Annotated in this window: 188 protein-coding genes, 1 tRNA gene and 10 pseudogenes (2 of these 199 cut by a window edge); 108 read left to right on the top strand and 91 right to left on the bottom strand. The window is 57.9% G+C overall.

Annotated features, from left to right (window positions below):
* The 15 genes and pseudogenes from ACYZTU_RS07810 to ACYZTU_RS07740 all read left to right on the top strand — a co-directional run.
* Positions 1-991, top strand: a pseudogene (locus tag ACYZTU_RS07810) (methyl-accepting chemotaxis protein) (its annotated part extends 356 nt beyond the left edge of the window); the annotation flags it as partial.
* A 333-nt stretch (positions 992-1,324) separates the two neighbouring features.
* A pseudogene (locus ACYZTU_RS07805) lies at positions 1,325-1,849 on the top strand (methyl-accepting chemotaxis protein); the annotation flags it as partial.
* A 38-nt stretch (positions 1,850-1,887) separates the two neighbouring features.
* Entirely contained in the window at positions 1,888-3,219 is a 1,332-nt protein-coding gene (locus ACYZTU_RS07800; RefSeq protein ID WP_461969207.1) for a CoA transferase, read from the top strand.
* A gap of 527 nt (positions 3,220-3,746) precedes the next feature.
* Positions 3,747-5,174, top strand: a complete 1,428-nt coding sequence (gene arcD, locus ACYZTU_RS07795) for an arginine-ornithine antiporter (RefSeq protein WP_461969205.1) — start codon at positions 3,747-3,749, stop codon at positions 5,172-5,174.
* A 35-nt stretch (positions 5,175-5,209) separates the two neighbouring features.
* Entirely contained in the window at positions 5,210-6,466 is a 1,257-nt protein-coding gene (arcA, locus tag ACYZTU_RS07790; RefSeq protein WP_347803469.1) for an arginine deiminase, read from the top strand.
* A 71-nt stretch (positions 6,467-6,537) separates the two neighbouring features.
* Entirely contained in the window at positions 6,538-7,548 is a 1,011-nt protein-coding gene (locus ACYZTU_RS07785) for an ornithine carbamoyltransferase (protein ID WP_461969203.1), read from the top strand.
* Positions 7,549-7,616: 68 nt separating this feature from the next.
* Positions 7,617-8,546: a carbamate kinase gene (gene arcC, locus ACYZTU_RS07780; RefSeq protein ID WP_449643492.1), complete on the top strand. Its 930-nt coding sequence runs from the start codon at positions 7,617-7,619 to the stop codon at positions 8,544-8,546.
* A 12-nt stretch (positions 8,547-8,558) separates the two neighbouring features.
* Positions 8,559-8,921: a DUF5064 family protein gene (locus ACYZTU_RS07775; protein WP_461969201.1), complete on the top strand. Its 363-nt coding sequence runs from the start codon at positions 8,559-8,561 to the stop codon at positions 8,919-8,921.
* A gap of 127 nt (positions 8,922-9,048) precedes the next feature.
* Complete coding sequence (locus ACYZTU_RS07770) at positions 9,049-10,557, top strand: sigma-54-dependent transcriptional regulator (RefSeq protein ID WP_461969199.1); 1,509 nt, start codon at positions 9,049-9,051, stop codon at positions 10,555-10,557.
* 305 nt (positions 10,558-10,862) lie between these two features.
* Complete coding sequence (gcvH, locus tag ACYZTU_RS07765; RefSeq protein WP_449643494.1) at positions 10,863-11,246, top strand: glycine cleavage system protein GcvH; 384 nt, start codon at positions 10,863-10,865, stop codon at positions 11,244-11,246.
* Positions 11,247-11,257: 11 nt separating this feature from the next.
* On the top strand, positions 11,258-14,110 hold the full coding sequence (gene gcvP / locus ACYZTU_RS07760; protein ID WP_461969197.1) for an aminomethyl-transferring glycine dehydrogenase: 2,853 nt from the start codon (positions 11,258-11,260) through the stop codon (positions 14,108-14,110).
* Positions 14,111-14,289: 179 nt separating this feature from the next.
* Entirely contained in the window at positions 14,290-15,666 is a 1,377-nt protein-coding gene (locus tag ACYZTU_RS07755) for an L-serine ammonia-lyase (protein ID WP_461969195.1), read from the top strand.
* A 42-nt stretch (positions 15,667-15,708) separates the two neighbouring features.
* Positions 15,709-16,833, top strand: coding sequence for a glycine cleavage system aminomethyltransferase GcvT (gene gcvT / locus ACYZTU_RS07750; protein WP_461969193.1), 1,125 nt, complete (start codon positions 15,709-15,711; stop codon positions 16,831-16,833).
* Between the two features lie 391 nt (positions 16,834-17,224).
* Positions 17,225-17,437, top strand: a complete 213-nt coding sequence (locus tag ACYZTU_RS07745) for a cold-shock protein (protein ID WP_003175786.1) — start codon at positions 17,225-17,227, stop codon at positions 17,435-17,437.
* Between the two features lie 96 nt (positions 17,438-17,533).
* Positions 17,534-18,022 carry an RDD family protein gene (locus ACYZTU_RS07740; RefSeq protein WP_461969191.1) on the top strand — a complete coding sequence of 163 codons (489 nt, stop codon included), beginning with the start codon at positions 17,534-17,536 and terminating at the stop codon, positions 18,020-18,022.
* A gap of 63 nt (positions 18,023-18,085) precedes the next feature.
* On the opposite strand, the gene nadA is transcribed toward ACYZTU_RS07740, so the two are convergent.
* From nadA to ACYZTU_RS07650, 18 genes are all read right to left on the bottom strand, one after another.
* Entirely contained in the window at positions 18,086-19,144 is a 1,059-nt protein-coding gene (nadA, locus tag ACYZTU_RS07735; RefSeq protein ID WP_461969189.1) for a quinolinate synthase NadA, read from the bottom strand.
* A gap of 272 nt (positions 19,145-19,416) precedes the next feature.
* A tRNA-Lys gene (locus ACYZTU_RS07730) sits at positions 19,417-19,492 on the bottom strand.
* A gap of 62 nt (positions 19,493-19,554) precedes the next feature.
* Positions 19,555-20,247, bottom strand: a complete 693-nt coding sequence (queC, locus tag ACYZTU_RS07725) for a 7-cyano-7-deazaguanine synthase QueC (protein ID WP_461969187.1) — start codon at positions 20,245-20,247, stop codon at positions 19,555-19,557.
* 1 nt (position 20,248) lies between these two features.
* A complete protein-coding gene (gene queE / locus ACYZTU_RS07720; protein WP_282375498.1) occupies positions 20,249-20,896 on the bottom strand; it encodes a 7-carboxy-7-deazaguanine synthase QueE in 648 nt (215 codons plus the stop codon).
* A 162-nt stretch (positions 20,897-21,058) separates the two neighbouring features.
* Entirely contained in the window at positions 21,059-21,904 is an 846-nt protein-coding gene (ybgF, locus tag ACYZTU_RS07715) for a tol-pal system protein YbgF (protein ID WP_449644825.1), read from the bottom strand.
* Positions 21,905-21,910: 6 nt separating this feature from the next.
* Positions 21,911-22,408, bottom strand: a complete 498-nt coding sequence (pal, locus tag ACYZTU_RS07710; protein WP_461969185.1) for a peptidoglycan-associated lipoprotein Pal — start codon at positions 22,406-22,408, stop codon at positions 21,911-21,913.
* A 52-nt stretch (positions 22,409-22,460) separates the two neighbouring features.
* A complete protein-coding gene (tolB, locus tag ACYZTU_RS07705) occupies positions 22,461-23,762 on the bottom strand; it encodes a Tol-Pal system beta propeller repeat protein TolB (protein WP_449644827.1) in 1,302 nt (433 codons plus the stop codon).
* A complete protein-coding gene (gene tolA, locus ACYZTU_RS07700; RefSeq protein ID WP_449644828.1) occupies positions 23,759-24,838 on the bottom strand; it encodes a cell envelope integrity protein TolA in 1,080 nt (359 codons plus the stop codon). Before tolA ends, tolB begins: the two co-directional genes overlap by 4 nt.
* The gene (gene tolR / locus ACYZTU_RS07695; RefSeq protein ID WP_161807482.1) at positions 24,838-25,290 is read right to left on the bottom strand and encodes a protein TolR; all 453 of its coding nucleotides are present in this window, start codon (positions 25,288-25,290) and stop codon (positions 24,838-24,840) included. Before tolR ends, tolA begins: the two co-directional genes overlap by 1 nt.
* A gap of 23 nt (positions 25,291-25,313) precedes the next feature.
* Complete coding sequence (gene tolQ, locus ACYZTU_RS07690) at positions 25,314-26,009, bottom strand: protein TolQ (RefSeq protein WP_017340467.1); 696 nt, start codon at positions 26,007-26,009, stop codon at positions 25,314-25,316.
* Positions 25,999-26,466, bottom strand: coding sequence for a tol-pal system-associated acyl-CoA thioesterase (ybgC, locus tag ACYZTU_RS07685; RefSeq protein ID WP_131059803.1), 468 nt, complete (start codon positions 26,464-26,466; stop codon positions 25,999-26,001). Before ybgC ends, tolQ begins: the two co-directional genes overlap by 11 nt.
* 127 nt (positions 26,467-26,593) lie before the next feature.
* A complete protein-coding gene (gene ruvB / locus ACYZTU_RS07680) occupies positions 26,594-27,655 on the bottom strand; it encodes a Holliday junction branch migration DNA helicase RuvB (protein WP_131059804.1) in 1,062 nt (353 codons plus the stop codon).
* Positions 27,656-28,273, bottom strand: a complete 618-nt coding sequence (gene ruvA, locus ACYZTU_RS07675; RefSeq protein WP_007897033.1) for a Holliday junction branch migration protein RuvA — start codon at positions 28,271-28,273, stop codon at positions 27,656-27,658. It lies immediately after the preceding gene.
* A gap of 116 nt (positions 28,274-28,389) precedes the next feature.
* Complete coding sequence (gene ruvC / locus ACYZTU_RS07670; RefSeq protein ID WP_008147379.1) at positions 28,390-28,914, bottom strand: crossover junction endodeoxyribonuclease RuvC; 525 nt, start codon at positions 28,912-28,914, stop codon at positions 28,390-28,392.
* A gap of 143 nt (positions 28,915-29,057) precedes the next feature.
* On the bottom strand, positions 29,058-29,804 hold the full coding sequence (locus ACYZTU_RS07665; protein ID WP_461969183.1) for a YebC/PmpR family DNA-binding transcriptional regulator: 747 nt from the start codon (positions 29,802-29,804) through the stop codon (positions 29,058-29,060).
* 125 nt (positions 29,805-29,929) lie between these two features.
* The gene (gene aspS, locus ACYZTU_RS07660) at positions 29,930-31,705 is read right to left on the bottom strand and encodes an aspartate--tRNA ligase (RefSeq protein WP_461969181.1); all 1,776 of its coding nucleotides are present in this window, start codon (positions 31,703-31,705) and stop codon (positions 29,930-29,932) included.
* A gap of 121 nt (positions 31,706-31,826) precedes the next feature.
* Positions 31,827-32,048: an FmdB family zinc ribbon protein gene (locus tag ACYZTU_RS07655; RefSeq protein WP_010208103.1), complete on the bottom strand. Its 222-nt coding sequence runs from the start codon at positions 32,046-32,048 to the stop codon at positions 31,827-31,829.
* A gap of 136 nt (positions 32,049-32,184) precedes the next feature.
* A complete protein-coding gene (locus ACYZTU_RS07650; RefSeq protein ID WP_461969179.1) occupies positions 32,185-32,523 on the bottom strand; it encodes a ribbon-helix-helix domain-containing protein in 339 nt (112 codons plus the stop codon).
* Positions 32,524-33,039: 516 nt separating this feature from the next.
* Between ACYZTU_RS07650 and ACYZTU_RS07645 the strand changes: the two genes are divergently transcribed.
* On the top strand, positions 33,040-33,642 hold the full coding sequence (locus tag ACYZTU_RS07645; protein ID WP_282375479.1) for a cold-shock protein: 603 nt from the start codon (positions 33,040-33,042) through the stop codon (positions 33,640-33,642).
* Between the two features lie 60 nt (positions 33,643-33,702).
* Here ACYZTU_RS07645 and ACYZTU_RS07640 read toward each other — a convergent pair whose 3' ends face one another.
* Both ACYZTU_RS07640 and ACYZTU_RS07635 read right to left on the bottom strand, forming a co-directional pair.
* Complete coding sequence (locus tag ACYZTU_RS07640) at positions 33,703-33,909, bottom strand: SlyX family protein (RefSeq protein ID WP_056741397.1); 207 nt, start codon at positions 33,907-33,909, stop codon at positions 33,703-33,705.
* A gap of 3 nt (positions 33,910-33,912) precedes the next feature.
* On the bottom strand, positions 33,913-34,338 hold the full coding sequence (locus tag ACYZTU_RS07635) for an HIT domain-containing protein (protein ID WP_461969177.1): 426 nt from the start codon (positions 34,336-34,338) through the stop codon (positions 33,913-33,915).
* A gap of 240 nt (positions 34,339-34,578) precedes the next feature.
* On the opposite strand from ACYZTU_RS07635, the gene ACYZTU_RS07630 reads away from it, so the two are divergent.
* Together ACYZTU_RS07630 and ACYZTU_RS07625 are read left to right on the top strand one after the other, a co-directional pair.
* Positions 34,579-35,109, top strand: coding sequence for a hypothetical protein (locus tag ACYZTU_RS07630; protein ID WP_461969175.1), 531 nt, complete (start codon positions 34,579-34,581; stop codon positions 35,107-35,109).
* A gap of 144 nt (positions 35,110-35,253) precedes the next feature.
* Positions 35,254-36,594: an OprD family porin gene (locus ACYZTU_RS07625; protein ID WP_461969173.1), complete on the top strand. Its 1,341-nt coding sequence runs from the start codon at positions 35,254-35,256 to the stop codon at positions 36,592-36,594.
* Between the two features lie 216 nt (positions 36,595-36,810).
* On the opposite strand, the gene ACYZTU_RS07620 is transcribed toward ACYZTU_RS07625, so the two are convergent.
* Positions 36,811-37,653 (bottom strand): mechanosensitive ion channel family protein, encoded by an 843-nt coding sequence (locus ACYZTU_RS07620; RefSeq protein ID WP_461969171.1) that lies wholly within the window; start codon positions 37,651-37,653, stop codon positions 36,811-36,813.
* Between the two features lie 138 nt (positions 37,654-37,791).
* Positions 37,792-38,277: a YajQ family cyclic di-GMP-binding protein gene (locus ACYZTU_RS07615; protein WP_449644835.1), complete on the bottom strand. Its 486-nt coding sequence runs from the start codon at positions 38,275-38,277 to the stop codon at positions 37,792-37,794.
* A gap of 141 nt (positions 38,278-38,418) precedes the next feature.
* Here ACYZTU_RS07615 and ACYZTU_RS07610 point away from each other — a divergent pair, with 141 nt between their 5' ends.
* From ACYZTU_RS07610 to ACYZTU_RS07595, 4 genes are all read left to right on the top strand, one after another.
* Positions 38,419-39,336 carry a putative 2-dehydropantoate 2-reductase gene (locus tag ACYZTU_RS07610; RefSeq protein WP_461969169.1) on the top strand — a complete coding sequence of 306 codons (918 nt, stop codon included), beginning with the start codon at positions 38,419-38,421 and terminating at the stop codon, positions 39,334-39,336.
* Between the two features lie 45 nt (positions 39,337-39,381).
* On the top strand, positions 39,382-41,418 hold the full coding sequence (locus ACYZTU_RS07605; protein ID WP_461969167.1) for a sensor histidine kinase: 2,037 nt from the start codon (positions 39,382-39,384) through the stop codon (positions 41,416-41,418).
* A gap of 2 nt (positions 41,419-41,420) precedes the next feature.
* Positions 41,421-42,002 (top strand): cob(I)yrinic acid a,c-diamide adenosyltransferase, encoded by a 582-nt coding sequence (locus tag ACYZTU_RS07600; RefSeq protein WP_461969165.1) that lies wholly within the window; start codon positions 41,421-41,423, stop codon positions 42,000-42,002.
* Positions 42,003-42,369: 367 nt separating this feature from the next.
* Entirely contained in the window at positions 42,370-43,638 is a 1,269-nt protein-coding gene (locus tag ACYZTU_RS07595; protein WP_461969163.1) for an IS110 family RNA-guided transposase, read from the top strand.
* 44 nt (positions 43,639-43,682) lie between these two features.
* Here the strand turns inward: ACYZTU_RS07595 and ACYZTU_RS07590 are convergent, their stop codons facing one another.
* The 4 genes from ACYZTU_RS07590 to secA form a co-directional block, all read right to left on the bottom strand.
* Positions 43,683-44,627: a Nudix family hydrolase gene (locus ACYZTU_RS07590; protein WP_461969162.1), complete on the bottom strand. Its 945-nt coding sequence runs from the start codon at positions 44,625-44,627 to the stop codon at positions 43,683-43,685.
* Complete coding sequence (locus tag ACYZTU_RS07585; protein WP_461969160.1) at positions 44,624-45,262, bottom strand: glutathione S-transferase family protein; 639 nt, start codon at positions 45,260-45,262, stop codon at positions 44,624-44,626. Before ACYZTU_RS07585 ends, ACYZTU_RS07590 begins: the two co-directional genes overlap by 4 nt.
* A 72-nt stretch (positions 45,263-45,334) precedes the next feature.
* A complete protein-coding gene (gene argJ, locus ACYZTU_RS07580; protein ID WP_461969158.1) occupies positions 45,335-46,552 on the bottom strand; it encodes a bifunctional glutamate N-acetyltransferase/amino-acid acetyltransferase ArgJ in 1,218 nt (405 codons plus the stop codon).
* A 122-nt stretch (positions 46,553-46,674) separates the two neighbouring features.
* Entirely contained in the window at positions 46,675-49,410 is a 2,736-nt protein-coding gene (secA, locus tag ACYZTU_RS07575; RefSeq protein ID WP_461969156.1) for a preprotein translocase subunit SecA, read from the bottom strand.
* A 307-nt stretch (positions 49,411-49,717) separates the two neighbouring features.
* On the opposite strand from secA, the gene ACYZTU_RS07570 reads away from it, so the two are divergent.
* Positions 49,718-50,173 carry a DUF721 domain-containing protein gene (locus tag ACYZTU_RS07570; RefSeq protein ID WP_461969154.1) on the top strand — a complete coding sequence of 152 codons (456 nt, stop codon included), beginning with the start codon at positions 49,718-49,720 and terminating at the stop codon, positions 50,171-50,173.
* A 103-nt stretch (positions 50,174-50,276) separates the two neighbouring features.
* Here the strand turns inward: ACYZTU_RS07570 and ACYZTU_RS07565 are convergent, their stop codons facing one another.
* Positions 50,277-51,764, bottom strand: coding sequence for a helicase HerA-like domain-containing protein (locus tag ACYZTU_RS07565; protein WP_461969153.1), 1,488 nt, complete (start codon positions 51,762-51,764; stop codon positions 50,277-50,279).
* A 188-nt stretch (positions 51,765-51,952) separates the two neighbouring features.
* Here ACYZTU_RS07565 and ACYZTU_RS07560 point away from each other — a divergent pair.
* Positions 51,953-52,984, top strand: a pseudogene (locus tag ACYZTU_RS07560) (HAMP domain-containing protein); the annotation flags it as partial.
* 93 nt (positions 52,985-53,077) lie between these two features.
* Positions 53,078-53,842: a methyl-accepting chemotaxis protein gene (locus ACYZTU_RS07555; protein ID WP_449644888.1), complete on the top strand. Its 765-nt coding sequence runs from the start codon at positions 53,078-53,080 to the stop codon at positions 53,840-53,842.
* Between the two features lie 37 nt (positions 53,843-53,879).
* On the opposite strand, the gene ACYZTU_RS07550 is transcribed toward ACYZTU_RS07555, so the two are convergent.
* Positions 53,880-55,148: an IS110 family RNA-guided transposase gene (locus tag ACYZTU_RS07550; RefSeq protein ID WP_461966860.1), complete on the bottom strand. Its 1,269-nt coding sequence runs from the start codon at positions 55,146-55,148 to the stop codon at positions 53,880-53,882.
* Positions 55,149-55,596: 448 nt separating this feature from the next.
* On the opposite strand from ACYZTU_RS07550, the gene ACYZTU_RS07545 reads away from it, so the two are divergent.
* Genes ACYZTU_RS07545 through ACYZTU_RS07535 form a run of 3 tightly spaced genes read left to right on the top strand, consistent with a single transcriptional unit; the run spans position 55,597 to position 58,479 of the window.
* Entirely contained in the window at positions 55,597-56,718 is a 1,122-nt protein-coding gene (locus tag ACYZTU_RS07545; protein WP_461969151.1) for a glycosyltransferase family 4 protein, read from the top strand.
* The gene (locus ACYZTU_RS07540) at positions 56,711-57,487 is read left to right on the top strand and encodes a DUF2334 domain-containing protein (RefSeq protein WP_461969149.1); all 777 of its coding nucleotides are present in this window, start codon (positions 56,711-56,713) and stop codon (positions 57,485-57,487) included. The genes ACYZTU_RS07545 and ACYZTU_RS07540 overlap by 8 nt, the downstream gene beginning before the upstream one ends.
* Positions 57,484-58,479 carry a lysylphosphatidylglycerol synthase transmembrane domain-containing protein gene (locus ACYZTU_RS07535; RefSeq protein ID WP_461969147.1) on the top strand — a complete coding sequence of 332 codons (996 nt, stop codon included), beginning with the start codon at positions 57,484-57,486 and terminating at the stop codon, positions 58,477-58,479. Before ACYZTU_RS07540 ends, ACYZTU_RS07535 begins: the two co-directional genes overlap by 4 nt.
* Here ACYZTU_RS07535 and ACYZTU_RS07530 read toward each other — a convergent pair.
* Positions 58,466-58,642, bottom strand: coding sequence for a hypothetical protein (locus ACYZTU_RS07530; RefSeq protein ID WP_461969145.1), 177 nt, complete (start codon positions 58,640-58,642; stop codon positions 58,466-58,468). The two genes, ACYZTU_RS07535 and ACYZTU_RS07530, sit on opposite strands and share 14 nt — an antisense overlap.
* 65 nt (positions 58,643-58,707) lie before the next feature.
* Positions 58,708-59,556, bottom strand: coding sequence for a formyltetrahydrofolate deformylase (gene purU, locus ACYZTU_RS07525; RefSeq protein ID WP_461969143.1), 849 nt, complete (start codon positions 59,554-59,556; stop codon positions 58,708-58,710).
* A 338-nt stretch (positions 59,557-59,894) separates the two neighbouring features.
* Between purU and mvaT the strand changes: the two genes are divergently transcribed.
* On the top strand, positions 59,895-60,272 hold the full coding sequence (gene mvaT, locus ACYZTU_RS07520; RefSeq protein WP_007933316.1) for a histone-like nucleoid-structuring protein MvaT: 378 nt from the start codon (positions 59,895-59,897) through the stop codon (positions 60,270-60,272).
* A 99-nt stretch (positions 60,273-60,371) separates the two neighbouring features.
* Here the strand turns inward: mvaT and sbcB are convergent, their stop codons facing one another.
* On the bottom strand, positions 60,372-61,802 hold the full coding sequence (gene sbcB, locus ACYZTU_RS07515; RefSeq protein ID WP_461969141.1) for an exodeoxyribonuclease I: 1,431 nt from the start codon (positions 61,800-61,802) through the stop codon (positions 60,372-60,374).
* A 183-nt stretch (positions 61,803-61,985) separates the two neighbouring features.
* Between sbcB and ACYZTU_RS07510 the strand changes: the two genes are divergently transcribed.
* The 6 genes from ACYZTU_RS07510 to ACYZTU_RS07485 are packed head-to-tail and all read left to right on the top strand — an operon-like array spanning position 61,986 to position 68,702.
* Positions 61,986-62,711, top strand: a complete 726-nt coding sequence (locus ACYZTU_RS07510) for an RDD family protein (RefSeq protein WP_461969139.1) — start codon at positions 61,986-61,988, stop codon at positions 62,709-62,711.
* The gene (locus tag ACYZTU_RS07505; RefSeq protein ID WP_461969137.1) at positions 62,708-63,685 is read left to right on the top strand and encodes a stage II sporulation protein M; all 978 of its coding nucleotides are present in this window, start codon (positions 62,708-62,710) and stop codon (positions 63,683-63,685) included. The genes ACYZTU_RS07510 and ACYZTU_RS07505 overlap by 4 nt, the downstream gene beginning before the upstream one ends.
* The gene (locus ACYZTU_RS07500; protein WP_461969136.1) at positions 63,672-65,216 is read left to right on the top strand and encodes a DUF4129 domain-containing protein; all 1,545 of its coding nucleotides are present in this window, start codon (positions 63,672-63,674) and stop codon (positions 65,214-65,216) included. The genes ACYZTU_RS07505 and ACYZTU_RS07500 overlap by 14 nt, the downstream gene beginning before the upstream one ends.
* On the top strand, positions 65,213-66,376 hold the full coding sequence (locus ACYZTU_RS07495; RefSeq protein ID WP_461969134.1) for a DUF4350 domain-containing protein: 1,164 nt from the start codon (positions 65,213-65,215) through the stop codon (positions 66,374-66,376). The genes ACYZTU_RS07500 and ACYZTU_RS07495 overlap by 4 nt, the downstream gene beginning before the upstream one ends.
* Entirely contained in the window at positions 66,373-67,374 is a 1,002-nt protein-coding gene (locus tag ACYZTU_RS07490) for an AAA family ATPase (RefSeq protein ID WP_461969132.1), read from the top strand. Before ACYZTU_RS07495 ends, ACYZTU_RS07490 begins: the two co-directional genes overlap by 4 nt.
* Entirely contained in the window at positions 67,371-68,702 is a 1,332-nt protein-coding gene (locus ACYZTU_RS07485) for a DUF58 domain-containing protein (protein WP_461969130.1), read from the top strand. Before ACYZTU_RS07490 ends, ACYZTU_RS07485 begins: the two co-directional genes overlap by 4 nt.
* On the opposite strand, the gene ACYZTU_RS07480 is transcribed toward ACYZTU_RS07485, so the two are convergent.
* The 5 genes from ACYZTU_RS07480 to ACYZTU_RS07460 all read right to left on the bottom strand — a co-directional run bounded on the left by ACYZTU_RS07480 (position 68,699) and on the right by ACYZTU_RS07460 (position 85,851).
* Positions 68,699-70,549, bottom strand: a complete 1,851-nt coding sequence (locus tag ACYZTU_RS07480; RefSeq protein ID WP_461969128.1) for a hypothetical protein — start codon at positions 70,547-70,549, stop codon at positions 68,699-68,701. The two genes, ACYZTU_RS07485 and ACYZTU_RS07480, sit on opposite strands and share 4 nt — an antisense overlap.
* Complete coding sequence (locus ACYZTU_RS07475) at positions 70,479-72,308, bottom strand: hypothetical protein (RefSeq protein WP_461969126.1); 1,830 nt, start codon at positions 72,306-72,308, stop codon at positions 70,479-70,481. Before ACYZTU_RS07475 ends, ACYZTU_RS07480 begins: the two co-directional genes overlap by 71 nt.
* On the bottom strand, positions 72,305-76,810 hold the full coding sequence (locus ACYZTU_RS07470) for a Tc toxin subunit A-related protein (protein ID WP_461969124.1): 4,506 nt from the start codon (positions 76,808-76,810) through the stop codon (positions 72,305-72,307). The genes ACYZTU_RS07475 and ACYZTU_RS07470 overlap by 4 nt, the downstream gene beginning before the upstream one ends.
* An 83-nt stretch (positions 76,811-76,893) precedes the next feature.
* Positions 76,894-81,576, bottom strand: coding sequence for a Tc toxin subunit A (locus ACYZTU_RS07465; RefSeq protein WP_461969122.1), 4,683 nt, complete (start codon positions 81,574-81,576; stop codon positions 76,894-76,896).
* Between the two features lie 216 nt (positions 81,577-81,792).
* Complete coding sequence (locus ACYZTU_RS07460; protein WP_461969120.1) at positions 81,793-85,851, bottom strand: Ig-like domain-containing protein; 4,059 nt, start codon at positions 85,849-85,851, stop codon at positions 81,793-81,795.
* 459 nt (positions 85,852-86,310) lie between these two features.
* Here ACYZTU_RS07460 and ACYZTU_RS07455 point away from each other — a divergent pair, with 459 nt between their 5' ends.
* Positions 86,311-86,592, top strand: a complete 282-nt coding sequence (locus ACYZTU_RS07455) for a DUF6124 family protein (protein WP_461969118.1) — start codon at positions 86,311-86,313, stop codon at positions 86,590-86,592.
* An 85-nt stretch (positions 86,593-86,677) separates the two neighbouring features.
* On the opposite strand, the gene ACYZTU_RS07450 is transcribed toward ACYZTU_RS07455, so the two are convergent.
* Together ACYZTU_RS07450 and ACYZTU_RS07445 are read right to left on the bottom strand one after the other, a co-directional pair.
* On the bottom strand, positions 86,678-87,037 hold the full coding sequence (locus ACYZTU_RS07450; protein ID WP_461969117.1) for a PilZ domain-containing protein: 360 nt from the start codon (positions 87,035-87,037) through the stop codon (positions 86,678-86,680).
* Between the two features lie 264 nt (positions 87,038-87,301).
* Positions 87,302-87,685 (bottom strand): tetratricopeptide repeat protein, encoded by a 384-nt coding sequence (locus ACYZTU_RS07445; protein WP_461969115.1) that lies wholly within the window; start codon positions 87,683-87,685, stop codon positions 87,302-87,304.
* A gap of 157 nt (positions 87,686-87,842) precedes the next feature.
* On the opposite strand from ACYZTU_RS07445, the gene pyk reads away from it, so the two are divergent.
* Complete coding sequence (pyk, locus tag ACYZTU_RS07440) at positions 87,843-89,294, top strand: pyruvate kinase (protein WP_461969113.1); 1,452 nt, start codon at positions 87,843-87,845, stop codon at positions 89,292-89,294.
* 89 nt (positions 89,295-89,383) lie between these two features.
* Here the strand turns inward: pyk and ACYZTU_RS07435 are convergent, their stop codons facing one another.
* From ACYZTU_RS07435 to ACYZTU_RS07425, 3 genes are read right to left on the bottom strand one after another with little or no spacing between them, the layout of a single operon-like run.
* Positions 89,384-90,133 (bottom strand): enoyl-CoA hydratase-related protein, encoded by a 750-nt coding sequence (locus ACYZTU_RS07435; protein ID WP_461969111.1) that lies wholly within the window; start codon positions 90,131-90,133, stop codon positions 89,384-89,386.
* 27 nt (positions 90,134-90,160) lie between these two features.
* A complete protein-coding gene (locus ACYZTU_RS07430; protein WP_461969109.1) occupies positions 90,161-91,096 on the bottom strand; it encodes an iron-sulfur-binding ferredoxin reductase in 936 nt (311 codons plus the stop codon).
* Positions 91,089-92,195 carry a GGDEF domain-containing protein gene (locus tag ACYZTU_RS07425; RefSeq protein ID WP_461969107.1) on the bottom strand — a complete coding sequence of 369 codons (1,107 nt, stop codon included), beginning with the start codon at positions 92,193-92,195 and terminating at the stop codon, positions 91,089-91,091. Before ACYZTU_RS07425 ends, ACYZTU_RS07430 begins: the two co-directional genes overlap by 8 nt.
* A 344-nt stretch (positions 92,196-92,539) precedes the next feature.
* Between ACYZTU_RS07425 and ACYZTU_RS07420 the strand changes: the two genes are divergently transcribed.
* The 7 genes from ACYZTU_RS07420 to ACYZTU_RS07390 all read left to right on the top strand — a co-directional run bounded on the left by ACYZTU_RS07420 (position 92,540) and on the right by ACYZTU_RS07390 (position 107,302).
* On the top strand, positions 92,540-94,063 hold the full coding sequence (locus ACYZTU_RS07420; protein WP_461969105.1) for a fumarate hydratase: 1,524 nt from the start codon (positions 92,540-92,542) through the stop codon (positions 94,061-94,063).
* A 210-nt stretch (positions 94,064-94,273) separates the two neighbouring features.
* On the top strand, positions 94,274-98,899 hold the full coding sequence (locus tag ACYZTU_RS07415) for a SpvB/TcaC N-terminal domain-containing protein (RefSeq protein WP_461969103.1): 4,626 nt from the start codon (positions 94,274-94,276) through the stop codon (positions 98,897-98,899).
* Complete coding sequence (locus ACYZTU_RS07410; RefSeq protein ID WP_461969101.1) at positions 98,896-101,715, top strand: RHS repeat domain-containing protein; 2,820 nt, start codon at positions 98,896-98,898, stop codon at positions 101,713-101,715. The genes ACYZTU_RS07415 and ACYZTU_RS07410 overlap by 4 nt, the downstream gene beginning before the upstream one ends.
* Before the next feature lie 62 nt (positions 101,716-101,777).
* Complete coding sequence (locus ACYZTU_RS07405; protein WP_461969099.1) at positions 101,778-103,586, top strand: sensor histidine kinase; 1,809 nt, start codon at positions 101,778-101,780, stop codon at positions 103,584-103,586.
* Complete coding sequence (locus ACYZTU_RS07400; RefSeq protein ID WP_461969097.1) at positions 103,580-104,911, top strand: sigma-54-dependent transcriptional regulator; 1,332 nt, start codon at positions 103,580-103,582, stop codon at positions 104,909-104,911. The genes ACYZTU_RS07405 and ACYZTU_RS07400 overlap by 7 nt, the downstream gene beginning before the upstream one ends.
* 197 nt (positions 104,912-105,108) lie before the next feature.
* The gene (locus ACYZTU_RS07395) at positions 105,109-106,428 is read left to right on the top strand and encodes an MFS transporter (RefSeq protein ID WP_461969095.1); all 1,320 of its coding nucleotides are present in this window, start codon (positions 105,109-105,111) and stop codon (positions 106,426-106,428) included.
* A gap of 244 nt (positions 106,429-106,672) precedes the next feature.
* Positions 106,673-107,302 (top strand): flavin reductase family protein, encoded by a 630-nt coding sequence (locus tag ACYZTU_RS07390; protein ID WP_461969093.1) that lies wholly within the window; start codon positions 106,673-106,675, stop codon positions 107,300-107,302.
* Here ACYZTU_RS07390 and ACYZTU_RS07385 read toward each other — a convergent pair whose 3' ends face one another.
* Positions 107,303-107,533: a hypothetical protein gene (locus ACYZTU_RS07385; RefSeq protein WP_461969091.1), complete on the bottom strand. Its 231-nt coding sequence runs from the start codon at positions 107,531-107,533 to the stop codon at positions 107,303-107,305.
* Positions 107,534-107,574: 41 nt separating this feature from the next.
* On the bottom strand, positions 107,575-107,928 hold the full coding sequence (locus ACYZTU_RS07380) for an antibiotic biosynthesis monooxygenase family protein (RefSeq protein ID WP_461969089.1): 354 nt from the start codon (positions 107,926-107,928) through the stop codon (positions 107,575-107,577).
* A 335-nt stretch (positions 107,929-108,263) separates the two neighbouring features.
* Here ACYZTU_RS07380 and ACYZTU_RS07375 point away from each other — a divergent pair, with 335 nt between their 5' ends.
* Positions 108,264-109,193: an AraC family transcriptional regulator gene (locus ACYZTU_RS07375; RefSeq protein WP_461969088.1), complete on the top strand. Its 930-nt coding sequence runs from the start codon at positions 108,264-108,266 to the stop codon at positions 109,191-109,193.
* 139 nt (positions 109,194-109,332) lie between these two features.
* Here ACYZTU_RS07375 and ACYZTU_RS07370 read toward each other — a convergent pair whose 3' ends face one another.
* The 6 genes from ACYZTU_RS07370 to ACYZTU_RS07345 all read right to left on the bottom strand — a co-directional run bounded on the left by ACYZTU_RS07370 (position 109,333) and on the right by ACYZTU_RS07345 (position 116,718).
* Positions 109,333-110,388, bottom strand: a complete 1,056-nt coding sequence (locus ACYZTU_RS07370) for an ABC transporter ATP-binding protein (protein ID WP_461969086.1) — start codon at positions 110,386-110,388, stop codon at positions 109,333-109,335.
* 15 nt (positions 110,389-110,403) lie between these two features.
* Positions 110,404-111,252 carry an ABC transporter permease gene (locus ACYZTU_RS07365; RefSeq protein WP_461969084.1) on the bottom strand — a complete coding sequence of 283 codons (849 nt, stop codon included), beginning with the start codon at positions 111,250-111,252 and terminating at the stop codon, positions 110,404-110,406.
* Positions 111,249-112,157, bottom strand: a complete 909-nt coding sequence (locus ACYZTU_RS07360) for an ABC transporter permease (protein WP_461969082.1) — start codon at positions 112,155-112,157, stop codon at positions 111,249-111,251. Before ACYZTU_RS07360 ends, ACYZTU_RS07365 begins: the two co-directional genes overlap by 4 nt.
* 144 nt (positions 112,158-112,301) lie before the next feature.
* The gene (locus ACYZTU_RS07355) at positions 112,302-113,405 is read right to left on the bottom strand and encodes an extracellular solute-binding protein (RefSeq protein ID WP_461969080.1); all 1,104 of its coding nucleotides are present in this window, start codon (positions 113,403-113,405) and stop codon (positions 112,302-112,304) included.
* Between the two features lie 218 nt (positions 113,406-113,623).
* Positions 113,624-115,072: an aldehyde dehydrogenase family protein gene (locus ACYZTU_RS07350; protein ID WP_461969078.1), complete on the bottom strand. Its 1,449-nt coding sequence runs from the start codon at positions 115,070-115,072 to the stop codon at positions 113,624-113,626.
* 8 nt (positions 115,073-115,080) lie between these two features.
* On the bottom strand, positions 115,081-116,718 hold the full coding sequence (locus ACYZTU_RS07345; protein WP_461969076.1) for a 5-guanidino-2-oxopentanoate decarboxylase: 1,638 nt from the start codon (positions 116,716-116,718) through the stop codon (positions 115,081-115,083).
* Positions 116,719-116,877: 159 nt separating this feature from the next.
* Here ACYZTU_RS07345 and ACYZTU_RS07340 point away from each other — a divergent pair, with 159 nt between their 5' ends.
* The gene (locus ACYZTU_RS07340; protein ID WP_461969074.1) at positions 116,878-117,759 is read left to right on the top strand and encodes a LysR substrate-binding domain-containing protein; all 882 of its coding nucleotides are present in this window, start codon (positions 116,878-116,880) and stop codon (positions 117,757-117,759) included.
* Positions 117,760-117,880: 121 nt separating this feature from the next.
* Here the strand turns inward: ACYZTU_RS07340 and ACYZTU_RS07335 are convergent, their stop codons facing one another.
* Positions 117,881-118,762, bottom strand: a complete 882-nt coding sequence (locus ACYZTU_RS07335) for an MBL fold metallo-hydrolase (protein ID WP_461969073.1) — start codon at positions 118,760-118,762, stop codon at positions 117,881-117,883.
* Positions 118,763-118,876: 114 nt separating this feature from the next.
* Here ACYZTU_RS07335 and ACYZTU_RS07330 point away from each other — a divergent pair, with 114 nt between their 5' ends.
* Both ACYZTU_RS07330 and ACYZTU_RS07325 read left to right on the top strand, forming a co-directional pair.
* Entirely contained in the window at positions 118,877-119,782 is a 906-nt protein-coding gene (locus ACYZTU_RS07330) for a LysR family transcriptional regulator (protein WP_461969071.1), read from the top strand.
* Between the two features lie 54 nt (positions 119,783-119,836).
* Positions 119,837-120,058 (top strand): hypothetical protein, encoded by a 222-nt coding sequence (locus ACYZTU_RS07325; protein WP_461971214.1) that lies wholly within the window; start codon positions 119,837-119,839, stop codon positions 120,056-120,058.
* A gap of 9 nt (positions 120,059-120,067) precedes the next feature.
* Here ACYZTU_RS07325 and ACYZTU_RS07320 read toward each other — a convergent pair whose 3' ends face one another.
* Entirely contained in the window at positions 120,068-120,964 is an 897-nt protein-coding gene (locus tag ACYZTU_RS07320; protein ID WP_461969069.1) for a helix-turn-helix domain-containing protein, read from the bottom strand.
* A 247-nt stretch (positions 120,965-121,211) separates the two neighbouring features.
* Here ACYZTU_RS07320 and ACYZTU_RS07315 point away from each other — a divergent pair.
* Positions 121,212-121,514: pseudogene (locus ACYZTU_RS07315) on the top strand (MFS transporter); the annotation flags it as partial.
* A gap of 67 nt (positions 121,515-121,581) precedes the next feature.
* Here ACYZTU_RS07315 and ACYZTU_RS07310 read toward each other — a convergent pair.
* The 3 genes from ACYZTU_RS07310 to ACYZTU_RS07300 all read right to left on the bottom strand — a co-directional run bounded on the left by ACYZTU_RS07310 (position 121,582) and on the right by ACYZTU_RS07300 (position 124,519).
* Positions 121,582-122,460, bottom strand: a complete 879-nt coding sequence (locus ACYZTU_RS07310) for an ATPase (protein ID WP_461969067.1) — start codon at positions 122,458-122,460, stop codon at positions 121,582-121,584.
* Between the two features lie 118 nt (positions 122,461-122,578).
* A complete protein-coding gene (locus ACYZTU_RS07305; RefSeq protein WP_461969065.1) occupies positions 122,579-123,571 on the bottom strand; it encodes an NAD-dependent epimerase/dehydratase family protein in 993 nt (330 codons plus the stop codon).
* A 54-nt stretch (positions 123,572-123,625) separates the two neighbouring features.
* A complete protein-coding gene (locus ACYZTU_RS07300; RefSeq protein ID WP_461969064.1) occupies positions 123,626-124,519 on the bottom strand; it encodes a LysR family transcriptional regulator ArgP in 894 nt (297 codons plus the stop codon).
* 96 nt (positions 124,520-124,615) lie between these two features.
* Here ACYZTU_RS07300 and ACYZTU_RS07295 point away from each other — a divergent pair, with 96 nt between their 5' ends.
* The 3 genes from ACYZTU_RS07295 (at position 124,616) to ACYZTU_RS07285 (ending at position 126,396) form a co-directional block, all read left to right on the top strand.
* Positions 124,616-125,017 carry an ACT domain-containing protein gene (locus tag ACYZTU_RS07295; RefSeq protein ID WP_033057513.1) on the top strand — a complete coding sequence of 134 codons (402 nt, stop codon included), beginning with the start codon at positions 124,616-124,618 and terminating at the stop codon, positions 125,015-125,017.
* A gap of 7 nt (positions 125,018-125,024) precedes the next feature.
* Positions 125,025-125,624 carry a LysE/ArgO family amino acid transporter gene (locus ACYZTU_RS07290; protein WP_461969062.1) on the top strand — a complete coding sequence of 200 codons (600 nt, stop codon included), beginning with the start codon at positions 125,025-125,027 and terminating at the stop codon, positions 125,622-125,624.
* A 175-nt stretch (positions 125,625-125,799) separates the two neighbouring features.
* The gene (locus ACYZTU_RS07285) at positions 125,800-126,396 is read left to right on the top strand and encodes a superoxide dismutase (protein WP_149419098.1); all 597 of its coding nucleotides are present in this window, start codon (positions 125,800-125,802) and stop codon (positions 126,394-126,396) included.
* Between the two features lie 92 nt (positions 126,397-126,488).
* Here ACYZTU_RS07285 and ACYZTU_RS07280 read toward each other — a convergent pair whose 3' ends face one another.
* Positions 126,489-126,755, bottom strand: a complete 267-nt coding sequence (locus ACYZTU_RS07280; protein WP_461969060.1) for a DUF6124 family protein — start codon at positions 126,753-126,755, stop codon at positions 126,489-126,491.
* Between the two features lie 986 nt (positions 126,756-127,741).
* Here ACYZTU_RS07280 and ACYZTU_RS07275 point away from each other — a divergent pair.
* The 7 genes from ACYZTU_RS07275 (at position 127,742) to ACYZTU_RS07245 (ending at position 139,486) form a co-directional block, all read left to right on the top strand.
* The gene (locus tag ACYZTU_RS07275) at positions 127,742-129,793 is read left to right on the top strand and encodes a putative bifunctional diguanylate cyclase/phosphodiesterase (protein ID WP_461969058.1); all 2,052 of its coding nucleotides are present in this window, start codon (positions 127,742-127,744) and stop codon (positions 129,791-129,793) included.
* Positions 129,794-129,952: 159 nt separating this feature from the next.
* Positions 129,953-131,299 (top strand): imelysin family protein, encoded by a 1,347-nt coding sequence (locus ACYZTU_RS07270; protein ID WP_461969056.1) that lies wholly within the window; start codon positions 129,953-129,955, stop codon positions 131,297-131,299.
* A 160-nt stretch (positions 131,300-131,459) separates the two neighbouring features.
* A complete protein-coding gene (locus ACYZTU_RS07265; protein WP_461969054.1) occupies positions 131,460-132,887 on the top strand; it encodes a di-heme oxidoreductase family protein in 1,428 nt (475 codons plus the stop codon).
* Positions 132,888-132,913: 26 nt separating this feature from the next.
* Positions 132,914-133,978 (top strand): imelysin family protein, encoded by a 1,065-nt coding sequence (locus ACYZTU_RS07260; RefSeq protein ID WP_461969052.1) that lies wholly within the window; start codon positions 132,914-132,916, stop codon positions 133,976-133,978.
* A 14-nt stretch (positions 133,979-133,992) separates the two neighbouring features.
* Positions 133,993-135,090, top strand: a complete 1,098-nt coding sequence (locus ACYZTU_RS07255) for a DUF1513 domain-containing protein (RefSeq protein ID WP_461969050.1) — start codon at positions 133,993-133,995, stop codon at positions 135,088-135,090.
* A 207-nt stretch (positions 135,091-135,297) separates the two neighbouring features.
* The gene (locus tag ACYZTU_RS07250) at positions 135,298-136,446 is read left to right on the top strand and encodes an efflux RND transporter periplasmic adaptor subunit (protein WP_461969048.1); all 1,149 of its coding nucleotides are present in this window, start codon (positions 135,298-135,300) and stop codon (positions 136,444-136,446) included.
* A gap of 13 nt (positions 136,447-136,459) precedes the next feature.
* Complete coding sequence (locus tag ACYZTU_RS07245; protein ID WP_461969046.1) at positions 136,460-139,486, top strand: multidrug efflux RND transporter permease subunit; 3,027 nt, start codon at positions 136,460-136,462, stop codon at positions 139,484-139,486.
* Between the two features lie 70 nt (positions 139,487-139,556).
* Here ACYZTU_RS07245 and ACYZTU_RS07240 read toward each other — a convergent pair whose 3' ends face one another.
* The 5 genes from ACYZTU_RS07240 to colR form a co-directional block, all read right to left on the bottom strand.
* The gene (locus ACYZTU_RS07240) at positions 139,557-139,784 is read right to left on the bottom strand and encodes a hypothetical protein (RefSeq protein ID WP_282375393.1); all 228 of its coding nucleotides are present in this window, start codon (positions 139,782-139,784) and stop codon (positions 139,557-139,559) included.
* 2 nt (positions 139,785-139,786) lie between these two features.
* Positions 139,787-140,500 carry a lipopolysaccharide kinase InaA family protein gene (locus tag ACYZTU_RS07235; RefSeq protein WP_461969044.1) on the bottom strand — a complete coding sequence of 238 codons (714 nt, stop codon included), beginning with the start codon at positions 140,498-140,500 and terminating at the stop codon, positions 139,787-139,789.
* A gap of 4 nt (positions 140,501-140,504) precedes the next feature.
* A complete protein-coding gene (locus tag ACYZTU_RS07230; protein ID WP_461969042.1) occupies positions 140,505-141,173 on the bottom strand; it encodes a class I SAM-dependent methyltransferase in 669 nt (222 codons plus the stop codon).
* Positions 141,174-141,335: 162 nt separating this feature from the next.
* Complete coding sequence (locus tag ACYZTU_RS07225; protein WP_461969040.1) at positions 141,336-142,619, bottom strand: sensor histidine kinase; 1,284 nt, start codon at positions 142,617-142,619, stop codon at positions 141,336-141,338.
* On the bottom strand, positions 142,609-143,292 hold the full coding sequence (gene colR, locus ACYZTU_RS07220; RefSeq protein ID WP_461969038.1) for a two-component system response regulator ColR: 684 nt from the start codon (positions 143,290-143,292) through the stop codon (positions 142,609-142,611). The genes ACYZTU_RS07225 and colR overlap by 11 nt, the downstream gene beginning before the upstream one ends.
* A 219-nt stretch (positions 143,293-143,511) precedes the next feature.
* On the opposite strand from colR, the gene ACYZTU_RS07215 reads away from it, so the two are divergent.
* A complete protein-coding gene (locus ACYZTU_RS07215; protein WP_461969036.1) occupies positions 143,512-144,267 on the top strand; it encodes a phosphatase PAP2 family protein in 756 nt (251 codons plus the stop codon).
* Positions 144,268-144,340: 73 nt separating this feature from the next.
* Here ACYZTU_RS07215 and groL read toward each other — a convergent pair whose 3' ends face one another.
* From groL to ACYZTU_RS07195, 4 genes are all read right to left on the bottom strand, one after another.
* Complete coding sequence (gene groL, locus ACYZTU_RS07210) at positions 144,341-145,984, bottom strand: chaperonin GroEL (RefSeq protein ID WP_129438004.1); 1,644 nt, start codon at positions 145,982-145,984, stop codon at positions 144,341-144,343.
* A 49-nt stretch (positions 145,985-146,033) separates the two neighbouring features.
* Positions 146,034-146,327: a co-chaperone GroES gene (locus ACYZTU_RS07205; protein ID WP_007948593.1), complete on the bottom strand. Its 294-nt coding sequence runs from the start codon at positions 146,325-146,327 to the stop codon at positions 146,034-146,036.
* Positions 146,328-146,575: 248 nt separating this feature from the next.
* A complete protein-coding gene (locus tag ACYZTU_RS07200) occupies positions 146,576-147,052 on the bottom strand; it encodes an FxsA family protein (protein ID WP_282375384.1) in 477 nt (158 codons plus the stop codon).
* 66 nt (positions 147,053-147,118) lie between these two features.
* Entirely contained in the window at positions 147,119-147,850 is a 732-nt protein-coding gene (locus ACYZTU_RS07195; RefSeq protein WP_461969034.1) for a HugZ family pyridoxamine 5'-phosphate oxidase, read from the bottom strand.
* Between the two features lie 162 nt (positions 147,851-148,012).
* Between ACYZTU_RS07195 and ACYZTU_RS07190 the strand changes: the two genes are divergently transcribed.
* Positions 148,013-148,771: an SDR family oxidoreductase gene (locus ACYZTU_RS07190; RefSeq protein WP_461969032.1), complete on the top strand. Its 759-nt coding sequence runs from the start codon at positions 148,013-148,015 to the stop codon at positions 148,769-148,771.
* Positions 148,772-148,880: 109 nt separating this feature from the next.
* On the opposite strand, the gene apbC is transcribed toward ACYZTU_RS07190, so the two are convergent.
* Positions 148,881-149,975 (bottom strand): iron-sulfur cluster carrier protein ApbC, encoded by a 1,095-nt coding sequence (apbC, locus tag ACYZTU_RS07185; protein WP_282375381.1) that lies wholly within the window; start codon positions 149,973-149,975, stop codon positions 148,881-148,883.
* A 197-nt stretch (positions 149,976-150,172) separates the two neighbouring features.
* Between apbC and metG the strand changes: the two genes are divergently transcribed.
* The 8 genes from metG (at position 150,173) to ACYZTU_RS07145 (ending at position 157,061) form a co-directional block, all read left to right on the top strand.
* Positions 150,173-152,224 (top strand): methionine--tRNA ligase, encoded by a 2,052-nt coding sequence (metG, locus tag ACYZTU_RS07180; RefSeq protein ID WP_461969030.1) that lies wholly within the window; start codon positions 150,173-150,175, stop codon positions 152,222-152,224.
* Positions 152,225-152,367: 143 nt separating this feature from the next.
* On the top strand, positions 152,368-152,937 hold the full coding sequence (locus ACYZTU_RS07175) for an electron transport complex protein RnfA (RefSeq protein WP_461969028.1): 570 nt from the start codon (positions 152,368-152,370) through the stop codon (positions 152,935-152,937).
* A complete protein-coding gene (rsxB, locus tag ACYZTU_RS07170) occupies positions 152,934-153,944 on the top strand; it encodes an electron transport complex subunit RsxB (protein WP_461969026.1) in 1,011 nt (336 codons plus the stop codon). Before ACYZTU_RS07175 ends, rsxB begins: the two co-directional genes overlap by 4 nt.
* Positions 153,931-154,923 carry an RnfABCDGE type electron transport complex subunit D gene (locus tag ACYZTU_RS07165; RefSeq protein ID WP_461969025.1) on the top strand — a complete coding sequence of 331 codons (993 nt, stop codon included), beginning with the start codon at positions 153,931-153,933 and terminating at the stop codon, positions 154,921-154,923. Before rsxB ends, ACYZTU_RS07165 begins: the two co-directional genes overlap by 14 nt.
* Positions 154,920-155,531: an RnfABCDGE type electron transport complex subunit G gene (locus ACYZTU_RS07160; RefSeq protein WP_461969023.1), complete on the top strand. Its 612-nt coding sequence runs from the start codon at positions 154,920-154,922 to the stop codon at positions 155,529-155,531. Before ACYZTU_RS07165 ends, ACYZTU_RS07160 begins: the two co-directional genes overlap by 4 nt.
* A complete protein-coding gene (locus ACYZTU_RS07155; RefSeq protein WP_461969021.1) occupies positions 155,524-156,111 on the top strand; it encodes an Rnf-Nqr domain containing protein in 588 nt (195 codons plus the stop codon). Before ACYZTU_RS07160 ends, ACYZTU_RS07155 begins: the two co-directional genes overlap by 8 nt.
* A 25-nt stretch (positions 156,112-156,136) precedes the next feature.
* Positions 156,137-156,775, top strand: a complete 639-nt coding sequence (gene nth, locus ACYZTU_RS07150; RefSeq protein ID WP_449646063.1) for an endonuclease III — start codon at positions 156,137-156,139, stop codon at positions 156,773-156,775.
* A gap of 106 nt (positions 156,776-156,881) precedes the next feature.
* On the top strand, positions 156,882-157,061 hold the full coding sequence (locus ACYZTU_RS07145) for a PA3496 family putative envelope integrity protein (RefSeq protein ID WP_461969019.1): 180 nt from the start codon (positions 156,882-156,884) through the stop codon (positions 157,059-157,061).
* 89 nt (positions 157,062-157,150) lie between these two features.
* Here ACYZTU_RS07145 and ACYZTU_RS07140 read toward each other — a convergent pair whose 3' ends face one another.
* On the bottom strand, positions 157,151-157,777 hold the full coding sequence (locus ACYZTU_RS07140) for a response regulator transcription factor (RefSeq protein ID WP_008155570.1): 627 nt from the start codon (positions 157,775-157,777) through the stop codon (positions 157,151-157,153).
* A gap of 568 nt (positions 157,778-158,345) precedes the next feature.
* Here ACYZTU_RS07140 and ACYZTU_RS07135 point away from each other — a divergent pair.
* Positions 158,346-158,978, top strand: a complete 633-nt coding sequence (locus ACYZTU_RS07135; RefSeq protein ID WP_461969017.1) for a hypothetical protein — start codon at positions 158,346-158,348, stop codon at positions 158,976-158,978.
* 177 nt (positions 158,979-159,155) lie between these two features.
* Here the strand turns inward: ACYZTU_RS07135 and ACYZTU_RS07130 are convergent, their stop codons facing one another.
* Both ACYZTU_RS07130 and ACYZTU_RS07125 read right to left on the bottom strand, forming a co-directional pair.
* Positions 159,156-160,373 (bottom strand): argininosuccinate synthase, encoded by a 1,218-nt coding sequence (locus ACYZTU_RS07130; RefSeq protein ID WP_088422930.1) that lies wholly within the window; start codon positions 160,371-160,373, stop codon positions 159,156-159,158.
* Positions 160,374-160,502: 129 nt separating this feature from the next.
* The gene (locus tag ACYZTU_RS07125) at positions 160,503-161,411 is read right to left on the bottom strand and encodes a flagellar protein MotY (protein WP_461969015.1); all 909 of its coding nucleotides are present in this window, start codon (positions 161,409-161,411) and stop codon (positions 160,503-160,505) included.
* A gap of 159 nt (positions 161,412-161,570) precedes the next feature.
* Here ACYZTU_RS07125 and pyrC point away from each other — a divergent pair, with 159 nt between their 5' ends.
* Both pyrC and rnt read left to right on the top strand, forming a co-directional pair.
* Positions 161,571-162,617, top strand: coding sequence for a dihydroorotase (gene pyrC / locus ACYZTU_RS07120; RefSeq protein ID WP_461969013.1), 1,047 nt, complete (start codon positions 161,571-161,573; stop codon positions 162,615-162,617).
* The gene (gene rnt / locus ACYZTU_RS07115) at positions 162,614-163,291 is read left to right on the top strand and encodes a ribonuclease T (RefSeq protein ID WP_282375366.1); all 678 of its coding nucleotides are present in this window, start codon (positions 162,614-162,616) and stop codon (positions 163,289-163,291) included. The genes pyrC and rnt overlap by 4 nt, the downstream gene beginning before the upstream one ends.
* Before the next feature lie 72 nt (positions 163,292-163,363).
* Here rnt and ACYZTU_RS07110 read toward each other — a convergent pair whose 3' ends face one another.
* Positions 163,364-163,966: a peroxiredoxin C gene (locus ACYZTU_RS07110; RefSeq protein ID WP_461969011.1), complete on the bottom strand. Its 603-nt coding sequence runs from the start codon at positions 163,964-163,966 to the stop codon at positions 163,364-163,366.
* A 302-nt stretch (positions 163,967-164,268) separates the two neighbouring features.
* On the opposite strand from ACYZTU_RS07110, the gene ACYZTU_RS07105 reads away from it, so the two are divergent.
* Both ACYZTU_RS07105 and bfr read left to right on the top strand, forming a co-directional pair.
* Complete coding sequence (locus ACYZTU_RS07105) at positions 164,269-164,487, top strand: bacterioferritin-associated ferredoxin (protein WP_461969009.1); 219 nt, start codon at positions 164,269-164,271, stop codon at positions 164,485-164,487.
* Positions 164,488-164,685: 198 nt separating this feature from the next.
* Positions 164,686-165,159, top strand: coding sequence for a bacterioferritin (gene bfr, locus ACYZTU_RS07100; RefSeq protein ID WP_017340571.1), 474 nt, complete (start codon positions 164,686-164,688; stop codon positions 165,157-165,159).
* Between the two features lie 161 nt (positions 165,160-165,320).
* On the opposite strand, the gene grxD is transcribed toward bfr, so the two are convergent.
* The 3 genes from grxD to ACYZTU_RS07085 form a co-directional block, all read right to left on the bottom strand.
* Entirely contained in the window at positions 165,321-165,662 is a 342-nt protein-coding gene (gene grxD, locus ACYZTU_RS07095) for a Grx4 family monothiol glutaredoxin (RefSeq protein WP_461969007.1), read from the bottom strand.
* Between the two features lie 97 nt (positions 165,663-165,759).
* Positions 165,760-167,865: a molybdopterin oxidoreductase family protein gene (locus ACYZTU_RS07090; RefSeq protein ID WP_461969006.1), complete on the bottom strand. Its 2,106-nt coding sequence runs from the start codon at positions 167,863-167,865 to the stop codon at positions 165,760-165,762.
* A gap of 134 nt (positions 167,866-167,999) precedes the next feature.
* Positions 168,000-168,290 (bottom strand): hypothetical protein, encoded by a 291-nt coding sequence (locus tag ACYZTU_RS07085; protein ID WP_461969005.1) that lies wholly within the window; start codon positions 168,288-168,290, stop codon positions 168,000-168,002.
* Between the two features lie 416 nt (positions 168,291-168,706).
* Between ACYZTU_RS07085 and argF the strand changes: the two genes are divergently transcribed.
* Entirely contained in the window at positions 168,707-169,627 is a 921-nt protein-coding gene (gene argF, locus ACYZTU_RS07080) for an ornithine carbamoyltransferase (protein ID WP_461969003.1), read from the top strand.
* On the top strand, positions 169,624-170,733 hold the full coding sequence (locus ACYZTU_RS07075) for an ABC transporter ATP-binding protein (protein ID WP_461969001.1): 1,110 nt from the start codon (positions 169,624-169,626) through the stop codon (positions 170,731-170,733). Before argF ends, ACYZTU_RS07075 begins: the two co-directional genes overlap by 4 nt.
* Positions 170,734-170,779: 46 nt before the next feature.
* Here the strand turns inward: ACYZTU_RS07075 and ACYZTU_RS07070 are convergent.
* Both ACYZTU_RS07070 and ybaK read right to left on the bottom strand, forming a co-directional pair.
* A pseudogene (locus ACYZTU_RS07070) lies at positions 170,780-170,875 on the bottom strand (isomerase); the annotation flags it as partial.
* Between the two features lie 57 nt (positions 170,876-170,932).
* Positions 170,933-171,403 (bottom strand): Cys-tRNA(Pro) deacylase, encoded by a 471-nt coding sequence (gene ybaK, locus ACYZTU_RS07065; RefSeq protein ID WP_007971306.1) that lies wholly within the window; start codon positions 171,401-171,403, stop codon positions 170,933-170,935.
* Positions 171,404-171,771: 368 nt separating this feature from the next.
* On the opposite strand from ybaK, the gene ACYZTU_RS07060 reads away from it, so the two are divergent.
* From ACYZTU_RS07060 to glpD, 4 genes are all read left to right on the top strand, one after another.
* Positions 171,772-172,623: an MIP/aquaporin family protein gene (locus tag ACYZTU_RS07060; protein ID WP_461970984.1), complete on the top strand. Its 852-nt coding sequence runs from the start codon at positions 171,772-171,774 to the stop codon at positions 172,621-172,623.
* Between the two features lie 76 nt (positions 172,624-172,699).
* Positions 172,700-174,205: a glycerol kinase GlpK gene (gene glpK / locus ACYZTU_RS07055; RefSeq protein WP_461968999.1), complete on the top strand. Its 1,506-nt coding sequence runs from the start codon at positions 172,700-172,702 to the stop codon at positions 174,203-174,205.
* Positions 174,206-174,300: 95 nt separating this feature from the next.
* On the top strand, positions 174,301-175,056 hold the full coding sequence (locus ACYZTU_RS07050) for a DeoR/GlpR family transcriptional regulator (protein ID WP_007916700.1): 756 nt from the start codon (positions 174,301-174,303) through the stop codon (positions 175,054-175,056).
* 248 nt (positions 175,057-175,304) lie between these two features.
* Positions 175,305-176,843 carry a glycerol-3-phosphate dehydrogenase gene (glpD, locus tag ACYZTU_RS07045; RefSeq protein ID WP_461968997.1) on the top strand — a complete coding sequence of 513 codons (1,539 nt, stop codon included), beginning with the start codon at positions 175,305-175,307 and terminating at the stop codon, positions 176,841-176,843.
* 59 nt (positions 176,844-176,902) lie between these two features.
* Here the strand turns inward: glpD and ACYZTU_RS07040 are convergent, their stop codons facing one another.
* The gene (locus ACYZTU_RS07040; RefSeq protein WP_461970982.1) at positions 176,903-177,790 is read right to left on the bottom strand and encodes a LysR family transcriptional regulator; all 888 of its coding nucleotides are present in this window, start codon (positions 177,788-177,790) and stop codon (positions 176,903-176,905) included.
* A 105-nt stretch (positions 177,791-177,895) separates the two neighbouring features.
* On the opposite strand from ACYZTU_RS07040, the pseudogene ACYZTU_RS07035 reads away from it, so the two are divergent.
* The 8 genes and pseudogenes from ACYZTU_RS07035 to aauR all read left to right on the top strand — a co-directional run bounded on the left by ACYZTU_RS07035 (position 177,896) and on the right by aauR (position 186,637).
* A pseudogene (locus ACYZTU_RS07035) lies at positions 177,896-179,264 on the top strand (MFS transporter).
* The gene (locus tag ACYZTU_RS07030; protein WP_461968995.1) at positions 179,245-179,655 is read left to right on the top strand and encodes a DUF4440 domain-containing protein; all 411 of its coding nucleotides are present in this window, start codon (positions 179,245-179,247) and stop codon (positions 179,653-179,655) included. The pseudogene ACYZTU_RS07035 and the gene ACYZTU_RS07030 overlap by 20 nt, the downstream one beginning before the upstream one ends.
* 320 nt (positions 179,656-179,975) lie before the next feature.
* A complete protein-coding gene (locus tag ACYZTU_RS07025) occupies positions 179,976-180,890 on the top strand; it encodes a glutamate/aspartate ABC transporter substrate-binding protein (protein ID WP_461968994.1) in 915 nt (304 codons plus the stop codon).
* Between the two features lie 192 nt (positions 180,891-181,082).
* Complete coding sequence (locus ACYZTU_RS07020) at positions 181,083-181,829, top strand: amino acid ABC transporter permease (protein ID WP_461968992.1); 747 nt, start codon at positions 181,083-181,085, stop codon at positions 181,827-181,829.
* Positions 181,829-182,500 (top strand): amino acid ABC transporter permease, encoded by a 672-nt coding sequence (locus tag ACYZTU_RS07015; RefSeq protein WP_282375349.1) that lies wholly within the window; start codon positions 181,829-181,831, stop codon positions 182,498-182,500. Before ACYZTU_RS07020 ends, ACYZTU_RS07015 begins: the two co-directional genes overlap by 1 nt.
* A complete protein-coding gene (locus ACYZTU_RS07010) occupies positions 182,497-183,231 on the top strand; it encodes an amino acid ABC transporter ATP-binding protein (protein ID WP_461968990.1) in 735 nt (244 codons plus the stop codon). Before ACYZTU_RS07015 ends, ACYZTU_RS07010 begins: the two co-directional genes overlap by 4 nt.
* A 179-nt stretch (positions 183,232-183,410) precedes the next feature.
* Complete coding sequence (gene aauS, locus ACYZTU_RS07005) at positions 183,411-185,312, top strand: two-component sensor histidine kinase AauS (protein WP_461968988.1); 1,902 nt, start codon at positions 183,411-183,413, stop codon at positions 185,310-185,312.
* Entirely contained in the window at positions 185,309-186,637 is a 1,329-nt protein-coding gene (aauR, locus tag ACYZTU_RS07000) for a two-component response regulator AauR (protein WP_461968986.1), read from the top strand. Before aauS ends, aauR begins: the two co-directional genes overlap by 4 nt.
* Positions 186,638-186,683: 46 nt before the next feature.
* Here aauR and ACYZTU_RS06995 read toward each other — a convergent pair whose 3' ends face one another.
* Positions 186,684-187,349 carry a DsbA family oxidoreductase gene (locus tag ACYZTU_RS06995; RefSeq protein ID WP_461968984.1) on the bottom strand — a complete coding sequence of 222 codons (666 nt, stop codon included), beginning with the start codon at positions 187,347-187,349 and terminating at the stop codon, positions 186,684-186,686.
* 98 nt (positions 187,350-187,447) lie between these two features.
* Positions 187,448-188,482: an alpha/beta fold hydrolase gene (locus ACYZTU_RS06990; protein WP_461968982.1), complete on the bottom strand. Its 1,035-nt coding sequence runs from the start codon at positions 188,480-188,482 to the stop codon at positions 187,448-187,450.
* Between the two features lie 275 nt (positions 188,483-188,757).
* Between ACYZTU_RS06990 and ACYZTU_RS06985 the strand changes: the two genes are divergently transcribed.
* Together ACYZTU_RS06985 and ACYZTU_RS06980 are read left to right on the top strand one after the other, a co-directional pair.
* Complete coding sequence (locus tag ACYZTU_RS06985) at positions 188,758-191,097, top strand: Ig-like domain-containing protein (RefSeq protein WP_461968980.1); 2,340 nt, start codon at positions 188,758-188,760, stop codon at positions 191,095-191,097.
* Between the two features lie 203 nt (positions 191,098-191,300).
* Complete coding sequence (locus ACYZTU_RS06980; protein ID WP_461968978.1) at positions 191,301-194,657, top strand: hypothetical protein; 3,357 nt, start codon at positions 191,301-191,303, stop codon at positions 194,655-194,657.
* 81 nt (positions 194,658-194,738) lie between these two features.
* On the opposite strand, the gene metE is transcribed toward ACYZTU_RS06980, so the two are convergent.
* Positions 194,739-197,051 (bottom strand): 5-methyltetrahydropteroyltriglutamate--homocysteine S-methyltransferase, encoded by a 2,313-nt coding sequence (gene metE, locus ACYZTU_RS06975; RefSeq protein WP_461968976.1) that lies wholly within the window; start codon positions 197,049-197,051, stop codon positions 194,739-194,741.
* A 107-nt stretch (positions 197,052-197,158) separates the two neighbouring features.
* On the opposite strand from metE, the gene metR reads away from it, so the two are divergent.
* Complete coding sequence (gene metR, locus ACYZTU_RS06970) at positions 197,159-198,076, top strand: transcriptional regulator MetR (protein ID WP_290023492.1); 918 nt, start codon at positions 197,159-197,161, stop codon at positions 198,074-198,076.
* On the opposite strand, the pseudogene ACYZTU_RS06965 reads toward metR, so the two are convergent.
* The 3 genes and pseudogenes from ACYZTU_RS06965 to ACYZTU_RS06955 form a co-directional block, all read right to left on the bottom strand.
* Positions 198,071-198,450, bottom strand: a pseudogene (locus tag ACYZTU_RS06965) (LysE family translocator); the annotation flags it as partial. The gene metR and the pseudogene ACYZTU_RS06965 sit on opposite strands and share 6 nt — an antisense overlap.
* Positions 198,451-198,472: 22 nt before the next feature.
* Positions 198,473-198,904: an NUDIX hydrolase gene (locus ACYZTU_RS06960; RefSeq protein WP_461968974.1), complete on the bottom strand. Its 432-nt coding sequence runs from the start codon at positions 198,902-198,904 to the stop codon at positions 198,473-198,475.
* 85 nt (positions 198,905-198,989) lie between these two features.
* Positions 198,990-200,354 carry an HD domain-containing phosphohydrolase gene (locus tag ACYZTU_RS06955; protein WP_461968972.1) on the bottom strand — a complete coding sequence of 455 codons (1,365 nt, stop codon included), beginning with the start codon at positions 200,352-200,354 and terminating at the stop codon, positions 198,990-198,992.
* Between the two features lie 260 nt (positions 200,355-200,614).
* Between ACYZTU_RS06955 and ACYZTU_RS06950 the strand changes: the two genes are divergently transcribed.
* From ACYZTU_RS06950 to ACYZTU_RS06930, 5 genes are read left to right on the top strand one after another with little or no spacing between them, the layout of a single operon-like run.
* Entirely contained in the window at positions 200,615-202,921 is a 2,307-nt protein-coding gene (locus tag ACYZTU_RS06950) for an EAL domain-containing protein (RefSeq protein ID WP_461968970.1), read from the top strand.
* Positions 202,918-204,792: a putative bifunctional diguanylate cyclase/phosphodiesterase gene (locus ACYZTU_RS06945; protein ID WP_461968968.1), complete on the top strand. Its 1,875-nt coding sequence runs from the start codon at positions 202,918-202,920 to the stop codon at positions 204,790-204,792. The genes ACYZTU_RS06950 and ACYZTU_RS06945 overlap by 4 nt, the downstream gene beginning before the upstream one ends.
* A 44-nt stretch (positions 204,793-204,836) precedes the next feature.
* Positions 204,837-205,796, top strand: coding sequence for a cytochrome-c peroxidase (locus ACYZTU_RS06940; protein ID WP_461968966.1), 960 nt, complete (start codon positions 204,837-204,839; stop codon positions 205,794-205,796).
* Positions 205,793-207,604, top strand: a complete 1,812-nt coding sequence (locus tag ACYZTU_RS06935) for a DAHL domain-containing protein (RefSeq protein ID WP_461968964.1) — start codon at positions 205,793-205,795, stop codon at positions 207,602-207,604. The genes ACYZTU_RS06940 and ACYZTU_RS06935 overlap by 4 nt, the downstream gene beginning before the upstream one ends.
* Positions 207,601-209,013 (top strand): ATP-binding protein, encoded by a 1,413-nt coding sequence (locus ACYZTU_RS06930; RefSeq protein WP_461968962.1) that lies wholly within the window; start codon positions 207,601-207,603, stop codon positions 209,011-209,013. The genes ACYZTU_RS06935 and ACYZTU_RS06930 overlap by 4 nt, the downstream gene beginning before the upstream one ends.
* 85 nt (positions 209,014-209,098) lie before the next feature.
* Here the strand turns inward: ACYZTU_RS06930 and ACYZTU_RS06925 are convergent.
* Positions 209,099-209,242: pseudogene (locus ACYZTU_RS06925) on the bottom strand (amino acid permease); the annotation flags it as partial.
* Positions 209,243-209,331: 89 nt separating this feature from the next.
* A pseudogene (locus tag ACYZTU_RS06920) lies at positions 209,332-210,152 on the bottom strand (carbon-nitrogen hydrolase family protein).
* A 124-nt stretch (positions 210,153-210,276) separates the two neighbouring features.
* Between ACYZTU_RS06920 and ACYZTU_RS06915 the strand changes: the two are divergent.
* The 3 genes and pseudogenes from ACYZTU_RS06915 to ACYZTU_RS06905 all read left to right on the top strand — a co-directional run bounded on the left by ACYZTU_RS06915 (position 210,277) and on the right by ACYZTU_RS06905 (position 213,053).
* Positions 210,277-211,077: a helix-turn-helix transcriptional regulator gene (locus ACYZTU_RS06915; protein ID WP_461968960.1), complete on the top strand. Its 801-nt coding sequence runs from the start codon at positions 210,277-210,279 to the stop codon at positions 211,075-211,077.
* A gap of 33 nt (positions 211,078-211,110) precedes the next feature.
* Positions 211,111-211,341, top strand: a pseudogene (locus ACYZTU_RS06910) (FMN-binding glutamate synthase family protein); the annotation flags it as partial.
* 452 nt (positions 211,342-211,793) lie between these two features.
* Positions 211,794-213,053, top strand: coding sequence for a hypothetical protein (locus ACYZTU_RS06905; RefSeq protein WP_461968958.1), 1,260 nt, complete (start codon positions 211,794-211,796; stop codon positions 213,051-213,053).
* Positions 213,054-213,132: 79 nt separating this feature from the next.
* Here the strand turns inward: ACYZTU_RS06905 and ACYZTU_RS06900 are convergent, their stop codons facing one another.
* The 3 genes from ACYZTU_RS06900 to ACYZTU_RS06890 form a co-directional block, all read right to left on the bottom strand.
* Entirely contained in the window at positions 213,133-213,531 is a 399-nt protein-coding gene (locus ACYZTU_RS06900) for a hypothetical protein (RefSeq protein WP_461968956.1), read from the bottom strand.
* Positions 213,532-213,543: 12 nt separating this feature from the next.
* The gene (locus tag ACYZTU_RS06895; RefSeq protein WP_461968954.1) at positions 213,544-214,023 is read right to left on the bottom strand and encodes a hypothetical protein; all 480 of its coding nucleotides are present in this window, start codon (positions 214,021-214,023) and stop codon (positions 213,544-213,546) included.
* Positions 214,024-214,264: 241 nt separating this feature from the next.
* Complete coding sequence (locus ACYZTU_RS06890) at positions 214,265-215,320, bottom strand: hypothetical protein (protein WP_461968952.1); 1,056 nt, start codon at positions 215,318-215,320, stop codon at positions 214,265-214,267.
* 173 nt (positions 215,321-215,493) lie between these two features.
* On the opposite strand from ACYZTU_RS06890, the gene ACYZTU_RS06885 reads away from it, so the two are divergent.
* Together ACYZTU_RS06885 and ACYZTU_RS06880 are read left to right on the top strand one after the other, a co-directional pair.
* On the top strand, positions 215,494-216,624 hold the full coding sequence (locus ACYZTU_RS06885; protein WP_461968950.1) for a DUF3800 domain-containing protein: 1,131 nt from the start codon (positions 215,494-215,496) through the stop codon (positions 216,622-216,624).
* Positions 216,625-216,778: 154 nt separating this feature from the next.
* Positions 216,779-218,545 (top strand): ATP-binding protein, encoded by a 1,767-nt coding sequence (locus tag ACYZTU_RS06880; protein ID WP_461968949.1) that lies wholly within the window; start codon positions 216,779-216,781, stop codon positions 218,543-218,545.
* 227 nt (positions 218,546-218,772) lie between these two features.
* Here ACYZTU_RS06880 and ACYZTU_RS06875 read toward each other — a convergent pair whose 3' ends face one another.
* On the bottom strand, positions 218,773-219,222 hold the full coding sequence (locus tag ACYZTU_RS06875; protein WP_461968947.1) for a hypothetical protein: 450 nt from the start codon (positions 219,220-219,222) through the stop codon (positions 218,773-218,775).
* 145 nt (positions 219,223-219,367) lie between these two features.
* On the opposite strand from ACYZTU_RS06875, the gene ACYZTU_RS06870 reads away from it, so the two are divergent.
* The 4 genes from ACYZTU_RS06870 to tnpC all read left to right on the top strand — a co-directional run bounded on the left by ACYZTU_RS06870 (position 219,368) and on the right by tnpC (position 223,171).
* Positions 219,368-220,587 (top strand): IS3 family transposase gene (locus ACYZTU_RS06870; protein WP_461963761.1). Its coding sequence is split into 2 segments (ribosomal slippage): positions 219,368-219,713 and positions 219,713-220,587, totalling 1,221 coding nucleotides; the frame shifts between segments, so codons are not numbered across the junction.
* A gap of 325 nt (positions 220,588-220,912) precedes the next feature.
* Positions 220,913-221,230, top strand: a complete 318-nt coding sequence (gene tnpA / locus ACYZTU_RS06865) for an IS66-like element accessory protein TnpA (RefSeq protein ID WP_461964108.1) — start codon at positions 220,913-220,915, stop codon at positions 221,228-221,230.
* On the top strand, positions 221,227-221,562 hold the full coding sequence (gene tnpB, locus ACYZTU_RS06860; RefSeq protein WP_461964106.1) for an IS66 family insertion sequence element accessory protein TnpB: 336 nt from the start codon (positions 221,227-221,229) through the stop codon (positions 221,560-221,562). The genes tnpA and tnpB overlap by 4 nt, the downstream gene beginning before the upstream one ends.
* A gap of 61 nt (positions 221,563-221,623) precedes the next feature.
* On the top strand, positions 221,624-223,171 hold the full coding sequence (tnpC, locus tag ACYZTU_RS06855; RefSeq protein ID WP_461964104.1) for an IS66 family transposase: 1,548 nt from the start codon (positions 221,624-221,626) through the stop codon (positions 223,169-223,171).
* On the opposite strand, the gene ACYZTU_RS06850 is transcribed toward tnpC, so the two are convergent.
* A complete protein-coding gene (locus ACYZTU_RS06850; protein WP_461968945.1) occupies positions 223,172-223,912 on the bottom strand; it encodes a hypothetical protein in 741 nt (246 codons plus the stop codon).
* Positions 223,913-224,061: 149 nt separating this feature from the next.
* Here ACYZTU_RS06850 and ACYZTU_RS06845 point away from each other — a divergent pair, with 149 nt between their 5' ends.
* The 3 genes from ACYZTU_RS06845 (at position 224,062) to ACYZTU_RS06835 (ending at position 227,358) form a co-directional block, all read left to right on the top strand.
* Positions 224,062-224,367: a helix-turn-helix domain-containing protein gene (locus ACYZTU_RS06845; RefSeq protein ID WP_461968943.1), complete on the top strand. Its 306-nt coding sequence runs from the start codon at positions 224,062-224,064 to the stop codon at positions 224,365-224,367.
* Between the two features lie 306 nt (positions 224,368-224,673).
* Positions 224,674-226,092: a ComEC/Rec2 family competence protein gene (locus ACYZTU_RS06840; RefSeq protein ID WP_461968941.1), complete on the top strand. Its 1,419-nt coding sequence runs from the start codon at positions 224,674-224,676 to the stop codon at positions 226,090-226,092.
* A 285-nt stretch (positions 226,093-226,377) separates the two neighbouring features.
* Positions 226,378-227,358, top strand: coding sequence for a hypothetical protein (locus tag ACYZTU_RS06835; RefSeq protein ID WP_461968939.1), 981 nt, complete (start codon positions 226,378-226,380; stop codon positions 227,356-227,358).
* 347 nt (positions 227,359-227,705) lie between these two features.
* Here the strand turns inward: ACYZTU_RS06835 and gapS1 are convergent, their stop codons facing one another.
* The 3 genes from gapS1 to istA form a co-directional block, all read right to left on the bottom strand.
* The gene (gapS1, locus tag ACYZTU_RS06830; protein WP_461968937.1) at positions 227,706-229,232 is read right to left on the bottom strand and encodes a GapS1 family protein; all 1,527 of its coding nucleotides are present in this window, start codon (positions 229,230-229,232) and stop codon (positions 227,706-227,708) included.
* 507 nt (positions 229,233-229,739) lie between these two features.
* A complete protein-coding gene (gene istB, locus ACYZTU_RS06825; RefSeq protein WP_131061594.1) occupies positions 229,740-230,528 on the bottom strand; it encodes an IS21-like element helper ATPase IstB in 789 nt (262 codons plus the stop codon).
* On the bottom strand, positions 230,525-230,686 hold the final stretch of the coding sequence (istA, locus tag ACYZTU_RS06820; RefSeq protein WP_461964101.1) for an IS21 family transposase. Its footprint extends 861 nt past the window's final position; the window shows 162 of its 1,023 coding nt (coding positions 862-1,023); its start codon lies beyond the right edge, outside the window; its stop codon occupies positions 230,525-230,527. The genes istB and istA overlap by 4 nt, the downstream gene beginning before the upstream one ends.

The following is a 230,686-nucleotide window of genomic DNA, read 5'->3' as shown; positions in this document are numbered from 1 at the left end:
CCTTGAAGCCGGCGCCCTGCGCGAAGAGTTGAACCAGAGTCTGAAAACCGCCTTCGAGCGCAACAGCAAAGTGCTGGGGATCTGGCTGGCGTTCGAGCCCAACGGGCTGGACGGCAAAGACAGCGAGTTCGCCAACGATGCGGCTCGCCAGTCCAACGAAGTCGGTCGTTTCGCCAGCTACTGGAGCCGTGCCGGCGGTGCCGGGATCAACACGATCATGGTCGAAGACGACATGACCAAAACCACCTTGAGCCTCAGCGGTACTCCCTACAACAGCTGGTACACCTGCCCACGCGACAGCAAGCGTACCTGCCTGCTCGACCCCTATGCCGATACCGTCGGCGGCAAGGAAATGCTGATGACCACCATTTCCGTACCGCTGTTGGTGGATGGCAAATCCATCGGCGTGGTCGGTGTGGACATTGCCCTCGATGCGCTGCAAGCGGCGGCTGTCGACTCCCAGCGTGATCTGTTCAACAGCGCCGGGCACATGCTGATCGTCTCCGGCAGCGGCGTGCTCGCTGGTTACAGCGAGGACTCGAGCAAGGTCGGTAAAAGCATCGGTGACACCCTGGGCGCAGACGGCAAGGACGTCCTGCAAATGCTCAGCACTGGCACGCCGAAGATCCTCGAACAGGGCGACCTGATTCGCGCGGTGTACCCGGTCAGTCCGATTGCCGAGTCCAAAGCCTGGGGCGTGGTGATCGACCTGCCGAAAAAAGTGCTGCTGGCCGACTCGGTAAAGTTGCAAGCCGTACTCGATGACGCCCAGCAAAGCGGCACCCTCAAAGCGGTGTTGGTGGCGGTGATTGCCGGCCTGGTCGGACTGTTGCTGATCTGGCTCACGGCGTCCGGCGTGACTCGGCCGATTAATAGCGTGGCCGAGATGCTCAAGGCGATTGCCAGCGGCGACGGCGACCTGACTCAACGTCTGCACTACAGCAAGAAAGACGAACTGGGCGAACTGGTCAGCTGGTTCAACCGTTTCCTCGACAAGCTGCAACCGACCATCGCGCAGATCAAACAAAGCATCACCGATGCGCGCGGCACGGCCGACCAGTCCTCGGAAATCGCCCGCCAGACCAGCGAAGGCATGCAGGTGCAGTTCCGCGAAATCGACCAGGTCGCCACCGCGTCCAACGAAATGAGCGCCACCGCCCACGATGTCGCCAACAGTGCCTCGAACGCGGCTAACGCGGCCAAAGGTGCTGATCAATCAGCCCGCGATGGCATGTCGATCATCGAACGCAGCACCCGCGACATCAACCTTCTGGCCGACGAAGTCAGCAAAGCAGTGACCGAAGTCGAAGCGCTGGCAGTCAACAGCGAGCAGATCGGCTCGGTGCTGGAAGTGATCCGCAGCATCGCCGAACAAACCAACCTGCTGGCGCTCAACGCGGCGATTGAAGCAGCCCGTGCCGGCGAGAGCGGTCGCGGGTTTGCGGTGGTCGCCGATGAGGTGCGCAACCTGGCCAAACGCACACAGGATTCGGTGGAAGAAATTCGCGTCGTGATCGAACGCATCCAGACCGGCACCCGCGGCGTGGTTGCCACCATGCATTCGAGCCAGACCCAGGCCCACAGCAACGCCGGGCAGATTCAGCAAGCGGTTAAGGCCTTGAGCAAAATCAGCGACGCAGTGACGGTCATCAGCGACATGAACCTGCAAATCGCCAGCGCCGCCGAACAGCAAAGCGCCGTGGCCGAAGAGGTCAACCGCAACGTCTCGGCGATCCGCACCGTCACCGAAACCTTGACCGGGCAGGCCACCGACTCAGCGCAGATCAGCAGCCAGCTCAACGCGTTGACCACCCATCAGATGAAATTGATGGATCAGTTCAGAGTGTAATTTGATCTATCATCAGGCCCTCTCCCGGAGGGCCTTCGATGACTGATTTACTCACGTCCATTCAAGCCGCACTCGGCTTGCCTCATACCCAGGTCAAGCTCACCTCAAGCGGCGCCCTGCCCTCGGCGTTAGCCGTCACCGACCTGGCGTGCGCCAGCATTGCCGCTGCCGGCCAGGCTGTCAGCGAATGGCTCCAGCAACAAACCGGTCGCTTACCCACCCTTGAGGTCGATCGCCGCCTGGCCTCTTTCTGGTTCGACACTTCGATCCGCCCGGTAGGCTGGAGCGTCCCGCCGCTCTGGGACCCGGTTGCCGGTGACTACGCCACAAAGGATGGCTGGATCCGCCTGCACACCAACGCGCCCCATCACCGCGCCGCTGCCGAAAAAGTGCTCGGCGCCTGTGCCGACCGTGCAGCAATGGCGAGCAAGGTTGCTCAATGGGCCAAACGTGATCTGGAGCAGGCCGTGGTCGATACCGGTGGCTGCGCCGCCGAGATGCGCACGTGGGCGCAATGGCAAACCCATCCCCAAGGCCAGGCCGTGAACGCCGAGCCGTTGATTCAGTTTGCTGACAACAGCCGACAGAACGCGAAACCATGGCAAGGCTCGGTGGCGCAACCGCTGGCAGGGATAAAGGTCCTGGATTTAACCCGAGTGCTCGCCGGCCCGATTGCCAGCCGCTTTCTGGCAGGCCTTGGCGCCGACGTTTTGCGTATCGACCCACCGACCTGGAACGAACCCGGCGTGGTGCCGGAAGTCACCCTGGGCAAACGTTGCGCGCGCCTGGATCTGCACGACAAGGCTGATCGCGCGGTGTTCGAAAGCCTGCTCAAGGACGCTGACATTCTGCTCCATGGCTACCGCGCTGACGCGCTGGAACGCCTGGGTTACGGCGTCGCCGAACGCCAGAAACTGGCGCCCGGCCTGATCGACGTCAGCCTCAATGCCTACGGTTGGAGCGGCCCGTGGCAGAACCGTCGCGGCTTTGACAGTCTGGTGCAGATGAGCAGCGGGATTGCCGAAGCGGGCATGCGATGGAAGAACGCGGATAAGCCGACGCCACTGCCGGTGCAGGCGCTGGATCATGCGACCGGGTATTTGATGGCGGCTGCGGCGATCACGTTGCTGGGGCGTGGCGGGTCGGCCCGGTTGTCGCTGGCGCGGACGGCGAAGTTGTTGATTGAACAGGGCGCAGGTTCAAACGAACCGCTACGGGCAGAGGATGAAAACGATCAGGGCATGTTGGTTGAGCAGACAACCTGGGGACCGGCGCATCGACTTCATGTGCCACTGAAAATCACCGGAACTCCCATGCAGTGGGCACTTCCTGCCGGGGAATTGGGTTCCCATCGCGCACAGTGGTGGTGACTTTTCGGACGCCTTCGCGGACAAGCCCGCGCAGGTTTAGCGTCGTGCTCATTACCGGCATCTGACACAAGCGCCAAAGCTGCCCATAAAAGACAAACGCCAGGGTCAGCATGCCGACAGCGGTGATCGTCCAACCCTTTATCTAAATAGTCAAACGGTAATAATGTTTATTGATTAATGGGCCATTAACGTAATTTTATTTATAGCCAGTGCTTCTATCACGCGCGTTCTCAATAGCAGTTTTGTGTGTCTAACCTAATAATTCAATTCTCAACTACACGCAAACAAGAAAATTTGCGAAAACTCAAAAACAAACTAGCTTCAAAACTCCATGCGATAGGCATTATTTCCGTTTGATCTCGCCGAGGCCTTTGGATAGGGCTTTCCAGCAGTACCGTTATGTTCGGTAAAAGTTCATAAGTCTTTCAATAATAATGGAATGTGCCTATGCATTGATCCATGTCAGATGAGTGAATAACTAACAGAATTATTCTGTTGTCTCTCTTCTCCTGCATTGGAGTCATGCAATGTCTGAATCCCCCGGAAAACTGAAACTCGGTGCACTTGTTGCACTGGTGGTCGGCTCAATGATTGGTGGCGGGATCTTCTCTTTGCCGCAGAACATGGCCGCCAGTGCCGACGTCGGCGCGGTGCTGATCGGTTGGGCGATCACTGCCGTAGGCATGCTGACGCTGGCCTTCGTGTTCCAGACCCTGGCCAATCGCAAGCCTGATCTGGACGGCGGGGTCTACGCCTACGCCAAAGCCGGTTTCGGCGACTACATGGGTTTCTCGTCCGCCTGGGGTTACTGGATCAGTGCCTGGCTGGGCAACGTCGGTTACTTCGTTTTGCTCTTCAGCACCCTCGGTTACTTTTTCCCGATTTTTGGCGAGGGCAATACTGTCGCCGCCGTTATTGGCGCTTCGGTGCTGCTCTGGGCCGTGCATTTCCTGGTGCTGCGCGGGATCAAGGAAGCGGCGTTCATCAACCTGGTAACCACCGTCGCCAAGATCGTGCCGCTGGTCCTGTTTGTGCTGATCGCGATTTTCGCCTTCAAGCTGGACATCTTCACCGCTGACATCTGGGGCGTGAAAAACCCGGACCTGGGCAGCGTGATGAACCAGGTGCGCAACATGATGCTGATCACCGTCTGGGTGTTCATCGGCATCGAAGGCGCGAGCATTTTCTCGGCCCGTGCGGAAAAACGCAGCGACGTCGGTAAAGCCACGGTGATTGGCTTCATCACCGTGCTGCTGTTTCTGGTGCTGGTGAATGTGCTGTCGCTGGGCATCATGACTCAACCGGAACTGGCCAAACTGCAAAACCCTTCGATGGCCGCGGTGCTGGAGCACGTGGTCGGTCATTGGGGCGCGGTGCTGATCAGCGTTGGCCTGATCATCTCGCTGCTCGGCGCGTTGCTGTCGTGGGTGTTGCTGTGCGCAGAGATCATGTTCGCCGCCGCCAAGGACCACACCATGCCGGCCTTCCTGCGCAAAGAAAACGCCAACCATGTGCCGGTCAATGCGCTGTGGCTGACCAACGCAATGGTCCAGCTGTTCCTCATCATCACACTGTTTTCCGCCAGCACTTACCTGTCGCTGATCTACCTCGCCACCTCGATGATTCTGGTGCCATATCTGTGGTCGGCGGCCTACGCGCTGCTGCTGGCGGTGCGCGGCGAGAGCTATGAAAACGCTGCCGCCGAACGCAGCAAGGACCTGTTCATCGGCGCCGTTGCGTTGATTTACGCGGTCTGGCTGATCTATGCCGGTGGCGTCAAATACCTGCTGCTCTCCGCCCTGCTCTATGCCCCCGGCGCGATCCTGTTCGCCAAGGCCAAGCTTGAAGTCAACAAACCGGTTTTCACCAACGTCGAGAAGCTGATTTTCGCCGCAGTCGTCGCAGGCGCCCTGGTGGCGGCCTACGGGCTGTATGACGGCTTTCTGACCCTGTAACACCTGATTGTTTTGTCATCTGGAGGATCACTGTAATGACCACGGAAAAAGTTAAGTACGGCGTACATTCCGAAGCCGGCAAACTGCGCAAAGTCATGGTTTGCTCCCCCGGCCTGGCCCACCAGCGGCTGACCCCGAACAACTGCGACGAACTGCTTTTCGATGATGTGCTGTGGGTTGCCCAGGCCAAGCGTGACCATTTCGACTTCGTCAACAAAATGCGTGAACGCAACATCGACGTGCTGGAAATGCACAACCTGCTGACCGACATCGTCGCGATCCCCGAAGCGCTGGACTGGATTCTGGAACGCAAGGTCACCGCCAATTCGGTCGGCCTTGGCCTGATCAATGAAGTCGGTTCGTGGCTGCGCAGCCTGGAGCCGCGCAAGATTGCCGAGTTCCTGATTGGCGGCGTCTCTGCCGATGACCTGCCGGACAGCTTCGGCGGCAAGACCATCCAGATGTTCCGCGACTTCCTCGGCCACTCCAGCTTCATTCTGCCGCCGCTGCCCAACACCCAGTTCACCCGCGACACCACCTCTTGGATCTACGGTGGCGTGACGCTGAACCCGATGTACTGGCCGGCGCGCCGCCAGGAAACCTTGCTGGCCAGCGCCATTTACAAATTCCATCCGCAGTTCACCAACGCCGACTTTGAAATCTGGTACGGCGACCCGGATCAGGAACACGGCAGCGCCACCCTCGAAGGCGGCGACGTGATGCCAATCGGTAATGGCGTGGTGTTGATCGGTATGGGCGAACGCTCGTCCCGTCAGGCCATCGGCCAACTGGCGCTGAACCTGTTCAAGAACAAAGCCGTGGAAAAAATTATCGTCGCCGGCCTGCCGAAGTCCCGCGCGGCGATGCACCTGGACACCGTGTTCAGCTTCTGCGACCGCGACCTGGTCACCATATTCCCAGAAGTGGTGAACCAGATCGTCGCCTTCACCCTGCGCCCTGACGAAGGCAAACCGGGCGGCATCGACATCCGCCGCGAGGAAACCAACCTCCTCGACACCGTGGCCCAGGCACTCAACCTCAAAGCCTTGCGCGTGGTGGAAACCGGCGGCAACAGCTTTGCCGCCGAACGCGAGCAGTGGGACGACGGCAACAACGTGGTCGCCTTGGAGCCCGGCGTGGTGATCGGTTATGACCGCAACACCTACACCAACACCCTGCTGCGAAAGGCCGGCGTGGAAGTCATCACCATCAGCGCCGGTGAACTGGGACGCGGGCGTGGCGGCGGCCACTGCATGACCTGCCCGATCATTCGCGACCCTATCGACTATTAATTCTAGTGCCCGGCTTCACGCTTACAACGCGTGAAGCAGGCGGATAACCGAAACTTAAGGAGATCCACATCATGGCTTTCAACATGCGTAACCGCAGCCTGCTCTCGCTGATGCACCACACCACTCGCGAGCTGAATTACCTGCTGGACCTGTCCCGCGACCTCAAGCGCGCCAAATACACCGGCACCGAGCGTCCGCACCTGCAAGGCAAAAATATCGCGCTGATTTTCGAAAAGACCTCGACCCGCACCCGTTGCGCGTTCGAAGTGGCGGCTCATGACCAGGGCGCCCATGTCACCTATATCGACCCGGTGTCGTCGCAGATCGGCCACAAGGAAAGCATGAAAGACACCGCCCGCGTGCTCGGGCGGATGTTCGACGCCATCGAGTACCGTGGCTTCGAACAGGAGATCGTCGAAGAGCTGGCCAAGTTCGCCGGCGTGCCGGTGTTCAACGGCCTGACCGCTGAATTCCACCCTACGCAAATGATCGCCGACGTGCTGACCATGCGCGAACACAGCGACAAACCGCTGCATGACATCAGCTACGCCTACCTCGGTGACGCCCGCTACAACATGGGCAATTCGCTGCTGATGATTGGCGCCAAACTGGGCATGGACGTGCGCATCGCCGCACCGAAAGCGTTGTGGCCGCATCAGGATTTTATCGATCAGTGCAAAGCCTTCGCCGAAGACAGCGGCGCACGCATCACCATCACTGAAGACCCGAAGGAAGCGGTCAAGGGCGTGGACTTCATCCACACCGATATCTGGGTGTCGATGGGTGAACCGGTGGAAGCGTGGGACGAGCGCATCGAGCAACTGCTGCCGTACCAGGTCAACGCGAAAATGATGAAAGCCTCGGGCAACCCGCGGGTGAAGTTCATGCACTGCCTGCCGGCGTTCCACAACAGCGAAACCAAGGTTGGCAAGGACATTGCCGCGCGGTATCCGCACCTGGCCAATGGTGTCGAAGTGACTGAAGAAGTCTTCGAATCGCCGGCCAACATCGCCTTCGAGCAAGCGGAAAACCGCATGCACACCATCAAAGCGATCCTGGTGTCGGCGTTGGCGGATATCTAAAGGCTCACCCGGCGTCCTCCTATAGGAGCCGGGTCATCCGCAATTTCTCTGTTTAGAAGGACTGCATTATGCGTATCGTCGTTGCTCTGGGCGGTAACGCCCTGCTCCGCCGTGGTGAACCGATGACCGCGGACAACCAACGGGCCAACATCCGGATCGCCACCGAACAAATCGCCAAAATTTATGCCGGCAATGAACTGGTGATCGCCCACGGTAATGGCCCCCAGGTTGGCCTGCTGTCGCTGCAAGCGGCGGCCTACACTTCGGTTTCGCCTTACCCGCTGGACGTGCTCGGTGCCGAAACTGAAGGCATGATCGGCTACATCATCGAACAGGAACTGGGCAATCTGCTGGACTTCGAGGTGCCCTTCGCCACACTCCTGACCCAAGTCGAAGTCGACGCCAATGACCCGGCGTTCCAGAATCCGACCAAACCCATCGGCCCGGTCTACGCCAAGGCCGAAGCGGAAAAACTCGCCGCCGAAAAAGGCTGGGCGATTGCCCCGGACGGTGACAAATTCCGCCGCGTAGTGGCCAGCCCGAGACCGAAACGCATCTTCGAAATCCGCCCGATCAAGTGGCTGCTGGAAAAAGGCAGCATCGTGATTTGCGCCGGCGGTGGCGGCATCCCGACGGTGTATGGCGCCCACGGCAAGCTGCAAGGCGTGGAAGCGGTGATCGACAAAGACCTGTGCTCGGCGCTGCTGGCCGAACAGCTTGAGAGCGATCTGCTGGTGATCGCCACCGACGTCAGCGCGGCCTTCATCGACTTCGGCAAACCGACCCAGAAAGCCATCGCCCAGGCTCACCCGGACGATATGGAAAAACTCGGCTTCGCCGCCGGCTCCATGGGGCCGAAGGTTCAAGCCGCCTGCGAGTTCGCGCGCCACACTGGAAAAGTCGCGGTGATCGGTTCACTCTCGGACATCGAAGCGATCGTCCAGGGCAAGGCCGGCACGCGGATCAGCACGGCGACACCTGGCATAACTTATTTGTAAGGAGAGACGTCAATGGCAACGTTCGAGCCCGGTCACTTGCACATCGAGCGCCACGCGCTGAACAACGAAGATGTCAGCTACGACCTGTGTATCGACTATGAAGTGACTCAGGATCCCAAAGAAGGCAAAGGGATGCTGTTCACGATGCACGGCAGCATCGAGGGTAGTGATTTGAAGGAGTCTTTCTTCCTGCCCAAGGATCAGGCCTACAACTTCGCCAGCAACGTGACGAAAATCGCCGAGAAGTACGGCCTTCCCAAGGTGCACAGCAACATCGGTTCCGTGCACAAATACTACGATGCGATGTTCGAAGACGTACGGGTGCAACTGGACATGAAATCCGGCGATCCGGTCAAACCCGAACACCTGGAATAACTCACTCCCACCTGTAGGAGCCGGCTTGCTGGCGCCTACAGGTGGTGCTTCCATCACTCGATTTCACCAACCACCCTGCTCCAAGGCATACTTGCCACCCTCCGCACGTCAGATCGAAAACCACCCAATGCGTATCCACGTCAGCTTCATCGACCGCGTCGGCATTACCCAGGAAGTCCTGGCCTTGCTCGGTGGGCGCAATCTCAATCTGGATGCGGTGGAAATGGTCCCGCCCAACGTCTACATCGACGCGCCAACCCTCAGTCCGGATGTCCTTGAAGAGCTGCGCGACGCCCTGCTCAGCGTGCGCGGCGTGCAGGCAATGACGGTGGTCGACATCCTGCCCGGTCAGCGCCGGCACTTGCAGCTCGATGCGCTGCTGGCGGCCATGACCGACCCGGTGCTGGCCCTGGACAGCGCCGGCAAAGTACTGCTGGCGAACCCGGCATTGATTGCTTTGTACGGTCGCGAACCGGCCGGTGAAAGCGTTGCCGATCTGTTTGCCGACTCCGCGCTGCTCGACGCGCTACTGGAACATGGCTTCCGTCTGCCGTTGCGCGAGATCACCGTCAACGGTCAGACCCTGTTGCTCGACGCCACACCGATCACCGACGCCGGCGCCCTGCTAACGCTGTATCAACCGAATCGCATTGGCGAACGCCTCTCAGCGCTGCACCACGACCATGCCGAAGGATTCGATGCACTGCTCGGCGAATCCCCGGCGATTCGTACCCTCAAGGCCCGCGCCCAGCGCGTGGCGGCACTCGATGCACCCTTATTGATTCAAGGCGAAACCGGCACGGGCAAAGAACTCGTCGCCCGCGCCTGTCACGCGATAAGCGCTCGACACAGTTCGCCCTTTTTGGCGCTGAACTGCGCGGCATTGCCGGAGAACCTCGCCGAAAGCGAATTGTTCGGCTACGCCCCCGGCGCCTTCACCGGTGCGCAAAGGGGTGGTAAACCGGGGTTGATGGAACTGGCCAACCAGGGCACGGTGTTTCTCGATGAGATCGGCGAGATGTCGCCGTACTTGCAGGCAAAATTGCTGCGCTTCTTGAACGACGGCAGCTTCCGCCGAGTGGGCGGGGATCGTGAGGTGAAGGTCAATGTGCGGATCCTCAGCGCCACGCACCGCAATCTGGAAAAAATGGTCAGCGAAGGTTCGTTCCGCGAAGACCTCTTCTATCGTCTCAACGTCCTGAACGTCGAAGTCCCGCCCCTGCGCGAACGCGGCCAGGACATCCTGCTGCTGGCCCGCTACTTCATGCAGCAGGCTTGCGCGCAGATCCAGCGCCCGATCTGTCGCCTGGCGCCGGGCACCTATCCGGCACTGCTGGGCAATCGCTGGCCGGGTAACGTGCGGCAATTGCAGAACGTGATCTTCCGTGCCGCCGCCATTTGCGAAAGCAGCCTGGTCGATATCGGCGACCTCGATATCGCTGGCACCTCGGTGGCGCGCCAGAGCGACAGCGACGTCGACAGCCTCGAACAGGCGATGGAGGAGTTCGAGAAAACCCTGCTGGAAAAACTCTACGTCAGCTACCCCTCGACCCGCCAACTGGCCAACCGCCTACAAACCTCTCACACGGCGATTGCCCATCGATTGCGCAAGTACGGAATTCCCAACAAGCCGTAAGACCGTGCATCAAAAGCGACCTTCACCTGTACTGAAAGCGCTACAGTGGAACGATATCGCTACACACCCTTCCGATCACCGCTGTGCAAGGCTTTGATCCACTTAGGCTTTTTTCTTTGCTCCTGACTGTAGCGATTTCGCTACAGCCCTCCACGTCGCGCACGCCACACAAACACTTAAGACGTTGATTTTTAACGATTAAATAACATTGGCCGCGATTTTGCTTAGTCTCCACTCATAAAGCAGGGCTTTGCCCAGCATTTAATCGCGTCCACCAGATGAGTCTGGCCCCCTTAGGAGTTTCCATGAGCGAGTTGCGTTTTACTGAAGATCACGAATGGCTGCGTACCGAAGCTGACGGCACCGTCACAGTCGGCATCACCGCTTTCGCACAGAACGCCCTGGGCGACGTGGTCTTCGTACAACTGCCTGAGCTGCAGTCCTACGACAAAGGCGCTGAAGCCGCCACCGTGGAATCGGTCAAAGCCGCCAGCGGCGTGTACATGCCGCTGGACGGTGAAGTGCTGGAAGTGAACCCGGCGCTGGACAGCAGCCCTGAACTGGTCAACGAAGATCCGCTGGGCGAAGGCTGGTTCTTCCGCTTTCAGCCAAGCGATGCTTCGGCTGTCGCCAAACTGCTGGATCAAGACGCTTACGACCGTCTGATCAAAGCCAACGCCGAAGCCTGAGGAGCGCTGACATGACTCAAGTAAACCTAACGACAGCCAACGAATTCATCGCGCGCCACATCGGCCCGCGTGCCGGCGACGAGCAAGCCATGCTCAACAGCCTCGGCTTTGACTCGCTGGAAGCCCTGAGCGCCAGCGTCATTCCCGACAGCATCAAAGGCACCAGCGTGCTCGGCCTCGAAGACGGCCTGAGTGAAGCGGATGCCCTGGCGTTGATCAAATCCATCGCCGGCAAAAACCAGCTGTTCAAGACTTACATTGGCCAGGGTTACTACGGCACTCACACGCCGTCGCCGATCCTGCGTAACCTGCTGGAAAACCCGGCCTGGTACACCGCGTACACCCCGTACCAACCGGAAATTTCCCAGGGCCGTCTCGAGGCCCTGCTGAACTTCCAGACCCTGATCAGCGACCTCAGCGGCCTGCCGATCGCCAACGCTTCCCTGCTGGACGAAGCCACCGCCGCCGCCGAAGCGATGACCTTCTGCAAACGCCTGAGCAAGAACAAGGGCAGCCACGCGTTTTTCGCTTCGGTACATTGCCATCCGCAAACCCTCGACGTGCTGCGCACCCGTGCCGAACCGTTGGGCATCGACGTGGTGGTCGGCGACGAGCGTGAACTGACTGACGTGACGCCATTTTTCGGCGCCTTGCTGCAATACCCGGCGAGCAACGGTGACGTCTTCGACTACCGCGAACTGACCGAACGCTTCCACGCCACCAACGCACTGGTTGCGGTCGCCGCCGACCTGCTGGCCCTGACCGTGCTGACCCCGCCGGGCGAGTTCGGTGCTGACGTCGCTATCGGCAGTGCGCAACGCTTCGGCGTGCCGCTGGGCTTCGGTGGCCCGCACGCGGCGTATTTCTCCACCAAGGATGCGTTCAAGCGCGACATGCCGGGCCGTCTGGTCGGCGTGTCCGTCGACCGTTTCGGCAAGCCGGCCCTGCGCCTGGCGATGCAGACCCGCGAGCAACACATCCGTCGCGAGAAGGCCACCAGCAACATCTGCACCGCGCAAGTACTGCTGGCCAACATCGCCAGCATGTACGCCGTCTATCATGGCCCGAAAGGCCTAACGCAGATTGCCAATCGCATTCATCACCTGACCGCGATTCTGGCCCAAGGCTTGAGCGCTTTGGGTCTGAGCGTCGAGCAAGAAAGCTTCTTCGACACGCTGACGATCAAGACCGGCACCAACACTGCCGCATTGCACGACAAGGCTCGCGCTCAGCAGATCAACCTGCGCGTCGTTGATGGCGAACGTCTGGGCCTGTCCCTCGACGAAACCACGTCGCAAGCCGACGTTGAAAGCCTGTGGGCGTTACTCGCCGACGGCACGACCCTGCCAGACTTCGCTGCCCTCGCCGCTTCCGTGATCAGCACCCTCCCGGCCGCCCTGGTACGCCAATCGCCGATCCTCAGCCACCCGGTGTTCAACCGCTATCACTCGGAAACAGAGCTGATGCGCTACCTGCGCAAGCTCGCCGACAAGGACCTGGCGCTGGATCGCACCATGATCCCGTTGGGTTCGTGCACCATGAAACTCAACGCCGCCAGCGAAATGATCCCGGTGACCTGGGCTGAATTCGGTGCCCTGCACCCGTTCGCCCCGGCCGAGCAAAGTGCCGGTTATCAGCAACTGACCGATGAACTGGAAGCGATGCTCTGCGCCGCCACCGGTTACGACGCGATCTCGCTGCAACCGAACGCCGGTTCGCAAGGTGAATACGCCGGTCTGTTGGCGATTCGTGCGTATCACCAGAGCCGTGGCGAAGACCGTCGCGACATCTGCCTGATCCCCTCGTCGGCCCACGGCACCAACCCGGCCACCGCCAACATGGCCGGCATGCGCGTAGTCGTGACCGCCTGCGATGCGCGCGGCAACGTCGACATCGAAGACCTGCGCGCCAAGGCCATCGAGCACCGCGAGCATCTCGCGGCATTGATGATCACCTATCCGTCGACGCACGGCGTGTTCGAAGAAGGCATCCGCGACATCTGCGGCATCATTCATGACAACGGCGGCCAGGTGTACATCGACGGCGCCAACATGAACGCCATGGTCGGCCTCTGCGCACCGGGCAAGTTCGGCGGCGACGTGTCGCATTTGAACCTGCACAAAACCTTCTGCATTCCGCACGGCGGTGGCGGCCCGGGCGTCGGCCCGATTGGCGTGAAATCGCACCTGACGCCGTTCCTGCCGGGCCACGCGCAGATGGAGCGCAAGCAAGGCGCGGTCTGTGCGGCACCGTTCGGCAGCGCGAGCATTTTGCCAATCACCTGGATGTACATTCGGATGATGGGTGGCGCGGGTCTGAAACGCGCTTCGCAACTGGCGATCCTCAATGCCAACTACATTTCTCGCCGCCTCGAAGAGCACTATCCCGTGCTGTACACCGGCAGCAACGGCCTGGTGGCGCACGAATGCATCCTCGACCTGCGTCCGCTGAAAGACAGCAGCGGCATCAGCGTCGATGACGTCGCCAAGCGCCTGATCGACTTCGGTTTCCACGCCCCGACCATGTCGTTCCCGGTCGCCGGCACGCTGATGATCGAGCCGACCGAAAGTGAATCCAAGGAAGAACTGGACCGCTTCTGCGACGCCATGATCCGCATCCGCGAAGAAATCCGCGCGGTGGAAAACGGCACGCTGGACAAGGACGACAACCCGTTGAAAAACGCCCCGCACACCGCGGCGGAACTGGTCGGCGAGTGGACGCATCCGTACAGCCGTGAGCAAGCGGTGTATCCGGTTGCGTCGCTGATCGAAGGCAAGTACTGGCCACCGGTCGGTCGGGTCGACAACGTGTTTGGCGATCGCAACCTGGTCTGCGCCTGCCCGTCGATCGAAAGCTACGCTTAATCTATAGGGGGGCGGGTTCGCTCGCCCCCACAAGGACACCGCATACCCCTGTAGGAGCAAAGCTTGCTCGCGATAGCCGTTACACGGTCTATCTGATGAACCGCGTCATCGTTCATCGCGAGCAAGCTTTGCTCCTACGGGTTCGCGTTGCGCCTATAACAAGAAACCGGAGAACAACCATGTCGTTAAGCGTGTTCGACCTGTTCAAGATTGGCATCGGCCCCTCCAGCTCGCACACCGTCGGCCCGATGCGTGCTGCTGCGCGTTTCGTAGAAGGTTTGCGCCGTGAAGGGCTGCTGGCTGCAACCGCCTGCGTCAAAGTCGAGCTCTACGGATCACTCGGCGCCACCGGTAAAGGACACGGCAGCGACAAGGCTGTGTTGCTCGGCCTGGAAGGCGAACACCCGGACACCGTGAACACCGAAACCGTCGCCGCCCGCCTGCAAGAGATTCGCAGCAGCGGTCGTCTGAACCTGCTCGGTGAACACGTCATCGAATTCAATGAAAAGCTGCATTTGGCGATGATCCGCAAACCGTTGGCCTATCACCCCAACGGCATGATTTTTCGCGCCTTCGACGCTGCCGGCATACAAATCCGCAGCCGCGAGTACTACTCGGTCGGCGGCGGTTTTGTCGTCGATGAAGACGCCGCTGGCGCCGACCGCATCGTCGAAGACGCCACACCACTGACCTTCCCGTTCAAAAGCGCCAAGGACTTGCTCGGTCACTGCGCCACCTACGGCTTGTCCATCAGCCAGGTGATGCTGACCAACGAAAGTGCCTGGCGCCCGGAAGCGGAAACTCGCGCCGGCCTGCTGAAAATCTGGCAGGTGATGCAGGACTGCGTCGACGCCGGTTGTCGTAACGAAGGCATTTTGCCCGGTGGTTTGAAGGTCAAACGGCGGGCAGCCGCGCTGCATGCGCAACTGTGCAAGAACCCGGAATCGTCCCTGCGCGATCCGCTGTCGGTGTTGGACTGGGTCAATCTCTATGCACTGGCGGTCAACGAAGAAAACGCCAACGGCGGGCGCGTGGTGACTGCGCCTACAAACGGTGCGGCAGGGATCGTCCCCGCTGTTTTGCATTACTACATGCGCTTCATCCCCGGCGCCAACGAAGACGGTGTCGTACGCTTTCTGCTGACCGCGGCCGCGATTGGCATTCTCTATAAAGAAAACGCCTCGATCTCCGGTGCTGAAGTCGGCTGTCAGGGTGAAGTTGGCGTGGCGTGCTCCATGGCCGCCGGCGCCCTGTGCGAAGTCCTCGGTGGCACCGTGCAGCAGGTGGAAAACGCCGCTGAAATCGGCATGGAACACAACCTCGGCCTGACCTGCGACCCGATCGGCGGGCTGGTGCAAGTGCCTTGCATCGAGCGTAACGCCATGGGCTCGGTGAAAGCCATCAATGCGGTGCGCATGGCCCTGCGCGGCGACGGTCAGCACTTCGTCTCCCTCGACAAGGTCATCCGCACCATGCGCCAGACCGGCGCCGACATGAAAAGCAAATACAAGGAAACCGCCCGTGGCGGTTTGGCGGTCAACATTATCGAGTGCTGATGCGCGCGCATTGGCATCTGCACACTTTTTCAGGAGCCGAATATGTCCAGCGAACAACTGTTGAAAACCCCATTGCACGCACTGCACATCGAACTCGGCGCCCGCATGGTGCCGTTCGCCGGCTATGACATGCCGGTGCAATACCCGCTGGGCGTGATGAAAGAACACCAGCACACCCGTGATCAGGCCGGGCTGTTCGATGTCTCGCACATGGGCCAGATCCGCCTGACCGGCGCCAATGCCGCCAAGGCCCTGGAAACCCTGGTGCCGGTGGACATCATCGACCTACCGGTGGGCATGCAGCGCTATGCGATGTTCACCAACGAAACCGGCGGCATCCTTGACGACCTGATGGTCGCCAACTTGGGTAACGACGAACTGTTCCTAGTGGTCAACGCTGCCTGCAAGGATCAGGACCTCGCGCATCTGCGCCAGCACATTGGCGACCAGTGCACCATCGAGCCGTTGTTCGAAGAACGTGCGTTGCTGGCGCTGCAAGGTCCGGCCGCCGTCACCGTACTCGCGCGCCTGGCGCCTGGAGTGGCGAAGATGACCTTCATGCAGTTCGCCCGCGTGAAGCTGCTGGGCGTGGACTGCTTTGTCAGCCGTTCGGGCTACACCGGTGAAGACGGGTTCGAAATCTCCGTGCCGGCCGCCAACGCCGAAGCCCTGGCTCGCGCTCTGCTGGCCGAACCGGAAGTGGCGGCCATCGGCCTTGGCGCTCGCGACTCCCTGCGCCTGGAAGCCGGCCTGTGCCTCTACGGCCACGACATGAACACCGAAACCACGCCGATCGAAGCTAGCCTGCTGTGGGCCATTTCCAAGCCTCGTCGCGCTGATGGCGCGCGGGCTGGCGGTTTCCCTGGTGCTGAAACCGTGTTCGGACAGCAACAAGCCGGTGTCAGCCGCAAGCGCGTTGGCCTGTTGCCGCAGGAACGCACGCCGGTGCGCGAAGGTGCAGAAATCGTCAATGAAGCAGGCGACATCATCGGCAGCGTCTGCAGCGGCGGCTTCGGCCCAACCCTGGGTGGTCCTCTGGCCATGGGTTACGTTGACAGCGCTTACATCGCAATGGATACGCCTGTGTGGGCGATTGTTCGTGGGAAAAAGGTGCCTTTGCTTGTAAGCAAAATGCCATTTGTTCCACAACGCTACTACCGAGGCTGATTGACTGTTTCTATAAGTAACGCGGCTGCATTAACAGTGCACTAATGTGTAACGCAACCGCCATGAAATAGTACATATCTTCGATTACGAACTTGGCTTATAACGATCGAAAACAATTGAACACGGCGATCGCAGAAGCAAGCACTAGTTGCGACAGAAACCCGCCAACGCGAGCAAATACGGGCCCTCCACAGGGCTTGTTTTTTCTCCCGTAGTTGGCGTAGAGTTTGTTCACTGTGTTTGCATGGGTCGCCTGGAATCGTGACCTGGGCAGTAGCCTACAAGTTAGCTACATCCCGTTCGACGTCTTCTTACTCTCCTGCAACCAGCCCCAGTACTCTTTCACAAGAAGGAGGCTGTCATTAATTTTTTGCGTTATAGGAAATAAGAAATGTCCCAACGTCAGAGCGGTACCGTCAAGTGGTTTAACGACGAGAAAGGTTTTGGTTTTATCACGCCAGAAAGCGGTCCGGATCTGTTCGTGCATTTCCGCGCTATTCAGGGCAACGGCTTCAAGAGCCTGAAAGAAGGCCAAAAAGTGACATTCGTTGCTGTGCAAGGCCAGAAAGGCATGCAGGCTGACGAAGTACAAGCAGAAGCCTAATCTTCTGTAACGAAAAAGCCCCTGATGCTGACATCAGGGGCTTTTTTGTGCGCGTAAATCCGTAAAATGGCTTCTTTTTTCCGTCCAGAGGCTGCCATGTCGAAACACCTGCTCAAACCCCAGGGCGACTTTCCCGCCGCCACCCTGGGTCGTCGCCTGGCAGCGATGTTCTACGACTTCTTATTGTGTGCCGCCCTGCTGATCGTCACCAGCGGGCTCTACAAGATGATCCAGATGGCGATCATCGGCGAAGACAAAATGCGCACGTTGACCGAAGCCGGTGCACTAGATGGAGATCCATTGCTGTCGACGGTGCTGCTGTTCGTGCTGTTCGGTTTCTTCGCCAAGTTCTGGACCTGGTCCGGCCAAACTCTGGGCATGCAGGTCTGGTGCATCCGCGTGCAGAATGCCGATGGCTCATCCATCAGCCTGTGGCAGGCGCTGCTGCGGTTTGTGGTGTCGATCGCGTCCTGGCTGTGCGTCGGGCTGGGTTTCTTCTGGCCCCTGTTCGACAAACAGAAACGCAGCTGGCATGACATCTACTCCAATACCCGGCTGGTACGGATTCCGAAGAAAACCAAATAATCCGCCAGATGCAAAAACGCCCCGATCAAATCGGGGCGTTTTTTTTGGGATCACTGTCGACGATCAGGCGTTGCCGGCCAATTTCATCCGCGCAGCCTGGGTGAAGTCGAGCATGCGCTTGAGTGGCCGAATTGCCTGCGGAATCAACGCCGGATCGACAAAGATCTCATTCGCCCCCTCCTTCAAGCTCTTCAGCAGGCGCTCAAGGGTGTTCATCGCCATCCACGGGCAATGTGCGCAGCTGCGGCACGCTGCGCCGTTACCGGCCGTTGGCGCTTCGATGAAGACCTTGTCCGGGCACAGCTGCTGCATTTTGTAGAAGATGCCGCGATCGGTGGCGACGATGAGCGTCTTGTTCGGCAGGCTCTGCGCCGCAGCAATCAACTGACTGGTGGAACCGACGGCATCCGCCAGTTCGATCACCGAGGTCGGCGACTCGGGGTGCACCAGAATCGCTGCATCCGGGTACAGCGCTTTCATGTCTTCGAGCTGTTTGGACTTGAACTCTTCGTGAACGATGCAGGCACCGTCCCACAGCAGCATGTCCGCGCCGGTCTGGCGCTGGATGTAGGTGCCCAGGTGTTTGTCCGGGCCCCAAATGATGGTTTCGCCGTTATCCATCAGGCTTTCAACGATCTCCAGCGCGCAGCTTGAAGTCACCACCCAATCCGCCCGGGCTTTGACTGCCGCCGACGTGTTGGCATACACCACCACAGTGCGTTCCGGGTGCTGATCACAGAACGCCGAGAACTCGTCCACCGGGCAACCCAGGTCCAGCGAGCAGGTCGCTTCCAGGGTCGGCATCAGAATGCGTTTTTCAGGGTTGAGGATTTTGGCGGTCTCGCCCATGAACTTCACACCGGCGACTACCACAGTCTTGGCTGGGTGAGCGCTACCGAAACGGGCCATCTCCAGCGAATCGGAGACGCAACCACCGGTTTCTTCGGCCAAGGCCTGAATCACCGGATCGCAATAGAAGTGAGCAACCAGCACCGCGTCCTGAGCCTTGAGCTCGGCAGCAATGGCGGCGCGATAATAAGCTTCCTCTTCGGCAGTCAGCGGCTTGGGCTGCTTGGCGTCAAGGTGGGCTTGAACCAGAAGGCGTTCGGAAATCTGCGTCATGTTCGCAAGACCTGCAGGCGCTTTCGCGCGAAAGTCGAGTATACACCCGGCTCCGGACCGCTTGAGGGTACCGCCGGGAGAGTGAGTTTAATCAGGCACGGACAACGTTGAAGCTGCGCAAGGCTACAGAATATCCCGTGGATGCAAAAGGTGATTCTGACTTGTGTCACGGGTTGCAGCCCGGAACTGGACGAACTCAAATCGCGGGCAAAAAAAAATCCGGAAATCCTCACTTGCGTGGGCCTTCCAGACTTTTAAAACTGCTACAAAAATGGTGGGTCGTGTGGGATTCGAACCTACGACCAATTGGTTAAAAGCCAACTGCTCTACCAACTGAGCTAACGACCCGCTGTGTGGTGGCGCGTATAATACTGATTTTTAAGGACTATTCAACACCTAATTTGAACAAATCAAAAATAAGGTGTTGGGTCGCTGATTCCGGCCGCCGCAAAGCCTTCTGCACGCAGTCGGCAGCTGTCGCATTTACCGCACGCATGGCCGTTATCGTCGGCCTGATAGCAGGAAACAGTCAGCCCGTAATCGACGCCCAGCTTCACGCCTGCCTGGACGATCTGCGCCTTGCTCAGGTTCTGCAATGGCGCCTGGATACGGAAGCCATTGCCTTCTACACCGGCCTTGGTCGCCAGATTGGCCATGCGCTCGAACGCTTCGACGAACTCGGGACGGCAATCCGGGTAACCGGAGTAATCCACCGCGTTCACACCAATAAAAATGTCACGCGCGCCGAGCACTTCAGCCCAGCCCAACGCGAGGGACAGAAACACCGTATTGCGAGCAGGTACGTAAGTCACCGGAATACCTTCACTTGGTGCTTCCGGCACATCAATGGAGCTATCCGTCAGCGCCGAACCGCCGATGCCGTTCAGGTTCAACCCGATCACCTTGTGCTCGACCACACCCAAGTCACGAGCAACGCGCTCGGCGGCATGCAGTTCAGCGCGATGGCGCTGACCGTAATCGAAGCTCATGGTGTAGCAGCTGTAGCCTTCAGCACGGGCCATCGCCACGACGGTCGCCGAGTCCAGGCCGCCGGACAACAGGATGACCGCACGCTTTTCCACAGTGTTCAGTTGTTCAGTCATTTCAGCGCCCCGGCTCGTCATTCCAAAGATATTTATGCAACTGCAATTGCAGTCGCACTGGCAGGTTGTCCGCCACCACCCAGTCAGCCAGGTCTCGTGCGTTCAGGTCATGGTGACTTGGCGAGAACAGGACTTCGCCGGCACGCTGATCCAGACCGTACTGAATCAGCTTGGACACAGCCCAGTCGTAGTCTTCCCGCGAGCAGATGACAAACTTCACCTGATCGTTGCGCGTGAGCAGTTCGATGTTCTCGTAACGATTGCGATGTGCTTCTTTCGAACCCGGAGTTTTCAGGTCGACGACGCGACTGACCCGTGGATCGACCGCCGAGATATCCAGGGCACCGCTGGTTTCCAGCGAGACCTCGTAACCGGCGTCACACAACTGCTTGAGTAATGGGATGGCGTTGGGTTGCGCCAGGGGCTCGCCGCCCGTGACACAGACGTAGCGCGGACGAAAACCGGCCACTTGCTCGAGGATGTCATCGAGCGGGCGAAGGGTGCCGCCCGTGAACGCGTAGGCGCTGTCGCAGTATTGGCAACGCAATGGGCAGCCGGTCAGGCGCACAAAAACAGTGGGCAGCCCGGCAGTCCGCGTTTCACCCTGCAACGAGTAGAAAACTTCGGTGATTCTCAATGTGTCTTGCATAGTCGCCACGGGCATAACAGCTAAACAGGCTGTCCGCCTCCGTCAGGCACTTCAAGGAACCCCGCCATCGCGCAGATCCCAAAAAGCGTGTTTCATAAAAAGGGCGTGAATTCTAACGAAAAAACCCGCGACAGGCGCGGGTTTCTTCAAAACGGGCAGCCCTTACATTTTTTGCAGATCACGCTGGGCCAACTGAGCGGCGGAAGTGCCCGGGTATTGCGACACGACCTGTTGCAGAATGCCTTTGACCTTGTCGGCGTGACCGAGGCGGCGCTCTACATCAGCCAGCTTGTACAGCGAATCAGGCACTTTAGGGTGCTTTGGGTACAGCTGCGAAACCTTGGCAAATGCCTGACCTGCACCTTGCAGATCGCCTTTTGCCAAATTCACTTCGCCCAACCAGTACTGAGCATTACCCGCGTACTGGCTGTTCGGGTACTTGCGCAGGAATGCGGCAAACGCCAGGCTGGCCTTGTCGAAATCCTTGGCTTTGATCAGGTCGAAGGCTGCATCGTAATACAGTTTTTCCTTCGCTGGATCAGCCGGCTCGCTACCCGCGGCAGGTGCTTGAGCGGCTGCCGTTCCTGCTGCCGCTCCTGCGCCTGCTGCTGCACCGGGGGCATTCAAACTGCCACCGGTGGAAGAATTTTCAGGAGTCGCGGCTGGTGCAACGCCGGTTCCTATGCGCCGATCAAGATCCTGATATCGCTCCAGGTTCTCTTGCTTCATGCGCGCTACATCATTTTGCAGAACTTCGATGATGCCTTGTTGGCGCGAGATCTGCTCCTGCATGGATTGCAGTTGGTTGAACAGCTCGCCCTGTGCCGAGACAGGGGCCGAAACCCCTCCCCCGGCATAGGCGCCGTTCGTACCGTAACCCGCAGGCGGATAACTAGTCCCGCTATTGTTATAGCCGGAGTCGTTATCGACCACAGGAACCGCAGCCCACACCGCAAGCGGTGCGAGGCTGAGAGCCAAAACAGTTACAGCACGACGGCACGTTCGCATGACGAATTACTTACGCAGTTCGACGCGACGGTTTTGAGCCCAGGACTGCTCGTCGTTGCCGGTAGCAATCGCACGCTCTTCGCCGTAGGAAACCAGTTCCAGCTGAGCTGGGGAAACACCTTGCAGTACCAGGTAACGCTGAACGGCTTTCGCACGACGCTCGCCCAGTGCCATGTTGTACTCACGAGTACCACGTTCGTCGGTGTTGCCTTCCAGAACAACGCGAGCGCCGTTTGCTTTCAGGTCTTTGGCGTGAATGTCCAGGGAGCGCATGGCTTCTGGCTTCAGGTCCGAGCTGTCGTATTCGAAGTAGAAGGTGGTGATTGCGCGCAGAGCAGCTTCTTCGCTCAGGGAGCCGTCAACAGCACCAGTGTTAGCGCCGTAACCAGCGTTTGGATCAACAGCGCCTTCACCGGCGTTGTCGCCGCCTTTGGACGAGCAACCTACAGCTACAGCCATGGCCAGAGCCAGCGCAGCAAATTTACCAAACTTCAGCATTTCCATCGTGAAACTCCTAATGAACCCCAGTGTGTTAAGTACAACGTGTAGCGCCGCGTCAGTTCAGGTAAGGGGACCAGGAAGGTTCTCTGACTTCGCCTTGTGCGGTAGGAAGCGGGAGCCTTACGCGTCCATTAATGGACACGAGCATCAAGACTCCCCGGCCCTGCTGGCGGGTGGCGTAGATTACCATGGTGCCGTTGGGCGCAACAGTAGGCGACTCGTCCAGAGTGCTATCAGTGAGGATTTTTACGCTTCCGCGCTGCAAATCCTGGGCCGCCACCTTGAAATTAGTGAAACCCTCCTGGCGGTGGATCATCACCAGGGTCTTTTCATCAGCCGAAAGCTTGGGGTTGGCGTTGTAGTTACCGATAAAGGTCACACGTTCCGCACCGCCACCACCGACGCTGGTTTTATAGATCTGTGGCTTGCCGCCACGGTCCGAGGTGAAGTAGATGGTCGAACCATCTTTACCCCAGAACGGTTCGGTGTTGATGCCAGGACCGTTGGTAACACGCGTGATCTGACGCGAACCCAGGCTCATCACATAGATGTCAGGGTTACCGTCTTTCGACAGCACGAACGCCAGACGCTGACCATCCGGCGACCATGCTGGCGCACCATTCAGGCCTTCGAAGTTGGTGATCTGCTCACGGCGACCGGTGTCGATGTTCTGCATGAAAATACGCGGACGCTTCTGCTCGAACGAGACATAAGCGATGCGCTTGCCGTCCGGTGCGAAACGCGGCGACAGGATCGGCTCGCGCGATTGCAGCAGGGTCACAGCGCGGGCACCGTCATAGTCCGAACGTTGCAGTGTGTAGCGAGTGTTCTTCTCGGAGAAACGCTCGGCTGTCACGTACAGAAGACGAGTCGAAAACGCACCTTTGATACCGGTAAGTTTTTCGAACGACTGGTCCGCGATGTAGTGCGACATGTCGCGCAGTTGATCGACGCTGCCCGACACGCTGCCGGTCAGCACTTGCTGCTCGGTGGCGACGTTGAACAGTGCGTATTGGACCTGCAGGCGACCGCCCGCAGGAGCAATGCTGCCGACCATGACGTACTGGGCACCCAGCGCCTTGAAGTCACGGAAGATGATTTCGCTGGCCTGGCTCGGCTGGCTGATCATGTTCTGCTTTGGAATCGGCGAGTAGTAACCCGAGTTGCGCAGGTCGTTACCGATGATTTCGGCCATGTCGTCCGGCAGCACGCTGCCGCCCTGGTTGCCGAATGGAACGACTGCGATCGGGGTGGCCCGATCACTGCCGCTGGTGACCAGAATGTTTTTTTCATCTGCTGCCGCTATCCCTGCCAGGCAGCAGATAACGACAAGCATTCCTCGAAGAAGGTTTCTCACAAGGCTAGATCCTCAGGTGTGAATGTCATCTTGAATGAACGATACGGAGCGAAATCGCTCGGCTTCATTCCCTGCATTTCTGTCAAACGTCCAATATTCTTCACCGCTGCTACAGCAGAAGCGTCAAATGGACCATCGCCACTGGACTTGCCGACGCTGACCGAAGTCACCGTACCGTCCGGCAACATGCCGATTTGCAACACGACTGTCATGCCTTTGCGGGCCGAAGGTGGACGAGCCCAACCTTCCGCTGCACGAGCACGGATCAGATCATCGAAACTGCCGGCGACTTCGTCACCCTGCTCATCCGCCAAGGCCTGCTGACGCTCCGGCGTGTCGGAAAGCAAATCTGCCAAGGCCTGAGCCTTTTTGTCTTCGGCGGATTTACGTGCCGCTTCCTGCGATTTTTTCTTCGCAGCGTCGGCAGCAGCTTTCTTCTTCGCGTCTTCGGCGACTTTCTTCTTCGCGTCTTCAGCTTCAGATTTCTTCTTGGCGTCTTCCGCGGCTTTCTTCTTCGCGTCTTCGACGATCTTTTTCTTCGCTTCTTCAGCGGCCGCTTTCTTGGCCTCTTCTTCAGCCGCTTTCTTGGCTTCTTCTTCAGACTTCTTCTTGGCTATATCAGCCAATTGTTTCTCTTCGACCTTTTTGGCTTCGGCAGTCTTCTTCGCTTCATCGGCTTTCTTGGCTTCATCAGCCTTTTTTGCCTCGTCCGCTTTCTTCGTCTCGTCGGCCTTCTTGGACTCTTCGGCTTTTTGAGCCGCATCTTCCTTCTTTTGTTCCGCGGCTTTGATCGCTTCCTGTTCGATCTTTTTCTGTTCCATCTGTTCGACTTCGGTCTGACGCGCGGCGGATTTCTTCGCCTCACCCGCAATCTTCTGATTGGTCTGGGTGGTCGCCTGGCTTTTCGATTTCAGTTGGTACAGGGTCGCCTGAACTATCGGCTTGGCCGGCGGCAGTTCCGGTGTGAAGGCGAAACTGACGAACAGCATGCCAAAAACCAGCACGTGCAAGACAAGCGCCCAGACACTAGGCCAGAAGTAGCTTTCCGAGGCGGACGGCTCTCGCATTTGCTGCATCAGGGTGCCTCGGTAATCAAGCCAACATTACCGACCCCGGCTTTCTGCAATCCGCCCATGGCGCCCATCACGGAACCGTAATCGACGGTCTTGTCGCCGCGGATGAACACTTGGGTACGCTTGCCGCCTTCAGTACCGGCGCGAATGATCTTGGTCACGGCGTCGGTCATCTGCGGCAAGGTCATGGCCTTGTCCTGCTGTTTTTCGGTGTCGACTTCGCTGCCAAGGTTCCAGTAATAGGTCTTGTCAGCCTTGATCGAAATGGTCAGGACTTGAGTGTTGTTGTCCTGCGGCAAGGCTTCGCTGGAAACCTTGGGCAGATCAACTTTCACGCCCTGATTGAGCATCGGCGCGGTCACCATGAAGATGACCAGCAGTACCAGCATCACGTCGATGTAAGGCACCACGTTCATCTCGGCAACCGGCTTGCGCTTTTTGCGAGCTCGAGCGATTAAAGCCATTGGAAATTACCTGCTTATTCTTCGCTGGTGTGCACTTTGCGGTGCAGGATCGCCTGGAATTCATCGGCGAAGGTGTAGTAGCGGCTAATCAGCGTTTCGCTGCGAGCGGCAAAACGGTTGTAAGCGATAACGGCCGGGATGGCGGCAAACAAGCCGATCGCGGTAGCAATCAGTGCCTCGGCAATACCCGGAGCCACAGTGGCCAGGGTCGCTTGCTGGGCAGTGGCCAGACCACGGAAGGAGTTCATGATGCCCCAGACCGTACCGAACAGACCGATGTACGGGCTGACGGAACCGACGGTGGCGAGGAACGGCAGGCTCTGCTCGAGCTTTTCTTCTTCGCGGGAAATGGCGACGCGCATGGCACGAGCTACGCCTTCCATGACCGCTTCCGGGTCAACACCTGGCTGCTGGCGCAGACGGGAGAACTCCTTGAAACCGGCACGGAAGATCTGCTCAACGCCCGAATCCGGATCAGGGTTGCTGCCGGCCTGACGGTAGAGTTTGGACAGGTCGATACCCGACCAGAAGCGCTCTTCAAAGCTCTCCAGGGCACGTCGACCGGCGCGCAGCAGGTTGCTGCGCTGAAAGATCATGATCCATGAGGTCACCGATGCGGCTACCAGGATCAGCATTACCAGTTGCACCACGATACTGGCATTGCTGACCAGGCTCCACATGGAGGAATGGTCGACGACGTTAGCTTCCACGCTTTATCTCCTGCTTTGAGTGTGTACCCGCGCCGCTCACGTCGGCAAAGGCCGCACGTAGAGCTTCGGGAATGGCCCGGGGTTTTAAACTGTTAGTGCGCACACAGGCCACCAAAAACTGCCCTTCGCAGAGCAGCACATTATCCGTAGCTCGCCTGACCTGCTGTTTAAAGCGCAGGCTGACACGGTTCAATTCGATTACTTCAGCGCTTACCAGCAGCTCGTCGTCCAGTCGCGCCGGCGCGTGGTAGCGCGCTTCGCTGGAATGCACGACGAACAACAGGTCCTCCCCTGCAAGCGCCGATTGGGCAAAGCCCAGCTCCCGGAGCCGCTCGGTTCGAGCCCGTTCCATAAACTTGAGGTAATTAACGTAATACACGATGCCGCCCGCATCGGTGTCCTCGTAATAAACGCGACAACGAAGTGCGAAAGGCTCAAGCCCGTTTTGCGCGCGCATACTCTAGTGCTTACTCCTCAGGTTGCCAATCCGGCCAGGCAACTGTTTTTCATTGATTCACGGCTTTCTAGCGAAAGTACGGTCCTAGGACCGCACAAACTCCGAAAAAATCAGCGCGCAAAGGTTATTAATCGTCCACGGCATCGAGGAACTCGTCTACCACGGGCATCTCGCCCATACGTGTCGGAATGTTTAAACCGAAGTGCAGGTACGCATGCCGGGTCACTACCCGCCCCCGGGGTGTGCGCATGATGTAGCCCTGCTGGATCAGGTACGGTTCCAGCACGTCTTCAATGGTGTGGCGCTCTTCACTGATGGCTGCGGCGAGGCTATCGACCCCGACCGGCCCGCCATCGAACTTCTCGATCATGGTCAACAACAGACGTCGATCCTGGTGATCGAAACCACGCTCGTCGACATCGAGCAGGTTCAAGGCCAGGTCGGCGATCGGTTTGGTGATGTGGCCCTTGGCGCGAACTTCGGCGAAATCCCGAACCCGGCGCAGCAAACGGTTGGCAATTCGCGGTGTACCACGGGCACGGCGGGCGATTTCGAAGGCGCCTTCCGGGTCCAGCGGCAAGCCGAGGATATCCGCCGAACGACTGACAATCGTTGCCAGGTCAGCGGTGTTGTAGAACTCCAGGCGCTGGACGATCCCGAAACGGTCGCGCAGCGGATTGGTCAACATCCCGGCCCGCGTCGTCGCGCCGACCAAGGTGAACGGCGGCAGATCAAGCTTGATCGAGCGCGCGGCCGGCCCTTCGCCGATCATGATGTCGAGCTGGAAATCTTCCATGGCCGGGTACAGCACTTCTTCGACGATCGGCGAGAGCCGATGAATTTCGTCGATGAATAGCACGTCGTGTGGCTCAAGATTGGTCAACAGCGCAGCCAGATCACCCGGGCGTTCAAGCACCGGGCCCGAGGTGCTCTTGATCGACACGCCCATTTCCTGAGCGATGATGTTGGCCAGGGTGGTTTTACCCAGGCCCGGCGGGCCGAAAATCAGCGTGTGGTCCAGGGATTCATTGCGCCCACGGGCCGCCTGGATGAACAACTCCATTTGCTCGCGAACGGTCGGCTGGCCAATGTACTCGGCCAGGCTGACAGGACGAATCGCCCGATCCTGGACTTCCTCGCGGTCACGAGGGCCAGGCGTGGCGGTAATCAGACGATCAGCTTCAATCACTTAGATCATTCCCTTCAGGGCACGACGAATCATGTCTTCACTGCTCAAACCTTTCTCCTTGATCGCAGAAATAGCCTTGCTGGCCTCCTGCGGCTTGTAGCCCAGGGAGATCAGCGCGCTGACTGCGTCATTTTCAGCGGTGGCCACTGGAGCCGGCGCATCTGGCCCACCCGGCTGATTTGGCACCAGGGCAAACATCGCCGGCACGGTTTCCCATGCCTTGAAACGATCCTTGAGTTCCACCAGCAAACGCTCGGCAGTCTTCTTGCCCACGCCCGGCACCTTGGTCAGCGCCGAGGTGTCTTGGGACTGCACGCAGCGGACCAGCTCATCGACTTCAAGGCTCGACATCAGGGCCAGGGCCAATTTCGGTCCCACACCATTGAGACGGATCAACTCGCGGAAAAAGTCTCGCTCGCGCTTGCCGAAAAAGCCATAGAGTAACTGCGCGTCTTCGCGTACGACCAAATGGGTGTGCAAGGTCAGCGGTTCACCGACCGACGGCAAGCGATACAACGTGGTCATGGGCACCTCCAGCTCATACCCCAGACCGTTTACATCCAGAATCAGGTGCGGCGGCTGTTTCTCAGCCAGAGTGCCGCGCAAGCGTCCAATCACGTTTCAGATCCTTGAGCGTTGGCCAGCTCAGCAGCTGGCGACTGACAGAGCAAGGGTTTTGCGCCGACGACACAGGCGCAAAACCCTCATTCCATAAAAAATGATTGCTGATGCTATCAGAGACGCAGGCGCCCGCCACGACTGCGTGCCGTGCCCAGACCATGGGGCAACAGGCTGGAACGGGTGTGAGCATGGCAAATGGCAATGGCCAAGGCATCCGAGGCATCGATTTGCGGCTTGCTGGTCAATTTCAGCATGTGCATGACCATCATCTGCACCTGTTCTTTATTCGCCGCGCCGGTTCCAGTCACTGCCTGCTTGACCTGGGTTGCGGTGTACTCCGCGATTTCCAGGCTTTCTTCCGCGCCGGCAACGATAGCGGCGCCGCGGGCCTGACCGAGCTTCAGCGCAGAGTCGGCGTTGCGCGCCATGAAGACCTTTTCGATGCCCATGGTCACCGGGCCGTAGGTCTGGATAACTTCGCGTACACCGCGATAGACGATCTGCAGACGTTCATGCAGCTCGCCGGAACCCGTGCGAATGCAGCCCGACGCCACGTACACGCAGCCACGCCCGGTATCACGCACCACGCCATAACCGGTGATGCGCGAACCGGGGTCGATACCAAGGATTAAAGTCATAACGCCTGCAAAGAGAGAATGCGGTTACCTGAGATAACCTCAGGGTGATGCCTGAAAATCAAAAGATCGCAGGCTTCGCCAGCTCCTACCTGTACAGCGTAAACCGTAGGAGCTGCCGAAGGCTGCGATCTTTTATAAATGCATCAACCGAGCTGCGCAGCTACCGACTCAGGGATGTCCGCATTGGAGTAAACGTTCTGCACGTCATCCAGGTCTTCAAGCATGTCGATCAGCTTGAGAACCTTCTCGGCACCTTCCAGATCGAGCTCGGCACTGGTGGTCGGCAACATCACGATTTCCGCGTCATCACCTTTGAAACCGGCCTCTTCCAGCGCGTTACGCACTGAGTAGAAACCGGCGAACGAGGTGAATACGTCGATGGAGCCGTCTTCGTGGGTCACCACGTCATCGGCATCGGCCTCCATCGCCGCTTCCATCAGCGCATCTTCATCGACGCCCGACGCGAAGGAAATCTGCCCCTTGCGCTCGAACAGATAAGCCACCGAACCGTCGGTGCCGAGGTTGCCGCCGCACTTGCTGAACGCATGGCGAACAGCGGCTGCGGTGCGATTGCGGTTGTCGGTCATGCACTCGACCATCACCGCCACGCCGCCCGGGCCGTAGCCTTCGTAGGTCAGCTCGACCATGTCGTCGGTTTCGGCAGCACCGGCGCCGCGGGCGACCGCGCGATCAATGATGTCGCGGCTCATGTTCGCGCCAAGGGCCTTGTCCAGCGCCAGACGCAAACGCGGGTTAGAACCCGGATCACTACCGCCCTGACGGGCAGCAACAGTCAGTTCACGAATCCACTTGGTGAAAATCTTGCCCTTCTTGGCATCCTGACGTTCTTTGCGGTGCTTGATGTTCGCCCACTTGGAATGACCCGCCATAACTCGCTCCGAATTCTCTTTGAAACATTGCCCGCCGCACCATGACGCGCCAGCCGGCAACCAAAAATCTCGACCTTGTCTATAAAAGAAAGGGCGCATCCGAAGATGCGCCCACAAGGACTGTCTTACTCTGCTTTAGGCGTTTCGCGCAGACGAATGTGCAGTTCGCGCAATGCCTTGGCATCTACCAAACCCGGCGCCTGAGTCATGACACAGGCAGCGCTCTGGGTTTTCGGGAAAGCGATCACTTCACGGATCGACTGGGCGCCGGTCATCAACATCACCAGACGGTCCAGACCGAAGGCCAGACCACCGTGCGGCGGCGCGCCGTATTTCAGGGCGTCGAGCAGGAAGCCGAATTTCTCTTCCTGTTCCGCTTCGCTGATACCCAGCAGGCGGAACACCGACTGTTGCATTTCCTTGCGGTGGATACGGATCGAACCACCACCCAGCTCGGTACCGTTCAGCACCATGTCATAGGCACGGGACAAAGCAGTCGCCGGGTTGGCTTCCAGCTCTTGCGGGGTGCACTTCGGCGCGGTGAACGGGTGGTGCAAGGCGGTGAAGCTGCCGTCGTCGTTCTCTTCGAACATCGGGAAGTCGACAACCCACATTGGCGCCCACTTGCAGGTCAGCAAGTCCAGGTCGTTGCCGACCTTGATCCGCAGTGCACCCAGCGCTTCGCTGACGATCTTCGACTTATCGGCGCCGAAGAACACGATGTCGCCATCGACCGCGCCAACACGATCGAGGATCACGTTGAGGTTGGCTTCAGGGATATTTTTGACAATAGGCGATTGCAGCCCCTCGACGCCCTTCGCGCGCTCGTTGACCTTGATGTAAGCCAGGCCTTTGGCACCGTAGATGCCGACGAACTTGGTGTAGTCGTCGATCTGCTTGCGCGGCATGCTCGCCCCGCCAGGAACGCGCAAAGCGGCAATGCGGCATTTCGGGTCGTTGGCCGGGCCGCTGAACACCTTGAAGTCGACTTCTTTCAGTTGGTCGGCAACGTCCACCAGCTCCAGCGGGTTACGCAGGTCCGGCTTGTCGGAACCGTAACGACGCATGGCCTCTTCCCAGGTCATGTGCGGGAATTCACCGAATTCCAGATCCAGCACTTCCTTGAACAGGTTGCGGATCATGCCTTCGGTGATACCGATGATGTCTTTTTCATCGAGGAAGCTGGTTTCGATGTCGATCTGAGTGAATTCAGGTTGACGGTCGGCACGCAAGTCTTCGTCGCGAAAGCACTTGGCGATCTGGTAGTAGCGATCGAAGCCGGCAACCATCAGCAGTTGCTTGAACAGCTGCGGCGATTGCGGCAAGGCGAAGAAGGAACCGGCGTGGGTACGGCTCGGCACCAGGTAATCGCGAGCACCTTCCGGGGTGGCGCGGGTCAGGATCGGCGTCTCGACGTCGAGGAAACCGTTCTCGTCCAGGTAACGACGGATGCTGGTGGTCATGCGCGAACGCAGACGCAGCTTCTCGAGCATTTCCGGACGACGCAGGTCGATGAAGCGATAACGCAGGCGGGTTTCTTCGCCGACGTCGGAGAACTCATTGAGCGGAAACGGCGGGGTTTCCGCTTCGTTCAATACTTCCAGCTCGTAGCCCAGCACTTCGATCATGCCCGACGCCATGTTGGCGTTGCCGGCACCGGCCGGGCGCAGGCGTACCTTGCCGGTTACCTTGACCACGTACTCACTGCGCACGCGATCGGCGGCGGCGAAGGTTTCAGCGCGGTCCGGGTCGAACACCACCTGGGCCAGACCATCACGATCACGGATATCGAGGAAAATCACCCCACCGTGGTCACGACGACGGTGGACCCATCCGCAAAGGGTAATTTCCTGACCTTCCAGGCTTTCGTTCAGTTGGCCGCAATAATGGCTGCGCATCATGGTAGTGGTTTCACTTCTCGTAATTCGAAATTCGGTTGGAGATCCTGCAGCAGCCCGCCCTTGAGAAAGGCGCCAGATGATGCAAGAGCTCGCACGTGTCGTTCAACTCAGGTTCAAGACCCTAGTCAGCTTTGTCGCCGCCGGCCAGATTCTTCTTGGAACCGGTCTTGAAATCGGTTTCGTACCAGCCGCTGCCGCTGAGGCGGAAGCCCGGCATGGACAGCATCTTCTTAAGCTCTGGCGCCTGGCAGGCAGGGCAGTCGACCAGCGGTGCTGCGCTGATCTTTTGAATGGCTTCCAACTGATGACCACAGGAAGCACATTGATAGTCGTACATCGGCATGGGGGTTGTCTCGGCGATCAGATTGCTACCGCAAACGCTGGGTTTTGCGGCAAAGAGCGGGATTATATCCATTAAATGCAGCCTGTGCAGCCGTAAGACTGCACAGACCGACACTCTGCCCATTCCACCGCGGCGGCTAAGGCATGGCGACGCAGCCACCTTCCTTCAGGCTATGCACAACGCACACAACCCGCACCAGCCCGGTGAAGTTCTTGACCCCGCCGTGACGCAAATGCACCTCGCGGTCCACATGGGACAACAGCGCACTGACCGTACAGCAGTTGACCTTGGCCATGTCACCCAAAATATCCCAGTAAACTTGTTCAAGCCGCAAACAGGTTGCAAAGCCATTCAGCCGCACTGACCGGGATAAAGGCTGGGCCAGGCCCATATCAAATTCGCTGACAAATGGATCAATCCTTACATCCTTGGCTGGACCGACCATCCCCTCGCTTCGCCTGCCTTCGTAAACCATATCGTTGACACTCCTTTGTCATCCTTGCTTTTTTATAAGAGCAACAAGCTGATTCTCTATAGAAGCGCAGGCACAAAGTTATATCCAGATGACTTTTTGACCATCAACGTAGGATAAGCCAACAGCTGAAGGGCGATCATGGAGACCGTCCTACTCCAGACAAATTCCTACACGCTTGGGCGCAATATCATTCAACAGAAAGGCATTTAAAGTGACGGGAAGGCAGAGCGCGAACAACACCTCATGGACGCCATCCGCGCACCGACACTGTGACTGGTCCAGCAGGGACCACAGCCGATTGCCTGCGACAAATCGACCATCAGTGCACCGCTGGACTGCCTGATTTGAGTAGCCGCAGGCTTTGCTGTTAAATAGGCAGTGTGTCGCTACCGCCTATTTTCCGGGGGCCGCGCATAGGCTGGTACCGGGTACGTGTCCAACGCCTCTTATTGTTCTGAAGCGAACCGTGCTCAATCAGCTCTTCCTTGTGATCCGTCTTAACGTGAGTTACTCAAAATGTTGAAAATTGTCCACCTGCTAATGGGCGCAGCAGCCTTGCTGTTGTCCTTCATCCCTAGCCTGCGATCCGAAGCCGTACCTTACCTGCAACAACCCGATGCGCTGTACCTGGCCTTTTTCGGCCTGCTCAACCTCACCCTCGCTCCTGTTATCCCCTACTGGAACAAAGGCCCGCGTCATCAACTGCAAAACCTGGTCAGCGCCTTGCTGGTTCTGACCGTCGTCCTGCAAACCCTGACGCTGATCGCGCCGATGCCTGTCATTGCCGGTCAACCTGCCGTTCTGTTCAGCCTAGTCGCTGCACTGATTGCCGTTCTTCTGCACCTGGCCATCAGCTTCTACAAATCCTCACCGGCCGCCGCCTCGCCAAGCTATGACATGACCAACCGCGATACCGGCACCGTCAAGTGGTTCAACACCTCCAAAGGCTTCGGCTTTATTTCCCGCGACTCCGGCGATGATATTTTCGTGCATTTCCGGGCCATTCGTGGCGAAGGTCATCGCGTCCTGGTCGAAGGCCAGCGCGTGGAGTTCTCCGTCATGAATCGTGACAAAGGCCTGCAAGCCGAAGATGTGATCGCCGCACTGCCGCGCCGCTGATTCAAGGCTAAAAAAAACCGCGAACAGCCTGGCTGTTCGCGGTTTTTTATTACGTGCAATTTAGTAATGCGGCGGTGGCGCTTCTTCTTCAAACGTCTCGAACTGGCCAGCCATTTCTTCTTGCCGCTTGAGCAATGCGGCCATTTGCAATTGCAGACGCTCAACTGCACGCTGCTGCGTCGCCAGCACATCACTCAATGCCTGGATAGTGTCATCCTGAAACGCCAACTGACTCTCCAGATCGGTAACGCGATCTTCCAGGCTCATGATTCAACCCTCCAGAAACGTGAAATCATCGGTTAAAACCAGACGCAACCGTTCGCGAATCGCCGCGATCTGCTCTGCGCTATAAGGCTTGGCTGGGTGTTTACCCCAGACCGGAGCCGGCCAGGCGGCGTCCTCACGCTTGCGCACAATCACATGCATGTGCAACTGACTGACGACGTTACCCAGGGCCGCGACATTCAACTTGTCCGCGTCGAACGAGTCCTTGAGCATCTCCGCCAGTGCAGTCGTTTCCTGCCACAGCTGCTGTTGATCTGCGACATCCAACTGAAATATCTCACTGATATCCTCGCGGCGTGGCACCAGGATGAACCAGGGGTAGTTCGAATCGTTGGACAGCAGCAACCGGCAGAGTGGGAAATCCCCGATCGGTAACGTGTCTTGTTGAAGTCGTGGATCTAAAGCGAACACTTTGCGCACTCCCGCCAAGTCATCATTTTCAGCTTAGCGCCCATCCCGAGGGACAGCGCACCAAGCGACAGGACGGCAGCATACCTGCGAACGTCGTACGCTTCACGACGAACCCTTGTCGAAGCCACCTCAGGACCTACAAACGACCGGACACGCGCCCCGACACGAGTCGTTTTCGATCAGGACGCACCATTACAGAACCAGCACCCACAAAAAAACACCGAACTGACTGATAAAACAATGACGCGCTCGAGTTTGGCAACGGGCGCACTGTATGAATTCAGTACAGCGATTAAAATTTTTTGCACTAAAACCGCACATTGCGTCTACGCTGAATCGGTCAGGCATCCGCCATTTACTCACTGGTGGGGTGAACCGGTAACATTTTGGGTTGTCATGCAGTCGGTAACAAGGGTGCAACACGACGCAAACCATGGCGTCAAGCCCGAACAAAACGTGCTTGAACACCCCGGCTTTACGAGGTTTTTACAGCAACGAGCCAGCTTTCAGAAAAAAAAACGGCAGGATTCTGATTTGTGCACGCTTGTTGCATTCACACCCACATCGCCTCGAAAGCGTCCGCTGGAAGTGGAAGCCTTAAGGCAAATAAAAACAGTGGCAGGGTTGCCCTATGGAGATTCAAGCGTTTCACCAGGGACTCTTTTTACCGATGCTCAAGCCCTGGAAAACAACGCTAAAAGTTGTCAGTCTGCTTGCGTCGGGGGCTGTAAATTTGCGACACCTACCAAGCTGTTTGCGACAGGGTCGTAAAGAAGCTGAAAGGTTAGATGCGCAAGTATCGCCAACATGGCCGGCGTGATATAAGTTTGCGCCGACACAAAAAGAAAGAGCCGCCCAGATAATAAATCAGGTGGGACGGCAGTACTCTTCTAAAAACCAAAGGAGCAAATCACGATGCGCGTGATGAAGTGGAGCATGATCGCAGTTGCTGTTGCAGCAGGCACCTCGCAGTTCGCAATGGCGTCTTCCCAGGACGAATCCAAGGGTTTCTTCGGCGACCAGAGCCTGAAACTCAAAACCCGTTTTGAGTACATGAACCGCGATTACAAAAACGGTGCACGCAACAACGCCGACTCCGGTTATCGTCAGTCCTCCGGTCTCAGCCAGTTGCTCACTTACGAGTCGGGCTTCACTCAAGGTACTGTTGGTTTCGGTCTTGATGCCATGGCACTGGGCGCGGTCAAACTTGACGGCGGTTCGGGTCATCGTGGTAACGGCCTGTTCGCAATCGACTCCGACAACAACGAAGAAAAATCCCAAGGTAAGGTCGGTGGTGCAGTTAAACTGCGTCTCTCTGACACCGTCGCGAAATGGGGCCAGCAGTTCGTTGCCAGCCCGGTATTAGCTACTGATGACAGCCGTATGCTGCCAGAAGTTGCTACCGGTACCCTGATCACTTCCAAAGAGATCAAAGGCTTGGAACTGTATGCCGGTCGCTTTACCGCCATCAGCGCCCAAACCGGTATGGCTCGTGACAGCATCGGCGGTCTGGCGGATGAAAATGGAAACCACGGCAAAGGCCTGAGCAACGGCATCAACATCGTTGGTGGCAGCTACGCCTTCACTGATAACTTCACCGGTGCCCTGGCTGCGTCGGATGCTGAAGACTACTTCAAAAAGTACTACGTCAACCTGAACTACACCCTGCCAATCAGCGACGACCAGTCCCTGAACTTCGACCTGAACGGTTATAAAACCAAAGGCGACAAGCGTGGTGACGCGGTTATGGCCCTTGGTTCAGTCGAGGACGGCGGCGACGGCGTCGCTGGCGTAGACAACAACCTGTGGTCCTTGGCTGCTGCTTATAGCCTCGGCGCTCACAAGTTCACCGTTGCTTATCAGCGCTCCAGCGGTGACAACGCTTACTACTACGGCGTTGACGGAAACAGCACCATCTTCGTATCCAACTCCATCCAGATCTCCGACTTCGTGGGCCGCGACGAGCGTTCCTACCAGGCTCGCTACGACCTGAACATGTCTACCTACGGCGTACCTGGCCTGAGCTTCATGACCCGTTACGTAATGGGTGACAACATCAAGACCAACGGTCTGGGTGAAGGCAAGGAAAACGAGTGGAACATCGAGTCCAAGTACGTTGTGCAAGAAGGCCCGGCCAAAGACCTGTCTTTCCGTGCTCGTTTCGCCAACTACCGTGCAAACGGCGCGTATGCCAACTATTCGCGTGACAACTACGATACCCGTCTGATCATCGAGTACCCGCTGAACATCCTGTAATCCGGGTGTAAGACCAGCAGTACTGAAAGTCAAAAACCGCCCACCTCTTCAGGTGGGCGGTTTTTTATGCACGCCGTAAACTTTTCCAAAACAGCAAACAACTTCATGTCATAACATTAGAACTTTTTTCAATGAACTGACTGACAAGCAGAAAAAAGCCCAAGAAATCATTGAGCTCTTGGGCTCATTACTGACAGCCAACTAATAAAAGTACGGTTACTGCACCGCAGCTTCCTGAACCACTCGAATAACCCGCTGTGGAAACGGAATATCGATACCAGCCGTTTTCAAACGATTACGGGACTGTTCGTTGAACATGAACAACACATCCCAGTAATCCGCCGTCTTCACCCACACTCGCAGGGAAACAGTAATCGAACTGTCGCCCAGAGTAGAAATCACTGCCTGCGGTGCCGGGTCAGCCAAAATACGCTCGTCTTTGGCCAGGTCCAGCAATACGTTACGGGCCTTCTGCAGATCCGCCTCGTAATCAACGCCCACATCAAACACAACTTTGCGCGTCGGCTGACGGTTAGTGTTGGTGATGATGCCGTTCGACAAGTTGCCGTTAGGCATGATGATGGTTTTGTTATCGCCGGTACGCAGGACGGTGTGGAAGATCTGAATGCTGTCGACAGTGCCGGCAACACCTTGGGCTTCGATCCAGTCGCCAATGCGGAACGGGCGGAACAACAGAATCAGCACGCCGCCAGCGAAGTTCGCCAGGCTGCCCTGCAAGGCCAGACCGATGGCCAGACCCGCCGCACCGATGGCCGCCACGAACGAAGTGGTTTCCACGCCGATCATTGATGCCACGCTGACTACCAGCAAAACCTTGAGAATGATGTTCGCCAGACTGCTGATGAACCCTTGCAGCGCGAGGTCGGCATTACGCAACGCCAGCAAACCGCCAAGCTTTTGTGCCACTTTGCTGATCAACCACCAGCCGATGGCCAGGGTGAGGATCGCCAGCAGCACGCGGCTGCCGTATTCCATGATCATCGGAAGCCAGGCTTGAGACGCCTTGACCAGGTTGTCTACTTCAGCATTCAAATCCATCAATTTTCTCCTGATTTCCGGCTACCCGGCACGCAAAAATATAAGCGGCAGAAAGATCGAACCCTTATAGGCTCGATCATTTATGCCGTTGCTTGGGCCTCGGACGCCAAAAACGCCGAGAGGTCCCCGCTTCAAAGGTCAGTCGCGGAAGTTGTTGAACTGCAGCGGCATCCCGAATTCCTTGGCCCGCAAGGCCGCAATAGCTTCCTGCAAGTCGTCACGCTTCTTGCCGGTAATGCGCACTTGCTCACCCTGAATGGCAGCCTGAACCTTGAGCTTGGCGTCTTTGACATGAGCGACGATTTTCTTCGCCATCTCTTTGTCGATGCCTTCCTTGAGGACCGCTTCCTGCTTCATCAGTTTGCCCGACGCATAGGCATCCTTGACTTCAAGGCACTGCACGTCGATTTTGCGCTTGACCAAGGCCAGCTTGAGGATCTCAATCATCGCTTCGAGCTGGAAATCGGCTTCAGCGGTCAGGTTGACGGTCAGGTCCTTTTCCTTGAACTCGAAGCTGCCTTTGCCTTTCAGGTCATAACGACGATCGAGTTCCTTGACGGCGTTCTCGACCGCGTTGGTGACTTCGTGTTTGTCCAGTTCGGATACCACGTCGAACGACGGCATGTAATCTCTCCAATAAAAGGGCATGCTCGATCACGATGGAGCACGCCTGGCTTGCGGTTAAAATCCGCGCTGATTATAACGGGTCTTTCCCATCATTCACTGCGAGCCTCCCATGCGCGCGATAAACAGAGCAAAAAGCTGATGTCCACCACCTGGCATGTTCTGGGCGCCGGCAGCCTCGGCACCTTATGGGCCACGCGGCTGGCGCGGGCAAATGTGCCGGTCAGGCTGATCGTGCGGGACGCTGCGCGCTTGCAGGCGTATGAGGCGGCGGGCGGGCTGACGCTGGTCGAACACGGTGAAGCGCAGCGCTATCCGGTACCCGCCGAGACACCCGACAACAGTGAACCGATCAACCGCCTGCTGGTGGCCTGCAAAGCCTACGATGCCGAGAAAGCCGTGGCCCAACTGGCGCCTCGCCTCGCCCCCGGCGCCGAGCTGATTCTGTTGCAGAACGGTCTTGGCAGCCAGGATGCCGTCGCTGCGCAGGTGCCGCAGGCACGCTGCATTAGCGCGTCGAGCACCGAAGGCGCCTTTCGCGATGGCGACTGGCGCGTGGTGTTTGCCGGCCACGGTTACACCTGGCTGGGGGATGCCGGGCATCCCGTGGCGCCGATCTGGCTGGATGACGTGAGCGCCGCCGGGATTCCCCACGAGTGGAGCACCGACATTCTGACCAGGCTGTGGCGAAAACTGGCGCTCAACTGTGCAATCAATCCGCTGACCGTGCTGCACGATTGCCGTAATGGCGGATTACAGGAACACCAATGCGAAGTTGCTACCCTCTGCGTCGAACTGACCGAGTTGCTTGAGCGGTGCGGTCAGCCAGCAGCAGCCGAGGACCTTCTACAGGAAGTCGAACGGGTGATTCACGCAACCGCCGCCAATTACTCTTCGATGTACCAGGACGTCGCGAACCAGCGCCGGACCGAGATCAGCTATCTATTGGGCCATGTCTGTAAAGTCGCCGCGAGGCATCAGATGAACCTGCCGCACCTCAATCAACTTGAGCAGCGGCTAATCACCCATCTGCACAGCCTTGGATTGCCCAGCGACTGAGCAGCGGCTACGCTGGCCACTTGTTCCTATTCAGCGATGAACCTGATGCTATTGCGCCAGCGACTTGAAAACCTTCCGGTCGGCCAGAAATTGCTGGCCGCCCTGCTGGTGCTGTTGACCACCGTCCTGCTGGTCGCCAACCTGACCTTTATCAGCGCCGCGTACTACATCTCCCAGGAAAGCATGGCACCTCAGGCCTTGCAGACCATTGGCCGACTGGTGTCCAACCCCAGCCTGGTGTCGGAAGCGTTGCAGTCACCGCAAAGCGCCCAACGCCTGCTCAATGAACTCAACAGCTATTCCCCGCTGCGCGCGGCGGCCCTTTATGACGGCAAAGGAGAACGTTTGGCGCAGTTGCAGCATGGCGACGAGCTGAAACTGCCTGAGCGTTACCGGCACATCGAATCCTGGCAAGCCACCGAATTTCGCAGCAATCAAGTGATCACCCTGCCCCGCCCTGGCACTGCGCCTGGCCACCTGTTACTGGTCGCCAGCAGCGAACTGCCGATGGCGTTCTACACCGGCACCCTCACCGCCAGTCTCGGGATTCTGATCTTCAGTGTGCTGCTGTGGCTGGTGATTGCCCGGCAGATCAAGCGCCTGATTACCCGGCCGATCCACCAGCTCGAAGAGTTGTCCCGGCAAGTGACCCGCGAAGAGAACTACGCCCTGCGCGCCTCCCGAGGCAACCACGACGAAATCGGCAGCCTCGCCGAGGCGTTCAACACCATGCTCTCGCGGATCGAAGCCCGTGAGCAGCAACTCAAGCGGGCCCGGGACGATTCCCAGGCCGCTTATGACCAGGCCCAGGGCCTGGCCGAAGAAACCCGCCATACCAATCGCAAACTGGAACTCGAAGTTCAGGTGCGCAGCAAGATCGAGAAGAAACTCACCGGTTTCCAGAACTACCTCAACAGCATCATCGACTCCATGCCGTCGGCGCTGATCGCCCTCGACGAGCAGCTCTATGTCACCCAATGGAATCAGGAGGCCAGTGCCCTGTCTGGCACGCGCCTCGATGAAGCCTTGAATCAGCCGATCTTCCTCGCCTTCGAACCGCTCAAGCCGTTTCTGCCACAGCTCAAGCAAACCGTCGAGCAACATACGGTGGCCAAGATCGAGCGTGTCACTTGGCTCAAGGACGAAGAACCCAAGCACTACGCCCTGACCTTCTATCCGCTGATGGGTGGTGCCGGGCGCGGTGTGGTGATCCGGATTGACGACATCACTCAGCGCCTGTCCTTGGAAGAAATGATGGTGCAGTCGGAAAAAATGCTCTCGGTCGGTGGCCTCGCCGCGGGTATGGCCCACGAGATCAACAATCCGTTGGGCGCGATCCTGCACAACGTGCAGAACATTCGTCGACGCCTGTCACCCGATCTCCCGAAGAACCTCGAACAGGCCGAGCAGACCGGTATCGCATTGTCGACGGTCAACCGGTACCTGCAAGCGCGCGAAGTGCCGCAGTTGCTCGATGGCATCCAACAGGCGGGCGCCCGGGCAGCGAAGATCGTCACCCATATGCTCAGCTTCAGCCGCCGCAGTACCCGGCAAATGGCCCCGTGCGACCTGCCGGCACTGATCGATCAGGCGGTGGAAATCGCCGGTAACGACTTCGACCTGGCGATCGGTTTCGACTTCAAGGGTCAGGCGATCACTCGCCAGTTCGATCCAGCGTTGGGCCCGGTTCCCGGAACCGCCAACGAACTGGAGCAAGTGCTGCTCAATCTGCTGAAAAACGCCGCTCAGGCGATTCACCAACGTGAGGACGACCGCGAGCCGGGGCGGATCATTCTGCGTACCAAACTGAACCCGCCCTGGGCGGAAATCCAGGTTGAGGACAACGGCATCGGTATGAGCGAAAGCGTGCGCAAACGCACCTTCGAGCCGTTCTTCACCACCAAGGAAATCGGTCAGGGCACCGGCCTTGGTCTGTCGGTCTCGTATTTCATCATTACCAACAACCACAAGGGTCAGATGGAAGTGCAATCGACCCTGGGCCAAGGCACGTGTTTCACCTTGCGCCTGCCCTTGGCGGGCACGCCGCTCGTCTCTCAAGAACTCAATCAGCTATCGAGGTAACCATGGGCTTTCGCTTGTCGAAGATTTACACCCGCACCGGCGACAAAGGCGAAACCGGGCTGGGCGACGGCCGCCGCGTGCCCAAGGACCATCCGCGCATCGAAGCCATTGGCGAGGTCGATACGCTGAACAGCCAAGTGGGAGTTCTATTGGCCGGGTTGGCGGCGGAAAGTGGCGAGTATCCGGGTTTAAACGAAGTGATCGAGGTTCTGGCGCCCTGCCAGCATCGGTTATTTGATCTGGGCGGCGAGTTGGCGATGCCGGTGTATCAGGCGCTGAACGCGGCAGAAATCGAACGTCTGGAAACCGCGATCGATGTGTGGAACGAAGAGTTAGGGCCGTTGGAGAATTTCATCCTGCCAGGGGGATCGGCGTTAATTGCCCAGGCCCATGTGTGCAGAAGCCTGGCGCGCAGTGCCGAGCGCCGGTGTCAGCATTTGAATGCGGTGGAACCGTTGGCCGGGGTTGGGTTGGCGTACATCAATCGGCTGTCGGATTTACTGTTTGTGGTGGCGCGGCTGATTGCCAAGCGCGAGGGGATTGCCGAGATCCTTTGGCAACCGGCGGCGAAACCAGAGGTTTAATCGGCGTCTACAAAGACGCCTTCGCGGGCAAGCCTCGCTCCTACAGGTTTAAAGTGTTCGCAAAATTTGTTAACGACACAAAACCTGTAGGAGCGGGGCTTGCCCGCGATATAGGTAGTCCGTTCCTTTCTCTTCCATACTGATATTCGCTGGAAGTCAGTTGTCGGCGAGGAAGGAACATGCACCTGTGGGCTACGAATATGCCCGCGCAGCACTCGATGATTACGCCATCACCTTCGAGTCCACAGGTGCGCTTGCGCCCTCTAACGAATTCTCAGGGAAAGCCCGACACGGCTCTCTATATCGCCTTCGCTGGACGCAAGCATGCATGTCCCTGCATGTACTTTAGCGCCTGTTGAGGTGTTCCATGCAAACGCTCCTGTCTCAGAGTTTCACTGCTTATATCGGAATTGATTGGGCAGACACCAAGCACGACACCTGTTTGCAGATAGCTGGAGAGGCTCAGCGCAGTTTCGAGGTCATTGACCATAAGCCCGAGTCGATTGATCGCTGGGCCAGGTCGCTGCATCAACGTTACGGTGGCCCGATCGCGATCGCCGTGGAGTTGAACAAAGGCCCACTGATAGCGGCTCTGCAAAAATATGAGTTTTTTTGTATCTTTCCGATCAATCCGAGCACCTTGGCCCGGCACCGTAAAACCTTCGTCCCCAGTGGCGCCAAGGATGATCCAACGGATGCTCAATGGGCGCTTGAGCTGTTGCTGAATCACCCCGAACGGTTTCCTCAACTGGTCCAGCAAAGCTCCGCCATGCGTTCGCTCGCCAGCCTGACCGAACATCGCCGCGGATTGGTCGATGACCGGGTCAAGATCAGCAACCGTCTGGTGTGCATGCTCAAACAGTACTACCCGTTGGCCCTGGAGCTGTTTCATGACCATGACACGCTGGTTTTTTGTGAATTTCTGGCGCGCTGGTCGACCTTTGAAACGCTTAAGCGCGCTCGGCCGGCCAGCGTTTTGAAGTTCCTTCACGCGCATAATGTTCGCCATGCCGAGCTCAATCAGCAGCGTTTGGCGTTGATCGCCAAAGCCATGCCGTTGACTGAAGATCCAGGCGTGGTCAGTCCTTCAGCGCTGTATGTGCTGGCCCTGGTCTCGCAACTGAAAGGGATCATCACGGCGATCAAAGACTTTGATCGGGAGATCGAAAAAACTGCCAACACCCTGGCCGACTACCGACTCTTCAAGGCCTTGCCCGGCGCGGGACAGCAGCTTGCACCACGGTTGATGGTCGCCTTTGGTGAGCAGCGTGATCGCTTCAAGGATGCCAGTGCGGTGCAGCGATATGCCGGGATTGCCCCGGTCACCGAACGCAGTGGCAAGAAAAAAGTCGTCCACTGGCGCTATCAATGCGCAACTTTTTTGCGCCAGACCTTTGTTGAGTGGGCTGCCCACAGCATCAATCAATCGGTGTGGGCAGAGGCGTATTATCGCCAGCAAAGGGCCAAAGGCAGCTCTTACCAAGCAGCCCTCAGGGCTCTGGCGTTCAAGTGGATCCGGATCGTTTATCGGTGCTGGAAGACCAGCACCGTGTACGACGAAAACGTTTATTTACAGACCTTGCTACGGCACGGCTCGCCTTTGATCAGCGAGCCGGACACAGCAAAACCGTGTTGACGGAAAGGCTCAGGGCGTGAAGGGGCCGTTAGCCTCGCGCAGAATCAGGCCTGAGGCCAAAACGCCCGAATCCCCGCCACACCCTGCGCCCCGGCTTCCCAGGATTTCTGAAGCTCCGTCGGGCCAACACCACCGAGCAAGAACACCGGTTTGCTGAAACCTTCGATCAATGCCGAGGCCTGTTCCCAGCCCAACGGCTGAGCCCCCGGATGAGTCAGGGTCGGTTGCACCGGTGACAGGGTCACGAAATCCACTCCCATCTGCTCGGCCAACGCCAGCTCTTGCGCGTTATGGCAGGACGCCGCCAACCAGCGCGACGCCGGTAACGGGCGGCCAGCCGCCGCGTACTTGCGCAGTTGCGCGGAGGTGATGTGCCAACCGGCGGACGGGAAATCTCCCAGCCACTCGAACGGCCCCTTGATCATCAACTGCGCCTTGCCGGCACACAGCCCCGCCGCGTCCACCGCCAGATCGCGGTACTTAGGATCGTAGCCGTTGGGTGCCCGCAGCTGGATCAGCTTGATGCCGCCAGCAATGGCTTTTTGAATACCGCGCAGCAAGGCCGGGGTTTCCAGGTCTTCCGGGGTTATCAAATACTGCGCGGGTAACCGTGCAGCCGCGACAATCGGCTGGTTGGCCGCCGGGAAATCGTAATTCAACAGATCACGGGACGCGACCCATTCCAAAGGCTGGCCTTCGGCGCCGTGCGGTTCGCCGGTAAAGGCCGAGACTTCCCAAACGTCCAGCAACACTTGCTTGTCCGGGTAATCGTGCCGGACCTTGATCAGCGGGCGAGCTGCGTTGACCACGATGCCCAACTCTTCATGGAGCTCGCGAGCCAAGGCGGTTTCGACGGATTCGTCTGCCTCGACCTTGCCACCTGGAAATTCCCACAGGCCGCCCTGGTGCTGGGTGTCGGCGCGGCGGGCGATGAGGATCTTGCCACTGCTATCACGGATAACAGCGGCCGCTACGTGGACTCGTTTCACCGCTCGACTTCCTCCAGACCCGTCTTCTGCCAAGCCTTGAAGGCTGGCCATTGGTAGATAGTTTCAACGTAGGCCGCGTCCGCTGCGGGCAGCCTCACTTGATAGGTGCGCAGGCGCACGGCGATCGGTGCGAAGAAGGCATCGGCCAGGGTCGCGCCACCAAACAGGAACGGACCGGTTTCGGTGGCGGTGGCGGCGGCGCGGCACTCGGCCCACAACGCCAACATGCGCTCAATGTCGGCCTGGACGTCAGCCGGCGCCGGCGACAGTGCAGCATCGTGGCTCAGGTCGAATGGCATGTTGCCGCGCATGGCGAAAAAACCGCTGTGCATCTGCGCGCAGGCCGAACGCGCCTGGGCACGGGCGGAGATATCTTTGGGCCAGAGACCGGCGTCGGGAAACTGCTCTGCCAGATACTCGGCAATCGCCAGGGAGTCGGCGATGGTGCCGTGTTCGGTTTTCAGCAACGGGACTTTCGCGGTTGGCGAGTGCTTGAGCAGGCGCTCACGCGTATCCGGTTGGTTCAGCTTGATCAGCTCTTCGGTGTAAGGGGCGCCGGCCAGATCGAGGGCCAGCGCGCCGCGCAGGGACCAGGAGGAAAGCAGTTTGTCGCCGATGATCAGGTGGAGGCTCATGTTCGGGCGCCTTTGCAAAAAGGAAATATCACTCACGGTGGGAGCGGTTTTTCCCGCTCCCTCCGACAGTGGTTACGTGCGGTACTCGGCGTTGATCTTCACGTATTCGTGGGACAGGTCGGTGGTCCAGATGGTTTCGCTGCAATCACCGCGTCCCAGTTCGATACGGATCGTGATTTCTTCCTGCTGCATCACGGCCGCGCCCTGGGCTTCGGTGTAGGTCGATGCGCGAGCGCCACGGCTGGCGATGCACACCTCACCGAGGAACACGTCAATTTTGCTCACGTCCAGATTCGGCACGCCGGCACGGCCGACGGCAGCCAGAATGCGGCCCCAGTTCGGGTCGGAGGCGAACAGTGCGGTTTTGATCAGCGGCGAGTGAGCCACGGTGTAACCGACGTCCAGGCATTCCTGGTGATTGCCGCCGCCGTTGACTTCAACGGTCACAAACTTGGTCGCGCCTTCGCCGTCACGAACGATGGCCTGGGCCACGTCCATGCAGACTTCGAACACGGCCTGTTTCAGCTTGGCGAACAAATCACCGCTGGCTGCAGTGATTTCCGGCAGTGCCGCCTGACCGGTGGCGATCAGCATGCAGCAGTCGTTGGTCGAGGTGTCGCCGTCGATGGTGATGCGGTTGAACGACTTGTTGGCACCGTCCAGCAGCAAGTTCTGCAGCACGTCGCGGGCGACTTTGGCGTCGGTGGCGATGTAGCCGAGCATGGTCGCCATGTTCGGGCGGATCATGCCCGCACCTTTGCTGATACCGGTGACGGTGATGGTCACGCCGTCATGCTGAAACTGGCGGCTGGCGCCTTTGGGCAAAGTATCGGTGGTCATGATGCCGGTGGCGGCAGCTTCCCAGTTGTTGACCGACAGGTCGTCGATAGCCGCTTGCAACGCGCCTTCGATTTTCTCGACCGGCAGCGGCTCGCCGATGACGCCGGTGGAGTACGGCAGCACCAGGCTTGCGTCGACGCCGGTCAGCTCAGCCAGTTTGGCGCACGTGCGCTCGGCAGCGGCAAGGCCGGGTTCGCCAGTGCCGGCGTTGGCATTGCCGGTATTGGTCAGCAGGTAACGCACCGGACCTTGAACTCGCTGCTTGGCCAGGATCACGGGAGCGGCGCAAAAGGCATTCAGAGTGAACACGCCAGCGACCGTGGAACCTTCGGCACAGCGCATGACCACGACATCCTTGCGCCCTGGGCGCTTGATGCCAGCCGAGGCGATACCGAGTTCAAAACCGGCAACCGGGTGCAACGTTGGCAAAGGACCAAGACCAACAGCCATGAATGCGCTCCTTAATAAATGATGTCAGCACCGCTTTCAGGAAGAACGGTGGTTTAAATGGCAAAACGCCGCGACGGCATAAGCCGGTCGCGGCGCGGGTATTTCAGCGTATGAAACGGGTTTTACTGGATCTGCCCGTGGCAATGCTTGAACTTCTTGCCCGAACCGCAATAGCAAAGCTCGTTACGGCCCAGCTTTTGTTCGTTGCGTACCGGAGCGGTGGCAAGGGCGACATCGACCTCTTCACCCAGCAGTTCCGGTTGCTCAAGTCCCGGTGCTTCGTCGTGCTGGAACTGCATGCGCGCCGCCAGTGCTTCGGCTTCCTGACGCAGGCGTTGCTCTTCTTCGATCGGATCTTCGCGGCGAACCTGGACGTGCGACAGCACACGGATCGAGTCGCGCTTGATCGAATCCAGCAGCTCGGAGAACAGCGTGAAGGACTCGCGCTTGTACTCTTGCTTCGGGTTCTTCTGTGCATAACCACGCAAGTGGATGCCGTGACGCAGGTGATCCATGGTCGACAGGTGATCTTTCCACAGGTCGTCGAGCACACGCAGAACGATTTGCTTCTCGAAGGTGCGCAGCGCTTCGGCGCTCGCCTGCTCTTCTTTTTCGTTGTACGCGGCCAGCAGCTCGGTCATGAGCTTCTCGCGCAGGGTTTCTTCGTACAGGTGGTCGTCTTCGTCGAGCCATTTCTGGATCGGCAACGCCACACCGAAGTCGCTCTGCAACGCCGCTTCCAGACCGGCCACGTCCCACTGCTCAGGCAGCGATTGCGGTGGAATGTGTGCGCTGACGGTTGCGTTGAGCACGTCCTGACGGAAGTCGGCGATGGTTTCGCCGATGTTGTCGGCGGCCAACAAACTGTTACGCATGTGATAGATCACTTTACGTTGTTCGTTGTTGACGTCGTCGAACTCGAGCAGTTGCTTACGAATGTCGAAGTTGCGGCCTTCAACCTTGCGCTGTGCCTTCTCGATGGCGTTGGTCACCATGCGGTGCTCGATCGCTTCACCTGGCTGCATGCCCAGGGCCTTCATGAAGTTCTTCACCCGATCAGAGGCGAAGATGCGCATCAGGCTGTCTTCCAGCGACAGGTAGAAACGGCTGGAACCGGCGTCACCCTGACGGCCGGCACGACCACGCAGCTGGTTGTCGATACGGCGCGATTCGTGACGCTCGGACGCAATCACCTGCAAACCGCCCGACTCGAGCACTTGCTGGTGACGTTTCTGCCAGTCGGCCTTGATCTGGGCAATCTGCTCAGGTGTCGGGTCTTCCAGGGTTGACACTTCCACTTCCCAGTTACCGCCCAACAGAATGTCGGTACCACGACCGGCCATGTTGGTGGCGATGGTCAATGCGCCTGGGCGACCGGCCTGGGCAATGATCTCGGCTTCTTTTTCGTGGAACTTGGCGTTCAGAACCTTGTGTTCGATGCCTTCTTTCACGAGCAGGCTGGACATGTGTTCGGACGTTTCAATGGTTGCAGTACCCACCAGCACCGGACGGCCTTGGGTCATGCATTCCTTGATGTCGGTGATGATCGCCGCGTATTTCTCTTCGGCGGTCAAGAACACCAAGTCGTTGTAGTCTTTACGCGCCAGCGGTTTGTTCGGCGGGATAACCATCACCGACAGACCGTAGATCTGGTGGAACTCGAACGCTTCGGTGTCAGCGGTACCGGTCATGCCGGACAGCTTGTTGTATAGACGGAAGTAGTTCTGGAACGTGGTCGAGGCCAGGGTCTGGCTTTCGGCCTGAATGTTCAGGTTTTCCTTGGCTTCGATAGCCTGGTGCAGGCCTTCGGACAGACGGCGACCCGGCATGGTACGACCGGTGTGTTCGTCGACCAGAACGACCTGGCCGTCCTGCACGATGTATTCGACGTTGCGATTGAACAGCTTGTGCGCACGCAGACCGGCATAAACGTGGGTCAGCAGGCCCAGGTTATGCGAAGAGTACAGGCTCTCGCCTTCAGCCAGCAGGCCAACGCGGGTCAGCATGTCTTCGATGAACTGGTGACCGGCTTCGTTGAGCTCGACCTGACGGGTCTTCTCGTCGACGGTGTAGTGGCCGGCCTTGGTGACTTCGCCTTCAACTTCTTCGACGTGCAATTCCAGCTGCGGGATCAGTTTGTTGATCTCGATGTACAGCTTGGAGCTGTCCTCGGCCTGACCGGAAATGATCAGCGGGGTACGGGCTTCGTCGATGAGGATGGAGTCGACTTCGTCGATCACGGCAAAATTGAGTTCGCGCTGGAATTTTTCTTCCATGCTGAACGCCATGTTGTCGCGCAGGTAGTCGAAACCGTATTCGTTGTTAGTGCCGTAGGTGATGTCGGCAGCATAGGCCGCACGCTTCTCTTCCGGCGGCTGGAACGGCGTCACCACGCCCACCGTCATCCCGAGGAATTCGTAGAGCGGACGCATCCAGTTGGCGTCACGACGGGCCAGGTAGTCGTTCACCGTCACAACGTGCACGCCCTTGCCGGACAGCGCGTTGAGGTAAACGCCCAGTGTTGCCACCAGGGTCTTGCCTTCACCGGTACGCATTTCCGCGATCATGCCTTCATGCAAGGTCATGCCGCCGATCAGCTGGACGTCGAAGTGGCGCATACCCATGACGCGCTTACCGGCTTCGCGGGCAACCGCAAAGGCTTCTGGCAGCAGCTTGTCGAGGGTTTCCCCTTTGGCGATGCGGGCCTTGAACTCATCTGTCTTGGCACGCAATTGATCGTCCGAAAGGGCCACCATTTGCTCTTCGAAGGCATTGACGAGTTGCACCGTCTTGAGCATGCGTTTGACTTCACGCTCGTTCTTGCTTCCAAAAAGTTTCTTTAACAAAGGCGCAAACATATCGGCAGGATCTTCCACACTAAAGGGATGGAGGGCGGCCCCGTGAGTCGCCCGTGCAGCCCTCATGGCCGCATGCGAACGAGCATTCTACCCGGAAACGATGGTGAGGAAAGTGGCGTTATTCCACGATGCTGGCACAGCGCTGTAACGGGGCTCACTTAAAATAAGGGCTTTTTGCTGAACTTCAAGCCATTCACGGCACAAGTTACTTGTTGATTTAATGGGTAAAGCGCTCGCAAAGCAATGGGTCGGGTGCATGGGGTGCTTTCTGCTACCATGGCGGCTCTGTTACTTCAGGTGTCTGATCATGGCATTTCGCCCTCTTACGGCCAGAGCACCCGCCGTTCTGCTTCGCGAAGCCAAACCGTTGAAAGCCATCTTCGGTCACGCTCAACGCCTGGGTCATTTACAACGTCTGCTGGACAGCCAATTGCAGCCAGCCGCCCGCGAGCATTGCCATGTGGCGTCCTGGCGCGAAGGCAGTTTGTTGCTGATAGTGACCGACGGTCATTGGGCAACCCGCCTGCGTTATCAACAAAAGCGTCTGCAACGGCAATTGCAGATGTTCGATGAATTTTCCAGTTTGACGCGGATTCTGTTCAAGGTTCAGCCACCGACCGTTCAGCAAGGGGCGGCTGGCCATACCATCAGCTTGTCCACCGACGCAGGCGCGACCATTCAGGCCACGGCCGACGGGATCAGCGATCCGAATTTGCGGGCGGCTCTGGAGCGGTTGGCGGCGCACGCCAAGCCCAAAACTTGACACGAACCCTGTAGGAGCGAGCGGGCGGCGATCCGACTTGCCCGCGAAGCTTTTGGCGCCCTTAAGGGCCTCTTCGCGGGCAAGCCTCGCTCCTACAAGTTATTCAGCGGCGTTTGCTGCCACCGAGTAGCGAGCCCATCAACCCGCGTACCAATTGTCGGCCCAATTGATTGGCCGCCTGTCGCATCGCTGATTTCAGTGCCTGCCCCGCCGCCGTACCGAGGAACTCCCCAGCCTTGTCGGTGAAGCTTGGCTCTTCGATTGCCGGTTTTCCCGGAACAACCTCAGGCTCTGGCGCCAACCCTTTGCGTCCCATCAGCACTTCATAGGCCGATTCACGATCAATCGGTTTGTCATACCGCCCCTTGAACGGCGAACCCGCAATCAGCACCGTGCGTTCCGTCTCGCTCAGCGGCCCGATCCGCGATTGCGGCGGCGCAACCAATACCCGCTGAACCCTCTCCGGCGTGCCCTTTTCCTGCAAAGTGCCCACCAGCGCCTCGCCAATCCCAAGCTCGGTCAGCACCGACAAGGCATCGAACGCCGGGTTCGGCCGGAAGCCCTCGGCCACCGCTCGCAGGGATTTCTGCTCCTTGGCGGTGAACGCGCGCAAGCCATGCTGAATGCGCAGACCGAGCTGAGCGAGCACGTCATCCGGCAAGTCGCCCGGCGATTGGGTGACGAAATACACGCCAACGCCTTTCGAACGAATCAGTCGCACCACCTGCTCAAGGCGATCCTGCAAAGCCTTTGGCGTACCAGCGAACAATAAATGCGCTTCATCAAAAAACAGCGCCAGCAGTGGTTTGTCCGAATCGCCGCGCTCTGGCAATTGCTCGAACAGTTCGGCCAGTAGCCACAACAGGAACGTCGCGTAGACCTTCGGCGCTTCGTGCACCAGACGGCTGGCATCGAGCAAGTGAATGCGCCCGCGGCCATCGGCGGTCGGCTGCAGAATGTCTTCGAGTTGCAGCGCCGGCTCGCCGAACAGCGCTTCTGCGCCCTGCTGTTCCAGGGTCGCCAGACGCCGCAACAGCGCCTGACTGGAACCGGTGGTCATCAACGCGGCGTCGTCACCGAGCAATTCGGGGTTGTCACGCAGGTGATTGAGCAGTGCCTTCAGATCCTTGAGGTCCAGCAGCAACAGCCCTTCACGATCCGCCACCTTGAAGGCGGCATACAGCGTCGACTGTTGGCTGTCTGTCAGCTCCAGCAGGCTGCCCAGCAACAACGGCCCCATTTCGCTCAAGGTTGTACGCAATGGATGACCGGACTGACCGTGAATGTCCCACAGGGTCACCGGATACGCCTGAGGCGTGTGGTTCAGCCAGGGCATCCCGGCGATCCGCTCGGCGATTTTGCCTTGAGGATTGCCGGCGGCGCCCAGACCGCACAGGTCACCCTTGATATCGGCGGCAAACACTGCCACGCCGGCATCGCTGAAGGCTTCGGCCATCCGTTGCAAGGTGACGGTTTTGCCCGTCCCGGTAGCGCCCGCAACCAAACCATGACGGTTCGCCAGACGCATGGCTTGGGCAATGGGTTGCCCGGCGAGATCGGCACCGATAACGAGTTGCAATGAGTCAGGCATTTGGTCACCCATGGTTAATCTTTAATCCTTTACGGCCGATAGAAATAAGCGAGAGACCCAACTGAAAGCAAGGTCCGACATTCCCCATGGAGAGCAGGAATTATCGACTCGCTCCATGGCGCACCCATTTTGCGCGCATTAACAGCAACACGCCCCGAACAATAAGACCTTAGCGGACACCCTGAACCATGAACAAAAATCTGCGCTTCAGCCATAAAATCCTGCTTGCCGCCGCCCTCATCGTCATTGCCGCCTTCGCCTCGTTCACGCTGTACATCGACTATTTACAGCGCAACGCCATTCGCGAAGACCTGGATAACTATCTCAATGAGATGGGAGACGTCACCGCCAACAACATCCAGACCTGGCTGGCCGGTCGTATCCTGCTGATCGATAACCTCGCACAGAACATCGCCATCAACCCCGAACAGGCCACCGTTTCCAGCCTGCTTGAGCAGAAAGCCCTGACGTCGACCTTCATGGCGTCCTACCTGGGCGACGCCACTGGCCACTTCACCATCCGCCCGGATGCGAAGATGCCCGATGGCTTCGACCCACGGGTTCGCCCTTGGTACAAAGGCGCGGAAAGCAGCAGCACCGCAACCCTGACCGAACCCTACATCGACGCGGCCACCGGCCAGACCATTATCTCGATCGCTACCGCCTCGAAAAAAGCCGGGCAAAGTGTGGGCGTGGTGGGCGGCGACCTAAGCCTGCAAACCTTGATCGACACCCTCAGCGCCCGCGACTTCGACGGCATGGGTTACGCCTTTCTGGTGAGCGCCGACGGCAAGATTCTGGTCCACCCGGACAAAGCCATGGTGATGAAGTCCCTGAGCGAGGCGTACCCGAAAAATACCCCGCGCATCAGCAGCGGCTTCAGTGAAGTGGACGTCGAAGGCAAGACCCGCATCGTCACCTTCACTCCAATCAAAGGCCTGCCATCGGTCAACTGGTACATCGGTCTGTCGGTGGATAAAGACAAAGCCTTCTCGATGCTCAGCGAATTCCGCACCTCGGCGGTCGTTGCGACGGTCATTGCCGTGGCCATCATCATCGCCCTGCTGGGCATGCTGATCCGCATCCTGATCCAGCCGCTGCACGTCATGACCCGCGCCATGGCAGACATCGCCGATGGCGAAGGCGACCTGACCAAACGCCTGACCATCCAGAACAACGACGAATTCGGTGTCCTCGGCACCGCGTTCAATCGTTTCGTGGAACGCATTCACGGTTCGATCCGCGAAGTGTCGTCGGCCACCGGGCAAGTTAACGAAGTGGCTTTGCGTGTAGTGGCTGCTTCGAACTCGTCGATGTTCAACTCCGACCAACAGGCTTCGCGCACCAGCAGCGTGGCCGCGGCGATCAACCAGCTCGGCGCCGCCGCTCAGGAAATCGCTCGTAACGCAGCACAAGCCTCGAGTCAGGCCAGCGATGCCCGCAGCCTGGCCGAAGACGGCCAGCAAGTGGTGGACCGCAGCATTGTCGCGATGAATCAACTATCCAGCATGCTCAGCGCCTCGAGCACCAACATTGAATCGCTGAACAGCAAAACCGTGAACATCGGGCAGATTCTCGAAGTGATCACCAGCATCTCCCAGCAAACCAACCTGCTGGCGCTCAACGCAGCCATCGAAGCGGCGCGTGCCGGTGAAGCCGGTCGCGGTTTTGCGGTGGTTGCAGACGAGGTTCGTAACCTGGCGCACCGCACTCAGGAATCGGCGCAGCAGGTGCAGACCATGATTGAGGAGTTGCAAATCGGCGCCCGCGAATCCGTCAGCACCATGAGCGAGAGCCAGCGCCACAGTCAGGACAGCGTCGAAATCGCCAACCTGGCCGGTGAGCGTTTGAACAGCGTGACGTTGCGTATTGGCGAGATTGACGGGATGAACCAGTCGGTGGCGACGGCAACTGAGGAACAGACTGCCGTGGTTGAATCGATCAACGTGGATATTACCGAGATCAATACACTGAATCAGGAAGGGGTGGAAAACCTGCAGTCGACGTTGCGGGCGTGTTCGGATCTTGAACAGCAGGCGGCGCGGTTGAAGCAGTTGGTGGGCAGTTTCCGTATCTAGTGTCCGGACGGGCCCCTTCACGCCCTGAGCTTTTCCGTCAACACGGTTTTGCTGTGTCCGGCTCGCTGATCAAAGGCGAGCCGTGCCGAAGCAAGGTCTGTAAATAAACGTTTTCGTCGTACACGGTGCTGGTCTTCCAGCACCGATAAACGATCCGGATCCACTTGAACGCCAGAGCCCTGAGGGCTGCTTGGTAAGAGCTGCCTTTGGCCCTTTGCTGGCGATAATACGCCTCTGCCCACACCGATTGATTGATGCTGTGGGCAGCCCACTCAACAAAGGTCTGGCGCAAAAAAGTTGCGCATTGATAGCGCCAGTGGACGACTTTTTTCTTGCCACTGCGTTCGGTGACCGGGGCAATCCCGGCATATCGCTGCACCGCACTGGCATCCTTGAAGCGATCACGCTGCTCACCAAAGGCGACCATCAACCGTGGTGCAAGCTGCTGTCCCGCGCCGGGCAAGGCCTTGAAGAGTCGGTAGTCGGCCAGGGTGTTGGCAGTTTTTTCGATCTCCCGATCAAAGTCTTTGATCGCCGTGATGATCCCTTTCAGTTGCGAGACCAGGGCCAGCACATACAGCGCTGAAGGACTGACCACGCCTGGATCTTCAGTCAACGGCATGGCTTTGGCGATCAACGCCAAACGCTGCTGATTGAGCTCGGCATGGCGAACATTATGCGCGTGAAGGAACTTCAAAACGCTGGCCGGCCGAGCGCGCTTAAGCGTTTCAAAGGTCGACCAGCGCGCCAGAAATTCACAAAAAACCAGCGTGTCATGGTCATGAAACAGCTCCAGGGCCAACGGGTAGTACTGTTTGAGCATGCACACCAGACGGTTGCTGATCTTGACCCGGTCATCGACCAATCCGCGGCGATGTTCGGTCAGGCTGGCGAGCGAACGCATGGCGGAGCTTTGCTGGACCAGTTGAGGAAACCGTTCGGGGTGATTCAGCAACAGCTCAAGCGCCCATTGAGCATCCGTTGGATCATCCTTGGCGCCACTGGGGACGAAGGTTTTACGGTGCCGGGCCAAGGTGCTCGGATTGATCGGAAAGATACAAAAAAACTCATATTTTTGCAGAGCCGCTATCAGTGGGCCTTTGTTCAACTCCACGGCGATCGCGATCGGGCCACCGTAACGTTGATGCAGCGACCTGGCCCAGCGATCAATCGACTCCGGGTTATGGTCAATGACTTCGAAACTGCGCTGAGCCTCTCCAGCTATCTGCAAACAGGTGTCGTGCTTGGCGTCTGCCCAATCAATTCCGATATAAGCAGTGAAACTCTGAGACAGGAGCGTTTGCATGGAACACCTCAACAGGCGCTAAAGTACATGCAGGGACATGCATGCTTGCGTCCAGCGAAGGCGATATAGAGAGCCGTGTCGGGCTTTCCCTGAGAATTCGTTAGAGGGCGCAAGCGCACCTGTGGACTCGAAGGTGAAGGCGTAATCATCGAGTGCTGCGCGAGCATATTCGTAGCCCGCAGGTGCATGTTCCTTCCTCGCCGACAACTGACTTCCAGCGAATATCAGTATGGAAGAGAAAGGAACGGACTACCTATATCGCGAGCAAGCCCGCTCCCACATTCAACCGGGTTCTTCCAGAAAGAATGCGATCAAATGTGGGAGCGGGCTTGCTCGCGAAGGCTGTCTTCCAAACACTGAAAATCCCACTGACACCCCCGCCACAAAACCCCAACCGAACATCTATCCTTCATAAAGGTCAACCAAGGGAGAACAACGGACCGGAGGGATGTTCATCGTGCATATCGCTGACATAACCATGTTCTACGCCCCTGCCAGCGGTGGCGTGCGTACTTATCTGGATGCAAAACACCGGCGCCTGGGCATCAAGCCGGGCATTCGCCACAGTCTGCTGATCCCTGGGGCTTATTTAAGCAAACAGGATGGTATTTACACGGTTCCGGCCCCCGCCCTGCCCTTCGGCAAGGGTTATCGCTTTCCCCTCCGTCTCGCACCCTGGCGCAATGTTCTGCACGACTTACAGCCCGACCTGATCGAGGTCGGCGATCCCTATCTCACCGCATGGGCGGCCCTCGACGCTCGGCGGCAACTCGATGTTCCGGTGATCGGTTTTTATCACTCGGACCTGCCGCTGCTGGTCAGTAATCGCATGGGCAACTGGGTCACAACCAACGTCGAAGCCTATGTCAGCAAGCTTTATGGCAACTTCGATCGGGTTCTGGCGCCAAGCCAGGTCATGGCTGACAAACTGATCGCGCTGGGGGTGAAAAACGTTTTCGTTCAACCGCTGGGCGTCGACTTGCACACCTTCCATCCCAATGCCCGAGACCCGGGCCTGCGGGCCGAATTGGGCATCGATGAAAACACTCATTTGCTGATCTTCGCCGGGCGCGGCTCCAAGGAAAAAAACCTGCCGGTGCTGCTCGACTGCATGAAATGCCTGGGCCGACGCTATCATCTGCTGCTGGTCGGTTCGTCGATGCCGGCCGCGGTGCCCGACAACGTCACCGTGGTAGATGGGTTCTGTCCGGCGGCACACGTGGCGCAATTAATGGCCAGCGCCGATGCGCTGCTGCATGCCGGCGATCAGGAAACCTTCGGCCTGGTGATTCTTGAAGCCATGGCCAGTGGCATTCCGGTGGTGGCCGTGGCGGCCGGGGCCTTTCAGGAAATCATCACCGAGCAATGCGGCCTGCTCTGCCCGCCGAATAATCCATTGGCGATGGCCGACGCCGTTCGCGAACTGTTCAGCTCGGACAGCGTCGTGTTGGGCAAACAGGCCCGCAGCCATGTCGAGCGGCATTACTCTTGGGACACGGTAGTCAACAGCCTGCTGGGGCATTATCGCGCCGTACTTGGCAGCCACTTGCCGCTGACCGCCAATGGTTGAGCCCATGAATCCGCCCAGCCTGATACTCGTCCTGCACGACGTCGCACCGCAAACCTGGGCCGATTACCAACCCTTTGTCGAAGCCGTCGACGCCCTGGGCGAGGTGCCGATGACCTGGCTGGTCGTGCCGAATTTGCACAAACACAATGATCTGGAGGAGCATCCGGGATTTCGACGTTTGCTCACCCGTCGGATTTCCCGAGGTGACGAACTGGCATTGCACGGGTACTTTCATTGCGATGAAGAGCCCACTCCCACTACTCCACGAGACTGGTTCATGCGCCGGATTTACACCCATGAAGGCGAGTTTTACAGCCTGCCTCAAGAAGCCGCTCTTGCCCGCCTGCGCGCCGGCATCGAAGTGTTCCACCGTTATCACTGGCCGCTGGAGGGTTTCGTCGCCCCGGCCTGGCTGATGAGCGAAGGGACGCGCCAGGCCTTGCGCCAGTTACCCCTCAGTTACACCAGCGATCCGCAGCATCTGTATCGTCTGCCGGACTTCAGCGCCGTTGATGCTCCAGGCCTGGTCTGGAGTGCGCGCAGCGCCTGGCGCCGGGGGGTGTCGAAACTCGTCAGCCATCAACGCGAGCAACGCTGGCGGCTCGCACCGGTGATTCGTCTCGGCCTGCACCCGGTCGATATGCGCCATGAGTTCTCGCGCACTTACTGGCTGCAAACCCTCAAGCGCTTGCTCGGCGAGGGTCGTGTGCCGATGACCAAGGCACGCTGGCTGGCGCTGCAAAGCGATTGTATGGGTCGCGCCGCATGAGTCGCGGGATTCTGCTGCTCGTCGCGCTGCTTGCTGCGGTGCTGATTCCGTCGCTGCTGGGCGGTAACGAAACCTGGTATCGACTGCAAAGCTTTCCGCTGAGATGGCTGCTGATCATGTTCGGCATGATCCTGCTGTGCTGGGTGCTGAACACAATGCGCTTGCGCCTGTTGCTAGGGGATCAGCGCGACAAAGTTGGCCCGTTCAAAAGTCTCGGGGTGGTGATGGCCGCCGAATTCGCCTATTGCGCCACCCCCGGCGGCAGCGGGGGCCCGCTGACCATCATGGCGCTGCTGGCGCGCAATGGCGTGCGTCCGGCCAGAGGCAGCGCCGTGTTTGCCATGGATCAGCTGAGCGATTTACTGTTTTTTCTCTGCGCGCTGAGCGGGATCCTGATCTATGCGTTGTTCCAGCACCTCAGCCAACGCATGGAATGGCTGCTGACTGTCAGCGCCATTTCGATGTTCGGCGGGTTGTTCAGTTGTGTGGTGGTTGCCCGCTACCATCGAATGCTGATTCGCCTGAGCGGCCGGTTGCTAGCTCGCCTCAATGTCAAAGCCACCACGCGCCTGCGCTGGGCGCGAAAACTCCTGCACTTCCTGGCGGCTTTTGCTGACACGCTGAAGTTGCCCTTTCAGACATTGATCATGGTGTTTGCCTTGACCTGCCTGCATTGGCTCCTGCGCTATAGCGTGCTGTATCTGGCGTTGCGCGGGCTCGGGGCGGATTTGCAGTGGGCCTGGAGCTTTCTGATCCAGATGCTTTCGCTGAGCGCGGGGCAGTTCAGCCTGTTGCCGGGCGGTGCCGGGGCAGCGGAGTTGACCTCGGCGGCGCTGCTGGCGCCGATGGTGGGAAAATCCACCGCGGCGGCGGCGATTCTGATCTGGCGGGCGGTGACCTATTACTTCTACCTGGTGGTGGGTGGCCCGGTGTTTTTGCTGATGCTCGGGCGGCCGCTGCTGAAGAAGTTGATGAAGTTCAAGCAGGCGTAGGCTTGTCGTCGGGCTCTTGCTGCAACTGTTCCCACAACTCGGCAGCACCGGGAAACTCCGTGCCGTCTTCGGGGTTCATGTCATCCGGGTCGTAGCGACTCAGACAACCCTCACCCAACGTGGCGGGTGCCCTGGAAGTGGCTTTGTCCAGTGGATCGGCCATGGTCATGCCCTCTATTTACCCAGATCGTCCCCACGTTGCGTGGGAACGATCTGTGCAACAGGCTATCAGAACACGACGGTTTTGTTGCCGTGCACCAGCACCCGATCTTCCAGGTGATAACGCAGACCACGGGCCAGCACCATCTTCTCGACGTCCCGACCGAAACGCACCATGTCGTCGATGCTGTCGCTATGGCTGACGCGAACGACGTCCTGTTCGATGATCGGACCGGCATCCAGCTCTTCGGTCACGTAGTGGCAAGTAGCGCCGATCAACTTCACACCCCGCATCGATGCCTGGTGATACGGCTTGGCACCGACGAACGACGGCAGGAAGCTGTGATGAATGTTGATGACCTTGTGAGCGTATTCGCTGCACAACTCGGGCGGCAGGATTTGCATGTAACGGGCAAGTACGATCACTTCGGCATCGTGCTGTTTGACCAGGCGCGATACTTCGGCGAATGCCGGCTCTTTATCCTGCGGATTGACCGGTACGTGGTAATAGGGAATCCCGTGCCACTCGACCATGCTGCGCAAATCGTCATGGTTGGAAATGACGCAGGAAATTTCGCAATCCAGCTCATCACTGTGCCAACGGTGCAACAAGTCGGCGAGGCAGTGAGACTCGCGACTGGCCATCAGTACCACGCGCTTTTTCTGCTCGGTATCGGTGATGCGCCAGTTCATCGAGAACTCTTCGGCAATCGGTGCAAACGCTTCGCGAAAGGCATCAATACCGAAGGGCAGCGAATCGGCACGAATTTCGTGACGCATGAAGAACCAGCCACTGAGATTGTCCGAGTGATGGCTCGCTTCAGTGATCCAGCCGTTATGTGACGCCAGAAAGTTACTGACTTTAGCAACGATGCCGACGCGGTCCGGGCAAGCAATCACCAGCCGAAAAGTGCGCATGAGGGTCAAACTCCAGAACTTCGCAAAGGCGGCCATTCTAGCGATTACGCAGCAAAACTGCAGTATTGATGACGTCTTGCCCGGCACGACGGAGGGCACAGAGGTTCTGGCAGCACGCGCTACCCGCGCGATGGTGTTTCTGTTGCCCATCTTCAAGTGCACAATTGTGAATATCTGTGATGACGGCATCACACTATTTAACTACACCTGCAATTTATGCCCTATTTACCGTAACTAATTTAAATAAAACTACGGTTAATGTTTACTTGGTGAAACACCCTGACTATTATTGCCGCACTGTCACCTGCCATCCAGCGCCCCAACATAAGGTAGTCCTCATGTCCTTGATCAACGAATATCGCGCCACCGAAGAAGCTATCAAAGAGCTGCAAGCCCGTTTGAAGAACCTGTCCCAAGACGACAAACTGCAAACCGAGCTGGAATTCGAAGGCAAACTGCGCACCCTGATGGGCGAATACTCCAAGTCTCTGCGTGACATCATCGCGCTATTGGATCCAGAGTCCAAAACCAAGGCGCCACGCGGCGGCGCAGTAAAAACTACTGGCACCAAGCGTGCTCGCAAAGTTAAGCAATACAAAAACCCGCACAACGGCGAAGTCATCGAAACCAAAGGTGGCAACCACAAAACGCTGAAAGAGTGGAAAGCCAAGTGGGGCGGTGACGTGGTTGAAGGCTGGGCTACCCTGCTGGGCTAAGCCGCAGAGTTTGTCGCAGACTCATCCGCGACAAAAAAGAACGCCAGCTGATGCTGGCGTTTTTTTATGCCTGGTATTCAGCCCCAAACATGTTCGTTTTCAAAGAATCAATCGTTTGCGCAATTCCTGGACATAATTCTGCCATTCATTCAGCACCTCCCGCTGAAACGATGTAGCACTAATGTTCCATTGGGCCGCGGCCTCTACAAAAGTGCCCAGCGTATTTGGCGCCCCCCATTCGGGTGCTGACAAACGCTTCTGGCAGAATATTCGCCAGCGCTCTTGCTCTTCGAAACTCAACGTATCGGGGAAGTTGCGGGCGCGATATCGAAATAATAATTCAGGCAAACGTTCATCATCGAAAGGCCAGTGTTGTTGTGCTAATTGAGCAGGGTCGGCAGACCTGACTTGCTCACATAGACGCCGATCCCGATCACCGATAAAACCATCGTATAACTGTTGCTCAGGGTCTTGGCTCGAGGTGAAGTCTTCGCTGGCATAAATCGTCTGAACTTTATCTCGCCAAACTTTTTGTGCGTCATTTAGCCGCAGCGCACGCTCTTGGTAGAGCGACATATCCAGCCCCAAACGTTGCTGGTCTTCAGAACGAAGTACCGACAACGGCGCTACCACCGGGCATTTGTTGATGTGGATAAGTTTGAGCGGCACCGGCAACTCGCCCTCGGCCAAGTCATCGCGGCGGGTATACAGCCGTTGACGCAAGGTGTCGGCATCAAGATCGAGCAAACCCTGAGGGTCCAGGTGCAGGTCACAGACTATCAAAGCGTTCTTGTTGCGCGGATGCCAGGCCAATGGCAGCACCACACCGACATAAATGCGCGCCGCCGAAAATCGCCCGGAGATGTGCACCATTGGCTGCAACAGCCGAATCTGATCCATCACCTTTTGTTTACCGCGCAACTGAAACAACCAGTCATACAACTTCGGCTGTTTTTCCCGGATCAGACGCGCCAAGGCGATGGTGGCGCGAACGTCCGACAGTGCTTCGTGAGCATTGCCGTGATCAATGCCATTGGCGGCGGTCAGGCGTTCGAGTTTGAGCGTCACCCGCCCCTCGTCGTCCTTTGGCCAAACGATGCCATCGGGGCGCAAGGCATACGCTGCACGCACCACATCAATCAGGTCCCAGCGGCTATTACCGCCCTGCCACTCGCGCGCGTAGGGGTCAAAAAAGTTTCGGTACAGGCTGTAACGGGTCATCTCGTCGTCGAAACGCAACGTGTTGTACCCCGCCCCACACGTGCCGGGCGCAGCGAGTTGGGCATGCACCCGAGTCATGAAATCGGCTTCACACAGGCCCTGCTCGGCCAGTCGGCCGGGGGTAATACCCGTGATCGCGCAGGCCGCCGGATGGGGCAGGATGTCTTCACTGGGCTGGCAGTAAAGATTGACCGGCTCGTCTATTTCATTGAGATCGAAGTCGGTGCGGATCCCCGCCATTTGTAGCGGGCGGTCGCAACGGGGGTTGATGCCAGTGGTTTCATAGTCGTACCAGAAGATAGAGGTCACGGGCTATTCCTGAACTGAAGAGCGGCGAAGTCTAGGCGTTCACATCCCGCCCCGGCCAGTAATCTCGTCATTCAATCACCTCTGGCCACTTGCCGTGCAATACATAGTTATGTCGTTTTCCCCCGAGAGGCTGCTAGCATCGGCCGGACATCGAATCGCGAACAGGCCACATTAAGGTTGCCCATGCTCGAGACCACAGCACTGCCAAGGAAAGCGACGCTGTCCGCGCCACTGGATACGCGGTATCAAGTCGAAACGCCGGAAGGCATCGACTTGCCACTGCGCCCGGCCGGGTTGATGGTTCGTGCGCTGGCGTTCGCCATCGACCTTGTGTTGCGCGGGTTGATCCTGGGCCTGCTGTTTATTGTGTTGGCATTTCTCGGAAAACTCGGCGCAGGGCTTGGCTCGATTTTGCTGTTCGTGGTGAGCTGGTGGTACATGGTGCTGTTCGAAGTGCTCAACCAAGGTCGTTCGCCAGGCAAGCAGTGGATGGGCCTGCGCGTGGTGCAGGACGATGGCACGCCGATCGGTTGGTCCGCTTCGCTGTTGCGCAACCTGCTGCGATTCGTCGACCTGTTGCCGTTTGGCTACTTCCTCGGGGCCATCAGTTGCCTGCAACACCCCACCTTTAAACGCCTCGGCGACTTGGCCGCCGGCACGCTGGTGATCTACCGCGAACAGCCGTTGACCCGACCGCAACTGCCCGACGTCCAGCCTCGGCGCCCGGCCTTTGCTCTGACGCTGCTCGAACAACGCGCCATTCTTGGGTTTGCCGAACGCCAGGGTGAACTCTCCGAAGCGCGGACGAACGAACTCGCGTCGATCCTTGCCCAACCGTTGCAGGTCTCCGCGCCACGCGCCGTGGCGGAACTCAATGGCATCGCCCGCGGCTTGTTGGGGCCCGCATGAAGCAAAGCCTTTTCGAAAATCGCCACAAGGCCGAATGGGAGCAGTTTTCCCTGATGCTCGAACAGCTGGAGCGAGGCAAGGAAACCTCAGGGATCGCCAGTTTCCCGAAAGACTATCGACGGCTCTGCCAGCAGTTGGCACTGGCTCAGGAGCGCGGCTACAGCAGTTTCCTGATCGACTCCTTGCAGCAACACGTGCTGCGAGGGCATCAACAGCTTTATCGGCATCGCAGTCGACTGGGCGCCAACATACTGAGCTTTATCCTTGCCGACTTCCCGCGCCTGGTGCGCGAACAATGGCGCTTTGTGCTCGCCGCCGGCCTGATGTTTTTTGGCAGCCTGATCGGCTTCGCGCTGCTGGTGTATCTGTTCCCGGACCTGGTCTACAACCTGATCCCGGCCGAGCAGGTCAGCGAGATGCAAGGCATGTATGACCCCGACGCCGGTCACCTGGGGCGTTCGGCGGAACGGGCGTCCAGTGAAGACTGGGTGATGTTCGGTTACTACATCATGCACAACATTGGCATTGCCTTTCAGACCTTCGCCAGCGGTTTGCTGTTTGGCCTGGGCAGCGCGTTTTTCCTGTTCTTCAACGGTTTGATGATTGGCGCGGTGGCCGGGCACCTGACGCACATCGGCTACGGGCAAACCTTCTGGTCGTTCGTGATTGGCCACGGCGCGTTCGAACTGAGCGCCATTGCGCTGGCCGGTGCCGCCGGCCTGCAACTGGGCTGGGCATTGATCGCACCGGGACGCCTGCCCCGTGCCGAAGCGTTGCGACTGGCGGCACGCAAAAGCGTGTTGCTGATCTGCGGCGTCATGCTGTTTCTGCTGATTGCCGCGTTTATCGAAGCTTACTGGTCGTCGATGACCGCGCCGACGCCAATGACCAAATATCTGGTCGGCGCGGCGCTTTGGTTGTTGGTGGCGACTTATCTGCTGTTTGCCGGACGAACCCGCCATGCGCCTGAGTGACGCCACGGTCGTGATCCGCCCGCGCACAACCTGGGAAGCCATGGACCTGGGTGTGCTGCTGAGCCAGCGTCATCGACGATTGCTGATGACCAGTTGGGCCATCATCACCGTGCCGATCTTCGCCCTGCTCACCTTGTTTCTGTGGGATTCACCCTCCCTCGCTGTGTTCATCTTCTGGTGGCTGAAACCGGCGTTCGAACGACTGCCGTTGTACATCCTTTCCAACGTAATGTTCGGTGAAACGCCCACATTGAAACAGGCGCTGCACCAATGGCCGCGCCTGCTCAAGCCACAACTGCTGGCCAGCCTGACCTGGCGACGGCTGAGCCTGAGCCGCAGTTTTGTGATGCCGGTGGTGCAACTCGAAGGGCTGAGTGGGCAGGCACGACAACAGCGCTTGCAGGTGCTGTTGCAGCGCAACGCCGGTTCCGCGCGGTGGCTGACGATCATCGGTGTACATCTGGAAAGCGCGTTATGGATCGGTCTGATGGTGCTGTTTTATATGTTCTTGCCGCAACAGGTCGAACTCGACTGGAGCTGGCAGACCTTGATCACCGCCGCCACACAGGACTGGCGCTGGCTGGAACACCTGACCAATGCCTTTTACGTGCTGGTGCTGATTGTCTGGGAACCGATCTATGTGGCCTGCGGCTTCAGCCTTTATCTGAATCGGCGCACGGTGCTGGAAGCCTGGGACATCGAACTGGTGTTCCGCCGATTGCGCCAACGCCTCAACACCACGGCGGTCACTCTGCTGCTGGCCGCGGTGCTGCTGGTGCCGGCCGCCCCCAACGTCTGGGCCGACGAAGCGGTGATCACGCCGGACAGCCCTCGTCTGCTGGATCAACCGCTGACCAGTCAGGCGTCCAAAGACAGCATCAAGAAAATTCTCGATCAGCCCCCGTTCAAGAACAAGGAAACGGTGACCCGCTATCGATTTGGCGAAGACCAACCCGACACCCAAACACCGGATGACGGGAAAACACCTGATTGGCTGAAGGCCTTGGCCAGTCTGTTCGATAGCCAGCGTTTCGGCTTTCTCGCCACCTTGATTGAAGTGCTGCTATGGGGCGCCGTGATGGGTGCCATCGGCTTACTGATCTGGCATTACCGCGACGGGTTGCAGGCGTTCGTCAGCCGTCGGCCGGCGTTCAACCGTAAAGTCGCACGCCCATTGCCGCAGCAAGCTTTCGGTCTGGACCTGAATCGCGAAACCCTGCCCGCTGACATCGCAGCCAGCGCCGAAAGTCTCTGGCAAACCAACCCGCGCGCGGCCCTCGGGTTGCTCTATCGCGCCCTGCTCAGCCATCTGTTGCACGACCACAACATGGCGCTGAAACCCGCCGACACTGAAGGCGAGGTACTGCAACGCGTCGAGCAACTGCATCAACCAGCCTTGCTGGCCTTCAGCAAAAACCTGACCGGGCACTGGCAGAACATGGCCTACGGGCATCGCCTGCCACCCGCGCATTTGCAACAGGAACTCTGTGACGGCTGGCGAACATTGTTCGGCCCTGGAGCGTCCCGTTGAGCCGGCGATTGCGGCTTTCGGTCGGTGTGTTCATCAGCGTTCTGGTGGGCGTGCTGAGTGTTTATCTGTACCTGAAGGCCACGCCCTATCAGGCAGAAATCGATCATGGCCCGTCCCCCGAAGCCCAGGCCAATCCCTATTTGGCCGCAGCGCATTTCCTGCGCAAACAGGGCCTGACCGTCAGTCACGCCAACAACCTCGACGTGCTGCCCACCCTCGATCCGCATCAGCACAGCCTGTTGTTGCTCGGGGACCGGTACAACATGACCCCGCGCCAGATTGATCAAGTGATGAACTGGACCCAGGCCGGCGGGCGCCTGTTGTTTGTCGCCCAGTCGCTTTGGGATGAAAAGACCGGCCAGAGCAATGACCTGCTGCTCGACCGAGTGCAGTTGCACCAGTCGCTGAGCAAAGACCTCAGGGAGCCGCCGCCCACTATTGGCGGCAACCCTTACCCCAAACTGACCAAGCTGTATCTGGAAGATGAGGATGCGCCGGCCTACGCCAGCTTCGATACCGCGTTCCATCTCGAAGACCCGAAAAACCTCGCACAAGCCTGGGCCAACAGCGGCAAGGCCACGCACATGATGCAGCTGAACCACGGGCTCGGTTCGATCACCGTGGTCACCGACGCCGACCTGTGGAAAACCCCGGCCATCGACCAATACGACAACGCCTGGCTGCTCTGGTACCTGACCGACGACACGAACGTGACCTTGCTGTTCAACACCGATCACGACAGTCTGCTGACGTTGCTACTGCGTAATTTCCCTCAGGCGTTGGTCGCCCTCATCGCCCTGATAGGTCTTGCGCTCTGGCATGTCGGGGTGCGCAATGGTCCGCTGCTGGAACCTGCACCGAAAGGTCGCCGGCAACTTCAGGAACACCTGCGCGCCAGCGCCGATTTCATGCTGCGCCGCAACGGCCAGCAGCACCTGTTGCACGCCTTGCAACAAGACATCCTGCGTCGTGTGCGGCGCCGTCATCCCGGTTTCGAACAATTGGACGTTGCCGAGCAATGGCGGGGGCTCGCACGCCTGACTGGCCAACCCACACGCGCTATCAGCCAGGCCATGAGCCCGCGAGCGAAACAGCGGCTGTCCAGCGCTGAATTCAGCCGCCAGGTCGCCCACCTGCAAACCTTGAGGAACACGCTATGAGTCAACAGATCGAGCCCGGCGTGCCATCCCACGCCGCTCAGCAACGCCAGCGCGCCAGCCAACTGGCTCAAGCGGTACGGACCGAATTACGAAAAGCCGTGATCGGCCAAAACACGGTGATCGACGACGTCCTCACCGCCCTGATCGCTGGCGGCCATGTGCTGCTCGAAGGCGTGCCGGGGTTGGGCAAAACCTTGTTGGTGCGCGCCCTCGCCCGCTGCTTCGGTGGCGAGTTTGCACGCATCCAGTTCACCCCCGACCTGATGCCCAGCGACGTCACCGGGCATGCGGTCTACGACTTGCACACCGAGCAATTCAAACTGCGCAAAGGGCCGCTGTTCACCAACCTGCTGCTGGCCGACGAGATCAACCGCGCCCCGGCGAAAACCCAGGCGGCGCTGCTCGAAGCCATGCAGGAACGCCAGGTCACCCTCGAAGGCCGCGCCCTGCCCATCGTGCAACCGTTCATGGTGCTCGCCACGCAAAACCCCATCGAGCAGGAAGGCACTTATCCACTGCCCGAAGCCGAACTCGATCGCTTCATGCTTAAGGTGCGCATGGATTACCCCGACGCCGAGCAAGAATTGAACATGGTCCGCCAGGTCAGCCGCTCGACCCGCGCCGACATGCTCGACGTGCAACCGCTGCGCACCGTGTTGCAAGCCAAAGACGTGCTGGCCTTGCAACGCATCGCCAGTGATCTGCCGCTTGACGATCAGGTGCTCGATTACGCCGTGCGCCTGGCCCGCACCACCCGCACCTGGCCCGGCCTGACCCTCGGCGCGGGGCCACGCGCGTCCATTGCGCTGGTGCGTTGTGCCCGAGCCCGGGCGCTGCTGCGCGGTGGCGAGTTCGTGATTCCGGATGACATCAAAGGCTGCGCCCTGGCGGTGTTGCGCCACCGTGTGCGCATTGCGCCGGAGCTGGACATTGAAGGGCTGGACGTCGATCAGGTGCTCAAGCAACTGCTCGATCAAGTACCGGCGCCGCGTCTGTGAAACCTTCGCGCCTGCTATTGATCTGGCTGGCGATCCTGCTGGCCATCGGCATTGTGCTGGGCACTTTGCGGGCATTGGACGTTGAAGTCCCCGCCAGTCTGTCGTCGATCAACTGGGGATTGCTGCTGGCGCTGCTGGTTTTGGCGACACTGGATGCCGCGCGCCTCAAGCGCCTGCCCTCGCCGCGCGTGCAGCGGCAGATGCCCGGCAGCCTGGCGCTCGGTCGTTGGGGCGAAGTACGACTGGAGGTCGAGCATGATTTCCACCAGCCGTTGCACATTCAGATCTTCGATCACGTACCGCAAGGGGTGAGCTTTGAAAACCTGCCGTTGTCAGTCGAACTGCAACCCGGCCAACACAGCCGGATCGGCTATCGCCTGCGCCCGCTAAAGCGCGGCCACTTTACCTTCGAACACTGCGAAATCAGCTTACCGAGCCCAATGGGCTTGTGGTCGGACAAACGCCTGCTCAACGTCGCCGACAACACCCGCGTCTACCCCGACTTCGCCCGGCTCTACGGCGGGCAGTTACTGGCAGTGGACAACTGGCTGAGCCAACTCGGCGTACACCAGCGCCAACGACGGGGCCAGGGCTTGGAATTCCATCAGCTGCGCGAGTTTCGCGAAGGCGACAGCCTGCGCCAGATCGACTGGAAAGCCACGGCCCGGCACCGCACGCCCATCGCTCGGGAATACGAAGATGAACGTGACCAGCAGATCATCTTCATGCTCGATTGCGGACGGCGAATGCGCAGTCAAGATGATGAACTGTCGCACTTCGACCATGCGCTCAACGCGTGCCTGCTGCTCAGCTACGTCGCACTACGCCAAGGGGATGCGGTGGGACTGAGTACGTTTGCCAGTGATCAACCGCGCTACCTTGCGCCGGTCAAAGGCACCGGCCAGCTCAACCTGTTGCTTAATACCGTCTACGACCTCGACAGCAGCCAACGCCCTGCCGACTATCAGGCCGCCGTCAATCAATTGCTGGTTCGGCAGAAACGCCGGGCGCTGGTGGTGCTGGTGACCAACCTTCGGGATGAGGATGATGAAGAGTTGCTTGCCGCAGTCAAACGGCTGAGTAAGCAGCATCGGGTGTTGGTGGCCAGCCTGCGGGAAAACATACTCGATGAAATACGCCATCGTCCGGTGCAAACCGTGGACGAAGCCTTGTCTTACTGCGCAGCGGTGGACTATTTGAAAGCATGCGCGCAACGCCATGAGCAGTTAAGTGCTCAGGGCGTGGCGCTGCTGCAAGCCCGGCCCGTGGAATTGGGCGCCGTGCTGGTGATGCGGTATTTGAGCGGGAAGAGGGCCGCAGCCTTCTAACCGGTGATCGGGTCGGTGCCCGAAGACGCCACAGAACCATCACCGTCCGGGAGGGGGTCGGACAAAACCTCCGGAAGAGGCGTTCCCCCCAACGACATGCGATTGACCGGCGAGTGCTTGAGAATGCGGGATGCTCTCAGTGCCAGGGCATAAGCACCGCCGGGGCCGCCGGTAAACGTCCAACTCAAGCCTTCCGGCGTCAACGTCCGGGCAACGCCCAATTTAGGCTCCAATTTGGTTATACCCAGTTCACTGGCCGAGGAGTCACCCGTCCATCCCAAGCTGATTTCGCGGCCGAGCAGATGGCTGTTTGACCGGGTGACTGCCAGCTTGACGGTATGGGACGGGGATATCCGGGGAAACAGGGTATCGTCACCCCACACCGATGTGGTTGGTTCAGCATTCAGCTGTATCCGGGCGTCATTCCAGACCTCAGCCTCCAATGCCTTGACAAAGAAGGTATGGGATGGCGCTTCCTGGGCTCCATCATTTACGACGTCCAGCGTGGCAACGACTTCGATATCACCCGCGTGTTCGGCTTTGTAGGCAAAACGTGCCCAGCCCCCGCCATTCGTAACTACCCGCACCGGCTGGGGGGCCTCGGTCTTGAAAAGCACCGGCACCCCGGATGCAGCCATGCGGCTTGCGGGTGAAAGTGCCTGGAGCTCCAAGAAGACGCTTTCACCTACGGCAGGGTCAAAATGGGAGATGCGGTGATCGCCAATGACGGCTTGAACACCGGGCGTACCTTTTTCCTTGGACATGAGTGATCCCTCTTGCGTCAGCATGGTTGAATTTGCCCCGGTTTTGACGTCCAGCACCTTGACTTTAAAAGTATGAACAGGGAAAGCCTCGGGGCCATCGTAGAAGCTTGGAACCGTGGCAGTCACCACCGCTTCGCCCGGTGTCGTGGCTGTAAAAGTAAATATCGCCCAACCCTCGTCATTTGTGAGTACCGGGACTGAGGTGCCGCAGTGTTCGAATGCCACCGGGACATCTTCCACTGCCGACTTCGTATAAAAGGAATGGACTTCGACCCACAGATAAGCTGTCTGCCCCACTTCCAGATCAAATTCGGGCCCACGTACCCGGGCCTTTTCAAGGCGATTGTGACCAAGCACCAGCGGCCACAAAGGGTAAATCAACGATATTTTGGCGAAATCCAGTGAGAGCACTGTTTCCCCAGCTGCAGGGCTGTTCAGGCAATCAAGTTTCCAGGTCAGGCCCCCCGATATCAGCTCCCGCCCCTCGTCTGCCGCCGGGTCCAGCACCATGCCAAGTTCACCGGACGTCCAATTCGCAGCAAGATCGAGCGTGAGCAATGGGCTGAAAGGTTTCGGAGTAAAGCTCCACGTATGCTCGGCGTGCAGGCAGGGATAAGCCGTGGTGCCAGCAGTCAGGACTTTTTCGTCAAACTGAAGCGCTCCCTCGCCCTCCAGCGTTTTGGAAAGCAACAGCCCAGCCAGTGGAAATTCTGGAAAATCGGCGTGGTGCACAATCAATGTGAAGCGGGTGCTGGCGTCTGCGTTGGACCAAACGACCCAACTCAGACCGTCTTCGGTCAAATCAAGCGCCGTTTCAAGGGGAGGCTCGGATTCGAATTTCAACTCCACTTCACTGTCGCTGATCACCTCCACCCAGATTCTTTCGCCGACCAAGGTTCCCCTCACCGGCACGATCTTCAATGTTGCGCGTTCACCACCGTGAAAACAGATAAGGCTGGGATTGGCGGGTTTTCCGTCCAGGGTCACAGCCAACAGACTTGCCAATGGGTTCTCAACCAGTACCGCGAACTCGAAGGTGTGTTGAGGCTTTTCTCCATCGTAAAGACTGCTCACCGTGGCCACGACCGTGACTGTTTCCTCCTTTTTCAGGCTTGAATGGGAACTCACACCAACCGTCTTCCCCTGTCAGCAACACAACGTCATCCTCGCCGTCGATGTGCCATTTGACCGCAACCTCCGGGACAGTCCCCACACCGGAGACCACTGACTGAATTTGAACCCCCAGCATGACGGATGGGCCACCCACGAAAGGAAATCTCGAAGACTGCGACTCATCAGCAACGCTCAGCCAGTTATGCGCCAGTTCCATCCTCTGCACAGGCGACGCCTCTAACAGTTTTGAGCATCTGACGCTAAGCTCGAAATGGCTGTCTCTGCGGTTTTCGCAAGCCATGTTCCACGTCAGGCCGAGTCCGTCGATCGGGTTCGTGGCGTCCAGCTCTGGTGCAAAGACAATACCCAATCCCTCGGGCGTATCGCCCTCCTCTTTCCAGTGCAAGGCCAGATCGGTATCGGCCAATAAGTGGCTGGGCGGGAATGCCAGTTTGACCTCATGAGTGCCGCCTCGACATGGGTAGCCAGCAGCGCTTCCCCAGATAGGTCCATGTGTTAAGTCATCCAACTCAAATGTCGCGCTCAACCACGGATCTTCCTTCAGTACCCGCACCTTGAACGCGTACCGGGCATCTTCCTTTTTATAGTGGCTGTCGACCGAGGTCACAATTTCCCAGTCGCCTTTTGTGTCCGGTGTCCAGGTAAAATCGGCCTCACCGTTCTCACCCGAGAAGGCCCTGAGCAATTCGATATCTTCTCCGTCCGGGACTTTCAGCGTCCAGGTCACCTCGCGATTGGCCAGAGGCGTTTTCGTGTAATGGGACTCTACCCGCACACGCAGGTCCACGCTTTGATTGAGGTCGATCACCGGATAGTGGGCGGCCTCCCGCAGCGCGATGACATCCAGCTGAAAATGCCCACAGACCGCATCCAACGGATAGGTGTCGGCGGTGTACTGACTGCGCACGGCCAATGTGCGCTCAACCTCCCTATCCTCATCAATCCCGGCACAGGCGATAGTCCACGGGTCGCTGATCAACTGCTCGCGCCCCCACTGTGGAAGGGCGCTGAGAATATTATCGGGATCACTTTCGCCGCCGTTAACCAGCAACCCTGCCTGCGTATTCATCCAGGCATTGTCGGCCGCCAATTGCAGCACAACGTTATGTTTGGCACCAAAGCACAGGTGCAGACTCTCAGTGGGGATCTGCGGCTCGCCATCAATCGTCACCTCGGTCAGCCGCAAAGGCTCCAGCAACAACTCCACACGCACAAAGGCGACCCGAACGGCGCCTGATTTGCCCGGCTCGCCATTGTCTGGGCTGATGACGGTAAATTTGACGGTTTCTTCCGTAGGTTCGAGTTTCAGTAGGTGAGAATACTTGGCCAGATTGAGCTCCAGCAGATCGTCGGGATCCAACGCCGGTTCGGAGTCAGCCTCGAGCGAGGGCGCAAGTATCAGGTCTTTTTCCCCGCCCAGACCAGGGTTGATCCGCAGCGTACCAACGGCGCCGCTAACCGCCTCATAGTGGAAGATCAACTTGTATTCCGCCTTGCCGGGATCAGGGCGCGGAAACAATGCCAATGTAATCGTCTGGTCTCCCTCACCCATATTGGCAGCGTTCATAAAACCGACCGATTCCCCACACCATTGCCCATCCTGCCGAGTGACCTTTCTTTCGTCATTGACCTCCCAGCCATCAAGACTCTCCAGAAAGTCGCCGTTGATAATAAAGTTATGGTTGGCGTAAATATTCTCATCGTTCATGGCTGCGTCTTCCTTAAGCGAGCGGCACGTTTTGGCAGGTCGGGCGGCGCATCGATGACCCCTTCAACCGCCCCGGCAAAGCCTGAACCGCCATCCCGGGCTTGATACCTCAATGTCACAATGATGTCGGTCAATGACAGCAGAAAACTCTCCTGAGCGGGCTGCCCAAACCTGGGGAACGTCAAGACATAGTCGGCATGGGCGCCCGTGCCTTCAAAAGGCGCGTAGCGGCCGTCATCCATGGCATCGACCATGCCGTTGTCGTCCAACCCCTGGGACAGACCTATCTGCTGGTAAGGACGCAGGTTGTGCACCAGCGAACCTGGTGGCGGGGTGGCGCCCGCTTTACCGTGCAGGTATTCGACAGCATTGATATCCGGCTCAAGAAGCGTCGCGCTGCTGATCTGCACCAGCGAAGCACGAATGTTCTGGTACGGCCCCAACAAGCCGGGAAAGGTCAGTGACAACCCCTTGACCTGGCGGCTGTAGTGCCCCGGATAGTCTTCATTGAACAGTCGTTCGTTCAGCTTGAACTCCAGCTTTCCTTGATCTATGCCTTCATTCCATTTCGTCTCGCCCATCAGCGTCTTGAGGGAAATCGTTTTAACCAACTGCAGCCGGTGCTCGTCGCGCTTGATACGCGCGGCCGCCATCCTCAGCAGATCCAGCTTCAACGAAGAACCGGTCGTGAACCCGTGGTAGGTGTCCATCCAGACATCAGGACGGATAAACCGGGTTTTGTAGTCGGCCATTTCATACTGCCAACAGGTTTCGGCACACAGGCACAGGCCGGCGACCACGTCGTAAACCTGATAGATCAAGGTCTTCACTTGCCCCACGACCCAGTTGCTCAACTCCCGGCCGGTGCTGCGATTCTTGTAGAATGCGTACACTGCCTTGGCCTGTGTGTTGGCTATTTCAGCCTGCTGCAGACTGGCGCGGGCGGCGCTGATCGCATGATCCTGGGCCAATAGCTGCTCGCGTATCACCCGTGCCTCGGCATGGGATTGATCGCGCACAAGTTCCCACTCCTGCTTGCGCCGCTGTTGCTGCGCGATGGCGTTGGCTTCTTCGGCTTCGCGCATCATGTAATCCGCCGTCAACTGAAACAGTTCGGCAACGGCATATGGGATGGCCGCAGGACGCGCGCCGCCGTTGGCCAGCCCCACGATGTTGGGCAGCCCATCCACTTTCGCCCCCACTGCCCGAAATACCCCACCCCCCATGGCGACATATCGGGCAGTCCTGCTGTTTTCCAGAGCGTCGGACTCCGTCTCGGACACCCCTTCTTCAATCAATTGCTCATAATGCTGCGCACGGGCCTTGACCATGCTTTCGCTTTGCCGCAACGACGCGGCCGTCGCCTCAAGCTGGGCGATCGTCGCCTCGTGGATAGACCGGGCGTAGTCGGCCAGCTCGATCATGTGGCTTTGTTGCAGCTCCTCCAGCTCTCCCCGATCTCGCTGATCCAGCCATGACCTGAGCTGATCCTCTTGCTGGATCAGAAACTCCGTGCCTTGCAGTGCCAGGTTGTACACGGTCTGCCATTTATAGGGCACCACCTGTACCTGTCCACCCGGATTGCGTGCGCTTCCCAGATTGCCGTCCGCCTGCGCACGCAACAGCTGCAGCGGATCCATCGTTGGCGCGAACAAGGGAATCGACAATGGCTGACCATCGATCGAGCGATTGTTACGCAAGTTGTTGAGCCGCGAAGTGAGCAACGTCCACAACGCTTTGGGCCGCTCATTCATCCCGAGACGGAACACGCCTGAACCCAGCAGTTCGAAGCGCGGTGTGGTGAGCATGCCGGTAGGCACATCGGCCAGGCTGAGTTCAAAGCCGGCTTCAAACGCCTTGAGCGGCTCGCGTCCGCTAATCCTCGTCAACAAATCTTCCAGCTTCACGGGTTGCCACGTGCTGGCTGTTTGAGTGACCGGCTCTTGGCCTATCATCGTCAAGGCCCTGCTGTAATTCAGCGCGGCGTGAACCATGCTGTCGTAATCCAGGTGGCGATACAGGCCGTCGCCCCACTCGATCAGGTTTTCCAGGTAGCGCAGAAAGATGGCGATCTTGAAGTGAACCGGCGCGCCATAACCGATCGCGTCTGGATCCGACGGCGCCGCGCTTTCATACGAAACTTCGATGTTCTCGCTTTGCAGCGGGCGGCAACGCCAGTAGGCCGGCGCCGCAATCACCACCGGATCATCGGGTATCGGCCTCCCCGGCGGCACAACCTCACGCGCCAACGGGTTGAAAATGTACTCGTACCAACCTTGCGCTTCGTGGTGACGCCCCTCCGCCGACAGGCGTGAACCCACCAGATCCGGCGTATGGAAAAACAGCTCCCAGAAATACAATCCGTTGCAGCCGTCGAATGGCCCCCCAGTCTCGATCTTTCTATCCGGCATAGGAGGTTCCTCGACATGCTGGGTATCCCAGGCCAGCAAGGCATCAACCGACACCGCGGCCCGGCTGGTCAACACGGGACCGAACAGAGAGTTCACCCGTGCGTACTTGAGGTCCTGCAGGAGGTTGTTGAAACTCAGAAATTGCGCGCCCTTGGCACTGCTCTTGTCGATGGACGGAGTTGTGTACAGGCGTGGTCTCTCCTTCAGCGTTACAGTGAATTTGTTGCGCCCGTAGCCCTTGTCCTCGACTTCACCGAACGAAAAGCCGAGCGGTGTGTCGATTGGAAAATTGGTGATACCCACCGATGAAACGGGTCGACTATAAGTCCGCCAAGGGGTCGCATATTGGCCGTCCAGCACGCCGATCGAGGTCCAGTCCGATGGATCGTCAACGGTGCCGGCCAAAAATGCGAGTTTGAAAACCACGGGGGCATAGAAGTCTCTGGGGACCACCTGATTTTGCTCATTCAGCACGGCGTCCCCTAGACCGGTGACGGAAAAACCGGCGCCAGCCCGAATCTCGTCTTGAGTTCTTGCAAGCAGATACGTCAATGAATCGGACGTAAGCGTGGCTACGGCTTCTGCCACCCATATCCCGTCGCCGAGCGATGTTTCCTTGAAGTCATCGACGGCAAAGGCATGGATGGTTTCCTTGCCAGCACTTTTGAGCAATTGCACTTCATGCACCACCCCAGGCTTCTCGCGCGTGGTCAGGGTGATCCTCAGCTGTTTCTCGCCGGCATCCACAATCCTGATGTCGAACGTCGGACTGCTCACCGCCCGCCAACTGATCGACAAACGCTCTAGCACTCGACTCTGCACCTGCACGGCATCGCAACGTCCCCGAACCCGAAGCACTTCATAAGCGTTACTGTCCGTTCCCTGCTCGCGAGTAAAGATGGCATCCAGAAACAAATGATCCGTGATGGAGCCTGGTGTTTCAGCGGCGCTGGAAACGGTGACTGTCGAGTAATCCTCGGGCACCACCTTTTGTTGCAGGCTGGCCGCATTCCTGAAGCGCCCGAAGGTCATCGTCAACAGCGTCGCGGTGTCATCGGCGACTTTGCGAAACAATGCATCGCGGGTTTCATGAATTTCTATTTCATGGAACGAGCCCGGCCCGTCCAGGCCGTGACGGTTGGTGTAACAAACCGCCAATCGATCATTGCGCGGTTCACCGTCGCCCAGTGACACAACGGTCAGCCGACCGTTGGAAACATCGTATTCGCAGTCACGCTGATGCAGTGACAATGGGGCCGACCACTGACCGTTCAGGGAACTGAACGAGACTTTGATTTCCAGCGACCAGGGCGACTGCACCACGCCGTTGCTATCGATCTGGCGGTCGCGCCATTCACACCAGACCAGGACGGGCAGCCCCAGCCAGTTCACGCAGCGGATATCCACAACGGTGCCCGTGGTGGCGATTTCACACTTTTGCCATTCGCCCCAAGCTGTGGGGTTGATCTTTTTGCTGCGGTTATCCAGTTCGACCTTGACGCTGCGCAAGTAGTAAGCAAACGGCGGCGTCCGTTCCTGGCCAATCAGGTAATAGCGCGCGTCCTGAACCTTCTCGCCGTCGATGTAGCCGCTGCGCACATCCAGATCACAGATACGCTGGAAGGCCTGGGTGTATTCCATCAAGCCCTGTTGCACCGACCCGGTACTCAGGCGCATCTGGTTAATACTGTTTTCCAGAGCCCGAAACAAACTGGTTTTCTTCAAGCGAAGTGACGGAACAATGTAGTTTTCAGCCTGATCCTTGAGCAACACATTGGCCGACCACGTGCTGTAGTGACTCAGAATCTGGTACCAGTACTGCAAGTCATCTTCTTCGAAATAGCTGTTTTCGTAGCCCTTTTCCATGCCGCTGTAAACCGACTGGATATGTTGCTGCAGGCACCGCACGGTCGAGGATATCCGGGTGGCTTGCAACTGCGCGCTGTCCTGGGTGTCGAGCATCAAATATTCGCTCAAATCATCGGGGGTGCGCAGGATGACTTCACCTGACCACAGTTTCTGCCCCAACACCGCTTCCACCATTGCCGCTGTGTAACGTTCCGCCAGCTCATTGATTTGGAGCGTTTCCATTGTTTTTCTCCCTGTCGCTGCGTGATGACCCGAGCGGCCAACGCGCAGCGTGGCCAAGCCAGGTCTCTGGACAACCGATCAATTCATGATGTCGACGATGACCGTCGAGTAATGGCGCGTTTTCCCGGCAGGCGTTTGCCCAGGCTGCCCTCAATCACCAATGCCTCGTTCAAGCGGTCGCAGAACACACTCAACTGGAACCGCCCGTTTCGCACATCGCCGGTCTGGATGTTCACCTGATAAGGCTGGGCGGTGAATTCAAAGCGCGTGGCCAGCGGCGGCGTGAACACCATCCCCAGCGCCTGGGTGGAATAATCGGAACTCCACCCCAGCGCACCCTGACTACCCTGGAGTTGCGCGGCATCGACTGGCGAGATTTCAAGGCGGTATTTGCCGTTTCGCAACAGGGTGAGTTCATCGGTACCAGGGGTGATCGGCACACGGAGCTCATTGCGATCGGGATCGATAGTGATCAGCTCGACTTTCCATTCAAAGGCGCGAACGACGGTCAAATCGAACGTCTGCGTAACAGACTCATGAAGTGCCAGCGTCGCGATCGCCTGGAAACTACCTGGCGAGTCTGACTGGAATGGATAAACCGACCGACCTTGCGCATCCGTCGCAATCACAATTTCCTGCGAACCGATTTTCCACGACACCGGATAATTGCCCACCGGCTTCGCACCCGCGTCACGCGATTCCTTCACATCGACCCAGAGCAAGGTCGGTCGTGGCGCGCCGGCCACCGGGAAACGAACGACCTCCGAATAGTTCTGGATCACCGCGTCACTCGCCACCCATACCTTGGCCTCAACAACGGGATCAGTACCCAGCTGTGCGTAGATCGTCAAATCGCCGGCCTGCGAGTTGGTCACAGAAAAATCGGAGAATCCGTCTGCGTCGCTGACTCTCTCGATTTTTGTCCCTTCCTTGCTCGTCCACCACATCACCTTCTCGCCCTCAACAGGCGCATCGTCGAGCCCGACGACCTGACAGCGCACCACCAGGGTCTGACCGACCATCGCCACCGTGGCAACAGTAGGGAGACCGAGAATCCGCGGCTTGTCGGCAAACACGATGGGGCGACTGAAGGTGACGCTGTGACTACCCTCCACGTTACCGACCGTAATTCGCGCGTCGCCCGGGCTGAGACTGGAGATCCACACACGGCTCAGGCCATCCTTGTCGGTGAATGTTTCGCTGGGACGAATCTCACCCAGGGTCGTAGACCACGCCACCTTGCGGTGGGCTCCCCGGTTGCCGTAATCGTCGATCAGCACGGCATACATCTCTTGTTCCCACAGGCGCCCCGCCAGCACCGGATCTCTAGGCGGCAACCCGCTCAACTCGGAATTGAACTTGAGGGTGGCTTCATCGCAATCGATCACTACCGACGGCGCGTAAACCGGCTCGTACAGCGGCAAATTGAATGACACATGGGCGGTGCCCATCCTCGCACCCGCTTGCAGCCTGGCCCAGGCGCGCCCCTGATCGTCGGTGCGGGTCACAGGCGTGAGCATGGCCCCCAGGTCTGTCGCCCAGTGAATGTCCACACCCTTGAGCGGCTCGCCGTAAAAGTCGAGCAACGTGCATTCGAACTCCGCGACTTCCTGTGGCAGGTTCGCAATCAGGGTCGGGTTGTCCACGATGCAGCGGGTGGTGAAACTCTGCCCCACTTCAGCCGAGTCCTGGGGGGTCGTCATGGCGTTGAACCGGGCCAGGCTTTCCAGAGCGCTCTGCGCGGCTAATGCATAGACCGGTTCCAGATCCAGCGGGGACAATGCACCCAGGCTGAACGCAGCGGTGGCGTCCATGCCGTTTCGGGCCAGCTCCAGTGTGCGATCCAGCAAATCCAGGTGCACCAGAGTGCTCAGAATGGGTCGGGCCGGGCTGTCGCGGCCTTCAACTTCATGGTTGATGTGCTCGGCGCATTCGAGCACATGCCGCATCCCGCAGCCGAAATACGTCGCCAGTTTGTCGGCCGCCGCATCACGCATCAGGCGCAGCGCGTCAGGCGTCATGTCGTCGGGTAACTGGTTGACCTGAAGCAGGTAGTCGAGCATTTTTTCTTCAGGCTGGCGTGCCCTCGTAATCAGTCGACGGTAGAACGCCAAGTAGTACACCGCCCGCAGTGAAATGGCGTAAGGGTTCTCGAGACTGAACCATTGGTACTGCTCGCCTGCCAGAAGGGTACGCAGCATTGACGGACTCAACTCCAGCTTGTCGGCAATCCGGCCGCGCCGCTCCAGCTCCGCGAGCATTTGCAGGAACACATTCGGCTGATCCAGCATCTGCCGTACCTGTGAAGTATCAGAGGGCAGAGACATAGCCTCTTTCAAAAAGTCATATGGATGCCCCTGGGACCACGACAACACTTGCGCTGCCAGCAATGAATCCAGCTTCAGATAAACAGAAATGCCTTCTTCCACCACCACGCGCTGCTCGTCCCGGCAGCGCAACACGATCGTGCAGATGAGTGTTTGTAATGGCTCACGTTTAGGGATGTCCGGGTCTGCCGAAAACACAGCCCGCGCAATCGTCTCGATTTCTGCGTTGGCACGCGCCAGATACTGCGCCTCGGTTTCGTCATGACGCCCGATCACCAGCCCTTTATCGTCCACCAGCGGGCTCAGCAGCGTCAGCCACTCGATGAGCTGCTCATTACTGTCCCGTAACGGTGCGCCTTCCTCCCGCAGCGTGGCCCCCTGCACAAATACCGGTTGCACCTGGCTGCGCAATTGCCGCAAAAGCTGCTCCTGGGCCTCGGACCAAACGGTCGGCACGTAGACCGGATTGACGTTTTGCACCAACCACAGCACCGGCAAGTCGTAGTCGCGGGCCCAGGTCACACAGGTCATCAACCCGCGGATGGCGCTCAACGCATCCGCTCCGTCCCCCGAACCGAAACTTGATACCGCAGGCTCGCCCGCCAATTGCGCCACCAGCCCCTCGCCCTCGCTCAGGGTTTGCAGGAGTGCCGTCGATTCGATGGGGGTAAGTCCGAACAATCTGCCCAGCCGCACCAGACGCCAGAAGCTGGAAAGAATCGCCAGGCTGCGCTTCAAGTGGGTCTTGAGGCCAAACGCCTTGGCGATCACTGTGGCCAGGTAGCGGTAGGTTTCGAAGTTGATTTCCAGCGCACTGCAAATCTGATGCACCGTCTGCTGCTCTGCTTCCGTGCGCGGCACGATTGCAAACTCGACATCATCGATGCGCAAGGGGTCGTTAAACGTCGCCTGTTGGTTATACACACGATCAAAGTGCGACAGTTGTCCATCCTGGCCATACACCGACAGCACATCGATGAACGCCGCGAACTCTTCGGCCTGACAGTCGTAAACGGTATTCAACTCCTTGAATAGCCCAAGGCATCGCAGCGTATTGGGCCTGATCCATATGGACGGTTTGCCGGTGCCGCGATGCTCGGCATGCATCGCCGCCATCAGCAATTGATCGACCTGATGGCTGGGCAACTGCAACAGGCGATCCAGGCGGCACTTGCGATTGATGCGATCCACGCGGTGTTCCAGTCCCGAAGAAGAACTCTCCCCCACATGATGCAATTGGAACTTCGCATCAGGGCCATCGTTCACCAGTTTGATCGCAGGTTCTTTCCCACCATGGACATACCGGGCGCCTGCCGCTACGCCCGTGTATGGCACATCGGAGTTACCCAGGAGGGGAGCGTTGGCGGAGAGTTTGGGCGTGAAGGCCCCAAGCCCCAGCAAGCACTCGACCCCGCGTTGATCAAGGCGCGTTGCATCCTTGAAAATCCAGAGCTCGCGCAGCGCTGGGAGGGATTCCGCCAACCCGCCAAAATTGTCCCGATAGAAGTTGACAGCGGACTTTTGCGGATACGGATCGACCAACCGGGTACGCGGATCCACCCTTCGCAGCGGCGCCTCGGCCATCGTGACATCCAACGCAAAGTACGGGTCTTCGAGCAACAACGACAAGTGCAGCGGCCCGATCCCGCAGCCCAGTTGCGAGGCAGCTTCGGCGCGAGCCCCCTGGGCGCCCGGGTTCTTGAAATATGGGTAGTCCAGGTCGACCCGGCGAATGACATCCCCCAACGACCCGTCTTTCAGGGCCGTGTCGACGACATGGGAAATACTCTCCCAATCATGGTCATAGGGCAGGCCGTTATGAAAACGGAGGGTGCGCAGGTACGCCTTGACGTTTGGGAAGTCAGCTCGCTGCCGGGACATGATTTGCGCTTCAAGCACCGAGTTGGCGATTTCCAGCCGCGACTGCACGCGATTCACCGCCATCTCGTCGATCAGCAACTGGTCCACATCGGGGCGACGCTCACCCAGAGGGATGGTCTGTGATGAAACACCCTTCGGTACGATTTCGTCTTGTACCCACTCGCGAAGTGCCACCATATACGCGGTGGTGGACGCACTGTGCTCGGGGCTGCCCGGTGGGGCGGCGGCGTCGATACACGGGTCGAACTGCTCCATGTACGTGGGCAACGGCACCATCGCTCGTTCATCGTCGTCCTGGGGCGACGTAGCGCACAAGCTCTGCTCGCGAAACACCCTGGCTATATACAACGCCAGGGCATTGCCCCGGGCGATCAGGTTTCGGGCTTGTTCCCGGTTGAGGCCAAGGGTCTGCAATCCGCCAGGCCCCAGTTTTATCAAGTCGAACACGCTGGGGTTCTGCTCGATGAAATCGTTGAAAGGCTGGGCCATGCCAATGCGATCCTCCCCCAGTACAGCCTTGACTAACTGGTGAACCGGACGGTTATAAGATGCATTCATTGCGGTGTTTTCCCTTCAGGCAAAAAAGAGTGCCGAACCCCGTCAGCGGGCTGGCGATGCAATCGTCAGGTTGATTTAGCGCTTGCGGAAGGGACGGCGCTACTGTCATATCTGACAGGTTTAATGACCGTCGGTCTGAATATTGGCCGTTTGAAATCATGAGCAACGGACAGAAAAAAGCCCTCGCGAGAGGGCCTTAGGGTGAGCAGAGTAGGGTTACCCGATTTCCCTCACGTCCAGATCAAATGAAGTTGGCGACCAACCTGAACTCACATCGCCCCAGAATGCCCCAGCTTTCACTTTGACGTTCCCAAACGGCAGAGGGGCGGTCACGATCAACCAGCGCCCTTGAGCGTCTGAAATGCCTTCGCCCAAAATGGCATTGGTGTCTTCGAACCGGACGATCTTGACCCGCGCGCCGGGCAATGCGGTGCCATGGATCACCGCCCGCGGCGTGACCACTTCCCATGAAGCCTGGCCCAGGACGACGGGAATCTCGACTTTATTGGCGACCTTGAAGCGTTTCATTTCTGAAACCTGCGAAAACAGGCCATCCACGATCTGCCGGGCTTTGATCGCGTAAGAGGTCGCAACCACCGGCAGTTCATAATCATGGCGTACTGACCAAAAGCCTCGTCCATCCGCTTTCGCTAAAGCGTAAACCTCGGTGGTATCAGAGTTATAGATCTGAATTTCGGCCCCGTTCCAAGCCTTGCCACTGAACAATGGGCGTTGTTCAAGTATTTGCATTTCGTCATCGATGGGGCGCTCGATGATCGCTGCTTCAAATCCACCCGTCATCGAGATGACCTCGAAATTCGAGTACGCTCGCGCTGAAAAGGCCTGATCACGACGTTGACGCACGTAATACGGGAAAAGACTGGCCGCAACCGGAAGTTGCCTCGTCGAGCTGACTTTCCAGTTTCCGTATCGGTCTGCGAACGTCGTGCCCAGCACATCCAACAGATCTGCTTCGTGAGATTGGTAAACAGTCACTTCTGCCCACGGCAGGCCCCTGCCCTGCCACATCGGCATTTTCCCGACCTGCGCCCCTGCCACCGGATAATCCACGACAGGTGCCGTAAAATCGTTACCCATGCGCTCCACCACAAAATAATCGCTTTGGCCCCACTCCGACGCCTGGCCCTGTACCGTCTGCCGCACGATCACCCATGCCGGGCCGTTAGGAAAATTTTGACTGCTGGTCACCGACCATTGCCCATTTTCATCGGCGGTTGTCGACGCCACTACGTTGCTCGCGTCATACCATTGCGAAACGGTGATGTCGGCATTCGGTTGGGCCACGCCAGAAAAATACGGTTTGAGACCGACATAATCACCCACTCGAGGTTCGGTGATCTGCGGGAGGGTCTTGAATAGCAATGAGTTCTTTAAAAAAGGTGAGTAGGCGGAATCTAGACCAACACCTGCGTTAGCGATGGCAGTGATAGTGTCCGCCGGCACCATGTTGTGAGTCGAACTGAACGTCCAGGTACCGTTCTCGTTAACGTCGGTATTTCCCAATGGATACCAGCTGTAGCGCCTGTCAATGGATATTGTGTCTCCCGGGAAACCAATCCCGGAAATGAACAATGTGCGGCCTAACGCTTCATCCTGCCGGGGAGAGTCGATTACAGGTACATTTGGAACCACCCTGAACGCGTGGTTACGTTTTGTACTGATGGAGCCGTTGAAGCGGACAACGACCTCTAGCTCGACCGGGCCCGCGGCCAGGTTCACGTTTGCCTGCCAGTCACCGCCTGTGTGGACCTGGATACCTTCCTTGAACGGTTTAGCTTGACCCTTGATATAAAGGTCGACCAGGCCGCCGCTCACGGCATTGCCAGAGAAATCAGACGTTCTTGTCGTTGTGCCGCCGGCTGACGGCACCTTTATCACGGGGGGCGCCATCTGCACATTGACCGTAAGCGTCGCCGTCATGTCGGAGACGTTGCTACTGCCGTCAGACTCTTGCTGTTTTGCATAAAGGGTCAGTAAACCCGTGGGTTGCGCAGTCAGTATCACGGCAAAGCTCCCGTCCACCCCCACCGGCCCGCTACCCAACGGTAGATTGGAGCCTGATGCATAAACGACGATCCAGCACCCCGGCCAGCCTTTGCCCCTGATGATCGGAACGAGATCGACCTCTTCTCCAGGTGATGTGGTAAAGGTCGGTATCGGCGTTTTGACCGTAAAGGTTCGACTGGCAACTGAAGAGGTCTGGCCGCCGAAAGCCGCGGTTGCTTCGAGCGTATACGTGCGCGGAGCCCAGTCTTCGACGGCGCTCAGGGTAAAGGTGCCTCCCGCAGCCGTCAGCGGCACATCGGGTTTTCCGGGGATTTTCAGACTGATCGCGGAAGCTGCCCAGGCGGTACCTGTGATTTGCGGACGTTGCCCGGTGATAGCGCCTTCGATAGCAGGCTTGGTAAATTGCGGAGGGGGACAACTCACAATAAAAGTGGGAACCGCAGTGTTCGCAGACCACTGCCTGTTCACCCCTTGCCGAGCCTTCAAGTCGGAATAGGTGCCCGGTGGTAATTTATCTTTTGAAATGCTCCCCCAATTATTATTCGGCAACACGGCATTTTTAGGGAATACAGTGAATTCCCCGTTATTTCTGAAGATGCCAACATCGACAAATGCATCGCCCCACCGATTAGCTGTCCCACCGAGCGTGACGATCTGCCCGTTCACAACGGGAGTCTGCACGGTCGGTTTGGGCGTGGGCAGATTGACAGCGAGAACCGCGCTCCAGCCAGAATACATCCGACCGCTACCGTCGGGGACACTTTGTCGCCCTGTGAGGGAGTAGTTACCAGGCAATGTCTCTGGAGGGATTTCCTTGCTCCATACACCTGCGGCAACATCAGCATTAAGCAAGAAGGCGCCTGCGTTACGATTCACATCCACTAGCGCGCCGGTATACCCCGCGCCATGCAGCTCAACGCCTTCACCCTTGGGCCGGGACAAGAGCGTAGGTACACTCAGTGCACCCTTGAATGCACGGGACGCGCCGCGAACGGACGTCTTGTTCGACAACTTCTGCAGCACTGCGAGCATTACAGGCCCTGCCGAGGGCAATGTAACGGCGGCGGTCCAGGTGCCATTGGCCGCCACGGTGCCGTTACCGACTTTGGTTGACGTCACATCGATATAAACTTCAATCGCGGCTCCGCTCAACCCATTGTTGCCGCTGAGGGTAAAGGTGGCCGGCTGAGTACTATTGGCGGCAGGTGAAGTGATAGCCGGGGCGCCCAGTACTTTATAGTTGAACACAGTGCTGTAACCATCTGGAGTACCCGGAAAGCTGAAGTAAGCGACTACCGCTAGATCCCCACTGCTTCGCGACACATCAAAAGGGGTTTGCCATGTGCCATTCGCCTGTACTTCTGCTGGTGGCGCCAGCGCAGTCCCGACACCAGACAGCATTGGTTTTATGGTGCTACCGGGAGCACCGATACCAATAAAGTTCTCACCTTCAACTAATACAGCGTTATTGGCGGGTGTATTAATAACGACGACATAGACCTTGACGTTGCTTGTCGAGGAGTACTTTCCAGCTATTGTCTGCCGGGCAAGAAATTCCGGTGTATTGGTCGCAACCGTAGCTGGCGCAGACCAGTTGCCATTAGACTGGATAACAGCAGTACCTATCGTAGAACTGCCACCGTGAAGCGTTATCGTACCGGCGCCGTATACGCCTCCCGTTCCTGTAACCGTGAATGTTCGAGAGGAGACATTTTTGATCGGACTGATGGTTGGAGTAGGTACCGCATAAATCACTTGAACACCCATCTCCATCCAGGGATCCGACGTATTATCTCTGTCGTATTGGTATTTGAAGTTTATCCACGCATAGTTGGAGTTACCTGTGATAGAGCCGCCTCCTCGGAGGTCGTGCCACTGACCATCTTGGGTTGCATTGTTCGCCAGTTCTGAATAGCCCCAATTGCCGGCCGAGGTAAATTGCAGGTGTACGTTCCCCTCATACCTTCCGTTGCTCGCTGCCCTGTAACGTTTCGCGTTGCAAGTAAACGAATTCCCGGATGTATTCCATGAATACTCCACCTCAAGCTCTGCCCAATAACTACCGTTTTCCGCACGAATTGTTTTCAATACATACAGATCATTTTCTGTTTGTTCCGAACCGACAACTAGAGACTTATCAGCGGACTGTTCACCGACATCAGGTTGTTGTTCAACATCGTCAGTGGCGAAGGGTTCTGCCAGAGTGTCACTGCGCGGATATTTTTCGACATCATCATTTGTACCCATGATTGGCTCCGTTATTTCCACGATTTAAGCGATGCGGCCCGGAAAGGTTCCTTGAACCATTCAATGCCAATCCCTCTCGCCCTACTACCTGACAGAACTGACAGTACCGATGAACGGTCGCTGCGACTTTTCCTACGTTTGTCACTGACTACAACGCCTTGCGCAACGGACTACAGATCCGCCAGAATCCGCCGGCTTGTGCGCCTTGGCGTTGCCCCGTAACTTGATCCGCATCGCTGCCAATCAGCGATCGGGTTTAGTCGCCCGGTAGGTATATGAAGGTGCATAAGCGTCATCAAGTCGGGTATTCCCTATCCCCGCACTCGATGGTGGCTGTGCGCAGGGCGCCCACGGGCGCGCCGGTAATTCGTATGCCTCCCGGTCGACTAACCTGCGTACAGCCGCCACCCTTTCGTTTAGTCGCGAATAGGTGGTAGCCCTAATAGAGGCAATACAATCATGTTCAAACCAACACCAAATCCCCCCGACATCGACCACCTCAGTTCATCCCAAATTCGTGCCATGAACATGTTCACCGTCGCCCCCGATGCCAACCCCGAAGCCATTGCCATCCAGACCTACGAAACCTTTTCGTCGGTCAGCATTCTGCTGCTGGATTTGGCCGAAAGCCTGGACGACAAACCGCGTCACCTGGCGATGGCGATTTATCAGTTGAGTGAGTTGGGGTTGTTGCTGGTGGAGAAGACGCTGGAGAACGAGATGGCGATCGGTACGGCGTAGTGTTTCAGCCATTTGGTTTCTGTTGTCTGCACTGACGCTATCGCGAGCAAGCTCGCGATGGCGATTGCAACGGCGCCGCAGAATTTCAGGCCGAAGCAGGCAACGGCTGAAAACTGAAGTACCGCTTCAGCGCACCCACCAATTGCCCATACTCCGGCGGTGCCCGTTGCAGGCTGAACCCGGCGTCATAGTGGTGAGGGGTTGTGTCTTCATGGCACCACAGACAACAGGCCTGAAGATCAATGACCTGTATACAACCGTTGCTGGCGGGGATTTTCAGGCGCAAATCGAAATCGGCGCCGATCATCATCGGCAACTGACTGATCAGCATCAGCCCGTCTTCGGACACGTTGCCCAGAAAGCCGATGGGTTTGTCGGTGATGCTGTTGAACACTCTTAGAAAATACGGCAATTGATGCCGCTCGATCCGGCGGTCAGTGAACATGCGCAATTGGCCCAGCAAGGCCCTTAAGCAGGGCCGCACTAATGCTTCGGAACGGGCCTGCTGCTATTTCTGCTTCTATTTCTTATAGATAGGCATAGACATAGGCGCGCTCTCCCCGATCCCGGTGCGACAGTCCACAAAACCGCTGCCGCTTACTCCTGCCGATCACAGGTGTTACGTCGATTAGAGACGAGGCTCTAAAACCGATCTATTCGACTATAGCTCACCACCGCCGGTGAGCCAGCCTTTGAATGACCCCGTTAATCAGAACCGGGTCGCACGCACGACCGCAGCACTGCGCAGCGGATAGTGGCCCAGCGACTGCAAGGTTTCCAGGCGGGCGCGGGCGCGGAAGGCGTATTCACTTTGCGGGTACGAGGCGATGATGAACTGGTAGGTTTGAGCCGCATCGACAAACAGTTTCTGACGCTCCAGACACAGCCCGCGCATCATCGACACTTCCGGCCACACATAAGGCCGCGCGCGGCTGGCGCGTTCGACTTTTGACAATTCGAGCGTTACTTGCTCGCAGTTGCCACGGTCATAGGCGCTGTAGGCGTTATTCAAATGATGGTTCATCGACCAACGGGTGCAGCCCGTGACGCTGAGGGCACTGATGGCAAGGGCGGCTATGAGCACGAATCGCATGGGGGTTCTCCTGTCTTGAGCTCTGTATCGACCCGTTGGCGAAAATCTTCAAGATTGTTCGTTTAAAGATATAAACGAATAAGTAGTGCAAACGAACAATGACTACAACTTCGGACCATAGTAGCCTCACTCAGCGCTTGAACTCAGGAGTCTATGCATGTCCGTCCGTCGCACCAAAATCGTCGCTACCCTTGGCCCGGCCAGTAACTCGCCGGAAGTTCTCGAACAGCTGATTCTGGCTGGCCTGGACGTCGCCCGCCTGAATTTCTCCCACGGCACCCCCGACGAGCACAAGGCTCGCGCGAAGCTGGTGCGTGAACTCGCTGCCAAGCACGGCCGCTTCGTCGCCCTGCTGGGTGACCTGCAAGGCCCGAAAATCCGTATCGCCAAATTCGCCAACAAGAAGATCGAGCTGAAGATTGGTGATCAATTCACCTTCTCCACCAGCCATCCTCTGACCGAAGGCACCCAGACCGTCGTCGGTATCGACTACCCGGACCTGGTCAAGGACTGCGGCGTAGGCGACGAGCTGCTGCTCGACGACGGCCGCGTGGTCATGCGCGTTGATACCGCCAATGCCACCGAGCTGAATTGCACCGTGCTGATCGGCGGTCCGTTGTCCGACCATAAAGGCATCAACCGTCGCGGTGGCGGCCTGACCGCACCGGCCCTGACTGAAAAAGACAAGGCCGACATCAAGCTCGCTGCCGAGATGGAAGTCGATTACCTCGCCGTGTCCTTCCCGCGTGACGCCGCCGACATGGAATACGCCCGTCAACTGCGCGACGAAGCCGGCGGTACTGCCTGGCTGGTGGCGAAGATCGAACGCGCCGAAGCCGTGGCCGACGACGAAACCCTCGACGCGCTGATCAATGCATCCGACGCCGTCATGGTGGCTCGTGGTGACCTGGGTGTGGAAATCGGCGACGCCGAGCTGGTGGGCATTCAGAAGAAAATCATTCTGCACGCACGCCGCCACAACAAGGCTGTGATCGTCGCGACCCAGATGATGGAGTCGATGATCCAGAACCCGATGCCGACCCGTGCTGAAGTGTCCGACGTGGCCAACGCCGTGCTCGACTACACCGACGCCGTGATGCTCTCGGCTGAAAGTGCTGCCGGTTTGTACCCACTGGAAGCGGTGCAAGCCATGGCGCGCATTTGCATCGGCGCTGAAAAGCACCCGACCAGCAAGACCTCCAGCCACCGCATCGGCAAGGTCTTCGAAAGCTGCGACCAGAGCATCGCGCTGGCGGCCATGTACACCGCCAACCACTTCCCGGGCGTTAAAGCGATCATCGCCTTGACCGAAAGTGGCTACACGCCGTTGATCATGTCGCGCATCCGCTCTTCCATCCCGATCTACGCGTTCTCCCCGCACCGCGAAACCCAGGCCCGCGCGGCCATGTTCCGTGGCGTCTACACCGTACCGTTCGACCCGGCATCGCTGCCGCCTGAGCAAGTCAGCCAGGCCGCGATCGACGAGTTGCTTAAATTGGGCGTTGTGGAGAAAGGCGACTGGGTCATCCTGACCAAGGGCGACAGCTACCACACCATCGGCGGCACCAACGGGATGAAAATCCTGCACGTTGGCGACCCGATGGTCTGAGTGACAATGCGCTGAAAAACGAAAGCCCCGCCATGTGAATGGCGGGGCTTTTTGGTGATCGTTCCCACGCTCTGCGTGGGAACGATCGGCTAGTGTTTGTTGATAAACCCCGACAACGCCGCAATCGCTTCCGGCGAGCGCAGCCGTTGGGTGAACAGCGCGCCCTCTTCTTCTATTGCCTTGCGCAGCTGCTCGCGGTCTGGGGCTTTCATCAATTGCTTGCTGATGCGCACCGCCTCCGGCGGCAGCGATTCGAAACGCAATGCCATCTCCCGCGCCTTGGCCAGCGCCGCTTCGCCACTGCCCAACGCTTCAGTCGCAATCCCCCACTGCGCAGCCTGCTCGCCACTGAAGCCTTCGCCCAGCAGCAACAACTCTGCGGCTTTGGCATGTCCGAGCAAACGCGGCAGGATCAGGCTGGAACCGAACTCAGGGCACAATCCAAGATTGACGAAAGGCATGCGAAGGCGCGCATCGCGACTGACATACACCAGATCACAATGCAGCAACATCGTCGTGCCTATTCCCACCGCGGCGCCGGCCACGGCGGCGATCACCGGTTTACGGCATTCGAGCAAGGTGAGCATGAACTGGAACACCGGGCTGTCGAGGTTGCTCGGTGGTTGTTGCAGGAAGTCAGCAATATCGTTGCCGGCGGTGAAGCATTCGCTGCTGCCCGTGATCAGCACTGCATTGATTTCAGGATCGGTATCGGCCTGTTTCAGCGCTTCGGCCAAGTGGCTGTACATGGCGCGGGTCAGGGCGTTTTTCTTGTCGGGGCGGTTGAGCCGCAGGGTCAGCAGGCCGCGTTCGCGTTCAAATTGGATTGCATCGGTCATGGAGGGTCTCGCATCGAAAATCAGCGCTCAACCACGGAGAACAAAGACGTCCGCCAGCAGTTGGTTGCGCGGCAGTCCCGCCAGGTACAGGCGCCGGGCAAAGGCGTCGACGCTGTCAGGGGCCCCGCAGAGTAAGGCCAGGGTTTGCCGGGAAACAAGCCGCAGTTGCGCCAAAGCCTCTGGCAACTCGGCCGCCGTCCAAAGCTCGATGCTCAGGTTCGGGCGGCTGGCAGCCATGGCTTGCAGGGGTTTGGCCAGATAATGCTCATCGGCATCGTGGGCCAGATGAATAACACGGATGGCGCCTTGGTGATCCTGACGCAGCGCTTCACGCAAGACGCCGAACAACGGGCCCAAGCCGGTACCGGCGGCCAGCAACCACAGGGGTCGGGCGTTCCAGTCCAGGTCGTAATGCAATGCCCCGCCGCGCAACTCGCCTAGACGGATCGAGTCGCCGATCTTGAATTGACGGGCAGCATCGCTGAATTCCCCCGACTGGCGACACTCAAGATGGAACTCCAGAAAACGGTCTTCATCCGGCAGGCTGGCCAACGAATACGGGCGCGCCACGTTGCCCGCCCACAACACCAGATGCTGCCCGGCGCTGTAGCGCAAAGGACTCTGAGGGGTCAGACGCAAACGCAATACGCTGGTGCTCAACCAATCGACAGCCGCCACCTCGGCCGGGCGGCCGTCCTGTTGCGGATCGAAAGTGTGCACCTGCAAGTCCTCGATCACCTGGCACTGGCACGCCAGGCGCCAGCCTTGCTGACGTTGGTCTGCGCTCAGGGCATCGGGTCGGCTGTCACTCGGCAGCCCTTGTACACATTGCACCAGACAGGCATGGCAACTGCCTGCGCGACAGCTGTAGGGCACAGACACGCCGTTCTGATTCAAGGCGTCGAGCAAATTGCTGCCCGCCGCCACCGACCATTGGCGTTCGCCGACCCGTAACTCAGGCATCGACGTTCTCCCACGCCGCCGCGCAACGATTGCGACCGTCACGTTTGGCGCGATAGAGCGCCTGATCGGCGCGCTGCAAGGCATCGTCGAGATCGTCGCCCAACTCCAGCAACGTCATGCCCGCCGACAAACTCAGATGGCTGACGTTGAGGCCGACCAGTTCGACATCCGTGAACGCAATGCGCAACCGCTCGCAACATGAGGTCAGGCGTTCGGCGTTGCAATCGGGCAACAGCACGACAAATTCTTCGCCGCCGTAACGGGCCAGAACATCACCCTCACGCAAGCAAGCGCTGGCCACGGCGGCAAAGGCCTGCAGCACTTGATCGCCGGCGGCATGACCGTGTACATCGTTGATCCGTTTGAAATGGTCGAGGTCGATCAACGCCAGGCCATGCACGACATCGGCGTCCATGGCGTTCAGTTCACGGGAGGCCAGGCGCAGGAAATGTCGGCGATTGAATAGCCCGGTCAGTTCGTCGGTGGCCACCAGGTCTTCGAGCTGGCGCATCATCCCGCGCAGGGTGTCCTGATGCGCCTGCAAGGCAAATCGGCGTTGACGCATGCGTTGACGGGAGGCCTGGACGTAACGGGCATAAAGCTCCAGCCAGACCAACACGATGAGCAGCACGAACACCTGCAACGCGGCCAACGCCGGGTCGGGCAACTGGAATTGGTAGCCCTCCCACAGCGTGACGGCGCTGAAACTGACGAACACCAACAGCGCGCACCGTAGAAAGGCCAGGCGCGAAAGATGAAACAACCCGAACAGCAGAATCAGCACGTAGAACACCAGGAACGCGCCGCGTGCTTCATCCAGATGGGCGATCAGCCAGGTTTGCCAACCCAGCCCCAGCAACACCTGCACTTCGGTCAGGCTGGGGTCGGAAAAACGCAGGTTGCAACCGCTGTAAAACAGCGCGTACAACGCTGCCTGGCTGATCACCACCAGCGCACTGCCGATGGCCACGTTGGCCAGGGGTTGATCGTAATGGCCCGTGAAAAACGCCAGCCACAGCAGCAATAAAGCCAGGGTGTAGGTGCCGGCTGCGAGGGCAAAGCGTTTAAGTAACAAGCGCTGGATGGCGTTATGGGTCAATCGTTGACTCACCGTGCGAAAGAAGGCTGCTTGAGTGTCCTACTCTACAGACCGAATGCCACTGTAGTAGCGTGCCTGATAAATGACCATTCAATTTTCAGAGCGGAAAACTGGCGTCAATGGCATGACTCCGCGAGTGAGCCATTTCCCCTCCCCCTAACCCTATGCGACCAACGATTGACTGTCGGCGGGTGTACCCGCCACCGAGGCGCGGTATACTGCCGCGCCTTTTTAGCGTCGCGCCAGCAGCTCCGGCGTGCCTTGAAAGGTGCTTGCAACCGACCGATGCACCCAAGCTGCAAGCACCTTATTGAATGTTCCCGTCTTTTAGAGGAGCGCGACTCATGACCGTGATCAAGCAAGACGACCTGATTCAGAGCGTTGCCGACGCCCTGCAGTTCATTTCCTATTACCACCCCGTGGACTTCATCCAGGCGATGCACGAGGCCTACCTGCGTGAAGAATCGCCGGCAGCTCGCGATTCGATGGCGCAGATCCTGATCAACTCGCGCATGTGCGCCACCGGCCACCGCCCGATTTGCCAGGACACCGGCATCGTCACCGTGTTCGTACGCGTGGGCATGGACGTACGTTGGGATGGCGCCACCATGGGCCTGGACGACATGATCAACGAAGGCGTGCGCCGGGCTTACAACCTGCCGGAAAACGTCTTGCGTGCCTCGATCCTCGCCGACCCGGCGGGCGCTCGTAGAAACACCAAGGACAACACCCCGGCCGTGATCCACTACTCCATCGTTCCGGGTAACACCGTGGAAGTGGACGTGGCGGCCAAGGGCGGCGGTTCCGAGAACAAGTCGAAAATGGCCATGCTCAACCCATCCGACTCGATCGTCGACTGGGTGCTCAAGACCGTTCCGACCATGGGCGCCGGTTGGTGCCCACCGGGCATGCTCGGCATCGGCATCGGCGGCACCGCCGAGAAAGCCGCCGTCATGGCCAAGGAAGTGTTGATGGAATCCATCGACATCCACGAGCTGAAAAAGCGCGGCCCGTCCAACCGTATCGAAGAGATGCGCCTGGAGCTGTTCGAGAAGGTCAACCAACTGGGCATCGGCGCCCAGGGCCTGGGCGGTCTGACCACCGTGCTCGACGTGAAGATCATGGATTACCCGACTCACGCCGCTTCGTTGCCGGTGTGCATGATCCCGAACTGCGCCGCCACCCGTCACGCGCACTTCGTGCTCGACGGTTCCGGCCCGGCATCCCTGGAAGCGCCACCGCTGGACGCCTACCCGGAAATCGTCTGGGAAGCCGGCCCGTCGGCTCGTCGCGTCAACCTCGACACCCTGACCCCGGAAGACGTGCAGAGCTGGAAGCCGGGCGAAACCGTCCTGCTGAACGGCAAGATGCTCACCGGTCGCGATGCTGCGCACAAGCGCATGGTCGAGATGCTGAACAAGGGTGAAACCCTGCCGGTGGACCTGAAAGGTCGCTTCATTTACTACGTCGGCCCGGTTGATCCGGTGCGCGAAGAAGTGGTTGGCCCGGCTGGCCCGACCACGGCCACGCGGATGGACAAGTTCACTCGTCAGATCCTCGAGCAAACCGGCTTGCTGGGCATGATCGGCAAATCCGAGCGCGGCCCTACCGCGATCGAAGCGATCAAGGACCACAAAGCTGTTTACCTGATGGCCGTTGGCGGCGCGGCTTATCTGGTGGCGCAAGCCATCAAGAAATCCCGCGTGGTGGCGTTCGCCGAACTGGGCATGGAAGCGATCTACGAGTTCGACGTGAAAGACATGCCTGTCACTGTTGCGGTCGACAGCAAGGGCGAGTCGGTCCACATCACCGGTCCTGCCATCTGGCAGAAAAAGATCAGTGAAAGCCTGGCGGTGGAAGTGCAGTAAGCACGACCTCGCGCAGCGAAAAAACCGGCCTGTTAGCAACAACAGGCCGGTTTTTTTATACCTGACAAAAAGTAATCAAACGTGTTCAAGGGTGTACTAATTTGATCTAAGAAAAGGCCATCGACCTGTCAGATCTGACAGGTCACAGCAACAACCTCGCCTGATAAGTTGCAAGCACTGGTTGCACTCTCTGTCATGGCGGATATCCCGATGGCCACGGAACAACAAGGCACGCTCGAAATCAATGCACCGTCCCTGCCCAAAGGGGGCGGCGCGATTCAAAGCATCGGCAAGGGATGGGGCGCGGTGGGCACCAGCGGGGCGGCGTCCCTGGAGCTGCCGCTGCCCATCAGCAACGCGCCCATCCGCGGCATGGCGCCTGCACTGGGTCTGGGTTATAGCAGCGATGTGGGTAACAGCCCGTTCGGTATCGGCTGGCGAATGACCATCAACACCATCACCCTGCGCACCACCAAGGGTGTGCCCAGGTATGACGGCAGCGACCTGGTGGTCGGCCCCGGCGGTGATGTGTGGATGCCCGAGAAGGGTGACGATGGCGAGATTCTCTTCAGAGAGGTGTCCGAATACAACGACGTTAAAAATCTGGGTAACCATCGTGTCGTGCGTTATTGGCCGCGGGTCGAAGGTTCCTTCGATTTGATCGAGCACTGGACCAACATCGACCATCCCGGCAACCCGGCGGGGTTCTGGTTGCTCCACGGAGCCGACGGCAGCCTGCACTGCTATGGCAAAACCGAAGCCTCGCGCCGGGCCGATCCTAACGACAAAACCCATGTCGGCGTCTGGATGATTGATGAAAGCCTCAACCTGCGCGGCGAACATGTGGTGTATGAGTACCAGGCTGATGTCGAAGCGCCGGTCGCACCGCAATTTCGCGACTACCGCGCCCAGCGTTACCTGTGTCGGGTCTTGTACGGCAACGCCGTGGCATCTGCCGACCTGTATTCATGGAAAGCCAACGGCTGGAAAGACGAGCAATGGCATTTCCACCTGCTATTCGATTACGGCGAACGCAGCGCTGACCTGACGCAAGTCCCCACCTATCTGCCGGTCAACGACTGGCAAGTACGCAGCGATCCCTTCTGGAACTACGCCTACGGTTTCGAACTGGGCACCCGTCGTCTGTGCCAGCAGGTGCTGATGTTTCATCAGTATGTCGATGAGCTGGGCGCCGAGCCGGTGCTGGTCCAGCGCCTGCTGCTCGAACACCGCCAGAGCCCCCTCGGTTACAACCATCTGACCGCCGCCCACATCCAGGCTTATGACAATCAGGGGCAGATGGAAAGTCGCCCGCCCATGGAGTTCGTCTACAACCCCTTCGAGCTCGATCCGGCGCGCGAGGGTTATACCGAGTTTCCAGACATGCCCGGTCTCAATGACGGGCAACATTATCAGCTGGTGGACGTGTATGGCGAAGGGATGCCCGGTGTGTTGTTTCGCATTGACCAGGCCTGGTATTACCGCGAGCCCCTGCGCGCCGAAACCGGCGATGACGCTGTGCATTACGGCGATTGGGCGCAATTGCCTCACATTCCGGTGGCCGATAGCAGCAAGCCGATTCGCCAGTCCCTCAGCGACCTGAGCGGCGATGGCAAGCTCGACTGGGTGATCGCCCGTCCCGGCCTGTCCGGTTTCTTTACTCTCAATCCCGACCGCACCTGGTCGAACTTCGTGGCCTACGCGGCATTTCCCACGGAGTTTTTTCATCCCATGGCGCAATTGGCAGATCTGGTGGGCGACGGCTTGACCGATCTGGCCCTGATCGGCCCTCGCAGCGTGCGCCTGTATGCCAGCCGTCGAGAAGTCGGGTTCGCCAACGGCACCGATGTGCCCCACGATGACGATTCATTGCCGTTGCTGAGCAATGCCCAGACCGAATTGGTGGCTTTCAGCGATGTGCTGGGCAGCGGTCAGCAACACTTGATCCGCATCCGTCACAACGAGGTCAAATGCTGGCCGAACCTGGGTCATGGGCGGTTCGGCAAAGGCTTCGTGCTGTGCGCCCTGCCCTTCGACTACGCCGAGTTCGACGCCTCACGGGTGCAGTTGGCGGACCTCGACGGCTCGGGTGCCGTTGACCTCATCTATCTGGAGTCCGACCATTTCCGGGTGTTCATGAACAACAGTGGCAACGGCTTCGATCTGACATCGGTCGACATGCCGTGGCCCGAGGGCGTGCGTTACGACCGACTCTGCCAGGTCAGCATCGCCGACTTGCAGGGGCTGGGTTGTTCCAGCCTGATCCTGACCGAGCCACACATGGCCCCCCGGCACTGGCGCTACGATTTCGTCAAGGCCAAGCCTTACCTGGTGAATGCCACCTACAACAATATGGGCACCGCCACCGGCGTGACCTATCGCAGCTCGGCCCAGGAATGGCTGGATGAAAAGGCCGAGTTGATTGCGGCTGGCAAAGCCCCGGTATCGCACCTGCCGCTTGCCATGCACCTGGTCAGCCAGCAGACCCAGCTCGATGAAATCACCGGCAATCGACTGACCCAGTGCTTCACCTATCGCAAAGGCTTTTACGACGGTTTCGAGCGTGAGTTCCGCGGCTTCGGCCTGCTGCTGCAAACCGACACCGAAGCCTCGGACGTCGAACGCGCAAGTGAGGGTTTCACCGCGCCGATCCTCAGCAAAACCTGGTTCCACACGGGCAAAGCCGTGGACATGCGGGAGGACGATTACTACGCAGGCGACCCCGAGGCCGTGGATCTGCGCGAAACCTTGCTGCACGAATACCACCTCAATGACGCGGCCGGTCGGTCTATCGTCCCCGATGAATCACTGGCCCGTGAAATGGCCCGTGCCCTCAGCGGTTCAGTGTTGCGAACCGAGCTCTTTGCCGCCGACGATGATCCCGCAACCGCCGTGCCCTGCACGGTGGCAGAGAACCGTTTTCTGATCCGTGAATTGAGGCCCAAAGGTGACCACCAGCCGTATGCCGTGCTGCAACCTCTGGCATTGGAAAGCATCGCCTACCACTACGAACCTGTACTCGCCGACGACCCGATGTGTCAGCACACGATAAATCTTGCGTGGGACAAATTTGGCGCGCTGACCCATGGGTTTACCGTGCATTACGCCAGACGCAAAACCGTCGATGACACGCCACCCTTTATCATCTGCGAACCCGGTGACGAGCGTGATGAGTGTTATGAAAACACGTGGTGGGTGGATGCTCATGACGACGCCCAACAATGTTGGTACCTGAGCCAGGTCAAGGCCGAACACTACAATCTCGAAGCACTTCAAGGCTGGCGTCTGGGCCTACCTTACCGCCAACGCAGCAATGCGCTGGTCCTGAAAAAGGATGAACTCAAACCTGAGGACATCCACTACCAGTACTTTCTTGAACAGAGTGAAGACGAGGGGCAATGGGCAGCTCAAGCAGTGATGACGGGCCTGTCCTTGCAACGCTACCAGAACCCCGCCACCGGTGACCTGCTGGACCCGGATCCGGTAAATATCATCTTCCAGGCTTGCCCCGACTATCAGGAAACCGCCGAACTGGATGCCACCGCCCTGAATGCCTACGACAAGCTCAAGGACGAAGACGGCAACATGCCGTTCAACCTCAAGGAAAAGCTCGAATCGCCTGAAGTGGGTTACCACATCATGGAGTGGTTCTTGCCTGATTCCGAAGCGGGCGAACCGGACGACCCGACTGACGCCAAAAACTACTTGTGGTCGGTACGCAAAGGATTTCCCACTTACCACAAGCTGGAGGGGTTCTATAACGTTGAAAAATTCCAGCAGACCAAAAGTCACGGCATCACCACCGTCACTTACGACAAGCACTGGTGCCTGAGCACTGCCGTAACATTGCCGGACGGTTGCACCACGCAGATTCTGGGCACCGACTACCGCACGTTCCTGCCTGCGGCCATTGAAGATCCCAACCGCAATATCCAGGAAGCCCGTTACAACGCATTCGGCGAAGTGTTGGTGACAAGCTTTCATGGCACCGAATTGGGCGTCGAGGTGGGTTTCGAGCCGCTTGCCGAGTACCAGCCACCGGCTGACCGGAGCCCGGACACGGCCATCGCCGCGCCCAAGGACGCTATCGGCGACTACGCCACGGCGACTTTCTCCGCCCCTTTTAGCTGGATGGGCCAAGTTCCAAAAACCACTTTGGAACCCTGGCTGGCCTGGGCTAGGACTGAAGGCTTTGTGCTGCCCAGCGGCCACATTCGCACCCGCGCCCGTTTGCACCTCGAAGACCTGCAAACTCCTTCGTCGGACGGGCTACTGCTACAAAAATACATCGACGAGGCCCATCGAGAACCGGTGCATGTCGCGACCTTGCAGGCCGACCGTTACCCCGGTGACCCCGAACTGCAAATCCGTGTGGCCATCGCCTGTTGGGATGGTTTCGGCCGATCCCTGCAAGCCAAACAGGAGGTCGAGCCGGGCATGGCCTGGGTGGCGAGCGACAAGGGCGAGCTGGAACTCGACGAAGCAGGACGCCCCAAGGAAGCACATGCGACGCGGCGCTGGCGGGTCAGCGAACGGGTCGAGTACAACAACAAGGGAGAAACGGTGCGGATTTATCGACCGTACTTCGCGAACGTGTACCGCTACATCAACGACGAGGCGATCCGCGAATCCGGTTTCCACGATCAACAGTTCTACGATGCAGCCGGCCGGCCGACGCACACCGTGCTGGCGAAAAAAATGCCGCAAGGTGAACACTCGGAACTCAAACCGTTGCGCCGGGAACAGCGCTACCGCTGCTGGTACACCATCGCCTTCGATGAAAACGACTTGTTTGATCCGCCACCCGCGCAACGGACAAAAAGGACCGGGGGATGAACAGTGTCCATCGCCATACCCCAACCCTGAGCGTCACCGACAGCCGCGGCCTGCCCGTGCGCCAAGTGAGTTATCTGCGCCGAGTGGTCATCGATGCCCCCGTCGCGCACATCACCCGCCAGCAACACGACGCAGCAGGAAGGCAGGTGGCGCAACGCGACCCACGCTTGAAGGTGCCCAACCTGGTGACCCTTCACAGCCTGTCCGGGGCGGCATTGTGCACGGACAGCGTGGACGCCGGATGGCGCCTGGGTTTGCCGGGCGAGGCACAGCAAGCCGTGGAGAACTGGGATGGACGAGGCAGTCATTGGCGCATTGAGTACGACGAGCAACGGCGGCCTGTGGCCATTCTTGAAGAGACCAACGGGCAACTTTCGCAGACTCTGGAACGCCTGAGCTACGCCAACGCCGATGCCGAGTTCGCCGCCCGCAACCAGTGTGGCCAGTTGATTCGCCATGACGATCCCGCCGGTGTTGTGCTGTTCAATCAACACGCCCTGACCGGTGAGGTGATCAGCCTGACCCGGCGTTTTCTGCCCGATGCGCAAATGGCCGATTGGCCCCTGGATGAAGCCTTACGAGACGCCTTGCTGGAGCCCGACAAACGTTATGTCACCCGCCAGCGCTACAGCCCGCTGGGCGAGTTGATTCGCCAGACCGATGCCGGTAACCATCAGCAACGCTGGAGCTTCAACCGCGCCGGCCAACTCAACGGTATTGAATTGACCCTCAACGGCAAGGACGCACAGGCACTGCTCACCGCCACGGACTACAACGCCGCAGGCCAGTTACTCAGCCAGACCGCCGGCAACCGGGTCACCACCCTCGCCACCTTCGAACCCGACAGCGGCCGACTGTCACACCTGAGCGCGGCAGCCCCGGGCAAAGACCTGTTGCAGAGTCTGAGCTACAGCTACGACCCCGTGGGCAACATCTCCCTGCTGATGGACCACCTTCAGACCGTAGGGTATTTCGCCAATCAGCGAGTAGCGCCCGAAACCACCTACACCTACGACAGCCTTTACCAGCTCGTCAGCGCCAGTGGCCGTGAAGCCGTTGGCGCGAGCATCCGCCCGGGGCTGCCCGAGCTGATCAGCCCCATCGATCCGAGCCTGCTGCTCAACTACACCCAGGAATACGAATACGACGAGGGTGGCAATCTCACCGTCCTGCGCCACCAGCGCTCAGGCAACCACTACACCCGAACGATGCGGATCGCCGACGACAGCAACCGCGCCCTGCCCTGGCAGGAAGGCGACCCGGATCCGGACTTCAGGACCCGCTTCGACCATAACGGCAACCTGCAAACACTGATGCCCGGCACGCAGCCCATGACCTGGGACGGGCGCAATCAGTTACAGGAACTGATCACCGTCCAACGCGACAATGCTGCTAACGATGGTGAGTACTACCGCTACGACAGCCAAGGCGCACGAGTGCGCAAAGTCCACCTCGCGCAGGCCAAAACCGTGGCCCATCGCCGGGAAGCGCGTTACTTGCCCAGCGTGGAAATCCGCACCCTGGACGACAGCGAAGAACTCCACGTCATCAGTGTGCCAGTGGGTTACGGCAACGCACGTTGCCTGCACTGGGTCAAGGGCAAACCCGACCTTATCGAGGCCGACCAACTGCGCTACAGCCTTAACGATCATTTGGGCTCCAGTACCCTGGAACTGGACAAAAATGCCACCATCATCAGCCACGAAGGTTACTACCCTTACGGCGGGACGGCCTGGTGGGCGGCTCGTTCAACAGTGGAGGCCGACTATAAAACCATCCGTTATTCGGGCAAGGAGCAGGACGCCAGTGGTCTGGTGTATTACGGGCTGAGGTATTTGGCACCGTGGTTGGCGCGGTGGATCAATCCGGATCCGCTGGGGGCTGTGGACGGGTTGAATGTGTACCGGATGGTGGGGAACAACCCGATCAATTTTGTTGATGCCACGGGGGGAGTCAAAGCCCAAGCCCCTCTACCCCCTCAACAAACCATCATTTCGATGGGCTCTGCGCCACCGTCCCGTACCAGCTCGATTGCAGGCAGTACGATGAGCCTCTCTGGCCCTGTGCTGGTAGACAATCCCGCAGAGAATCCCCCCGGCACGCTGCCGCCTGAGCCTGAGCCTGTGGGTTCACGGTTGAAGCGAGCTGCTTTGTGGGCCGTTAACTCGAAAGTCGGGCTAGCCTTGCTTCCGGTTGCGACTTCGGGTCCTGCTAACGCGGCGGTCGTTGCTACAATTGTCACCGCCGCCACACAGGTCCTGGTACACGCAACTGTATTTAATCCGGGTTGGTCACCCCCTGGCACTTGGGATCCGCACGGGGATGGATCAATCCCCCCTCCCAACGTGACCCAAGCTGCCAACAGCACCTTTGGCATGATTAACGCCAGCGTAACCCTTGCCGGGGCAGTGGCCGGAGCTGTGTTGGGCCCGATAGTGGGCGGCTATGTCGAGGAGCTCAGAGGCACAAAGGCAAAAGGTGAAAAAAAAGCCCAGGCCGCTGAAATGATCACCACAATCAACAGACTGACTGCCGAGCAACGCTTGTTAGAGAACGTGACCAAGAAGGCGCAGGACTCGCTCCATGAGCAGGTACTGGAAGTCGAAAGTTTGATCGGCATTACGTGGAACACCATGGAGATGCTCAAGAAAATTCAAAATCTGAGGCCTCCAATCGACAGTGCGAGCGGCACGTCCTCGCGTCGAAGCTCGGTTTTCTCTCAAAGTTCCGGTAGCGGCAGCGTTCGCCAAAGACCACAACTAAACCGGACACCGCTGCGCTCCAGTAGCAGTTCCATGCAGAGCGCTCGTCCTTAACAAATAGGGCATTCGGGACTCCAGAACTTCTGGTTTCCCTTTTCTCTTACGGCGGGCACACCATGCTATGGTGCCCGCCCGACTTTCTACCTGTTTGCGCCAGCATGCTGCCGACTTCCCGTACCGTGCGTTTGTCGTTGTATACCCTGTTGATCCTCGCCGGCGCGGCCCTCGCGGCCGGTTTGGCCATCCGTCACGCCGAGCGTCAGGCCTTGGTGGAAGACGCTGCCCGCGCCAATCAACAATTGGCGTTGTACGCGACGTCCCTGCATACCCTGATCGATCGCTACCGCGCCCTGCCCGCCGTGCTGGCGCTGGACCCGCAGTTGCGTTCGGCGCTGGCCGGCCCGGTGAGCGCCGAACAGCAAGCGGCGCTCAATCTGAAACTGGAAAAGATCAACGGCGCGGCGCAGTCCTCGACCCTGGAACTGCTCGATCACACCGGCCTTGCCGTGGCGGCGAGCAACTGGCGTTTGCCCAGCAGTTATGTCGGCCACAATTACGGTTTCCGCCCCTACTTCAGCCAGACCCGCACTCAGGGCACCGGGCGTTTTTACGCGGTGGGCGTGACGAGCGGAATTCCCGGCTACTTCCTGTCCAGCGCGGTCACCGATGACAACGGCCAGTTCCTCGGCGCGATGGTGGTGAAACTCGAGTTTCCGGAACTGGAGCGCGAGTGGCGTCAGGGCAGCGACACCCTGCTGGTCAGTGATGCACGCGGGATTATCTTCATCGCCAACCAGCCGGGCTGGCGCTATCGCTTGTTGAAACCGCTGGGTGACAGCGATCACGCCGAACTCAAGGCCACCCGCCAATACGACAAACAACCGCTGACACCGCTGGAATATCAATCGGTTCGGCGCTTCGACGACAACAGTGATCTGTCGCGGGTCGTGGGGCCTGACGGGACAGCAAATTACCTGTGGGAATCGCTGCCGCTGAGCACTGAAGGCTGGACCTTGCATCTGCTGCGCCGCCCGCAAGTCGCTTTCGAAGACACTCGCAACGCCGGGCTTGCCGCCGCCGGGCTGTGGCTGGCGGTGGTGTTTCTGTTGCTGTTTCTCAATCAGCGCTGGCGTTTGGCCAAGCTGCGCCAGCGCAGCCGCGAGGAACTGGAGCAACTGGTGGAAGAGCGCACTCGCGACCTGCGCACCGCTCAGGACGGTCTGGTGCAATCGGCCAAACTCGCCGCACTCGGCCAGATGTCTGCCGCGCTGGCCCATGAAATCAACCAGCCGCTGACCGCCCAGCGTATGCAGCTTGCTACTCTGCGGCTGCTGCTCGATCACGGTCGGGTCGATGACGCCTACAAGGCGCTCAGGCCGGTGGATGACATGCTGACGCGCATGGCCGCCCTCACCGGTCACCTGAAAACCTTCGCCCGCAAAAGCCCCAGCGGTTTACGCGAACGCCTGGACCTGGCGGCAGTGGTCGACCAATCGTTGCAACTGCTCGACACACGGTTGCGCGATGAACAGGTCAGCACGGTGCTGCACCTGACGCGCCCGGCGTGGGTGCGCGGCGATGCGATTCGTCTGGAACAGGTGCTGATCAATTTGCTGCGCAATGCCCTGGACGCCATGCAGGACAAACCCTGCAAACGCCTGGAAATCCGTCTCGAAGCCGACGAACAACTCTGGCGCCTGACGGTCACCGACAACGGTGGCGGCATTGCCGAAGAGCACTTGGCGAACGTGTTTGATCCGTTCTTCACCACCAAACCGGTGGGTGATGGCCTGGGCCTCGGGCTGGCCGTATCCTTTGCCATCGTGCATGAATCGGGCGGACGGCTGAGCGCCGACAATCATGCAAACGGCGCGGTGTTCACCGTGACGTTGCCTATCGACCTGGAGGCGCCTGGCTCATGCTGAATTCCGTGATGGTGGTGGACGACGAAAGCAGTATTCGCAGCGCCGTCGAACAATGGCTGAGCCTGTCAGGGTTCGAGGTGCAGTTGTTCAGCCGCGCCGATGAATGCCTGGCGCAGTTGCCCAAGCATTTCCCCGGCGTGATCCTCAGCGACGTGCGCATGCCCGGCATGACCGGCCTGGAACTGCTGGCCGAGGTTCAGCGCCGCGATGCCGACTTGCCGGTGATTCTGTTGACCGGCCACGGCGATGTGCCGATGGCGGTCGACGCCATGCGCGATGGCGCCTATGACTTCCTCGAAAAACCCTTCAGCCCCGAAACGCTGCTGAGCAGTTTGCGCAGGGCTTTGGACAAGCGCCGGTTGGTGCTGGAAAACCGCGCCTTGCACGAGCAGGCAGACAACCGCGCCAAACTCGATGCGACGCTGCTGGGCGTGTCCCGTGGTTTGCAGACGCTGCGCCGGCAAGTGCTGGACCTGGCGGCGCTGCCGGTCAATGTGTTGATTCGCGGTGAAACCGGCAGCGGCAAGGAGTTGGTTGCCCGTTGCCTGCATGACTTCGGGCCACGCGCCGACAAACCGTTTGTGGCGCTGAACTGCGCGGCGATTCCCGAGCAGTTGTTCGAGGCCGAGTTGTTCGGCCACGAGAGCGGCGCGTTCACCGGCGCGTCGGGCAAACGCATCGGCAAACTCGAATACGCCGATGGCGGCACGCTATTTCTCGATGAGATCGAAAGCATGCCGCTGGCCCAGCAGGTGAAATTGCTGCGGGTGTTGCAGGAGCAGAAACTGGAGCGGTTGGGCTCGAATCAAAGCATCCGCGTGGATTTGCGAATCATCGCCGCGACCAAACCCGACTTGCTGGACGAGGCCCGGGCCGGACGCTTTCGCGAGGATCTGGCCTATCGGTTAAACGTGGCCGAGTTGCGACTGCCGCCGCTGCGCGAACGGCGTGAAGACATTCCGTTGTTATTTGAGTCGTTTGCGCAGAACGCAGCCGAGCGTTTGGGGCGTAGCTTTCCACCGCTGAGTGGTCCGCAGTTGAGCCATCTGCTGAGCCACGACTGGCCGGGCAATGTTCGCGAACTGGCGAATGTTGCCGAACGTCAGGTATTGGGACTGGGCGAGCCGGAACCGGTGGGGATCGATCCCGGGCAATCGCTGGCGGCGCAGCAGGAAGCGTTTGAAGCGCATTGTTTACGCGCGGCGTTGACCCGGCATAAGGGCGATGTGAAAGCGGTGTTGGAAGAGCTGCAACTGCCGCGCCGGACCTTTAATGAAAAGATGCAGCGGCATGGTCTGACGCGCGAGATGTTCCTGCCCGAATGATCGTTCCCACACAGTGTAGGAACCATCAATAGGCGGAAATCCGCTCACTCACATGTAAACGCTGAGCGACTATCCGCTCAATAAAACGTCCTACCCCCTCTAAACCGGCACTCCTCCCCTTGGCACAGCTCCTGCTATAGCCCAAGCAGGCTGCGTTTCAACACGCTCCACAAAAACAATTAAATGAAGGATCCATCATGGATAACTCACAAACCCTGCCTCTTGGGTCGACAGCTTCGTCTGCCAAAGAAAGAACCACTGCCAGTCGCATCAAATCGATCTTCAGCGGCTCTGTCGGCAACATGGTCGAGTGGTACGACTGGTACGTCTACGCCGCGTTCTCCCTGTACTTCGCCAAAGCCTTTTTCCCCAAAGGCGACACCACCGCGCAACTACTGAACACTGCTGCGATCTTCGCCGTGGGCTTCCTGATGCGCCCGATCGGTGGCTGGTTGATGGGCCTCTACGCGGACCGCGCCGGTCGCAAGAAAGCGCTGATGGCTTCGGTGTACCTGATGTGTTTCGGCTCGCTGCTGATCGCCCTGAGCCCGGGTTATGAAACCATTGGCATCGGCGCGCCGATCCTGCTGATTTTCGCCCGTTTGCTGCAAGGCCTGTCGGTCGGTGGCGAGTACGGCACCTCGGCGACGTACCTCAGCGAGATGGCGACCAAGGAACGTCGCGGCTTCTACTCCAGCTTCCAGTACGTGACCCTTATCTCCGGCCAGCTCATCGCCCTGGCGGTGCTGATCGTCCTGCAAAACGTGCTGACCACCGAAGAGTTGTATGCCTGGGGCTGGCGTATCCCGTTCGCCATCGGCGCGCTGTGTGCCGTGGTCGCGCTGTACCTGCGTCGCGGCATGGAAGAAACCGAGTCGTTCACCAAGAAAGAGAAGGCCAAGGAAAGCGCGATGCGCACCTTGATGCGTCACCCGAAGGAACTGATGACCGTGGTCGGCCTGACCATGGGTGGTACGCTGGCGTTCTACACCTACACCACGTACATGCAGAAATACCTGGTGAACACCGTCGGCATGAGCATCTCCGACTCCACCACTATTTCGGCGGCGACGCTGTTCCTGTTCATGTGCCTGCAACCGATCATTGGCGGGCTCTCGGATAAAGTCGGTCGCCGGCCAATCCTGATTGCCTTCGGTGTTCTCGGAACGCTGTTCACCGTGCCGATCCTGACCACCCTGCACACCATCCAGACGTGGTGGGGCGCGTTCTTCCTGATCATGGCGGCGCTGATCATCGTCAGCGGCTACACCTCGATCAACGCGGTGGTCAAAGCCGAACTGTTCCCGACCGAGATTCGTGCACTGGGCGTTGGTTTGCCGTATGCGCTGACCGTGTCGATCTTCGGCGGCACCGCCGAATACATCGCGCTGTGGTTCAAGAGCATCGGCATGGAAACCGGTTACTACTGGTATGTGACTGCGTGTATTGCCGTGTCGTTGCTGGTGTACATCACCATGAAAGACACCCGCAAGCATTCGCGGATCGAGACTGACTGAGTCCGCAATCGACACAAAAAAGGGGCAGACCTTAGCCGGGTCTGCCCCTTTTCTTTGAATAGTCACAGTCCCCCAGTAGGAGCGAGGCTTGCCCGCGAAGGCGTCGTGTCAGCCAACATCAATGCTGAACTTGAAATCGCCTTCGCGGGCAAGCCTCGCTCCTACTGGGGGTCTCGTCGCTGGAAATAACTAATTCATCCTTACACTATGAACGCCCTCCGCACACCTCCCAGGAATTTACTCCATGCCCGACGATATCCATTTCTACGAACCGGCCAACGGCCACGGTCTGCCGCATGACCCGTTCAACGCGATCGTTGGTCCGCGTCCCATTGGCTGGATTTCCTCTCAGGACGCCAATGGCCACCTGAACCTGGCGCCTTACAGCTTCTTCAACGCGTTCAACTACATTCCGCCGATCATTGGTTTTTCCAGTGTCGGGCGCAAAGACAGCCTGAACAACATCGAACAGACCGGCGAATTCGCCTGGAACCTGGCGACCCGTCCATTGGCCGAGCAAATGAACCAGAGCTGTGCCATGGTCGCGCCTGAGGTCAACGAGTTCGAACTGTCCGGGCTGACGCCGGCAGCGTCGAAAATCATTCAGGTGCCACGGGTTGCTGAAAGCCCGGTGTCCTTCGAGTGCAAGGTCACGCAGATCATTCAGTTGCAGCGGGCGGACGGCGAAGTGGTGCCGAGCTGGCTGATTCTCGGCGAAGTGGTCGCCGTGCATATCGCCAAGTGGCTATTGAAGGATGGCGTGTACGACACCGCCGCGGCAGAACCGATTCTGCGCGGCGGCGGGCCAGCGGATTACTTCCAGCTGGGGCCAGAGGCGTTGTTCAAGATGTATCGGCCGGGAGCGAAAAGGTAATTACCAGATCAGGTCGCCGTCTTCGCTGACGCCTTTGAGGCGTGTCAGTTCCAGCGCGGCGGCTTCATCGGCATCGCGGGCAGTTTTGAAGGTTTGCTCTTCGAGCAGCTTATGAAAGCGCGGCGCACCCGACCCACCGATGGCTTTGGTGGCGATTGCGGCGTAATAACCGCCTTCACGAGGTACTACGGCAGATACGGCTTCGAAGGTTTCAAAGGCTTTGCGTGCCATGGCGCGGATCCTGGCTAATTGAAAGTTGAGCCATTAAACCCTCAACCGGCCAGTTTGTGTACCGGTGCCTGTGGGTGGCTGAGCGCCTGGCCCACCGAGACATCCTTGAAGGTATGGAAATCCAGGCTGTTGACCATCAGTTCCTGGATCAACACGGCAAAAATATCCATGGCCGGGCTGTTGAAATACGCCGTCATGGCCTGTTGATTGATCCAGAAACCAGACACCAGCCACAACTCGGGATCGCATTGCGAATGCTGCAGGGCAAAGCTCAAGCAACCCGGTGCGCTGCGAGACGGCTCGATCAAAGCGCTGAGGCGCGCACCGAGTTCCGCTGAACGCCCGGCGCGGGCACGGACAAAGGCCATATGACTGACGGGGATCTGCGTAGACATGTTTAACCCTCCCAGGTACTCGAGTGGCAGCCATGGGACGGGCTGCGACAGGATCCAAGGTTAAGCGCCCGGACGCCGCGCCGTTAGTCGATTCCTGCCGGCGTGTTGCACAATCCTGCGAGGCTACATCCCGTACCTGTAACAACGTGCAAAATCCTGTCACAGGACTGAAACACGACTTTCAAGCAAGTTTTCCCGACCATGAGCTGCCAAAGCAGCGCAACGCTTTAACCCCGTGCAGAATCAGGCAAGCTTCTGGCAGGATGTGTCTACCGCGTTGTCTTGCACAAACTTAAGCTCGGCTCATTATCAACGCCTCACCGAGGATGCCCAGCATGTCGTCGCTCGATCATTTTCAAGCCCCGCTGGACGCCGACATGGAGAAACAGCGCACGGAACTGGCCGCCATCATCCGCCGCAACACCCAGGAGGATGGCAGTTATGCCACTGCCGTCGGCTCGCTGTTCATGTCGCGCCATAGCCAATCCCATAACTTCGCCCCCGTACTTGCCCAACCGGCCTTGTGCATCATGGCTCAGGGGCGCAAAGAGGTCAGGCTGGCGGATGAATACTTCAATTACGACCCGCTAAATTACCTGGTGGTGTCGGTCTCGATGCCCCTGAGCGGGCGTGTGGTGAACGTCTCGCCCGAGGAACCGATCCTCGCCGTGCGGCTGGACATCGACCCGACGGAAATCACCGCGCTGATTGCCGACGCTGGTCCCTTGGGCGTCCCGACCCGCCCCACCGGCCGCGGCCTGTATGTCGAACAAATCGACACCGCAATGCTCGACGCCGTGCTGCGTCTGGCCCGGTTGCTGGAGACCCCGAAAGACATCGCCATGCTCGCGCCGCTGATTCGTCGGGAGATCCTCTATCGGTTGTTGCGCAGCAAACAGGGGCATCGGCTGTATGAAATCGCCATCGCCAACAGCCAGAGCCACCGCATCAGCCAGGCGATCAAATGGCTCAACGGCAACTATGAACAGCCGCTGCGCATCGATGATCTGGCGAAGGAAGTGAACTTGAGCGTGTCGACGCTGCATCACCGGTTCAAGGCGATGACGGCGATGAGCCCGTTGCAGTATCAGAAACAACTGCGCCTGCAAGAAGCGCGGCGGTTGATGCTGGCGGAAGGGTTGGAGGCTTCGGCGGCGGGGTATCGGGTGGGGTATGAAAGTCCGTCGCAGTTCAGCAGGGAGTACAGTCGGTTGTTTGGGGCGCCGCCGCTCCGGGATTTGGCGCGGTTGCGGTTGACCGTGTAGCTGAATTGAAACGCCCCCTGTAGGAGCGAGGCTTGCCCGCGAAGGCGTCGTGTCAGTCAACATCTATCTGAATATGAAATCGCCTTCGCGGGCAAGTCGGATCGCCGCACCGCTCGCTCCTACAGGGTTGGTGGTGTTTTTAGGCGCTGAGTACGCGACAAGCCTCAGCCGGCAACGTCACCGACACCGGATTGCCAATGCTCAACCCAAACCCCTGACACGGCGTACTCAACGCCGTAAACGAAACCCCGGAACACTCAACGGTGGTTTCAATCGTCGCGCCAATATCACGCACGAACGTCACCTTACCGAGTAACCGATTCCCCGCCGTCGCCTGCGGATGCGACAGTTGCAGATCCTCAGGGCGGATCAGCATTTTGACTTTCTCCCCCACCACAATGCTGCTACAGATCGGCACTTGCAGCGCATCGCCACCGGGCAACCCAATCTTCCCGTTGCCCAGCGCCGTGGCCGGAAAGATGTTCCCCGAGCCAATGAAGTCGGCGACAAATTCGTTGGCCGGGTGCCGATAGATTTCAATCGGCGTGCCCACTTGCTGCACCCGATGCTCACCCAACACCACCACAATATCGGCCATGGTCATGGCTTCGCGCTGATCGTGGGTCACCAGGATGGTGGTGATGTTCAAGCGTTGTTGCAGCTGACGGATTTCCACTTGCATCGACTCGCGCAGCTTGGCATCCAGCGCCGACAGCGGTTCATCCAGCAGTAGAATTTTCGGGTGATTGGCAATCGCCCGGGCGATCGCTACACGCTGGCGTTGACCGCCGGAGAGTTTCGACACCGGACGGTCGATCATTTCCTGCAACTGAATCAGTTGCAGCAACTCCACCACTCGCGCCTGCTGATCGGCCTTGCTGACGCCCCGCAGTTTCAGCGGATAGGCGATGTTCTCCCCCACCGTCATGTGCGGAAACAGCGCCAGCGATTGAAACACCATGCCGAAATTACGTTGATGCGCCGGGGTGTGGCCGATGTCTTCACCGTCCAGGCGAATCTCGCCGCCGCTCAGGGTTTCGAGCCCTGCAATCATGCGCAGCAAAGTGGTTTTTCCGCAGCCCGAAGGGCCGAGAAAACACACCAGTTTGCCCTCGGGCAAATGCAGGTTTACATCTTTTACCGCGCAGGCCGAGCCGTAATGTTTCTCGACGTTTTCCAGAATCAGACCAGTCATGTTGCACCTCAAGAATCAGAACGAAACGCCACCTTCACCGACCAGCTTCTCCAACGCCCAGATCAGGACGAAGTCGATCAGCACGATCAGCACGGCAAACGAGAAAACGGTGGGGTCGAGCGAAGACACGGTGCGGCTGTACATCCAGATCGGCACGGTCATGACGTCGATGGTGTAGAGGAAATAGGTCACGGTGAATTCGTTGAACGAAACGATGAACGCCAGCAGCATGCCCGCCAGAATCCCCGACTTCATCAGCGGCACCACCACATCGACAATCGCCCGGGTCGGTGAAGCGCCAAGCATCTGCGCGGCCTCTTCGACTTCACTGCCGATGGAGAGCATCGCCGCCGTGCAGTTTTTCACCACGAACGGCAACGCCAGGATCACGTGAGCAATCACCAGCCGCGAGGTGGTCATCTGGAACGGCAGGCTGTCGAACACCAGCAGCAACGCCAGCCCCAACACCACCATCGGAAACACCAGCGGCAGCGACATCAGTTGCAGCGCGACGGCTTTGCCGCGGAACTCGCAACGTGTCAGCGCGTAAGCCGCCGGCACTGCAATGATCGTTGCAAACACCATGGTCAGGCACGCCACCATCAGGCTGGTGGTCATGGCCTTGCCGAGGCTCAGCACATCGCTGGAATCCGGCGACACGAAGGTGTTCCAGGCAGCCTTGTACCATTGCAGGCTGTAGCTGCTCGGCGGGAAGTCGAGGTTCGACGCACCGCTGAACGACATCACGATCATGGTCAGGATCGGCAACACTGCCAGCAGCAGGATGAAGCCCGACAGGATGCCGGCAAACTTGCCGGTCTCGCCGGGCAGCAGCCCATAACGTTTCTTGATCACAGAGCTCATTGCGAAGCCTCCAGCATGCGCCGACGACGGCCAGTGATGTATTCGGACAAGGTCATGATCGCGAGCGTGGTGACAATCAACACCACACCGGCAGCGGAGGCGGCGGGCCAGTTCATCAACGGGGCGATCTGGTCATGCACCATCACCGCCAGCATCGGCACGCGTCGGCCACCGAGCAGCAACGGCACCACGAAGCTGCTGGCGTTGTAGGCGAACACCAACGTCGCGCCAGTGATGATCCCCGGCATACTCATCGGCAGCACCACCTGGCGGAACACCTGCAAACGGCTGGCGCCCAGCGTGGCGGCAGCTTCTTCATAAGTACGGGCGACACCGCGCATGGCGCTGGCAATCGGCAGCACGGCCAACGGGAACGCGGTTTGCACCAGGCCCATCAGTACGCCGTTCTGGTTGTACAGAAACATGATGGGTCGCTTGATCAGGCCCAGGCCCATCAGCGCCTGGTTGAGCATCCCGCCCGGGCCGAGAATTACCAGCCAGCCGTAGCTTTGCAGCAGCAGATTGACCAGCAATGGCAGCAGCACCGCCGCGAGGAAGATCCGTCGCACGAAGGGTGAGGTCAGGCGCGACATGGTGTAGGCCACCGGGATCGCCAGCACCACCGCGATCACCGCGCTGATCAGCGCCAGACGCAGGGTCAGCAGCAAGGACTTGAGGTAATACGGTTCCAGCAATTGGGCGTAACTGGCCAAGCTGAACCCGGTCCATTCCGCGCCCTTGGTGCCCACGCTCATGCGCAGGACCAAGAGGCTGGCGGCGATCAATACGCCCAGGAACAGCATCGACGGCGAGAGGAAAAACCAGGCACGCGTCGTCGGCGAAACACCCCGATTGGTGCGCGTTGGAGCGGCGCTTACCGGATGGGTCAGAGGTTGGTGTTCCATAGCAAGGGTCTCGTCAATGGAAGATCAGAAATACTCGCGCGCCCGGCCCCCTGTAGGAGCTGCCGAAGGCTGCGATCTTTTGATCTTTTCAGAGCCACCGAAGAGCAGGATCAAAAGATCGCAGCCTCCGGCAGCTCCTACGGATCAGGAAGAAAAGATTTCCGTGTAACGACGAATCCATTGGTCATGCACGGAGGCCAGGAAGGCGTTGTCGTGCATGATCGCCTTTTCGGCAATCTGCTCCGGCGTGAGGATGTACGGGCTCTTGCGCGCTTCGGCAGAGATGATCGCCTTGGCGTTGACCGGACCGTTGTAGATGTCCTCAGCCATCTTGCCCTGCACCAGCGGGTCCAGAGAGTGGTTGATGAAGGCGTAGACCAGGTCGGTGTCGCCCGGACGATTCTTCGGCATGACCGAGAGCATCAAGTCGGTGTAGAAACCTTCCTTCATGCCGAACGTGGCGCCCAGACCGTAGGCTGGATCGCGGATCTGTTTCGGGAAGAATGCCGGTGCGTAGAGGCCGCCCATGTCCAGAGAGCCGGTGCGAAACAGTTCGGCGATCTGGTTCGGGTTTTCACCCAGGGTCACTACACGGTCCTTGAGCTCGGCGAGTTTCTTGAAGCCCGGTTCGATGTTGTGCTCGTCACCACCGGCCAGTTTGGCGGCGATGATGATGAGGTCCATGGCCTCGGTCCAGTTCGGCGGCGGCAGGAAGATGTTCGGCGACAGGTCGGCGTCCCACAGGGCGGCGTAGCTGTCCGGCGCTTCTTTAACGGTGCGGGTGCTGTAGACCAGACTGTTGCACCAGAGCAGGTAACCGATGCCGTGGCCATTAGCGCCGGTGCGGTATTTTTCCGGAACATCGACCAGGTTGGGAATGCGATTGAGGTCGGGTTTTTCCAGCAGGTTAGCCGCGGCCAGACCTTCGGCGCCGACGCCGGCCAGGGTGATGATGTCGTACTGCGGACGATCACCAGCGGCCTTGAGTTTGGCGACCATTTCCGAGGTGCTGCCAGTGCGGTCAGCGATGACCTTGCAGCCGTACTTGTCCTCGAAGGTTGCCGCGATATTGCGCAGTGCAGCAAGGCCCGTGTCATCGGACCAGGTCAGCAAACGCAGGGTCTTGCCCTGGAAGCGCGTGTCACTGGCGTTGGCCCGGATGAAGGGCATGCTCATGGCCGCCGCAGCTACCGACGCCACGCCTACGGTTTTAATGAACTGACGTCTGTTTGGATCATGCTCGCCCATGAAGGACTCCCTTTGTTTTTGTAAGTATGAGGTTGGTCGCAACCGTTGCATCCGCGCGGTCGGATCTGCTTAAAGCCCCTGGTTTCAAAGGGCAAGAGCGGCACCGACGGGTTCATCCTGAGGTCGTGCAAAACACCTGACTATCGATAAAAATTCATTGAAGCCATGACGTCAGTGCATGCCTCATCAAGAGGCATGCACTGACTGTTTTCGAGCCGTCAGAGCGCCCGAATCACGTGTTTTATTTCCTGGAAAGCCTGCAAACCCCACGGCCCCAACTCGCGGCCGATGCTGCTCTGTTTGTAACCACCCCACGCGGTCTGCGGGAAGATCACCTGCGGCGCGTTGATCCACACAAGCCCCGCCTGCAAAGCGTTGGCGACCCGATCTGCCGCCTCAGCGTCGCGAGTGACGACGCTGGCCACCAGACCGAACTGGCTGTCGTTGGCCAGGGCAATCGCCTCGGCTTCGGTGGCAAAACTGCGCACACAGATCACTGGCCCGAAGATCTCTTCACACCACAGCGCACTGTCGAGGGGCACGTCGATGAAAATCGTCGGCTGCAAAAAAAAGCCGCGCGGCAGGTCTTCAGGACGATTGCCGCCGCACATCAGCTTGGCGCCAGCACTCAAACCGCGATCGATGTGGCCGAGCACACGCTGGTATTGCGCCTGATTGACCAGTGCGCCCATTTCCACGTTTGGATCGAACGGGTCGGCCACGCGAATGGCTTCGGCGCGGGCCTTCAAACGAATAAGAAATTCGTCCGCCAGTTCATCAGCGACCAGCACACGGCTGGTGGCCGAACACATCTGCCCGGCATTGAAGAAACCACCGCCACAGGCCACTTCCACGGCCAGCTCGATGTCGGCGTCTTTGAGCACCAACAGCGAGGATTTACCGCCCAGTTCCAGGCTCACGCCTTTGACGGTTTCCGCCGCGCGTTGCATGACCTGCACGCCGACGGCGTTGCTGCCGGTGAAGGAAATCTTGGCGATACGCGGGTCGGCCGACAGCGGCGCGCCGACGGCCAGGCCAGTGCCGCAGACCAGGTTGAACACGCCTTTGGGCAGACCGGCCTCGGCGATGATCGCCGCCAGTTCCAGTTCTGGCAGCGGTGTCACTTCGGAAGGCTTGAGCACCACGCAGCAACCCGCGGCCAGGGCCGGGGCGAGTTTCCAGGCGGTGGTGACCATCGGGAAGTTCCACGGCACGATCAGGCCCACTACGCCGCAAGGTTCGCGGCGCACACGAGCGCTGAAATCGTCGGTTGGCAGCTCGACATTGCTGTCCTGCCTGGCGTCCAGACCTTCGGCCAGACCTGCGTAGTACTCGAAGGTGGCGACCACGTCATCGACGTCAATGGCCGCCTCGAACAGTGGTTTGCCATTGTTGCTCGACTGCAAGTGCATCAACTGTTCGCGACCGGCCTGCACACCCGCAGCGATTCGGCGCAGAATCGCGCCGCGCTCGGCGCCGGTGGTTTTCGCCCACTCCTTGAAGGCGTTGGTCGCCGCAGTGACGGCTTGATCGACGGCCCGCTCATCGCCGCCATTAACGGTGGTCAACAGGGCCTCGGTCGCCGGGTTGATCACGCGTAAATGTTCGGTGCCGGCCGACCATTGGCCATCGATGAACAGGCCGTCGAGGGCCGTTGGGAAAGTCATGCGGAAACTCATTTCGACACCGCCTTCATCCACGAAGTCTGATCGATTTCAATCAGGGTCGGACCCTGGCGATCGGCGGCGGCGCGCAGTGCGTTGCGCAGTTGTTCGACACCGTTGATGGCTTCGGCTGCACAGCCCAGCGCCTTGGCGACACCGATGAAGTCCGGGGTGTAGATGTCCACGCCAACCGGCTCGATGGCGCGGTTGACCATGTATTTCTTGATCTCTTCGTAGCCCTGGTTATTCCACAGCAGGACGATCACCGGGGTGCGTGCTTCAACGGCGCTGGCCAGTTCCGGCAAGGTAAATTGCAGGCCGCCATCGCCGATCAAACAAACAACCGGAGGACGCACGCCACCTTCAACGCTGCCGCCGAGCCAGGCGCCGATCGCTGCCGGCAAGGCATAACCGAGGGTGCCGTAACCGGTGGACGAGTTGAACCAGCGACGCGGACGTTCCGGGTTGAACGTCAAGTTGCCGGTGTACACCGGTTGGGTCGAATCGCCGACGAATACCGCGTCCGGCAATTCGTGCAGAACGGTTTCCAGGAAGCGGGTCTGGGCCAGGGTCGGAGCGTCCCAGGTGGCGGCCAGTTCGTCGCGCAAGCGTGCGGCACGGACTTGACCCCAATCGTTACGGCGCTCGGCCAGCGAGTGATGGGACAGTTCGCTCAGCAAGGCTTGAGCCGCGTTGCGCGAGTCGGCCACCAACGCGACCTTCGGCGGGTAATTACGCACAGTCTGGTCGGGGTCGATGTCCACACGCAGCAGCACGCCGGGAATCTCGAAACCGCCGGCGAAGGTGACGTCGTAATCGGTCTCGGCCAGCTCGGTGCCGATCGCCAGTATCACGTCGGCCTCGGCCACCAGAGCGCGAGTGGCGACCAGGCTCTGGGTCGAGCCGATCAGCAACGGATGGTTGGATTCGAGCATGCCTTTGGCGTTGATGGTCAGCGCCACCGGGGCGTCCAGCAGTTCGGCCAGTTCAGTCAACTCGGCCGCCGCATCGATGGCGCCGCCACCGGCGAGAATCAGTGGGCGCTTGGCACCGGCCAGCAGCGCGGTCATGCGGCTGATGGCGCTCGGCGAGGCACCGGCGCGGTCGATGTTCACCGGGAGACTGCTGAGCAGGTCGTCGGCCTCTTCTACCAGTACGTCCAACGGAATTTCAATGTGCACCGGGCGCGGACGACCTGCCTGGAACAGGGCAAAAGCACGGGCCAGGACGCCCGGCAATTCCGCCGCCGACATCAAGGTGTGGGAGAACGCCGCCACGCCGCCGACCAATGCGCTCTGGTTCGGCAGCTCGTGGAGCTTGCCGCGACCGCCGCCCAACTGGCTGCGCGATTGCACGCTGGAGATCACCAGCATCGGGATTGAGTCGGCGTAGGCCTGACCCATGGCGGTGGTGATGTTGGTCATGCCAGGGCCGGTGATAATGAAGCACACACCCGGCTTGCCGCTGGTGCGAGCGTAACCGTCGGCCATAAAACCGGCGCCCTGTTCGTGACGCGGAGTGACGTGGTTGATGCTCGAACGGGCCAGTCCGCGATACAGCTCCACGGTGTGAACCCCGGGAATGCCGAACACCTGCTCGACCCCGTAATCTTCGAGTAACTTGACCAATACTTCGCCGCACGTCGCCATGTCTTTGCCCTTCTTGTTCGTTTGAGACGCCGGGCCTGCGCAGTGTTTATGATGCGTGGGCAAGTCCAGGGATGGCCTCATTGGAACGGGCGACACGTAGCCGCAACAATGGATAAAAAATCATACTAGCCATGTCCTCACGTCATACCTTGGATCTCAATGAAACGATTGCCTCCCCTGCCGGCGCTGCACACTTTTCTGATCACCGCGCAGTGCTGCAACTTCACCCGGGCTGCCGAACAGCTGTACATCACCCAAGGTGCGGTGAGTCGGCAGATCGCCGGGCTGGAAGAACATCTGGGTTATGAACTGTTCATCCGCCAGGCTCGCGGCCTCGACTTGACCGCCGAAGGACGGGAGTGGCTGCCACGGGTGCAGCAGATTTTCGGCTTGATCGATGAGGCGGTGGAGCAGATCGGCGAGAAGCGCGAAACCCTGCAACTCAAAGCCCCAACGTGTGTCATGCGCTGGCTGTTGCCGCGGCTGGTGCAGTGGCAAAGGGAGCGCCCGGACGTGCCGGTGGAATTGACCACCACGGTCAAACACGGCGTGGACTTTCATCGCGAGCAGTTCGATGCAGCGGTAATGTACGGCGCACCGCCGGACAGTTCATTGGTGTCCCAACATCTGTTTGATGAACAGCTGACGCCGGTCTGTTCCAAGCCGTTGCTCGAAGGTCCGGTGCCGCTGCTGACGCCGGAGGATCTGGAGCAGCACATGCTGCTGCACCCGACCCGGGATGAACGAGACTGGAAGGCCTGGCTGGCAACGGCTGATATTCGCCTGAGCAATGTCGGCAAGGGTCAGCATTTCGAAACACTGGATCTGGCGATGTCGATGGCGTCCCAAGGGACCGGCGTGGCGATCGGGGACTGGTCGTTGATTGGTGATGATTTGAGTGCCGGACGGCTGGTCATGCCGTTTGACTTGAAGGTGAAAACAGGGTTGGCGTATTACCTGGTTTTCCCCGAGAAATCCGGGCCTTCGCCGAAATTGAGGGAACTGATGGGGTGGTTGGTGGAGCAGGCAAGTTCCCGTTGATCGTTCCCACGCTCCGCGTGGTAAAGCTTCCCGGGACGCTCCGCGTCCCATCAACAGCCGAACGCGGATCGTCCGTTGAGGTATTCCCACGCAGAGCGTGGGAACGATCAGGTACAGCGGGTTACCACTTCATCTCGCCCTTGGCGACTTTGGCGCTCAGTTCCAGGGAGCTTTCTTCACCCAGCGTCGGGTAGCGTTTTTTCATCGCGGCGATCAGCGCGGCGGCGTCTTTTGCCTTGGCGGTTTCTTCGTCAAAAGCCTTGATGTAATCGGCGGTGAACTGCACAGCGGCCAGCGAACGAGCGCTCTCGCCCAGGTAATGACCCGGCACGATGGTTGTAGGCTTCAAGGTTTCGATGGCGTGCAGCGTCGTCAGCCAATCGGCATGGGATTGCGGCGTCTGGGTGTCGGCCATCCACACGTGAATGTTTTCTGCGACGACGACGCCACCGACCACGGCCTTGATCGAAGGGATCCAGACAAAGGTGCGATCCGGTTGCTTGCCGTCCAGACCCACCACCTGCAGTTTCTGCCCTTCGAGCATCAGGCTGTCGCCCTTGAGTACATCCGGCACGATGGTTTTGGCCGGTACGTCGGTGCCCATTTTCGGCCCCCAGAACGCCAGTTTACCGTCGACGGTTTTTTTGATGTGATCCACGGTCGGCTGCGAGGCGAGCACTTTGGCTTTGGGGAATGCGGCGGTCAGGGTGTCGAGGCCGAAGTAGTAATCCGGGTCGCCGTGGCTGATGTAGATGGTGGTCAGTTGCTTGCCGCTGGCGCGGATTTTTTCGACCACTTGCTTGGCCTGGGTTTTGCCGAATTGTGCATCTACCAAAATCGCGTCTTTCTCGCCGCTGACCAACACCGAGGTCACCGGGAAGATCGCCTTGTCGCCCGGATTGTAGACATCCAGGGTCAGGGTCGATGCCGCCGCTGCGTGGGCGGCGAAACCGAGGGTGGCGGTGGCCAGCAAAATACGTTTAATCGAGGTGAAGCCGATCATCTGTTGCTCCGTTGTCCGAATGCCATGCTTGGCGATGGGACAGAGCTTAGTTGCATGACTCAGTACAAAAAATGCGATGCTGCAACATAGTTTGTTTCTGAAAGTGGGCAAATGATGGATCGTCTACAAGCAATGCGGGTGTTCGTCACGGTGGTTGACCTCGGCAGCCAGTCGGCCGCCGCCGATCATCTGGACCTGTCACGGCCAGTGGTTTCGCGCTATTTGGCGGAGCTGGAGGATTGGGTCGGCGCACGCCTGATGCACCGCACTACGCGCAAATTGAGCCTGACCGCCGCCGGCAGTGAAGTCCTGCCCCGTTGTCGGCAGATGCTCGACCTGTCCACGGACATGCAAGCCGCCGTCAGCGAGCCGGACGATGCGCCGCGCGGCCTGCTGCGGATCAGCGTCAGCACTTCGTTCGGTCAGGCACAACTGGCGGATGCCATGGCCGCTTACGTCAAACGTTACCCCGGCGTCAGCATCGACCTGCAGATGCTCGATCGCACGGTGAACCTGGTGGATGAGCGCATTGATCTGGCGATTCGCACCAGCAACGACTTGGACCCGAACCTGATCGCGCGGCGGCTGACGGTCTGCCGCTCAGTGATCTGCGCCTCCCCCGCTTATTTGCTCGAGCACCCGACACCACTGCGGGTCGAGGACCTGAGCCGGCACAATTGCCTGACTCACTCCTACTTCGGCAAAAGCCTCTGGCATTTCGAGGAGGACGGTGAGCAGGTGTCAGTGCCGGTGCAGGGCAACATCAGCGCCAACGAAGCCAGCACACTGTTGCGCGCGGCGATGGCCGGCGCCGGGGTGGCGATGCTCCCCAATTATCAGGCCGGCGTGCATATCCACAGCGGCGAACTGATCCGCCTGCTGCCCCATGCTGAACCCCGGCAAATGAACGTTTACGCGGTGTATGCCTCACGCAAACACATGCCGGCGGCGTTGCGCAGCATGCTGGATTTTCTGGTGCTCAGATTTCCGGAAGAGCCGGCGTGGGATGTGGGGCTTTAAGATCAAAAGATCGCAGGCTTCGCCAGCTCCTACACAACTCACTGGCGCTGACCTATGCTGAAAGTAGTACCAAAGGGTATTCGTTCAGAGGTCAACGCCATGAACATCAAAACAAGAAGATACCTCGCCATTTTCATCACCTGCGCGGCCACGCTCGCGCTGTATGGCACCGCAGCCTGGCGCGTCGAGCAGTTGCGACAGCAGCCCCGTGAATACGCGAGCTGCAACCTCGAGCGCTGCATTCCCCACAATGCGACCCTCAACGCCCTCAAGTGACGAAGGGGATCAGGCCTCGTTGTCCTGATCGGCTTTCAAACGGTCACGAAATGCCTTGGGCGAGATCCCCACTCTACGTCGGAACAGGCGCGTGAAGTTGGTCGGATCAGAGAACCCCAACACGTCGGACATCTCATAAATGGTCATGCTGGTGTAGGTCAGCAAGCGCTTGGCCTCCAGCAACTGACGCTCGTGCATGATCTGCAACGCCGGTTGTCCCGCCAGCTCACGGCAGGTGCCGTTGAGGTGGGACACGGAAATCCCCAGCCGGTGGGCCAGGTCCTCGACCTTGACGTGTTGGCGATAGGTCTCTTCCACCAGTTGGATAAAACCGTTGAGGTATTCCCGGGCACGCTGCGGACGCTGGCTGGCGTTGCGGCGGGAAATCACCTGGCGGCTGACCCACACCATGATCACGCTGACCAGCGAATGCATGAGCATTTCGCGAGCCGGTTGGTGGCCGGTGTATTCGTCTTGCAGCGCTGAAAACAGACTGTTGAGGTATTCGCCTTCATTGCCCGCCGGATAACTTTCGGCCTGCGCCAAGGCGTTCACAGCATTGCCCAGTTGCGCCTGAAGATGGGCGACCAGCGGCGCGGCAAGGGTCACCACAAACCCTTCGACGTCCTCGGAAAACCGATAGCCATGCACCGATAACGGCGGCAAAACCAGGATCGCCGGCTCGGTCAGTTGCGTATGTTTGCCTTCGATTTCAAGCTCTGCCTGACCTTTGAATACGAAGAGCAACTGGCATAAATCGGCGTGGCGGTGCGGTTTGATTTCCCACTGATGTTCGCGGCTGCGTTTGGAAATGGTTTCACAGTGCAGCAAGTCCGGGGTCGGCCAATCCAGGCTTTCACCATAGAGCTTGAACACTGGAATCGAAGGTAGGTCAGGCTTGTTCATCACTTCAATCCAGGCCTCGGGGTAGGCGGGCGATAATCGCACCGATTGGCAGAATGTACAGGTATCGGCTCAGTTTTCCCCTTCAATTGACAGACTCGCAGGGGAAAAATGCAAGCACTCGATCCATAAAAATAATTCACCGGCTATGGGCGCGTGGCGCTTGCGAGTCTTGAAAACAATGAAAACGCTGAAAACTCAAATCGCCATCATTGGCGCGGGCCCCTGAGGTCACCCCCAACCTCATGGCCGCTCGTCGGGAGGCGCGGTGGGTGTGGCATTGATGTCAGCACTGCTGCTGGCGTTGTTGCAGGACTCAGATTTCGCCCACTTGGCAGGCTCTTCGATGATTGCCGAGGGCAGCTCGGGAAATGTGCTGCTCGACGGCTTGAACGCTGCGCCGGGGGATGCGCAGAACGCCTTGCGCGCCGAACTGCTGCTGACCTTCCGGCATTTGTTGATGGTCAGCGCGGCGGTGTCGCTGCTGGGGCTGGCGGCAGCGATTGCGATGCCGAATAGGGTGTTGCGTGGGCGGGAAGACAAAGTCCGCTGATCTCTGCGATCGATCGCTCCCACAGCGTGGGAACGATCAATCCTCGCCACGGTATTCGGAATAGGGACTATTGCCCCCGAGCGCGGAGCTGCTGCTGCAGATTCTGGATCTGCGCTTGAAGGGTGTTGATGTTGCGGGTGACCTGACCACGGAAGGCGTCGAATTCGGCGGTGTTGGTCGCCCCTTGGGCAGGGGCCGGGCGATTGTCCTGTTCGCTTTTGAGCACAATGACTTCCTGCTCCAGACGCTCGATGGCAGCGCTCGGGTTGCCTTGCTTCTTCAGCGCGACGATGTCGGCGCCGAGGCTTTTCAGCTGTGCGTCGAATTTGTCTGTGTCCGCCGGCGCGGTTTTCAGCACGGCCACGTCACTGTTCAAGACTTTGACCTGAGCCTGCAATTGAATGGTGGCGGTCTGTTGCTCAGTGGTCTGAGCGGTCATCTGTGCCAAGCGTTGGTCCAGCTCGGTGGTCTGAGCGGTCATCTGCGCCAGGCGCTTGTCCAGCTCCGAAGTCTGGCCGGCAACGCCTTGCTGTTGTTTGCTCTGATCCTGAAGTTTGCTTTCCAGCTGCTTAATTTGCAGCTTCAAGGCTTCGCTGTCGCTGCTGACGTTGGTCTGGCTGGCTACAACCTTGCCGGAAATGTCCTGCAAGCGCCCCGCCGCATCCTCACTGATACGCGCGAAACTTTCCTGGGTCGCCACCAATTGCTGTTCCATCAGCGAGAGCTGCTGAAAGCTCCACCAGGCAAGACCTGCAAAAGCAAAGAACAAGGCACCCACCAATGCCCACAGCGGGCCGGTGCTCGCGCTTTTGACGTTGACTACTGGCGCGGTCCGCGAATGTACGGAGGTGCGAGCGGTGGTCGGAAAATCATCGTCGTCGAGGCTTTTGGCACGCAGGCTTGGTACATCGTCGAAGTCGTCGTTGGCATCGTTACGCATGGACATTGAGTCAACCTTTGTGGAACGCGGTGATGGCTTGATGCGGCGCAGTATAACCCCCACTGCCGCATCGATTGACCGTCATCTCCGAACTCGGTTCAGTGTTGCGGTGGGTGCTTGGGTGTCAGCGAATGTCCTGAGCCTTCCACCAGCCGCAGAATTCATCAAGGGCGGTCCAGAGACTGACTTTGGGATCGTAGTCCAGATAATGCTGGGCGCGGCTGATGTCCAGGGTGAAATTTTTGTTCATGACCTGCATGCCCAGGCGCGACAGGGTCGGTTCGGGACGACCCGGCCACACCTTGCACACCCCCTCGTTGAGCGCCGCCACGGTGTAGGCCAAACCGTAGGAACGGTAGCGGGTGACCTGTGGGACTTCCATCTTGCGCATCACGTAATTGACCACGTCCCACAGCGGAACCGGCGTGCCGTTGCTAATGTTGTAGGCCTTGCCCAAGGCCGAACCGCTGGCCAGCAAACTGCTGAGCAACGCTTCATTGAGGTTCTGCACGCTGGTGAAATCGACCTTGTTCAGGCCGTTGCCGATAATGGCAAGCCGTCCCTTGCGCTGCATTTTCAGCAATCTCGGGAAGATGCTCATGTCGCCGGCCCCCGTCACAAAACGCGGGCGCAGGGCCAGGGTTTCGAGGCCGAACTCCTGAGCGCCGAAGACCTTTTGCTCGGCCAGGTATTTAGTGGCGGCGTAGGGATGCTTGAAGCGCTTGGGCACCTGTTCTTCGGTCAGGCCCAGGTGATCGCGACCATCAAAGTAAATCGACGGCGACGACAAGTGCACCAGTCGCCGAACCCGCTGTTTCAAGCAAGCCTCGACCACGTTTTCCGTGACCTGCACGTTGCCTTGATGAAAGTCCTGATAACGCCCCCACAAGCCGACCGAGCCGGCGCAATGCACCACGGCTTCGACGTCTGTGCACAGGTCGCGCGCCAGTTCCGGGTCGCTCAAGTCTCCCTGGATGAACTCGGCGCCACGGCGCACCAGATGCTCCACACTTTCGGCCCGGCGACCGTTGACCCGCACGTCCAGGCCTTGCTCCAGGGCGAAACGCGCAAAGCGCCCGCCGATGAAGCCGCTTGCGCCGGTGACCAGAATCTTCATGAATTGCTCCGAATATTTCGTTTTGCGTATTGCGAGAGGTCTTGACGCTGCCCATCACTCCAACGGCACCAGCCATTGCTTTGACGAGCGCACCAACTGATCGGTCAGTAACCCCAGCAACTGACCGCCATTGCGCCAATGATGCCAGTACAGCGGCACATCGATCGGCTTATCTGGCAAAAGCTCCACCAATACGCCGCGCTCTAGTTGCTCGCGCACCTGCAGTTCAGGCACCAGGCCCCAACCGAGTCCCGCTTCTGTGAGGCGGATGAAGCCTTCGGACGAGGGGCATAGATGGTGTTCGAATCCGCCATCGACGCCGAGGGACGCGAGGTAGCGATGCTGTAGGAAATCGTCCGGGCCAAAGACCAGCGCTGGCGTTTTCGACAACTGATCGGCGCGCACACCTTCAGGAAAATGCCGGGCAATGAACGCCGGACTGGCCAACGCACGGTAGCGCATGGCCCCCAGCAAAACGCTTCGCGCGCCGGCCACCGGTCGCTCACTGGCGCAGACACACGCCGCGACTTCACCGGCGCGCATGCGTTTGAGGCCGACGGTCTGATCTTCGACCACCAGATCAAGCAGCAGATGCTGCTGCGCGCAAAAATCCCCGACCGCCACGGCCCACCACGTGGCGAGGCTGTCGGCATTCAGAGCGATGCGTAGGCGTTCCGGCAGGCCTTCTTCGTCGAGTGCCGGCACCAGGGTTTGCAAGTCCCGTTCAAGCAAACGCACCTGCTGCACATGGTTGAGCAATCGTCGGCCGATTTCGGTCGGGGCCGGCGGTGTAACCCGCACCAGCACCGGTTGACCGACCCGCGCCTCGAGCAATTTGATGCGCTGAGAGATCGCCGACTGAGATAAACCCAGCACCTGCGCAGCACGTTCGAACCCGGCCTGCTCAACCACCGCAGCCAAGGCAGAAAGCAATTTATAGTCGAACATCAGTTTTCCTAATGAGCGATCAGCATGATTGGTTTTTCTTATACAGCGTTGCACCGGAGAATGGCCAGCAAGAACTCTTGAACAAGGATCATCGACATGGCTGGCGAAACTTCATTGGCAACCCTGCTGCGCAGCATGAGCCCGCAACTTAACGTCGGCGAATACGTGTTCTGCACCCTGCGCGACGGCAAGTTGCCAGCAGGCCTTGAAATAGTCGGCAGCTTTCGCGAGCAGGAAGGTCTGACCGTGATTCTGGAACGTTCCCACGCCGAGAAGGCCGGCTTCAGTTTCGACTACGTCGCGGCCTGGATCACCTTGAACGTGCACTCGGCCCTCGAAGCCGTCGGCCTGACCGCCGCGTTCGCCACGGCATTAGGCCAGGCCGGCATCAGTTGCAACGTGATTGCCGGCTATTACCACGACCATTTATTCGTCGGCCAGGCCGATGCCGAACGCGCCCTGCACGTGCTGCGGGATCTGGCGGCCAACGCGGAGTAAACATCTTATGTGGCAAAGTTATGTGAACGGCCTGTTGGTGGCCGCGGGGCTGATCATGGCGATCGGTACTCAAAATGCGTTTGTGTTGGCTCAGAGTCTTAGGCGCGAACATCACCTGCCCGTGGCGGCACTCTGCGTGACCTGCGATGCCTTGCTGGTGGCCGCCGGGGTATTCGGCCTGGCGACGGTGCTGGCGCAGAACCCGACGTTGCTGGCATTCGCCCGTTGGGGTGGCGCGGCGTTTCTGATTTGGTATGGCAGCTTGGCGTTGCGTCGGGCCTGCTCGAAACAGAGCCTGCAACAAGGTGAAAACCAGACCGTGCGTTCGCTGCGAGCGGTAATGCTCAGCGCGCTGGCCGTGACCTTGCTCAACCCGCACGTTTATTTGGATACGGTGCTGCTGATCGGCTCCCTCGGCGCACAACAAACAGAGCCCGGCGCTTATGTGGTGGGAGCCGCGAGTGCGTCGTTGTTGTGGTTTTTCACCTTGGCATTAGGCGCCGCATGGTTGGCGCCATGGCTGGCCCGGCCAAGCACCTGGCGGATTCTCGATCTGTTGGTAGCGGTGATGATGTTTGCAGTGGCCTTTCAATTAATCGCTGGCTGATTATTCCAAAAGGCTCTGGAACCTCTATTCCACACAGTTGTTGCGTGGTTATGCCGCACCCCCGGTGCTATGATCCGAACCCGGCGCCGCAAAGAGTACAAACTCCCCGGCGCTTGTCTGGCCGCCCGTGATCGGCCTTGCGCTCACCGCAACTGACCTGATTAGGAGAATCATCATGGCTTTCGAATTGCCGCCGCTGCCTTACGCACACGATGCCCTGCAGCCGCACATTTCCAAGGAAACGCTGGAATACCACCACGACAAGCACCACAACACCTATGTCGTGAACCTGAACAACCTGGTGCCAGGCACCGAGTTCGAAGGCAAGACTCTGGAAGAAATCGTCAAGTCTTCCTCGGGCGGCATCTTCAACAACGCCGCTCAGGTCTGGAACCACACTTTCTACTGGAACTGCCTGGCGCCAAACGCCGGTGGTCAACCAACCGGCGCGCTGGCTGAAGCCATCAATGCTTCCTTCGGTTCGTTCGACAAGTTCAAAGAAGAATTCAGCAAAACCTCCATCGGTACCTTCGGTTCCGGTTGGGGCTGGCTGGTGAAAAAGGCTGACGGTTCCCTGGCCCTGGCCAGCACCATCGGCGCCGGCAACCCGCTGACCAGCGGCGACACCCCGCTGCTGACCTGCGACGTCTGGGAACACGCTTACTACATCGACTACCGCAACCTTCGTCCGAAATACGTCGAAGCGTTCTGGAACCTGGTCAACTGGAAATTCGTGGCTGAGCAGTTCGAAGGCAAAACCTTCACCGCTTAAGATCGACGCCAGTCAAAAAAACCCGGCTTTTGCCGGGTTTTTTTATGGGCGCTGGAAATGTGTTGCCTGTCAGGCCGTCTTCATCGCAACGCCTATTGTTGCGGGTCGACGATATCCAACGCCCGATTCACGGCCAAGTCCGCCAACATGACGATCTGCGCGATGGCCAGCGCCGTACTGCGCTGGGAGCCGGTCAGGTAGGTGGCGAGATCACTGGCCATGACGTTGGCTGAAGCCAATGACTCACAGGCGTGGGCCAGGAGGGATTCGGTATCCATGTCCGGGACGATCATGAACATAGTGTTGGGACTGTAGGGTTTGGTGGTGTTGAAGGGGGGATCGGGGATTAACTTATCCACTTACATTTCCTTTTGAGTTTGGAGCCATCGATTCCCGATCTCACTCGAAGAAGAGGTGGCAGCTATGTGCAGGGTGAGATCACCGGCAAAAGGAACCCGGCCGGACCGAAGTCCGCCCGCACACAGCCGCCATAAAACAATTGCTGACAGCCTGGAGCTGGCGGCAATTATGGAGGGCCTAGCGCTGGTTTCCAATTGCTTAGTCGGGGATCTCACTCCCGATCGCTGATTTTCAGCGACAGCCAAAAGGTTATTGACCCCGCGTCCGACAGGCAACCTGAAAACTGTGTGGGAAAGGTCTGGCGTTTTTACAGTTCAATAAACACAAAAGCAGAACCTGTGGGAGCGGGTACGCCTTTCGCTTCTCACCACTCAACAGGCCGAGCGTTAGCTCGCCTGCAGCTCTTGATCTTGATCCACCCGCCCCTTCGGGAGGCTGAGTGGAGGTGTTCATCTGGGGGGCAGGCGCGCAGCGCCGTTCGACGAAGTCGAACACATCGAGAGGAGGTTGAAGCGAAGCCAACCGGAGGCGATGCCCCCAGATGAATACCGGAACGAAGGAACGCCGAGCCTAGGCGAGGGGCCGGACGCTCGGGGCGAGACCTTTGCTTCCTTTGGGGCGTTTGCCAAAGGGAGTTGCCGTAAGGGCGAAACCATTAGTGGCCGTTACCGCAGGAATGGATATGTACACAGGGTGCATCCGCAGAAACCAGGGCAATTTCCCACGATGAAACCAGCGTTGAGCCCCTTGCCCCAGTGCCACAGCCGTCTAACATCAACCAAACAGAAAATATGTCCAAATCCCCCTCAAGTTGAAGGACTCAACAACCGACACAGTACAAATAGCGCAAATACTCCAAACGACAGCATTTCGGCCAAGCTACAGGCAAAACCCTATGTGATTGATTGCCCCTTTGACTGACATCACCGGATTGCCAATACTCATGGCAACTTGACGCTACCCGCACGGAACAAGGAAAGACTCTTTGAAGCTGGAACTCAAGAACAGCTTGTCGGTGAAGTTGCTCCGGGTCGTGCTCCTGTCGGCATTGATCGTCGGCGTGGTCTTGAGCTGCGCGCAGATCGTTTTCGATGCCTATAAAACACGCCAGGCCGTGGCCAGCGATGCCCAACGCATCCTCGACATGTTCCGCGACCCCTCGACACAGGCCGTCTACAGCCTGGACCGCGAAATGGGCATGCAGGTTATCGAAGGCCTGTTTCAAGACGACGCTGTCCGCAAGGCTTCCATTGGCCATCCCAACGAAACCATGCTCGCGCAAAAGTCTCGCGAGTTGCAGCATTCCGGCAGTCGCTGGCTGACCGACCTGATCCTCGGCAAGGAACGCACCTTCACCACCCAACTGGTGGGTCGCGGCCCTTACAGCGAGTATTACGGAGACCTGAGCATCACTCTCGACACCGCCACCTATGGCCAGGGTTTCATCGTCAGTTCGGTGATCATCTTCATATCCGGCGTGTTGCGCGCCCTGGCCATGGGGCTGGTGTTGTACCTGGTCTATCACTGGCTGCTGACCAAACCGCTGTCGCGAATCATCGAGCACCTTACGGAAATCAATCCGGATCGCCCCAGCGAACACAAAATCCCGCTGCTCAAGGGGCATGAAAAGAACGAACTGGGGATCTGGATCAACACCGCCAACCAATTGCTCGCGTCCATCGAGCGCAACACCCATTTGCGCCACGAAGCGGAAAACAGCTTGCTTCGCATGGCCCAGTACGACTTCCTCACCGGTCTGCCCAACCGCCAGCAATTGCAGCAGCAACTGGACAAAATCCTGGTAGACGCCGGCAAGTTGCAACGTAGGGTCGCGATATTGGTGGTCGGCCTGGACGACTTCAAGGGCATCAACGAACAATTCAGCTACCAGACCGGTGACCAACTGCTGCTGGCCCTCGCTGATCGCCTGCGAGCTCACAGCGGACGCCTCTGCGCCCTCGCCCGCCTTGGCGGCGACCAGTTCGCCCTGGTTCAGGCCGATATCGAACAACCCTACGAAGCAGCCGAACTGGCCCAAAGCATTCTTGATGACCTGGAAGCGACGTTCGCCCTCGATCATCAAGAGATTCGCCTGCGCGCCACCATCGGCATCACCCTGTTCCCCGAGGACGGTGACAGCACCGAAAAACTGCTGCAAAAAGCCGAGCAGACCATGACCCTGGCCAAGACTCGCTCACGCAACCGTTATCAGTTCTATATCGCCAGCGTCGACACCGAGATGCGCCGCCGTCGCGAGCTGGAAAAAGACCTGCGCGACGCCTTGGTTCGTAGCCAGTTCTACCTCGTCTACCAGCCGCAGATCAGCTATCGCGATCACCGGGTGGTGGGTGTCGAGGCACTGATTCGCTGGCAGCATCCCGAGCACGGGCTGGTTCCGCCAGACTTGTTCATCCCCCTGGCCGAGCAGAACGGCACCATCATCGCCATCGGTGAATGGGTGCTGGATCAGGCGTGCAAGCAATTGCGCGACTGGCATGACCAGGGTTTCGTCGACCTGCGCATGGCGGTGAATCTGTCCACGGTGCAACTGCACCACGCCGAGTTGCCACGGGTGGTCAACAACCTGCTGCAGATGTACCGCCTGCCACCGCGCAGCCTGGAGCTGGAAGTCACCGAAACCGGCCTGATGGAAGACATCAGCACGGCTGCCCAGCACCTGCTGAGCCTGCGTCGCTCCGGCGCGCTGATCGCGATCGACGACTTCGGCACCGGATACTCGTCATTGAGCTATCTGAAAAGCCTGCCGCTGGACAAGATCAAGATCGACAAGAGCTTCGTTCAGGACCTGCTCGATGACGACGACGATGCGACCATCGTTCGGGCCATCATCCAGTTGGGCAAGAGCCTGGGCATGCAGGTGATTGCCGAAGGCGTGGAAACCGCCGAGCAAGAGGCCTACATCATCTCTGAAGGCTGTCACGAAGGTCAGGGCTATCTCTACAGCAAGCCGCTGCCGGCGCGGGAATTGAGCGCGTATCTGAAACAGGCTCAGCGCAGTAATGCGGCCATCCTCTGAAAGATCGGTTGCGTGTGGACCGTTGATCCAGCGCAACCGTTTCGTGAATAAGAAATATTTCCAGGTACAACCCTTTACACATAATGCGAAAGATTTGCATTATGTCGCAGCTTTGCGCGCTTGCTGCGCCATTCCACCTCTCGAAGCAGGATGTTCGCCATGATTCGTATGCCTCTGGCTACCGCCAGTCTGTTGGCCATCGCTATTTCCCTCGCCGGTTGTGGCGAAGGCAAAGACAAAGCTGTCGCTGCGCAGGCGCCGACTCCGGCGGCCAGCACCTCAGCCCCGGCCGCTGCACCTGCCGCTGCCGGTAAAGTCGACGAAGCAGCCGCCAAAGCCGTTGTCGCGCATTACGCCGACATCGTCTTCGCCGTTTACAGCGATGCCGAATCTACTGCGAAGACCCTGCAAACCGCCGTCGACGCCTTCCTCGCCAAGCCGAACGCCGACACCTTGAAAGCCGCCAAGGCTGCCTGGGTTGCTGCTCGCGTTCCTTACCTGCAGAGCGAAGTGTTCCGCTTCGGAAACACCATCATCGACGACTGGGAAGGTCAGGTGAACGCCTGGCCACTGGACGAAGGCCTGATCGACTACGTCGACAAATCCTACGAGCACGCACTGGGTAACCCGGGCGCCACTGCCAATATCATCGCCAACACTCAAGTTCAGGTCGGCGAAGACAAGGTCGACGTGAAAGACATCACCCCGGCAAAACTCGCCAGCCTGAACGAGCTGGGTGGTTCCGAGGCCAACGTTGCCACCGGCTACCACGCCATCGAATTCCTGCTCTGGGGCCAGGACCTGAACGGTACCGGCCCTGGCGCCGGCAACCGTCCAGCTTCCGACTACCTGGAAGGCAAAGGCGCAACCGGCGGTCATAACGATCGTCGTCGCGCCTACCTGAAGTCCGTGACCCAACTGCTGGTCAGCGACCTGGAAGAAATGGTCGGTAACTGGAAGCCGAACGTGGCCGACAACTACCGCGCCACCCTGGAAGCCGAGCCTGCCGAAAGCGGCCTGCGCAAAATGTTGTTCGGCATGGGCAGCCTGTCCCTGGGCGAACTGGCGGGCGAGCGCATGAAGGTTTCCCTGGAAGCCAACTCCCCGGAAGACGAACACGACTGCTTCAGCGACAACACCCACAACTCGCAGTTCTACGATGCCAAAGGCATTCGTAATGTGTACCTGGGCGAGTACACCCGCGTCGACGGCACCAAAATGACCGGCGCCAGCCTGTCATCCCTGGTGGCCAAAGCCGACCCGGCGGCCGACACCGCGCTGAAAGCCGACCTGGCTGCGACCGAAGCGAAGATGCAGGTTATCGTCGATCACGCCAACAAGGGTGAGCACTACGACCAGCTGATCGCTGCCGGCAACACTGCTGGTAATCAGATCGTTCGTGACGCTATCGCTTCTCTGGTCAAACAGACTGGTTCGATCGAAGCGGCCGCCGGCAAACTGGGCATCAGCGACCTGAACCCGGACAACGCTGATCACGAGTTCTGATCAGCATTGCCTGAATGAACAAGGCGACCTTCGGGTCGCCTTTTTGCTGCCGGTCGCCGATCAGTTGCCCCACATCAAGCGAACGATAATTCCTCTTATTCAATCCCCCCTGCCCTGTTAGACTTTGCGCCCTTGTTTTGCTCGTGTTGCAGGATGTCTGATGCCCTCGCTGCCTCTTCGCTTGTCCGCACTGTTGCTGGCCTTGGGCCTTAGTGCCTGCGATGACGCCCCGCGCTTCACCCAAGCCGAACCCGGTGAAGCCCGGTCCGGTGGCAGCGCGACCGTGCGCAAGACCGATCAGAACTCGTTTTCCCTGCCGTCCGCCAATCTGCCACCGTCACGGCGCGTGGACTTCAGCGTCGGCAACAGCTTCTTCCGCAGTCCCTGGGTGATCGCCCCATCGACCACCACCGCCAGGGATGGTATCGGCCCATTGTTCAACACCAACGCCTGCCAGAACTGCCACATCAAGGACGGCCGCGGGCATCCGCCCACGCCTGATGCGCAGAACGCCGTGTCGATGCTGGTGCGCCTGTCAATTCCCGATGCGCCGGCGTATGCCAACGTCATCGAGCAGCTCGGTGTCGTCCCGGAGCCCGTCTACGGCGGACAATTCCAGGACATGGCCGTACCCGGTGTCGTCCCGGAAGGCAAAGTGCGTGTCGATTACGCGCCCGTTCCGATTCGTTTCAAGGACGACACCGAAGTCGAGTTGCGCAAGCCGACGTTGCAGATCACCCAACTCGGCTACGGTCCGATGCACCCTGATACCCGTTTCTCGGCGCGTGTCGCACCGCCGATGATTGGCTTGGGTCTGCTGGAAGCGATCCCCGACGAGGCGATCCTGGCCAATGCACAAGCTCAGGCAAAAGACAAAAACGGCATCGCCGGACGCCCGAACCGGGTCTGGGATGACACGCAGCAAAAAACCGTCCTCGGGCGATTTGGCTGGAAGGCCGGACAACCGAACCTCAATCAACAAAATGTCCACGCGTTTTCCGGTGACATGGGCCTCACCACAAGCCTGAGACCCGTTGATGATTGCACCGACACGCAAGCCGCTTGCAAGCAGGCGCGCAATGGCAATGGCCCGGATGGCGAGCCGGAAGTCAGCGATAACATCCTGCGTCTGGTGCTGTTCTACAGCCGTAATCTCGCCGTACCGTCCCGCCGCGATGTTGGCGCGCCCGATGTGCTGGCCGGCAAGAATCTGTTTTTCCAGGCCGGGTGCCAGTCCTGTCATACCCCGAAATACACCACCGCCGCCAACGCCGCCGAACCTGAACTGGCCGATCAAGTGATTCGCCCTTACAGCGATCTGCTGCTGCACGACATGGGCGACGGTCTGGCCGACAACCGTACCGAATTCCAGGCCAGTGGCCGCGACTGGCGCACCCCGCCGTTGTGGGGAATCGGCTTGACGCAGGCGGTCAGTGGCCACACCCAGTTTTTGCACGATGGCCGCGCACGCAATCTGCTCGAAGCCGTGCTCTGGCATGGCGGCGAAGCCAAAGCGGCGCAGCAACAGGTTTTGTCTTTCAATGCCGAGCAGCGCGCTGCGTTACTGGCGTTTTTGAATTCCCTTTAATACGTATTCCATTGCGGGAGCCCGACATGTTCCGTCCCAAATTGTTGTTCACCAGCCTTGCCGCGCTAGCCTTGGGCGCCTGTTCACCTCAGGATCAGCAGGCCGTTACTTCGGCGGCCATCGCCAAGCAAGTGATCCTGCCGACGTACAGCCGCTGGGTAGAAGCCGACCGTCAACTGGCGGTCAGCGCCCTGGCCTTCTGCGAAGGCAAGGAAAACCTCGACACCGCCCGTGCCGATTTCCTGCACGCGCAGAAAGCCTGGGCCGAGTTGCAACCGCTGCTGATCGGCCCGCTGGCCGAGGGCAACCGTTCGTGGCAGGTGCAGTTCTGGCCGGACAAGAAAAACCTCGTGGGCCGTCAGGTCGAGCAACTGGTCACCGCGCAGCCGCAGATCGATGCCGCCGCCCTGACCAAATCGAGCGTGGTGGTTCAGGGCCTGTCGGCCTACGAATACATCTTGTTCGACAGCAAGATCGACATGGCCGACAGCGCCCAGAAAGCCAAGTACTGCCCGCTGCTGAGCGCCATTGGCGAGCGTCAGAAGCAATTGGCCGAAGAGATCCTGTCGCGCTGGAACACCAATGACGGCATGCTCGCGCAGATGAGCAAATTCCCCAACCCGCGCTACGCCGACTCCCACGAAGCGATCGCGGACCTGCTGCGCGTGCAAGTCACCGCGCTGGACTCCCTGAAGAAAAAACTCGGCACGCCGATGGGCCGTCAGAGCAAGGGCATTCCTCAGCCGTTCCAGGCCGATGCCTGGCGCAGCAAGTCCTCGCTGCAAGGTCTGGAAGCCAGCCTGGCTGCGGCGCAAACCGTTTGGGTCGGTGTCGACAACAAAGGCCTGCGCGGTCTGTTGCCGAACGAACAAAAACCCCTGGCCGACAAGATCGACGCCGCTTACGCTGCGTCCCTGAAACTGTTCGCCAGCAACCAGCGCTCGCTGACCGAAATGCTCGGCGATGACGCCGGTCGCCAGCAACTCAACGATATCTACGACAGCCTCAACGTCGTCCACCGCCTGCACGAAGGCGAACTGGCCAAGGCGCTGGGCATCCAACTGGGCTTCAACGCCAACGACGGTGACTGATGAGGGCAAGTTCCATGCTGCGACGCCAGGCTCTGACGTTAGGTAGTTTGCTGCTGGGTGCGGTGACGCTGGGCGGCTGGACGCTGTTCAAGCAGAAGGACAAAAGCCCGCTGCTGCTCTCGGCACGGGACGATACCGACGGCAAACATTACGCTGTCGGATACCGGCTGGACGGCACCCGGGTGTTTGCCACCCAGGTCGGCCAGCGTTGTCACGACATCATCAACCACCCGACGCTGCCGATTGCGCTGTTCGTCGCCCGTCGACCAGGCACCGAGAGTTACCTGATCGACCTGCGCGACGGCACGCTGCTGCAAACCGTGGTCTCACGGCCGAACCGGCACTTCTACGGCCACGCGGTGATTCACCAGAGCGGCGACTGGCTGTACGCCACCGAGAACGACACCACCGATCCGGGTCGTGGCTTGCTGGGTGTGTATAAGTTCGAAGGTGAGCAACTTATCCACAGCGGCGAGATCCCCACCCACGGCGTCGGCCCGCATCAGGTGTCGTGGATGCCCGATGGTGAAACCCTGGTGGTCGCCAACGGCGGCATTCGCACCGAGGCCGAAAGCCGCGTCGAGATGAACCTCAACGCCATGGAACCGAGTCTGGTCCTGATGCAACGCGACGGCACCCTGCTGAGCAAGGAAACCCTCACCCAGCAGATGAACAGCGTGCGTCATTTGGGGATTGCCAGCGACGGCACCATCGTCGCCGGCCAGCAGTTCATGGGGCCGTCTCACGAGTCTTCGCAGCTGCTGGCGATCAAGCGGCCCGGTCAGCCATTCGTGGCCTTCCCGGTGCCTGAGCATCAGTTGCAGGCCATGGGGCATTACACCGCCAGCGTCGCGGTGCACAGCGAACTGCGCCTGGTCGCGTTGACCGCGCCACGGGGCAATCGCTTTTTCATCTGGGACCTGGACAGCGGTGAAGTGCGCCTGGACGCGCCGCTTCCCGATTGTGCCGGAGTCGGTGCGGTGGCCGATGGTTTTGTCGTGACCTCGGGTCAGGGGCGATGCCGGTACTACGATTGCCGCCAGACAGATCTTGTAGCAAAACCACTGGAGCTGCCCGCAGGGCTCTGGGACAACCACCTGCATCTCATCTGATCTCGCCCTGCCCTTGTAGGAGCCGAGCTTGCTGGCGAAAGCGATGTATCAGTCGGTATTTCAGTTGACTGACACACCGCTTTCGCGAGCAAGCTTCGCTCCTACAGGTTTTGCGCCATCCTGTAATAAGTGGCAGTTGGATTCACTGCCACTCTCGGAGTAATGTGCCCAACTGTCTCACCTGATTTTCTCCAAGGAAGTGGAAATATGCTGCGTCGCCGCATGCTGATCATGCTGGGTGTTGTTCTGCTGATCGTGCTGGTCCTGGCCGGTTATAAAGCCTTCTCCATCTATACGATGATTCAGGGCTTTGCTGCGCCGAAACCGCCGATCAGTGTCGCCGTGGCCACCGCCACCGAACGGCCGTGGCAGGCTCGCCTGCCAACCGTCGGCACTCTCAAGGCGCTGCAAGGCGTCGACCTGAGCCTGGAGATCGCCGGCACCGTCACCAATGTGCAATTCCAGTCGGGGCAGAAGGTCAAGGCCGGCCAGCCGATCGTCCAACTCGATAGCGCCGTGGAAACCGCCCTGCTGGAAACCGCCCTCGCCGACCTCGGACTGGCCCAAGTGGATTACAACCGCGGCAGCCAACTGGTAGGCAGCCAGGCGATCTCCAAAGGCGAATTCGACCGACTCTCGGCGGCATTCAAAAAGAACAAGGCCACGGTCAATCAGCTCAAGGCTTCGCTCGAGAAAAAACGCATCGTCGCGCCGTTCAGCGGAACCATCGGCATTCGTCAGGTGGACGTTGGTGACTACGTGGCCAGCGGCACCATGATCGCCACCCTGCAAGACCTCAGCAGCCTTTACGTCGACTTCTTCGTGCCCGAGCAGTCGGTGCCGAAGATCGCCATCGGCCAACCGGTACAGATCATTGTCTCGGCCTACCCGGCGCAGAACTTCCCCGGGACCATCAGTGCAATCAACCCAAAAGTCGAAAACAGCACTCGCAACGTCCAGGTCCGCGCGACCCTGGCCAACCCCGACAGCAAACTGTTGCCGGGAATGTTCGCCAGCCTGCAAGTGTTGTTGCCCGACCCGCAGCCGCGCATCGTCGTGCCGGAAAGCGCGATCACCTACACGCTGTACGGCAATTCGCTCTATGTTGTCGCGCAGAAAAAAGCCGAAGACGGCAACGTCGCAAAGGACGATAAGGGCGAGCCCATTCTGATCGCCGAACGGCGTTTCATTGAAACCGGCGAGCGCCGCGACGGTGTGGTGATGATCACCAAGGGCGTGCAGAACGGTGAAAAAGTGGTCACGGCCGGCCAGATCAAACTGGACAACGGCGCACATATCGCGATCAGCGACGACAAGACACTAGCCGAGAAGAGCAGTCAGCCTCGCGTTGACTGATCAAGGAATCCCCATGGCTTTTACCGACCCGTTCATCCGCCGCCCGGTGCTCGCCACCGTGGTCAGCCTGTTGATTGTGCTGCTGGGCTTCCAGGCCTGGAGCAAGTTGCCGCTGCGCCAATATCCGCAAATGGAAAACGCCCTGATCACGGTCACCACCGCTTACCCCGGGGCCAATGCCGAGACCATCCAGGGCTACATCACCCAACCGATGCAGCAGAGTCTGGCCAGCGCCGAGGGTATCGACTACATGACGTCGGTCAGTCGCCAGAACTTCTCGGTCATCTCGATCTACGCGCGCATTGGCGCCAACAGCGACCGCTTGTTCACCGAATTGCTGGCCAAGGCCAACGAGGTGAAAAACCAGCTGCCCCAGGACGCCGAAGACCCGGTACTGAGCAAGGAAGCCGCCGACGCCTCGGCACTGATGTACATCAGCTTCTTCAGCAAGGAGCTGAGCAACCCGCAGATTACCGACTACCTGTCGCGGGTCATCCAGCCGAAACTGGCGACCCTGCCGGGCATGGCCGAAGCCGAGATTCTCGGCAACCAGGTGTTCGCCATGCGCCTGTGGCTGGACCCGGTCAAGCTGGCCGGTTTCGGCCTGAGTGCCAGCGACGTGACCGATGCGGTGCGCAAGTACAACTTCCTCTCCGCCGCCGGCGAAGTGAAAGGCGAGTACGTCGTCACCAGCATCAACGCCAACACTGAGCTCAAATCCGCTGAAGCCTTCGCCGCGATTCCGCTCAAGGTCGAGGGCGACAGTCGCGTGCTGCTCAGCGATGTGGCGCGCGTTGAAATGGGCGCGGAAAACTACGACTCGATCAGTTCTTTCGGCGGCACGCCTTCGGTGTACATCGGCATCAAGGCCACGCCTGGCGCCAACCCGCTGGACGTGATCAGGGAAGTGCGCAAGATCATGCCGGACCTGGAAGCCCAACTGCCGCCGAACCTCAAAGGTGAAATCGCCTACGACGCCACGCTGTTCATCCAGGCCTCAATCGACGAAGTGGTGAAAACCCTGTTTGAAGCGGTGCTGATCGTCATCGTGGTGGTGTTCCTGTTCCTCGGCGCGCTGCGTTCGGTGGTGATCCCGGTGGTCACCATCCCGCTGTCGATGATCGGCGTGATGTTCTTCATGCAGATGATGGGCTACTCAATCAACCTGCTGACGTTGCTGGCGATGGTATTGGCCATCGGCCTAGTGGTGGACGACGCCATCGTCGTGGTGGAGAACATTCACCGGCACATCGAAGAAGGCAAGACGCCGTTGGATGCGGCCATCGAAGGCGCCCGGGAAATCGCCATGCCGGTGGTCTCGATGACCATCACCCTGGCGGCGGTCTATGCGCCGATCGGCTTCCTGACGGGGCTGACGGGGGCGCTGTTCAAGGAATTCGCCCTGACCCTGGCCGGGGCGGTGGTGATCTCTGGCATCGTCGCCCTGACTCTGTCGCCGATGATGTGCGCCTTCTTGCTGCGTCATGACGAAAATCCCAGCGGCCTGGCCCATCGACTGGACCTGATATTCGAAGGTCTCAAGCGCCGTTACCAAAGCATGCTGCACGCAACCCTGAACACCCGGCCGGTGGTGCTGGTGTTCGCGGTGATCGTGCTGTGCCTGATTCCGGTGCTGCTCAAATTCACCGAGTCGGAACTGGCGCCCGACGAGGACCAGGGCATCATTTTCATGATAGCCAACGCCCCGCAACCGGCCAACCTCGACTACCTGAGCACCTACACCGACGAGTTCGTCACGATCTTCAAAACGTTTCCCGAGTACTACTCGTCGTTCCAGATCAACGGTTTCAACGGCGTGCAATCGGGCATCGGCGGCTTCCTGCTCAAACCGTGGAACGAACGCAGCCGCACTCAGATGGAAATCCTGCCCGAGGTCCAGCGCAAACTGGAGAGCATTTCCGGGCTGCAGATCTTCGGCTTCAACCTGCCCTCCCTGCCGGGCACCGGCGAGGGGCTGCCGTTTCAGTTCGTCATCAGTTCCGCCAACGATTACGAGTCACTGCTGCAAGTGGCCGACCGGGTGAAAAAGCGGGCAATGGAATCCGGCAAGTTCGCCTTCGTCGACCTCGACCTGGCATTCGACAAGCCCGAAGTGGTGGTGGATATCGATCGTGCCAAGGCCGCACAGATGGGTGTTTCCATGCAGGATCTTGGCGGGACACTCGCGACGTTGCTGGGTGAGGCGGAGATCAACCGTTTCACCATTGAAGGTCGCAGCTACAAAGTCATCGCTCAGGTCGAACGGCCTTTCCGGGATAACCCCGACTGGCTGAACAATTATTACGTCAAGAACACCCAAGGCGAATTGCTGGCCCTGTCGACCCTGATCACGGTGACCGACCGGGCGCGACCACGGCAGTTGAACCAGTTCCAGCAACTCAATTCGGGCATCCTGTCCGGGGTGCCGCTGGTCAGCATGGGTGAAGCCATCGACACCGTGCGCCAGATCGCTCGGGAAGAGGCACCGGTGGGTTATGCCTTCGACTATGCCGGCGCATCACGGCAATACGTCCAGGAAGGCAGTGCGCTGTGGGTCACCTTCGCCCTGGCACTGGCGATCATTTTCCTGGTCCTGGCCGCCCAATTCGAAAGCTTTCGCGATCCGCTGGTGATTCTGGTGACCGTGCCGTTATCGATCTGTGGCGCGTTGATCCCGCTGTTCCTCGGCTGGTCGAGCATGAACATCTACACCCAGGTCGGCCTGGTGACGTTGATCGGGCTGATCAGCAAGCACGGCATCCTGATCGTCGAATTCGCCAACCAGTTACGCAAGGACAAAGGCCTTTCGCCGCGCGAAGCCGTGGAGGAAGCGGCGGCGATTCGTCTGCGTCCGGTGTTGATGACCACTGCTGCGATGGTGTTCGGTATGGTGCCGTTGATCATCGCCACGGGGGCGGGGGCCGTCAGCCGGTTCGACATCGGCACGGTGATCGCCACGGGGATGTCGATCGGGACATTGTTTACGCTGTTCGTGTTGCCCTGTGTTTACACGGTGCTGGCCAAACCCGATAAGCCATAGCGCCGATCAGCATCATTCAAAAAAAAAGGCCTCGCATTTGGCGAGGCCTTTTATTTTGGCTTCAATCTGTTCAACTTTGTGGCCTCAATCCTTGAGAAAGACCGAACATGAACAGCAATAAATCATGATCGGGTTGGGATGCCACGGATGCCTTGGCAACGCGTGGCAACGGACAGTGCGCGTCGCCATTCACTGAACTGAGGACTTGCGTGCGGGGCTGCTCCCATGCCGCCACCGCCAATGAAGCAACTGCCAAGGCTCCTATCAAAAACCCAACTCGTGCAATTTCGAGTTTCATTGCTATAAACCTTTGATAGCGCTGCCAAACGCCGTCTCATAAAAATAGACGAGTTTCTGCCAGTCCGTCGTGCTGAATGACGAGTGGCGACGCAGTTGTTTCATGTCATTGGACGCCGCGCGAAGGGCGGTCAAACGCTTCCGGCATTTCTCCAGATCGATCAACGCCACTTCGACTTTTGCAGTCTCGCCTTCGCCGGTGACGCGCACGAATACGTGCTTGATGTAGAGGCAGCTGTGCTGCCAGCGCCCCTTGTGCATCCGAACCAGATTCTCGGCCAGATCCTTCAACACTCGATCATGCACGGCCTCACCGTGACGCTCGCGACCGCCGCCAGCGTACCAATGCTCGACTTCCTCAAATCCGTCCAGCGACTTGGTCACCAGCAATGCGCGCCATTTGTGTACAGGATCGCGCTGAGCACCGCAGAAAACGATCTCCGGAACACGAACGTCGAGCAGATGCATGCGTGTGAGCGCATCGCGCTCGCGCAACACCGTCGGCCGACCAAACGGGTGCAGCCAGCTGCGATAGATATGCCCGGTCTGACGTTTAACGTAAAGCAGCTGTCCATTGCTGCTCACGACGCGCTGCACGCCGCTTTCTCCTCCGCGACGGACGTTGGGTTCTTCTACCCATTCACCGCGCTGATTCCAGAAATAGTCGAAGCGGACTTGAGGAGCGACGTCCGTTTCTGCTGCACATTGCACTGCCATTCTGTTACCTCTTGCGTAATACGTAGACCCGCCACATGGCATAGAGCGGTAAAAAATCCAGTTGTTCCTCGATACGGAAACCCACCTGCTCGAATTCCTTTTCAACCGTAGCCGCCGGTAACACAAATCGATTTTGGTAACCTTGCTGCCCACGGGTTTTCTCGGCGCGCTTGCGTTTCCACGCTTTGAAATTGCCGTCCACCCACAAAGAAAGGATCACGCTGTCGCGGGTGACGCGCTCGAACTCACGCAAAATAGCCAGTCGATGCTCGGCTTCACCGATGTGATGGAGCAAACGCATGCAGAAAATGCTGTCGACGGCGTTACCAGGTAAGGCAATGTCGAATGCAGAAGTGTGCAAGGGCTGTACCCGTTTCACCACATCGGCAGGTTGCGCCTGCATGGCAATCTTCAGCATGGACTCGGAGTTGTCAGCCCCGATGATGGCTCGATTGGTTTTCTCCGCCAGCAATGGCCAGAAACGTCCCGCACCACAGGGCAAATCGAGGACCAGACCCGGCTCACCGACCAGTGCCAGCGCTTTGCGCGCCAGTTGCTCGTCACGCCAGTGGGACAGGCGGCGGCCAAGGCCATCCTTATGTTTGCGCAGGTAGTGTTTAGCGTGTTGATCGTCGTATTTTTCGGAAAAATCAAGTTTGATCGGACCGTCCATCAACAAGGTCTCCTGAGCCGTTGATGGCACCCACGATAGGTAGCGCCGTGTCAGCGTAAGGTCATACCTTTGTGAAAAAAATGTTATGTAAAACTTCAAATTATTTCGAGGTTTTACAGAGCGATAGCGATCGCTCCCGGCTCCTGCGTTTCAAGAGGTTGATCAGTCCACATCCGACGGATACAACTCCACCTGAAAACGACAACCATTGGGTTCCATGTTCGTCAGGCTGACGTTCCAACCCTGGTTTTCACAGATCCGCTGCACCAGCGACAGTCCCAACCCCAGGCCCTCGCCGCGTTTCTCATTGCCCCGCACGAAGGGCTCGAACATCGCCTCGCGTTTTTCTTCTGGAATGCCCACGCCGCTGTCCTCGACGATGAAACCCGTGGCCGTCAGGGTCAGGCGGATGAACCCGTGCTCGGTGTAATGCAGCGCGTTACGCAGCAGGTTGCCCATGACCGCGTGCAGCAGGGTTGCGTTGTAGCAGGTGTTTGCCGGAGTGCCCGGCTCAAAGATCAGCGCCAGCCCCTTGGCCTCGATCGGCTCGCGCCACAAATTGAGCAGTCCATCGGCTACCTGGCTCAGGGTCTGGTGGGGCGACATGCCGGCGTCTTCACGCTGTGCGCGGGCCAACATCAGGAAGGTTTGCACCAGCTCGCGCATCTCTTCACAGGCGCGGGCGATTCGCTCGACCTGAGCACGTCCACGCTGATCGATGCCGGGGTTTTCCAGCAGCAGCTCGCAGGAGCTGGCCAGCACCATCAATGGCGTGCGCAGTTCGTGACTGACGTCACTGGTGAACATCCGTTCGCGGGTCAACGCCTGGCGCAAGCGCCCGAGGGTGGCATCGAAGGCCACGGCCAACTCGCCCACTTCATCGGCGGCGTAATCCGGCGCCAGCGGTGGCGCCAGACCCAATAATTGATCACGGTGACGGACCTGGCGGGCCAGTCGCACCACGGGCGCCATCACTTTGCGCGCCAGTACCCAGCCGAGAAACACTGCCAATGCCAGACTCAGGACGAAGCCCACCAGCACGACGGCAAACAGCACCCGTTCACGCTCTTCGAAATCGCTCTGATCCTGCAACAGCACGTAGTGGCGGCCGTCGACGACTTCGACCATCGCGTGATACGACAGCTGCTCGCGAAACACTTCGTGAAAGCCCGGGTCCAGGTGCCGCAGGTCCTTGGGGAGTTCGAAGTCGCCCGGCCCGCCGCTGAAATAGAACATCTGGTCCGGCTCGGGACGGTGACTCCAGTCCGACACGCTGTCCATCAGCAACAGACGTTGTAAATCGCCCCCCAGCCCTGCCGATATCAGTTTTTCTTCCACCAGGTGCACGGTCGCCACAATGCCCATGGCAAAGGCTCCCGCGACCAGTGCGCTCATCAGCGCAAAGGCGATGATGATCCGATGAGCAAGGCTCTGTTTAAACTCCATCTCGGCCCTCAGCCAAGCGATAACCCACACCGTGCACGGTTTGCAGCAACGGTTTGGTGAACGGCTTGTCGATCACCTGGCGTAATTGATGGACGTGGCTGCGCAGGCTGTCACTGTCCGGGCAGTCATCACCCCACAGCGCCTCTTCGAGAATTTCGCGGCGCAGTACGTGAGGACTTTTCTGCATCAATACGGCCAGCAACTTCAGGCCCACCGGGTTGAGTTTCAGCAGACGTCCTTCGCGGGTCACCTCCAGGGTATCGAGGTCGTAGATCAGATCGCCGACCTGCAAGGTGCGGCGGCCGCCACCTTGGGCGCGACGCATGACCGCCTCGATGCGCGCCGCCAATTCAGACAGGGCAAAGGGTTTGATCAGGTAGTCATCGGCGCCGGACTTGAAACCTTGCAGCCGGTCGTCCAGTTGATCGCGAGCGGTGAGCATGATCACCGGCGTGTCGCGGCGCGCGTCTTCACGCAGGCGTTTGCACAGGGTGTAGCCGTCGATACCCGGCAACATGATGTCGAGTACGATCAAGTCGTAATGCTCGGTGGCCGCCAGGTGCAAGCCTGACAAACCGTCCTGCGCGCAATCCACGGTATAGCCTTTGAGCCCCAGGTAATCGGCCAGATTGGCCAGGATATCGCGGTTGTCTTCAACCAATAGAATTCGCATGGGTATCTGCTCCGTACACAGTAACGGCCGTCTTGGCCCGCGCAGCTTAAGGCCAAGTGTGGCTGAGGGCTAGGGCTGCGTGCAGTTGTAAATCCACACCAAAACCCCGGGGAGACTTTAACGACTTTTTCACTATCGATTCACACGCTGGCGACAGAATCAGGCTCAAACTCCGCGCGGCTGCGCTTTTCAGAACATTTCACTGCCCAAGGAACTGCCATGGTTTCGACTGCTGTCCGCCCCGCCTCCCGCCCCCTCAATTTCTGGGTGTGCCTGGGTGTTCCCGCCATCGCGGCGATCATTCTGGTGCTGCTCGAACTGACGTCCTTGGACATGGACCTTGCCAAGCTGCTTTATGACCCGGTCGCGGGTGACTTCATCGGGCGGCACAGTTACTTCCTCGAAAACATCCTGCATGACCGCGCCAAGCAAGTAGTCATCGCCTTTTCGGTGTTGGCCATCTTCGGTTTCATCGCCTCCTTCTTCATGGACAGGCTCAAACCGATCAAACGGGAACTGGGCTGCCTGGTGCTGTCTCTGGCTCTGGCGACTTCCTTTGTCACGCCAGTCAAAGCGGTGACGGCCGTTCAATGCCCATGGAGCCTTGAGCAGTTCGGCGGTCACGAAACCTATAGCGAACTGCTCAGCCCTCGCCCGCACACCGATAAACCTGGCCGTTGCTGGCCCGGCGGTCATGCGGCGACTGGTTTCACACTGTTTGCGCTGTTCTTTGTCCTGCGTGACCGTCGCCCGCGCCTGGCACGCAAGGCGTTTGTGTTCGCTTTCGCGTTGGGCACGGTGTTTTCCATCAGCCGGATGATGCAGGGAGCGCACTTCTTTTCGCACAATGTGTGGACGGCGATTTTCTGCTGGCTGATTTGCCTGGGGTCTTACTACTACATCCTTTATCGCCCGGTTTCCAAGGCTGATCGAGTGACCCAGGCAGAAACGGTCAGAGCCGGATCCTTGACTTGAATGATGGGCAATAAAAAACCCCGCCTGCTTTCGCAGGCGGGGTTTTTTATAGGGGTTACAGGGTAAGGCTGGCTTACATCATGCCGCCCATGCCGCCCATACCGCCCATGTCTGGCATGCCGCCGCCAGCTGGTTTGTCGTCCGGAGCATCAGCGATCATGGCTTCGGTGGTCAGCATCAAGCCACCAATGGACGCCGCAGCCTGCAGAGCAGAGCGAGTCACTTTGGTAGGGTCGAGGATGCCCATTTCGATCATGTCGCCGTATTCGCCGGTAGCAGCGTTGTAACCGAAGTTACCCGAACCTTGCTTGACCTTGTCGACGACTACGCTTGGCTCGTCGCCGGAGTTGGCAACGATCTGACGCAGTGGCGATTCGATAGCGCGACGCAGTACAGCAATACCGACGTTCTGATCAGCGTTGTCGCCTTTCAGTTCGCTGATGGCTTGCAGAGCGCGAATCAGCGCTACGCCACCGCCAGGTACCACGCCTTCTTCAACGGCTGCACGGGTTGCGTGCAGGGCGTCTTCAACGCGGGCTTTCTTCTCTTTCATTTCAACTTCGGAACCAGCGCCAACCTTGATCACTGCAACGCCGCCGGACAGCTTGGCCAGACGCTCTTGCAGTTTTTCACGGTCGTAGTCGGACGAAGTGTCAGCCACTTGCTGACGGATCTGCAGAACGCGAGCCTGGATATCAGCTTCAACGCCGGCGCCGTCAATGACGGTGGTGTTTTCTTTGGTTACGGCTACGCGCTTGGCATTACCCAGGTGTTCCAGGGTAGCGCTTTCCAGGCTCAGACCGATCTCTTCGGAGATAACGGTACCGCCGGTCAGGACAGCGATGTCCTGCAGCATGGCCTTGCGACGGTCACCAAAGCCTGGAGCCTTGACGGCAACCACTTTGACGATACCGCGCATGTTGTTCACAACCAGAGTCGCCAGGGCTTCGCCTTCAACGTCTTCGCTCACGATCAACAGTGGACGACCTGCTTTGGCAACGGCTTCCAGTACTGGCAGCAGTTCACGGATGTTCGAGATTTTCTTGTCGACCAGCAGGATCAGCGGACCGTCGAGCTCGGCAGTCATGGTCTCTGGCTTGTTGACGAAGTACGGGGACAGGTAACCACGGTCGAACTGCATGCCTTCAACAACCGACAGTTCGTTTTCCAGGCCCGAGCCTTCTTCAACGGTGATCACGCCTTCTTTACCGACTTTTTCCATGGCTTCGGCAATGATGTCGCCGATGGAGTTGTCGGAGTTGGCCGAGATGGTGCCGACCTGAGCGATGGCCTTGGTGTCAGCGCAAGGCTTGGACAGGGCTTTGAGCTCTTTGACGATGGCGATGGTCGCTTTGTCGATACCGCGCTTCAGGTCCATCGGGTTCATGCCGGCAGCGACGGCTTTCAGGCCTTCGTTGACGATCGATTGAGCCAGAACGGTAGCGGTGGTGGTGCCGTCGCCTGCATCATCGTTGGCACGGGAGGCAACGTCTTTGACCAGCTGCGCGCCCATGTTTTCGAAGCGATCTTTCAGCTCGATTTCTTTGGCAACGGACACGCCGTCCTTGGTGATGGTCGGAGCGCCGAAGCTCTTCTCGATGATCACGTTACGGCCTTTAGGGCCCAGGGTCGCTTTTACTGCGTCAGCCAGGACGTTGACACCGGCGAGCATTTTCTTGCGGGCGGAATCGCCGAATTTAACTTCTTTAGCAGCCATGATCGATATTCCTTAAATACTTTGTAGTAACGGGAAAATGAGCGGGGAATCAGCCTTCGACAACAGCGAGGATTTCGCTTTCGCCAATTACCAGCAAGTCTTCGCCGTCGACTTTCACAGTGTTGCTGCCGGAGTACGGGCCGAACACAACCTTGTCACCCACTTTCACGGACAGCGCACGCACTTCACCGTTGTCCAGTACTTTGCCCGGGCCTACAGCGAGGACTTCACCCTGGTTTGGCTTCTCAGCAGCCGAACCTGGCAGGACGATACCGCCAGCGGTTTTCTTTTCTTCTTCGCTGCGACGGACGACGACGCGGTCATGCAGAGGACGAAGCTTCATTGTCGATCTCTCCTAATTGTGGTTTTCATCGGCCGGTGTATTCCCGGCGGGTTTAACAAATCCGGCGGTGCCGGGTGCGATTCGACGAGCGAACCGCGGAAGTCTGTCTGGCGTAATCGCCAGAAACCTTGCGGTGACCGTTACATAAGGGCGCATAAGCTTATTACAAGGGCGAGTAAGCAAATTTTTTCATGTTGCTGCCCCACAAACGAACACGGCACCCGAAGGTGCCGTGCCGTTGTAGCGGATTACTTGTTATCGCGGTGCTCGAACTCGCCTTCAATCACGTTAGGCTCACGGCCCAGCGGCTCGCGCGGAACAGGACCGCCACGTGGTTGAAGGTCATCGGCGAATGCACGCTGACGGATCGCCTGCTCTTCGGCACGCTGGCGCATTTTATTGGCCAACAGCCGACGAGAGATCGGCAGCAACATGATCAGACCCAGCACGTCGGTGACGAAGCCCGGCAGGATCAACAGACCACCCGCCAGCGCCAGCATCAAACCTTCAAGCATGGTCTGGGCCGGCAGCTCGCCGCGGTTCAGGCTTTCACGGGCACGCAGCGCAGTGGCCAGACCGGCGATACGCAGCACGAACACGCCGAGCATCGAGCCGAGAATCACCAGCAGCAGGGCCGGGAAAAACCCGATCGCCCCGCTCACCTTGACGAATACGAACAGCTCCAACACCGGAAACAGTACAAAGAGCAACAAAAAAGGGCGCATCAAATGGTTCCTCAACGCAAGAATGCCTTGCCAGTCTTCCTTAGATGACGTCGCCGTTTCGTGAATTCAAGCGTCGGCCACTTCATTTTTCGGCCAATGTTCGGCGTGAGCCAGGAAAACCAAGGCTTCGCGCACTTGTGTCGGCGTATTACACGGCGCTTGAAACGGCAGCCAGTAGAGTCCCTGACCGATGCGCAGGTGCATGCCTTCGGTGTCGATACCCGCCAATTGCGCCGGCTCGGTTTTCGGCAGGCCTGCCAGCTCGACGTAGTGGGCGATGGCTTTGGCGTGATCGGCATTCATGTGTTCGACCATGCTCGCTTCGGGCTTTCCGGCGAACGGGTTGGCCAGGGTCAACTGATCGACCCAGTGAATCGCGCCGAAGCCGCCGATGTAACGGTGACGTACCGGTTTGAGCACCCAGAAATCGAAATCATGTGCCTTGTGGTAGCTCTGCGAATCAGGGAAATAGCGGTAATAACGATCAGCCGCCGCTTCGATGGCGGCCTCGTCCTCGAGCTTTTCTGCTTCGGCGAGGTAGGTCAGGCGACCAACGGCTTGCACATCTTCGGCTCCGCGCTCGCCCACAAACAGTGAGCATTTCGGATCTTTCTGCAGGTTATGCGTGTGCTGGGCGATACGGCTGATAAGGATCAGCGGCCGGCCTTGTTCGTCCAGGCAGTACGGAACCACGGAGCCAAACGGGAAACCGGGCATCGCCTTGGAGTGCGTCGAGAGCACTCCCCGGTATTCCTTGAGAAGCAATTCTCGGGCATTCTTGGCCGCTTCAACGCTCAATTTATGACTCCTTAAATAGAATCCGTCAAAAAAACGGACAGGCGCCTGGGGATAAGTTCCAGTCCGCCAACGGGGCAGTTCTCATGTGCAACCAGGCCAGGTGCAGATCGAGAGGCCCTCTAGAAGGAACCCACTCCTCTGACCTGCTATTGGGGCATGCGAATGCAACTCACTGACAAAGTAATCATTATCACTGGCGGTTGCCAGGGTTTAGGCCGTTCCATGGCCGAGTATTTCGCCGCAAAAGGCGCGAAGCTGGCGCTGGTGGACCTGAACCAGGAAAAACTCGACGACACTGTCGCCGCTTGCAAGGCTAAAGGCGTCGATGCTCGCGCTTATCTGTGCAATGTCGCCAATGAAGAGCAAGTGTCCCACATGGTCGCCCAGGTGGCCGAAGACTTCGGCGCAATCCATGGCCTGATCAACAACGCCGGGATTCTGCGCGACGGCCTGCTGATCAAGGTTAAGGACGGCGAGATGACCAAGATGAGCCTGGCCCAGTGGCAGGCAGTCATCGACGTCAATCTGACAGGCGTATTCCTGTGCACCCGTGAAGTCGCGGCCAAAATGGTCGAGCTGAACAACAGCGGCACGATCATTAATATCTCGTCGATCTCCCGCGCTGGCAACGTCGGTCAGACCAACTACTCCGCCGCCAAGGCGGGTGTCGCTGCGGCGACCGTGACCTGGGCCAAGGAACTGGCACGCTACGGTATTCGGGTGGCGGGCATTGCACCGGGCTTTATCGAAACCGAGATGACGCTGAGCATGAAGCCTGAGGCGCTGGAGAAGATAACGTCCGCGATTCCGCTCAAGCGCATGGGCAAGACTGAAGAGATCGCCCATTCCGCGGCCTACATTTTCGAGAACGACTACTACACCGGTCGGATTCTGGAAATGGATGGCGGGTTGCGGATCTAAAGCAAGATCAAAAGATCGCAGCCTCGCTTCGCTCGACAGCTCCTACATGGATTGACTTACACCTGTAGGAGCTGTCGAGCGAAGCGAGGCTGCGATCTTTTTCAGCGAATCAATCGTCGCTGATCGTGATGTTCGGCATGGCCGGTGTCGCCGCTTCCTGCAACACGATCCGCGCGCCGACATGGCGGGCCAGTTCCTGGTAAACCATCGCAATCGGGCTGTCAGGCTCGGCGATTACCGTTGGCTTGCCGCCATCGGCCTGCTCGCGGATGATCATCGACAGCGGCAAGGAAGCCAGCAGCTCGACGCCGTACTGGTTGGCTAGCTTCACACCACCGCCCTCACCGAAAAGATGCTCGGCATGCCCGCAATTGGAGCAGATGTGCACGGCCATGTTTTCCACCACGCCCAGCACCGGGATGTTGACCTTGCGGAACATCTCCACGCCTTTGCGCGCGTCCAGCAATGCCAGATCTTGCGGGGTAGTGACGATCACCGCGCCGGCCACCGGGACTTTCTGCGCCAGGGTCAGCTGGATGTCACCGGTGCCTGGTGGCATGTCGATGACCAGGTAATCGAGGTCGCCCCAGGCGGTTTGAGTGACGAGTTGCAATAAAGCACCGGAAACCATCGGCCCGCGCCAGACCATCGGCGTGTTGTCGTCGGTCAGGAACGCCATGGACATGACTTCGACGCCGTGGGACTCGATCGGAATAAACCACTTCTGATCCTTGACCTTGGGTCGAGTGCCTTCGGGGATGCCGAACATGATGCCTTGGCTCGGTCCGTAAATGTCCGCGTCGAGAATCCCGACCTTGGCGCCTTCGCGGGCCAGGGCCAAGGCCAGGTTGGCGGCGGTGGTGGATTTGCCCACACCACCCTTGCCGGATGCCACGGCCACCACGTTCTTGACGTTGGCCAGCCCCGGAATCTGCGCTTGAGCCTTGTGCGCGGCAATGACACTGGTGATCTCGACGCGGGCGATGGTCACGCCGTCCAGCCCTTCAATGGCCATTTGCAGCAATTGCGCCCAGCCACTCTTGAACAGACCGGCGGCGTAACCCAGCTCCAGCTGGACGCTGACGCGATCACCCTGAATGTCGATGCCGCGCACGCACCCGGCGCTGACCGGGTCCTGGTTCAGGTAAGGGTCGGTGTATTGGCGAAGGACGGCTTCCACCGCTGCGCGATTGACGACGCTCATGGGCAACTCCGATAGCAAGACTGGAAAATCAGGCGGGTATCCTAACCGTTCTATGGCCTGGACGGCATGCTTTCAGAATGTGACAGATACCCAATGTCCAGACGCAACCTGGACCGTGGATACGGGTCGCGGGGGTGAAAAATATGCGCCGGCGCTTTATAGTGGCCGACCTCCGTTTCATCAAGTAGCCGAGCCCCATGTCCGAGCCACGCAAGATCCTCGTCACCAGCGCCCTGCCCTATGCCAATGGTTCGATCCATCTTGGCCACATGCTGGAATACATCCAGACCGATATGTGGGTGCGCTTTCAAAAGCACCGCGGCAATCAATGCATTTATGTCTGCGCCGACGACGCCCACGGTTCGGCCATCATGCTGCGCGCGGAAAAGGAAGGCATTACCCCGGAACAACTGATCGCCAACGTCCAGGCTGAACACAGCGCCGACTTTGCCGAGTTCCTGGTGGACTTCGATAACTTCCACTCCACTCACGCCGAAGAAAACCGTGAGCTGTCGAGCCAGATCTACCTGAAGCTGCGCGACGCCGGGCACATTGCCACGCGTTCGATCACTCAGTACTTCGACCCGGAAAAGAAAATGTTCCTGGCCGACCGCTTCATCAAGGGTACCTGCCCGAAATGCGGCACCGAAGACCAGTACGGCGACAACTGCGAAAAATGCGGTGCGACCTACGCGCCGACTGATCTGAAGGATCCGAAGTCGGCGATCTCCGGCGCCACCCCGGTGCTCAAGGATTCCCAGCACTTCTTCTTCAAGCTGCCGGACTTCCAGGAAATGCTGCAAGCCTGGACCCGCAGCGGCACCCTGCAAGAGGCCGTGGCGAACAAAATCGCCGAATGGCTGGATGCCGGCCTGCAACAGTGGGACATCTCCCGCGATGCGCCGTACTTCGGTTTCGAAATCCCCGACGAGCCAGGCAAATACTTCTACGTCTGGCTGGACGCGCCCATTGGCTACATGGCCAGCTTCAAGAACCTCTGCGCCCGTCGTCCGGACCTGGACTTCGACGCGTTCTGGGGCAAGGATTCCACCGCCGAGCTGTACCACTTCATCGGCAAGGACATCGTCAACTTCCACGCGCTGTTCTGGCCAGCCATGCTTGAAGGCGCCGGTTTCCGTAAACCGACCGGCATCAACGTCCACGGCTACCTGACCGTCAACGGTCAGAAAATGTCCAAATCCCGCGGCACCTTCATCAAGGCCCGAACCTATCTGGACCATCTGTCGCCGGAATACCTGCGCTACTACTACGCGGCCAAGTTGAGCCGCGGCGTCGACGACCTCGACCTGAACCTCGAAGACTTCGTGCAGAAGGTCAACTCTGACCTGGTCGGCAAAGTCGTCAACATCGCCAGCCGTTGCGCCGGTTTCATCCATAAAGGCAACGCCGGTGTGCTGGTGGCGGGTAATGCCGCGCCGGAACTGACCGAAGCGTTCCTGGCCGCAGCGCCGAGCATCTGCGACGCCTACGAGGCTCGCGACTTCGCCCGTGCCATGCGCGAGATCATGGGCCTGGCCGACCGTGCCAACGCCTGGATCGCCGACAAGGCGCCGTGGTCGCTGAACAAACAGGAAGGCAAGCAGGACGAAGTCCAGGCCATCTGCGCCTTGGGCGTGAACCTGTTCCGCCAACTGGTGATCTTCCTTAAGCCGGTGTTGCCGTTACTGGCCGCCGACGCCGAGGCGTTCCTCAACGTCGCGCCGCTGACCTGGGACGACCACGCCACCTTGCTCAGTAACCATCAGCTGAACGAGTTCAAACCGTTGATGACCCGTATCGACCCGGTGAAAGTGCAAGCCATGAGCGACGCTTCGAAAGAGGACCTGACCGCCAGCCAGACCGACACCGGTGAAACTGCGCCTGTCGGCAATGGCGAACTGGCCAAGGATCCGCTGTCGCCAGAGATCGAGTTCGATGCCTTTGCCGCTGTCGACCTACGCGTCGCCCTGATCCTCAAGGCCGAACACGTGGAAGGTGCTGACAAACTGCTGCGCCTGACTCTGGACATCGGTGACGAGCAACGCAACGTGTTCTCCGGGATCAAGAGTGCCTACCCGGATCCGTCCAAACTCAATGGTCGTCTGACCATGATGATCGCCAACCTCAAGCCACGAAAAATGAAGTTCGGGATCTCCGAAGGCATGGTCATGGCCGCGGGCCCCGGCGGTGAAGAAATCTACCTGCTCAGCCCTGACAGCGGCGCCAAACCAGGTCAGCGCATCAAGTAAGGTTGTGCAGCAAATCGATCCCACAGTCGTGCCTGGCGCGACTGTGGGATTTTTCATGTCTGGCCCACCCTCCGTCCTTGCCGGATAATGCCTAAGCTTTTTAGACCGCTCTGTTAAAAAGCCCCGTTCTTGCCGGCACGATCATGACCGAAATTGTTCTTACGCTTATCAGTGCAGCCCTGATCAACAACCTCGTGTTGCACTGGCCGCTGGGCGTCGATCCGCTGTTGGGCAACGAGCATCGGCAGGTCCACGCGCTGGGCCTTGCGACGGCTTGCTTGATGCTGATCGTCGGCACGCTGGGCTACTTGGCCTACCGTTGGCTGCTGATCCCGCTGGAGCTGACGTCGCTGCGCCTTTTCGTATTCCTGCCTTTAAGCGTTTTGCTGATTGGTCCGCTGCTGAAAGCGCTTTCTCGGTCACTTCCAAAGCTTGCGTTCGATGGCCTCTGGCCCCTGCTGCTGGGCAACGCCGGCGTACTCGGCCTGACGCTGCTCAACGCTCAAGACGACAAAGGACTCTTCCACGCCATGGCCCTGAGCCTGGGTGGCGGGCTGGGTTTCTGGCTGGTACTGAGCCTGTTCAGCGACTTGCGCCAACGCACACTCGATAATGATATCCCTCTGCCTTTTCGTGGCCTGCCGATCGAGTTGATCGGCGCCGGGCTGATCGCAGTGGCTTTTCTCGGATTCAGTGGACTGATCAAAACATGAGTCTGATTCAACGCATCGACGCCCTCTTGCCGCAGACCCAATGCGGCAAGTGCGGCCATCCTGGATGCAAACCGTACGCCGAAGGCATTGCCAGCGGCGAGCCGATCAACAAATGCCCGCCAGGCGGCAGCGAAACCATCGCGGCCCTGGCTGAGATGTTGAACGTGCCGGTGCTGGAACTGGACGTCAGTCGCGGCTCGGCACCGGCGCAGATCGCCTACATTCGTGAAGCGGAGTGTATCGGCTGCACCAAGTGCATCCAGGCCTGCCCGGTGGATGCCATTGTCGGTGCGGCGAAATTAATGCACACGGTGATCGTCGATGAATGCACCGGTTGCGACCTGTGCGTGGCGCCCTGCCCGGTGGATTGCATCGAGATGCGGCCGTTGCCGCTGGCCACGGTGCTACCGATTGTCGGCGGCCTGGCGTTCAGCCTCGAGGAACAACGCGCCCGGACGGCCAAGCGCGATCACGCACGGCGTCGATTCGAACAACGCAACGCTCGCCTGCGTCGTGAAGAAGAACTGAAAATCGCCGAACGTCAGGCCCGAGCCCAGCGCGCCGTCCAGCACAGCGAGGTGGCGACACTCGACCCGATTCAGGCTGCTCTTGAGCGAGTCCGCGCACAGAAGGCAGCCAATGCGGATGCGGCGTTGAAAAAAGCCAAGATCGATCTGGCAATGAGTCGGGCGCAACTGAACAAGTCTCTCAAGGCGTTCGGGCATCCGCCGACCTTCGAGCAGCAGTCGCAACTGATCCTCCTGCAACAGCAGTTCGAGGCTGCCGAACAGGCGTTGGCGACACTGGAAAGCACTGCACCGCCAGCCCCGGCGCCCGTTGCTCCGGCGAAAAATGCGCAGCTGAATCGGGCAAAGATCCAGTTAGCCATGCGCCGCGCCGAACTCAAGAAAGCCCACGCCAGCGAAGCTCCCGCTGAGCAAATCGAAACACTGGAACTCGCGGTCAATGAAGCCGAGCGTCAGGTGGATGCCTATGTCGCCCCTTGAATCGGTCGACGAGCGCCTTCAGCAGGCCATGAAGCTGGTATTGCTGGCCACCGTGCCGGGGATGCTGGTGTTGTTCTGGCTGTATGGCTGGGGGGTGTTGATCAACCTGATTCTGACAGGCGTTACCGCATTGGCCGTTGAAGCGGCCGTGCTGCAACTGCGCAAGCGACCGCTCAAGCCAACCTTGACCGACGGCAGCGCACTGGTCAGCGCGACGCTGCTGGCTCTGGCCTTGCCGCCTTATTGCCCTTGGTGGCTGGCGGTCTGTGCCGCGGCGTTCGCGATGGTATTCGGCAAACACCTGTATGGCGGCGTAGGAAATAACCCATTCAACCCGGCAATGCTCGGTTTCGCCCTCGTGATGGTGAGCTTTCCCCAACAGATGACCCACTGGCCGTCATCCCATGGACTGGACCTGCTCGGCGGCTTGCAGCAGGTGTTTGGGTTCAGCCTCAGCCAGACGCCGGATGCCTGGGTCCAGGCCACAGCGCTGGACAGCCTGCGGATCAACAAAAGCCTGACCATCGACGAACTGTTTGCCGCTAACCCGGCGTTCGGTCACTTCGGCGGCCGAGGCATGGAATGGGTCAACCTGGCCTTTTTGGCGGGCGGCGCGTTTCTGCTGCAACGACGGGTGTTCAGCTGGCATGCGCCGGTCGGCATGCTCGCCAGTCTGTTCGTCATCAGCCTGCTGTGCTGGAACGGCTCAGGCTCCGACTCCCATGGCTCGCCGCTGTTTCATCTGCTCACTGGCGCGAGCATGCTGGGCGCATTCTTCATCGTCACGGAACCGGTGTCTGGCGCAAAAAGCCCCAGCGCGCGACTACTTTTCGGCGTGGGCGTCGGGCTGCTGACGTACCTGATTCGTACCTGGGGTGGGTATCCGGACGGCGTAGCCTTTGCCGTGCTGTTGATGAACCTCTGTGTGCCGGCGCTGGAGCGGTGCGTCGCTTCCAGACAGGAACGGGGTGCGCCATGAGCCGAGCATCGAGCGCTGTGGTCCTGGTGTTACTGGCAGGACTGGGGATTGGCGTGACCTACCTGGTCCAGCACATCAGCGCGCCGCGAATTGTGGCCGAACAGCGCCTGATCGACAGCCGTAACCTGCTGGATCTGCTGCCCGCCGAGCGCTACGACAATCAGCCGCTGGAACAGCCACTCGCACTCGAAAACACTGGATTGGCCAACAGTACGCTGCTGGGTGGCTATCTGGCGACCAAGACTGGCCAACCCAGCGCCGTGTTGCTGCGCAGCCAGACCTTAGGCTATGAGGGCGCCATCGAATTGCTGATCGCCATCGACGCAAACGGCAAGTTGCTTGGCGTCAAAACGCTCAAGCAATCAGAAACCCCGGGGCTGGGTGGCAACATTGCCGACTGGCCTAATGCCTGGTTTCAGGTGTTTGTCGGTAAATCTCGAACCGAACCCGCCAATGCTGGCTGGGCCTTGAAAAAGGATCAGGGGCAATTCGATCAATTGGCGGGGGCGACCATTACTTCAAGAGCAGTGATCAACGCCATCCATGACGCGTTGCGCTACTTCGATGAACGCCGGCAACAGTTGATGGGGAGTAGCCCCCATGAATAAGTCATCGTCTCTGCAGAACTCGCTGATGCTCGCGCCGCTGATCGGCGCCACGGACTCATTGGTGTCCGCTTTGGGCTTGTGGCTGATGTTCATCGTAGTGATCAATGCCTTTGGTGTGTGCATGGGCGCCTTGCGATCCCGACTTCTCCCGGCGACACACCTGCTTGCCGGCGTCCTGCTGGCGGCCACGCTGACCAGCTGCGCGGAGCTCGCCGCGCAACTCTGGTCGCTGCAATGGCACCACCATGTGGGGTTCTATGCAGGGTTGATCGCCTTGCAATGTGTCGTGCTGGAAAACACCGGTTTTTTCCAGAGCGCCCGGCGTGATCGCCTGCGCCTGTGTGGCTTGTTCGGCGCGTTGATGGCAGGCCTTGGCTTGCTGCGCGAACTCATCGGCAACGGCACACTCGGCAGCCATCTGCCATGGCTGGCTGGCACTGCGCAAGTGGACTGGCAAGGTTGGGTACTGACCGCCGACGGTGGCTTGCACCTGGCCACCCTGGCCCCCGGCGGATTCATTCTGCTGGGACTGCTGATCGCCGCACGTCAGGCCTGGACCCGCTCGACACCCTCACACTGACCGCCTTCGAGGAAACGCACTGCCCATGAATGCCGCAAAACGTCTGGAAATTTTCCGCCGATTACACGAAGACAACCCGGAACCAAAGACCGAACTGGCCTACTCCTCGCCGTTCGAATTGCTGATCTCTGTGATTCTCTCGGCCCAGTCGACCGATGTCGGCGTGAACAAGGCCACTGCCAAACTCTATCCGGTGGCCAATACGCCGGCGGCGATTTATGCCTTGGGTGTCGAGGGACTGTCGGAATACATCAAGACTATCGGCCTGTTCAACAGCAAAGCGAAAAACGTGATCGAGACCTGTCGCTTGCTGGTGGAACGTCATGGAGGCGAAGTGCCGCAAACCCGTGAAGAGCTGGAAGCGTTACCCGGCGTCGGCCGCAAGACCGCCAACGTGGTGCTCAATACCGCATTCCGTCAGCTGACCATGGCCGTGGACACGCATATTTTCCGGGTCAGCAATCGTACCGGCATTGCTCCCGGTAAAAATGTGGTCGAGGTTGAGAACAAACTGATGAAGTTCGTGCCCAAGGAATATCTGCTCGACTCCCATCACTGGCTGATCCTCCACGGACGCTACGTTTGCCTGGCCCGCAAGCCTCGCTGTGGCAGTTGCCGGATCGAAGACTTGTGTGAATACAAGCAAAAGACTTCGGACGATTGAGGCGCTATTAGGTTTTTTGATTTATCGATTGAAAAAATCTTTTTTACCCGCCGGGAGATTATCGCTATAAGGAGCGCCAAAGGCAGTCTTAGCCTGGAGTAACACTATGAGCACTGGCAAAGAGCAATTGGACGTAGAAGACGACTTCACCCCCGTTGAGGCTGATGACACCGAGCCGGTGGTTGAAGTGGCGAAGACCAACCTGAGCAAACGCCGTACCATCGACAATCTGTTGGAGGAGCGCCGACTGCAAAAGCAATTGGCCGATTACGATTTTGATCCATGACACCTGAAAGCCTCCCGAAACGGAGGCTTTTTACTAAGTGCCAACCCCTGATGCCCCCGCTCATCGCGCCTCGTCAAACGTTGAGGCAGTCACACCAAACCATTGCGTTGAGCCAATTCGATCAGGTCGACCAGGGAGCGAGCATTGAGTTTCAACAACAGGCGGGTCTTGTAAGTACTGACAGTCTTATTACTAAGAAACATTCCATCGGCAATCTCCTTGTTGGTCTTGCCTCGGGCCAACTGTTGCAAGACCATCATTTCCCGTCCCGACAGACGATCCACCATATCGGCCTCACTGGCGTTCCCCAAACTGGAACGTACGGTATGCAAGGCTTGATTTGGAAAGTAACTGTAGCCTGACAATACTGCCTTTATCGCGCTGAGTAATTCGGTGAGATCCTGTTGTTTGCAGACATACCCGGCGGCACCCGATTGCATGCAACGCATGGAAAAATGCCCAGGTGCCTGGGAAGTCAATATCAGTACTTTCATGGGCATTGCTGTCGACGTTAAACGCGCGATGACTTCCAGCCCATCAAGTTTCGGTATTCCAATATCCAGGATGACAATATCCGGCATATGCTCACGGGCAAGTTGCAACGCATCCACGCCGTTATCTGTCTCTGCAATAACTTCGTAGCCATGACGCTCCATTAGCATTCGTACCGCAAGACGAATGACGGGGTGATCATCCACGATCAGCACTTTATTCATGGGCAAGTCCAATTTTCGCTGTTCGAATTTTTAGAGCCCGCACAATAGCCTAGTCGTTTCACCCATGGCATGCCGCCCCCCTCGGCCACCTACACCGAGAGACATTCCCTACAGACATTAGGGATTCGTCTTACAAAATATACCCAAATACTGGGACTTGAAATTTTATCAACCTGAAAGAATTTATATTTTTCGCAGTTTTTGTGTTTCGATTTACAATCAGAAAACCAAACTACAGCCTCCATCGCAAGCGATCCAACGAACACCAACTATTGAGCTACGCTTAAAAGTAACTGATGTTTCCCCTCTAAAAACCCATACCACAAACACTGCACATCAAGCATTAAGAAAAAATCACACCATGCAACACTTCAAAAATTCATTCCAACGCAACCAAAACATCAAAAACAGATATACCCGCCCTCACTCATTGCCGTTATTATCCCCCATTGAAATCCAACTTTTAAAGGAACACCCACCCACAAAAAAACAATAACCGAGTTATTAAAATCCAAAACCAAAAATATTAACCATTCGAGAAAAGACAATACTTCCATGAGCAGAAAACATGAACATACTAAAGAAAAAAATCGTCAACCCTCTGACAGTTATTGCCATATTTGCCGCTATTTCTGAAACATCGGCCGCCGTCTCACTGCCCTTTCTCGACAATAAGGAGAAAGAGCTCTATGTCTGGTTCCTGATCAGTTTTCCCTTTTATTTGCTTTTTCTTTTCTTCGCCACACTCAACTTCAACTACCGGTCGCTGTACGCGCCCTCGGATTTTGGGAAAGGAAAGCATTTTTTAGAAGTGATGGACAACGCTGATCGCGGTCAGCGGCCCGATAACCTGAAGGACCCTCCCGCCCGGATCGGAATTCAGACAAGCCTCTCGGCGCTACAGCACGTGTGCCTGACCGAGCCGCTAAAAAACCTGCACATCGTCGATGCGCGGTGGTTGAACAAAAAAAAGGAGTTTGGCGCCTGGATTGAAAAAAATCTGCACCCACAGGGAAGCCCTGCGCAAGTGATTGTGTTTCTCACCTGTACCGATTCGGAGGCATTACTGAAGGAAAGCGCCCTCACGCATTCAAAACAGACAAAGAACCGCAACGGCCCAACGCTCTGCATTGCTTACAATTTGAATTCACGTGGCCTGACGATTCTTGATCACTCCTTTTACCTGGCACGCAGCAGGTAACGCTTGAAGAGCTTTCAGAGAGAAGAAACAGAAGGAAGGAATTACAGAAACAAAAAGAACGCTGTTAAAACGATGTCCAGCAGGAAATCCCCCCTATTCAGATGTGTGGCCTTGTCATCGACAAGGCCACACCTCTATTACCGCCACTACAGTCGTTCCACTACGGCTTCAAAAATCTCAGAAAAGCTTCCGGCCTTTGTTCGCCGCAATACGCATGCGCAAAGCGTTGAGCTTGATGAAGCCCGCCGCGTCGGCCTGGTTGTAGGCGCCGCCATCTTCTTCGAAGGTCGCGATGTTGGCATCGAACAACGATTCGTCGGACTTGCGACCGGTGACGATCACGTTGCCCTTGTACAGCTTCAGGCGCACAACGCCGTTCACGTGGGCCTGGGACGCATCGATCATCTGTTGCAGCATCAGACGCTCAGGGCTCCACCAGTAACCGGTGTAGATCAGGCTGGCGTATTTAGGCATCAGCTCGTCTTTGAGGTGAGCCACTTCGCGGTCCAGGGTGATCGACTCGATCGCACGGTGGGCGCGCAGCATGATGGTGCCGCCAGGGGTTTCGTAGCAGCCACGGGACTTCATGCCAACGTAGCGGTTCTCGACGATGTCGAGACGGCCAATACCATGTTCGCCACCGATACGGTTCAGGGTCGCCAGCACGGTGGCCGGGGTCATTTCGACGCCGTCCAGTGCGACGATGTCGCCGTTGCGGTAGGTCAGTTCCAGGTATTGGGCTTTGTCAGGAGCGTTCTCCGGGGAGACGGTCCATTTCCACATGTCTTCTTCGTGCTCGGTCCAGGTGTCTTCCAGCACGCCGCCTTCATAGGAGATGTGCAGCAAGTTGGCATCCATCGAGTACGGGGATTTCTTCTTGCCATGACGCTCGATCGGGATGTTGTGCTTTTCAGCATAATCCATCAGCTTTTCACGCGAGAGCAGGTCCCATTCGCGCCACGGAGCGATCACTTTCACGCCTGGTTTCAAGGCGTAGGCGCCCAGTTCGAAACGAACCTGGTCGTTGCCCTTGCCGGTGGCGCCGTGGGAAATGGCGTCTGCGCCGGTTTCGTTGGCGATTTCGATCAGGCGCTTGGCGATCAACGGACGAGCGATGGAAGTACCCAGCAGGTACTCGCCTTCGTAAACGGTGTTGGCGCGGAACATCGGAAAAACGAAATCGCGCACGAATTCTTCGCGCAAGTCGTCGATGTAGATCTCTTTCACGCCCATGGCTTGTGCCTTGGCGCGTGCAGGTTCGACCTCTTCGCCCTGACCCAGGTCAGCGGTGAAGGTCACGACTTCACAGTTATAAGTATCCTGCAGCCACTTGAGGATCACCGAAGTGTCCAGGCCGCCGGAATACGCCAGAACGACCTTGTTTACGTCCGCCATGCCATCACTCCACGGGGTTCTACGGAAAGCCGTCAAGTCTACCGGTCATACAGGATAATTTACAGAGGCGCGACAGCTTATGACGACGAAGCGACAGATTATGTCGAGTGAGCGACGATTACAGCGGGTTCAGGAAGTCGACGCGGCGCTCGCCGAGGCAGCGGCCTGAGGGGCGGGCTTTTCGGTGGGCGCAACCCGCGCCAGGTGCACATTGACCCGACGGTTCTTCGCCCGGTTGGCAGAACTGGTATTGGGCGCTAACGGATAACGCTCGCCGTGGAAGCGCAGGGTGACTTGCGATTCCTGAATACCGTTGGCCTTGAAGAAGTCCAGGACAGCCAGAGCCCGGCGGCGCGACAGGTCACGGTTGGTCAGGCGGTTGCCGCTGTTGTCGGAATGGCCATCGAGTTCGATGTGGTTGACCGTCGGATCGGCCTTCATGAAATCCAGCATCACCTGCAACTGAGCCTTGGCCCGAGCGTCAAGATCGATGCCTTCGCCGGGGAAGCCAACTTCGGACTGTTTGACCTGCTCGAAATTCTTCGGCAGCAGCTTTGCCACGCAACCCTGATAGTCGTTGAAGGCCTTGCTGAACTTGACCGGCAACAGGCGCACTTCCGACATCCGGCCATCGCCAGAGTAATGTCGAACAACCGTGCTGCGGCCATCCATCAGGCCACTGATCAAACGCCCGGCCTGAACTTGCGAACTGTTGAACAGCACATCGCCACTGCCGATTCGCACAGACCCGAGGTTAATGTCGCCACGCCCCGGCTGCCAGGGTGCAGCCGCCGCCAGCAAGGTGGCCGAACCGCCGCCGATCATTGTGTTGTAAGCCTTCAGACGAAACGTCGCTTGCTCGCCGGCGCGGCGTACGAACTCACCGGAACCAAAATCGGTGATCGGCTGAGTCAGGCGGCACTCGAACTGGTCTCCTTCGACCGTCCACTCGATGCTCTCCAGACGGGTCTGGAAAGTGAGCGCCATCGCTGGAAGGCTGGCAAATACGCTGAGCAAGGCTAAATAACGCTGGCGCACGGGAGGCTCCACTGGCTTCTACAACAAAAAGACCGACACACACATGTTTACGGCATACCTGTTGGATATCGGAAGCTTCCTGCAAAACTTGATAGCGAGTGCCTGGAAGAGTCTTTTCCGGTAGCATTCCCCTCAGTTTGACCCGCCTGGAATCCCCTCATGTCCGACCGCCTGACCCTGCTGCGTCCCGACGACTGGCATATTCATCTTCGCGATGGTGCCGTGTTGACCAATACCGTTGCAGATGTCGCGCGCACCTTTGGTCGCGCCATCATCATGCCCAACCTGGTACCTCCGGTGCGTAACACCGCTGAAGCCGACGGCTATCGCCAGCGGATTCTCGCTGCACGCCCGGCTGGCAGCCGCTTCGAACCGTTGATGGTGCTGTACCTGACCGACCGCACCCAGCCCGAAGAAATTCGCGAGGCCAAGGCCAGCGGCTTCATTCACGCCGCCAAGCTGTACCCGGCCGGCGCGACCACCAACTCGGACTCCGGTGTTACCAGCATCGACAAGATTTTCCCTGCACTTGAGGCCATGGCCGAAGTCGGGATGCCCTTGCTGGTTCACGGAGAAGTCACCCGTGGTGATGTCGACGTTTTCGATCGCGAAAAAATCTTCATCGATGAGCACCTGCGCCGTGTGGTCGAGCGTTTCCCGACGCTCAAAGTGGTGTTCGAACACATCACTACCGCTGACGCCGTGCAATTCGTCAACGCGGCGTCGGCCAATGTTGGCGCGACCATCACCGCGCATCACCTGCTGTACAACCGCAACCACATGCTGGTGGGCGGGATTCGGCCTCACTTCTATTGCCTGCCGATCCTCAAGCGCAACACCCATCAGGAAGCCCTGCTCGACGCCGCCACCAGCGGCAGCGACAAGTTTTTCCTCGGCACCGACTCGGCGCCCCATGCCCAGCACGCCAAAGAAGCAGCATGCGGCTGTGCCGGTTGCTACACCGCTTATGCAGCGATCGAGATGTATGCCGAAGCCTTTGAACAGCGCAACGCGCTGGACAAGCTCGAAGCCTTTGCCAGCCTGAACGGCCCGCGTTTCTACGGCCTGCCGGTGAACACCGATCGCATCACCCTGGTCCGCGATGAGTGGACCGCCCCAACCAGCCTGCCATTTGGCGAGCTGACCGTAATCCCGCTGCGCGCCGGTGAAAAACTGCGCTGGCGCCTGCTGGAGGAACACGCGTGAGTGAAGACCATTTCGACGACGAACAGGAAGGTCAAGGCGGCGGAGGTGGTTCGCGCCACCCGATGGCTGAACGCTTCCGTGGATACCTGCCAGTCGTTGTCGACGTTGAAACCGGTGGTTTCAACTCTGCCACTGACGCCTTGCTGGAAATTGCCGCCACCACCATCGGCATGGACGAAAAAGGGTTTGTGTACCCCGACCACACCTACTTCTTTCGCGTAGAGCCTTTTGAAGGCGCGAACATCGAAGCGGCCGCCCTGGAATTCACCGGGATCAAACTCGATCACCCGCTGCGCATGGCGGTGAGTGAAGAAGCAGCCCTGACCGACATCTTCCGCGGCATCCGCAAGGCGCTTAAAGCCAATGGTTGCAAACGGGCGATTCTGGTCGGGCACAACAGCAGCTTCGATCTGGGTTTCCTCAACGCCGCCGTCGCGCGCCTGGACATGAAACGTAACCCGTTCCATCCGTTCTCGAGCTTCGATACTGCAACCCTGGCCGGTCTGGCTTACGGTCAAACGGTACTGGCCAAGGCCTGCCAGGCAGCCGATATCGACTTTGACGGTCGTGAGGCCCACTCGGCTCGCTACGACACCGAGAAGACAGCCGAGCTGTTCTGCGGCATCGTCAATCGCTGGAAACAAATGGGCGGCTGGGAAGACTACAACGACTGATACGTCGCTGGATTTATCCCGCCCATAAAAAAACCGGCCTCAGCAGCCGGTTTTTTTATGCCTCAACGTGCCTTACAGCGCAGCAGCGTTCTCGGTCAGGTAAGCCGCGACACCTTCGGTCGAAGCGGTCATGCCTTTGTCGCCTTTTTTCCAGTTGGCAGGGCAAACTTCGCCGTGCTCTTCGTGGAATTGCAGAGCGTCGACCAGACGGATCAGCTCTTCAATGTTACGGCCCAGCGGCAGGTCGTTGATGATCTGCGAACGGACAACGCCTTTGTCGTCGATCAGGAATGCGCCACGGAAAGCCACGCCGTCAGCGGACTGAACGTCGTAGGCCTTCATGATTTCCTGCTTGATGTCGGCAGCCATGGTGTAACGGACTTGGCCGATACCGCCATTGTTTACCGGGGTGTTGCGCCAGGCGTTGTGGGTAAAGTGCGAGTCGATCGAAACGGCAACCACTTCAACGTTGCGTGCCTTGAAGTCAGACATGCGGTTGTCCAGAGCGATCAGCTCGGACGGGCAAACGAAGGTGAAGTCCAGTGGGTAGAAGAACACCAGGCCGTATTTGCCTTTGATGGCCGACGACAAGGTGAAGCTGTCTACGATTTCGCCATTACCGAGTACGGCCGGTACGGTGAAGTCAGGGGCTTGTTTGCCTACGAGTACGCTCATTGGATATCTCCTGGTGTAAAAACGTGAAGAACTGGTTTCGTATCAGCCTGCCACCTTCAGACGACAGCCCTGTGACACGAACCCGCTTCATAAGGACCGGCCATCATACACTGCGTTTTTGACCTGTCCTTAACGCTTTTTTTGCCAAGGGAAATGCTGTCGTCTGACTTTCGGTGTGATCGCCGCTGAGGGGAAACCGTTCGTCAGCCTCGACCAAAGCTTTCAGAAACCACTTTGACAATCATTCTCGTTAACATTAAGATCCATCGCAATTGAGTCACAACCAGCGACGGTTTTCACTTATGTATGTCTGCCTCTGCACTGGCGTCACCGACGGTCAAATCCGCGATGCAATCTATGAAGGTTGCTGCAGCTATAAAGAAGTCCGTCAGGCCACCGGCGTAGCCAGCCAATGCGGCAAATGTGCTTGCCTTGCCAAGGAAGTGGTCCGCGACACCCTGACCAAATTGCAATCGGCTCAGTCCGCGATTCCCTATCCCGTAGAATTTACTGCCGCATAAATACCCTATTTCAAAAAACCGGACTTGATGTCCGGTTTTTTTTGTCTGAAAATCAACCGCTTACGCTCTAGACGCGGAACATAAACACTCTTATTCCGATTAATTTTAACTTAAGTTTCAATAACTTAGGTTTGACACTCTTAATTACGCGGCTCAAACTCTGCCTTATTGACAGCTAATACAGGGCAGGACCCCATCATGAAAGGCGACATTACAGTCATCCAGCATCTCAACAAGATCCTTGCCAATGAGCTGGTCGCGATCAATCAATACTTCCTGCATGCACGCATGTATGAAGATTGGGGTTTGAACAAGCTCGGCAAGCACGAGTACCACGAATCCATCGACGAGATGAAGCACGCGGACAAGCTGATCAAGCGCATCCTGTTCCTTGAAGGCCTGCCGAATGTCCAGGACCTGGGCAAGCTGCAGATCGGCGAACACACCCAGGAAATGCTTGAGTGCGACCTGCGTATCGAACGCACCGGTCACGCGGATCTCAAAGTAGCCATCGCTCATTGCGAAACCGTTGGCGACTTCGGCAGCCGTGAACTGCTTGAAGATATTCTTGAGTCCGAAGAAGAACATATCGACTGGCTGGAAACCCAACTGGGCCTGATCGATAAAGTCGGTCTTGAGAACTATCTGCAATCGCAGATGGGCGAAGAGTAAGTTCGCGCCCGCTAAACTCGAGACAATAAAAAGCCCCGCGCTCTTTTAAAGAGGCGGGGCTTTTTTGTGCCTTCGCTCTTGTAGGAGCGAAGCTTGCTCGCGAAAGCGGTCTTTCAGGTAAGACGCCTTCGCGGGCAAGCCTCGCTCCTACAAAAAGCGGATCAGGCTTCAGTCTTGTTGGTAGCAGCGGCTTCAACAGCCGCTTTGATCGTAGTCTGCAACGAACCATCAGCAGACATTTCAGTCATGATGTCGCTACCGCCGACCAGCTCACCACCGACCCACAGTTGCGGGAAGGTTGGCCAGTTGGCGTACTTTGGCAGGTTGGCGCGGATTTCCGGGTTCTGCAGGATGTCCACGTAAGCAAACTTTTCGCCACACGCCATCACGGCCTGCGCGGCTTTCGCGGAGAAGCCACACTGCGGGGCATTCGGCGAGCCTTTCATGTAAAGCAGAATGGTGTTGTTAGCAATCTGCTCTTTAATCGTTTCGATGATATCCATGGAGCACCTCGGCTGAACTTTCCGACTCAGTGGTCGGCACGGTGGCGCATTGTAACGGAAACCCGAGCCCCCTGCTCGGTCTCCCCGACAGACTTGATCAAGCCGCCGCCACGGTCACTGGCACACCGTTCAACGCCGCATTGCCCGACAACTCATCGAGCTGACACTCGTCGGTCAAGTCATTGGCGCTGGAGCCCGGCTGACCACTGGCAATGGTCATCTGCACGCCTGGCCGCGCATGGCCCCAACCATGCGGAAGGCTGACCACGCCTTTCATCATATCCAGACTGCCGAGCACTTCAACTTCAATCACACCGACCCGCGAACTGACCCGCACTCGCTGCCCGTCGTTGAGCCCACGGCTGGCCAGGTCATCCGGGTGCATCAGCAATTGATGGCGCGGCTTGCCCTTCACCAGGCGATGGTAGTTGTGCATCCACGAGTTGTTGCTGCGCACATGACGGCGGCCAATCATCAGCAACTCATCAAAGGCCGGTGCTTGCAACGCCGCAAAGCGCACGAGGTCAGCCAGGATCACGGCAGGCGCGGCCTGGACTCGCTGATTTACCGTTTTCAGACGTGGAGCCAGGTTGGATTTCAATGCCCCAAGATCGACACCATGAGGGTGATCAAACAACGTCGCCAGCGATAGCTTGTGCTCCGAAGCGTCGCCATACAGCCCCATCCGCAAGCCATGATCGATCATCTGCGCCGGAGCGACAGTTGGTTTCAATGCTTTGCCAGTCTTCGCAGCAAAGGCCGTGGCCAGCCCCACGAAGATCTCCCAGTCATGCAACGCACCGTCGGGCTTGGCAAGGATCGCGCGGTTGAACCGACTGACGTTACGCACCGCAAACATATTGAAAGTCGTGTCGTAATGATCGTTTTCCAGAGCCGATGTGGACGGCAGAATCAGGTCGGCATAACGCGTGGTTTCATTGATGTACAGGTCGATGCTGACCATGAACTCCAAACCGTCCAGTGCCTGTTCGAGCTGCCGGCCATTGGGCGTCGAGAGTACCGGATTTCCCGCCACGGTAATCAGCGCGCGGACCTGCCCTTCCCCTTCGGTGAGCATCTCTTCAGCCATTGCCGACACCGGCAGTTCACCCGCATATTCAGGACGCCCGGACACCCGGCTCTGCCACAGATTGAAATGCCCGCCTGAAGTGGATGCCACCAAGTCCACCGCAGGTTCGGTGCACAACGCACCACCCACGCGATCGAGATTACCGGTGACCAGGTTTATCAGTTGCACAACCCAATGACACAAGGTGCCGAACGCCTGGGTCGAGACCCCCATGCGGCCGTAGCAGACCGCTGTCGGCGCTGCCGCAAAGTCCCGCGCCAGTTGGCGGATCTGTTCGGCGGGCACTGCACACAGTGGGCTCATGGCCTCGGCGGTGAAACTTGCGACGACCTCCCGCACCTCATCCAGACCCTCCACCGGCAAATGACTGTCGCGGGTCAGGCCTTCAGCAAACAAAGTGTTGAGCAGCCCGAACAACAACGCGGCATCGCCACCCGGGCGCACGAACAGATGTTGGTCGGCAATCGCCGCCGTTTCGCTGCGGCGCGGATCAACCACCACCACTTTGCCGCCGCGCGCCTGAATGGCCTTCAAGCGCTTCTCCACATCCGGCACGGTCATGATGCTGCCATTGGAGGCCAGCGGATTGCCGCCGAGGATCAGCATGAAATCGGTGTGATCGATGTCCGGGATCGGCAACAGCAAGCCATGGCCGTACATCAAATGGCTGGTCAGGTGATGAGGCAATTGGTCAACCGAGGTCGCAGAAAACCGGTTGCGGGTTTTCAACAGGCCGAGAAAGTAATTGCTGTGGGTCATCAGCCCGTAATTGTGCACGCTGGGATTGCCTTGATAGACCGCCACCGCGTTCTGTCCGTGACGCTCCTGAATCGCCGCAAGACGTTCGGCGACAAGTCTGAAGGCATCTTCCCACTCGATGGGTTGCCATTCGCTGCCGACTCGCAGCATCGGCTGACGCAAACGATCCGGATCGTTCTGAATATCTTGCAGGGCAACAGCCTTGGGGCAGATGTGCCCACGACTGAATGTATCCTGAGGGTCACCCTTGATCGAAGTGATCTGCACAGAGCCTTCGACCTCGGTGGTTTCGATGGTCAGGCCGCAGATGGCTTCACACAAGTGGCACGCACGGTGATGGAGAGTCTTGGTCATGGCCAGTCTCTGTCTTGTTCTGGGCGGGCGATATCGGCCGCGGGAACAAAACTATGGCGCCTGACCCACGACCGCGCCAGCGACGTTCCTCTTGTGAATCGGCGACCATCAGGCCAGCCGATGACCGCCGGAGATCAGTTCGGCGGCAGCCTCGGTGGCCTCTGCAACTGGATCTCCTGGATGGTTTCAATCTGCTCTTGAGCGACATGAACACCGGTAAGTTCGCCGATCAGCCGCCAGTGCTCGTCGAGCCCGGTGCTGATGGTTGCCATGCGGTCAATCATCCGCCGACCGGCTGCCTTGGTCACTTCGTCTTCACTGCGCATCAACTCGAAGGACATCGAGGTCATGGACGCGGTGAGGTGGGTCAGCGAGCGAGCCGTAAGGCCGAGTAATTCCATTAACTGTTGTTCTTTCGATTCCATTCCGAAGGCTTCCTGCGTCGTTCGTGGATTAGTTATAACCCGCCATCTTGCATAAGCAAATGTTTCAGACCAGACACATCGATCGATCCTGAACACAAATGCGTCGAAAGACAGGTCAGAAACCGACCGCTGCTATGCCATCCTCACCCCGTTTGATTGCAAAGCCCCGCGACCCCAGTGTACAAATGACGGGCTGCTGTCAGGAAACAGGCTTCAAAAGCGCTACTGCGGTCACCCCGTAGCCCCTCTGAAATCCCCTAAACACCGTAGCCTATTGGAAAAACGCGACATTTAATGTCAATATCGCGCCTCCCCCTATTTCGTCGCCCCGTGCGGCTTACGCCGCAGGTCTCGCCCGTTTTTCAGTTAAACAAGGCTTTGAGTATCTGCGGTCTGTTGCAAAAAGGTAGTCAATGATGAGCGCAAGGCACTTTCTCTCCCTGATGGATTGCACGCCCGAAGAGCTGGTCAGCGTGATCCGTCGAGGCATTGAGCTCAAAGACCTGCGTAACCGCGGCGTACTGTTCGAGCCTTTGAAAAACCGCGTGCTCGGGATGATTTTCGAGAAATCGTCGACCCGCACCCGTATTTCGTTCGAAGCCGGCATGATCCAGCTCGGTGGCCAGGCGATCTTTCTGTCGCCGCGCGACACCCAGCTGGGCCGTGGCGAGCCGATCGGCGACTGCGCGATCGTGATGTCGAGCATGCTCGACGCCGTGATGATCCGTACCTTTGCCCACAGCACCCTGACCGAATTTGCCGCCAACTCCCGCGTGCCTGTCATCAACGGCCTGTCCGATGACCTGCACCCGTGCCAGTTGCTGGCCGACATGCAGACGTTCCTCGAACACCGCGGCTCGATCCAGGGCAAAACCGTGGCCTGGATCGGCGACGGCAATAACATGTGCAACAGCTATATAGAAGCGGCGATGCAGTTCGACTTCCAGTTGCGCATCGCTTGCCCGGAGGGTTTTGAACCCAACCCTGAGTTCGTGGCCAAGGCGGGTGATCGGGTCACCATCGTCCGCGATCCGAAGGATGCCGTACGCGGCGCCCACCTGGTCAGCACCGACGTTTGGACCTCCATGGGCCAGGAGGAGGAAACCGCCAAACGCCTGAAGCTGTTTGCGCCGTTCCAGGTCAACCGCGCCCTGCTCGACCTGGCCGCTGAAGACGTGCTGTTCATGCACTGCCTGCCGGCCCACCGTGGCGAGGAAATCAGCGTCGACTTGCTCGATGACAAGCGCTCCGTTGCTTGGGATCAAGCCGAAAACCGTCTTCACGCACAAAAGGCCCTGCTCGAGTTTCTCGTCCCGCCTTCGTACCACCACGCATGAGCCATCCATTACTGCTTAACCTGCGCAACCTCGCCTGCGGCTACCAGGACCAGCGGGTCGTGCAGAACCTCAACCTGCATTTGAATGCCGGCGACATCGGCTGCTTGCTGGGCTCTTCGGGTTGCGGCAAAACCACCACCCTGCGGGCCATTGCCGGTTTCGAACCGGTACACGAAGGTGAAATCCAGTTGGCGGGCGAGACGATCTCCCGCGCCGGCTTCACCCTCGCCCCGGAGAAACGCCGGATCGGCATGGTGTTCCAGGACTACGCACTGTTTCCGCATTTGAGCGTGGCCGAGAACATCGCCTTCGGGATCCGTAAACATCCGCAGAAGGATCGCGTCACCGAAGAGTTGCTGGAGCTGGTCAATCTGAAAAACCTCGGCAAACGCTTCCCGCATGAGCTATCCGGTGGTCAACAGCAGCGCGTCGCACTGGCGCGCGCCCTGGCACCGGAACCGCAACTGCTGCTGCTTGACGAACCCTTCTCCAACCTTGATGGCGAGCTGCGACGCAAGCTCAGCCATGAGGTGCGCGACATCCTCAAAGCCCGTGGCACCAGCGCGATTCTGGTGACCCATGACCAGGAAGAAGCCTTCGCGGTGAGCGACCATGTGGGGGTTTTCAAGGAAGGTCGTCTGGAGCAGTGGGACACGCCCTACAACCTGTATCACGAACCGCTGACGCCGTTTGTCGCCAGTTTCATCGGCCAGGGTTATTTCATTCGCGGTCAGATGAGCAGCCCCGAGTCGGTGCAAACCGAATTGGGTGAGTTACGCGGTAATCGTGCCTACACCTGGCCGGTTGGCGGTGCGGTGGATGTGTTGCTGCGTCCGGACGATATCGTTTATGCACCGGACAACGGTTTGAAAGCACGGATCGTCGGCAAGTCTTTCCAGGGTGCGTCGACCTTGTATCGCTTGCAGATGCCGACCGGTGCGCAGCTGGAGTCGATTTTCCCGAGCCATGCTGATCATCAGGTGGGTTCGGAGGTCGGCATTCGTGTCGCGGCTGAACACTTGGTGCTGTTTCAGGCGTCGGGCAGTACGGCGGCGCAAATTCCGGTCATCGAGTCCGGCGTCCGCCGCTACAGCTCTGCTAACTGACAAACACAACCACTGTGTGGCGAGCTTGCTCCCACAGTGGTTTCGGTTAACCGAGCATTAGTGTACCGCTCGCAACGAGCGTCGCATTCCCGCCAATCCTCACCCGATCCCCTTCCAGTCGACAGAACAACTCCCCGCCTCGCCGATCACTGAACGCATCAACCTGGTGAAATTCAAGCTGCATAACTTTCTCCCTGAGTCAGGCGCGGCCAATATCAGCGAACTTCGCCTGGGTATGTTCGGCCAGCACCGCGGGTGCCAATTCGACTTCCAGCCCACGTCGCCCCGCGCTGACAAAAATGCTGGCGAAGGGCTGAGCTGAATTATCAATGAAGGTGCGCAAGCGCTTTTTCTGTCCCAGCGGGCTTATCCCGCCCAAGAGGTAACCGGTGGATCGTTGCGCAGCGGCAGGGTCGGCCATTTCAACTTTTTTCACGCCCGCAGCATGAGCCAGGCCCTTCAAATCCAGACTTCCGACGACCGGCACCACGGCCACCAGCAATTCACCTTTCTCGCTGGCTGCCAGCAAGGTCTTGAATACCTGAGCCGGGTCCAATCCCAGTTTCTCCGCGGCCTCCAGCCCATAGGACGCCGCCTTCGGATCATGTTCGTAACTGTGCACGCGATGTTCGGCACGAACTTTTTTCAACAAATCCAATGCGGGGGTCATGGCAGCTCCAGGCTGGCGACAGAAGAAAAATACTGCGCTGAATTCTAGGCCATTGATCAATAAAAGGCTCTATTGCGGCGCTATTTCAAAGGCTTGGCGGCGCCTTCTGCCGTTCGTCCACGTTCAGCCTGCCGCGTGAACGATGTGGTCATTCACCTGACTAATAGTTCGATTGTGACTGATAGTTCACTTTCGACCTTTGACAGCAGCGTTTCTTGTCTATATTTTTTCGAATCTGAATACTGTACGAATGTCATACCGCAGCACCCAGCAGCAGGCCGAGAACAGGATGGGGATTCTGCCTCGGTGAAAATCGCGCTTTGACCCTGATGCCAAAGCGCCAGACAACAACAAAAACGAGGTTTTCAATGACAACTGCTTTACAACAACCGTCGCTCTCAAGCCAATGCATGGCCGAATTCCTGGGCACTGCACTGCTGATCTTTTTTGGTACGGGTTGTGTTGCCGCGCTCAAAGTCGCGGGCGCCAGCTTCGGCCTTTGGGAAATAAGCATCATCTGGGGCATCGGCGTGAGCATGGCGATCTACCTGACAGCCGGCGTTTCCGGGGCTCACCTCAATCCCGCCGTCAGCATTGCCCTGTGCATTTTCGCTGACTTCGAAAAGCGCAAACTACCGTTCTATATTCTCGCCCAGGTGGCGGGCGCCTTCTGTGGAGCGTTGTTGGTTTACACGCTTTACAGCAATTTATTCTTCGATTACGAACAAACACACCATATGGTTCGTGGTACTCAGGCCAGTCTCGAATTGGCATCGGTGTTCTCCACCTTCCCCAACCCGGTCTTGTCCACGGCACAGGCTTTCCTGGTTGAAGTGATCATCACCGCCATCCTGATGGGCGTGATCATGTCCCTGACCGACGACAACAACGGCTTGCCAAAGGGTCCACTCGCTCCGCTGCTGATCGGCCTGCTGATTGCCGTGATTGGCAGTTCGATGGGGCCGCTGACCGGTTTTGCGATGAACCCGGCGCGCGACTTCGGTCCTAAACTGATGACTTTCTTCGCTGGCTGGGGTGAAATTTCCTTCACCGGCGGGCGCGATATCCCGTATTTCCTGATTCCGATTTTTGCACCGATTGTCGGTGCCTGCCTCGGCGCTGCAGCTTATCGCGGGCTGATTGCCCGTCACCTGCCCAGTGCCACACCTGCTACAAAGGAAGCAGCACCGGCCATTGACGGCAAACCAAGAACTTCTTGATACCGTTGGCGCGTGATCCTGCCCATTAAGAGCGCGCGCCGGACCTCACTCCCTTTTTTCGTCCAAGGCAATCGACATGACCGACACTCAGAATAAGAACTACATCATTGCCCTCGATCAGGGTACGACCAGCTCCCGCGCGATCATTTTCGACCGTGACGCGAACGTGGTATGCACCGCCCAGCGCGAATTCGTACAGCATTACCCGCAAGCCGGTTGGGTTGAACATGACCCGATGGAGATCTTCGCCACCCAAAGCGCCGTGATGGTCGAGGCCTTGGCTCAAGCCGGCCTGCATCACGACCAGGTCGCCGCCATCGGCATCACCAACCAGCGCGAAACTACGGTGGTCTGGGACAAGACCACCGGCCGCCCGATCTACAACGCGATCGTCTGGCAGTGTCGCCGCAGCACCGAGATCTGCCAGCAGCTCAAGCGTGATGGCCACGAGCAGTACATCAGCGACACAACGGGCCTGGTCACCGACCCGTACTTCTCCGGCACCAAGCTCAAGTGGATCCTCGACAACGTCGAAGGCAGCCGCGAGCGTGCGCGCAAGGGTGAACTGCTGTTCGGCACTGTCGACAGCTGGCTGATCTGGAAATTTACCGGCGGCAAGGTGCACGTCACCGACTACACCAACGCCTCGCGCACCATGCTCTTCAACATCCACACGCTGGAGTGGGATGCGAAGATGCTGGAGGTGCTGGATATTCCGCGCGAGATGCTGCCGCAGGTTAAATCCTCGTCCGAAATTTACGGCCATACCAAAAGCGGCATCGCCATTGGCGGTATCGCCGGTGACCAGCAAGCGGCCCTGTTTGGCCAGATGTGCGTCGAACCCGGTCAGGCAAAAAACACCTACGGCACCGGTTGCTTCCTGCTGATGAACACAGGCGACAAAGCCGTGAAATCCAAGCACGGCATGTTGACCACCATTGCTTGCGGCCCACGCGGCGAAGTGGCTTACGCACTGGAAGGTGCAGTGTTCAACGGCGGTTCTACTGTTCAGTGGCTGCGTGACGAACTGAAGATCATCAACGACGCCCACGACACCGAATACTTCGCCAACAAGGTCAAGGACAGCAACGGCGTGTACCTCGTGCCAGCCTTTACCGGTCTGGGCGCTCCGTACTGGGACCCGTATGCCCGTGGTGCATTGTTCGGACTGACTCGCGGCGTACGTGTGGATCACATTATTCGTGCAGCCCTGGAGTCGATTGCCTACCAGACCCGCGACGTTCTCGACGCCATGCAACAGGATTCCGGCGAACGCTTGAAATCCCTGCGTGTGGACGGCGGTGCGGTGGCGAACAACTTCCTGATGCAGTTCCAGGCCGACATCCTCGGCACTCAGGTAGAGCGTCCGCAAATGCGCGAAACCACCGCACTGGGCGCGGCTTACTTGGCCGGTCTGGCGTGTGGCTTTTGGAGCAGCCTGGACGACTTGCGCGGCAAGGCTGTGATCGAGCGCGAATTCGAGCCGACCCTGGACGAAACCGCGAAGGAAAAACTCTATGCCGGCTGGAAAAAAGCCGTCAGCCGCACCCGCGATTGGGAACCGCACGAGGGCGCTGAATAAGCCAAGCCCAGGAAACGAATAGGGTTGTAACTGGTCGGGAGCAGATTCCTGCGGCATCATGGGCAAATTTTGCACGGCAGCCCAAAGGAAGCCCCATGAATCTGCCTCCCCGTCAGCAGCAAATCCTCGAACTGGTCCGCGAACGCGGCTATGTCAGCATCGAGGAAATGGCTACGCTGTTCGTCGTTACACCGCAAACCATTCGCCGCGATATCAATCAGCTCGCGGAAGCTAATTTGTTGCGTCGCTACCATGGTGGCGCCGCTTACGATTCCAGCGTCGAAAACACCGCCTACGCTATGCGCGCCGACCAGATGCGCGATGAAAAACAGCGTATCGGCGAAGCCATTGCCGCGCAGATCCCCGATCACGCCTCGCTGTTCATCAATATCGGTACCACCACCGAATCGATTGCCCGGGCGTTGCTCAATCACAATCACCTGAAGATCATCACCAACAACTTGCATGTAGCCTCGATGCTCAGCGCCAAGGACGATTTCGACGTTCTGCTGACCGGTGGCAATGTCCGACGTGACGGAGGTGTGGTCGGTCAGGCCAGTGTCGACTTCATTAACCAGTTCAAGGTTGATTTCGCCCTGGTCGGCATCAGCGGTATAGATGAAGACGGCAGCCTGCTGGACTTCGACTATCAGGAAGTTCGGGTATCCCAGGCGATCATCGCCAATGCCCGACAGGTAATCCTGGCGGCTGACTCCAGCAAATTCGGGCGCAACGCCATGATTCGTTTGGGGCCGATCAGCCTGATCGATTGCCTGGTCACCGATCAGCAGCCTGTGCCTGCCTTGGCGCAGTTGTTGAGCCAGCACAAGATTCGGCTCGAAGTCGTTTAACGCTTTCAGCTTCTAAAGATCGCAGCCTTCGGCAGCAGTATCTACAGGTTCACTTACCCCTGTAGGAGCTGCCGAAGGCTGCGATCTTTTGCTTTTAATGTTCGAAAATTTTCCTTTAACAGCCCTTCGATCAGTATTTTCAATCGAAGTTGACTGGCCGTGGGCGGCTTTATGGGCTACCATTTTCGCAAATGAACATTAATGTTCGAATTCCAATACCGAAAATCATAAAAGCCCGAGGCCAGCCGATGCCCACTTCTACCTTGCCTATGCCCCCTCTCGCTGAGGTCTACGATATCGCCGTCATCGGTGGTGGGATCAATGGCGTGGGGATTGCAGCGGATGCCGCCGGTCGCGGTCTTTCGGTGTTTCTTTGCGAAAAAGATGACTTGGCCAGCCACACCTCGTCGGCCAGCAGCAAGCTGATCCACGGTGGCCTGCGCTACCTCGAACATTACGAATTCCGTCTGGTGCGCGAAGCCTTGGCCGAACGCGAAGTGCTGCTGGCCAAGGCCCCGCACATCGTGAAGCAAATGCGCTTCGTGCTGCCGCACCGCCCACACCTACGTCCGGCCTGGATGATCCGCGCCGGCCTGTTCCTTTATGACCACCTCGGCAAGCGAGAAAAACTCGAAGGTTCGAAAAGCCTGAAGTTCGGCCCGGACAGCCCGCTGAAAAGCGAAATCACCAAAGGCTTCGAATACTCCGATTGCTGGGTCGACGATGCTCGTCTTGTGGTACTGAACGCCATGGCCGCCCGCGAAAAAGGCGCCCACGTTCACACCCAGACTCGTTGCGTCAGCGCTCGTCGCACCAAGGGTCTGTGGCACCTGCACCTGGAGCGAGCCGATGGCAGTTTGTTTTCGATCCGCGCCAAGGCGCTGGTGAATGCGGCCGGCCCGTGGGTCGCCAAGTTCATTCGTGACGATCTGAAGATGGAATCGCCTTACGGCATTCGCCTGATTCAGGGCAGCCACCTGATCGTGCCGAAACTGTACGAAGGTGAGCACGCACACATTCTGCAAAACGAAGATCAGCGCATAGTGTTCACCATTCCGTACCTGAACCACTTCACCCTGATTGGCACCACCGACCGCGAATACACCGGCGACCCGGCGAAAGTCGCAATCACCGAAGGCGAAACTGATTACCTGCTGAAAGTGGTCAACTCCCATTTCAAGAAACGCATCAGCCGCGACGATATCCTGCACAGCTATTCCGGTGTTCGCCCGCTGTGCAACGACGAATCCGACAACCCTTCGGCCGTCACCCGCGACTACACCCTGGCGCTGTCAGGCAGTGGTGAAGAAGCGCCGCTGCTGTCGGTGTTCGGCGGCAAGCTGACCACCTACCGCAAACTGGCCGAGTCGGCGCTGGCGCAACTGACTCCGTACTTCAAAAACATCAAGCCAAGCTGGACCGCCAGCGCAACCCTACCGGGCGGCGAAGACATGACCACCCCGCAGGCGCTGAGCTCGCTGATCCGCGACAAGTTCGACTGGGTCCCAAGCGAAATCTCCCGCCGCTGGGCCACCAGCTATGGCAGCCGCACTTGGCGCATGCTTGAGGGCGTGCAAAACCTCAGCGACCTGGGCGAACACCTCGGTGGCGGTCTCTACACCCGCGAAGTCGATTACCTGTGCAGCGAAGAGTGGGCGACTACGGCGCACGACATTCTGTGGCGCCGCAGCAAGCTGGGGCTGTTCACCACCCCGGCGGAACAGGAAAAGCTTGCGGATTACCTGAACAAGGTCGAACAGAACCGCAGCAAGATCGAAGCGGCCTGATCGGAAATCCGATTAAAAAGCCCCTGAATCTCACGATTCAGGGGCTTTTTTGTAGGTGCTCATTGCGCCAGATGCATTAACAGGAAATCAATGAACGCCCTCGATTTTTGAGGCAAATGCGGGCTGTTGGGAAACACCACGTTGACGGATTGCGAGGGCAGCGAATAGTCGGGCAACAGGCGGATCAGCCGCTCGCTGGCAATGTCGTCCTTGACTACCCACGCGGGCAGCACCGAGACCCCAAGGGACGACAACGTCATGGAGCGAATGGCCGTGGAGGAATTGGATTCAAACTGATTGATCCCGCTGATCTCTACAGCCCCCAATTGCGGATGACGCAACGTCCACTGAGTCGGTGCCTGCAGGTTGCTATTGGCAATCCACGGCACCGAATTCAGGTCCTGGGGATTTTGCACCGGGTGACGCGCAAGAAACGCCTCGGTAGCCACCAGAACAATTTCATAATCCGCCAGCTTACGGCTCTTGAATGCCGAGTCAGACAAGTTGCCTAAACGGATAACCAGGTCTAATTTTTCCGCCACCAGATCATTGAGTGACGAGTTAAAGTTATAACAGAGTTTTATCTCCGGATAGCGCTCTATAAATTGCGGAATCAACGGCAGAATACACGCCTCACCGTATTCACTGGTGGAACTGAAGCGCAATTTACCGGAAACCCGATTATGCCCTTTTAATACATTATCAAAGGCATTATCAATATCCGCGACAATACCTTTGAACTCTTCATAAAAATCCTGACCTATTTCGGTGAGGGATATATTTCGGGTATTTCGAATCAACAACGTCGCTGACAGCACGTCTTCCAGTGCCTTGACATGCAGGCTAGCCATGGCTTTGCTGATGCTCAGGTAATTGGCGGCCTTGGTGTAAGAACCAAAATCGACCACGGCCAGAAATGTCTGGACCCGATTAAGATGAGTGTGCATAGCAATAGGGTTCACTGTTAAATCCTGTCAAACATTGTTTCAAGGATAGTCGTATCGACAGTTCAGGTCCACCGCCCCTATGCTTTGCGGCAAAGGGGAAACAACATGACCTATCGCTACAAAGTTGCACTGATATTTCTGATCGGCTTTTTTATAGACTGCATTAACATCTTTATGTCGGCGGTCGCATTACCAAGTATATCGACGGCGTTGCACGTTAGTACTTCAGACGTTGCCTGGGTGGCTAACGCTTACATTCTGGGGCTGACACTGATCATCCCGGTCAGCACCTGGCTGGCCGGTCGTTTTGGTCGTCGGGAAATCCTCACCGCCTCGATGATCGTGTTCACCGGCTCCGTGTGGATGTGTGGGCTGGCCAACAGTTTCAACGAACTGGTGATCTGGCGCTTCGTCCAGGGGATTGGCGGCGGCCTGTTGATTCCAGTGGGCCAGGCGCTGACGTTCAACCTGTTCAAGGGTGAGCAGCGGGCGAAAATATCCACATTGGTCATGGCCGTTGCCCTGATAGCGCCCGCCATTTCACCGACCATCGGCGGCATCATCGTCGACAGCAGCTCCTGGCGCTGGGTGTTCTACAGCAACATCCCGTTCTCGCTGATCGCGGCATTGTTGTCCTGGTTCTGGATCAACGAAGCGCGGCCGACGAGTTTGCCCAGACCCGACATCAAGGGCTTGCTGTTGGTCAGCGCGGCACTCGGCAGCCTGCTGATGGGCATGTCGTTGTATGGCGGCGACGCTACGGCATGGTTGGCCGCCCTCTTCGTCATGGCCGGCGTTGCTTTCGCCGTGCTGTACGGGCTGCACTACCGCACATGCAAAAACCCGATCATTGAACTGAGCCTCCTCAAAAGCAAAAAAACTCAGCACCTCCATCTTTATTTATTACGCGATTCCCGGTGTGTTCACGGGGGTCAATTTGATGAGCATCTTCTTCCTGCAAAACACCCTGCACTTCAGCGCCCGGCTGACAGGGATGTTCATGATCCTGTACGCCATCGGCGCGTTCATCGCGATGCTGATTTGTGGCCGGGTCTATAACCGAATGGGCGCAAAGCGGCTGTTTGCCCTCGGCATGTTGTTGCACAGCGTCGGCATTGCCACCCTGTTACTGGTGAACGATCCCTCAGACCTTCTGGTGATTGTCATCGCCTACAGCCTGATGGGAATCGGCGGCGGCATCGGTGCCAACACAGCACAAACCACGTCGTTGATGGACTTTGAGGGCAATGACACCCACAAGGCCAGTGTCATCTGGAACATCAACCGACAGATGTCATTCAGCATCGGCGCCGCCCTCTTCCTGATGGTTTTCAACCTGCTCTTGAAGCATTTCGATACTACCCAGGCCTACCACGTGACCTTCGCCATCGCCGCGCTGGTGGGCCTGCTCCCACTCTTTCAACTGAGTCAGTTGAACACTCAAAAGGACTGTCATGCACAACAAAATAGTTGAACAGGCGCACCACAGCATTCACCACGTTCACGCGTCGATCCACACCCTGTTCACCGATGCAAACGGTAAGGGGCAGGCCGCGCTCGAGCCGCTGATGTCGGCATTCGCCGAGCACTTCACCATGGTCACCACTTCGGCCGCCATCGTCAGCCGGGCGATTGTCGAACAGATGTTCAAGGGGGCGGTCGGCGCCAAGCCAGGCCTGGAGATCGTCATCAGCGACCTACAGACGGTCTGGCAAGAAGGCGACAGCGTGGCGATCCGCTACAAGGAAACCCATCGCCTCAACCAGCGCGAAAGTTCACGGGTTTCGGTGGCGATCATTGCCATCCATCACCACAACGCCCAATGGATCTACCTGCATGAAACGCCGCTAAGCCAGGAACGCTGATTCTGGTATGAACGGCACCATCATTGGCTCTTGTCTGGCCGATAGGCCGTTAACGACCCCAAACACCATTCGGTTTTCCGAACGCGACCTGTCGGTCGATTCGGTTAACCGGATTCGCCAACGTCAAAATCTGCGCCATAAATACTTAATACCCTTACAAATCAATGATTTGATCTGTCTGGCCTGTCCTGGCACGAGTCATGCTCTACACTCTAGGACGAATGTCCGCTGTGCCAACCCTTCGGGAGCCGACAAGCATTCGAAGCACAAAAAGGGCCGATGATCTGGCTCCATATAAAAACAATGTCGAGGAAAATTTGATGCGCATCGTTCCCCATATCCTGGGCGCAGCCATTGCTGCCGCTCTGATCAGCACTCCAGTTTTCGCCGCCGAACTCACCGGCACCCTGAAGAAGATCAAAGAGTCCGGCGTTATCACCCTCGGGCATCGTGACGCTTCCATTCCGTTTTCCTATATCGCGGACGCTTCCGGCAAACCGGTTGGCTACTCCCACGATATCCAGCTGAAAATCGTCGAAGCCATCAAGAAAGACCTCGACTTGCCGAACCTCCAGGTCAAATACAACCTGGTCACCTCGCAAACCCGTATCCCGCTGGTGCAGAACGGCACCGTGGACGTCGAGTGCGGCTCCACCACCAACAACGTCGAACGTCAGCAACAAGTTGACTTCTCTGTCGGCATCTTCGAAATCGGCACCCGTCTGCTGTCCAAGAAAGACTCTACCTACAAAAACTTTGACGACCTGAAAGGCAAGAACGTAGTGACCACCGCGGGCACCACGTCTGAGCGCCTCCTCAAGTCGATGAATGCTGATAAGCAGATGGGCATGAACGTCATCTCCGCCAAAGATCACGGCGAATCCTTCCAGATGCTGGAATCGGGCCGTGCCGTCGCGTTCATGATGGACGACGCGCTGCTGGCCGGTGAAGCGGCAAAAGCCAAGAAGGCGAGTGACTGGGAAGTGACCGGTGATCCGCAGTCCTATGAAATCTACGGCTGCATGGTCCGCAAGGGCGATGAGCCGTTCAAGAAGGCCGTGGATGACGCGATCATCGCCACCTACAAGTCAGGCGAGATCAACAAGATCTACGAAAAATGGTTCATGTCGCCTATCCCGCCTAAAGACCTGAACCTGAACTTCCCGATGAGCGACGAACTCAAGGCCCTGATCGCCAATCCGACCGATAAAGCGGCTGACGATAAGAAATCCTGATTTCTGACTAACCTTATCTCCTGAAAGGGCCGCTGCCCTTTCAGGGGATAGTCACTCCCTGCTGGCATATTTGGAAACACTCGAACCGGTGGCTGTCGAGCCGCTCGTGTGTGCCTGACCATCAAGGTCAGGCGGGAACGGAGCTTCCCCAGGCGGGCATTTGTATATCGAACGATCTGAGGGGAGACCCTAATGAATTACAACTGGGACTGGAGCGTGTTCTTCAAGTCCACCGGCGTGGGCAGCGAGACGTATCTCGACTGGTACATCTCCGGTTTGGGCTGGACCATCGCCATCGCCGTCGTGGCCTGGATCATTGCCCTGCTGCTGGGCTCGGTTCTGGGTGTCATGCGCACCGTGCCGAACCGCATCGTATCGGGCATTGCGACCTGCTACGTCGAACTCTTCCGTAACGTGCCGCTGCTGGTTCAGCTGTTCATCTGGTACTTCCTGGTGCCCGATCTGCTGCCGCAGAACCTGCAAGACTGGTACAAACAGGACCTGAACCCGACCACTTCGGCCTTCCTCAGTGTCGTCGTGTGCCTGGGTCTGTTCACCGCTGCGCGCGTTTGCGAACAAGTGCGTACCGGCATCCAGGCGTTGCCTCGCGGCCAGGAAGCCGCCGCTCGCGCCATGGGTTTCAAGCTGCCACAAGTTTACTGGAACGTGCTGCTGCCCCAGGCTTACCGGATCATCATTCCGCCGCTCACCTCGGAATTCCTGAACGTGTTCAAGAACTCGTCCGTGGCCTCGCTGATCGGTCTGATGGAGTTGCTTGCGCAGACCAAACAGACCGCCGAGTTCTCCGCCAACCTGTTCGAAGCCTTCACCCTGGCAACGCTTATTTACTTCACCCTGAACATGAGCCTGATGCTGCTGATGCGCCTGGTCGAGAAGAAAGTCGCCGTACCGGGCCTGATTTCCGTAGGGGGTAAATGATGGAATTCGACTTCTCGGGCATCATCCCGTCCCTGCCGGGCCTGTGGAACGGCATGGTCATGACCCTGCAACTGATGGCGCTGGGCGTGGTCGGCGGGATCATTCTCGGCACGATCCTGGCACTGATGCGCCTGTCCCACAGCAAATGGCTGTCGAACATTGCCGGCGCCTACGTTAACTACTTCCGCTCGATCCCGCTGCTGCTGGTCATCACCTGGTTCTACCTGGCGGTGCCGTTCGTGCTGCGCTGGATCACCGGCGAAGACACCCCGATCGGCGCGTTCGCATCCTGCATCGTGGCGTTCATGATGTTCGAAGCGGCGTACTTCTGCGAAATCGTCCGGGCCGGCGTGCAGTCGATTTCCAAGGGCCAAATGGGTGCTGCCCAAGCCTTGGGCATGACGTATGGCCAGATGATGCGTTTGATCATCCTGCCGCAAGCGTTCCGCAAGATGACCCCGCTGCTGCTGCAACAGAGCATTATCCTGTTTCAGGACACCTCGCTGGTCTACGCGGTCGGTCTGGTGGACTTCCTCAATGCCTCGCGTGCCAGTGGCGACATCATCGGCCGCTCCAATGAGTTCCTGATCTTCGCAGGGCTCGTGTACTTCACAATCAGCTTTGCCGCCTCGCTGCTGGTCAAGCGTCTGCAAAAAAGGTTTGCCGTATGATCTCTATCAAGAATGTCAACAAGTGGTATGGCGACTTCCAGGTACTGACTGACTGCAGCACCGAGGTCAAAAAAGGCGAAGTGATCGTGGTGTGCGGGCCGTCCGGTTCCGGCAAATCCACGCTGATCAAATGCGTCAATGCCCTGGAACCGTTCCAGAAAGGCGACGTTGTGGTCGATGGCACGTCCATCGCCGACCCGAAGACCGACCTGCCGAAACTGCGTTCGCGCGTCGGCATGGTGTTCCAGCATTTCGAACTGTTTCCGCACCTGACCATCACCGAAAACCTGACCATCGCACAGATCAAGGTGTTGGGTCGCAGCAAGGAAGAAGCCACCAAGAAAGGCCTGCAACTGCTTGAGCGTGTCGGACTCTCCGCCCACGCCCACAAGCACCCGGGCCAGCTCTCCGGTGGACAGCAACAGCGTGTGGCGATTGCCCGAGCGCTGGCGATGGACCCGATCGTCATGCTGTTCGACGAGCCGACCTCGGCGCTGGACCCTGAAATGGTCAACGAAGTACTCGACGTGATGGTGCAATTGGCCCACGAAGGCATGACCATGATGTGCGTGACCCACGAAATGGGCTTCGCCCGTAAAGTGGCGGACCGGGTGATTTTCATGGACCAGGGCAAGATCATCGAAGACTGCAAGAAAGAGGACTTCTTCGGCGACATCAGCCATCGCGCCGAGCGTACGCAGCACTTCCTCAACAAGATTCTGCAGCACTAAGCACCGGACACCTGCTCGAAGCCACACAAATCCCCTGTGGGAGCGAGCCTACTCGCGATAGCGGACAGACAGTCATTATCGATGTTGACTGGAATGACCTCATCGCGAGCAGGCTTGCTCCCACAGGGGCCGGCGGTGCTCTCTAAGTAAGTGTTGTGGTTGACTCCAAGGCATCTGTGATGAAATGCGACCCCACTCTCTATCGCGCCGCGCCGCCATCACTCGCCGTGAAACCCCGTCTGATTCGCCATCTGTTCCTCCCACCGCTGGTCATCGCCCTGATGATCGGATTGGGTTACATCGGCTTCTGGGTCAGTGAACACTACGGGATTCGCAGCCTCAGTGAGAACGGCCAGCGTCAGCTCGAACTGCACGCCCGCGCCGTCGAGAGCGAGATCAGCAAGTACACCTACCTGCCCAGCCTGCTGGAACTCGAATCCAGTGTTTCGAAGCTGTTGGCCGACCCGTCACCGGAACACCGGCAGACGGTCAATGAATACCTCGAAGGCCTGAACCGACGCAGCCGCAGTCGGGCTATCTATGTGATGGACACTACCGGTCGCGTCATGGCCACCAGTAACTGGCGCGATGTCGACAGTTACCTGGGCGAAGACCTGTCCTTTCGCGCCTACTTCCAAAACGCCGTGCGCGGTCAGCCGGGGCGCTTCTACGGCATCGGCAGTACCAACGGTGAGCCCGGTTACTACCTGGCTCATGGCCTGGAAGAACACGGCAAGATCATCGGCGTCGCGGTGGTCAAAGTCCGTCTCGAAGCCATGGAAGAACGCTGGCAACGGGCGCGGCTGGAGGCCTTCGTCAGCGACGAAAACGGCATCATCATTCTTTCCAGCGATCCGGCACGGCGGCTGAAATCAGTCGTTCCTTTAAGCGACGAGACCAAGGAAAAACTGGCCCGCAGTCTTCAGTATTACTGGTTCCCGCTGAACGAACTGCAACCGCTGGCCCGGGAACAACTGGCGGAAGGCGAGGAAAAACTGACGTTCCCGGCCAACAGCGAACTCGTGTCCGACGAAGAGAACATCAGCTACCTCTCGCAAACCCGCCCATTGAGCGACACCCCGTGGAATTTCACTTTGCTCACGCCGCTGCAGGATTTGCGGCGTGAGGCGATTAATCAGGGGATTCTGGTGGCGGTGGCGTTTGCCCTGGTGGCGTTCCTGCTGATCGCCTGGAACGAGCGGCGCAAGGTGATCGCCACGCGCCTGGCCGCCCGGGAAGCCTTGCAGGAAGCCAACAATCAACTGGAGCGGCGGATTACCGAACGCACCACCGATCTGCGCGCCAGCAACGAACGGCTCAAGGGTCAGATCCGCGAACGGCGTCTGGCCGAAGAGACGCTACGCCGCGCCCAGGATGAACTGGTGCAGGCCGGAAAACTCGCGGCCATCGGCCAGATGTCCACCAGCATCGCCCACGAATTGAACCAGCCACTGGCAGCGCTGCGCACATTGTCCGGCAACACCGTGCGTTTCCTTGAGCGTGGCCAGTTGGACGTTGCCAGCACCAACCTCAAGACCATCAACGAACTGATCGACCGCATGGGCCGGATCACCGCCAGCCTGCGGTCCTTCGCCCGTCGCGGTGACGACAAAGGTCAGGCCAGTCTTGGCAAAGCAGTGGATGCCGCCTTGCAGTTGCTGGGCGGTCGCGTGGAAAGCGCTCATCTGCAACTGCACCGAGACTTCGCCGATCTCCAGGTGCAGATCGACCAGACCCGCCTCGAGCAGATTCTGGTCAACCTGATTGGCAACGCCCTCGACGCCATGCAGGCACAGCCGCTGCCGGAGTTGTGGCTGGAAGGCGAAATCTTCGACGGCAAATATCGCCTTCGTGTACGCGACAACGGCCACGGCATCGACGCCGAAGCACGCAAACATCTGTTCGAACCGTTCTTCACCACCAAACCCGGCGAACAGGGCCTGGGCCTCGGCCTGACCCTTTCCGCCAGCCTGGCAGCTGCCACCGGCGGTCATCTGGGTGTCGAACACCCGGCCAACGGTGGTACCACCTTCGTTCTCAGTTTACCGTTGGTAAGCCCCACTCACGCCGAGCCAATATGAACAACGACCTTAGTGTGCTGATCGTCGAAGACGACCCCCATGTGCTGCTCGGCTGCCAACAGGCGCTGACCCTGGAAGACATTCCCTGCGTGGGCGTCGGAAGCGCCGAAGAAGCGCTGGAGCGAGTCGGCGACAATTTTGCAGGCATCGTCATCAGCGACATCCGCCTGCCGGGCATCGACGGCCTGGAATTGCTGATCCGACTCAAGGCCCGAGACCGCAGCCTGCCGGTGGTACTGATCACCGGCCACGGCGACATCTCCATGGCCGTGGGCGCGATGCAGAAAGGCGCCTACGACTTTATGGAGAAACCCTTCTCCCCCGAGCGCCTGGTCGACGTGGCGCGCCGCGCGCTGGAGCAACGCAGCCTCGCGCGCGAAGTCTCTTCGTTACGTCGGCAACTGGCGGAACGGGATTCCCTCGAAGGCCGGATCATCGGGCGCTCACCGGCCATGCAGAACCTGCGGGAACTGATCGCCAACGTCGCCGACACCTCGGCCAACGTACTGATCGAAGGCGAGACCGGCACCGGCAAAGAGTTGGTCGCACGCTGCCTGCATGACTTCAGTCGACGGCACACCCAGCAGTTCGTTGCGCTGAACTGTGGAGGCCTGCCGGAAAGCCTGTTCGAAAGTGAAATCTTCGGTCATGAAGCCAACGCCTTCACCGGCGCTGGCAAACGGCGGATCGGCAAGATCGAACACGCCGACGGCGGCACGCTGTTCCTCGACGAAGTTGAAAGCATGCCGCTGCCGCTGCAAATCAAACTGCTACGGGTGTTGCAGGAGCGCACGCTCGAACGCCTCGGTTCGAACCAGAGCGTGGCGGTGGATTGCCGGGTGATCGCGGCGACCAAGTCCGATCTGGATGAATCGAGCAAGGCTGGTGAGTTTCGCAGCGACCTGTATTACCGCTTGAACGTGGTGACGCTCGAACTGCCACCACTGCGCGAACGACGCGAAGACATCCTGCAATTATTCGAACACTTTCTGCAGCAGTCGTCCCTGCGCTTCGACCGCGCGGTGCCGGACCTGGACAACCAGACCCTGTCCAATCTCATGAGCCACGACTGGCCGGGCAACGTGCGCGAACTGCGCAACGTCGCCGAGCGCTTTGCCCTCGGCCTGCCGGCCTTCAAGAAGTCCGGCGCCAGCGGCAGTAATCAGGGCCTGGCCTTCGCCGAAGCGGTAGAAGCTTTCGAACGCAACCTGCTCAGCGACGCCTTGCAACGCAGCGGCGGCAACCTGACCCAGGCGAGTCTGGAACTGGGCATGGCCAAGACCACGCTATTCGACAAAGTAAAGAAGTACGGGCTGAGCCACTGATGGACCTGATTCCCACGCGGGAGCGTGGGAACGATCTCAGGCCAGGTCAGCTCACGGTGCCGCCCTTGGCTTCGCTCATGATTTGCCGAATCGCCCCGACAAAGGTCTCCACCGGCTGGCCCCCACTGACTGCGTATTGTCCGTTGAACACCACGGTCGGTACCGAACTGACGCCTCGCGACAGCCACAACTGCTCTTCCTCGCGAACCTCTTTGGCGAACTCGTCCGACGCCAGAATCGCTTTGGCACGTGAGCAATCCAACCCCACGCTTTCAGCAATCTGCGCCAACTGAGCAGGGTCGGACGGATTGCCGCCCTCGGTGAAATACGCCTTGAACAGTGCTTCTTTCAGATTGAACTGCAGCCCTTCTAGCCCCGCCCAGAACAGCAACCGATGGGCATCGAACGTGTTGTAGATGCGGCTGTTGCCGTCCGTGCGAAAGGCAAATCCGACCTCAGCGCCACGCGCGCGGATCATCTCGCGATTCTTCTGCGATTGCTCAGGTGTCGAGCCGTACTTCTCGGTGATGTGTTCGGTGATGTTCTGCCCTTCAGGCCCCATCTTCGGGTTCAGTTCGAACGGCTGAAAACGGATCTCGGCCTGCACCTCATCGCCCAGCAAATCCAGGGCTCGGGTCAGGCCGTACAGGCCGACAACGCACCACGGGCAGGACACATCGCTGACGAAATCGATTTTCAGGGGGGTACTCATCACACACCTCGCAGGCTTGGATTGCGCCGGAAAGTTTGAACGATACACCCGACGAGGCCGAGGTAGCAGCCGTTCCACTCCCACATTCGATCGGTGGCTTAGAGAAGATTCGGTGCCGCCACCGGATCAATCTGCGCCCAATGCGAGGTGTCTTCGCGGTGGGCCTGCAAGTACGGCAACACCGCCGCCAGCAACGGCGCTTTGAACGCCTCCTGAAAACGGTGTGCCAGCCCCGGAATCAGCTTCAACTGACTGCCGCGGATATGCGCCGCCAAGTGTACGCCGTGCATCACCGGCAACAGCGGATCGGCGGTGCCATGCACCACCAGCGTCGGCACACGCAGTTGATTGAGCAGCGCGACACGACTGCGCTCGGAGAGGATCGCCATGATCTGGCGCTTCACCCCTTCGGGATTGAACGCACGGTCATAAGAGAGCGCCGCCTGATGCAGCAGCCCCTGCCGATCATCGCTCACCGTCGGGCTGCCCAGCGCCGCCAGCAAATCGGCCTGTTGTTCCAGCGCCGCTTCGCGATTCGGCGCACCACGGCGCGCGAGCAACTGCACCAACGCCGCACTCGGCGCCGGCAACCCTTCGGCCCCGGAGCTGGTCATGATCAGGGTTAGACTCTCGACCCGCTGCGGCGCCATCGCCGCCATATGCTGGGCGATCATCCCGCCCATGCTCGCGCCCAGCACGTGGAATTGCTCGACGTGCAACGCATCCATCAACCCAAAAGCATCGTCAGCCATATCGGTCAGGGTGTACGGCGCCGACACCGGCAAACCGAGTTTGTAGCGCAGCACCTCGAACGTCAGGTTGGCGTCGACAGGCGCTTGCCGCCATGTCGACAGGCCGACATCGCGATTGTCATAGCGAATCACCCGAAAACCCTGCTGACACAGCGCGACCACTACCTCGTCCGGCCAGTGAATCAACTGCCCGCCCAGCCCCATCACCAGCAGCAACGCTGGGTCGGACGCACGGCCAATGCTCTGGTACGCCAGGCTCACCTGCGCCAGATCGGCATGTTCGGTTGGAACGTTGACATCGCAACGAGACGCCGCGAAAGACGGTAAGCCAAACAACAACGCGGCCAGGAAGGCCGCTGTTGATAAAAATCGTGCACGCATGAAAAACACCGAAACGCAGAACCCCAGTAGAGCGCGAGTTTGATGAAGTTTGATCAAGCGCGCTGCCACAGTTACGTGACAGTTTGATGAAGAGTGCCGAGCGGTCATTGCCGTGCACAGGCATAAAACTCGCTACACCGCTCGTCGGAAATAGACGTTTACCTGTTAGTTCTGACAGTAGGCAAAACGCCGCTCACGAGCATTCAATCAAGCATAGGCGTCGAGCTCCTGGCCTGGGAGTTCGGCGATGACTGTCGATGAATGGAGCTCTTGGCATGAATAGTCTTTCTGGAAACAGCAACGCCGCGACGCAGATGCTGGTGTTCTCCACCGATGCAGATCCCCTGCGCGTGATGACAAATTCCCCACCGTTCATATCGGGATATAAACCGTTACCCAATAACGTCGCTGGCGTGAACCGCAACATGGTGAACAGTGATCGTAGCGGTTTACTAGGCTATATCCTTCCGTATCCAGACATGGACGGCACGGACCGGGCCCGGATATATCTCGGACCGCGCCCGACGCTTGTCGCGGAGTTCGACATCGGGCCGTACGTCAACCAACTCGTACCTTTTTCCATTCCGGCCACCATCCTTGAGCAGATGTTTGCCGCGCCCGCGCCCATGCCCTCTGCGCTGGCACTGTACTTTAATATTCAACGTATCAGCGGAAACGATAAAAATTCTCCGCAGCTACCCCTGCTGTACAAACCTTCCGGCCCCGGCGAACTGGACACCCGACCCGAACTGCCAAACAACCAGGGGCTGTTACCGCCAAATCCTTCGAAAACCGTCATCGATAAACAGGTGATGAAAAAAGGCATGTCCGTCACCGTGCCCCAATACGAGCACCAGGCAATTGGCGATGTGGTGTATCTGGCGGTAGGGCCGCGGGAATTGACTATGCCAGTCACCGCGCTGGGCGATCTGTGGTTTGAATTGACGCCGGAGTTTCTCGCCACGCTGCCCAACACCGATAAGGTGGCACTCACCTACGAAATTTGGGACATCGTGGAGAACGGCAGCGGCTGGTCGTCAACGGTTTTCCTCACGCTGAAACCGACGGAACAATTGCTGACAGCCCCCGTGATTGATCAAGCGGAGCCAGGCAACCCTGACAACCTCAAACACGACGCATTGAATGGTGAGACGGCAACGGTATTGCTGAACGAACAGTTCACTGCCGGTGACGAAGTATTGCTCACGATTGCCCTGTCAACTGCGGTCGGTGACCGGGTCGAGCGCGTCCTCAAAGTGGAGGTGAAGAACAGCACCCGGTCACTGCGAATCGATCTGGAGAATGAATTCATTCAAAACGGCATCCGCGGTTCCATGATTCTCAGCTATAGCCGGCAAAGGGCCGGGGGCATTCTTCACTCCGAATCCTACAACGTGACCATCAGCGGCCTCGCCCTGCCCGCACCAGTGCCGACCATCGACGAACAAAAAGACGATGTTCTACCCGCCGACACCCCACAGGCACATGTGCGGATCCCCACCTACTGGCCGTTGGTTAAAGGTGCAACGGTGCGGTTGTACTGGCAGGTCACCGGCGCCGACGGTGTCAGCCATTTGTATATTTTCGGCCAGGTCATCGTTGATGCAACCCAGCCCGTTGTCTTCACCGTGAACAGCGAGTACATCGCGCGGTATGAAAGCAGTCCATTGACCGTTCTCTACAAAATCGAAAATCCTGAAAAACCCGTCGTGCAATCCCAAGCGTTGCAAGTGACGGTGGGTAAGTCGGAAAAACCGGTCATCATCAAGGCTACGGACGACAAGGGTGTCTCGCTTGCCAACGGTGTCACAACGGTGAGTACAAGCATTACTCTGACGGGCACCGGCACCCCTGACACACAAGTGGACGTCCACCTCAACACAGGTGTGCATCGCCGGACTGCGGACGTCGGCTCAGATGGCCAATGGTCCAGCCTTTTCAGCAATCTTGCGGAATATGAGCACTACTTCACCGCCCGGCCGATTCCCGAGACAGTACCGATATCCGACCCGTGGAAGACTATTGTCAAGTCTGAGTGGACAGACCATTCAACCACGCTTAGCAACTACAACTACAACGGTTGGATCACACATAACGCTGCACGCTCCGGCGCCATTCGCAACCATGGAGGGGTGGTAGCGTTCTTTAATTTCACCGACCAGGGAAAGCCGGACGATTTTGCTGGCACGGTGATGTATCAGGATTTCGACTTCCTGCCCGGCACCTACTCTTTCTGGATGCAGGCTTGTCATATTGCCGAGTCCCCCAACCCGGGACTGGTCAACCCCATCCTGTTACTGGATACCGGCATGGTCGAATGGCGAGGCCAGCCACGAGAGGTGCCAAAAAATGGCATTTGGTACGATTTCCGAATGATTTTCACCATCACCAAACGCCGGGTTGCCAGGTTGTACATCAGCAACTTTCAGAGTGGCAGCAACGGCAACGACTTCGGCATCAGAAACATAAGGGTGGTACGTGACAGCGGCGGTGGCGGCGGAATTTCATCGGCTCCAGAGGCGTTAAACGAGGCACCGCCCTACAACGGTTCGCTGAACACGTCCAAGCCCGAACCACAGTTGGTGCCAGGCGAGAAGAAGGACGGGATTGTTTAAATCTTCCCCGAGCAACAAATCTTCGCTAGCAAGCCCTTTCCCGCAGGGCTTGCTTGAGTAGCGCCACTCGACCTACCGCTGGTCAGAAAGCCGTTTGTACCTGTTATTTCTGACAGTAGTCAGCCTGCGATTTTGAGAATTCAATCAGACCTTGACGCGCCGTCACCGCACCGGTTCGCGCGCCCACTCGTTTGGAGAACGTCATGACCGCTTTTTTCATTTACACACCGGACCAACTGGCGGCGCTGCAAGAAGAAAGCCCGCAGCAGCGAGTCGACTTGTTTGCCGAAGTCAGGTCGAGTGGCCTTTTCTCGGAGGATGGAGCCCTCAAAATATTCCCCATCCTGATCCCAGGCTGGCACAAGGTCGACTATTCCGCTGCATCGCATGGGGTCAACGCTGACAAAACCGCAGTGCCTGGGCCGGGGTGGTGGGTACTTTTTCCTTCCTACTTCCAGATGGATGCTTTTGACACGATGCGGCTGTACATGGGTAAGTGGCTCGAACCCGGTCAGCTTCCAAATCCGGCAGATCAAGGCACTCTGATCAAAACGACGATCGTCCCGCAAAACCACAACAACGAAGACATTCTCAGTTTCATTCCCGAATCCTCTATCGAAAGGCCGGGTATCCATCGGATGTGGTACACGGTCGAACGCACCAGCGGGCAAGCCCCGGTACGCTCGGACGAGATAACCGTGTGGTTCAAGCCGACCTTTCCGGACAGCCTTGATCCAACCGGGGAATCCAGTGAACGGAAGGCTCTGGAGGCTCCTCAGTTCCCGGCCATTATTGATAAGGGTATGGTAGAGGCCGGTGTTGACGTCAATATTCCTGCCTGGCCAATCATGACCACCGGTGACGTTATTACCCTTACAGTCGGCAATCAAATCGTCGAATACACCCTCAAGAGTGAAGAGCTTGGTCAAGCCATAGTGATATTTGTGTCGTCAACCATCCTTAAATTGATCGGTCCCGCTGACCCGTTATTGATGAGTTACAAGATCCGTGACCAAGTACACAACAGCAGTCTCACGTCTAAAACAGGTAAAGGAAAACTGGCTCCGGACGCTACCTTCCTTGAAGCGCCTTCAGTGCCTGACTCAGCTGAGAATGTACTCAACATCGACGTTCTCAATGGCGAAGCCATGCAAGTTGAAATCTACGTGGATCGCGCCGACGCTGCGCTTGGAGACAAAGTCGAATGCTTTCTTTACAACCCTAAGACCGGCCTCACTCAGTCCTATGGTCCGATTGATTACCAAAGAGGCATCGTCACGTTCGAGGTGCTTTACGAAACAGTGAAGAGCCTGGCCCCGGCGACAATAGAGCTCTACTACGAGCGCATAAGAGGAAAGGAACGCACCCCGTCCTACTCCTGTTTTATAGCGCTGATCGGCGAAAAATACCGCGCTCCTGCCCCTACTGCGCCACAAGCCCATGGGGCGGTTTTATCACCAGACCTGGCGGAAACCGTTGTCTACGCCGGACCTGGAATCGAAGGCCTGGCAGTCGGTGACAAGGTGACACTGACCTGCTTGAGTACAAGCGCCGGCGGCGGCACTCGCTTGCAAACCTACGAACGGTTTGTCACCCAAGCCATGGTGATTTCGGGGGTAGGCATCGTCGTGCCATTCGATTGGGAAACCATCCACCTTGATACCTTTCAAAATGGTTCAGTCGAGCTGTCCTACTCGGTCATCGGCGTCGGGCATGCCACACCTCTGGAGTCCTGGGTCAGTCGGCTGCGCATCGCTCAAGTGACAAATATCCTGGGTGTTGTCGACGTCGGCAAGGATGAAAACGGTGTACTCGATCCGAAGGACATTCCCTTCGGCACACCAGCCATTTGCCCGGCAATGGCTCATACGCGAGCTGGCGATACAGTGCACCTGGAAGTCTGGAAGCTGGGCAACAGTCTCGACCCGCAGGACACCCTCGCTTTTGTAGACTCGCTGCCCGTCACCACAGACAACATCGGTAAAGACCTTGAATTCCGGCTCCCGCAGGAACTCATCAAGCCACTGCTCAATCGAGTGATCAGTGTGGACTGGTACATCGCACGCCTGCGGCAACTGCCGCTGACAGCTCCCGAACTGGTGCTGCGAATTGGCGCCAAGGCACTGGTACTGCAGCCGCCCGAACTTGTGCAGGCTTCGCCTGGCAATATCATCAATCCGCTGGACACTCAGAAAACTGCCACGGTTAAAGTCGCCTACACCGGGATGGATTCCACCCATCGTGTCACGCTCTTCGTCAAAGGCCGCGATGGCTTTGGCAGCCCGGCCCTTGCGTCACTCCAGGGAAGCTCCAGCGGGACGCTAATCTTCACACTGCCGCTGACGGCAGTACCCGCCAACATGGGTACATTTATGTCCTTTTGGTATGTCGTGACTCAGGAAGGCATATATGACCAGAGCTCCCGCCCCGCAAAGTATGAAGTCAGCAACATTCCCAATGAAGACATTAACTACCCGCGCATGAGCATTGCAGAGGCGCCGGATCACAAGGTACTGAACCTCAACAATTTCACGGGCGACGCTCACTGGACACTGATTGCCTGGCTCTTCATTGCCATCGGCACTCGGATGCGGGTGGCCCTGAGTGGCCAAAAGTCCGACGGTAGCGAATACGTCATCATGTTGTTTGATGGAGTGATAACCGCCAACCATGCCAGCACTGGATTGAATGGTGTCATCGACCGGGAAAAACTCAAACTGTTCAAGGACGGCACGCAGGTCTATGGTTTGTCGGTCGCCAACTTCAGTGACAAGGGCGGCGCCGATACATTCTTCCCAATGCGGGAGCTGACGACTAAAACAGCAATGCCCGCCAGACCGGTAATTACCCAGCTGATCGATGAAGCCCCCCCTATTCTCGGCCAGGTCGTCAACGGCGGCAGCACCGACGATACTAGGCCGCGATTAATCGGCACCGGCACACCAGGCAGCAAGGTCATCCTGAAAAAGGACAGCAATACCCTGATCACCCTCACAGTCGACGCCAACGGTATCTGGAACGAGAAGGTGAATCTGGGTCTGGGCAAACACACGTTGACCGCCACGGTTGAAGGCAGCCCGGAACGGGTATCTACCCCGTGGGTGGTGACAGTGATTCAGGATTACCTTCATTTCACCGGTTTTGAGGGCCATACAAATGGGTGGGCCATAGGTGCGGCAGGCGCGCTCTCGGGGCGGGTATTCTCGAATATGTATGTGGTCGATACTCCGCACCAAGGCAATCACGCTGGTGAGCTGCTGTTAAAACACCATCCCTTGATCAGAGGTGCGAGGTATCACTTTTCCTGTTATGTATACAACTTTGCGATCAACAGTTACGACGTAGATCCGAAGCTACTCTTGCGGGTGGACACCAACCTGGATACGGGTCCTGTTCCAGTGCCCAAGAGAGCGTGGAAGCTGATAGAGGGCAGCTTTGTCGCCGTCACGAGCGGCATGACGATCTTCAGAATCTTCAACCTTGAAAATGGACACATCGGCAACGATTTCTACCTCGACCATCTGCAAGTCAAACAGATCAGCAACGGTACACAGGCATGAACCACACAGGCTGACAAAAGTCTCTGTCGCACTAGAAAAACCGCCTCTGATTGCAGAGGCGGTTTTTTTGTCGTCAGCCAATCAGGCCAACTGACTGCGCAATTGCCGAGCCGCCGCCACCATGTTCACCAACGCCGCCTCAGTCTCGGGCCACGCCCGAGTCTTCAACCCGCAATCCGGATTGACCCACAACCGCTCGGCCGGAATCCGTTTAACGGCCTTGCTCATCAACTTCACCATTTCGGCCGTGTCCGGCACCCGTGGCGAGTGGATGTCATAGACGCCGGGGCCAATGTCATTCGGGTAGTCGAAGGCTTCGAAAGCCTCCAGCAATTCCATGTCCGAACGCGAGGTTTCGATAGTGATCACGTCGGCGTCCATCGCCGCGATGGACTGGATCACGTCGTTGAATTCGCTGTAGCACATGTGGGTGTGGATCTGGGTTTCGTCCCGCACACCGGAGGCGCTCAAGCGGAAGGCTTCCACCGCCCAGTCGAGGTATTCCTGCCATTGCGCCCGGCGCAGCGGCAAGCCTTCGCGGAATGCAGCTTCGTCGATCTGCACGATTTTGATGCCGGCAGCTTCCAGGTCCACCACTTCGTCACGCAGGGCCAGCGCCAATTGCTGCGCCTGGACTTTGCGCGAGACGTCTTCACGGGCGAACGACCACATCAGCATGGTCACGGGACCGGTGAGCATGCCCTTCATGACCTTGTCGGTCAGGCTCTGTGCATAGGTGATCCAGCCGACGGTCATGGCGTTCGGGCGGCTCAGGTCGCCGTAGATGATCGCCGGTTTCACGCAGCGCGAACCGTAGCTCTGCACCCAGCCGAAACGGGTGAACAGGTAGCCGTCCAGTTGCTCGGCGAAGTACTCGACCATGTCGTTGCGCTCGGCTTCACCGTGCACCAACACGTCCAGTCCCAAGCGTTCCTGGACTTGCACGGCGTGGCGGATTTCGCTGTGCATCGCGTCGGTGTAATCGTTGGCCGACAGCTTGCCTTGCTTGAACGCTTGCCGCGCCAGACGAATCGAACCGGTCTGCGGGAACGAGCCGATGGTCGTGGTCGGGAATGCCGGCAGTTTCAACCGCGCACGTTGTTGCTCGATGCGTTTGGCAAACGGCGAATGGCGTTGGCTGTCCGCCGTGCCGATGGCGTTGATGCGCGCCTGCACCTCGGCTTTGTGGATACGTGGCGACTCGGCGCGACTGACCTGAATGGCACGGCTTTCGGCCAGGGCGGCTTGCACCTTGGGCGCTTGTGGGTCGTTCAGGGCATCGCGCAGCACGGCGATTTCACCGCACTTTTGTACGGCGAAGGCCAGCCAGCTTTTCAGTTCAGGATCGAGTTTGTCTTCGCGATCCAGGTCCACCGGGCTGTGCAGCAGCGAGCAGGAACTGCTGACCCACAGGTTGTCACCAAAACGTTCCTGGGCTGGTTGCAGTTGAGCGAGGACTTGCTCCAGCTCGCAGCGCCAGACGTTGCGGCCGTTGACCAGCCCCACCGAGAGAATCTTGTAGGTCGGCAGACGATCCAGCACCTGGCCGAGTTGATCCGGCGCCCGCACCGCATCGATATGCAAGCCGTGCACCGGCAGGCTGACCGCCAGGCCGAGGTTGTCTTCCAGACCGCTGAAATAGGTCGCCACGAGTTTTTTCAGCGGCGAGTATTGAAGGATGTGGTAAGCGCGTTCGAAGGCGTTTTTCCAAGCCTGTGGCAGGTCGAGGGTCAGAATCGGTTCATCGATCTGCACCCACTCCACGCCTTGGGCGGCGAGGCGACCGAGGATTTCGCCATAGATCGGCAGCAGGCGTTCCAGTAGATCGAGCTTGTCGAAGTCGTTGCCTTTAGCCTTGCCCAGCCACAAGTAAGTCAGTGGGCCGATGATCACCGGTTTGACGTTGTGCCCCAGAGCCTTGGCTTCGTCGACTTCGTCGAACAGTTGTTCCCAGCTCAGTTTGAACTGCTGGTCAGCGGCGAACTCCGGGACCAGATAGTGGTAGTTGGTGTCGAACCACTTGGTCAGTTCCTGGGCGTATTGCGCTTGGGCGTGTTCGCCGCCGCAGCAGGCAGCCGTGGCGCCACGGGCCATGGCGAACAGGGTGTCGAGGGTCGGCAGACCGCGTTCATCTTTGGCGCTGTCGAAACGCTCGGGGATCACACCGAAGGTCAAGGAATGGGTCAGAACCTGGTCGTACCAGGCGAAGTCGCCCACAGGCAGCAGGTCGATGCCAGCGTCTTTCTGCAATTGCCAGTGGGTGGCGCGCAGTTGGCGGCCGACGCTTTTCAGCGCGTCCTGATCCAGATCGCCCTTCCAGTAGGATTCAAGGGCTTTTTTCAGTTCGCGGTCAGCGCCGATGCGCGGAAAACCAAGTGTGTGGGCCAGAGCCATGGTGAATTTCTCCCTGTAAAAGATGGCCCTATTGTCGACAGCCAACCCAACATGAGACAAACTCAACTTTTTCGTGTTGATCACAAGTTTTCCTCATGGAGCCCCCGGTGCTTGAAATCCGTCACCTGAAGACCCTGCACGCCTTGCGCGAAGCCGATAGCCTGGTGGATGCGGCCGACCGCCTGCACCTGACGCAGTCGGCCCTGTCCCATCAATTCAAGGAGCTTGAGGAGCGGCTGGGGATGCCGCTGTTCGTGCGCAAGACCAAACCGGTGCGCTTCACCAGCGCCGGTTTGCGCCTGCTGCAACTGGCTGACGCCACTCTGCCGTTGCTGCGGGGTGCCGAGCGCGATATCGCGCGGCTGGCCGGTGGCACCGCTGGGCGTTTGCACATGGCAATCGAGTGCCACAGCTGCTTCCAGTGGCTGATGCCGACCATCGACCAGTTCCGCGATGCCTGGCCGGAAGTCGAACTGGACCTGGCCTCGGGGTTCTCCTTCGCCCCGTTGCCTGCGCTGGCCCGTGGCGATCTGGATTTGGTGGTGACCTCCGATCCACTGGAACTGGCCGGGATCACTTACGTGCCGTTGTTCACCTACGAAGCGATGCTCGCGGTGGCCAACCAACACCGTTTGGCGAGCAAGGCCTACATCGTTCCGGAAGATTTGCTCACCGAAACGCTGATCACCTACCCAGTGGAACGTGATCGGCTGGACATCTTCACCCGCTTCCTCGAACCGGCGGATGTCGAACCGGCTCAGGTCCGCACGTCGGAACTGACGGTGATGATGATGCAATTGGTGGCCAGCGGTCGCGGCGTGTGCGGCATGCCCCATTGGGCGCTGCATGAATACAGCTCACGGGGTTACGTGAAGGCCAAGCGGCTGGGCGAGAAGGGTTTGTTTGCGACGCTGTACGCCGGGATTCGGGCCGACATGCTGGATGCGCCGTATATGCGCGATTTTTTGCTGACGGCCAAGGACACGTCGTTCTCCACACTGGATGGTGTCAGCGCAGTGCGCTGACAGCGCGATCAGCAGATTGACGCTGAAACTGACGCTGATCTGGGTCAGGCCCAAAATGATGCTCTGGGTGAACACCGCACCGTGCTCAGAGGTGATGAACTGCGGAAACACCGACAATTAAAACATGGCGATCTTCGGGTTCAGGGCGCTGGTCAGAAAGCCCATGGTGATCAGTTTGCGGGACGAGTCCGGCGGCAATTGCTGCGCCTCGAAGGGTGAACGCGCACGAAAAACCCCGCGACCACACCGAGCAACGAAGTCACCCCGGCCTTGCGCCCCTGGCAGATCGAACGGGAAATCAGGTAGATCATGTTCGGCCCCGGCGTCAGATCAGCAAGTCTTGAAGCGGAATCATGGGCAGTCCTTGCTCTTATGAAATCAGCGTTCGGGAAATGATCAGGCGATCGTTAACGAGGCTCGATAAAACGGCAGGATCAGGTCCCGTGTCAATGGCGCCAGCGTGACATTGCCGTCGGTGGTCGGGTCGATCCAGCGCACCTCTTCAATCTCCGCCGCAGGCGCTACGTCTGAATCGATGGTCAGTTGAAAGAGTTCGGCCTGGACGACAAAACCCGGCTCGTTGGCGGCCGGTGCCGAGAATTGCCCGAGATAGGTGGCGTGCACCGGATCGATGACCAGGCCCAGCTCTTCTTCCAGTTCACGAGCCAGGGCCTGAACCGGTTGCTCATGGGCTTCGATCTTGCCCCCCGGCTGCATGAACGCCTCGGTGCCGCGCTTGCGGACTAACAGCGTGCGACCGTCCGGGCCAATCAACAGGGCGGCGGCGATGCGGATGAGACGGGGCGAGGCAGCGGATGAAAGGGTCATGGATCAAGATTGGCCTTGGGGAAAAGGCGCAAGGATCACATAGCCGCCGCTGCTTCGTCACCCCGCAAAGATCCTGCGCCAACGCCTATGTCGTTGCACGCTCCAGCAGCGCTGTCTCCTCTACTTCTGGCACCTTCACAAAAATGCTGTATTTCGCGCCTTCCATGGCTTCGAAGGCGATCAACTTCTCCACCAGCGGCCCATTCAACACCTTGCCGGCATTGAGCAGCAGCATGCCGTTGTCGGCATTGAGGTTGCGCGCCAGGATCATGCCCGCCACCACTTCCCGTGTGGTCAGTACCTTGACCGACGGATCGGCCAACGAGACATCGCTCAGGTACGCGGCACAGACCTGGATGAAATCTTCCACCAGTTCGGGATCGTAGAGCCGCCCGGCATAGCTGCGGATGTAGACCAGCGCTTCATCGCTGTTCATTTGCCGCTCGAGGATCAGCCCGCGCTGCAACTCGATGAAATCCACCGCCAGTTTCAGCAGGCGCGAACCGAACGGAATCGCCTCGCCCTTGAGCCGGTCGGGGAAACCGCTGCCATCCCAGCGCTCCTGATGATGAAGAATCAGACGGGCGGCGTCCTTCATCGGGTCGAGGGTCATCAACAGCGATTCGCTCTGCTTGGGATAACCGCGATAACGCTCCTGATCATTGTGGTGCAGCAGGTCCGCGGGCGCGGTGATCATGCTGTCGGTCCAGCTCAGCTTGCCGATGTTGTAGAGTGCCGCGGCCATGGCGAGGTCGCGGCTCGTACCCTCGTCCAGTTCGTGAAGCCTGCAATACACCCGCACCAGTTCGATGATCTGGCGGTTGGTCTGTTTGGCCGGTGGCAAGCGCAAGTTGGCCAGCAGCGAGAACACCTCGGTGCCGGTGACATAGCTGCGCTTGAGCTCTTCATAGGCCAGGTCGAGCATGTCGGCAGTCTGCTGGAGTTCGGCGGTACGGGCGGCGACGTGTTTTTCCAGGGTGATGTTGAGCGACTTCAACTGAGCGTTCTGCTGCCGGCTCAACTGCTCCAGGCGCTGGCGTTCGCGATCGGAATGTTGATGAGCCAAGGACTGGCGCAAGGTCAGGAGCATTTCCTCGTCGTTCCAGGGTTTGCTGATATAGCGGTGAATCTTCCCTTCGTTGATGGATTTGATGATCGTCGGCATGTCCGCGTAGCCGGTGAGCAGAATCCGGGTGGTCGTCGGGTAAAGCTGATGGATGTGAGCCAGCAGCGTGGCGCCGTCCATGTTAGGCATGCGTGCGTCGGTCATCACCAGGTCGATGGAGTGTTGCTCCATGATCTCCAGCGCCTGGGCACCGCTGGTGGCCAGCAGCAATTCGTAGGGCTGGCTGCGTAACAGACGACGCAGGCTGCTGAGGATTGACTCCTCATCATCGACCAGCAGCACCTTGGGTTTATCGTACACAATCGTGGGGAGTTGCTCTTCCATGGCGTCACCTCAAGTCAAACGGGCACATCGTTGCGGCAGGCCCCGTGGCAAACATCCCCTATTGCCGGAGCCTGACCTACAGGCTAGATGATTTTCAGCCCTCCAACGGAAATGAATCAGCTCATTTGAGTTGCGCGAAGTGCTGGACAGCGGACTATGCTCAGGTGACTCGGATCCATAATCTGTACGTTCGGCCAGGTGATCAGGGAAAGGATGCCCCCTATGAATAAACCGCACCACACTGCTGCCGGTACCAGCGTATGACGATAAATACGCTGCTGGCACGGACCAATCGACGGATTCTTATCGTCGACGACACCGCTTCGATTCATGCGGACTTCACCAAGATCCTCAGTCCCCCCTCGATTGAGGACGACAGCCTGATCAGCGCCGAAAAAGCCCTGTTCGGCACCCCTGCGGCGCTGTCGCTGCAGAGCTTCACACTCGACTCGGCGTTCCAGGGCCTCGAAGCCCTGGACAAGGTCGAGACGGCGCTGGCCAACGACATGCCTTACGCAATGGCCTTCATCGACATGCGCATGCCGCCGGGCTGGGATGGGCTGGAAACCATCGAACGGCTGTGGCAGGTCGATCCCAAGCTGCAAGTGGCGCTTTGCACCGCCTACTCCGACTATTCCTGGGAAGACATCGACGAACGCCTGGAACTGGGCGATCGTCTGCTGATTCTGAAAAAACCCTTCGATGCCATCGAAATACGCCAGATGGCCAGTGCACTGACCGCCAAGTGGCAAATGACCGAAGACGCGGCGCTGAAAATGTCGCTGCTGGAACAGGCGGTCGAGGAGCGCACACGGGAGCTGTCCGATGCCAACATCATTGTGCAGAACAGCCCGACCATTCTGTATCGGCTACGGGGCGAGCCGTCGTTTCCGCTGATGTACATCTCGCACAACATCACCAAGTACGGTCACATCGCCGCGAACCTGGTGGCCTCGGCCAACTGGGCCCAGGAATTGATCCATCCCGATGATCAAACGAAGGTCGACACCGCCATGGCCCGGGTGCTGGACCGTCATGCAGCGGGCGCTTCCATCGAGTTTCGGATGCGCACCAGCAACGGTGCCTGGCGCTGGGTCGAAAACCGCTACATCCCGGTGCGCGACGATGAAGGCCGTTTGCTGGAAGTCGAAGGCATCATCATCGACATCACTGAGCGCAAACTGGCCGAGGAAAAAATCGCCCTGCTGGCCCGCACCGACGGCCTGACCGGGCTGGCCAACCGTGCGACGCTGATCGAACGGTTACACCAGGCATTCGCCGCGGCTCGTCGGGGGGCGGCACCTTTCGCCATGTTTTACCTGGACCTGGATCACTTCAAACGCATCAACGATACCCTCGGCCACCCAGTGGGCGACTTGTTGTTGCAAGAGGTTGCCCGCCGGATCAAGGCCTGTGTGCGCGAAAACGATGTGGTCGCCCGTCTCGGCGGTGACGAGTTCGCGATCTTGCAGCAGGACGTCGGTGACCCGACCCAATCCGCAGCCCTGGCCGCCAAGATCCGCGATACGCTGGTATTGCCCTACTCCCTGGCCGGCAATGATGTACGGGTCTCGGTCAGTATCGGCATCAGCAGTTACAACCCGGCCAGCACCAGCGCCGACGGCCTGCTGACCCAGGCCGACATGGCGCTGTATCGCTCCAAGGAAAAAGGCCGCAACCAGTACCACTTCCACTCTGAGGAGATCAATCAGGAGGTGGTCGAACGCATGACCATCGCCAGCGACTTGAGAGCGGCCATCGAGCACGGTGAACTCGAACTGCATTACTGGCCAGAAGTGGACCTGAGCAGCGGCAAAATCCTCGGCATGGAAGCTCAGGTCAGCTGGAACCACCCCGAGCGCGGTTTACTGGAAGGCCCGGCGTTCCTGCCCGCCGCGGAGAAGACCGGCACCATCGTCGCGCTCGGTCACTGGGTGCTGGATCGCGCCTGCCAGCAAATGCGCCAATGGCGCGACGAAGGCATGGCACCGCCGGTGATTGCGATCAAGCTGTCCCTGACCCAGCTCAAAAGTGGCCCCGAGCTGATCTATGACGTGCTGCGCACCACGGCACGTTGGGAACTTTGCCCCTGGGACCTGCGCTTTGACGTCACCGAAGCGACGCTGGCCCAGACCAAATGGACCCACAACGATGTGCTGCCGCGCCTGCGTGAGTTGGGGGTGAAGATTGCCATCGACGACTTCGGCACCGAGTATTCCTCGTTCGACTACCTCAAGACCTACCAGGTCAATCACCTGAAACTCGCTCAGGCCTTCATCGACAACGCCGCCCGCGATCCGGCCTGCGCGAACACTCTGCGCGCCATCATCAACTTCGCCCGTGAAATCGGGGTCGGCATCATTGCCGAGGGCGTCGAAACCCAGGAGCAACGCAGCTCGCTGATGGCCACCGGTTCACCGATGAACGCTCAGGGTTACTTCTTCAGCAAAGCGGTCAGCAGCCAGCAGGCCGCCGAGCTGCTGAAAGCCGGCAGCATCGTGCCCCCGAACAACGACATCGGGCAGATTCTGGACAACCCGCCACGCTCCGCGGAGGATCAAGGATGAAAACGCCTTTCGTGCGGACCAACCGACGCATCCTGATCATCGACGACACACCCTCGATTCATGAAGATTTTCGCAAGATTCTTGGCCCAGAGACCGAAGGCGAACAGACCCTGGCTGGTGCTGAAGAAGCCCTGTTCGGCACCGTGCAGCTTGATCGGCTGACGTTCCAGCTCGACTCGGCCTACCAGGGCCAGGAAGCCCTCGACCTGGTCACGCGCGCACTGGCCGAAGGTCACCCCTATGCCATGGCGTTCACCGACATGCGCATGCCACCGGGTTGGGACGGTCTGGAAACCATCGAACAACTGTGGAAGGCCGATCCTCACCTGCAAATCGCATTGTGCACGGCCTATTCCGATTACACCTGGGAAGACATGGCCGAACGGCTGGAGTTCGGTGACCAGTTACTGGTGCTGAAAAAACCCTTCGACAGCCTGGAAATCCGCCAGATGGCCAGTGCCCTGACCTGGAAATGGCAGATGGCGCAGGACGCAGCGACGAAGGTCCTGAGCCTGGAGCAAACCATTGAGGCGCGGGTCCACGAATTGCTCAAGGTCTCGCACCTGTTGCAGTACGACGTGCTGACCGAACTGCCCAACAGCACGTTGCTCGGTGACCGGCTGAACCAGTCCCTGGCCCTGTCCCGTCGTCACGACAAGCAACTGGCCGTGATGTTTCTGGGCCTCGATCGCTTCAAGCGCATCAACAATGCCCTGGGTCATCCGGCCGGTGACGAGATGCTTAAACAGGTCGGCCGCAATCTGGTGGCGACTATTCGCGAGTCCGATTCGGTATTTCGCTACGGCTCTGACGAATTCGTGGTGATCCTCGCCGATGTCCGCCACCCCCAGCAGACCAAGGGCATCGCCGAAAAACTCTTGAACGCCATCCGCGCGCCCCAGCACATTGCCGGCCACGACCTGAGCGTGACTGCCAGCCTGGGTATCAGCATTTACCCGGACGACGGTTTCGATGCCATCTCGTTGATCAAGAAAGCCGAAACCGCGATGCGCAACGTCAAGGAAAGCGGCCCGAACGATTATAGTTTTTTTATCGACGACATGAACCAGCGCGCCCGGGATCAGCAAAGCATCGAGTCTGGCATTCGCCTGGCGCTGGAGCACAACGAATTTGTCCTGCATTACCAGCCCAAACTGGACCTGAGCAGCGGCCAGGTGGTCGGTGCCGAGGCGCTGATCCGCTGGCAAAAACCGGGGCACGGTCTGGTCTACCCGTCCAAATTTATCGGTGTGGCCGAAGACAGCGGTTTGATCGTGCCGTTGAGCAAATGGGTGCTCGCCGAGGCTTGCCGACAAACCTGCGCCTGGCAGGCCGCGGGGCTACCGAAAATCTGTATGTCGGTGAATATCTCGGCCATCGATTTCCGTCAGCGGGACTTTGTCGACGGCATCGAACTGATACTCAAACAAACAGGTCTGGAACCGGCCTTGCTGGAGCTGGAAATCACCGAAGGCGTTTTGATGCAGAACGTCGAAACCACGGTGACCGCGCTGACCCGGCTCAAGGCCATGGGCGTGCGACTGGCCATCGATGACTTCGGTACAGGTTATTCCAGCCTGAGTTACTTGCAGCGTTTTCCCATCGATGTGCTGAAAATCGACCAGTCGTTCATTCGCGGTTTAAGCAGCGACAGCAACGACGCGGCCCTCGTCAGCGCCATCATCAGCCTGGGCCGGAGCCTCAAGCTGACCATCATTGCCGAAGGGGTGGAAACCCTCGAACAACTGGATTTCCTCAAGGCCCATCAATGCGAGGAAGGCCAGGGTTACTACTTCAGCAAGGCCGTGGAGCCGGACGCCTTCGTCCGGTATCTGGGGTCGGTGCAGACCTCTTCATCCGCAGCCACGTGAGCGATGCGCAACGACACACAGGCCCCAAGCCAAGGAATCATCAGATGTCGCCTTCCTTTCACCGCCTGCTTCTGGTGCCATTGTTCGGGTTCTGCCTGAGCGCCGGCGCCGCGCCGCTGAATGAACCACTCAAACCACTGCCGGCGGTGCCACAACAGAATCCGCTGCGGGTCGAACTCGGCCGCCAGTTATTCAACGAGAAACGCTTGTCGGTCAACGACAGTCTGTCCTGCGCCAGTTGCCATCGACTGGAAAACGGCGGGGCCGACAACAAGGCGTTTTCCATCGGTTTCGCCGGCCTGCCGGTGACGATCAACACCCCCAGCGTGTTCAACGCCAGCCTGAACTTCCGGCAATTCTGGAACGGCCGCGCCGACACCCTGGAAACCCAAATCCACGGAGTGGTGCAGAGCCCCAGTGAAATGGGCAGTAACTGGGAGCATGTAGTGGAGGTGCTGACCGCTGACCCGACTTATAAGAACTCGTTCAGCAACGCCTACCCCGACGGCGTGACCATGAACAATGTGCAGAATGCCCTGGCCAGCTACGAACGCACGCTGATCAGCGCCAACTCGCGCTTCGACCAATACCTGCTGGGTGATACCGACATTCTCACCCGGGAGGAAAAATACGGTTATCAACGCTTCAAGGATTACGGCTGCATCGCTTGCCATCAAGGGGTGAACATCGGTGGCAACATGTTCCAGAAGTTCGGGGTCATGGGCGACTACTTCAAGATTCGGGGTAACCCCACCGAAGCCGACCTGGGCCGCTATCTGGTCACCCAGGACGAAGAGGACCGCAACGTGTTCAAGGTCCCGAGCCTGCGCAACGTCGCCGTGACCGCGCCGTACTTTCACGATGGTTCCGCCAAGACCCTCGAAGAGGCGGTGGACGTGATGTTCACGTTCCAGCTCGGTCGTATTCCCTCTGCCGACGACAAGACCCTGATCATCAAATTCCTCAAAACCCTGACCGGTGAGTGGGGAGGCAAGCCCTTATGAAAACATCTAACCGCCGCAACCTGGCGTTGCTCAGCGTCGTGGCCGTGATGCTGGCTTCGGTGCTGCTGTTCCTGTACCTCAAATCCAGCTCGAATCAGACGACGACCTACGCCGAATCCCGGGACGTGATCGGCCGAATCAAGCAGCTGAACGCACAATGGGAAACCGAGATCCTCAAGGCCAGGATCGCCATCAGTCACAACTACGATCCGTTGGTCGCACCGCTGACCGAGATGACGAACCTGTGGGACCGGTTCGACACGATGGAGTCGAACCACGGCAGCAAAGAGCCGCCCATCTGGCGCGCCAGCCACGATGCCTACTTGACCGCCATTCAGGAAAAGACCCGGTTGGTGGAGCAGTTCAAATCTCACAACGCCGTGCTGCGCAACTCGCTGGCGTTCCTGCCCACCGCCGAGGACGACATTCAGGAACAGCTGGCCCGGTTGGTAGATGGCGACAAACTGCAACTGCAGAACATCGCCACCGACACGTATGACTTGCTGCTCAGCAGTATGGAGTTCGCTCAGGTCGCCTCTGATGACAAGGCCGCCGACATCCTGCTGGGGCTGAACAAAATGGGGGTGAACAAACAGCGTCTACCTGAACAGTTCCACAGCCCCATCGATATTTTGAGCAACCACATCATGTTGATCCTGCGCGAACAACCCGTGGTCAATCGGCTGTTGGAAAACATCGAAGCCGTTCCCGTGGCCGAACGCCTGGACGATATTACCAACCTGCTCAACACCGATCAGCAGCGGACCGATGCGGTCGACCAGCGCTATCACTTCTACATGCTGTTGTTTTCGGTGCTGCTGGTGTTGCTGCTGGTGTACCTGGCGATTCACCTGATGCGCAGTTTCACCGTGATCAATCGCGTCAACAAAGCCCTGCAAACCGCCAATGAAGACCTGGAACTGCGAGTTGAAGAGCGCACCCGCGAGCTCAGGGATACCCAGAGTGAACTGCTCGATACCGCGCGCCAGGCCGGCATGGCCGAGATCGCCACCAATGTGTTGCACAACGTCGGCAACGTGCTCAACAGCGTGAACATTTCGGCCGACCTGGTGACCCGCAAACTGCGCGGCAGCAAGGCGCAGGGCCTGGGCAAGGCCATGCAGCTGATCAACGAACATCAAGGCGACCTCGGCGACTTTCTGACCGAGGACGCGAAAGGCAAGTTGCTGCCCGGCTACCTGAATCAACTGGTAGAGGCCATTGCCCTTGAACAACAAGGCATGGCCGACGAATTGGCCCAGTTGACCAAAAGCGTGGACCACATCAAAGACATCGTCGCCACCCAGCAGTCCTACGCGGGCGCCAACAGCCTGATGGAACCGCTGCACATCAGCGAATTGCTGGAGGACGCCCTGCGCATGAACTCCGGCGCGCTGACCCGACACCACGTCATGGTGGTCAAGGAGTACGGCGATGTACCGCAGGTCATGGGCGACAAACACCGGTTGCTGCTGATCCTGATCAACCTGATCAGCAACGCCAAATACGCCATGTCCGACCTCAGCAACCGCTCGCGACAAATGACCCTGGGGGTCAAAATCGTCGATGACACAACCCTGCAAGTCAGCGTCAAGGATGACGGCGAAGGCATCGCCGAAGAAAACATGACGCGGATCTTTGCTCACGGGTTTACTACCCGCAAGGAAGGTCACGGCTTCGGCCTGCACAGCTGTGCACTGGCCGCCATCGAAATGAACGGCCACCTCACCGCCCATAGCGACGGACCGGGCAAGGGCGCGCTGTTCACGTTGCAGATCCCGCTGAAAGCCGTACTGGTGGAAGCATGAGCGAGCGTTCGAACCGACGCATTCTGCTGATCGACGACACGCCGTCCATTCACGTGGACTTCCGCAAAATTCTCACGCCCACGCCGGAGCAGACCGTCGAACTGGACGAGATGGAGGCCACGCTGTTCGGCAGCGAAGTGAAGTCCGCCAGCGCCCTGTTCGAACTGGATTCGGCCTACGGCGGGCAGGAGGGGCTGGGCAAACTCAAGTGGGCCTTGCAGGAAAACCGCCCCTACGCCGTGGCCTTTGTGGACATGCGCATGCCTGAGGGCTGGGACGGCGCGCAAACCATCGAACATTTGTGGCAAGCAGATCCGCGCCTGCAGGTGGTGGTGTGCACCGCCTATTCCGACTATTCCTGGGATGAATTGCTGAACCGTTTGCAGGCGCATGACCGGCTGCTGATCCTGAAAAAGCCGTTCGACAATATTGAAGTCCAGCAGATGGCCAACACCCTGCTGACCAAATGGGACATGACCGAACGCGCCAGCGTGCAAATGGACCATTTAGGGCAAATGGTCGAACGCCGAACCCGGCAGTTCACAGAGGCCAGCGTTGAATTACAGCGGGAAATCGACGAGCGCAAACAGCTTGAAAGCCAACTGGTGCAATCGGAAAAACTCGCCTCATTGGGGCAACTCGCGGCCGGCGTCGCCCATGAAATCAACAACCCCATCGGCTTCATTTCCTCCAACCTTGGCACCCTGGATGGCTACTTCAAACAATTGCAGGAAATGCTCGACGCCTATCGGGATGCGGAAGAGGCGATCGGCTCCAGTGAACTTATCGAGCGTTTGAACCAACTGCGCGAACGGGTCGAACTGGAGTTCCTGCGTGACGACATTCCGCTGCTGATCAAGGAATCCAAGGACGGCATCAACCGGGTCGGGCAGATCGTCAAGGACCTGAAGGACTTCTCTCGGGTGGACTCCAATCAGGAATGGCAGTGGGCCAATCTGCAACAGGGCATCGAATCGACCTTGAACATTGTCGCCAACGAACTCAAGTACAAGGCCGATGTCGTGAAGGAGTACCAGGCGCTGCCCGACATCGAATGCCTGCCTTCGCAAATCAATCAGGTGATCATGAACCTGATCGTCAATGCCTCTCAGGCTATCGGCCCGGAACGCGGCACCCTCACCCTGCGCACCGGGCTTGAAGCTGAAACGGTGTGGATCGAGGTCGCAGACACCGGCTCCGGCATTGCGCCGGACTGCCTGCAGAAAATCTTCGACCCGTTCTTCACCACCAAACCGGTGGGCCAGGGGACAGGGCTCGGATTGTCCCTGTCCTATGGCATTGTGAAAAAACACCGGGGGGATATTACGGTGCGCAGTGAGGTTGGCGTGGGGACCACGTTTCGGGTCCAGTTGCCGATTCACCAATCCAAACCGTTCCCGCCTATGTAGCCTCCTGGAAATCCATCTCCGGTGGCTGGCGACGGAAGCCGCCGTTCAGCACCGCCAGGTACACACCACGCCAATCGCCAACCAGCGCCGCCAGGTAAGCGGACGGCACCCTGCCGGCGGTGGATTGAGCGAGGATGCCAAAGGTGCCGAGCACAATGGTCGGCGTCATGTAGGCGATGCCGAACAGCACCACCGAACCCAATGACAGGGTGCGTTGTAAACGAGCCATGAGCGACTACTCCGAATTTATTAGATTTATGGCAGAGCCGAGCTTGGCGCATGATCGTTCCCACAGAGTGGGAACGATCGGGGTTACGGTTAACGTGCAGGAATCAGCAACTCCCGCAATCCAGAAGCATGCTCAACAATCTCCCCCGGCAACCGCAGCCGCTGATCATTCAGATACCGATAATCCTGCCGCGCCGCCGTCAGCTGATTCAGGTCCAGTTCAACCGCATACTGCCCCTCCTCTCGCCCGGCCTCGAACAATAAAGTCCCAAGCGGATCAACCAACGCACTGCCGCCCGCAAACACCAGCTCGCCATCGCCCTCTTCTACCCGGTTGACCATCAGCGCAAACGCCTGGTTTTCCTGGGCGCGGGCCATGATCGCGGTGCGGTGAGTCGGGCCGTACGGGTCCATGTTGCCGTTAGTGACGATCAGCAGCTCGGCACCCAATTGCGCCAAGGCACGGGCGGTTTCCGGGAATTCGATGTCGTAGCAAATCAACAGGCCGACCCGAACACCGTTCCACTCACACGTTGCGTAGCGGTCGCCAGCCTCGAACACACCGCGATCCGACGCCCACAGGTGCGTCTTGCGATATTTCAGCGCGATACCTTCGGGAGTAATCAGCAACGTGGTGTTGTAGAAGCGGCCGTTGTCGGTCTCGGCCATGCCGATCACCACGGCGATGTGCGTTCACGGGCCGCAGCCAGCACCGCGCTGACGGTCGGACCGTCCAGCGGTTCGGCAGTTTCGGCCAATGCTTCAAGGGACGGAAAGCCCATCAAGTGGGTTTCGGGAAACACAATCAGCTGCGTATTGGCAGCACAGGCAGCAATCGCCTTCAGCGCGCGTTCGAGGTTGTATGCCGTGTCGTTGTCACGGCCTGCCAACTGAGCGAGTTCGACTTTCATGGGTATTCCTTGTTCTTATCGCCTGGCAGAAAGATTGCCCCGGCCGGTGTCTGTGCGCCAGTATGCGCAGCAAGCCAGCGGCCGGGGAATCACGCCGCTGGGGTAACCCGATAGGGGTAGAGGCATGACACTCTCGTTAGACGACATCGCGTGGCACCGCTCGGTCGGGCAACTGATCGACGCCCTCGACAAGCCAAATTTCTGGACGCAGCTTGTGCGGTTGCTGGATCAGTACGTGACTTTCGACAGCTGGGTGGCGCTGCTTTTTAGCGCCGATCAGCACCCGCAAGTGTTCGCCGAATGCCCGGGCGCGGACGGCAGTCCCGATCAATTGTTCCAGGACTATCTGCGCGGTTTGTATCTGCTCGATCCGTTCTACATCGCCTGTCGCGAGCAATCGCGCACCGGGCTCTATCGCCTGTCGGAAGTGGCGCCGGAGCATTTCGAGCTGACCGAGTATTACCAGCGCTACTTTCGTCTGAATGTGGTGGCCGATGAAATCCAGTTCAATTGCCAGCTCGAAGGCGACCGCACCTTGTGCCTGTCACTGGGCAGCAAGCAGCGCTTCAGCGGCCAGCAGATTGCTTTGCTGTCGCTGATCCAGCCCTGGGTGCTCGGCCTGTTGCGCCAGCGCCTGCCCTACGAAATAAACGAAGTCCTGGCCCTCGCACCAGCACCGCCGCAAACCGACTGGCGCGTGCAGCTGGTAGCGTCGGTGCAACAACTCAAAGGCGCGCAATTGACCGCGCGGGAACTGGATGTCGGGCGCTTGATGCTCAGCGGTTGCTCCAGTAAAGAAATCGCCCGCAAACTGGAAATCTCTGTCGAAACCGTGAAAGTCCATAAGAAACACATGTACAGCAAACTCGGGATCAAGTCCCAGTCCGAGCTGTTTTCGATATTTCTCCAGGCGCAAAGTGCCTGACTGTCCCACCGAGTCCGAACCCAAGGAAACCGTATGAGCCTGTCACTCCTCAGCCGCTACGCCTTCTTTGCAGTCTGCGTGATGTTTACCCTCGCCAGCCTGCCCTTTCTGGCACATGACTGGCTCTGGCCGATCACCGCCGTCACCGCCATTCTCAGCCTCGTAGGCCTGTTCGATCTGCTGCAAATACCTCACGCGGTACGCCGTAATTACCCGATCCTCGGCAATATTCGTTATCTGGTCGAAGGCATTCGCCCGGAAGTTCTCTCCAGATCACTAACCATACTAACAACCGCAACACCCCCGACTGACGGCCACGGCGCTGCATAAAACGCTTAGTACACATACTAACGAATAATACTAAGCTGCGCGGCAAGCTAGTACGCTCAAACGCACAGGGCACACGGAAAAACCCCTCGGCCAGCTTTGACATCAACCTCCCCAGACACCCATTACGCAGTGCCCCAGGAATGCCACTGACTCCCGAGCCCCGCTTTGCTGTGAAAAATGTTATTGCCCACAACTTAAACACCTGCCCCAACCGCTAACCCCTGAGTGTGCAGTCGGGTGTAACGGCCATTCGGCTAACGGCGTGTACTAGGCAGAAATCGGCCAGAATGAGGTAATCTCACGCGTAGCCCAGGTCCCCGCCATCAAATCGTACGTTGTTTTTTCGTGTTTAAGCCTAGTGCTGGTGCCAATGAATAAGGACAGTCATGAATATCTGCAAATGTTTCCAATGCAACACGTGCGGCACAAAAATCGATTGCAGAATTGGCATGTCTAACAGGGACATTCAGCCATTCCAATTCGCTTGCCCACTATGTGAAGAGCGCATTTCATTTGTTTTTGGCCAGCCCGATGAAGAATTGTTGGGGGCCACAGACGTGGAAGATTCTGAAAGCTTTTTTGATGGAACCAACCCGTTCGTTGATTTACACTTGGACTTCCCTGCGTACTTCGGGAAATACGTAATGGGCATGACAACTTTCCTCCGAGTTACGCAAGAAATCGGCCACGAATCGTATCAGCACTTAAATCAGCGTCTTAACATGCTGAATTTGCTCTACCCGTTGCAGAACGATTTGAAAAGTGTGATTACTCAGTACAAGCGCGGTGACATAGATAACTTCCAAAAGACGTGTTCAAAGATACCCGGAGTCAGTCTAACGTCGCGTAAAAAAGAGGATGTTCTGGCTGCTCTGTATACAGCCACATCCGTAATGTCTTCGTCATTCACAATCCATGAAAACAATTCTGAAATAAGCTCGAAAGCACCTAAACTGTTGACATGGCTGCACCAACACCACAACGAAAAAACAATTGCGTTTATTGACGAGATATTAGGCAACGGCTTCCTCAAAAACCTGCACCACGATTGCTTATCACTGTATCCAAGGTTAGTTGCAATGGATTTGCCGTTTCGCTCAGCACTCTTTTACGACTACGCGAATAACGAAAAACTTGGAAAAATTCCAGCTCGCATATCCACAGCGGATTTCGATGCTTGTAGCAATTACTATAAAGACTTAGCAGAGGTTTTCTCGCGACAACTTACCTTTCTGGCAGGACTGAACAACCTAATAAAGCGTGGAGACAGTAATCTTTTTGAACCGTCTCTAAAACTGACAAAAGCTCAGAAGGTAAGACCTGAACTTGAGAACCTAAACGCTTTTGCAAACGTAGATCTTGGAAACAAATTGGCTTTTATAGATGAATGCTTCTATCGAATTGACATGAACGCTATTGACAACAAACTAAGAAACGGCATTGCCCACTACAAGTATGAATACAAGGAATCTACACAGCTAATAACCTATTATCCTGGAAAAGAAGGTATGAGCAGAGACAAGTACTACGAAATTTCCTTCATGGATTTTATGAGAAAGTCACTCCTACTATTCAGGGAGGTTCATGGCATCAATCACATAATGAAAGCAACACTTTTTTATTGTGTATTGATTCTTAAAAAGTAAATCTAATTCCGCGAGAAGACTGGAAATTTCGCGAGTGCATGAGGCTATGCGCCCTAGCATGCAGACTTCCCACTTTTGCTCATGAATAAGGGGTTGGGCCAGGTGTGCTTGGTAACGGCGGTAGTATAAAAGACTCGACCACATATCCCTCATCTGGGAAGTCCATTTTTTCGACAAGCCCCTTGCTGAGCGCCATTTTTTTAGTCACATCATTGACGACAGCGAGGTGAACAATTACACCTAGCCCACTCCTCAAGCTATTAACTTCAGCGAGATACTCTGCCTTAAGTCCTGGGTCTGAATCCGTACTTTTTACAATCACGAAAAAACGTTGTATTTTATTATTAACGACCTTTTGAACATCCAAAGAGATATTGAATCCGCCGATCACAACCCCCTTCCTTACCTCATGCCCCTTGATCACCAGAGGAAAGGATATGACATCCCGACTATAAACATCCTGCAAATCTTCGTACATAACGTTCCCCAATCAAATAAACCCGGATGAAAATATATTAGCATGTTTATCGAAGTAATTCGAAACCTCCAAACTTAGCGCCAACAAATTATTATCATTCTTTAGCTTGTGCGTTTTCGGCACTCTATACACACCAGCTTCTCGATTGCAATCTAAAGCAATAAAGTATCCCCTTTGCCGATTCCCCTTTACATGAACTCCCACAAGATATGAGGGAACCTTTCTCAGCTTTACCATCTGAACCTCTTCCCTAGTAAATTCAATATCCAATGACTCTTTAAAATCCTCGATTGCCTGAGCTTTAACTTGCAATAGAAAAAAATGTCCTGTCGGGCTCCCGTCCGGAGCCATTATGTTAACCATAAAGTCAAAAAGCTCATATTTCGCCCCTAGATTGGTAACCCTGAATATTCGATCTTTTCCGATAACTCTATGCAAAGTGTTTGAGACATATTCCTCACCAATATATCCAGTTATGTCATTAACTCTCACTGCGGCACCACCTTATAAAAACCAAGTACTTTCTAACAAAAACTTTCTTATTGACAAGGCACTCTGCCTTAGCCTTTTTACTATCAATTTCCTTAACTACGGACATTCCAAATTCGCCGACGAGAGCATCATACGCTGTATGCATTAGCACTATCAGTGCTATCGAGCAAGAGAACAAACCCAAGCGAAAGGTAAAAACATAATCTGTAAAATCAAAAAAGCCGCTTGTGGGTGCTTTCGATTACGCCTTCTCAGAGCTGATAGCCCGCCAGACCTTCGTCCAAAACCCCGCCTTGGCATTCTCCAATTCGCCCTTCAAGCTTTTGATCTCATTGACCCTGTTCGTATATGCCGTCTTGTATTTCCCCAGCTCGACGTTCAGTTGTTCCACGGTTTGCGTCAGACCATCATTTAAAACCACCAAAGCCGCCATGTCCTTTGCCAGCAAATCTTTCACTTCAGCAATACTGTCTCGCTGCTTGGAAACATCAGCAGCAAGAGATTCCGCCTCTCGGTACTTCCTGGCAATTGCCAGCATATCCTGTCTGTTTTTCTCTGCCAGCTCCAATCGGTCTTTTTCAGTTTGCCTCACATAATCCTGATGAAACTCAATACTCACTGGGTTAGAGAGGACTCTGCAAAACAACTGGTTTGAAGCGATATCGTTAATTTTCTGATAGCCCCGCTCGATACTTCCCTCAATGTCATTTTTATCAATATAGGTCTCAATATTAATGCTTTTGGCAATCTTGATTTCGATAATGGGGATACCGTGGTCACGGAAATCGACGATCTTTTGCATGCTGCACGGATTGGAGTAGCAGACCTCAATCGCCAGCTTCCCGCCCCACTTCTTGTGGAAGGGGTTGTCAGAGGTGAACTCTCCATACAGGTCAGGAACGTAGACATTTCCGTTCCCGAATCGCAGCCGGGTTTCCTCTGCTACAAGGCGTGTGAACGTGAATGGGACGATCTCATCACCAATCTTGAAATTGATCGTTTGAAGCTGTGAGAGGATAGCTATCAGATAGGCGTGTGGAAGGGATTCTCCGTCGCTATCACCAGATCGAGTAGCCTGAGCATCGACGCTCTTGTAGCGAAAATACCCATTCTTAACGGCGACCATCTCACGGCGCTTATCTATGCGGAGATGGGTACTGAAGAAGGTAAGCGCGCTGAATTCGGCAGGGTTCATACGGCGCATCTTGAGGACTTGCCAAATGAAGAACGGCTTGTACCGACCATCCTCCCGGTTGATGAAGCCGTCAGCACCCTTCGCACACGCCCAAATCTTCATGCCTATCCCTACAATGAAACGCTCTATATCGAACCATCCTGCCGGCAGCCGTCAGCTACGGGCTACCTGAAAAGCCCACCTAACGTAATGCAAGCCATAGGCTATCATCAAGAAATATTGCGCCTATAAGCGCTCAACGAAACCCCGTACAGCTTGAAAACAAGGAATGTGTAATGAGCACGGTTTACCCCATTGAAGATGCTGTTCCGCTGCCACCTGATGACGTCGAGAAAAAACCGGAGAAGAAGGTTTTAACCAAGGACGAAAAAATTGAGAAGGAGAAAAAAGAGCTTCTATCTTCGGTAGCTGCCGCTGACTTTTCTTCCTTGAAGCCTAGAGTTGCATACGTACTAAACCTTTATCCTCACACTCGAAATAGCGACATTTCGCTTTCATTGAAATACTGGGAAATATTCCAACCAGACTTATACAAAGAAAGCGGGATTCAACCAAAAGATCTATTCAAGCTGGAACGGCTTCATTACATCGTCCGTGCCCGCGCTAAAATACAAAACGAGTACGAGCTATTTTTAGCAGATACTGAAATCAAAAAAAGCCGCAGAAGAAATGAAGAGAAAATGGAAGGTGCAGTCATTGATGACTCCCCACCCGTCAAGAAGGTGCATATATTTTCAGATGAAACAGGGAAAACGCACAAGTTCGTAATTGTAGCATCCGTTTGGGTTCTCAATGGCAGAGCGGTATTCGCCACCAGCAAAGCCATAAGCGAATGGAAAACCAAATCTGTCTGGAAAAATAGAGAAGTTCATTTCACAAAATTTGGTAAAAGCGATTACGAAACCTTGAAATCATACCTTGGAGTAATTGTAGAAAATCGTGAATATCTAGGATTTAAATACATAGCAGTCGAGCGGGCGAAAACCAATCGTCCGATTGAAGAAACAATTCTCAAGCTGCATGAGCTGATGCTTGCGCGTGGTGCCGCTCATGAGCTGGAAAGCGGAAGGATAGATCTACCCAGAGAGATGGAGGTAACTGTGGATGAAGAGCAATCGCTGGACTCCTTTGTTATTTCTGACTTAAGAGAGCGTGTAGGGGAAACCTTCAAAAAACGGTATGAGGATAAGCTGCGACTGACCTCATTACAGACCGCCTCATCAAAAAATAGTGCTCTGATCCAATTGTCAGATGTGATCGCTGGAGCGATAGGTCGAATTCTTAACCATGACGGGGAACGTAATTTTAAAGACGACATGGCTGACCTCATTATCCAGATGCTGGATCTAAAAATTGAAGAAGGCGACATTGACGGACTCGATTCAGCGGCGCGGTTCAACGTCTAAGGTGGAACGTTGAAGGATTAATTTCGATACCGCCCGCACTTCCCTTACGGATCGAGCCATCATTAGGCCATCCGTGTAGAATGAGCTGAAACGGCCTTTCGCGCATGTCCTGGATGTGCCTAAGGGCCAACGACCTTCCGTGATGGAATACGCGATGCAGCAAGCAAATTTTCAGGTTGACTCCCGACTGGCAACGTTGCTCAGCCAAGACTACTCAACGACAGAAAAAGCTCTTAAAGAGCTGGTTGATAACGCATGGGATGCAGATGCTGAAGAGGTGGTAATAGAACTGCCTGAGCCCCTGACTGATGGCCCTATTGTTGTGAACGACAATGGCAACGGGATGACGCGTCAGGAGCTTGAATCTCACTATTTGAAAATCGCGTCTGACCGAAGGATGCGGAATGATGGACGCACATCAAAAAAGCGGCGCCCGATCAAAGGTAAGAAAGGGATTGGAAAATTCGCCGGGCTCATGTCCGCTTCGGTGATGTGCCTCACAACAAAGGCTCGTGGCCAGCAGATTTCGTTCACGCTCGGCATTCAGGATCTTGAGTCGGCGTCTGATATTGAGCACTTGACGCTGCCGTTGGAGGTGAGCGAGTGCAGTTCCGAAGATCATGGAACCTGCGTGACACTGACGCATCTTCGCCAGGGACTTCGTTACCCAAGTGCTGACCGCCTGCGCCAAGAGCTGATCATGGAGTACGGTCGGCAAAAGGACTTCAAGATCATCATCAATGGCAAACCTCTGGGCATTGATGACCTTGAGGGCGAATTTACTGAGGTGCGGGGCACATTCCCCCATGCAGGAGATGTGATTCTTCGTTTTGCGATCAGCAAAAAGAAAAGTGGCCTGAGACGCCCCGGCATTAATCTGATGGTGGAAGGAAAAGCGGTCGGCAAGCCTGGTTCTTTTGGCCTGGAGAATAACGATGAGATTCCTTCTCGCCTGTTAAAGAAGCTGTATGGCGAGGTCGAGGCTGACGGGCTGATCGATTATGTGACAGCAGGTTGGGATTCGGTAATCGAAAACAGTGAGGCCTACTTACAGATCGTCGCCTTCGTACAACAGAATTTGGTTGAGGCTTTCCGCGCCACGCACGGCATGGAAATGCGGATGGCGCACGCTCGCTTGCAAAAAGCAGTCTCCGGCCGATTGGAAAAGCTGCCGCAGCACAAGCGCGAGTTCGCGGATCGAGCAATCAAAAAAGTTTTGAAGAAGTATTACGACGAACCTGCCCACAAGGTACAGGCTCTGGCATTTGTCGTTCTTGAGGCCGTAGAGCGTACCGAATACCGCTCTATCGTCGAACATCTCGCTGAAGCAAATCGCGGTGATATCGTGAACCTTGCTGATGCACTGGAGAGTTTTGGTCTTGCAGACATGGCTGTTCTAGTCGATCAAGCCAAGGCCAGATTGCAGTTCTTGGAAGACTTGGAACGCCTAGTCCGAAATGAAGCCTGCCTTGAGTCGACGGTACACAAAGCTATAGAAGTGAACCTTTGGATTTTGGGCGCTGCGTTCACAATCTTCAGCTCCAATATCACGTTGAAACGGCAGATCGAAGAGCTACTGGATCAGAAGTATTCTGGGGCACAAGGCACGACTCGTCCGGACTTATTGCTGAATGAAAGCCTGCTTGGGGAGTTCTTGCTGATCGAGTTTAAGCGTCCTTCCCACTCTCTGAGCTATATGGACTACCAGCAAGCAACTAGGTATCGGAATGAGCTTTCCGGATATACCGGTAAGCCAATAAAAATTCTAGTAATAGGAGGACGGATTGATGGCTTCCCCTCCCGAGAACTTGAACCCGGTGTCAGCTGCCTATTGTTTACCGACATTATTTCCACAGCACGTCGACAAATTGAATGGCAGCTTCAACGTGCACCGACCTTCTCTGGAGCGACGCTGGCGTAGGTCGTCCATAGGGGGCTAGGTACATCTGGAACTCAACAGCTACGGAACTGAGCTGTTGCCGCTTGCCCGGCAACAGCTATCGCTCCATTGGACGCTTGCCTGATTGAAGCACAGCAGGTCAGGCGTGGAATTACGCCCCTCTTCGCTCAGAGCTTTGCAAGAAACTCTTTCTAACGAGCAAAGGACTTGAGTGACTTGATTAGACGCCTAGGATGCTCTCGCCTTTCTCAGGGCATCGGTTTATGAAAGACTTTTCGAGCCTTGAAATGGTCCTTCATGGCGAGATAGGAAATCGTCATCCCCGTACCTACCAGTATCAGCAAGGATAATAAAATCGAATCTGTTGCCCGTATAATGCCCATGAATATAGGGCTCAAAAGAAGTGAAATACCAAATCCGATCATCATGGCCTGGACCATCGGAAGTGCCTTACCTCTGGTGACAACCTCACCGTCATCCAATTGAGCTGAATATAGAATGTTGGCTCCTGACCAACGACGCACTAGAGCTAATTTCACCTTTTTGCCGACTTTGAGAAATGACCTCATAAAGTCGTCACACACAACATCTTTGACGCGTGTCCCGTCCACCTTTACAAACGAAAGCACCCATTGATGATTGACGTATGAACCAACGCCAATCTCCTGAATAACGCCATCCAAAATCACAAGTGCCATAAGCCATACCGCCTTCATGGAAGACATTAATTCGAAATTAAATGCTTTTCGTGTAGATGACTTCACCGGTAGTGCTGAACGAGCCCCATGAAAGACAGGACACCGTTTCCCCCTTACGATAAGGGATAGGCAAACGGTTATGTTTATGACTAATAGCAACGATAAGAGTGGTGAGCTTTTGGGCCAGGAGCGGCGGCGCCGCTGGAGCCCAGAGCAAAAACTGGCCATGGTTCGAGAGAGCCTTGAGCCCGGACAAAGCGTTTCGGTGGTGGCCCGGCGCAACGGCATTAATGCCAACCAGTTGTTCCTGTGGCGCAAGCTTTACCAGGACGGCAGCCTGTCGGCGGTCAGTGCTGGCGAGGCCGTGGTGCCGGCCTCCGAGCTGAGTGATGCGCTCAAGCAGATCCGTGAACTGCAACGGATGCTGGGCAAGAAAACGATGGAAGCAGAAATCCTCAAAGAGGCCGTGGAGATTGCCCGGTCGCGAAAATGGATTGCGCACTCACCCTTGTTGCCGGGGGACGACCAGTGAAGCTGGTCAGCGAATGTCTCGGTGTGGCGCGCTCGCAATTAACGGTTCGAATCAAACAATCGGTATCGCCCAAAGTACGGCGAAGCAGACCTGTGGACGATGCTGAGTTGGTGATGGAAATCCAACAGCAAGTCAGCGAGTTGCCCAGCTACGGCTACCGTCGTGTCTGGGGATTACTGCGCCGCGAACGTGAAACCCAGTCGCTGCCAGCGATCAACGTGAAGCGGGTTTACCGGGTCATGCGTGATCACAACTTGTTGCTTGAGCGGCGGATCAAACAGCCCGGTGTGCCGCGTCGGCACGAAGGCCGTATTGCCGTGAAGACCAGCAATACGCGTTGGTGCTCGGACGGCTTTGAGTTCCGCTGCGAGGACGGCGCAAAACTGAGCGTGACCTTCGCCCTGGATTGCTGTGATCGCGAGGCCATCGGCTGGGTCGCGAGCCCGACCGGGTACAGCGGCGATGACATCCGCGATTTGATGCTGGAAAGCGTGGAGAAGCGTTTTGGTGATCAGCTGCCGACAACGCCGGTGCAGTGGCTAAGCGATAACGGCTCGGCATACACGGCCGAACAGACGCGCCTTTTTGCTCGGCAGATCGGCTTGCAACCGGTGACCACGCCAGTTCGCAGCCCGCAGAGCAACGGGATGGCGGAGAGCTTCGTGAAGACGATCAAGCGTGACTACGTGGCGCACATGCCCAAACCGGATCGGGAAACGGCGCTGCGTAACCTGGCAATTGCCTTTGAGCATTACAACGAGCAGCATCCGCACAGTGCCTTGAACTATCGCTCGCCGAGGGAGTTCAGGCGCTTGGCAGCTGCATCAATTTAACGGGGAGTTGGTGTCCGGTTTTGTAGGGGCAAATCCAAGTGCCGTCTCTCAGATCTATACGGTGGGGGCCAACCAAGACGTATCGTTGGGGTCCGAACTCACCGGCATAGCGCTCCCGCTCTACCGAGCGAACGTAGCCATAGATATCGATTCTTATGGTGTCTCGCGACGCTTCGATTTTTCGGGCGAGAGTTTCATCGGCCACGTCTAACACTACGTTGGAACGTAAGCGTCCGGCCAAGTCACCTTCCGAACTCCAGCATTAAGGGCGATGGTGTCCGCGTATTTTTAAGCGGACGCGATCACCCTTAACGTCAGGATTTCCATGCGCCAACGAAGCTCTTATCCAAAACCCTTCAAGGCCCAGGTTGTTCAGGAATGCCTGCAACCGGGCGCGACTCTATCCAGCGTTGCCATCAGTCACGGCATCAACGCCAACGTGATCCGCAAGTGGCTGCCGCTTTACCGGGATCAATTGCCAGCGGCGTTGCCGGCTTTCGTTCCATTGAGACCCACGCCCAAACGGCAGACAGAAGCGATGGCCATTATTGAGCTGTCGCTTGGCGAGCAAACGCTCACAGTGAAATGGCCGACTTCCGATCCTGAAAGTTGCGCCCGCTTTGTCCGTGGGCTCACGCCATGATCCGCATCGATGCTATCTGGCTCGCCACCGAGCCTATGGACATGCGCGCCGGCACTGAAACTGCGCTGGCCAGGGTGATCGCGGTGTTCGGTGCGGCGAAGCCGCACTGCGCTTATCTGTTTGCCAATCGCCGTGCCAATCGCATGAAAGTGCTGGTACACGATGGGATTGGCGTTTGGCTGGCTGCACGTCGCCTGAACCAAGGCAAGTTCCACTGGCCAGGCATTCGACAAGGCAGCGAAATGCAGCTGGATACCGAGCAACTTCAGGCCTTGGTGCTCGGTCTACCTTGGCAACGCGTTGGAGCTGGCGGGGCAATCACACTGCTTTAAAAACTCTAATTTGCGTCTTGGCTTGCTGTCGCAAGCGGTCTGCTTTGGTAAAATCCAGGGCATGACTTCCTCGCCCAATCTCGATCAAATGAATCCCGACCAACTGCGTGCATTCGCTGCGCAGTTGCTGTCGCAAGTCGAGACCATGGGCAAGACCGTCGAAACAATGGGTAAGAAGATCAACCGCGATCAAACGGTGATCGAGAAGCTGACCCACGAGATCGCCCAACTCAAGCGTTTGAAGTTTGCCAAGCGCAGCGAGCAGATGAATCCGCAGCAGGCCAGCCTGCTTGATGACCTGATCGATACCGATATCGCGGCGATTGAGGCTGAGCTTCAAGCCTTGCAAATAGCGCCAGCGGCGACCGAAACAAAGCAAAAGCCCAAGCGCACCGCATTGCCGGCAGAATTCCCACGCATGTTGATCCATCACGAACCGGACAACACCCACTGCCTATGCGGCTGCGCACTCAAGCGCATCGGTGAAGATGTCAGCGAAAAGCTGGACTACACGCCCGGCGTGTTTACCGTCGAACGCCACGTTCGTGGCAAGTGGGTTTGCGATGACTGCGAAACGCTGATCCAGGCCCCCGTACCGGCGCAGGTCATCGACAAGGGCATCCCGACTGCTGGGTTACTTGCCCACGTCATGATCGCGAAGTTCGCTGATCATCTTCCGCTTTACCGTCAGGAATCGATTTTTGGTCGTGCCGGCTTGGCGATTCCACGCTCGACTTTGGCTCAATGGGTGGGGGTTACTGGCGTGCAGTTGCAGCCCCTGGTCGATGCACTGCGCAACGTAGTGCTCGGGCAGCAGGTCGTCCACGCCGATGAAACACCGGTGCAGATGCTCGCTCCGGGTTCGAAGAAAACCCACCGCTCTTATGTTTGGGCTTACGCCACCAGCCAATTTTGCGAAACAGCCGCTGTCGTCTACGACTTCAGTCCCAGCCGCGCCGGTGAACATGCTCGCAACTTCCTGCAAGGCTGGAAAGGTAAGCTGGTCTGCGACGATTTTGGCGGTTACAAGGCCAGCTTCGAACTCGGCGTGACCGAGATCGGCTGCATGGCCCATGCCCGGCGCAAGTTCTTCGAATTGCACGCTACTAACAAGAGCCAGCTCGCCGAGCAGGCCCTGCGTTACATCCAGTTGCTGTACGAAATCGAGAGCGAAGTGCGCGATCTGGAGCCGGATTTACGGTGCCGAATACGGCAAGAAAAAGCCGTACCGGTGATGGGTATGCTGCATGCCTGGATGATCGCCCAGCGTGATCTTGTGCCCGAAGGTTCGGCTATCAGCAGAGCGCTCGATTACAGCCTGAAACGCTGGGCAGCGCTGTCGCGCTACCTCGATGACGGGGCCGTACCCATTGATAATAATTGGGCGGAGAACCAGATCCGACCATGGGCTCTTGGGCGCAAGAACTGGCTCTTCGCCGGGTCGCTACGCAGCGGAAAACGGGCGGCGGCAATCATGAGCTTGATCCAGTCTGCGCGGCTGAATGGTCATGACCCGTACGCCTATCTAAAGGATGTTCTCATGCGCCTGCCGACGCAGCGGGCGAGTGAAATCGAGCAGTTGCTTCCGCATAAGTGGCAGCCGGTTTAATCACGCAAGGCGTGATGCCCGGACGCATACGTTGGAACCACCCTGGAAGCCGATGTAATAGGGGATGGGGCCGGGATTGAGATAGCACCGAAGTGGATTCTCAGCCATTCTGCTTTGGCTTCGCTGTTCTTCGTCCGTGTACTCCAGTTTGTCTGAGAAAAGGCAGTTGTCGATATGGAAGCCCTTGGCTTGATCGTCGTAACCGCTGAGCGAAATCGGTAGCCATTCGTCCGAACTCAATTTCACTAAATTATTGGCCTTGGCGTTTTCAGCCTCCTCCGCTACCAGAGCGCCTATTGCCTTGGTTAGATCCTTCCGCTTGAAGCTGTCCTTCTCCGACAGCCTCCCAGAAGCTAAGCGATAAAGCTCCGGGTTTGCCTTTCGTACGTTGGAAGCGTCAGCAATCGAGTCGGCAATATCATCTGGCGCTTCAATCCAATCCCGTTTCGCGTTGTAAAGGTTAAACGCGGTCATCGGCATCCGGGCGTCGAGATAAGCGTTCGCTTCAGCTTTTCCAGGATCAGGAAAACTCACGACACGCGGGGCATTCTCTTCTGCGATTTGCTGCATTACAGCCGCATCTACGGACTCCGTATCAGCATCTGACTTTTTGGCTGCTGAGACCGCAGCGGGCTGCTTTTGGATCTCCCCTGCTCCATCGCCACAACCGGCCATCAAGCTGACGGGGAATGCGCACGCAAGGAAGAAGCGCAATGGCGACGATTTGTGCCAAACCATCATGAAATATGTCCCTATGAGATTTTTTGATTGGCGGCGCTCCGGAACCTCAGCGCCACTGATTTGCCATCTGCGCGCAAAGTTACCAAATCGGTAGCATTTGAACAAATCTCAAATTGCACCATGACCCCACTGTTTTACTAGAAGACGTCATGGTGCAGAGCACGCTATCTACAAGACTCAAGCAGGCGCGGCTGCGCGCCCGCCTTTCTCAGGAGGAACTGGGAATTCGGATTGGGCTGGAGCCTGCATCTGCTCGGACACGCATGAATCGATATGAGGTCGGAAGGCGTGTCCCGGGTTTTGAGTTGATCCAGCGTATAGCTGCGGAGTTGGGGTTGCCCGCGACCTTCTTCTATGCCGCAACAGATGATGAAGCTGAGCTGTTGACTCAGTACCATCAGTTCGACCAGGCAGATAAAGAGCGGGTGCTGACTTTCATCAAAACTATTGGCTAACAATCCTCTGTGGCATAGCCGGCGTAATTATCCCCTGATGACGCTCTCATAAACGTCACAAAAAAGTGCCCCATACTGCCTCTGCCCTGCAATGGCTGATCTTGGCGGGCGGGATTGCGCGCGACTCAGTTATTCCTGCCTGCGTCATCACGAGTCATGCTGAACTCTCGGACATAAGCCGAGGAAAGGAGAAATTAAGGCTGCGCACCGCAATAGCACATTGCCCTCACTGCACGTTATCATTGCTCCCTTGCGCCCAGAAGCCACCAAGCCGCACCACTTATTACTCATGGATTAGAAAGCAGCATGGAAAGCAAAGCCCCTCTCGAACCACGCTGGGTTGATTACTACGCCTCGTTCGAAACAGTCGTCAACGATGGTGATACCCAGACCGATTTCGCCACCGTTGTGATCGACGCTATCCCAAAGTCTTCGGCTGTTGCCCTCAGAACGCTCAACGTTGATAGAGCTTTCGAAGATCTGGATAGGTACTTCCCGGTGTTCATGCTGACTGCAAAGCTTGAGGTGAAGCGAGCGAACGACCTTGTGGAAAATTCAGGTTGGATCGAATTGTCGATTAGCACTGACCCGCATGGCGACGAGGAGAGTTTCCAAGCCTCATCGATCACGTTCGAAGGCGATGAAGAACAAGCGGAAGCTATATTTTGGGTGCGGGTGCGATCGACTTCTGTTGCAAAGAGAAATCTAAGCGCGCTTGCAGCGATAGCGGAATTTCCCACGGTGGCGGATGCCACAGTTCCGACTCTGATCCCTTTCGACTGCGCGCACGACGCTGTAGGCGTTGCGGTTTATGACGTGGGCCAGGCGAGCTTTTGCGCTCTGGTAGACCAATATGAACACCCCTTAATGTTCTTCGATTTTGGTTGGCCGCTGTCATTCAACAAAAAGTCGTTGCGGTTGCCAGGTCCGTTTTCGCCTCTTGATGAATCCTTGCAAAGAAACGGCCCCCAGCCGGTAGTTTTGTCTCATCTTGACTGGGATCACTGGGGGTTTGCGCACCTTTCCGGTAGGGCCCGGTTTGATCATCAGAACGGCCATTGGCATTCTGCCCCCAAATACAAGGAAGACGCCCTAAAACGGCCATGGCTAATGCGCCGGCCACGATTTCATCGCCACAAGCTTGGTCCGAGCCACATTCATTTCCTCTTGACGCTGAGTCGTACTTTCCTTCCAGATGGGACGTGCGCTCTAACATTTTGGCCTGCAAAACGTTCGAAGTTATCTCTCACCAACTACACAATTATCCGATGCGGCCCTCCAAAAAACTGGAAAACGAACTCTGCGTATCTCAGGAACAATGAGTCGTTGGCGCTAGCGGCAAAGCTTGAGAGCCGCCCTGAAAAAGTATTACTGACCGGAGACTCAGATTTCCCCTCCATCCCCGCTCACTATCTTAAGGGGCTAACTGGCATGGCTGCCCCTCACCATGGAGGTGCAATAACCAGGCATTCCACGCCTGCGGCACCGCGATATAGCCGAATGGTTCGCTCCACCTACCCTGGCTGCTATGAAAACGTTCCTTCACACTTGGCAGAAACTGAGGCGACAAATCAAGGCTGGGAACTTCACGATACAAACGACCGGGCCCTATGCAATTGCGCGCCTAGGTGTAACACACACGGTAATAAACTCATTCCACTGAGTGCAGATAATCCTAAGTGCAGTTGTGGCAATGTACCCTCGTTCGGCCTGTGTCTGAGATAACGCTCCACCGAAGTTTTGATGGTCTCCAAGGTACGGATCGGAAGGGTGAATTGACGGGGTGCTCACGAACAAGTGATTCCAGTCGGCAACCATGATTCATCCCATCGATATAACGGATTAACGAGAGCCACTGGCCGCTCATTAGCGGCCGCGTGTGGCCGACTGCCACTCAAGACAGGCAGCTATCGGCCAAGAGCCGACAGTATGGACTACGAAATGTGGGACAATTCAGGCGCTGTGCGAACGATCATTTTGAGTGTTTTTTTGGGTTAGGAATGCAAATTCATGCCAGTTAAAGTTTTTTTGAAAACGCTTCAGGACCTAGAACTCAATAAAGTAGATTCTGTCTCCGACGCATTGAGCGCGATTGAAAACTTTGTACAGCACATGCAACAACTCTCCGATAAGCACTCTCGAAAGCAATGGTCGAAATTATTTCTAAGTGAAAAAGTATTTTCCACCAAAGAGTTTTTCACAATCAGTGATTTTCGTTGCTATTGTAAAGTCAATTTGAAAGTTGGAGTCTCTCAGCTGAAAAAGGTTTTTGATGAGATTAGATTTCGACTTGAGGAAGAACCTGATGATTCAATAAATCTAATGCGACTTTATAAAAAAGTCCTGAATGATTACTTATTTGATTTTAAGCATTTTGTAGAATTTTTAGAGCAAGAAAAAAACAAAGAATACGTTTTTTTCTCGGGTGGCAAATCCATACGTACAGAGACGTATCACCTATATAATTTTTCACAAGCTTTGGTTTGCTCTGGCACACATGGGGAAAATATAATCGCATCATTTCACAAAGAGGCTCAAACCGCATCTGCATTCGTACTGCGGCAAGCATTGGAGCTGAAATTTGATCGGGCTATATCAGTAACCATTCGTGATGGGAATGGTAATCGCCCCCGCTTAAAACATGGATTTCACTATTCATTTATGATCGCTAGGCCTGACCTATTTGAATTTGTTGATTACGATTTCACGCTCATAAAAAACGTTTACGACTGGTGCAGCAATATTGTCCACACTGGATATCAACCATTAATTTGGCAGATGCCATTTGCCTACGAGCTTTGCTCCGGCGTTTTCACATGGGGGCAGATGAACGTTAATGGAGGGCACAGCATTCACGGCGGCGTGCGCATCCGTAATGTTCCAGAAATGCAATTAGCATTCGCAGAGCATTTTGCAAATAGTTATGATCACGGCATATGGTGTATTACCGCCCACAAGCCCGAAGCAGCAGATTTTACCGTTTACAGTTGAATTAAGTTGAAGCAATGCTGAAATTTTTGAAAATCAGAAAATATTGGGCAAGCACTACCTATTTCAGCACAGCGATGGTAACTGTTTAACCGATGTCTACGGGAGGCCTCCAGCCGCATAGAGTCCATACCTAGTCTTCACGAAATACACCCTTTGGCCGAAAGCGGCCAGTCACGATTGGCACCATCCGGCCAAAAAGAGATAGTGGACATTACCCACGCCAAGGCGCTAGCGTCACCCCCTTCAATTCGAATGCGACACCATGGATGCTATTGCCGATTACTCAAATGAACAACCATCGCCGTTGCGTCGTGGAACTCTGGGAAACCGTATTCGGTTAGCATCCGTCATTGACCAGGCTCAGAGAGAAAATCCTCCGCTTGCTCATCAAAAGCCCCCCCTAAGTCATGATATTCTGGCCAAGTGGAGAGGTGAGCAGCAAAATAATATTTTTCCGTTTCAAGGTTTGAGTCCGCCTCCTTTGCTCGCTCCATTGCTTCATTAATGGTGATTTTTCCACTGCCCACAAGATGCATTAGCGACTCAAACTCATCAATACTAAAAAAATATATATTCTCCAAAGGAATTCTGCTGCACTCTGAATAAGATGAGAGAATGCGGACCACCTCCCCGTGTATTAAGTGATCCAAAAACAAAGCATTCCCTATGTAGAGTGATTTATAGGTCACCACAAACAAATAATTTCTAGGCTGGCTTCTGACCCCCCAAGAGCAATCACTAGCACTGTCCAGATTTATTTTTACCTCCTGCCCTTGCTCTACGGCCTTTAATAATGAACTTTTTATTGCCCCCTTAAGTACATCACTCAAATGCGTAAACTTTGCGCGATCGGCAAGCTCTACCCCTTTCGCATCGACAAAAATATTTTCCCCGCCAGAATGAATTAAAAAGTCAACCAACTTACTCTGCGGACCTAAAACCTTCTTTAAATCACCTTCCGTACGAAAAGGGAGTTTCGACCGCTGAATAACATCACCAACATAAGTCTCAAATCGCCTACCAAACCTATCAGGGAATTTAGTTGTCCGCTTGAGTGCATCATAAACAAAATAATCTAAAGACTTAGATAAAACCCTTCTGCTAACGCACCAGTATTCTAAGCCGCATTTTATTATTGGAAAATTTAAAAATGGCGTCTGCTCAAGAAATTCAGCGGGCCGCCTGTAAGGACTAGAAAGCTCGTTGAACTGGCTGCCCACAAGGTCAATATCAATAGAAATTGCAGTTAGAAATTTTTCGACGTCATTAAATCTGAACTTTGCAATAGGCAAGTCATGCACATGAAATTTATAAATCCCTCTAGATTCCAGTATGGCTACCAAAAAGGCTGATAACTTAAGAAACGTGTCAAGCTCCAATCCATATTTTGAGCTGAATTCAGTTTTGAAGTAATCATTGTCTTTAGCTTTTGAAAACATTTCCCGCTGTCTCATTATGCCTTTTAGCGATACGAAATGCTGATATGTATATTGCTGATATATCATTGCTCTACTATACAACGCTATTGGTTTGTAATCATCCGGCAATCGTGAATAATTCGAAAGCTTTACAACCAACATCTCTAGAGCTTCCAAATCATTAGGACGCATCTCTCTTTGTTTTCCAGTCGGGCGCCCTGAATCCATAAGTGCCCATTTCAATACCACTATCCAAAGCCATGGAAGCGCCATAAGCCCGTTCAAGTCATCAGTATTGAAACTATTAATTTTTTCGGCGCAAACTTCTAAAATGCTAGATACGGTATATTTCCTTAGATTATTTCTGATTGGCTTATAACGCTCATAAAATCCCGCCTCAGTTACAATCCACCTATTATCAACAGCGGTTGGTGCCTCAGCCTCTTCATTACGCATTGAACACTCCCATTTACTCATCACAGCAATTAAAATCTCATTGACTAAATCACAATTCCTAGCACGGCACACGCCGACAAAAGTACTCAATACAATATTGCCAAGGTTACTTGCTAACGAAAACTCGTACTACTAGCATACTGTGGATTTAATTAACTTAGTCAACTGCTCTCGTATATTATCCGCAGCGCCGTGCGGGAAGTGCTTGCCAGCAAAATTGCTGCCGGATTCATTGGTAGGTAAAGTCAATAGCCTCTGTCCGCGACTGTTAGCCAATGTTAACCCAGTTCTCATGATACGAGCGCTCCACCAGAAGGTCGCCGACTATGCTGGACATTGCCTTCTCCCGCCCTGGGACCGATAAGCGTCGTGTCAAAAGCAGCGATGATTTCTTGGTGGTCTGGGGCCCATGACCACGGAAAGGAAGGTTATATGTCAACACCGGTTGAAAACTGACCCACCCTACCGAAGTAAAACTGACCCACCCCGGCGGTGTTTGAGGTCTGTTTATTTCTGTGGCGAGGCCGTTTCTCTCGGCACCACCTGACCTGATTTCAGCTTGTCCTTGAGTCGATAACTCTGTCCGCTGACCTGGACGATATGCGCATGGTGCAGAAGCCGATCCAGCAGCGCAGCGGTCAGTGTCGAGTCGTCCGCGAAGGTCGTTGCCCACTGGCTGAACGGCAAGTTGCTGGTCAGCACCAAGCTGCCATGTTCGTACCGTTTGGCGATCACGTTGAAGAACAAGTTGGCTTCGTCACGGCCGAACGGCAAATAGCCGATCTCATCAATCACCAGCAGTTTCGAGCGTTGAACAACGCGACTGAAATACTGAGCCAGGCGCCCTTGATGGTGCGCGGCGACGAGTTGCAAAGTCAGGTCGGCGGCGGAGATGAATCGGGTCGAAATGCCTGCCATGATCGCCCGATAAGCCAGAGCGCTGGCCAAGTGTGTTTTGCCAACGCCCGAAGGCCCCAGCAGCACGACGTTTTCCTTACGCTCGATGAAGGCCAGCCCGGCCAGTTCCAGGATCTGGCTTTGCGGCGCGCCGCTGGCGAATTTGAAGTCGTATTGTTCAACCGTTTTTACCGCCGGCAGCCCGGACTGTTGCAGCAGCGCTTGCCGCCGCCGCTCGTTTCGAGCGCGATCCTCGCTCAGCAGAAGCTGTTCCAGGAAGTCGGCATAGCTCGTTTCTTTTTCGGCCGCTTGCTGGGCCAGTGCCGGCCAGTCCGTCGCAAAAGTGTCCAGCTTGAACTGTTGGCAAAGAGACTCGATGCGCAGATGTTGAAGGTTCATGGACGTACCTCAAGCAGTGCCTGATAGACCGAGAGCGGATGCTGCAAGCTTTCCACCGGCATGGGTTGGGCGACCGAAATCATGCTGCTCGCAACCCCTTGGATCTGGGGCAGGGGCAACAAGTGGTGCACTTCGGTATCCAGTCGGTGTTGCGGTAT

Source organism: Pseudomonas sp. HLT2-19-2 (genome assembly GCF_054898005.1).
The sequence above is the reverse complement of the archived record's forward strand: the minus strand, read 5'-3'. Positions and strand labels throughout refer to the sequence as shown.

What these genes read in the sequence shown, in the direction of transcription:
- ACYZTU_RS07800 (WP_461969207.1), top strand. Translation starts at nt 1,888, where the DNA reads ATGACTGATTTACTCACGTCCATTCAAGCCGCACTCGGCTTGCCTCAT.
- arcD (WP_461969205.1), top strand. Translation starts at nt 3,747, where the DNA reads ATGTCTGAATCCCCCGGAAAACTGAAACTCGGTGCACTTGTTGCACTG.
- arcA (WP_347803469.1), top strand. Translation starts at nt 5,210, where the DNA reads ATGACCACGGAAAAAGTTAAGTACGGCGTACATTCCGAAGCCGGCAAA.
- ACYZTU_RS07785 (WP_461969203.1), top strand. Translation starts at nt 6,538, where the DNA reads ATGGCTTTCAACATGCGTAACCGCAGCCTGCTCTCGCTGATGCACCAC.
- arcC (WP_449643492.1), top strand. Translation starts at nt 7,617, where the DNA reads ATGCGTATCGTCGTTGCTCTGGGCGGTAACGCCCTGCTCCGCCGTGGT.
- ACYZTU_RS07775 (WP_461969201.1), top strand. Translation starts at nt 8,559, where the DNA reads ATGGCAACGTTCGAGCCCGGTCACTTGCACATCGAGCGCCACGCGCTG.
- ACYZTU_RS07770 (WP_461969199.1), top strand. Translation starts at nt 9,049, where the DNA reads ATGCGTATCCACGTCAGCTTCATCGACCGCGTCGGCATTACCCAGGAA.
- gcvH (WP_449643494.1), top strand. Translation starts at nt 10,863, where the DNA reads ATGAGCGAGTTGCGTTTTACTGAAGATCACGAATGGCTGCGTACCGAA.
- gcvP (WP_461969197.1), top strand. Translation starts at nt 11,258, where the DNA reads ATGACTCAAGTAAACCTAACGACAGCCAACGAATTCATCGCGCGCCAC.
- ACYZTU_RS07755 (WP_461969195.1), top strand. Translation starts at nt 14,290, where the DNA reads ATGTCGTTAAGCGTGTTCGACCTGTTCAAGATTGGCATCGGCCCCTCC.
- gcvT (WP_461969193.1), top strand. Translation starts at nt 15,709, where the DNA reads ATGTCCAGCGAACAACTGTTGAAAACCCCATTGCACGCACTGCACATC.
- ACYZTU_RS07745 (WP_003175786.1), top strand. Translation starts at nt 17,225, where the DNA reads ATGTCCCAACGTCAGAGCGGTACCGTCAAGTGGTTTAACGACGAGAAA.
- ACYZTU_RS07740 (WP_461969191.1), top strand. Translation starts at nt 17,534, where the DNA reads ATGTCGAAACACCTGCTCAAACCCCAGGGCGACTTTCCCGCCGCCACC.
- nadA (WP_461969189.1), bottom strand. Translation starts at nt 19,144, where the DNA reads ATGACGCAGATTTCCGAACGCCTTCTGGTTCAAGCCCACCTTGACGCC.
- queC (WP_461969187.1), bottom strand. Translation starts at nt 20,247, where the DNA reads ATGACTGAACAACTGAACACTGTGGAAAAGCGTGCGGTCATCCTGTTG.
- queE (WP_282375498.1), bottom strand. Translation starts at nt 20,896, where the DNA reads ATGCAAGACACATTGAGAATCACCGAAGTTTTCTACTCGTTGCAGGGT.
- ybgF (WP_449644825.1), bottom strand. Translation starts at nt 21,904, where the DNA reads ATGCGAACGTGCCGTCGTGCTGTAACTGTTTTGGCTCTCAGCCTCGCA.
- pal (WP_461969185.1), bottom strand. Translation starts at nt 22,408, where the DNA reads ATGGAAATGCTGAAGTTTGGTAAATTTGCTGCGCTGGCTCTGGCCATG.
- tolA (WP_449644828.1), bottom strand. Translation starts at nt 24,838, where the DNA reads ATGCAGCAAATGCGAGAGCCGTCCGCCTCGGAAAGCTACTTCTGGCCT.
- ybgC (WP_131059803.1), bottom strand. Translation starts at nt 26,466, where the DNA reads ATGCGCGCGCAAAACGGGCTTGAGCCTTTCGCACTTCGTTGTCGCGTT.
- ruvC (WP_008147379.1), bottom strand. Translation starts at nt 28,914, where the DNA reads ATGACTTTAATCCTTGGTATCGACCCCGGTTCGCGCATCACCGGTTAT.
- ACYZTU_RS07665 (WP_461969183.1), bottom strand. Translation starts at nt 29,804, where the DNA reads ATGGCGGGTCATTCCAAGTGGGCGAACATCAAGCACCGCAAAGAACGT.
- aspS (WP_461969181.1), bottom strand. Translation starts at nt 31,705, where the DNA reads ATGATGCGCAGCCATTATTGCGGCCAACTGAACGAAAGCCTGGAAGGT.
- ACYZTU_RS07655 (WP_010208103.1), bottom strand. Translation starts at nt 32,048, where the DNA reads ATGCCGATGTACGACTATCAATGTGCTTCCTGTGGTCATCAGTTGGAA.
- ACYZTU_RS07650 (WP_461969179.1), bottom strand. Translation starts at nt 32,523, where the DNA reads ATGGTTTACGAAGGCAGGCGAAGCGAGGGGATGGTCGGTCCAGCCAAG.
- ACYZTU_RS07645 (WP_282375479.1), top strand. Translation starts at nt 33,040, where the DNA reads ATGTTGAAAATTGTCCACCTGCTAATGGGCGCAGCAGCCTTGCTGTTG.
- ACYZTU_RS07640 (WP_056741397.1), bottom strand. Translation starts at nt 33,909, where the DNA reads ATGAGCCTGGAAGATCGCGTTACCGATCTGGAGAGTCAGTTGGCGTTT.
- ACYZTU_RS07630 (WP_461969175.1), top strand. Translation starts at nt 34,579, where the DNA reads ATGACGCGCTCGAGTTTGGCAACGGGCGCACTGTATGAATTCAGTACA.
- ACYZTU_RS07625 (WP_461969173.1), top strand. Translation starts at nt 35,254, where the DNA reads ATGCGCGTGATGAAGTGGAGCATGATCGCAGTTGCTGTTGCAGCAGGC.
- ACYZTU_RS07620 (WP_461969171.1), bottom strand. Translation starts at nt 37,653, where the DNA reads ATGGATTTGAATGCTGAAGTAGACAACCTGGTCAAGGCGTCTCAAGCC.
- ACYZTU_RS07615 (WP_449644835.1), bottom strand. Translation starts at nt 38,277, where the DNA reads ATGCCGTCGTTCGACGTGGTATCCGAACTGGACAAACACGAAGTCACC.
- ACYZTU_RS07610 (WP_461969169.1), top strand. Translation starts at nt 38,419, where the DNA reads ATGTCCACCACCTGGCATGTTCTGGGCGCCGGCAGCCTCGGCACCTTA.
- ACYZTU_RS07605 (WP_461969167.1), top strand. Translation starts at nt 39,382, where the DNA reads ATGCTATTGCGCCAGCGACTTGAAAACCTTCCGGTCGGCCAGAAATTG.
- ACYZTU_RS07600 (WP_461969165.1), top strand. Translation starts at nt 41,421, where the DNA reads ATGGGCTTTCGCTTGTCGAAGATTTACACCCGCACCGGCGACAAAGGC.
- ACYZTU_RS07595 (WP_461969163.1), top strand. Translation starts at nt 42,370, where the DNA reads ATGCAAACGCTCCTGTCTCAGAGTTTCACTGCTTATATCGGAATTGAT.
- ACYZTU_RS07585 (WP_461969160.1), bottom strand. Translation starts at nt 45,262, where the DNA reads ATGAGCCTCCACCTGATCATCGGCGACAAACTGCTTTCCTCCTGGTCC.
- argJ (WP_461969158.1), bottom strand. Translation starts at nt 46,552, where the DNA reads ATGGCTGTTGGTCTTGGTCCTTTGCCAACGTTGCACCCGGTTGCCGGT.
- secA (WP_461969156.1), bottom strand. Translation starts at nt 49,410, where the DNA reads ATGTTTGCGCCTTTGTTAAAGAAACTTTTTGGAAGCAAGAACGAGCGT.
- ACYZTU_RS07570 (WP_461969154.1), top strand. Translation starts at nt 49,718, where the DNA reads ATGGCATTTCGCCCTCTTACGGCCAGAGCACCCGCCGTTCTGCTTCGC.
- ACYZTU_RS07565 (WP_461969153.1), bottom strand. Translation starts at nt 51,764, where the DNA reads ATGCCTGACTCATTGCAACTCGTTATCGGTGCCGATCTCGCCGGGCAA.
- ACYZTU_RS07555 (WP_449644888.1), top strand. Translation starts at nt 53,078, where the DNA reads ATGTTCAACTCCGACCAACAGGCTTCGCGCACCAGCAGCGTGGCCGCG.
- ACYZTU_RS07550 (WP_461966860.1), bottom strand. Translation starts at nt 55,148, where the DNA reads ATGCAAACGCTCCTGTCTCAGAGTTTCACTGCTTATATCGGAATTGAT.
- ACYZTU_RS07545 (WP_461969151.1), top strand. Translation starts at nt 55,597, where the DNA reads ATGTTCATCGTGCATATCGCTGACATAACCATGTTCTACGCCCCTGCC.
- ACYZTU_RS07540 (WP_461969149.1), top strand. Translation starts at nt 56,711, where the DNA reads ATGGTTGAGCCCATGAATCCGCCCAGCCTGATACTCGTCCTGCACGAC.
- ACYZTU_RS07535 (WP_461969147.1), top strand. Translation starts at nt 57,484, where the DNA reads ATGAGTCGCGGGATTCTGCTGCTCGTCGCGCTGCTTGCTGCGGTGCTG.
- ACYZTU_RS07530 (WP_461969145.1), bottom strand. Translation starts at nt 58,642, where the DNA reads ATGGCCGATCCACTGGACAAAGCCACTTCCAGGGCACCCGCCACGTTG.
- purU (WP_461969143.1), bottom strand. Translation starts at nt 59,556, where the DNA reads ATGCGCACTTTTCGGCTGGTGATTGCTTGCCCGGACCGCGTCGGCATC.
- mvaT (WP_007933316.1), top strand. Translation starts at nt 59,895, where the DNA reads ATGTCCTTGATCAACGAATATCGCGCCACCGAAGAAGCTATCAAAGAG.
- ACYZTU_RS07510 (WP_461969139.1), top strand. Translation starts at nt 61,986, where the DNA reads ATGCTCGAGACCACAGCACTGCCAAGGAAAGCGACGCTGTCCGCGCCA.
- ACYZTU_RS07505 (WP_461969137.1), top strand. Translation starts at nt 62,708, where the DNA reads ATGAAGCAAAGCCTTTTCGAAAATCGCCACAAGGCCGAATGGGAGCAG.
- ACYZTU_RS07500 (WP_461969136.1), top strand. Translation starts at nt 63,672, where the DNA reads ATGCGCCTGAGTGACGCCACGGTCGTGATCCGCCCGCGCACAACCTGG.
- ACYZTU_RS07490 (WP_461969132.1), top strand. Translation starts at nt 66,373, where the DNA reads ATGAGTCAACAGATCGAGCCCGGCGTGCCATCCCACGCCGCTCAGCAA.
- ACYZTU_RS07475 (WP_461969126.1), bottom strand. Translation starts at nt 72,308, where the DNA reads ATGAACGATGAGAATATTTACGCCAACCATAACTTTATTATCAACGGC.
- ACYZTU_RS07470 (WP_461969124.1), bottom strand. Translation starts at nt 76,810, where the DNA reads ATGGAAACGCTCCAAATCAATGAGCTGGCGGAACGTTACACAGCGGCA.
- ACYZTU_RS07465 (WP_461969122.1), bottom strand. Translation starts at nt 81,576, where the DNA reads ATGAATGCATCTTATAACCGTCCGGTTCACCAGTTAGTCAAGGCTGTA.
- ACYZTU_RS07460 (WP_461969120.1), bottom strand. Translation starts at nt 85,851, where the DNA reads ATGGGTACAAATGATGATGTCGAAAAATATCCGCGCAGTGACACTCTG.
- ACYZTU_RS07455 (WP_461969118.1), top strand. Translation starts at nt 86,311, where the DNA reads ATGTTCAAACCAACACCAAATCCCCCCGACATCGACCACCTCAGTTCA.
- ACYZTU_RS07450 (WP_461969117.1), bottom strand. Translation starts at nt 87,037, where the DNA reads ATGTTCACTGACCGCCGGATCGAGCGGCATCAATTGCCGTATTTTCTA.
- ACYZTU_RS07445 (WP_461969115.1), bottom strand. Translation starts at nt 87,685, where the DNA reads ATGCGATTCGTGCTCATAGCCGCCCTTGCCATCAGTGCCCTCAGCGTC.
- pyk (WP_461969113.1), top strand. Translation starts at nt 87,843, where the DNA reads ATGTCCGTCCGTCGCACCAAAATCGTCGCTACCCTTGGCCCGGCCAGT.
- ACYZTU_RS07435 (WP_461969111.1), bottom strand. Translation starts at nt 90,133, where the DNA reads ATGACCGATGCAATCCAATTTGAACGCGAACGCGGCCTGCTGACCCTG.
- ACYZTU_RS07430 (WP_461969109.1), bottom strand. Translation starts at nt 91,096, where the DNA reads ATGCCTGAGTTACGGGTCGGCGAACGCCAATGGTCGGTGGCGGCGGGC.
- ACYZTU_RS07420 (WP_461969105.1), top strand. Translation starts at nt 92,540, where the DNA reads ATGACCGTGATCAAGCAAGACGACCTGATTCAGAGCGTTGCCGACGCC.
- ACYZTU_RS07415 (WP_461969103.1), top strand. Translation starts at nt 94,274, where the DNA reads ATGGCCACGGAACAACAAGGCACGCTCGAAATCAATGCACCGTCCCTG.
- ACYZTU_RS07410 (WP_461969101.1), top strand. Translation starts at nt 98,896, where the DNA reads ATGAACAGTGTCCATCGCCATACCCCAACCCTGAGCGTCACCGACAGC.
- ACYZTU_RS07405 (WP_461969099.1), top strand. Translation starts at nt 101,778, where the DNA reads ATGCTATGGTGCCCGCCCGACTTTCTACCTGTTTGCGCCAGCATGCTG.
- ACYZTU_RS07400 (WP_461969097.1), top strand. Translation starts at nt 103,580, where the DNA reads ATGCTGAATTCCGTGATGGTGGTGGACGACGAAAGCAGTATTCGCAGC.
- ACYZTU_RS07395 (WP_461969095.1), top strand. Translation starts at nt 105,109, where the DNA reads ATGGATAACTCACAAACCCTGCCTCTTGGGTCGACAGCTTCGTCTGCC.
- ACYZTU_RS07390 (WP_461969093.1), top strand. Translation starts at nt 106,673, where the DNA reads ATGCCCGACGATATCCATTTCTACGAACCGGCCAACGGCCACGGTCTG.
- ACYZTU_RS07385 (WP_461969091.1), bottom strand. Translation starts at nt 107,533, where the DNA reads ATGGCACGCAAAGCCTTTGAAACCTTCGAAGCCGTATCTGCCGTAGTA.
- ACYZTU_RS07380 (WP_461969089.1), bottom strand. Translation starts at nt 107,928, where the DNA reads ATGTCTACGCAGATCCCCGTCAGTCATATGGCCTTTGTCCGTGCCCGC.
- ACYZTU_RS07375 (WP_461969088.1), top strand. Translation starts at nt 108,264, where the DNA reads ATGTCGTCGCTCGATCATTTTCAAGCCCCGCTGGACGCCGACATGGAG.
- ACYZTU_RS07370 (WP_461969086.1), bottom strand. Translation starts at nt 110,388, where the DNA reads ATGACTGGTCTGATTCTGGAAAACGTCGAGAAACATTACGGCTCGGCC.
- ACYZTU_RS07365 (WP_461969084.1), bottom strand. Translation starts at nt 111,252, where the DNA reads ATGAGCTCTGTGATCAAGAAACGTTATGGGCTGCTGCCCGGCGAGACC.
- ACYZTU_RS07360 (WP_461969082.1), bottom strand. Translation starts at nt 112,157, where the DNA reads ATGGAACACCAACCTCTGACCCATCCGGTAAGCGCCGCTCCAACGCGC.
- ACYZTU_RS07355 (WP_461969080.1), bottom strand. Translation starts at nt 113,405, where the DNA reads ATGGGCGAGCATGATCCAAACAGACGTCAGTTCATTAAAACCGTAGGC.
- ACYZTU_RS07350 (WP_461969078.1), bottom strand. Translation starts at nt 115,072, where the DNA reads ATGACTTTCCCAACGGCCCTCGACGGCCTGTTCATCGATGGCCAATGG.
- ACYZTU_RS07345 (WP_461969076.1), bottom strand. Translation starts at nt 116,718, where the DNA reads ATGGCGACGTGCGGCGAAGTATTGGTCAAGTTACTCGAAGATTACGGG.
- ACYZTU_RS07340 (WP_461969074.1), top strand. Translation starts at nt 116,878, where the DNA reads ATGAAACGATTGCCTCCCCTGCCGGCGCTGCACACTTTTCTGATCACC.
- ACYZTU_RS07335 (WP_461969073.1), bottom strand. Translation starts at nt 118,762, where the DNA reads ATGATCGGCTTCACCTCGATTAAACGTATTTTGCTGGCCACCGCCACC.
- ACYZTU_RS07330 (WP_461969071.1), top strand. Translation starts at nt 118,877, where the DNA reads ATGGATCGTCTACAAGCAATGCGGGTGTTCGTCACGGTGGTTGACCTC.
- ACYZTU_RS07325 (WP_461971214.1), top strand. Translation starts at nt 119,837, where the DNA reads ATGCTGAAAGTAGTACCAAAGGGTATTCGTTCAGAGGTCAACGCCATG.
- ACYZTU_RS07320 (WP_461969069.1), bottom strand. Translation starts at nt 120,964, where the DNA reads ATGAACAAGCCTGACCTACCTTCGATTCCAGTGTTCAAGCTCTATGGT.
- ACYZTU_RS07310 (WP_461969067.1), bottom strand. Translation starts at nt 122,460, where the DNA reads ATGTCCATGCGTAACGATGCCAACGACGACTTCGACGATGTACCAAGC.
- ACYZTU_RS07305 (WP_461969065.1), bottom strand. Translation starts at nt 123,571, where the DNA reads ATGAAGATTCTGGTCACCGGCGCAAGCGGCTTCATCGGCGGGCGCTTT.
- ACYZTU_RS07300 (WP_461969064.1), bottom strand. Translation starts at nt 124,519, where the DNA reads ATGTTCGACTATAAATTGCTTTCTGCCTTGGCTGCGGTGGTTGAGCAG.
- ACYZTU_RS07295 (WP_033057513.1), top strand. Translation starts at nt 124,616, where the DNA reads ATGGCTGGCGAAACTTCATTGGCAACCCTGCTGCGCAGCATGAGCCCG.
- ACYZTU_RS07290 (WP_461969062.1), top strand. Translation starts at nt 125,025, where the DNA reads ATGTGGCAAAGTTATGTGAACGGCCTGTTGGTGGCCGCGGGGCTGATC.
- ACYZTU_RS07285 (WP_149419098.1), top strand. Translation starts at nt 125,800, where the DNA reads ATGGCTTTCGAATTGCCGCCGCTGCCTTACGCACACGATGCCCTGCAG.
- ACYZTU_RS07270 (WP_461969056.1), top strand. Translation starts at nt 129,953, where the DNA reads ATGATTCGTATGCCTCTGGCTACCGCCAGTCTGTTGGCCATCGCTATT.
- ACYZTU_RS07265 (WP_461969054.1), top strand. Translation starts at nt 131,460, where the DNA reads ATGCCCTCGCTGCCTCTTCGCTTGTCCGCACTGTTGCTGGCCTTGGGC.
- ACYZTU_RS07260 (WP_461969052.1), top strand. Translation starts at nt 132,914, where the DNA reads ATGTTCCGTCCCAAATTGTTGTTCACCAGCCTTGCCGCGCTAGCCTTG.
- ACYZTU_RS07255 (WP_461969050.1), top strand. Translation starts at nt 133,993, where the DNA reads ATGCTGCGACGCCAGGCTCTGACGTTAGGTAGTTTGCTGCTGGGTGCG.
- ACYZTU_RS07250 (WP_461969048.1), top strand. Translation starts at nt 135,298, where the DNA reads ATGCTGCGTCGCCGCATGCTGATCATGCTGGGTGTTGTTCTGCTGATC.
- ACYZTU_RS07245 (WP_461969046.1), top strand. Translation starts at nt 136,460, where the DNA reads ATGGCTTTTACCGACCCGTTCATCCGCCGCCCGGTGCTCGCCACCGTG.
- ACYZTU_RS07240 (WP_282375393.1), bottom strand. Translation starts at nt 139,784, where the DNA reads ATGAAACTCGAAATTGCACGAGTTGGGTTTTTGATAGGAGCCTTGGCA.
- ACYZTU_RS07235 (WP_461969044.1), bottom strand. Translation starts at nt 140,500, where the DNA reads ATGGCAGTGCAATGTGCAGCAGAAACGGACGTCGCTCCTCAAGTCCGC.
- ACYZTU_RS07230 (WP_461969042.1), bottom strand. Translation starts at nt 141,173, where the DNA reads ATGGACGGTCCGATCAAACTTGATTTTTCCGAAAAATACGACGATCAA.
- ACYZTU_RS07225 (WP_461969040.1), bottom strand. Translation starts at nt 142,619, where the DNA reads ATGGAGTTTAAACAGAGCCTTGCTCATCGGATCATCATCGCCTTTGCG.
- colR (WP_461969038.1), bottom strand. Translation starts at nt 143,292, where the DNA reads ATGCGAATTCTATTGGTTGAAGACAACCGCGATATCCTGGCCAATCTG.
- ACYZTU_RS07215 (WP_461969036.1), top strand. Translation starts at nt 143,512, where the DNA reads ATGGTTTCGACTGCTGTCCGCCCCGCCTCCCGCCCCCTCAATTTCTGG.
- groL (WP_129438004.1), bottom strand. Translation starts at nt 145,984, where the DNA reads ATGGCTGCTAAAGAAGTTAAATTCGGCGATTCCGCCCGCAAGAAAATG.
- ACYZTU_RS07205 (WP_007948593.1), bottom strand. Translation starts at nt 146,327, where the DNA reads ATGAAGCTTCGTCCTCTGCATGACCGCGTCGTCGTCCGTCGCAGCGAA.
- ACYZTU_RS07200 (WP_282375384.1), bottom strand. Translation starts at nt 147,052, where the DNA reads ATGCGCCCTTTTTTGTTGCTCTTTGTACTGTTTCCGGTGTTGGAGCTG.
- ACYZTU_RS07190 (WP_461969032.1), top strand. Translation starts at nt 148,013, where the DNA reads ATGCAACTCACTGACAAAGTAATCATTATCACTGGCGGTTGCCAGGGT.
- apbC (WP_282375381.1), bottom strand. Translation starts at nt 149,975, where the DNA reads ATGAGCGTCGTCAATCGCGCAGCGGTGGAAGCCGTCCTTCGCCAATAC.
- metG (WP_461969030.1), top strand. Translation starts at nt 150,173, where the DNA reads ATGTCCGAGCCACGCAAGATCCTCGTCACCAGCGCCCTGCCCTATGCC.
- ACYZTU_RS07175 (WP_461969028.1), top strand. Translation starts at nt 152,368, where the DNA reads ATGACCGAAATTGTTCTTACGCTTATCAGTGCAGCCCTGATCAACAAC.
- rsxB (WP_461969026.1), top strand. Translation starts at nt 152,934, where the DNA reads ATGAGTCTGATTCAACGCATCGACGCCCTCTTGCCGCAGACCCAATGC.
- ACYZTU_RS07165 (WP_461969025.1), top strand. Translation starts at nt 153,931, where the DNA reads ATGTCGCCCCTTGAATCGGTCGACGAGCGCCTTCAGCAGGCCATGAAG.
- ACYZTU_RS07160 (WP_461969023.1), top strand. Translation starts at nt 154,920, where the DNA reads ATGAGCCGAGCATCGAGCGCTGTGGTCCTGGTGTTACTGGCAGGACTG.
- ACYZTU_RS07155 (WP_461969021.1), top strand. Translation starts at nt 155,524, where the DNA reads ATGAATAAGTCATCGTCTCTGCAGAACTCGCTGATGCTCGCGCCGCTG.
- nth (WP_449646063.1), top strand. Translation starts at nt 156,137, where the DNA reads ATGAATGCCGCAAAACGTCTGGAAATTTTCCGCCGATTACACGAAGAC.
- ACYZTU_RS07145 (WP_461969019.1), top strand. Translation starts at nt 156,882, where the DNA reads ATGAGCACTGGCAAAGAGCAATTGGACGTAGAAGACGACTTCACCCCC.
- ACYZTU_RS07140 (WP_008155570.1), bottom strand. Translation starts at nt 157,777, where the DNA reads ATGAATAAAGTGCTGATCGTGGATGATCACCCCGTCATTCGTCTTGCG.
- ACYZTU_RS07135 (WP_461969017.1), top strand. Translation starts at nt 158,346, where the DNA reads ATGAACATACTAAAGAAAAAAATCGTCAACCCTCTGACAGTTATTGCC.
- ACYZTU_RS07130 (WP_088422930.1), bottom strand. Translation starts at nt 160,373, where the DNA reads ATGGCGGACGTAAACAAGGTCGTTCTGGCGTATTCCGGCGGCCTGGAC.
- pyrC (WP_461969013.1), top strand. Translation starts at nt 161,571, where the DNA reads ATGTCCGACCGCCTGACCCTGCTGCGTCCCGACGACTGGCATATTCAT.
- ACYZTU_RS07110 (WP_461969011.1), bottom strand. Translation starts at nt 163,966, where the DNA reads ATGAGCGTACTCGTAGGCAAACAAGCCCCTGACTTCACCGTACCGGCC.
- ACYZTU_RS07105 (WP_461969009.1), top strand. Translation starts at nt 164,269, where the DNA reads ATGTATGTCTGCCTCTGCACTGGCGTCACCGACGGTCAAATCCGCGAT.
- bfr (WP_017340571.1), top strand. Translation starts at nt 164,686, where the DNA reads ATGAAAGGCGACATTACAGTCATCCAGCATCTCAACAAGATCCTTGCC.
- grxD (WP_461969007.1), bottom strand. Translation starts at nt 165,662, where the DNA reads ATGGATATCATCGAAACGATTAAAGAGCAGATTGCTAACAACACCATT.
- ACYZTU_RS07090 (WP_461969006.1), bottom strand. Translation starts at nt 167,865, where the DNA reads ATGACCAAGACTCTCCATCACCGTGCGTGCCACTTGTGTGAAGCCATC.
- ACYZTU_RS07085 (WP_461969005.1), bottom strand. Translation starts at nt 168,290, where the DNA reads ATGGAATCGAAAGAACAACAGTTAATGGAATTACTCGGCCTTACGGCT.
- argF (WP_461969003.1), top strand. Translation starts at nt 168,707, where the DNA reads ATGAGCGCAAGGCACTTTCTCTCCCTGATGGATTGCACGCCCGAAGAG.
- ACYZTU_RS07075 (WP_461969001.1), top strand. Translation starts at nt 169,624, where the DNA reads ATGAGCCATCCATTACTGCTTAACCTGCGCAACCTCGCCTGCGGCTAC.
- ybaK (WP_007971306.1), bottom strand. Translation starts at nt 171,403, where the DNA reads ATGACCCCCGCATTGGATTTGTTGAAAAAAGTTCGTGCCGAACATCGC.
- ACYZTU_RS07060 (WP_461970984.1), top strand. Translation starts at nt 171,772, where the DNA reads ATGACAACTGCTTTACAACAACCGTCGCTCTCAAGCCAATGCATGGCC.
- glpK (WP_461968999.1), top strand. Translation starts at nt 172,700, where the DNA reads ATGACCGACACTCAGAATAAGAACTACATCATTGCCCTCGATCAGGGT.
- ACYZTU_RS07050 (WP_007916700.1), top strand. Translation starts at nt 174,301, where the DNA reads ATGAATCTGCCTCCCCGTCAGCAGCAAATCCTCGAACTGGTCCGCGAA.
- glpD (WP_461968997.1), top strand. Translation starts at nt 175,305, where the DNA reads ATGCCCACTTCTACCTTGCCTATGCCCCCTCTCGCTGAGGTCTACGAT.
- ACYZTU_RS07040 (WP_461970982.1), bottom strand. Translation starts at nt 177,790, where the DNA reads ATGCACACTCATCTTAATCGGGTCCAGACATTTCTGGCCGTGGTCGAT.
- ACYZTU_RS07030 (WP_461968995.1), top strand. Translation starts at nt 179,245, where the DNA reads ATGCACAACAAAATAGTTGAACAGGCGCACCACAGCATTCACCACGTT.
- ACYZTU_RS07025 (WP_461968994.1), top strand. Translation starts at nt 179,976, where the DNA reads ATGCGCATCGTTCCCCATATCCTGGGCGCAGCCATTGCTGCCGCTCTG.
- ACYZTU_RS07020 (WP_461968992.1), top strand. Translation starts at nt 181,083, where the DNA reads ATGAATTACAACTGGGACTGGAGCGTGTTCTTCAAGTCCACCGGCGTG.
- ACYZTU_RS07015 (WP_282375349.1), top strand. Translation starts at nt 181,829, where the DNA reads ATGGAATTCGACTTCTCGGGCATCATCCCGTCCCTGCCGGGCCTGTGG.
- ACYZTU_RS07010 (WP_461968990.1), top strand. Translation starts at nt 182,497, where the DNA reads ATGATCTCTATCAAGAATGTCAACAAGTGGTATGGCGACTTCCAGGTA.
- aauS (WP_461968988.1), top strand. Translation starts at nt 183,411, where the DNA reads ATGAAATGCGACCCCACTCTCTATCGCGCCGCGCCGCCATCACTCGCC.
- aauR (WP_461968986.1), top strand. Translation starts at nt 185,309, where the DNA reads ATGAACAACGACCTTAGTGTGCTGATCGTCGAAGACGACCCCCATGTG.
- ACYZTU_RS06995 (WP_461968984.1), bottom strand. Translation starts at nt 187,349, where the DNA reads ATGAGTACCCCCCTGAAAATCGATTTCGTCAGCGATGTGTCCTGCCCG.
- ACYZTU_RS06990 (WP_461968982.1), bottom strand. Translation starts at nt 188,482, where the DNA reads ATGCGTGCACGATTTTTATCAACAGCGGCCTTCCTGGCCGCGTTGTTG.
- ACYZTU_RS06985 (WP_461968980.1), top strand. Translation starts at nt 188,758, where the DNA reads ATGAATAGTCTTTCTGGAAACAGCAACGCCGCGACGCAGATGCTGGTG.
- ACYZTU_RS06980 (WP_461968978.1), top strand. Translation starts at nt 191,301, where the DNA reads ATGACCGCTTTTTTCATTTACACACCGGACCAACTGGCGGCGCTGCAA.
- metE (WP_461968976.1), bottom strand. Translation starts at nt 197,051, where the DNA reads ATGGCTCTGGCCCACACACTTGGTTTTCCGCGCATCGGCGCTGACCGC.
- ACYZTU_RS06960 (WP_461968974.1), bottom strand. Translation starts at nt 198,904, where the DNA reads ATGACCCTTTCATCCGCTGCCTCGCCCCGTCTCATCCGCATCGCCGCC.
- ACYZTU_RS06955 (WP_461968972.1), bottom strand. Translation starts at nt 200,354, where the DNA reads ATGGAAGAGCAACTCCCCACGATTGTGTACGATAAACCCAAGGTGCTG.
- ACYZTU_RS06950 (WP_461968970.1), top strand. Translation starts at nt 200,615, where the DNA reads ATGACGATAAATACGCTGCTGGCACGGACCAATCGACGGATTCTTATC.
- ACYZTU_RS06945 (WP_461968968.1), top strand. Translation starts at nt 202,918, where the DNA reads ATGAAAACGCCTTTCGTGCGGACCAACCGACGCATCCTGATCATCGAC.
- ACYZTU_RS06940 (WP_461968966.1), top strand. Translation starts at nt 204,837, where the DNA reads ATGTCGCCTTCCTTTCACCGCCTGCTTCTGGTGCCATTGTTCGGGTTC.
- ACYZTU_RS06935 (WP_461968964.1), top strand. Translation starts at nt 205,793, where the DNA reads ATGAAAACATCTAACCGCCGCAACCTGGCGTTGCTCAGCGTCGTGGCC.
- ACYZTU_RS06930 (WP_461968962.1), top strand. Translation starts at nt 207,601, where the DNA reads ATGAGCGAGCGTTCGAACCGACGCATTCTGCTGATCGACGACACGCCG.
- ACYZTU_RS06915 (WP_461968960.1), top strand. Translation starts at nt 210,277, where the DNA reads ATGACACTCTCGTTAGACGACATCGCGTGGCACCGCTCGGTCGGGCAA.
- ACYZTU_RS06905 (WP_461968958.1), top strand. Translation starts at nt 211,794, where the DNA reads ATGAATATCTGCAAATGTTTCCAATGCAACACGTGCGGCACAAAAATC.
- ACYZTU_RS06900 (WP_461968956.1), bottom strand. Translation starts at nt 213,531, where the DNA reads ATGTACGAAGATTTGCAGGATGTTTATAGTCGGGATGTCATATCCTTT.
- ACYZTU_RS06890 (WP_461968952.1), bottom strand. Translation starts at nt 215,320, where the DNA reads ATGAAGATTTGGGCGTGTGCGAAGGGTGCTGACGGCTTCATCAACCGG.
- ACYZTU_RS06885 (WP_461968950.1), top strand. Translation starts at nt 215,494, where the DNA reads ATGAGCACGGTTTACCCCATTGAAGATGCTGTTCCGCTGCCACCTGAT.
- ACYZTU_RS06880 (WP_461968949.1), top strand. Translation starts at nt 216,779, where the DNA reads ATGCAGCAAGCAAATTTTCAGGTTGACTCCCGACTGGCAACGTTGCTC.
- ACYZTU_RS06875 (WP_461968947.1), bottom strand. Translation starts at nt 219,222, where the DNA reads ATGGCACTTGTGATTTTGGATGGCGTTATTCAGGAGATTGGCGTTGGT.
- tnpA (WP_461964108.1), top strand. Translation starts at nt 220,913, where the DNA reads ATGCGCCAACGAAGCTCTTATCCAAAACCCTTCAAGGCCCAGGTTGTT.
- tnpB (WP_461964106.1), top strand. Translation starts at nt 221,227, where the DNA reads ATGATCCGCATCGATGCTATCTGGCTCGCCACCGAGCCTATGGACATG.
- tnpC (WP_461964104.1), top strand. Translation starts at nt 221,624, where the DNA reads ATGACTTCCTCGCCCAATCTCGATCAAATGAATCCCGACCAACTGCGT.
- ACYZTU_RS06850 (WP_461968945.1), bottom strand. Translation starts at nt 223,912, where the DNA reads ATGATGGTTTGGCACAAATCGTCGCCATTGCGCTTCTTCCTTGCGTGC.
- ACYZTU_RS06845 (WP_461968943.1), top strand. Translation starts at nt 224,062, where the DNA reads ATGGTGCAGAGCACGCTATCTACAAGACTCAAGCAGGCGCGGCTGCGC.
- ACYZTU_RS06840 (WP_461968941.1), top strand. Translation starts at nt 224,674, where the DNA reads ATGGAAAGCAAAGCCCCTCTCGAACCACGCTGGGTTGATTACTACGCC.
- ACYZTU_RS06835 (WP_461968939.1), top strand. Translation starts at nt 226,378, where the DNA reads ATGCCAGTTAAAGTTTTTTTGAAAACGCTTCAGGACCTAGAACTCAAT.
- gapS1 (WP_461968937.1), bottom strand. Translation starts at nt 229,232, where the DNA reads ATGCGTAATGAAGAGGCTGAGGCACCAACCGCTGTTGATAATAGGTGG.
- istB (WP_131061594.1), bottom strand. Translation starts at nt 230,528, where the DNA reads ATGAACCTTCAACATCTGCGCATCGAGTCTCTTTGCCAACAGTTCAAG.